Genomic DNA, 219401 nt, shown 5'->3' with positions numbered 1-219401 from the left:
GCGCGAGGAGAGACCGCCGAGTGAGAAGGTGGCGCAACCGGCGACGAGGCTCAACAGCATCGGCGCCGCGAACAGCAGCTTGAGTGACCCTGCCAACGATGACTCCAGAACGCAAACACAACTAAGGAGCCGGGCTGACGCTGCCCGTGCTCCCTAGAATGCACACTCCGAAGTTAAGAGTGCGTTGAGGATGTCAGTGCCGGCGGCGATTGCCCGATGCCATCACCAGGCTGACGAGGCAGGCGACGCCAACGAGCGCCGCCATGGTTGGCGCAGGATCACGGCGCACGGCCTTGCCCGCCTTCCATGCCTGTTTGCCCAGTACTCGCGCCGCGATGGCACCCTGGTGCAATGCCTCATCGGCGACATCATGCGCCAGGTGGCCGACTTCATGCCGGGCGTCGGCGCTGTAGCGGCGCAGGGCCTCGGAAAGGTGTCCGGCATCGCGCGCCAGGCTCGAGAACTGCCGGCCGAAGCGGTCTTGGGCGTCATTGGAGAAATGGGACAGGTCGAAACCGCGCGAATGGGCCATAGCCAAGTGCTCCTCAATGGGTCTGAGGGCTAACGCGGCTGCGGGTTTCGGGGTTCCTGAAACTGGTCGAGGGCAGGTCCACCGGCCGGTGGAAACGTCCTGCCCTCTACTTAAGCCCGATAAAATTGACCCTATTCCATTAACGAAAAGTTAACGGGCGCCGGCTGGAACGACCGCCCGGCGATAGAGGTGCCAGGTGGCGTGGCCGAGCACCGGCACGACGATGCTGAGGCCGACCAACAGCGGAATCGAGCCGATGACCAGCAGCGCGGCGACGATCAGGCCCCATGCGGCGATCTGCACCGGGTTGCGAAGAGTGACGCGGATGGAGGTCTGCACGGCAATGGCCGTGCCGAGGTCGCGGTCGAGCAGCAGCGGGATCGACACCACCATGGTGGAAAGCACCACGGCGGCGAAGATGAAGCCGATGAGATTGCCCCAAATCATCAGCGACTGGCCCTGCGGGGTGGTGAAGACCTCGTTGAAGAACGCCATCAGCGTCGGCGGCGAGCCCGGCCCGAAGAACGACTCGTAGATGAACTGGGCCGTCATCAGCCACACGGTGAAGACGATCAGCATCATCACGCCGAGGGCTGCGATGGAGGCGAAGGCCGGGGTGCGAAACACGTCGAACGCGGCGCGCCAATGCGTATCGAGGCCTTGTTCCTGCCGCCGGCTCATCTCGTAGATGGGCAGCGCGAGAAACGGGCCGACCAGTGCAAAGCCCGAGATCAGCGGGAACAGCAGCGGCCAGGAATTGTTGCCGGACGTCCAGACGGCGAGCACAGCGCCCATCAGCGGATAGATCAGCCCCAGAAAAGCCAGGTGGGACGGCTTCTGCCAGAAATCACGCCAGCCTTCTGCCAACGCTCCAGTAAGGTCGTTGAAGCCGAGCGTGCGGATCTCGGGAACTTCGAGCCGCTCGGCATTGGTGAGCACGTGAAAACCGGCCATCTCCATCCTCCTCAAAATGGGAGCCAGGAACGGCCGCCGCTTGGCGTGTAGTACGCCGGCGGAAACCGCCACTGCGCCTCAGAGTGCCAGTCTAGCCCGGATTTTCGATCCTGTCGAAATAAGCATTTCGTGCGTTGCGGTGGGCGGCACGACGATTTCAAGGGTGATCGCGGCCCAAAAAGCCGACCGGGTAGGTTTGACGACCGGTCGGCAGTACCCAAATGCGTTGCAGCAACTGGGAAAAAGGGGACTTCGATGACAGGCAAGGAAGGCGCGCGGCTGCACCGGCAGTTCGACAGGATCGGCAGGGCGGTCCCCGCTTCGACCGGGTTCCTCGCGTGGATCCGCAAGCCATCGTCGCGCATCGTGCGCATTCCGCTGGGCATCCTGCTGATTCTGGGCGGCGTGTTCAGCTTCCTGCCGCTGCTCGGTGTCTGGATGCTGCCGCTAGGCCTGTTCCTCCTGGCGCTCGATCTGCCGTTCCTGCAGGGGCCGCTCAACCGGCTGAGCTTCTGGGTGCAGCGCAAGTGGACCAACTGGCAACGCAGCCGGAAGAAGAAGTAGCTATTCCAGCGTGCCGTTGGCGATCGCTGCCTCGAGCAGGTCGACGGCATGGGCCAGCTTCTCGTCGACGATGTGGAGGTACCGCTTCCAGTCGTCGAGATGGCCCAGCTCCTCGTCACCATCGGAAATGCCGCGCAGCGCAATGAGCGGCACCCTGAACCGCTGGCAGGCGCGCAGCACGGCGTAAGTCTCCATATCGACCATGTCCGCCTTCACCCGCTGGTACGCCGCGCCGGACACGACGTTGGCGCCGGTCGAGAGCGTCGCCTTGGCGATACCCGGGACGAACGGCCCAAGCGGGATGACAGCCGGCTGGTCGAGCAGGGGTGTCACGCCCGGCTCGAACCCGAGCGGCGAAGCGTCCATGTCGCGGTACTCGACCGAGGTCGCCTGGTAGACGCCGGTCTGCTCGAGCTTGGCCGAACCCGCCGAGCCCAGCGAAACCACCAGCGCCGGGAGCTTCCCCTCACCATCCAGCTTTGCCAGTGCGTGGGTGACGACGATCCCGGCCTCCACCGGGCCCACGCCTGTCATCAGTGGCGTGATGCGCGAGCGCAGATGCGGGCCGTACTCGTTGTCCAGCGCCATGACGTAGAGAATGTCGGCGGAACCGGGGGTTCGGGTGGCGAAGGGCATGGCGATTCCGGTGGGTTGTTCTCGGTGTGAAGGGAGGCGTAAGCTCCACCGGGGGCCTCTGCAATGGAGGAGATCATGCTTCTTTCCGATCACCACGCCTACCCGACCATCGCAGCCTCGAACCTGCAAAGAGCCAAGACCTGGTACAAGGACAAACTCGGCCTGGAACCGGCCGAGGAGATGCCTATCGGCATCGTCTATCGCCTGGCCGACGGCACCGGCTTCCAGCTCTACGAGTCGCAGTTCGCTGGCACAGCCAAGAACACCGTGATGGGCTTTTCATCCACCGACCTTGCGGCCGACATGAAGATGCTGCGCGACCGCGGCGTGAAGTTCGAGGAATACGACATGCCGGGGCTGAAGACCGATCATGGCATGGCGACCATGGGGCCGTATCACGGTGCCTGGTTCAAGGATTCCGAAGGCAACATCCTCGCCATCGGCGACGAGCCGCACTAACGGGCCACTGCTGCCGCATTGACAGCACGCGCGGCGGGCAACAGTCTGCCGCGCCATGACTATTGCATCTTCCCTCCCGCCTGACGTGAAGCGCCGCCTCACCGCCGAGATCGACGCCCGGCGCGACGAGTTGATCGCCCTGACGCAGGACCTGATCCGCATCCCAACGGTCAATCCGCCGGGCAACAATTATCGCGAAATCTGCGACTACCTCGCGCAACGCTTGAGCACACGCGGCTATGCCGTTGAATTGATTCGCGCTGATGGAATGCCGGGCGACAGCGACAAGTACCCGCGGTGGAACGTCGTGGCGCGCCGTGAGGGCGCGCAGCCGGGTGAGACCGTGCACTTCAACTCGCACCACGATGTGGTCGAGGTCGGCCGCGACTGGACCTTCGACCCCTTTGGCGGCGAGCTGAAGGATGGGCGCATCTACGGCCGCGGCACCTGCGACATGAAGGGTGGGCTGGCCGCCTCGATCATCGCCGCGGAGGCGTTTGCCGATGTGGTTCCGAACTATCGCGGGGCTATCGAAATCTCCGGCACGGCCGATGAGGAGACGGGCGGCTTCGGCGGCGTCGCCTACCTCGCCGAGAAGGGTTATTTCTCGCCCGATCGGGTGCAGCACGTCATCATCCCCGAGCCGCTGAACAAGGATCGCATCTGCCTTGGGCACCGCGGCGTCTGGTGGGCGGAGATCGAGACTTTCGGGCGGATCGCCCATGGGTCCATGCCGTTCCTCGGCGATAGCGCCATCCGCCACATGGCCGAGGTGCTGCGCCAGTTCGAGGATGTGCTCTATCCGGCACTGAGCCTCAAGCACACGGCGATGCCGGTGGTGCCGCCCGGAGCGCGGCAATCGACGATGAATATCAACTCGATCCACGGCGGCCAGGCGGAGCCGGAAGGCGGCTTCACGGGTTTTCCGGCTCCAGTGGTGGCGCACTCGGCGCGGATTGTCATCGATCGGCGATATCTCATCGAGGAGAGCCCGGCGGCGGTGCGGCAGGAGGTGGTGGACCTGCTGGAGAAGCTGAAGGCCGAGCGACAGGGTTTCAGCTACGAGATCCGCGACCTCTGGACGATTTCGCCGACCATGACGGGGAAGGATGCACCGGTGGTGCGTTCGGTGGCGAAGGCCATCGGCGAGGTTATGGGGGTTTCGCCGGAATACGTGGTCTCGCCGGGAACCTATGACCAGAAACACATCGACCGCATCGGGCGGCTGAAGAACTGCATCGCCTACGGCCCCGGCATCCTCGACCTGGCGCATCAGCCGGACGAGTGGGTGGGCGTCGATGACATGCTGGATTCGGCCAAGGTGATGGCGTTGACGCTGCTCGACTTGCTCGGGCCGGATCGCGCGGCGTGAAGGATGCGTGGAAAGCCATTTCCCGCGAGCTATGCGCTACGCGCAATTCACACCAAGGGATCGGTTCACCTGAAGCCGGAAGCATCCTAGGATCGCCTCAAGGCCGCGGGGGTAAGCGGCTGCATTCAGAAGGGATAATCATGCGCAAATCACTGGTCGTGCTGGCTCTTGCCGGCGCCCTGGCAATGACCACCGCGATGACGCCGGCATTCGCGCAGGCGCGGACCGACGTGAAGGTCGGCCTTGTGCTCGAGCCGCCGAGCCTTGACCCGACTGCGGAAGCCGCGGCGGCCGTCGATGAAGTCGTCTATGCCAACGTCTTCGAGGGCCTCACCCGCATCACCTCCGATGGCAGCGTGATCCCGGCGCTGGCCAAGTCCTGGGATATTTCCGAGGATGGGCTGACCTATACGTTCCACCTCGTCGAGGGCGCCAAGTTCCACGACGGCACTGACTTCAACGCAGACGACGTGAAGTTCTCGCTCGATCGCATCAATGCCGAAGGCTCGCTGAACGCCCAGAAGGCGCTCTACGCGTCCATCGCCTCGGTGGAAGTGGTCGACCCGGCGACCGTCAAGGTGACGCTGAAGCAGCCCGACGGCAACCTGATCTACAACCTCGCCTGGGGCGATGCGGTAATCGTGGCGCCGGAAAGCGCCGACGCCAACAAGACCAATCCGATCGGCACCGGCCCGTTCGTGTTCAAGGACCGCGTCGAGGGCGACTCGATCACCCTTGAGAAGAACCAGAGCTACTGGGGCACGCCGGTGAAGCTGGAAGGCGCGACCTTCAAGTTCATCGGCGACCCAACGGCTGCATTCGCAGCGCTGCAGGCCGGCGACATCGACACCTTCCCGAACTTCCCGGCACCCGAGACCGTGGTGCAGTTCCAGAACGATCCGCGCTTCCGCGTCGTGGTGGGCTCGACCGAGGGCGAGACCGTCCTCGCCATGAACAACGCCAAGCCGCCGCTGGACAACGTCAAGGTGCGCGAGGCCATCGCCCACGCCATCGACCGCAAGGCCATCATCGATGGCGCCATGTTCGGCTACGGCCAGCCGATCGGCACGTTCTTCCCGCCATCCAACAAGGACTATGTCGACCTTACGGCGCAGTCGAACTACGACCCCGAGAAGTCGAAGGCGCTGCTCGCCGAGGCCGGCGTCACCGACCTGACGCTGTCGCTGAAGCTGCCGCCCGTCGAGGGCTATGCCCGCCGTGGTGGCGAGATCATCGCCCAGCAACTGGCGGCCGTCGGCATCAAGACCGAGACGACCAACCTCGAATGGGCGCAGTGGCTGAGCGAGGTGTTCACCGACAAGAACTACGACCTGACGATCGTCTCGCATACCGAACCCAACGACATCGGCATTTTTGCCCGCGACGGCTACTACTTCAACTACAAGAACGCCGACTTCAATAAGATCATCGCCGACCTGGCAGTGACCGCCGACCCGGCCAAGCGCTCGGAACTGACCAAGGCGGCCCAGCAGAACCTCGCGGACAACTACGCCGCCGGTTTCCTGTTCGAGCTCGCCAAGGTCGGCGTGGAGAACGCCAAGCTCAAGGGCATGTGGGAGAACGCGCCGACCCAGGCGACCGACCTCACCGGCGTGTCCTGGGAAGAGTGAGTGTTTTGGGAGGCGGGCAATCAATGCTCGCCTCCCAACTCCGATTGGCGTTTGATCACTTCAGCTCCCCAAACACTCGGCGTCATCCCCGCGAAAGCGGGGATCCATTTCTCCGCCCTCGTCGGTGGCGAGATGGATCCCCGCTTTAGCGGGGATGACGCGGGTGTGGGGGACAAGACCGGCAGCCAGCAAGTGACCGGGGGCATTCGCTGATGCCCTCGTTCATCCTCGGCCGCGTCGTTTCCCTCGTGCTGAGCCTCATCGCGGCCAGCATCGTGATCTTCCTCGTGCTCGAGGTGGTGCCGGGCGATCCCGCGCAGTTCATGCTCGGGCTGAACGCCACGCCTGAAGCGGCGGAGGCGCTGCGCACTTCGCTCGGTCTCGACGGGCCGCTGCTGGAGCGCTACTTCACCTGGATCTTCGGGCTGCTGCATGGCGATTTCGGCGTCAGTTACACCTACAAGGTGCCGGTATCCGGGCTGATCGCCGACCGCATCTGGATCTCGCTGCCGCTGGCGATCTACGCGCTGGCGCTGTCGACGCTGATTGCTTTTCCGGTCGGCATCCTCGCGGCGGTCAGGCGCAACTCGGCGGCCGATGTCGGCATCATGGGGGCAACGCAGGTGGGCCTCGCAGTGCCGAACTTCTGGTTCGCCATGCTGCTGGTGCTGCTGTTTTCGATCACCTTGCGCTGGTTCTCGGCTGGTGGGTTCCCGGGCTGGCAGGATCCGCTGATGGCCCTGAAGGCGCTGACGCTGCCGGCCATCGCGCTGGCGCTGCCGCAGGCCTCGATCCTGGCGCGGGTGATGCGCTCGTCGCTGCTCGATACGCTGGGCGAGGACTATATCCGTTCGGCCCGTGCCAAGGGGCTGAGCCGGGGGCAGACGCTGTGGCGGCATGCCCTGCGCAACGCGCTGATCCCCGTCCTGACTATCATCGGGCTGCAGTTTTCGTTTCTCTTGGCCGGCGCCATCATCATCGAGAACGTGTTCTTCCTGCCCGGCCTCGGGCGGCTGGTGTTCCAGGGCATCACCTCGCGCGACCTGATCGTGGTGAAGTCGGTGGTGATGCTCCTGGTGTTCGCGGTGATCCTCGTCACCTTCCTCGTCGACGTGACCTATGCGCTGGTCGACCCGCGGCTGAGGAGGGCGACGCGATGAGCGCCATTGCCGCCGCTGCCGCCCGCGACAGCCTGCTGAAGGCAGCGCTGCGCTCGCCGAACTTCCTCATCGGGGCGGCGATCACGCTGGTCTTCGTGCTGGCGGCGCTGATCTCGTTCGTCTGGACCCCCTACGACTATCTGCTCCAGAACATCCCCAACAAGCTGAAGCCGCCTTCGGCCGAGCACTGGTTCGGCACCGACCATTTCGGCCGCGACATCTTCTCGATGATTATGGTCGGGGCGCGCACCTCGATCGCCGTGGCGTTCATCGCGGTGACGGTGGCCATGGTGATCGGTGTGCCGATCGGGCTCTGGGCCGCTGCGAAGCGCGGGACGCTGCTCGACGACGTGCTGATGCGGGCCAATGACCTGGTGTTCGCCTTCCCGGCGTTGCTGATCGCCATCCTGATTACCGCAGTGTTCGGCCCCGGGGCGATCAACGCCATCATCGCAGTGGGCCTGTACAACATGCCGGTGTTCGCGCGGCTGGCGCGGGCTGGAGCGCTGAGCCTGTGGCAGCGCGAGTTCATCATGGCGGCGCGGGTTTCGGGCAAGGGCGCGGCTCGGATATCGTTCGAGCACATCCTGCCCAACATTCTCAATACGCTGGTGGTGCAGGCGACGATCCAGTTCGCGCTCGGCATCCTGGCTGAGGCCGCGCTCGCCTATGTCGGCCTGGGCGTGCAGCCACCGACGCCGAGTTGGGGCAAGATGCTGGCGGACAGCCAGACCATGATTTCGCTCGCGCCGCATGTGGCGCTGGTGCCGGGGCTGACCATCGTACTGATGGTGCTGGGCGTGAACCTGCTCGGTGACGGCCTGCGCGATATCTTTGATCCACGCCTGAGGCGGAACCGCTGATGGCGCTGCTCGAAGTCAAAGACCTCCAGCTGTCGATCGGCAAGTTCCCGATCTTGAGGGATATCGATCTCACGGTGGATGCCGGCGAGATCCTCGGGGTGATCGGCGAGAGCGGCTCGGGCAAGTCGATGACGGCGCTGAGCGTTATGCAACTGCTGCCCACGGGCGCGAAGACCGCCGGCTCGGTGAAGCTGGAGGGTCGGGAAGTGCTCGGGCTGCCCGATGCCGAGATGCGGAAGATCCGCGGCGGCACCGTGGGCATGGTGTTCCAGGAGCCGATGACGGCGCTGAACCCGGTCAAGACCATCGGCGACCAGGTGGCCGAAACCGCCATGGTGCACGGTGGGCTGGGGCGGCGCGAGGCGCTGGAAGTGGCGCGGCAGACGCTGGAGCGGGTGGAATTGCCGACGGCACGTTTCCCGCTCGATCGCTATCCGCATGAATTGAGCGGAGGGCAGCGCCAGCGCGTGGTGATCGCCATGGCCATCGCGATGCGGCCGAAGCTGCTGATCGCCGATGAGCCGACCACGGCGCTGGACGTGACGACGCAGGCGCAGATCCTGAAGCTGCTGCAGAAGCTGGTCGACGAGGACGGCATGGGGTTGATGTTCATCACCCATGACCTTGGTGTTATCGCCGGCCTCGCCGACAAGGTGTCGATAATGCGGCAGGGCGAGGTGGTGGAGGCGGGGTCGACCGTCCAGCTGTTCCGCAACCTCACGCATCCCTACTCGAAGGCGCTGTTCGAGGCCTCCTCGCACGTGCCGCCGCGCATACCGCCGGTCGTCGTTGGCGGTACGCCCGTGCTGGCGGTCGACGATGTGGTGCGCGAGTACCCGTTGCCGCGGCGTGGATTGTTCGAGAAGCGCAAGGTGCTGCGTGCCGTCGATGGCGTCAGCCTCCGCATCGAGAAGGGCGAGAATGTCGGGCTGGTGGGCGAGAGCGGCTGCGGCAAGTCCACGCTGGCCCGCGCCATCATGGCGCTGGAGCCGACGCAAGGCGGGCGCATCGCCATCGCGGGTGAGCCGATCGATCCGAAGCGGGGTGCAAGTTTCGCCACCCGCCGGCACCTGCAGGTGGTGTTCCAGGACCCCTATGGCAGCTTCAATCCACGCCATCGCGTCGACCGGCTGGTGAGCGAGCCGTTCCACCTGCTGGGTTCGGCCGCGCCGACTGGGGCGGAGCGTGACAAGCGGATCGCGCGGGCCCTGACTGAGGTCGGGCTGTCGGCTGCCGACGGCGAGAAGTATGTGCACGAGTTCTCCGGCGGGCAGCGGCAGCGCATCGCCATCGCACGCGCGCTGATCATCGAGCCGAGCCTGATCATCCTCGACGAAGCCGTGTCTGCGCTGGACGTCTCGGTACGAGCTCAAGTCCTTGATCTGCTGGCCGATCTCTCCGACCGGCTGCAGCTGAGCTACCTGTTCATTTCGCATGATCTTGCCGTGGTGCGCTCGATCACCGACCGGGTGCTGGTGATGCGCGCGGGCAAGATCGTCGAAGAAGGCGCGACGGAAGAGGTGTTCCGGGCGCCCAAGCATCCCTACACCCAGGAATTGCTGGCCGCGACGCCGAACCTCGAGGCGGCTCTTGCCTCGCGTGAGGCTGCGGGCGCATAGCCACGGCAGCAGCGCCCGGCCACGGGCAGATAGTCGAGTTTGATATGACCGAGCTGAACCTGTTCTTCGATCCGACCAAATGCTTCATCGGCGGCCGCTGGGTCGCGCCACAGGGCGGCGACTACCTGCCGATAGAGAACCCGTCGACGGGCGAGACCATCGGTCAGATCGCGCGCGGCAAGGCCGCTGATGTCGATGCGGCGGTCGGGGCTGCGAAGGCTGCGCTGGCGGGCGATTGGGGCCGGACGCCAGCGGCGGAGCGAGGGCGTATCCTCAGCAAGATCGGCCGGGCGGTGCTGGAGCGGGTCGACGATCTCACGCGCATCGAGGCCATGGATGTCGGCAAGCCACTGAAGCAGGCGCGGGCTGATGCCGTAGCGCTGGCACGCTACCTCGAGTTCTACGGTGGCGCCTGCGACAAGATCCACGGCGAGACGATTCCCTATCTCGACGGCTACACGGTCTACACGTTGCGCGAGCCGCATGGCGTCACGGCGCATATCATCCCGTGGAACTACCCGATGCAGATCATCGGCCGCTCGGTGACCGGCGCGCTGGCGATGGGCAATGCCGCGGTGCTGAAGCCGGCGGAGGAGGCATGCCTCACGGCGATTGCCTTCGCCAAGATCGCGGAGGAGGCGGGGCTGCCGGCCGGGGCGCTGAACGTGGTGCCGGGCCTGGGCGAGGAAGCTGGCGCGGCGCTTACGGCGCATCCTGGGGTGAACCACATTTCGTTCACCGGCTCGGTTGGGGTGGGGAAGCTGATCCAGCATGCGGCGGCCGAGAACGTGGTGCCGGTGACGCTGGAGCTGGGCGGGAAATCGCCGCAGTTGGTATTCGCTGATGCGGACCTCGATCGGGCGCTGCCGTTCCTGATCAATGCGGGTATCCAGAATGCTGGGCAGACCTGCTCGGCGAGTTCGCGGATATTGGTGCAGCGGTCGATACACGACGAGGTGCTGGGCCGGATGGCGGAGCGTTATCGCGCTCTGAAGGTTGGGCCGGCGGTGGCCGATCTCGATCTCGGGCCGCTGGTTTCGGAACGGCAGAAGGAGATCGTCGGCGGGTTCCTGGGCGATCTGGGCGGGGCCGAAATAGCCGGGCAGGGCAGCATCGTCGGCGATGCGCCGAGCGGGGGGCACTATCTGGCGCCCACGCTCCTATCGCGCGTGTCGTCGGACAACCGGCTGGCGCAGGACGAGATTTTCGGGCCGGTGCAGGTGGTGATCCCGTTCGAGGACGAAGCCGAGGCGGTAGCGATCGCCAATGGCACGGATTTCGGGCTGGTGGCAGGTATCTGGACTGCCGACGGCGGGCGGCAGATGCGGATGGCCAAGGCCATCAAGACCGGGCAGGTGTTCCTGAACAACTACGGCGCGGGCGGTGGCGTCGAGCTGCCGTTCGGCGGCGTCGGAAAATCCGGTCATGGCCGGGAAAAGGGTTTCGAGGCGCTGTACGGCTTCTCGGTGTTGAAGACGGTAGCCGCATGGCACGGGTGATTTTATGAGACTAGAGGGCAAGGTCGCCATCGTTACGGGCGGCGCATCGGGGTTCGGCGCCGGCATCGTGCGGAAGTTCGCCGCCGAGGGTGCGCGGGTGCTGATCGCCGACATCAATCTCGAGGGCGCGGAGGCACTGGCGCGAGAGCTCGGCCAGAAGGCGGGCCATGTCGACGTCAGCAAGGATGCGAGCGTCAATCAGCTTGCAGCTGCGGCGCTGATGGCCTTCGGCAAGGTCGATATCCTCGTCAACAATGCCGGCGTATCGCACCTGCCGGCAGCGCTGGACGAGATTTCCGAGGCCGATTTCGACCGGGTGTTCAATGTGAACATGAAGTCGGTCTACCTGACGGCGCGCCACCTCGTGCCGCACTTCAAGGCGCGGAAGACGGGGGCCATCCTTAATGTCGCGTCCACCGCCGCAGTGAGCCCGCGGCCCCGGCTCAGCTGGTACAATGCATCGAAGGGCTGGATGGTGACCGCGACCAAGTCGATGGCGGTGGAGTTGGCGCCGTTCGGCGTGCGGGTGAACGCTATCAACCCGGTGGCCGGCGAGACGCCGCTGCTGAAGACCTTTATGGGAGAGGACACGCCGGAAATCCGGGCCAAGTTCCTCGCCACCATTCCGTTGGGGCGGTTCTCGACGCCCGAGGACATGGGCAATGCCGCCTGCTTCCTCTGCTCGGACGAGGCCTCGATGATCACCGGCGTGGCGCTCGAGGTGGATGGCGGGCGCGTGATCTAGCGCAGGAACGCGTTGATCTCGCGGGCAACGGATGCCGGCGCCTCCCAGTGCAGCGAATGGGCGGCGTTGGCGATGGGCTCGTGGGTGAAGCGTGGCACCTTGCCGTGCAGTTCCTCGACGGCGCCGAACGGGGCCAGCAGGTCCAGATCGCCGGAGAGAGCCAGCACCTCGCAGGTGATGGTCGAGAGGTCGACGATCATGCCACGATCGAGCGCCACCACCTGCCGCGCGAAGTCGCCGGGCGACTGCCGGTGGGCGTAAACAGTGGAGGCCGCCGCTGCCGCTGCGACATTCGCCTCGTCGGCGAAGAACGGCGTCGAGAACAGCCATTGGTAGAGCAGACGGAACCAGTCGGCTGGCCGTTCGGTGAAGTAGAGCCGAGACAGATCGTGGAACAGCACGCGGGCCTTGGGGCTGATTGTGCCGGCGCCCAGCGTTACGAGGCGGCTCACCCGTGTTGGATGAAGCGCCGCGAGGGCGAGGCCGAGGAAGCCGCCGAGCGAGTGACCGACCACGTCGACCCGATCAAGACCGAGGTGATCGAGCAGCGCCGCGCAATCGGCAACCATCTCCGCGATTTCGATCGGTCCTTCGACGCGAGTCTGGCCGGAGCCGCGATTGTCGATGAGGATCAGCTGTCGGCCGGGCAACAGCGGCAGCAGCGGACCCCAACTGGCGCTGTCGCTGGCGGTGCCGGCGATCAGCAGCAGCGGCTTGCCCTCGCTGAGGATTTCGTAGTGCACGGAGGCGGGGCCGTTCTGGAATTGCGGCACGTGGCAATCTCGACTGTTTTTGCTAGCGACCGGCGTGGACAGGCTCGGCGCGAGGTCTATATTTGACCGGTTGGACAAATGGTTAGTACGAACATGGCACAGGATGCCCTCGGAAATGAAGTGAGCCGCGCGAGTACCGCGACGCTCCAGGGGATCGACGATTTCGTGACCGGCTTCCTCGGCTACGAGAAGAAGGCCGGCAACATCATCGCCGCCGCAGATGGTGAGCCAGATGCCGTGCTGGCCAACACTTATGCCGGGTTCACCTGGATGTTCCTCGAGGCCGAGGGCGCCAAGAGAGTGGCGTCGAAGTATCTTGCGCGGGCGCAGGCGTCGGCAGAAGGGGCAAACGAGCGGGAGCGGATGCTGATCGCGCAGCTCGAGCGCTGGATCGCCGACGACATCCCCGGCGTGCAGGCGATCGGCGACGAGATCGTGGCGCGCTATCCGCGCGACCTCGCCTCGGTGAAGCTGCATCAGTATTTCAGCTTCAACCGTGGCGACGCGGCGAACATGCTGCGCATCGCCCGGGTGGCCGAGGCGGCGAATGCCGAGAACCCGCACATACACGGCATGCTGGCCTTCGGCTACGAGCAGTTGCACGACCTCGAGACTGCCGAGCGCGAGGCGCGCCTGGCGCTGAAGCTGAAGACCAAGGAGCCGTGGGCGCAGCATGCCCTGGCGCATGTGATGCTGGGCACCGGGCGGGTCGAGGAGGGCGTGCAGTTCCTTGCCGAGGCGCAGCAGACCTGGGTCGATCTCAACTCGTTCATGTACACCCACAATTGGTGGCACAAGGCGCTGTTCCACATCAGCCAAGGCGACAACGCCGCGGTGTTCGACGCCTATGACAACCACGTCTGGGGCATCGAGCCGGATTACTCGCAGGATCAGGTTGGGGCGGTGTCGCTGCTGGCGCGGATGGAAGTCGCTGGCATGGATGTCGGTGGCCGCTGGGAGGATGTGGCTGATCACATGAAGGGCAGGGGGCGGGACACCATCCAGCCGTTCCTGACGCTGCAATACCTCTACGGGCTGGGACGGGCCGAGCGTGCCGAGGCCGATGAGTTGATGCGGGCGGTGGAGGAGAAGGCGGCCACCTCCGCTGCGTTCGATCGCGTGGTCTGGCAGGAAGTGGCGCTGCCAGCGGCGCGCGGCGTCCTCGCCCACGCCCGCGGCGACCATGCCGCAGCCGCCAAGTGGCTTTCGGTGGCGAATCCGCGGATGACTGAGATCGGCGGCAGCCACGCCCAGCGCGACCTTTTCGGACAACTGCTGCTCGATGCGCATCTGAAACTCGGCAATTGGGCGATTGCCCAGCAGATGCTGGAGATGCGCCGCACCTGGGACCCGGACGGAGTGCCGGTTAACCGGGCGCTGGCGCTGGTGAACGAGCGGCTGGGAGCGGCCGCCTGAGACGAAGGAGCCCGGATGAAACCCGGACCGCGCAACCTGATCACCGACGTCGCTGGCCTGCGCGTCGGCAATTCCGAAGACCACAAGATCAAGACCGGCACTACCGTGCTTGTGGCGGACAAGCCGTTCCGCGCTTCGGTCGATGTAATGGGCGGCTCGCCCGGGTCGCGTGAGACGGAGCTCCTGGCGCCGGACAAGCTGGTCGAGGAGATCGATGCGCTGGTGTTGTCGGGTGGCTCGGCCTTCGGGCTCGATGCGGCTTCGGGGGTAAGTGACGGGCTCAGGAAAATGGGCCGCGGCTTCAAGGTGGAGCGGGCGACGATCCCGATCGTCCCGGGCGCCATCATCTTCGACCTGCTCAACAATGGCGACAAGGACTGGGACGAGAACCCGTACCGGGCCCTGGGTCTGGCGGCGCTGCGCAACGCCGCAGAGGACTTCGCGCTTGGCACTGCCGGCGCGGGTGTTGGGGCCCTGACGGCTAACCTCAAAGGTGGGCTCGGCTCGGCCTCGCTGGTGATCCCGGGTGGCTTCACCGTCGGTGCATTGGTCGTGGCGAACCCCACCGGCAGCGTCACAATGGGCGACAGCAGGCATTTCTGGGCGGCGCCGTTCGAGGCGGATGGCGAGTTCGGTGGCCTTGGGCCGCTGACGGCGTCGATGCCGTTCGAGCAGACGGCGCGCTCCAAGCGTGACTGGGTGACGCCGATCTCCAACACCACCATCGCCATCGTCGCCACCGATGCTGATCTTACCAAGGCGCAGCTGAAGCGCCTCGCGGTGGCGGCACAGGACGGCATTGCCCGTGGGGCGAGCCCGGCGCACACGCAGGTGGATGGCGACCTGATCTTCTCGGTTTCGACCGGTGCGCGTCCGGTGACCACGCCGGTGCTGAACGTGTTGCAACTGGGCCATGCGGCAGCCGTTTGCCTCAGTCGCGCGATGGCCCGGGCGATCTACCTCGCCGCGCCAGCGCCTGGTGATCCAGTGCCGACGTGGCGCGAGAAGTGGGGTAGCTAGGCTGCGGGTTGCTGCGTTTTGACGTGGTAGCAGAAGTTGCACATGCCATCGCCGTTCATACAGGTCTTCGTTCGCTCGAGCTTCAGCCCCAGCTCGTCGGCCATGGCGAAATCGCCGTTGCAGATCAAGAGCTCGCCGAGGTCGCGGGCGCCGATCTGCTCCATGAACTCGGCATAGTCGCAGTGGTTGACCTGGTTGCGCAGCAGGGTGTCGGTCTGCTCCAGGGTTTCGAACTCGTAGCGCACGCCCTCGCCGAAGCCGGCGAACTCCGCGGACAGCGTCGGGATATCGAGCAGGGAGCCGCGCTGCGCGACGATGGCGCGGTTGGCCTTGTCGAGGGCCTCGCGGACCAGCGCGTGCGCCCGTTCCTTGCCGAGCGCGGCCTCCATGGCGCGGACCAGCGGAATCTGGGCCCGAACCTCCGTGGTGATGCGCTCGAATGGGGTCATGCGAAGCGGAAATCGTCCACGGTGACGCCGGTGAAGCCGCTGAGTGTGATGCTGATGTCGTCGACACTGATGACGGTGGAGCCATTGGCTTCGCGGATGGCGAGGTCGGAGAAATCGACGTCGGCGAGCTGGGTGAGGTCGATGCGATCGACGCCCTGCTCGAAATCGTAGATCTTGTCGTGGCCCGCGGAGGCCGCGAACACAAAACTATCCGCACCAGCGCCGCCCCACAGCTGATCGTCGTGGACACCGCCATCGAGCGTGTCGTTGCCGTCGCCGCCCCAGAGCTTGTCGTGCCCATTGCCGCCGTAGAGCACGTCATTGCCAGCTTCGCCCCAGATGCGGTCGTCGCCCGCTTCGCCGTAGAGTACGCTGTCGTCGCCGGCGCCACCCCAGAGTTTGTCGTCTCCCGACCCGCCGTAGATCTTGTCGTCGCCGTCGCCGCCCCAGGCCTTGTCGTCCCAGTAACCGCCGACGACGTAGTCGTTCCCGGCATCGCCCCAAAGCTTGCCCGGCGCGTTGCTGCCGTTGACGATGTCGTTTGCCGCCGTGCCGTGATGGCTGATGCTGCCCGGGTTCCATACGAACTCGGCCAGCATGTAGTCGGCGGGGCTGGAGCGGTCGGAATCGAGGCCGAGCCGGTAGTCGATCTCGACCACTCCATCGGCGATGATGGCGGCCCAGACATCCTGTGGAATGACCGCGACGTGCCGGCCCGGGACGTCGCTATCGGCATTGGGATCGTCGAACAGGTCATCGGCCGGGTTGAAGTTGTAGAGCGTGCCGAGGTCGTAGCCCTCAATGCTCACCTGCAGCGAAGCGTCCAGCGTGAACTCGCCGAGATCGGTGATCGGGAAATGGCCGTGCGGCTCGAAAAAGAAGATCGCGTCGCTTGCGGCAACTGTTGTCGGGACGGCTACCACCTGACGGTAGGTCTGCGTGTAGTCGAAGAGGATGCCGCTTGCTGTTGTCACGATAAGCTCCCACCTACCTGATCCCAAGGGCATCTGAGAGCAATCGAGCGGTGGCGTCCAGTGGGCCGATAAAGTTCGAGGCAAACTGGGCGGCCGCGGGACGGAGGGAAACTCTGGCGCCGCTACCGCGTTGAGCCACGATTTCCAAAACGGAGGAATACCTGATGTTTGCCAACCGCAACGCTACCGCCATGCTGCCAGCCAAGGACGTGCAGCGTGCCGTCGCCTGGTATGCCGACAAGCTCGGGCTGAAACCTGACAAGCAGGACGAGTATGGCGCCAACTTCGCGCTGCACGGCGTCAACGCCTACCTCTACAAGTCGGACTACGCCGGCACGGCAGAGCACACGCTGCTCTCGTTCGACACCACCGACCTCACCGGCGACATGCAGGCGATGCGCGGAAAGGGCGTGTCGTTCCTCGACTACGACCTGCCGGACCTCAAAACCGAGAATGGCATCGCAACCTTCGGCCCGGTGAAGAACGCCTGGGCCAAGGACTCCGAGGGCAACATTCTCGGCTTCGTTCAGGGCATGTAGGCTATTTCGAACAGCGGAACACGGTGCTCGATTTGTCGCCGGCGGCCACCCGGATACCTTCGCCGGTCGGCCCGAAAATCGGCGTCAGCTTCAGGTCCTGCTTGCCGCAGGTGGCGCTGAACGTGCCGTCCTTGTTGTCGGCGAGCGCGATATCGCAGCTCTTGCCACCCACGGCGTAGCTGGTGGCGGAAACGACTGTGAGCGCTGCGGTATCGGCGCAACCGGAGGCATCCGCGGCCCAGCTGCCGATCAGCGGACGAGCGCCAGGCGGCAGCTTGGCGGTGGCGGCGGCAGTTGCCGGCGTCTTGCCGGTGGCCGGAGCCTTGGCAGGCGTAACCGCTGCCGGCGCATCGGCGCCGGGGGCCTTGGGCGTATTACTGTCGCAGGCGGCGAGCAGTGGCAGGATGATGAGCAGGGAGAGCGGCAAAAGGCGCATCGGCGAATCCGGTGTCATTGCTATTGTCGTGGCATGGGTGCGCCGTCATTGCGGCGCGATTGTGCAGCGGAGTGATCAAGTTTGGCCATGCCGCAGATCTTTGTGGATGCCGACGCCTGTCCTGTAAAGGACGAGGTGCTGCGCGTAGCTGAGCGGCACGGCATGGTGACGACGTTCGTCGCCAATTTCGGGCTGCGGCCGTCGCGCGATCCGATGATCCGCAACGTGATGGTGCCGCAGGGTGCTGACGCGGCCGATGACTGGATCGTCGAGCATGCGGGAGCCGATGATCTCGTCGTGACATCGGACATTCCGCTGGCGAGCCGGGCGCTGAAGAAGGGCGCGATCGTCCTCGGACCGACCGGCAAGCCGTTCACCGAGCACTAGATCGGCATGGCGCTGGCGATGCGCGAACTGAACCAGCACCTGCGCGAGACTGGTGAGAGCAAGGGCTACAATGCCGGCTTCACCGCCAGGGACCGCTCGAACTTCCTCCATGAGTTCGACGCCGCCGTGCAGCGCGCCAAGCGGCAGGGGTGAGCGTCGCGTCATCAGCACAACTGAAGATAGACATTCGTCGGACCGCCTGAAGTTTAAGCTGTATGCTCTTGAAATAGGCAGCAAACTGCGCTTCAAACGTGCACCGTTTTCCTGCCTGAGTATCTCCCTTGAGCCGCCTTCTTGATTTCATCCACCGGCACGAGCCGCGCGGCCAGACGTTGTCGCATCTGAAATCGGGCACCGGCGCCGTGGTGGCGATGACGCTGGTTGGCGGGCTGGCCGCCTGGACCGGGCTGCCGATGCTGCTGGCGCCGTTTGGTGCGACGGCGGTGCTGCTGTTCGGGCAGGCCGAGAGCCCATTGGCCCAGCCCGCCAACATCTTCGGCGGCTACCTGGTGGCGGCTGCGATCAGTGTCGCCATGCTGACCTTGGCGCCGGCGGCGTGGTGGGTGGCAACGATCGCCGTCGGTCTGGTGATCGCGGCGATGCTGCTGTTGCGAGTGACGCATCCGCCGGCCGGCGCAGTGCCGCTGGTGGCCTTCTCGACGCACATGCCGATCGAGATGCTGTTCCTGGTGGTGACAGCGGGTGCGGCATGCCTGATCGGCGTGGCGCTAGTGCACCATCGCCTGCCGCCGCGGATCACCTATCCGCGCCCGCCCAGCCGGCCTACCTGAGACCTAGTTCTTGGCGGCCTCGATGGGCAGGCCGATGGTGATGATGTCGCGGATCTCGCCGGCGACAAAATCGAGCACCACATGGATGGCAGCCGCCGCCGCATCGGGGTCCCCGGCGACGATTGCATCGGCGAGGTCCCGGTGCGGCGGGAACGAGGCGAGGCCGAAGTCGTCACGCCCAAACGGCGATTCATTCGAGCGCTCGAGGGCATCGTCGAGCTTGTGCAGGATCTCGCCGAACATCGGGTTGCCCGACGCTTCGTAGATGGCGCCGTGGAACGCCGCGTCGGCCTTGTGCCAGTTGCGGCGGGCGGCAACTTCGACGAGCAGCACGTCGCATAGCCGTGAGATCTCGGCGCGCTGCGCGTCGGTCGCATTGATCGTCGCCTTGCGGACGACGTCGTTTTCCAGAGCACGGCGAACCTCGATCAGGCGGATCAGAGCCTCGCCTTCGAGCCGGATCATCGTCGGCACTAGGCCGCGGGAGGTCTGCACCTTCGCGGCGAGATAAGTGCCGTCACCACGTCGGCGGCGAATGATGCCGAGGCCCTCCCAGCGGTTCAGGGCCTCGCGAATAGTGGAGCGTCCAACCCCGAGTGTCGTGGCGAGCGAAATTTCCGGCGGCAGGCGGTCGCCGATCTTCAGCCCGGCGCGCTCGATCATGTCGGCAAGCGCATCCAGCACGGCAACGCCGCGGGTCCGCGTCTCCAGCGGTTCGAGGTAGCTCAGTGCTCCGTCCTGTGCCACGCCTGTTCCTCCCGGCCCAAATGGCCGCGCCGGCACCACCATCACAGTTCGGCGGATTTGTCAGCCATGCTGACGCGCCAGCTCCGGCTTCCCCTGCAAATCCAGCAGGTCTGTCAGTGCCTCGATCAGAATGTCCATCTGCGCTTTCGAGTTGTATCCCTGCACCGAAACCCGGACGATCGAGTGGTCCTGCCACTTGAAAACCGGGATTTCTATCGAGTAGCGCGCCATCAACTGCTTGGCGAGTTCCACCGTATCGGTGTCCGGGATCGGCATTGCCACCATCTGCGGCGCGCAGAATTCCGGCGTGCTGAGCGGCGCAAGGCCGGTCAGCGCCTGTAGCCGGCGGGCGGTGTCCTGCGCCAGCACCCGGCAATCGGCGGCGACGCTGGTCCAGTCGTGGTCCCTACGGAACTCGATAGCGGCCGGGACAGTCAGCCAGGCCGCCGGGTCGCGGGTGCCCTGCATTTCAAGCTCGTCGATGAACGGCGAGTTGCCGAAGGCACCCTTGGCGTCGGGTTGCTTTGAGTCCGCGGTCCAGCCGTGGCTGATCACCAGCGGGTTGATCATGCCCTGCAGTTCCGGCCGCACGTAGAGGAAGGCCGAGCCCTTCGGCGTCATCAGCCATTTGTGGCAGTTGCCCGAGTAGAAATCGACGCCCATCGCGTCGAGGTTCAGCGGGATGTGGCCGGGGGTGTGAGCGCCGTCGATCACGGTCCAGATGCCGCGCTTGCGCGCCTCGGCGATCGGCCGTTCGATCGGGAACACCAGTGCGGTTGGCGAAGTGATGTGGCTGAGGAACAGCACCTTGGTTCGATCGGTCATCGCCGCCAGCAGCGTGTCGGTGAACGCCGCCTCGGAGACGAAGGGCATCGGCACCTTGACCGTGACGATCTTCGCTCCGGTCCGTCGAGCCACATAGGCCCAGGTCTTTTCCAGCGCAGAGTATTCGTGGTCGGTCGTCAGGATCTCGTCGCCCTCCTTGAGGTCGAGCGACTGGGCGACGATATTGAGACCCTCGGTGGCATTGACGAGGCCGACGATGTTCTCCGAGGTCGTACCGAGAAAGGCCGACAGCGCGACGCGGGGGACACGCATCCGCTCCGTCAACTCGCGGCCGAGGAAGGCCACCGGCTGACGCTCGAGCTCGAGCTGCCACCCCTGATAGGTCTCGAACACCGGACGCGGGCAGGCGCCGAACGAGCCGTGATTGAGAAAGACGACATCGTCCCGAAGGAGGAAGTGCCGCGCGAGATTGGAGGACAAGTCAGCGCCCTTTCAGTGTGGGATCGAGTGCATCGCGCAAGCCGTCGCCGAATAGCGTCGTGGCGAGCACGGTGATGGCCAGGGCCGCCGTCGGGAAGACGGCCATGTGCCAGTAGAAGAACATGAAATTCATGCCGACGTTGATCATCTGCCCCCAGCTGGGAGTCGGCGGCGGCACGCCGATGCCAAGGAAGCTCAGGGAGGCCTCGAGCATCATGGCGAGCGGAATGGCCAGCACGAAGCCGACGATGATCGGGGAGATCGCGTTGGGGATCAGGTGTCGGCGGATGACGTACCAAGGCGACGCCCCGAGCGCCTGGGCTGCCCGGATGAACTCCTTCTCGCGCAGGGATTTCACCTGCGCCCGAACCAGCAGGCAGACGTTCACCCAGCCGAACAGAGCCGCAATGGTGATGATGGTGAGAAAGCCCCCGCCGGTGAGCGCCCCCAGCAGCATGGCGGCGAGCAGCGATGGAACCACCGAGAAGAGTTCGATGATACGCATGATCACCCAGTCGGTCCTGCCGCCGAAATAGCCGGCGAGCGCACCGAGCGGGATCCCGATGACGACGCTGAACGTGGCCGCCGCGAACCCGATGGTGAGCGAAACGCGGGCGCCGTAGACGATCCGGGTGAAGAAATCGCGGCCGAGGTCGTCGACCCCGAACCAGAACTCGGCGGACGGGAAGGCGAGGGACTGGGTGAGGAAGGCCTGAGCAGACGGATCCGTCTTGGTGAAGAGCGGCGCAATGATCGCGGCGAGGATCAAGATGACGAGTACGATGCCGCCGGCAACCGCCGCCTTGTTGGCGAGGAACCGGCGCAGGGCGAAATAGGCGGGGCTGCGCTGCTTGGCGGTTGCCGGTACGGCCAGTTCGGCGGCGACGTCGATATTGGTGCTCATCGCGGCTGGTTCCCGAAACGGATGCGTGGGTTGAGCCAGGCATAGGCAATGTCGCTGATGAGGTAGGCGAAGCAGAAGGCGACGGTCACCATGAGCACCAATGCCATTTCAAGGGGATAGTCGCGGTTCTCAATGGAAGACACGAAGTAGGAGCCGAGGCCGGGAACGCGGAACATCGCCTCGACGAAGATCGAGCCGGTGGCGGTGCCGATGAACATGGGAAGGAACACCGCCACCATCGGAATGGCCGAGTTGCGCAGAACATGCTGGAAGATCACGCGGTTCTCGCTGAGCCCCTTGGCGCGGAGCGCCGTGACGAACGGCCGGTTCAGGTTGTCGAGCATCGCGGAGCGTGTGTAGCGGGCATAGGTCGCCACCGGGATCGCGGCATAGGCGATGATGGGGAGGATCCAGCGTTCGGGTTTGCCCCAGCCGCTGGCGGGCAGCCAGTTGAACCAGACTGCGAAGACGAGGATCAGCAGCATCGAGATGACGAACACCGGAATGGTGAGGCCGAGCGTCGCTAGCGCCGAGGCGAAATAGTCGATCCAGGTGTTGCGATTGAGGGCTGCGGCCATGCCGAGGAGGATGCCAAGGGGTGCGCCGATGAGGACCCCGAGACCGCCGAGCAAAAGGCTAGGGGGCCAGGCGTCGGCGAGGAGGCTGATCACGGTTTCGCCGGGGGCTTGGTACGGGTAGCCGAAATCGAAGGTCAGCACCCCCTTCATGTAGTTGACGTACTGCACCCATAACGGCTGATCGAGGCCGAGCTTGGCCATCAACGTGTCGCGGACGGCCTTGGAAACCGGCATATCGTTGCCGTCAAAGGGGCCGCCGGGGACGGCGTGCATCATCAGGAACACGATGACCGACACCACGAAGAAGGTGAAGGCAATCGAGACGAGCCGTCGGAGGATGTAGAGGGCCATGCTCGCGCTCCCTAATTGGTGACGATCGCTTCGACCAGGTGGCCGGGAGCGATGCTCACGAGTTGCGGGGTGCTGCCGGGGGTGGCGGCTTCGGCGAGGGAGGCTGCAGCGAGCCGTGGCACGGCGGCCTCGATGTCGGCGGCCTTGAGGAACGTGCGCTGCCGGCGGTTGCGCGGATTGGTGGCCGGGATCGCATCGAGCAGGGCGCGCGTGTACGGATGCCGCGGGTCGGCGAAGAGCGCGCCGGTGGGCGCCTGTTCGACGACGCGGCCGCGATACATGACGACGACCGTGTCGGTGAGCGAACGCACGACGCTGAGGTCGTGACTGATGAACAGCATCGACAGGCCCATCTCGCGCTGCAGGTTCTTGAGCAGGCCGATGATCTGGGCCTTCACCGAGACATCGAGCGCGGAGGTGGGCTCATCCGCGACGAGCACAGACGGGCCGAGAACAAGAGCGCGGGCAATGGCGACGCGCTGGCGCTGCCCGCCCGACAACTCGTGCGGGTAGCGAAGCCCGAAGCTCTTATCGAGACCGACCTTCTCCAGCCACTCCAGCGCCAGGTCGTCACGTTGCCGCTGGTTCATCAGGCCATGGATGTGCAGCGGTTCGGTGATGATCTCGGTGAGGGTCATCATCGGATCGAGCGCTGAGTAGCTGTCCTGGAAGACCACCTGCATGCGGCGGCGGAAGGATTTGAGAGCAGCCGTGTCGAGCGTGCTGATATCCGAGCCATCCACGAAGATGCGGCCGTTGGTCGGTTCGATCAGCCGCATCGCCATCATGCCGGTGGTGCTCTTGCCCGAGCCGGACTCGCCGACGAGGCCAACGATCTTGTTGCGCGGCAGCGTCAGGCTGACTTCGCGCACCGCGTGGTGATCGGAGTAGGTCGCAAAGATCCGGCCCTGGCGGCGGAGTTTGTAGACCTTGCTGAGGTCGCGTAGTTCGAGCGCGGGCGCGACTGGCGGCTCGTCGCGGGCGGCTTGCTTGGTCGACCCCGCGGTCAGGCTGGCGAGCAGTTGCTGAGTGTAGCTATGGGTGGGTGCATCGAAGATCTGCTGCACCGGGCCTTCTTCCATCACCCGGCCGCCATACATGACGACGACCCGATCGACCGTCTCGGCGATGACGCCGAGGTCATGGGTGATCATGATCAGCGCCATGCCGAACTCGGCTTGCAACTGCTTGATGAGCTGGAGGATCTGCGCCTGGATGGTGACGTCGAGCGCCGTAGTCGGCTCATCGGCAATCAGCACCTTGGGCCGGCAGGACAGCGCCATCGCGATCATCGCGCGCTGCAGCATGCCGCCGGAAAGCTGGTGGGGGTAGTAGGCGAGAACCTCCTTGGCGTTGAGGATCTCAACGCGGCGCAGGAGCTGCTCAGCCTCGGCGAGCGCCTCGCGCTTGCTGGTTCTGCGGTGCGTGCGGATGGTCTCGACGATCTGGTGCCCGATGGTGAACACCGGATCGAACGCCGTCATCGGGTCCTGGAAGATCATCGCGGCGGACCGCCCACGGACGCTTGCCATTGTGCGCTTGTCGGCGTCGACGACGTTGACGTCGTCGAGGATCATGCTGTCGGCGGTGACCTTGGCCGTCGGAGGCAGCAAGCGCATCAGCGCCATGCAGGTCACGGACTTTCCCGAGCCGGATTCGCCGACGATGCCGAGGCTCTCGCCCTCGTTCACGTGCAGGCTGACGCCGCGGACGGCTTCGATTGTGCCGCCATGCTGGGCGAAACTGACCTTGAGGCCCTTGATATCGACGAGTGTCATGCGCTGCCCTGGCCCTTGGGAGGGTGTCCCCCGGCGTCGGCCGGGGGACACGAGGTTGGTTCGACTACTGCTTTACCGAGATGTGCGAGTAGAGGAAGTTGCCGATACGATCGAGCGGGGTGAAGCCCTTCGAGTTGGGCGAGACGCCCGCACCCGAGATGTCCTCACTGACCGCGGCCATGATGATCGGATGCACCAGCGGCACGATCAGGCCCTGGTCGATCATCACCTGCTCGGCCTGCTCGTAGAGCGCCACGCGGTCTTCCCACTTGGGAGCCTTGTCGGCTTCAGCGACGAGCTTGTCGTATTCAGGCACGTGGTAGCTGTGGCGGCCGCCATTGTAGAACAGGCCGTAGAAGTTCGACGGATCGAGATAGTCGTACTCGTAGGGCGCCAGGTAGATGTTGTTCTTGCGCGCCAGCATGCCTTCCATCCAGTCCTTGCCCGGCATCACCTTGATATTCATGGTGATCCCGAGGATGTCCTTGAACTGGGCCTGCAGGTACTGGGCCATCGGGGGCAGGATGGCGCCGTTATAGCCGCCTTCCTCGCGGAACCAGACCTCGATGGTCGGGAAGCCTTCGCCGTTCGGATAACCGGCCTTGGCAAGCAGGTCCTTGGCCTTCTGCGGGTCGAACACGGCCTCAGCCGCGATCTTCTCGCTGTACCCAGGATAGCCGGGCGCGAGGATCGAATGCGCCGGGATAGCGATGTCCTTGAGTACCGTCTGGGTCAGCTCGTCGCGATTGACGGCGTAGTAGAGGGCGCGGCGCACGTCGACATTGTCGAACGGCGCCTTCTCGAGGTCGAACGCAAGGTACGAGGTCGCGAACACGGTGTTGGTACGGATCGCGTCGGGGAAGCGCTGCTTCACCACCGGGATCTGACCGGCGTTGAGCCACGTGTAGCCTACATCGCCGGCGAGGAAGGCCGGCATGCCGACTTCGGGGGCGCCGAGCGAGGGGTCGATCGTGAGTTCATCGACCTCGGCCGGCCATGGGCCGGTGTAGGTCTCGTTCTTCACGAGCGTCACCGAGTTGTTCGACTTCTCCCAGGCTTGCAGCTTGAACGGGCCGGAGGAAACGACGTTCTCGACGGCGGTGGACCAGTCATCGCCGAACTTGTCGAACTGATGCTTGGGCACCGGATACCAGAGGCTGACCACACTCGGCATGTAGGGTTTGGATGCGGTCGAGGTGATCTCGAGGGTCTTGTCGTCGACGGCCTTGAGGCCGAGGGTCTCGGGACCGGCCTTGCCTTCGGTGACTTCCTTCCAGTTCTTGATGCCGCCGGCGAAGTCCCAGTACCAGGCGAAATCATAGCCGCTGGTGGCAGCGTGCTGCAGGGCGAAGACGTAGTCGCCGGCCGTCAGCGGCTGCCCATCGCTCCAGACGAGCCCGTCACGCAGCTTGAAGGTCCAGGTGAGGCCATCTTCCGACTGGGTCCAGCTTTCGGCCGCGAGCGGGGTGAGCTGGTACTCGTTGTCGAAGCTGGTGAGCGGCACCTGCAGGAGCTCGGAGCCCGATGCGCGTGCATAAACCGTCTTCATGTAGTCCATGTAGGTGCCGGTTGTAGAACCGCCTGGCACCGTGAGCTTTGTCTGGGCCAGCGCTGGTGCCGCGGTCAATCCCGCAGCGAGCGCCAGCGCGCCGACAAATTTCAGCAACGCGTTCATATAGCTCCCTCCTTGTTGCAGAGCCGATTTGACGTCCCCTGTGCCCCGGACGAAGCGGTGCATGATGGCTGCTCCGCTCGGGGGTGGCATGCGCGGCGGCCGGGTATAGACGCCTCACCCGGCAACCGGTCTTGGGCAGATCGATTTCCCCTCGAAATCTGCCGTATGACATATGTCTGACAACTCCGGATTGGCTTGGCAAGGCGAATGTCAGGGATTCGTGGACAACTCTCGCGCCCAGTGCGCGACTGCCGAAAACTTGAGCGATCTCCGGTCATCGCCGCCCTCCGAAGAGGCTCTGCGCCGCGTTGGCAATGGCGGCCGCGTCGATGCCGAAATGGCGGTAGAGATCGGTCACCGTGCCGGTCTGGCCGAAGTGCTCGACGCCCAGAGTGATGGCGCGATGCCCCCTGACGCTTCCGAGCCAGCCGAGCGTTGCCGGGTGGCCGTCGATGGCGGTGACGAGTGCCGCCGTGTCGGGCGCATCGGCCAGGAGCGTCTCGATGTGGCAGGTGGCCGAGAGGTCGCCGTGGAGGCGGGCACGCTGCGCCGCGTGCCAGCCGGCATTGAGCCGATCGGCGGAGGTAACGGCCAACACCGCCACGTTGCGCCGGTCGCCGCCGACGGTGCCGGCCGCGGCAATCGCCTCGCTGGCGAGGACGCCCTGGTAGGCGATGATCACTTCGCAACTCGGGGTCGGCGGCACCAGCCAGTAGCCGCCGCGAATGATGTCGCTGGCCAGCTGCGGCGTGACTTCGCGGGGCGGCTGCTCGATCGAGCGGGTGGAGAGCCGCAGGTAGACCGATCCGCCGGAGACGTCGCGCGGCCAGTCGGCGAGATCCGCCCGGTCGCTGCCGTCGCGCTGCATGTAATCGAAGCCCCAGTCGATGATGACAGATAGCTCATCGGCAAAGGCCGGTTCGAACGAGGCCAGCCCATCCTGGGCCATGCCGATTAGCGGCGTGCCGACGGATTGGTGCGCGCCACCTTCGCCGGCAAGCGACACCCCGGAGGGGGTCGCGACCAGCAGGAACCTGGCGTCCTGGTAGCAGGCATAGTTCAGCGCATCGAGGCCGCGGGCAATGAACGGGTCGTAGAGCGCGCCCACCGGCAGAAGCCGCTCGCCGAACAGCGAATGGCTGAGGCCGGCGGCACCGAGCAGCAGGAACAGGTTCATCTCGGCGATGCCCAGCTCGATATGCTGGCCATCGGGCGTGAATTGCCACTTTTGCGCGCTCGGGATCCGCTCCTTCTGGAAGATGTCGGCCATTTCGCGGTTGGCGAACAGGTGCCGGCGGTTGACCCAGGTGCCGAGGTTGGTTGAGACCGTAACGTCGGGCGAGACGAATTGCGGCCCCAGCGCCGCGACGGCGGGGGATGAAAGCCGTCGAGACTGTGTGGTGTTGAATGGAACGGCTTCGAGGAAGGCCTGCAGCTCGCGTTCGGACTGCTTGAGCCCCTCGAAGCGCTCCCACTCGTGCCCCTCGCGAACCCCCATCGAGGCCTTGAGGCTCTCGATCTGGGCACCGGTCATCTGCCCGGCGTGATTATCCTTATGACCGGCGAGCGGGGTGCCCCAGCCCTTGACCGTATAGGCGATGAACACCGTTGGCTTGTCGGTGGTCTGGGTCTCGAACTGCTCGAGCAGGCTCTCGATGCAGTGGCCACCGAGATTGGCCATCAAGTCGGCCAGCTCGGCATCGGTCCGGCGCTCGAGCAGGGCGGTGACCGCGCCCTGGTCGCCGATCTCGTCGGTCAGCCGTTCGCGCCAGGCCGCGCCGCCACGGAACATCAGCGCGGAGTAAAGCGCGTTGGGGCAGGCGTCGATCCATTCGCGCAGCCGCTCGCCGCCCGGCTCGGCAAAGGCGCGGCGCTGCTTGGCGCCGTATTTCAGCGTCACGACGTTCCACTCGAAGGCGCGGAAGATCGCCTCGATCCGGTCGTAAAGACCCTCGCGCACTACGCCGTCGAGGCTCTGGCGGTTGTAGTCGATGATCCACCAGGTGTTGCGAAGGCTGTGCTTCCAGCCCTCGAGCAAGCACTCGTAGACATTGCCCTCGTCGAGCTCGGCGTCGCCGACCAGGGCGATCATCCGGCCCTCGGCGCGCTTCTTCGCCCACGGCTTGGCGCGCACATAGTCCTGGATCATCGAGGCGAAGGCTGTGAAGGCGACGCCGAGGCCAACCGAACCGGTGGAGATATCGACGTCGTCGGTGTCCTTGGTGCGCGATGGATACGACTGCGCCCCGCCGTAGCCGCGAAAGGCCTTGAGCTTATCGAGGCTCTGCTTGCCGAACAGGTACTGGATCGCGTGGAACACCGGCGCCGCATGCGGCTTCACCGCCACGCGGTCCTCAGGCTTGAGGATGCCGAAGTAGAGAGCGGAGAGGATCGCCGTCATCGACGCGGAGGAGGCCTGGTGGCCGCCAACCTTCACCCCGTCCGGATTGGCCCGCAGATGGTTGGCGTGGTGGATCATCCAGTTGGACAACCACAGAGCCTTGCCAGCCAGCGCCTCAATCAGGGCGATCCGCTCCGTCGACGACATATCCCCTCCCAAATGTCTGACATTAACGGTGCACTAGGCTTTGGGGTGTTTCCCGCCTATTGTGACTGCTCTGTCACCGAGTTGCGCAGGTTTTTGCACGAAATGCCGACAAGAGTGGTGAATTCTGCCAAATCCGACCTGACGGCCATCGACCGCCGTATCCTCCGCGCATTGCAGGAAGACGGACGGATGACCATCCAGGCGATCGCCGACCGGGTGGGGCTCTCCGCTTCTCCCTGTCTGCGGCGGATTCGCCAGATGGAGGATGCGGGGATCATCGCGGCTTACAGCGCCGTGATCGACCAGAAGGCGGTTGGCCTGCCGGTATCGGTGTTCATTTCGATCAAGCTGGAGCGCCAGCGCGCCGAGGAACTGGACCGCTTCGGCGAGGCGATCGCCGGTTGGCCCGAGGTGATGGAGTGCTACCTGATGACCGGCCAGTTCGATTTCCTGCTCCGCGTCGTCTGCGCCGATCTCGCCGCCTACGAGGCATTCCTGCGCGAAAAGCTGACCCAGGTCGCGGGTGTCAGCTCGATTGAATCGAGCTTCTCGCTCGGGCAGGTGAAATACTCCCGCGTACTGCCCATCTGACGCAGTTACGGCGGCCGCGAACACCGCTAAAGCTGTCCGCCAAGAGAGACTTTCCGGGTTGAGTCATGCAGGCCGATAGCATCGTTCTGGGCGCGGGTATCGTGGGCGTCAGCGTCGCGCTGCACCTGCAGATGCGGGGCAGGGCGACCGTGCTGGTCGATCGGCGTGGAGCCGGCGAGGAAACCTCCTACGGCAATGCCGGCCTGATCCAGCGCGAGGGGGTGATGCCCCACGCCTTCCCGCAGGGACTGGGCGACCTGTTCCGCTACGGGCTGAACAACCGCACGGACATGCACTACCACCTGAGCGCACTGCCGCGGATAGCGCCGTTCCTCGGCCAGTACTGGTGGCATTCCCGTCCCGACCACTATCGTCGCGTCGTGGAGACCTACGCCCCGCTGATCGCCCATTCGATCAGCGAGCACGCGCCGCTGATCGAGCGGGCAGGGGCCGGTGACCTGATCCAGAAGAAGGGTTGGTATCAGCTCTTCCGTGACACCGCGAAGCGCGACGAGGCCTATCGCAAGGCGGAAGCCGTGCGGCGCTTCGGCATCGGCAGCGCTGTGCTCACAGGCGCCGAGATGCACCGGCTTGAGCCGGGGCTGGGCGTGCCGCTGACAGGTGCGCTACACTGGACGGACCCGTGGAGCATCCGCGATCCGGGCGGATTGGTGGTGAAATACCGCGAACTGTTCGAGTCGCTGGGTGGCGTCATGGTCACCGGCGACGCGATGCAACTGGAGCAGCATGGCGCGGGCTGGCGTCTGCCGGTTGCCGACGGCGTGCTCGAGGCAAGGGAGGCCGTGATCGCACTCGGGCCATGGGCCGGCGACCTCACGGAACGGCTCGGCTATAACCTGCCGCTCGGGTTCAAGCGCGGCTACCACATGCACTACGGCCAGCCCGACGCGCGGCCGCTGACCAATTGGGTGTTCGACGCCAGTTACGGCTACCTGCTGACGCCGATGGTCCGCGGCATAAGGTTGACCAGCGGCGCGGAGTTCGCCCTGCGCGACGCACCGTCCACCCCGGTGCAGATCGACCGCGACGAGCCATTTGCTCGCCAGTTGTTCCCCGGTTTGGGACAGCGCATCGACGCAGAACCCTGGCGCGGTGCGCGACCGGCGACGCCTGACATGATGCCGATCATCGGGCCGGCGCCGCGCCATCGCGGCCTTTGGTTCGCCTTCGGGCACGCTCACCATGGCATCACATTGGGGCCGGTGACCGGGCGACTGATCGCGGAGATGGTGACGGGCGAGGTGCCGTTCATCGATCCGAGCGCATTCTCGGCGAAGCGCTTCCTCTAGCTGGCGAGCGAGCGTTCCAGTGCATCGATGATCTGCCGCTGCCCTTTGTGCAGGCGATGACGTGCTGGCTCGAGCCCCATCCATTCGGCCCGGTCGACTTCAGGGAAACTCTGCCGCCGGCCCGAATGCGGAGGCCATTCCATCTCGAAGCTGTTGGAAACCAGCGTGCTCGGGTCGAAATCGGCCTCGAGGGCAAAGGCGATGACCAGCTTGCCGCTGGACTGACGGAACTCGCCGAGCGGCACGAGCGGACCATCGGGTACACTGCCGACCTCCTCGGCAAACTCACGGCGAGCCGCAGTGATGACGTCTTCGCCGGGATCGCAGACGCCCTTGGGGATGGACCAGGCGGCTTCGTCCTTGTTCGCCCAGAACGGACCGCCTGGATGAACCAGCAGGACCTCGCGGCCGCCGGTGCCGGGACGATGTAGCAGGATGCCCGCTGAGCGTTCCGGTGGCCGGGTCACGGCCGCACCGTCACCACCTCGAGCGTGCCGGCGGGAAGCGGCTTCAGCAGCTCCTCCTCGGGCTTGGTGAGGAACAGCCAGTGCGCCCAGTCCTCGGGCAGGATAACGCAGACCTGGCGATCGTGGATCGGGGCGATATCCGGACCGGGCTCTGTGGTGAGCATGGTGAAGCTCAGCGCGCCATCGCTGTCTTCCGACCACAGCCCGGCGATCCCCATGACCGGCGAACCCTTCAGGCTGAACCGGTGCTTGGTCTTGGGGGATTTGCTGCCGGTGAATTCGAAGAAGCCCGACAGGATAATGAGGCAGCGCTTCGACTTGTCGAAATGCCGCCCGTCGGATTTGAAGTTGAACACCGGCGCCGCCTTGGGTCGCGGTGGCGGCCAACCGAAGCGCATCGAGACGATCTCGACGCCGTTGCCGGCAGCACGGAGCACCGGCCCCGTATCACCGATGCGGATGTCATCGGCCTGCGGCAGCTCGGCGGCAATGCCCGCGGTCTCGAGCTCGAGGGCCCGAACCGCTTCGAGATACTGGGCGTGGCTGACGTGCTGTTCGTAGTCGTTGCACATGCGCCGAGCTTAGCTTGGAAATTGCTGACTGGTCGAACTTTTCGAGCAGGGCCGGGCGGTTAGGTCAGGCGCTCGTGTACTCGAAGTGCTCCAGATAGAGCGCGAAGGCGGTGACACCTCCGACCTCGGTCTCGATGGCCCAGGCGTTGTAGTGCTCGCCGTTGCGGATCATGACGCCGACCGGCACGACGTCGACCACCTTTGCGGTAGGGGCGATGGCCATGCAGAGCGGCTCGTCGCGGTCGTTCGTGGTGAGGAAATAGTTGGCGTAGATGTCATCGGGCGCATCGGCCGTGGCGATCGCCCACACTTCGTCAAGCGTGTCGCAGAAGATGGTGCCGCGGAACACTGGGTCGCGGAACGTATGGGTGGTGCCGGCGAGGGGCGGCGCGGCCATGGTGGCTGTTGGAGCCGCGATGCCGGCGAGCAGCACCAGCGCTGAGAGGAGGGGTACCCGACGGCGGTGCGTCCAAGCCATTCGCGTGGTCTCCTGCGAGCCACCGCGCTGCGGCGGACTCAGTTGTGTGACGCTGCGATGACAGTATGACTGCAGTTCGGTGACAATGAACAGGGTTTTCGGCGACTTCCGTTACTTCCGGAACTGTCACGGCTCGGTCATCGGGGCTCGCTAGGAGGCGGCAATCGAAAATGGGGGCCTCCGCCGTGACACTGAAGATCATCGTGATGAGCGACTTGCACCTGGTACCGGAGGGGGAGCTGTCGATGACACTCGACACAGCCGCGCGGCTGGAGATTGCTGTCGACGCCATCAACGCCCGCTATGCCGATGCCGATTTCTGCGTGCTAGCCGGCGATCTTGCCGATCTCGGCCAGGCAGAGGCCTACCGCCGGCTGCAGGCGATCCTCTCGAAGCTGACGGTCCCCGTCCACATCACCCTGGGCAACCATGACGACCGGCCGACCTTCCTCGCAGTGTTCGGGGATGAGTATGCCGGCGAGACCGGCCACGTGGACAAGGTTATCGACGTCAAGGGCTACCGGGTGATCCTCCTCGATTCGTCCGAGCCGGGGCGGGTGGATGGGGTGCTCGAGCCCGGCCAGATCAACTGGCTCCGTCGCAACCTGGCGGAGGCCGTCGAGCGGCCAGTGATCGTCATCCTCCACCACAACGCCAATGCGCTGCATATCAACTCCGACACCATCCGCATCCTCGAGGACGGTCCGTTCCTCGACGCGCTGCAGACCCATCCCGACATCCGGCAGGTGATCGCCGGGCACGTCCACGTCACCTCGACCGCCACGTATCGCGGCATCCCCTTCACCACGCTGTCCGGTGGCCACTATTCGGTGAGCTTCAACGTCGACCAGCCGCAGGTGCCGTTCCGTCGCCTGACGGGGCCGGGGCAGATGGCCGTGGTGCTGGGCACTGAGGACCGCACCACGGTGCTGTTCGAGGATTTCGTGGATGGCAATGCCGAGATCTTGCTAGGCTAGCAGCCCTCACGAGGGAGCATCGCGAGCGTGGTCGAGTGGCAGTTCAAGGCACCGGTGATCTACTGGCGGGGCCCGGCGCCGTTTTTTTACGCGCGAATCCCGCGTGATATCGCCACCGAGATCGGCAAGATCAAGAGGGCCGCGAGCTATGGCTGGGGCGTGATCCCGGTGCGGGCGACGATCGTCGGCGTTGAGTTCGAGACCTCGCTGTTCCCCAAGGATGACACCTACCTGCTGCCGCTGAAGGCGGCGGTGCGGCAGCGGATCGGTATCACCGTGGATGATGAGGTCGCGGTCGAGATGACCATCGGCGGCACTATCCGCGAACCCGACCTCTAGCCTCACGCCGCGAGCGGCAGCGTGAGGCCCCGGATCTCCTCGGCCACCAGCGCCTGCAGCGCCCACAGGTTCCGGTCGCGGATGCCGTGCGCTTCGAGCCGCTCGACCGTGTTGTAGAGGTATTGCGCACCCGACCCCCAGTGTCCCGCGGCCCGGGCGAGGGTGCGTGCCACCACCTCATGCGGCAGGCGACCGGCATAGATGGCTCCCTGCGGCGAGGCGACGAAGGCCAGCGCCACCAGCGGGCCCTCGGGCGTCACGAGCCGGACCCAGCGGGGCACGTTGGTCGGCCGTGCGCTATCCGTCTCCCGCGCCAGGAGGCGCATCAACTGGCCGTGCGGATCGGCATCAGGCAGCCGGTAGGCGAGGCCGGCGCAGCTGCCGCCGCGATCAAGCGCCATCATCAGCCCGGGCACCTCGCGGGTGCCGCGCCAGCGCGTCAGCCGCAGGCAGAAGCGGCGGTGCCAGCCGCGCGCCAGGGCGGGGCACGTCTCGAGATGCTCGAGCTCGGGCTTCCAGATCAGCGAGCCATAGGCGAAGAGCCAGAGCGGGCCCGGCGGACGGGTGGCCAGCAGCCGCGTAGCGGCGTTGGCGAGATCGGCTTCGGTAGGTTCGGGCAGGCCGGGCGCGGGGCCCGAATCGGGCTCGGTGCGCTCGACCAGCGCCACCAGCTCGGCGGTCAGTTCCATTTCGGGACGCAACGCAGACACAGGTCCATCTCCTTGCGGCGCCCCCCGCTAAGGTTGGCGCGATATGCCGGCGGATCGGCGGGGGATCAAGTGGACTCGTGGTACGGAAATCGGTTCGGGCGGGGCGACCCGGTTTCAACCTTCCGGGCCTTTGCAAACGGCGGCGGTTGCGAGCGGCAGGACGAACAGATGCATCCGACAGCCCCACGGGCTTCGGAGGTTTCAAAGAGCCGTTCCCCGTGGGGAACGAAGCGGGACCGGCGAGGCGTTTGCCCCGTAGCGGTAGTCCGCAGATGAAAGAGGCTCACGCCTCGCCGGCCGATCGGAGTTTTGGGCCTATGCCACGGTACGGTTCGGGTACATCCCGTGCCGCATCGCGGGAACGAAGGGCTTTGCACGTCGGCGACCCAATGGGCCCGGCCCGTCCGCCTGCACCCGCTGCCCTTGCCCGGCAGCTTTCGTCCCTTGGTGAGATCGGCAAGACCTCACCTCGCGTTCCGGTCTCCTCCGCACCAACCACTCGTCATGATCTCGCTTCGGTGCAGCGGATGAGGGGAGAATCGCATGGGTGGGGATGAGGGGGATAAGTTCTCGCTAGTGAGTAGCGGCGGCGCTTTAGTCGTAGGCCTTCTCGTACTTTTCGAGCGCTCGGATGGCCTTGGTGATACCGCCGGCGGCGCGGCCGCGCACGTAGGTCAACGCCGACTTCAGGGTGAAGGCATCGCCTGAATCGTGGGCGAGGACCAGTGCCTTGTAATAATCAACCTTGAGGCAGGTGACGCCCATGATCATGCCGTGCATGTAGAGCTGGGAAGCGTCGCGCCTGCCGATCGCGGAGGCTTCCTGGCGCTCGATGATCTCGGCGCAGACCGCCTTGATCTCGTCCTTGGTGGAGGTGGTGCTCACCTTGTAATAGAGCGAGCTCTTGGGCAGCAGTTGCGCTCCACCCTTGGCGGATACTTCGCTGATCCCGGCGCCGGTGGCGAGGGCGAGGGCGGTGAGGAGGATGGAGGGGAGTGCGTTGCGTCGCATGACGATGCTCCTGTTGGCTGATGAGGTGTCGGCCGGGGATCAGTTGACCCGCTTGCTCAGAGCCTCGATGGTGGTGCGGCGCTTAGAGAGGGAGAATGGCGGCTTCTGGCGCTTTGCGAGCCCGAACACGTCGCCCGCGGCGCGCTCCACCACGACGCTCTCGAATATCCTCAGCGGCTGGCATTCCCAGCTCGCGCCGGTGTGGCCGGTGACCGGGTTGTAGCTGTTGGGCGTGTAGCCGAAGCAGATATTGCCGCGCTCGGTCTTCCAGCGGCCGGGCAGCACGACCTTGTTGCCGGGATACCAGAGCCAGGTGCCGCCCTTTTTGTCGTAGTACTCGACCTGCGTGCCGTGGCCGGGGCTGTAGGTCATGACGGTCTGGTCGGCGAGCTTTGGCGCCGCGAGTGCAGCGCCGGCGCCGGCAAGGACGACGAGGGCGGCAAGGATCGATCGCACGCAGCCGGCCGCTAGTATCAGATGTTTCATATTATCTCCCAAAGGCGTGAAATGACTTAAGTGCGAAGTATCGCTAGGGGGTAAGACTTGGCCTTGCCAGTGCATCCTGCGGGTAGGGTAAATTCCGGCGGCGGAATATGGGCCGGAGCGGCGGCGGCCTAATCCTCGCTGCGCCCGCCGCCCTCGCGGTTGCGCTCGTAGCTGTGCTTGAGCGGGAAGGGCGGCAGCCAGGCTTCGCGGCGGATGGTCCAGAGCTCGTAGCTCGGCCGCACCTGGTCGGGTGCATCGAACGCCCCCGCATGCACCTCGATCTCGTCCTCGCTCACCGAGAACACCGACGACCCGCAGCGGGGGCAGAAGTGCCGCCCGGCATATTCGTGCGTGATGCCTTCGATGGTCACGGCCGCCGCTGGAAAGATCGCAACCACGCCGAACAGCGACCCGGAATGCTTGCGGCAATCGAGGCAGTGGCAAATCCCGGTGCGGTACGGGTCGCCGGAGGTGGTGATGCGGATGTCGCCGCAGAGGCAGGAGGCGGTGGAACTCATGGTCGGCTCGTCCCCTCGGTGGGTGTCGCGCGGCCGTCATGCCGGTTGGGCAGCGCAACGTCGCAGCGCTGCTTTTACCCCAAAGGCCATCCGATGAACTACCGGGGGACTACCTTTTGAGCCGTGAGCATGGCGACGGCCCCTTCCTTGACACCCAATCTCGCCCGTTGTAACTAACCAATCAGTTAGCTAACCGATCAGTTAGAAACGGACATGCAGCCCGACCAGCTCAGCCTCACCCTTTCGGCGATCGCCGACCCCACCCGCCGGGCCATCCTGATGCGGCTGATGGATGGCGAGGCGTCGGTGAAGGAGCTGGCGGCGCCGTTCGAGATGAGCATTCCGGCGATCTGCAAGCACCTGAAGGTGCTCGAGGGGGCGGGGCTGATCAGCCGCGGGCGGAACGCCCAGCTGCGGCCGTGCCGGCTCGAGGCGCAGCCGTTGCGCGAGGCGGTCGGCTGGATCGAGGAGTTTTCCAAGCACTGGGACACCAGCCTCAACCGGCTCGACGGGCTGCTCGAGCGGCTGCAGTCGACCGATCCGACGGCGAGGAAGAACTGAGCCATGGACCGCGACCCCCTGGAGCAGCGCGAGCTCGTCATCACCCGCCGCCTCAGGGCGCCGCGCGCGCTGGTCTGGCGGACGTTCGAGGATCCGTACCTGCTGGCGCAGTGGTGGGGGCCGGAGAACTTCACCTCCACCATCAGCAAGCTCGAGTTCCGGGCCGGGGGCGAGTGGCACGTCAGTATGCATCGGCCTGACGGTGGGGAGCATCCGGTGCGCTACCAGTTCGTCGAGATCGTTGCGCCCGAACGCATCGTCTACCGGCCGTTTCGCCCGCCCGGGGTGGTCGGCGCGCCGCCTGGCTATCTCGCGACACTGACTTTCGAGGCTCTCGGCGACGAGACGGTTTTCACCATGCGGGCCGAGTTCGAGAACGCGGAAAGCCTCGCGGTTGCGATGAGCGGCGGCTTCTACGAGGGCACCAAGCAGGCCCTCGACAAGCTCGAGCGGCAGCTCGCTGCACGCTGATTTCTGGAGGGAATGATCATGCTGAGACGAAGCTTCGTGACCCTCGCCTTTGCCGCTGCGGCCCTTGTCGCGGCGCCCGCCATTGCCCAAACCGCAGGAGACAATTCGATGAGCACCCCCTCGAGCAGCGGAAAAGTCCCGGTCGGCGGCGCCGAGATCTACTACGAGATCCACGGCGACGGCCCGCCGCTGGTGCTGCTGCATGGCGGCGTCGACCCGTCCCAGACGTTTGGCGCGCCGCTCGCCGCGATGGCCAGGACGCACCAGGTGATCGCCATCCACATGCGCGGCCACGGCTTCAGCACGGACACCGACGCGCCCTGGTCCGCCGAGCTGATGGCCGACGACGTCGCGGCGGTGCTCGGGCACCTCGGCATCGGCAAGGCGCGCATCATGGGGTACTCGCTCGGCGCCGGCGTGGCGCTGCAGGTGGCGTTCCGCCATCCGGAGCTGGTCGAAAAGCTGGTGTCGGTCTCGGTGGATTACCGCACCGACGACGACTATCCCGAGGTCCGCGAGGCCTTCCGGCAATTGCCGGCCAACGCGGCGGCATACGGGCAGCAGCTCGCCACCTCGCCCCTCGGAGAGCTCTATCCCGACGTTGACTGGGAGCGGGTGTTTCGCAAGTCCGGCGAAATGAACGAGCCCGAGTACGACTGGACCGCGAGCGTCAAGGCGATCACGGCACCGACGCTGCTGGTGTTCGCCGACGCGGATTCGATCCGGCCCGAGCACATGGTCGAGTTCTGGAAGCTGCTCGGCGGCGGCCAGCGCGACGCCGGCTTCGACGGCTCGCAGCGGCCCAAGGGGCAGCTCGCCATCATTCCGGGCAGGACGCACTACGACCTGATCGCGTCGCCGATGCTCCCGGAGGTGGCGACGGCGTTCCTCACGCAGTGAGCGCCGGGCGTGCCGATGCGTCCGACAGCCAGATGGCTTCGGAGGGCTCAAAGAACGCATCTCCCCAGTGTGGGGAGATGAAGCGAAGGACCGGCGAGGCGTTTGCCCCTCGCGGGTAGTCCGCAGTTATGTGTGAGGCTCACGCCTCGCCGGCCGATCGGGGTTTTGGGCTTTGCCGCAGCGGATCCGGGGGCTTCCCCGGCGCCACCCGCCCGAGCCTGGAACCTTATCCCCTCGGTCCAGATCCACGGTGTGTCGCCACACCGGACGTTTCCAAGCAGGCAGTTCCTCTCCCCGAGGGAAGATGGTCGTTGACCGGGGGATGGTCTCCCCGGTCGTGGCGGTGTCTTTCGGCGCGACCGCAGCCGGACAGGGCTACGGCACAACCGGCTGCGACTTGGGCCTGGGCCGGCACGACTGCCAACCCACCCAACCTCCACCACACCAACCACTCGTCATGATCTCGCTTCGGTGCAGCGGACGAGGGGAGGATATGACGGGGTGGAGGGGAGGGGGATAAGTTGGATGAGCAGACCGCATCGGGCGGCCCAGAAAGCCACGTACAGGCGCCGAGCAGAAGCGTCGCCCCCGAGGTTACCGCTTCAAGGTAGCCTTTGCCGGCTTCCCGTCGCCAAAGGCCGCCCGGATATTCGCCCTTGTGCGCTCGATCACCTTCTTAAGATCCTCTGACACCTCCGAATTCTTGCGGGGGTCGCGGTCCTCATCGCGTTTGATGAGACGATCAAGCGTGTGCAGCTTTTCCATCATTCGCTTCCTCTACGGTGATTGGCAGGTTTTGAACGCGCGCGAGATAGCGTGGGTTCAACTCTGGTGAGAAGTAGTGTTTGCGCTTCACCCACACAAATCCCTCTGACCGGGAGATGACAGCAACATCGATTGGGCCGCCCACGGTCTCCATCCCCCGAGAGACTCGGCGTTTGATCGACGTCAAGTTAACCAGCGCTTCTGCCATCGTGGCAAGCTCCGGCTTAGGCATAAACTCAACCATCCCTTCCACAGCAGCGCGGCTTTCACTGCGAATCTGCTCGAACGCAGTGCCCTTTAAACCTTGAAGAAATGCCTGCTCGGCGGCCTGAGCCTTCTCAAGCAGTTTGGCTTTGTCATCGTCGGTCATGTCGAGATACTCAAAGACCTCCTTGGTGATCTCGCTCACGGTCTCTTTGGCGAACTGCCCGATCTTTCGCTCGATGTCGGCATCGATCCCGTACAGGAACCGCTCGACCATCTCTTTTTGCGCAAACGGCAGTACCCGTGCGCGATCAGTGCGTCTATCTATGTCCACGTAGTTCGTACGCCGGTACTTGAGTCGCCCAAAGAGAAGGCCGTCGATCTCATAGGACACTAGAGTAGGGAACAGGTCCTTAGTCCCAAACCCGGCTACGACAATTCCTGTCTTCGAGTCTGACAGGGGCAGCTTGACGAGCGCCTGCTTGAGTATGCCGACCAGGCGTTCGTGTTGCTCGCCCTCCGGTGGCCCCACTGAGCTTACGATCTTGCGGATGAGTGTATCCCGAGCCTTCGTGATGCGAGGTTTTGCACCGATGAAGTCGGCTGCACTAGACGTTTCGTAAAAACGTTCAAACGTGCCGAGGACATCGTCGACTGCTTCGTTGAGCTTGTCCCCCAAGCCCTCGTTAGGTCCCTTGCGAACCAGAGCGGCTACTTTTGTCGTGATGCGCTCCACAATGCGATCAGCTACGGGTAATAGAACGGATTCTACCACCTGCTCCATCACCTCATCCGGTGCTGATTGCCCCCACCTGTTGAGGTAATTGAGGAAATCAACCGCAGCATCCTGCACGTGATCGAATGATTGGCAGTTCTGTCGGTAGTTATCGATCAGCATATGCAACGGCGCCTGCATGAACTGCATGCCGTTGTAGATCATGATGCCGATGGGATTGCGGCGCGAAAGTTCGAACAGCTTATCCGCAGTGAAGTAGATCTTTTCTTCCTTCGGCCCCGCAGAAATCGTGACAGCGCTGTCGGACGCAAGCGCCACTGCCGATTTATTGAGTACAGCGATCTCCGCCGTCATGCATGCCCCCTCAAGCACAGCCACACGGTACAACGCAGTTAGTTAGCGGGGATAAAATCCAAAAGACAAGGCCCACGCAGAAGACCTGCGTCGTCTACTCGAGACTTGTGCTCGTCAGTCTACCTGATTGCATGCCTCACTAGGGGCATTGTCTCTGCCGAAAAAGGAACATCAGCATAGATGCCTCCGTCGGGTAGGGGTGTCATCGACACCCCGCCGGCTCGGACGATGTCTTCAAACAGGTCGGCCACTGGATCAAACTCCGAACGGCTCTCCCAATGAGGGTATCGCTCCGCTAGTGCAGCCATAACTACCGTGAGCCGATCATAGTATGGTTCAAACCAATGGCCCACCAAGGCATCGTGGGCAGCTGGAGTGTCGTTCAGACCCTTGCCCTGGCCTGCAAGTGTTCCAGCAAAGTAGGACGCAAACTTTAGGAGGTTGCCGTATACTCCGCACACCTCCTGCAGCATCTGCCCGACATCGGCGTGGACACGATACTTACGAATGAAGTCGTTGGCACGAGCGCGTGCTTCGCCCACCGCCTTGACCAGCGTTTCTTCGTATCCGGGCAGCGGGTCAGCGCCCATACCGGCGACTATCGAACAGACCGCGTATTCATCCCAGCATGTTTGGATGATGTCTTGGCGCATGCCCTCGTGCATCCCCGCGCTTCTTTCCCGCAGAAGCACGTTTGGGAAGGCTCGATCGAACGCTGCGGTTATCTCTACGTGCGCGCATTCGTGAGCGAGCGTATGGAGTGAAAGGCCGAAGAACTCGTGGTCGGGCTCCTCGAGGGCCATGACGTAGCCGGCATCAAGTACGATGTGGCTTTTGAGCACTCCATTTCGGAGGACGGACGGAGTCATTGCGATGCCCGTCACAGTATCCCGTGACGGTGTGAGTTGGACAGTAGCTGGATAACCCCTGTCGAGTTCCAGCAGAGCCTGTGGGTAGTCGAAGGCAACTGTTATGCCGTCGAGCGTAGATAGATCCAGGCTTCTACTGAGTTCACGAACGTATAGGGCGACGAGGTTCCCAAATGATCGGGCCCGATCTTCCTCCGCGAAGGCGCGCATGGAAAACGCCATGGAGTCCGGGGCGGTGTAGGGCGCTGAAGAGACTTGGGTCTCCGACACCGCTGTACCTGCGCCCTGGTTTCCGCTCGCCCGCCGCTTATGCCTCCAGAATCAGCTGCACCCAGTCGTCGTCCCGCAGTCCTCACACACCATGCAGTGGCCCGACACCTTCATCCGCATCGAATTGCAGTTGCTGCACTGATCCCCCGTATAGCCCTGCATCAGGGCCTGGGCCCTCAGCTGGCCAGCGTCCTGCTGGGTCGGGGGGCTGGGGATGGGGTTGAGTTCGGCTTCGTTGAGGACGGTGGGGCTGGTCTCGATCTTCAGTGCCGTGGCGGCCTTGAGGGCCGTGACGGTTGAGGTCTGCATCGAGGCGACGGGGTTGTAGGCCGCCGCGGCGGTGAGGCCGCCCGAGACCAGCATCAGGTTCTGGTCCTTCACCTTGCCGCGGGTCATACCGCGGGAGACGAGGTTCTGCGCCGGGATCGGGGCAGGGCGCTGGCCTTCGCCGCTCTGCGACAGCGCGGTCGGCGTGTCGGTGTGGACATGGGCCAGATCCTCGCGGTCGAGATAGGAGACGGCGAGCTCGCGGAAGATGTAGTCGAGGATCGAGGTGGCGTTCTTGATCCGGTCGTTGCCCATCACCATGCCGGCCGGTTCGAACCGGGTGAAGGTGAAGGCCTCGACATATTCGTCGAGCGGCACGCCGTACTGCAGGCCGAGCGAGATCGAGATGGCGAAGTTGTTCATCATGGCGCGGAAGGCAGCGCCTTCCTTGTGCATGTCGATGAAGATTTCGCCCAGGCGACCGTCGTCGAACTCGCCGGTGCGCAGGTACACCTTGTGCCCGCCGATATTGGCCTTCTGGGTGTAGCCCTTGCGGCGGTTCGGCAGCTTTTCGCGTTCGCGGCTGACCCGCTCGACGATGCGCTCGACGATCTTCTCGGTGATCTGCGGCACGCGCGCCATCTGGTTGGCGGCGAGCATGGTCTCGGCCGCATCGTCCTCGTCCTCTTCCTCATCGGCGAGGATGGAGGCGTTGAGCGGCTGGCTGAGCTTCGAACCATCGCGATAGAGCGCGTTGGCCTTGAGCGCCAGGCGCCAGCTGAGCGTATAGGCTTCCTTGGCGTCGGCGACGGTCGCGTCGTTCGGCATGTTGATGGTCTTCGAGATCGCGCCCGAAATGAACGGCTGCGCCGCGGCCATCATCAGGATGTGGCTCTCGACCGAGAGGAAGCGCTTGCCGGTCTTGCCGCAGGGGTTGGCGCAATCGAACACCGGCAGGTGCTCATCCCTGAGGAACGGCGCGCCCTCGAGGGTCATCGAACCGCAGACATGGATGTTGGCGGCCTCGATGTCCTTCTTCGAAAAGCCGAGGAAGGCGAGGAGATCGAAGCTCATGTCCGAGAGCTGCGCGTCGGTTACGCCGAGACTCCTCAGGAAATCGGCGCCCAGCGTCCACTGGTTGAAGATGAACTTGATGTCGAAGGCCGACTTGGTGGCGGCATTGAGCGCGGCGATCTTCTCGTCGGTAAAGCCCTTGGCGCGCAGGGTAGACGGGTTGATGCCCGGCGCCTGGTTCAGGTTGCCATGGCCGACGGCGTAAGCCTCAATCTCGGCGATCTGGCTCTCGGAGTAGCCGAGGGTGCGGAGCGCCGGGGGCACGGCGTTGTTGATGATCTTGAAGTAGCCGCCGCCGGCGAGCTTCTTGAACTTCACCAGCGCGAAGTCGGGCTCGATGCCGGTGGTGTCGCAATCCATCACGAGGCCGATGGTGCCGGTCGGAGCAATCACCGAGACCTGCGCATTGCGGTAGCCGTGCTTTTCGCCGAGCGCCAGCGCATCGTCCCACACCGCCTTGGCGCGGGTCGAGAGCGTCGCGTCGCCGATCGAGGCGTGGTCGAGCGCCACCGGGTTGATGGAGAGGCCCTCATAGCCGTCGGTCTTGCCGTAGGCGGCGGTCCGGTGGTTGCGGATGACGCGCAGCATGTGCGGAGCGTTGCGCGGATAATCCTGGAAGGCGCCGAGCTCGCCGGCCATCTCGGCGGAGGTCGCGTAGGAGACGCCGGTCATCACCGCGGTGATGGCGCCGGCAATGGCGCGGCCCTGGGCCGAGTCGTATGGGATGCCCGAGGTCATCAGCAGGCCGCCGATGTTGGCGTAGCCGATGCCCAGCGTGCGGTAGACGTACGAGCGCTCGGCGATGGCCTTCGACGGAAACTGCGCCATCATCACCGAGACTTCGAGGACGATGGTCCAGAGGCGCGTGGTATGCTCGAACGCCGCGACATCGAAGCTGCTATCGGCGTTGCGGTAGGGCAGGAGGTTGATCGAGGCGAGGTTACAGGCGGTGTCGTCGAGGAACATGTACTCCGAGCAGGGGTTCGACGCGACGATCTCGCCGGCTTCCGGGCTCGTATGCCACTCGTTGATGGTGGTGTGGAAATGGATGCCCGGATCGGCCGAGGCCCACGCGGCGTAGCCGATCTGCTCCCACAGGTCGCGCGCCTTGACGGTCTTGGTGACCTTGCCGGCCTTGGTGCGGCTCAACAGGTTCCAGTCGCCATCGGTTTCGACGGCCTTGAGGAAATCGTCGGTGACGCGGACGGAATTGTTCGAGTTCTGGCCCGAGACGGTGAGATAGGCCTCGGAGTCCCAGTCGGTGTCATAGACCGGGAAATCGATGTCGGTGTAGCCCTGACGCGCAAACTGGATGACGCGCTGGATGTAGTTCTCGGGCACCAGCGCCTTTTTCGCAGCGCGAACCTCACGCTTGAGGGCAGGGTTCTTGTTCACGTCGAAGCAGTCGTCGCCGGAACCTTCGCAGTTCACGGCGGCCTTCATGATGGCCTTCAGCGACTTCGAGACAACCTTGGAGCCGGTGACGAGAGCGGCAACCTTCTGCTCCTCCTTCACCTTCCAGTTGATGTAGTCCTCGATATCGGGGTGGTCGATGTCGATCACCACCATCTTGGCGGCGCGGCGGGTGGTGCCGCCCGACTTGATGGCGCCGGCCGCGCGGTCGCCGATCTTGAGGAAGCTCATCAGGCCCGACGACTTGCCGCCGCCCGACAGCTTCTCGCCTTCCCCGCGGAGCTTGGAGAAATTCGAGCCGGTGCCCGAGCCATACTTGAACAGCCGCGCCTCGCGCACCCACAGGTCCATGATGCCGCCCTCGTTGACGAGGTCGTCGCTGACGGACTGGATGAAGCAGGCATGCGGCTGCGGATGCTCGTAGGCGGACTTGGACGAGGTCAGCTTGCCGGTGAAGGGGTCGACATAGAAGTGGCCCTGGCCGGGGCCGTCGATGCCATAGGCCCAGTGCAGGCCCGTGTTGAACCACTGCGGGGAATTGGGGGCAACCCGCTGCGTGGCCAGCATGAAGCAGAGCTCGTCGAAGAAGGCGCGCGCATCTTCCTCGGTGGCAAAATACTTGCCCTTCCAGCCCCAGTAGGTCCAGGTGCCGGCGAGACGATCAAAGACCTGGCGGCTGTCGATTTCCGAACCATAGCGCTCAGCCTCGGGGAGCTTGGCGAGCGCTTTCTCGTCGGGGACCGAGCGCCACAGCCAGGAGGGAACGTCGTTCTCTTCGACGCGCTTCAGGATCTTGGCGACGCCGGCCTTGCGGAAATACTTCTGCGCGATGATGTCCGCCGCGACCTGCGACCAGGTACTGGGGACCTGCATGTCCTCGAGCCTGAACACGACCGAGCCGTCGGGGTTCTTGATCTCGCTCGTGGTCGAGCGGAACTGGATCCCCGCATAGGCGCTTTCGTTGGCTTTCGTGTACCGGCGTTCGATGCGCATCTCTATATATTCCCCAATATTGCGGACAGGAAAGCCCGCGAGCCGCCACTGACGGTCTCTGCCTCTTTGTATGACGCTGTCTAACTGGCCGCCAAAAGCGGCCTAGGAGCCCCGTTTGGGACCTTCGGCGAACTGCTGTCGCCGCGTGGTCCCGGTCGTCCGTCGTGCCGTCTGAACAAGCCCGGCGCAACCTCAAAAGGATGGGCCTTTCTGTTCGAGTCGGTCAATGCCGAGGCATGATCACAACATACAACTGGTAGTGGCATTGCCCGTATCCGACGGCTAAATCCAGTATCTCATATGTGGATTGCGGGGAAAAGTTCCAAGCTCGATTCGACGGAATCGATGGTCAATTTTCCGTACCGCGACCTATGGGATCGCTGACGAAACCGGCCCTAAACCACGGCAAACCCGCCACTCTTTGGCCATCTTTGAGCATCGCGCGAAGGTGAGGAGGTGGCGCTAAGTAAGGGGCGGTTTTTGGTGCGAAACCTGTCAAGTGCATTATTTCCTTCACAAATGCCCGACCATACACAGCCCCTCCTGGTGGGTCGGCACACCATAGGTAGAGGGCGCGCCGACCTCGCCTTACCCCTAGGCGTGTGCCCCCCCGGCATGTTAGAGCCATCGGCAGAAACGGCGGACGATTTGGTCCGCCCACAACGGGTTAGACGGTATGGAACGCGGCGGCTGGAAGGACTTCCTGATCGAGATCTTCGCCTGGTGGCGGGGCAACACCTGGGGCACGCGCCTTTGGACGGCCTTGCACGGCGAGTATGTCGGCGCCGACGAAGCGGGCAACCGCTACTACCGCTCGAAGAAGGGCGCCAAGCCCGGCCCGAACGGCTATGAGCGCCGCATGGTGGTCTATGCCGGCGGCTATGCCGAACCGACCACCATTCCGCCCGGCTGGTATGGCTGGATGCACTATCGCACCAACACTCCGCCCACCGAGCAGGAATATGCCGCGCGCACCTGGCAGCAGCCGCACCAGCCAAACCTCACCGGGACGGCACTGGCTTACCGCCCGGATGGCAGCCTCCTCAGCAAGGGCGAGCGTCCGCGCGTCACGGGCGACTATGACGCCTGGTCGCCTGACGCCTGAGCTGACCACCATCGGCGCGCCCATACATCGGGTCCTCAAGGGACTGGCCACGGCATTTGCCTGCGCCATGCTGCTGACGCCAGCGCTGGCCGATACCATCGCCAACCCGGTGGCGCAGTTCTCCGGGCTCGACAAGATCACCGGCCGCATCACCACCTTCGACGTCTATATCGACGAGACGGTGCAGTTCGGGGCGCTGCAGATCACCCCGCGTGCCTGCTACACCCGCCCGCCGACCGAGACGCAGCGCACCTCGGTGTTCGTCGAAGTGGACCAGGTGAGCCTCAAGGGCTCCATCGAGCGCATCTTCACAGGGTGGATGTTCGCCGACAGCCCGGCGCTCAACGCCATCGACCACGCCGTGTACGACATCTGGCTGCTCGACTGTAAGCAGAGCTCGGACGTGCCGCCCCCGTCGGCGGATGCCGGCTCCGGCGGCTGACGCACCGCAACCACGATCAAATCCGGCGCTGTTTTTGTGGTTTAGCTCTTCCCGTCACGACGAGAGGAGACCAGACCATGCTCAGCGAACCCCAGATCGTTACCCGTCCGGACCAGCCGTTCGCGGCCATCCGCATCAGCCTCGATCGCAACGAAATTCCCTCCAAGGCACCGCCGTTGATCGGCGAGGTGGCCGGCTGGCTCGGCTCGAAAGGCGCTGCGCCGACAGGGGCACCGTTCTTTAGCTATATCGCCATGCCCGAGGACGGGCCGATGGTGATGGAGGTTGGCTTTCCAACCGGGTCGCTGCTTACCGGCGACGGCCGGGTCAGGACTGGCACCATCCCGGCCGGCCGCTTTGCGACGCTTGTTCATACCGGCCCCTATGACGGCCTCTACGACGCCAACGTCGCGCTCGGTGAGTGGCTGGGCAAACAGGGCATCTCGCACGCGATGCCGGAGCAGGCCGCTGGCGAATACGATGCGGCGCTGCTCGAGATTTACGGCACCGACCCGGCGACGGAGCCCGATCCGCAGAAGTGGGAGACGGAAGTGACGTTTCGGTTGGGGCGCTGATGCTTCCGAATCCGCGATGCTATGGCGGCATCGGTGGTGGCGGGTAGGCGAGGATATTGACTCCGAACTCCAGCTCATATTTAACAGATGTGTTATTTAACACATGTGCGAAATATGACGACCGACGCCCTCAGCCTCACCCTGTCTGCACTGGCCGATCCAACGCGGCGGGCGATCCTGCAGCGCCTGAGTGAAGGTGAGGCGTCGGTGAGCGAACTCACCGCACCCTTCGACATCTCGATGCCGGCCATCTCCCGGCACCTCAAGGTGCTGGAGCAGGCCGGCCTCGTCGCACGGACCAGGCATGCCCAGTGGCGGCCAGTGCAGCTCAACGCAGCGCCGCTCGCTGAACTGGCCAACTGGGTCGAACGTTACCGGCGGCACTGGGACGCCAATTTCGCGCGCATGGATGCGTATCTCGCCGAACTGCAGAAGGGGAACCCGAATGGCCCAAAGCAATAGCGTCACCGCCGAGCAGGCTGCGCTGGTGCTGGAGTTCGACCGGCTGTTCGACGCGCCGCGGGCCCTGGTCTGGCTGATGTTCAAGGAACCGGAGCACATGGTGCGCTGGCACGGGCCCGAGGGCTATGCGCTGCTGAGCTGCGAGATCGACTTCCGGGTCGGCGGCAAGTGGCGCCGCTGCATGAGCAACGGCCCCGGTCATGCCCACTGGATCCGCGGCGAGTACCTCGAGATCGACGAGCCGGGCAGGCTGAGCTTCACCTACATCAACGAGTATGACGGGTTCGAGACCGTCGTGACGATGGATTTCGTCGACGAGGCCGGCAAGACCCGCATGTACTTCCGGCAGACGCCGTTCATCAGCGTGGAGGAGCGCGATGGACATGGCTGGGGCTGGAAGAGCGGCTTCGACGTGTTCGACCGCTACGTCGCGCAGTTCATCGACGAAGACTGGAGCCCCAAGGGCCGGCCGCGCAGCGATGGCGTGGCCGAGGACATCGTCGCAGCGCGCCGCAGGAGCAATGAGGAGAAGAAGAATGCTGACACTGCCCAAGCTGGTTGATCGCCCGGCGCAACCCTATGTGGCGGTCCGCCAGCAGGTGTTGATTCCGTTCGACCAAGCCATCGGTCCCGCCATGGGCGAGCTGTTCGATACGATCGAAACCCAGAAACTCCAGCAGGTTGGCCCAGCTTTCTTCAAGTTCAACATCGTCAAGATGCCCGAACTCGAGATCGAGTTCGGCGCGCCGATCAAGGGATCGGCAACGCCGGGCGGCCGCTTCGTCACCGGCGTGCTGCCGGCTGGCCGCTATGTCGAAATGACCTATTTCGGGCACTACGACGACCTGATGGAGGTCACCGCCCTGCTGATCGGCTGGGCCAAGCACAAGGGCATCCAGTGGGACATGGTCGAGCGGCCGGATGGCGAGCATTTCGCGGCCCGGCTCGAGATCTACCACAACAGCCCCGAGGAGGAGCCCGACCCCGCGAAGTGGGAGACGACCCTCCTGTTCAAGGTCAAGGACTGATCATGTTGCTGAGGGACAGGACGGCGATCGTCTATGGCGGTTCCGGCGCCGTGGGTGGGGCGGTCGCCAAGGCCTTCGCCCGTGAGGGAGCGCGGGTGTTCCTTGCGGCGCGCAATGCCGACACGCTGGAAACGGTGGCCGCAGCAATCAGGGCCGGGGGCGGCAAGGCGGAGGTTGCACCCGTCGACGCGACCGATCGGGAGGCGGTTGAGGCGCATCTGGCTGATATCGCCGCCAAGGCCGGCCCGGTGAAGGTGATGTTCAACGGCAGCGGCTGGGTCGACACGCAGGGCCAACTGCTGACCGAGATGGAGTTCGATCGGTTCTTCGGCATCGTCGAGGTGGCATTGCGGAACTGGTTCTACACCGGTACCGCCGTGGCGCGGCATATGGCCGAGAATGGTGGCGGCGCGATTGTCGGGATCACCGCCAACGCAGCACGCGAGGCCTATAGCCATGTCGGCGGGTTCGGCATCGCCTGCGCTGCGGTCGAGCATTATCTGCGGCAGCTGGCGGTGGAGAACGGGCCAGCCGGCGTGCGGGTATGCTGGGTGCGCTCGCCCGGCTCGCCCGATGCACCCGGCGTGCGCGAAGCCTGGCAGTTGCGGGCCAACGAGCGCGGCGTCACCTTCGAGGAAATCGCCCGCGAGTTCGGCAAGGACACACCTCTGCGCAAGGTCACCGCGTTGGCGCAGGTGGCCGACGCTGCCGTGCTCATGGCCTCCGATCTAGCGGCCGGCATGACGGCAACGGTGGCCAACGCCACCGGCGGCGCACAAGTCGACTAGAAGAACTCGCCGGCTAGAAGAACTCGTCGAGCAGCGTGTACCAGGCGAGCTTCGCCTCGTCGGGTTCTGTGATGCCGTAGGCCTCGAGGAACGCCGGGATCGAGGCCGCGCCGTAATTCCATGAGAGACTGCGGCAGGCCAGCGCCAGGTCCTGGTAGCGATCGGCGACACCGAGCCGGCCGCAATCGATGAAGCCCGTGAAGCGGCCATCGTCGGCCATGAAGTTGGGAAAGCAGGCGTCGCCGTGGGTGACGACAAGGTCTTCGCTCAAGGGCGCATCGGCCAGCAGCCGCGCATGATCGGCGGGGCCATTGTCGGGATCGTCACCGTCGTAGAGGCCCGCCTCGTAGCGCGCCGAGGCCTCGGCGACCCGGATGCTGGACCGATGGTCGAACGGGCAAGTGGCGGGATCGAGCGCGTGCAACTGGCGCAGCGCGCCGGCGACCAGCGGCACGGCGATATCCGCCGGAATCTCCGACGTCGAGGAGAGATCTTGCCCGGGGACTGCGGTCATCAGCAGCCAGTGCCGGTCGGCGTGTTTGGTCACATCGATGACTGCGGGGCAGCGCAGCCCCGTGGCATCCAGCCAGCGCAGGCGCTCGATCTCGCCGGGAAGTTCGGCGAGCGGCGAGATCGGCTCGGACTTGATGAAGTGCTTGTCGCCGGCCCGGTACACTAATGCCCCGGACTCGCCGATGGTCTGCGGCGTGAGTTCGAGTCCCGTCGCCCAGCCGGGCGGCAGCTCTAGTGGTCGCATGCGAAATAGTCGCCCCTGTGCTTCAGCGCTTCGGCGAGGCGGGCCTCGTAATCCTCGCGCGGGATTTCGATGCCGCCGAAGGTGCGGAGGTGATCGGTGACGAATTGCGTGTCGAGCAGATGGTAGCCGCCGGCCACGAGGCGGTGCAGCAGATGCGCCATCGCGATCTTCGAGCAATCGGCCTTGCGGTGGAACATCGATTCGCCGAAGAACGCCGCCCCCAGCGACACGCCGTAGAGTCCTCCGACGAGCGCCGGCCCGTCCCACACCTCCACCGTATGGACGACACCGCGATCGAACAGCGCTCCGTAGAGCCGGCGGATCTCGGGGTTGATCCAGGTCGACTCGCGATCGACGCCCGCCGTGGCACAGCCCTCGATGACGCCGGCGAAGTCGGTATCGACCTTGACGTCATAAGGATGCGTGCGGAGCGTCTTCCTTAGGCTCTTGGAGATATGGAAGTCGTCGAGGGGGATGATGCCGCGCTTCTGCGGGCTCACCCAGAACAGGTCGGGCGAATCCGCATCCTCCGCCATCGGGAAAATGCCGGCCTGGTAGGCCCGCACGATCAGTTCGGGCGTGAGGTCGATGGCGAACGGATCGGTCTTCTTCGTCATAAGCCGAATATGGGCCGTGCCGGGTAACGAAACAACGCCAAAGCGGCTTGCGCCGTTGGCCGCGGGACGCAATTGTCCAAGCCGTTTGGGGGCGTTCGATGAACAAGTGGGTGCGGCGGATCATCGTTGGGATTGTCATTGCGGTTGCGCTGTTTCTCGTCATCGGCGGGGTTGGCACATCCGTGCTGATGAACCACTTGCTGACGCCGGGCGGCATCGACTGGAGCGGCGCGAGCAACCCCAACCCGCCGACCGATCCGTTCGAGCTCGGCTATCGCGGCGACCCGCTGGTAGCGCTCGGCCTGCCGTTCGAGACGGTACACTACACCACCGAGCTGGGCGAGGCCGAGGCCTGGTTCGTGCCCGCGGCGAACATGGATGGGCCATGGGCGGTGTACGTCCATGGCATCGGCGGCATTCGCGAGAATGGCTATCGCCAGCTGTCGATCCTGCACGAGGCAGGCATCCCGACGCTGCTGATCACCTACCGCAACGACAACAATGCGCCGGCTGAGCAGAACGCGATCTACAGCTTCGGGGTCAACGAGTGGCGCGATCTGGATGCGGCGGTGAGCTGGATGCTGAGGCGCGGCGCACCGGGCGTCATCCTCGTCGCGGAATCGATGGGCGGCGGCATTGCGGGGCAGTTCCTGATGCACTCCGAGCAGGCGGACAAAGTCGTGGCGTTGGCGCTCGATGCGCCGGCCCTCGATATCGTCGAAGTGGCAGCGGACAAGATCGGCGCCCGGATGATCCCCTTCGCGCGAACGCTGGCCCGGACCGGGCTGCTGATGTTCGACATCTATCGCAGGTCGCACCTGAGCGACGCCGTCAGCTTCGACGCGGTAGCAAACTTCCCGGGTCCGCTGTTCCTGGCCCACGGCAGCGCCGACGGGCTGGTGCCGGTCAGCATCAGCGACCGGCTCGTGGTCGCGCGCCAGGCGCCGACTACCTATCTGCGCACGGAAGCCAACCACTTGCTGTCGTTCAAGGAAGATCCCGAACGCTACCGGCAGGAGATGCTGGGGTTTCTCAAAAGTCTCGGCAGCTGAGGCTCAGCGGACCACCAGCCGCACCAGCGGCGGCAGGCTGATCGCGGCGAGCAGCACCGGCAGCATCAGGACGAGGGCGTCGAGGTAATCGATCATGTGCGGCATGGCACGATCTCCTTGGGTTGGAGATACATGCCATGCGGCCGCTGAACCGGCGCTGGGACGGGCGTTCATTTTCCGTTAACACGTGTTAACGGGCGCGAAGCCTCAGGCCTTGTTTTCCTTGAGGTATTTTTCCAGCCAGTGGATGTCGTAGTTGCCGGCGATGATGTCCGGTTCCTTGATCAGCCGCTGGAACAGGGGGAGGGTGGTCTTCACCCCGTCGACCACGAACTCGTCGACGGCGCGGCGCAGGCGCTGCAGGCACTCGGTGCGGGTGCGGCCGTAGACGATCAGCTTGCCGATCAGCGAGTCGTAGTAGGGCGGGATCGAGTAGCCCTGGTACACGGCGCTATCGACGCGCACGCCGACGCCGCCGGCCGGGTGGTAGAACTGGATCTTGCCCGGCGAGGGCGCAAAGGTCTGCGGGTCCTCGGCGTTGATGCGCACTTCGATGGCATGGCCGGTAAAGGCAACGTCCTTCTGCTTGATCGAGAGCGTCTCGCCCGAGGCGACGCGGATCTGCTCGTAGACGATGTCGATGCCGGTGATGCGCTCGGTCACCGGGTGCTCCACCTGCAAACGGGTGTTCATCTCGATGAAGTAGAACTTGTCGTCCTCGTAGAGGAACTCGATGGTGCCGGCGCCGGAGTACTTCAGCTTCCGCATCGCCGCGGCGCAGATTTCGCCGATCTCGCGCTGCTGGTCCATCGGGACGGTCGGTGCCGGAGCTTCCTCCAGCACCTTCTGGTGGCGGCGTTGCAACGAGCAGTCGCGGGTGCCCAGGTGCACCGCGTTGCCCTGGCCATCGCCCATCACCTGGACTTCTATGTGCCGCGGCTTCTGCAGGTACTTCTCGATATAGACGCTGTCATTGCCGAAAGCGGCCTTGGCCTCGGTGCGGGCGGTCGAGATGGCGATCGCCATTTCCTCGTCGTTCCGCGCCACCTTCATGCCGCGCCCGCCACCGCCGGCGGTCGCCTTGACGATGACCGGGTAGCCGATCGAGTTGGCGAGCTTGATCGCGTCCTCGGGCGTCTTGATCTCGCCTTCGGAGCCCGGGACCACCGGGATGCCGAGCTCCACCGCGGTCTTCTTGGCGGTGATCTTGTCGCCCATGATCTCGATATGGTGCGACGAGGGGCCGATGAAGGTGATCTTGTGCTCGGTGAGGATGCGGGCGAAACGCGCATTCTCCGAGAGGAACCCGTAGCCCGGATGCACGGCGTCGGCGCCGGTGATCTCGCAGGCCGCCATAATCGAAGGGATGTTGAGATAGCTGTCCTTGGCCGGCGGCGGCCCGATGCAGACGCTTTCGTCGGCGAGGCGCACATGCATGGCGTTGGAATCGGCGGTCGAGTGGATGGCGACCGTCTGGATACCGAGCTCCTTGCAGGCCCTGAGGATGCGGAGCGCGATCTCGCCGCGGTTGGCGATGAGGACCTTCTGGAACATCTGGCCGTTACTCGATCACGACCAGCGGCTGGCCGTATTCGACCGGCGAGCCATCCTCGACCAGGATGCGCGTCACCGTGCCCGAGCGATGCGCCGGGATCTGGTTCATCGTCTTCATCGCTTCGATGATGAGGACCGTCTGGCCCTCCGACACCTTGGATCCGACCGACGCGAAAGTCGGTTTGCCCGGCTCCGGCGACAGATAAGCCGTTCCGACCATCGGCGAGGTGAGGGTGCCGGGGTTGGAGCTCAGATCGTCATGCGTCGGCGCAATGCCGGCGGCAGCGCCGGCCGGCGCGACCGAGGCAGGGGCAGCGTGCGCCACCGGGGCCGGTGCGTATGCCGGAACGGCCACCTGCTGCACGGCCTGGCTAGCATATGAGCGCGTGACCCGAACGCGCAGGTCGTCGCGCTCGATCTCGATTTCCGCGAGGTTCTGCTCGTTGAGCAGCTTGGCAATGGCCTCGATCAGTTCCTGATCGGAATTGGGGGACGCCTTGGTCATATTCTGCCTCTTAGAGTTTTTCGGCCAGTGCGTGGAGCGCCAGCCTATATCCGGTAGCGCCCAGACCGCAAATCACCCCGGTCGCCACCGGCGAAACGTAGGAGTGATGGCGGAACGCCTCACGGGTGTAGATGTTCGACAGGTGAACTTCGATCACCGGCAACCCGACGGCCCGGAAGGCGTCGTGGATGGCGATCGACGTGTGCGAGTAGGCGCCGGGGTTGATGACGATGGCGTCGAAACTGCCCAGTGCCTGCTGGATCCAGGTAACCAGCTCGCCTTCGATATTGGATTGCTTGCAGGTGACCTCGAGACCCAGCGCCTTGCCTTCGGCAATCGCCATCTTCTCGATGTCGGCAAGCGTCTGCGTGCCATAGGTCTGGGGCTCGCGGGTCCCGAGCATATTGAGGTTCGGGCCGTTGAGGACGAGAACGCGGTGAGCCATGGTTCGTGCCTTTTGCACTGGCCCCCCAGCGGGCGCAAGCGTGGCGCGGAGTAATGCACGAAAAAGGGCGGATTTGCGGCAGGGAAGGCCGTCGGATCAGCCCGGCTGGTCGGTAGCGGGGCACACGGTGGCGCCGCAGGCGCGCATATTGGCGATCCGGGTCTTCAGCGCATCGAGGCCGATGGCACCGGGGATGACCTCTTCGCCGATGATGAAGGTCGGCGTGCCGGTGATCTTCAACCGGTCGGCGATCCGGTAGCTCTGCTCGATGACCGAGCCGACCTTGGGCGTATTCATTCCCATTTCGAGCGTCACAGGGTTCAGCCCGAGGTCGGCCGCCGCTTTCAGCGCCGCTGCCTTGTCGACCTGGCCGCGGCTGGTGAACAGCGCCTGGTGGAAGCTCCAGTAGTCGACATCGGTTTCGGCGACCTGCACCGCGATGCGCGCCGCGTCGACCGAGCCCTGCGACAGGATCGGGAATTCCTTGAGGATCACCTTGAGGTTCTTGTCGGTATCGAGCAGCGCCGCGAGGTCGGGCAGCGCCTGCCGGCAGTAGCCGCAATTGTAGTCGAACATCTCGACCAAGGTGACGTCGCCGTTCGGGTTGCCCAGGACGATCTGGCCTTCCGCCTCGAAGATGGCAGGCTTCAGCTCGGTGAGCGCCGTCCGCGTGGCAGCCGTCCGCTCGGCGGTGAGTTCGGCGTTGAGCGCCGCGGATACCTTTTGCAGGATGCGCGGGTTGCTCATCAGGTAGTCTTCGATCATCGGGTTCAGCGTCGACTGATCGACCTTCCCGGCGGCCTGCGGCACATCCTGTTTCGGCTGACGAGCGATCAGGTCGGCGACGATGGTCTCGACGGCCGAGGCGGTGAGCCCTGGCTCCGGCTTCGCCTTGGCCACCACGTCCTCGGCAATGGCACGTGCCGCCGCCTCGTCGACCCGGGGGGGCGACAGTAGCGTGACACCGAGGCCGCCAGCCAGGAGGCCGACGAGCAGGACGAGGGTGGTTGTGAGGCGCGACATAAGTTCTCCGGAGTGGCCCGTTTCGGCCACTGTCTAGCAGACTAGAGTGATTTTGCCATGAGAGGTGGACGGACCGCCCGCACCGGCTTCAATTCTAGTTGAGGCGGCGGGGCAATTCCCGTAGCCAAGGCGCCATGGAAGACCCCGGCAAACTCACCGGCCTCAGGCCGTTCTACGTGATGGAAATCACTGCTCGCTCCAAGCTCGTCGAGGCGAGCGGGCGGACCGTGATGCATATGGAATCGGGCGAGCCCGGCGCTCCGCCGGCACCTCGGGTGCGCCAGGCGGTGGCCGCCGCGCTCGACCTGCCGCAGCACTACACGCACTCGGCCGGGCAGATCGAACTGCGTCGCGAGCTGGTGCGCTACTACCGCGATCAGCACGGTGTCACCGTCGATCCGGAGAGCATCGTGGTGACGATGGGCTCGTCCTCGGGCTTCATTCTCGCCTTTCTCGGCGCATTCGAGCGCGGGGCGAAGATTGCGGTCACCCGGCCGGGCTATCCGGCCTATCTCAACACGCTCGATGGCCTGGGCATGGAGGCGGTGGAGATCCCCGTTTCCGCCGCGGCCGGTTGGCGGCTGACGGCAGCCGATGTAGAAGCCGCCTATGCCCGGGAGAAGTTTGACGGCCTGCTGTTCGCCTCGCCGGCTAACCCGACCGGAGCGGCGGTGACGCGCGAGGCACTCAAGGAGATCGTCGAGGTCTGCGCCAAACTGGGCGTGCGCTTCATCTCCGACGAGATCTATCATGGGCTCGACTACCGGGCACCGTCGGTCTCGGCGCTCGAGTTCACCACTGACGCCATCATCATCAACAGCTTCTCGAAATACTACTGCATGACGGGCTGGCGCATCGGCTGGATGGTTCTGCCCGGGGAACTGACCCGGCGCACCAACATCCTGCAGCAGAACCTGTTCATCGCCGCCCCGACGCTCAGCCAGATCGCCGGCCGCGTGGCGCTGGGGGAGCGGGACTATTCCGAGGAACAGAAGGCGCAATATGCGGTGAACCGGCACGTGCTGGCCGAAGGGCTTGCCCAGTTCGGTCTCGCCTCGGCCAACGAGGGCGACGGCGCGTTCTACGCCTATGTCGACTTCTCGCGCTTCACCAACGACTCGCTGAGCTTCTGCATGCAGATGCTCGACGAGGTCGCGGTAGCCGCCACGCCCGGCATCGACTTCGACCGCCTCAACGGCAATCGCTTCGTGCGGTTCTCATATGCCGGGACGCGGGCAACTATCGACGAGGGGCTGAACCGGATCGGGGATTTCCTGAGGGGGAAGTGATGCTCAGCGGCACGATCCCGACGCTGCGAACGTCCCGGCTGGTGCTGCGGGCGCCGGTGCTTGCCGATTTCGATGCCTATCGCGACTTGATGGCATCGTCGCGGTCGACGGGCATGGGCGGGCCGTTCGACGAGGCGCGAGCGTGGGGGCTGTTCTGCCATGACATCGCCTGCTGGTCGCTGTTCGGGCACGGCGCGCTGATGATCGACGTCACGGCAGCCGGCCACTGCGTCGGGCAGGTCGGGATCAATCACGGGCCGCTGTTCCCGAAGAAGGAACTGGGCTGGCTCCTTTACGAGGGTTTTGAGGGGCAGGGCTATGTGACGGAGGCCGCAACGTCGCTGCGCGACTGGGCTTTTGCCGAGCTTGGGCTGCCGACCCTCGTCAGCTACTTCGATCCGGCCAACAGCCGCTCCATCGCGGTGGCCGAGCGCCTCGGGGCGGTGCGGGACGATCTTGCGCCGCGCCAGGACCCCGAGGACGTCGTCTACAGGCATCTGCCGCCTGAAGTCCGCGGCTAGCGCGGCTGATCAGCGATCACGAACGGCCGCAGCCGGTGGCCATCGGGGTCCTCGACCACGAAGGTAAAGCCGAAATCCATCTCGGTCGGCTCCTGCACCACCTTTACGCCGAGCTTGGTCCATTCCGCGTAGGTGGCACGGACCGCGTCCTTGCTCTCTTCGCTGAAGGAGATCTCGACCCCGCCGGCGGCGTTGGGCTTGGGCTCCATCTCGTCTGCCAGCCACAGCCCGATCTTGAGGCCAGTCGGCAGCACGTAGAGCACGAAGGTTGAAGCCTTCTCGACCGGCTCGCGTCCGAGCAGCTGGGTGTAGAGCTCGGCGCTCTTCAGCGGGTCGCGGACGGCGAGGAGCAGGTAGTTGAGGGTGCGCATTTGTCGTCTCCGTTGTTGGTGGAGACGGGATAGCCGTGGGCACTGACAGTTTCCGGCAGTGGTCAGCGGACCGGGATGCCCTCGCGCTCGCGCCACTCCTTCAGCATGACGGCACGGCGGCGCGGATAGCGCTCAGGCAGTACCTCCATTTGCGCGATGCGATCGAGCCGGAAGTTGCGGTAGTCCACTCTTAGCTCGCACCAGCCGATCACCACACGCACTCGATCGAAGAAGCCGATGGCAAAGGGCCAGATGATGCGCTCAGTCGCGGTGCCGTCACCGTTGCGGTAGGCGATCGCGAGCTTCCGCTGATCGCGGATGGCGAGACGAATAGCGGAGAGATCGACCATCGCAGGAATAACCTCGCCACCGCCGATCAGAAGGTTGGAGCCGTCCACGCTGTCGCGCAGCTCCGCCGGCAGCACGGCCGTGATTTTGCTGAGCGCATTGGCCGCCGCATCGCCGAGCCGCGGGTCCTCGGCACGGCGAGCGACCCAGCGCGAGCCGAGCACCAGCGCCTCGATCTCGTCGGTCGAGAACATCAGCGGCGGCAGGGTGAAGCCGGGGCGGAGCACATAGCCCAGGCCCGGCTCGCCCTGGATGTCGGCGCCCTGCGCCTGCAGCGTCGCGATGTCGCGATAGAGCGTGCGGATCGAGATGCCGAGTTCATCGGCGAGGGCAGGGCCGCTCACCGGCGCACGGTGGCGGCGGAGCAACTGGATCAGGTCGAGGAGTCGTTCGGCGCGGGACATAGCGACACGGTAGCGGATTCCGCAGGGCTGCGAGAGGGGTTGACGGGCTAGAGTAAAAACTCTAATCCCAACGTTAGAGCAAATACTCTAGCAGAGTTTCCGACGTGACCGATACTAAGACCCGCATTCTTGACGCCGCGCTGGCCCTGTTCAACGAGCAGGGGACGGCGCCCGTCACCACCAACCACATTGCCGAGGCCCTCGCGATGAGCCCCGGCAATCTCTACTACCACTATCGCAACAAGGCCGAGATCGTGCGCGGGCTGTTCGGCCGGATCTCGGCCGCCTGGGCCGAGAACTACGCCGTCCCGCCGGGCATGACGCCCGACATCGCCATGATGGAGCGGATGGTCGCCGGCAACTTCACAATCCAGGCGCGCTACCGCTTCTTCTTTCGCGACCTGACGCTGCTGCTGAATGCAGATGCGGAACTCGCCGCCGCCTACCGAGCCAACCGGGACACCGGTTTCGCCAACACGATCGCCCTTCTCAGGCTGTTCGAGAGCGTCGGAGTACTGGCCTCGCTCGGCGACGACCGGACGCTCGACGATATCGCCCAGTTGCTCTGGCTCGTGGGCGATTTCTGGCTGGTGTTCCGCGACACCGGCGGCACCCCGTTTGCCCAATCCGATACCGCACAGGGCGTCCGGCTGTTCCGGCGCATCATTTCCCCGTACCTTCAGGGAGTCTCGACATGACCACCGAAGTCCGCACGACCGGCATCCTTCTGGTCGCCGTCCCGCTCGTCTTCACCGCCGGTTTCACCGGCCTGCAGATGACCTTCGAGTACCCCGACATCCTCCGGCACCCGGCCGGCGAGGTGCTGACCCGCTTCGCGGCGGCCGGCGCCGATCTCCACCTTTACTGGTACGCCATGATGGCGGCGGCCCTGGCGATGATCCCGGCAGCCATCGGGCTGGGCCTGCACCTGTGGGAGCGAGGCCGGTACCTCGCTGCGTTGTCGATCGGGGCAGGGGTACTCGCCGGCCTCGTCCAGGCCCTGGGCCTGCTCCGCTGGGTGCTCCTCGTGCCCGGTCTCGCCGCTAGCTATGTGGCGCCTGGTGCGACTGAGGTGCAACAGCAAATGGCTACCGCTTTGTTCGACGCCGCCAACCGCTATCTCGGCATGGGCGTCGGCGAGCATTTTGGCTACCTGTTCACCGCCGCCTGGACCGCGCTGGCGGCGGCACTGATTGTCCGGCGGCACCGCTACATCTCTGCGGCCGGCGTGCTGATCTCGCTCGGCGTGGTGGCAGGCATGGCCGAGCCCTTCAGCGTGCCGATGGCCGGCGCCATCAATGCGATGAGCTACACGCTGTGGGCAGTCTGGACGCTGGTCCTCGGCATCGTCGTGCTGCGCGGCGAGCGACGGGAGGCTTTGCCGGCCCCGAGAGCCGCCTGACGGCGCTCACTGAAATGAAAAGGGCGGGAAATGATCCCGCCCTTTTCGATTCAATCACTGGTTGGGCGCTTAGCCGCCAAGACCCAGGCGGCGCTGCCACCAGCCGGCCTTCTTCGGCTTGGCATCCTCCGCCGGCTTCTCTTCGGTGGCGGCCGCCGAGCTCACGACGATCTCACCTTCCGGAATTTCCTTCTTGGCGCGGCGACGCGGTGCGGGGGCAGCGGCTGCCTCGGGCTCGGGCTCGGGTTCCGGCGCGGGAGCGACGGCAACTTCGGCAACGGTCTCCGCGGGCGCGGCGTCGGCTGCTGCCTCGGTCGCCGGAGCAGCCTTCGGCTTGCGTGCCCGCGGCTTCTTCGCCTTCGGAGCTTCCTCGGTCACGACTTCCGGCTCGGGAGCCGGTGCGGCTTCGGCGACCACCGGAGCGGCTTCCTCGGCTACGGGCTCCGCCTTCTTGCGGCGACCGCGCTTCGGCTTCTCGGCCGGCGCTTCCTCGGCAACCACGGGGGCCGGGGCTTCCGCTACGACGTCTACGGCTGGCGCATCGACGGCGGCGACAGCCTGTTCGGCTGCCGGCTCGGCAACTGCGCCATCGCGCTGCTCGACGCCCTCGCCGTCACGACGATTGCGGCGGCCGCCGCGGCGGCCMCGACGACGGCGGCGGCGCGGCTCGCCATCCTCGCCGACGGCGCCTTCACCGGCCTGACGCGGCGTCTCATCGCCCTCGCCATCCTCGCCCTCGTCATCCGACGCGGCTTCGACCGGCTGGCGCTGCTGCTGCGGCTGGCCCTGAGCGGGGCGATCATCGCGTTCGCCACCGCGACGGCGGCGACGACGACGACGGCCGGTGCGCTCGCCACCGGCTTCGTCCGAGCGCGCCTGGCGCTCGCCGCCACCGGTTGCGGCTTCTTCCTCTTCTTCGTCATCCTCGACCAGCGCATCGGCCGCTTCGGCTTCCGCGTCGATGATCGTGGTGGTGTCGACGCGCACATGCGTGCCGGCGGTCTCGGTGCGATCCGTCAGGCGCGCCTCGCCCCGCTCGATGGCGAAGTGCGACGGGCCGACATGATCGTCGGCGACGATGGTGATCGAGAGCCCGTACTTGGCCTCGAGCATGTTGAGCGTGCCGCGCTTCGAATTGAGGATGTAGAGCGCCACATCGGTCGGAACCCGAAGGTTGATCGACTGGCCGGGCTTCTTCATCACGTGGTCTTCGACATTGCGCATGACCATCAGCGCGAGACTCTCGACCGAGCGGACGAGGCCGGTGCCCTGGCAGGTCGGGCACTTGTGGGTCGAGCTTTCGACGACGCCGAAGCGGATGCGCTGGCGGCTCATTTCGAGCAGCCCGAAATGGCTGATGCGGCCGACCTGGATGCGGGCTCGATCGTTCTTCAGCGCTTCCTTGAGCTTGCGCTCCACCGCCCGGTTGGAGCGGTTCTCGACCATGTCGATGAAGTCGATGACGATCAGGCCGGCGAGATCGCGCAACCTGAGCTGGCGCGCCACTTCTTCAGCGGCTTCGAGGTTCGTCTGGAGCGCCGTATCCTCGATATTGTGTTCCTTGGTGGCGCGGCCGGAGTTCACGTCGATCGAGACCAGTGCCTCGGTCGGGTTGATCACCAGATAGCCGCCCGACGGCAGGGTGACCTGCGGCGAGAACATCTGGTCGAGCTGGCCCTCGACGTTGAACTTACTGAACAGCGGCGCATCTTCCTTGTAGAGCTGCACGTTCTTGGCGTGGCTCGGCATGATCATGCGCATGAAGTCTTTGGCTTCGCGGTAGGCGTCGTCGCCCGTCACGAACAGCTCGTCGATGTCCTTGTTGTAGAGGTCGCGGATGGTCCGCTTGATGAGGGAGCCTTCCTCGTAGACGAGGCACGGCGCCTGCGACTTGAGAGTCAGCGAGCGGACGTTCTCCCACAGGCGCTGCAGGTACTCGAAGTCGCGCTTCACCTCGGCCTTGGTACGGCTGGCGCCGGCGGTCCTTAGGATGATCCCCTGGCCCTGCGGCACTTCAAGATCCCCGACGATGTCCTTGAGACGCTTACGGTCTGCGGCGTTGGTGATCTTGCGCGAGATGCCGCCGCCACGGGCAGTATTGGGCATCAGCACGGAGTAGCGGCCGGCGAGCGACAGGTAGGTGGTGAGAGCCGCGCCCTTGTTGCCGCGCTCTTCCTTCACGACCTGCACCAGCATCACCTGGCGGCGCTTGATCACTTCCTGGATCTTGTACTGGTGGCGGCGCTGCGACGGGCGGCGGCGCTCCTGCACATCGTCGAGCGCATCCGAGCCACCGACGCTTTCGACCGGCTCGTTGCTGGTCGGCGCCTGCTCGATATGGCTGTGCTCTTCGTCCTCGTCGGGCTCGGTCGACTGCGGGTCGGCATCGGCGGCCGCCTCGGTCGGCGCAAGGGCGTGAGCAGCGGCGTGTTCACGCTCGTGCTCTTCCTCGTCGTGCTCCTCGTCGCGCAGCAGCGCTTCGCGGTCGGCGACCGGGATCTGGTAGTAGTCGGGGTGAATTTCCGAGAAGGCGAGGAAGCCGTGGCGGTTGCCGCCATACTCGATGAATGCCGCCTGCAGCGACGGCTCAACGCGCGTCACCTTGGCGAGGTAGATGTTACCCCTGAGCTGCCGCCGGGTGGCGGATTCGAAGTCGAATTCCTCGAGCCGGTTGCCGTTAGTGACGACGATCCGTGTTTCTTCCGGGTGGATGGCATCCACCAGCATGCGCTTTGTAGCCATAGACTAATTCTCCGCGCCGTCGCGCGCCGACACCGATAGACCGGCGAGCCGGTCCTCCTGGCGTGGCGCCATGCGAGGCGATTGGTTCTAGAAGGGAAGCGCGTTGAGCGCCGGTAAAAGCGACGGCGCGCGCGCCGCCACGAGACTGGAGAGCGAAGGCAGCCGGGACTTCGACGACAAAAGCGCAACCGCTGTTCGGGATCGCGTCACTCTTTGTCTGCCCGATGGCCATCAGACCTCTTCCTTGAGAACAGGCCAGCGAGAGTATCCAACCGCCTGTCCTTCGATCCCGGGGGATCGAGATTCTATCACGAGGCGCCAAATGTGCCGCACTTCAGACCGGTTCACCTGGGGTGATTTCCGATCCGCCGCTGCCGACCAGCCGGGCCACGGGCGCCGATTGCGCCGCTCTGGCATGTGGTGGCGGCAGCAGGCCGCCTCAAGATGGCTTTAGGGTTGTTGCCGCAAATTGGCAACAGGAAACTCAAAACCCACGGGTACAGGGCCGTTCCAAGTCGATCACATTATTGCATTGTCGACGTGTGGCCCGTAACGCCGCAGAATCGCCTGAGTGCTCTGGCGTGTATGCGCGAAGTTTTAGGGAGCGACGCTGCCTTGTTGAAATCTGCCGGCTCTGGCGGTCATACCGGCGGATTTGCTGGGTTTGTGGCTATTGTTCTGGTCCTCGTGGCCAGTCTGTTCATCGCTCATCCGGCCTTCGCCCAGCTCGAATCGATTGAGGACTACCCGGACGTCATCGACGCGCGCGTCACCGCGACGCCGCAGCGGGCACGCCTCATCATCGACCTTTCCGGCCCGACCGAGTTCGCCATCGTCTCGCTCGATGTGCCCAACCGCATCGCCATCGACGTCAAGGCGTTCGAGCTGAAGATCCTCGCGCCGGCGGACGTCGCAGGGAAGGGCATCGTCACCTCCTATACCGTCGAGATGGCCGAAAAGGGCAGGGCCCGCACCATGCTGACGCTGGCTGCGCCGGCGCAGGTGCAGCAGGCCTATGTCCTCGATGCGGTCGCCGATCAGCCGGCCCGCCTTGTCGTCGACCTCATCCCGGCGACGCCGGAAGAGTTCAGCACCAAGGTGGCGGCCGACCTCGCCGCCTCGATCGCCAACCAGGGCACTGCGCCCGTCACCGCATCGACCGATCCCGGCACGCATGCCCCGGTCACCGCCACGCGGCCGCTCGTCGTGCTCGACCCCGGTCATGGCGGCATCGACAACGGCGCCAGTGCGCCTAGCGGCACGCACGAGAAGGACATCACGCTCGCCTTCGCCCTGCAGTTGCAGAAGGTGCTGATCGATTCCGGCCGCTTCGACGTGGCGTTGACCCGCGAGGACGACACCTACCTGTCGCTCAACGAGCGTGTCGATCTCGCCCGTCAGAACAAGGCTGATCTGTTTATCTCGCTGCACGCCGACAGCTTCCAGCAGCCCGACATTCGCGGCGCCAGCGTCTACACCCGCGACGAGAACGCCACCGACGTGCTCGACAAGGTGTTGGCTGACGGCGAGAACCGCTACGACATCGTCGCCGGCTTTGCCGTGCCGCAGTCCACGCCGGCGGTCATGGATATCCTCGTCGACCTGATGCGGCGCGAGATGCGCAAGTCGAGCTTCCTTGCCGCCGAAGCCATCGTCCACCAGCTGGAGCCGAGCGTGGCGCTGCGGCGTTTCCCGGTGCGGCAGGCCGACTTCTTCGTGCTGCAGGCCCCGGACGTGCCTTCCGTGCTGGTGGAACTCGGTTTCCTGTCCAACGCCTCCGATATCGCCAACCTGCAGCAGTCGGACTGGCGCGACCGCGTGGTCGACGCGCTGGCCCGCGGCATCGCCGATTACTTCGACAGCACGCAGAAGACCGTGGCGGCGACACAGTGACGTTTCCACCACGCTCGACCTCGCAAGGTATTGAAAGGGCAGGCTTGTCCACATTTCCGCCCTTGTCTGGTATGATTCCGCTTCTTTTCGCGCCCGCCTCACTCCCGCCGGCGCCTGCTCCAGGGTTTTCGATCTGATGCTCAGACTTTTCGGCTGGCTGTTCGGTTTCGGCGTGTTTTGCGCCCTGGGCGCGGTTGCGGTTGCCGCCGTCTATCTCAACCAGCTGAATTCGACGCTGCCCGACTATACGGTGCTGAAGGACTATCAGCCGCCGGTGACGACGCGCGTTCACGCCGCCGATGGCACGCTGCTGGCCGAATATGCGCGCGAACGCCGGCTGTTCCAGCCGATCGAAACCATCCCGCCGCTGATCATCAACGCCTTCATTTCAGCCGAAGACAAGGACTTCTATACCCACTCCGGCATCGCCGTTGACGGCGTCATCCGCGCGTTGCGCGACAACGTCATGGCCCGCATCGACGGCAATGACTCGATCCAGGGCGGCGGCTCGACCATCACTCAGCAGGTGGCGAAGAACTTCTTGCTCACCTCCGAGCAGACCTGGGACCGCAAGATCCAGGAAGCCATCCTGGCGCTGCGCATCGAGTCGACGTTCTCGAAGAACAAGATCCTCGAGCTCTACGTCAATGAGATCTTCCTCGGCCTCAACTCCTACGGGGTCGCCGCGGCCGCGCTCAACTATTTCGACAAGGCGCTCTACGAGCTGACGCTCAGCGAGGCCGCCTATCTCGCGGCTCTCCCCAAGGGCCCGAACAACTACCATCCGTTCCGCCGCCCCAAGCAGGCCATCGAGCGCCGCAACTGGGTGATCGACCGCATGGTCGAGAACGGCTACGTGACAGCGGAAGAGGCAGCCAAGGCCAAGGAAGAGCCGCTCAACGTCAAGCCGCGCAGCTCCGGCAGCCAGCTGTTCTCAGCCGAGTATTTCACCGAGGAAGTGCGCCGCCAGCTCGGCAAGCTCTACGGTGAAGCCGAGCTCTACGGCGGCGGCCTCAGCGTCCGCACCACGCTCGACCCGCACCTGCAGGAATATGCCCGCCGCGCGCTGATGGACGGCCTGATCAACTACGATCACGGCGAGGGCTTCCGTGGTCCCATCGCCAGTGTCGACATCTCGTCGGACTGGGGTGCCGCGGTCAACGCCATCAAGCCGCTGAGCGACGTTCCGGAGTGGACCCTCGCCGTGGTGCTGGAGATGGGCGACAATGAGGGCCGCATCGGCATTCGCCCGGCGACCGACGTCGAAGGCAAGGTCTCGGAGGACCGGGTCACCGGCACGCTGGCCGGCCCCGACATCAAGTGGGTCAGCAAGAAGCTCGGCAGCCTGTTGAAGCCCGGCGACGTGATCTATGTCTCCAAGGTCGCCGACAAGGAGGGTGCCTACAAGCTCGAGCAGGTGCCCGAGCTCGAGGGTGCGCTCGTTGCCATGGACCCGCGTACCGGCCGTGTCCTGGCCATGGTCGGCGGCTTCTCCTACGCTGAATCCGAGTTCAACCGCGCCACCCAGGCGATGCGCCAGCCCGGGTCGTCGTTCAAGCCGATCGTCTATTCTGCCGCCCTCGACAATGGCTACACGCCGGCCTCGGTGGTGCTCGATGCGCCGATCGAGATCGTCAATGGCGACGGTTCGGTCTGGCGACCCGAGAACTACGCGCAGGAATTCTACGGCCCGCAGACGCTGCGCCGCGGCATCGAGCGCAGCCGGAACGTCATGACCGTGCGCTTGGCCAAGGATCTCGGCATGCCGCTGATCTCTGACTACGCCAAGATGTTCGGCATCTACGACACGCTGAACCCGGTGCTGGCCATGGCGCTCGGGGCCGGCGAAACCACCGACATGCGCATGACGTCGGCCTATGCCACCATCGCCAATGGCGGCAGGAAGATCGTGCCGACGCTGATCGACCGCATCCAGGACCGCTACGGCAAGACCATCTACAAGCACGACGAGCGCGTCTGCGACGGCTGCGTGGCAGACGCCTGGAACAAGCAGGGCGAGCCGCTGATCATCGACAACCGCGAGCAGGTGCTCGATCCGATGACCGCTTACCAGATCACGTCGATGATGGAGGGCGTCGTACAGCGCGGCACCGGCACCGGCGCCAAGAGCCTCGGCCGCCCGGTCGCCGGCAAGACCGGCACCTCCAACGACTACAAGGACGCCTGGTTCATCGGCTTCACCCCCGAACTGGCGGTGGGTGTCTATGTCGGCTTCGACACGCCGCGCAACATGGGCAAGCAGTCGACCGGCGGTGAAATGGCCGTGCCGATCTTCACCCAGTTCATGGCCAAGGCCCTGAAGGGCAAGCCGCCGACGCCGTTCAACATGCCCGGCGGCATGGCGCAGGTCTGGATCGATCCCAGCACCGGCGTGAAGGCCAATGGTGGCGACCAGGCGATATACGAGGCATTCAAGCCCGGTACGGGGCCGAATCTCGTGACCTCGGTGATCGGCGTCGACTCCAACGCCTTCCAGGCTATCCAGGCCGGGCAGGACCCGTCCGCCACCGATATGACGCTGGGTCGCGGCGGGCTGTTCTAGCCGATGCTCGTCGTCTGGCCCGATCCGCGGCTCACCCGCAAGGCCGAGCCGCGGCCGGTGGACGATGGCCTCAAGTCGATCGGCACGCGGCTGCTCGAGGCCACCAGGGCCGCCAATGCCTACGGCCTTGCCGCGGTCCACATCGGCGCCGTCGCGCCGGTCGTGGTGATCAGCGCCGACCCCGATCCCGACAAACGCGACTACCTCGTCCTCTACAATCCCGAGGTCATCTCCACCGCCGGCGCCAATGTCGCGGGACCCGAGGGCTCGGTCTCGATGCCCGGCGTCGAGGTTGAGATCGTCCGCTCCTACACGGCCGAAATCGCCTGGGACGACGAGACCGGCACCCGCCAGCAGCGCCGCTTCGAGGGGCTGCCGGCCCGCATCGCCCAGCACGAGATCGACCAGCTCAACGGCATCTTCTTCCTCGACCGCCTGTCGCGCCTGAAGCGCGACATGGTGCTGAAGAAGTGGAAGAAGCGCAGCGAGAGCTAGCGCCGCTTGACCCGCGTGGCGTTCTCGGCTTGATGGCCCGCGGCAGCCGCCGGGGGGCAGCGGAGAACCGAATGCAGGGCTTGATCGACCATCTGCGCGTCATGCGTGCGTACCGTCGCCGCGTTGGCCGTTACCCCAACCTGCTACGGCCCGCCCGGTTCACCGAGAAAGTGCAGATCGCCAAGCTGCGCTGGCGCACGCCGCGCATGGTCGTGCTGGCCGACAAGGTCCTCGCCAAGCACGCCGTCGCGGAACTGCTGGGGCCCGAGTGGGTAACGCCGACGCTCTACGCCGGCTCGGCCTTGCCGCCGCGCGGCGAACGGAACTGGCCGATGCCCTATGTCATCAAGGCCAACAACTGGAGCGGCGGGAACTACTTCGTTACCGGCCCAGACCAGCCCGACTGGGACGATGTCGAACGCCACGTCCAGAGCTGGATGCGTCGACCGTTCGGACGCTCGATGGGCGAATGGGTCTACAGCGCGATTCCGCCCCAGATACTCGTCGAGCCGTACATCGGCCACGGCGAGCCACCGGCCGACTATCGGCTGCACGTGTTCGGCGGCCGGTCCGACTTCGTCTCGGTGAACTGGGAGCGCTTTGCCGGTCTTAAGCGCGCCACCTACAGCCGCGAGTGGCAGCGCCTGCCGTTCGCGGTGAGTGATGCGGAGCCGTACTATGGCGACGATATCCCGCCGATGCCCAAGAGCTATTCCGAGATGATCCGCGCCGCCGAGTTGCTGGCAGCCGGCTTCCCCTTCGCCCGGGTCGATTTCTACGAGATCGACGATCGCCCGCGCTTTGGAGAAGTGACATTCTATCCGAACTCCGGCTTCGTCCGCTGGCCGGACGAGCTGGATTTCAGATACGGCGCCATGTGGCCGGACGGACTGCCCGCCTGATCGCCGACCATCTCCTTGCGCGAGCGCGCCCTCGGTGCTATCGACCGCGCCGGGCCGGCATAGCTCAGTTGGTAGAGCAACTGATTTGTAATCAGTGGGTCGCGAGTTCGATTCTTGCTGCCGGCACCACAACCCTGATTCCGTTGAGATTTGGCCGGTTTCGGGGGAGCCGCTTGCGGCCGCAAGCCTAACGCCTCATTCCGTCGACATCACGGCCATCACCCAGGTGGTGCTTCAGCGCAACAATTGACCCGGCGGCCCCGCCGGCACTACGGTGACGTTCTAGTTGCGGCACTGATATTCGCGCAATCAAGCGAAAGTCGTGATCATGCAATACCTTGCACGCAGAGAGTTCATCTTAAGCAGCGCGGCCCTCACCGCGATGGCGGTACTGCGAACGCACCCGGCATATGCTTATCCCGCCCGCTCCGGCGAAACGGTTATTCCGTGGCTCGACCAGCCGACGGAGAATCCGGACCCCGTGGGGATCCAGACCCAGCTCGTTTGGGAGGACCTCGATTCCTGGATCATTCCCAACGAGAAGTTCTTCTCGATCTCACATTTCGACAGGCCGACGATTGATGCGAGTGCTTGGAAGCTCGAGGTTGACGGCCTCGTCGAAAAACCCATGACGCTGACGCTCGACGACCTGAAAGCCCGTCCGCGGCAGGAGGTCGTCTTTACGATCGAATGTTCTGGAAATCACGGGTTCCCGTTCTTCACCGGCGGCATCGGCAATGCCAAGTGGGCCGGGACGCCCCTTGCGCCAATTCTCGAAGAGGCGGGCATCAGTAAGGGCGGCATAGAGGTTGTCTTCTGGGGCACCGATGCCGGCGAGATCGAAGTTCGCGACCAGAAGATCAAGCAGAACTTCGCCCGCAGCATGTCGGTCGAAGACGCCATGAGTCCCGAAAATATCCTCTGCTACGAGATGAATGGAGCGCCATTGCCGGAGCCGAACGGCTTCCCGCTAAGGTTGATCGCGCCGGGCTGGTACGGCATTGCCAACGCCAAGTGGCTGAAGCGGATCGAAGTACGCGACCGCCGCTTCGAGAGCCTGCTGATGGGACGCGACTACGTCACCCTCCGGCAAGAAGATCATAACGGCGAGACGGTCTGGGCAGAGACCTCCGTCGGTCGCTCGCGCCTCAAATCGGCGCCGGCACGCGTCACGAAGCTCGGCACGGACTACCGCATCGTCGGTGTAGCCTGGGGTGCCCCGGTAGACCGGGTCGAGGTGAAGGTCGATGACGGGGAGTGGATGCCGGCAACCATCGACCACACCGAGGAGGCCGAGCGCGCGTGGAAGATATGGTCGCTCGACTGGCCGAGTCCTTCCACGGGAGAGCATACCGTGACCTCGCGCGCGATCGACACGTCCGGGGCGATCCAGCCCGCCATGGACGATCCCATCATCGTCAACAAGCGCACTTATTGGGAGAGCAACGGCCAGGTCACCCGGCACATCAACATCAGCTGAGCCGTCAGGGCGACCTTTTTGGGCCTGAGACGACAGCAAGCCAACGGGCGCGGCGGTGTGGCGACGCCCCCGCCGGCGCCTCCCCAACCGCTGGGCGTTGCCCTCGACACTCGCTTGGCACAGACGGCCTCGCGAGCGGCGACGACTTGTCTTAGATGTGGCATCCTCGCCGTGCGAATATCCGGCTGGTCGCTGATTCACCGGCGGAGAGGGCGGCTTTGGCAGGCAGACGAAAGACACCGGTAGCGGCTCGTATCCTGCCGCGACACGCGCCCTTCTACTGGGGCGTCGCCGTGGGTGCCCTGGCGTTCGTGGTGTGCCTCTTCCTGTCGCCGAGATATGCGGTGGCGGTCGGCGCCAATGCGATGTTCATCATCTATCTGGCTCTCGTCGCCGTGGAGTTTCCCAGCCTCACGGCGGAGTTCCTGCAGCAGCGCCCGGATGACGCCGATTCGCCAGTTGCCGCCATTTTCCTCGTCACCATCCTCGTCGTGGTGGTCGCGGTCGTCTTCCTGTTCCTTGCGCTGAACGACGGCGAAGGCACCGACATGCTCGAGATCGCGGTGAGCGTCGCATCGGTGGTGCTCGGCTGGTTCACCGTGCACACCATGGCCGCCCTTCACTACGCGCACGAGTACTATGTCGATGCGCCCGGCCCCAAGAGCGGGATCGTCGCCGGCCTCGACTTTCCGGGCGACGAAGCGCCGGATGGCGGTGCTTTTCTCTATTTCGCCTATGTGCTGGGGATGACCGCGCAGGTCGCCGATGTGGCGGTGACGTCAGCGGCCATGCGCCGGCTGGTGACCATGCACGGCGTCTTCGCCTTCTTTTTCAATACGGTCATCGTTGCGGCGACGGTCAACGTCGTCGTGGCGATCGCCAGCGGATGAGGAACGGTCGCGGCATGGCGCCGTTCCCGATAGATTATGGCCATGCGGCGGGCGATGATCCCGTACATCGGATGCCGGTTTCGGAGAGGACAAAGATATGAAGCGAATACACCTTCTAGCCCTGCCCATTGCCTTGTCGCTTGGGCTGCTGGTCGCCGCCTGCGACAACAACAGCCCGCCGCCTCCACCGCCGGCAGCCGAGACCCCGGCCGCCACCGCAGATGCGGACAAGGTCGCCGCCGAGCAGAAGGCAGCGGAAGAGAAAGCAGCCGCAGATAAGGCCGCTGCCGATAAGGCCGCCGCGGATAAGGCTGCGGCAGACAAGGTAGCAGCCGACAAAGCAGCGGCCGACAAGGCGGCAGCCGAGGCCAAGGCAGCCGAGGAAAAGAAGGCCGCTGAGGCCGCTGCTGCCGCCAAGGCTGCGGAAGAGAAAAAGGCAGCGGATGCCGCGGCGGCAGCCGCGAAGGCTGCCGAAGAAAAGAAGGCAGCCGACGCCGCCGCAGCAAAGGCTGCGGAAGAGAAAAAGGCGGCCGAGGCTGCAGCTGCCGCTAAAGCCGCTGAAGAGAAGAAAGCCGCTGACGCTGCAGCCGCTGCCAAGGCGGCGGAAGAGAAGAAGGCTGCCGAGGCTGCAGCTGCCGCCAAGGCCGCAGAAGAGAAGAAGGCCGCCGACGCTGCGGCTGCCGCGGCAAAGGCCGCAGAAGAAAAGAAGGCTGCTGATGCGGCCGCTGCCGCCAAGGCTGAGGCCGACAAGCAGGCGGCCGCCGCTTCGGCAACTGCCGAGACCGGCGCCGCGGCTCGGGGTGCGGCCGACGCCGCTGCTGCTGTGGCCGCCGCCGAAACGGCACCGGCAGCCGGGGCTGCTCCGTCGGCTGAGGCAAAGGGCGCTACCGACGCTGCAGCCGCAGTTGCTGCGGCAGAAGAGCCGGTGGTGACCACGCCTGCGATGGGCGTGCTGCCCGCCTCGGGCCTCAAGCCCGACACCCGGCTCGCTGCCAACGCCAAGCGTGACCAGATCGGCTATCTCGGCGTCTGGGCGCCGGACTTTGCCGCCTGCGGCACGGTCGATCAGGCCGGCGGCACGGGGCGGCCGCGGCAATGCCGCGGCCTTTCCTATTGCGCAGCGCGTCCGGCGGTCGCGGCAAACAGCGCAATGGCGGCAGCATTCGACACGTTCAGCGACTTGATCGGCCCCGGCATATCAAGCCGGACCATCTCGTCGCAAAGCTCACGCGTGCGCTGCCGCAACCCTTTGCCTTCGGCGCCAAGCACGATGGCGATCGGCGTATCATCGGTGCGCGGGCGAACCGGGGCAGGGGCCTCCGAATCGAAGCCGATCACCGTCAGGCCGCGTTCCTTGAGCTTCTCGATGGCATCGCCGAGGTTGCGCACCTCGATCATCGGCACCAGGTCCAGCGCTCCGGAGGCGGCCTTGGCCATCACGCCGGTCTCGCGCGGCGAGTGCCGCGCCGTGGTGATCACCGCGTCGGCGCCGAACGCGCAGGCGGTACGCAGGATCGCCCCGACATTGTGCGGGTCGGTCAACTGGTCGAGGATGACCACCAGCCGCGGGTTCGGCACGTCGTTGAGGCCGAAGCGGCTGACCGCCTCCACCTCCAGCGCCACCCCCTGGTGAACGGCGTCCGCACCCAGCAGCCGGTCCAGTTCCTTGGGCGTCGTCTCGGTGAATCGCATCTCCACCGGGCCGGTCTCCTTGAGGCGCATCAGCGCATTGGGAGTGACCAGCAGGTTGCGCCGTTCGCGCAGCGGATTGTCGAGCGCCGCCCGCACCGTATGCAGCCCATAAAGGTACACCGGGCCGGTATCTGGGTCGTAGCGCGGCTTGGGCGGGAATTTGTTGCGGCTCATGGGGATGCCCTAGCGGTTTTGATGCACAACGGCAAGGCGGCGAGGCTTGCGGCGCTATGGGCGGCAAAGGGGCGCATTGGGTGTTGACAGGCGTTCACCGCCCCGACATAAACCGCCCCGACGACGCGCCCGGGGACGGGCGCCGTTCGTTTCTCCGGCTCTGAATGGAGGGGTGGGAGAGTGGTTAAATCCGGCAGACTGTAAATCTGCTCGCTTAGCGTACACTGGTTCGAATCCAGTCCCCTCCACCAGCCGCCCCAGGGCGCCAGAGCCGAACTCCCAAGTCTCCTGCAGCCGGGGCGCTAGACCCGCCCGCTACTCGTCCGCGTTCTGATCCTGCATCAGCACCGCGCTCGCCGGCGCCACCAGGGTCCAGGAAATCCGGGACGGAGTCTTGGTTATCGTCGCGCGTCCATTCAGCGCGATCGGCGCGATGCGCTTCAGCACGACCGTGCCGAAACCCTTGCCCTGCTGGACGTCGTCGACCACCGGCCGGTCGAACTTCTCATCCCAGGTCAACTCCAGCTCCGAGGTCGGTTGCCCGCCGATGGACCAGGAAATCTCGATCGAGCCGCCCTGGCCGGAAAGGACGCCATACTTCGCCGAGTTGGTGCCCAGTTCGTGGAACGCCATTCCGAGGTTCTGCACGGCGTTCGGAGCGACCGTGATCAGCGGGCCGGAGACCGAGACCAACTCCTCGTGTCCGAATGGTGCCAATTGCTCGCGAACCAGCTCGGCGAGGGTCGATCCGGTCCATTCCGATCGAACGAGCAGATCATGCGAGGCCGCGAGGCTGGCGATGCGGGTCCGGATCTTCGCCTGGAATTCGTCGATCGACACCGAACTGAGACCGGTCTCCCGGATCAGCGACAGGATGACCGCGTACTGGTTCTTCACCCGGTGGTTGATCTCCCTCAGCAGCACCCGGATGCGCCGTTCGCTCTCCTTGGCCTCGGTGATGTCGCGGGCAATCTTGGATGCGCCGATCACCTCGCCACGGGCGTTGCGGATCGGCGAAACCGTCAGCGAGACGTAGATCGTGCTTCCGTCCTTGCGCTGGCGGATCGTCTCGTAGCTCTCCACCCGCTCGTTGGCGCGGATGCGCCGGATGATGTCGGCCTCCTCGCTCCTTAGATGTTCGGGGATCAGCATGGTGATGGGCTGGCCGACGGCCTCCGCCGCCGTGTACCCGAACAGTCGCTCGGCGGCGGGGTTCCAGTCCGTGATGATGCTGTTGAGGTCCTTGGCGATGACCGCGTCGAACGAAGACTCGATGATCGCAGCCAGACGCGCCTCAGCGACCTGGCCGCTGTGCGCTGGATTGAGTACGTGATGTGTCATGAGCCCCCCGGACGACTCGCTTGAACGTCGCTCGGCACCGAAGGTTCCGGTCCCCCTCGCCGTATTTTGCAGGCATCTCGCAGCGGCGCCGTAGGCTCCGCTAACCGCACCAGTTCGGCGCTTCGGCTGTTTTTTCCCTCGCGAGTCCGGCGGCCACGAGTTCGGCGCCGATCGACTGCCCGTTCCGGGTGACAAGCCGTAACTGCGCCCCATCGACCTGTCCGTCGCCGCTGAGCTCGAACGAGCCCCTGTTCAGGAGGTCACGGAGTTTGAGGGCTGCGAGCCAGGACAGGTTTGATGCGCCAGGGCACTCCGAGGCATAGCGCGCCGGCGCGGTGATATCGGCGAGCCTGACCATCTGTCCGCGCAGAAAGAAGCTGTCGCCCGACCACACGCAGGTGATGTGCGGCAGCGCCTCGCACAGCATGAAACCGGCGTCCTCGGCCAAGGTCGGGGAGGGGGCCGCCAGCAGCGGCAGGATCAGCAGGGCAATCGCAGCGCGCATACCCCACGCTGACTCCGAACGCGCCGGCACGCAATGCACTTTGCCGGGAACGGGCCGGACGACCTCTTGCCAGAATTGTACCCGAACCACTACAAGGCCGTCGGCGCCGCGGCGCGGGTGTAGCTCAATGGTAGAGCAGAAGCCTTCCAAGCTTATGACGAGGGTTCGATTCCCTTCACCCGCTCCAGCTTCCACTCTCCCACCTAACCCACCGGCTTTCTCGCTTCCTCGACGACCCAGTCGCGGAAGGCCTTGATCTTGGGCACGTTCCGGCGTGCCTCGGGGTAGGCGAGCCAGTAGCTGGTGCCTTCATCGATGACGCGCTCGAAGGGCTGGATCAGGCGTCCTTCGGCGAGCTCCCGCTGGAAGTAGTCTGGGGTGAGCAACGTGACGCCCTGGCCTGCCATCGCGGCAATGGCATCGAATGTCTGCATGTTCATCGAGGGCGTGTTCTGCTGCCTCAGCACATCGTGGGGCAGGCCGTAGGCATCGAGCCACCGGATCCACCAGGGATCATCGGCATCGAGCAGCGGCAGTTTGAGGATATCCGCCGGTTCCCGAATGCCGCCGACCGAGTCAGCCAGCGCCGGCGACAGCATCGGGGTGAAGCGCACGTCGATCAGCTTGACGGCGGTAAGGCCGGGCCACACCCCCCTGCCGGCGCGGACGACGACGTCCACTTCCTCCCGGGTGAAGTCCACCAGCCGGCCGGTGGTCTCGAGCCGCAGCGCAATCTCCGGATGGCGCAGCTGGAATATGCCCAGCCGCGGTGCCAGCCACTGCGCGGCGAAGGTATGCATGGTGTTGACGATCAGCGTGCCGTGCTCGCTTTGCCCGAGATCGACAAACGCCTCGCGCAGGATGTCGAAGGCCCGGTTCACCTCAGGCGCAAGCCGCTGGCCGGCCTCAGTCAGCGCCACCTCGCGCGGTCGGCGCAGGAATAGCGGCGAGCCCACGCGTTCCTCCAGAAGCTTGATCTGGTAGCTCACCGCAGCCTGCGTCATGCCCAGTTCCTGGGCCGCGCGGGTGAAGCTCAGGTGCCGCGCCGCAGCTTCGAATACCCGGATCGCAGCAAGTGGGGGTAGGTGATCGGACATAAGGCCTCCTTATGTATGATACTCGACCTTTGGTTGGAAATCAAAGCGCTGGGAGCGCATCTATCCCTCACAGACATCAAAGTTGACGGTGATCGAAATGCTCTACCAAGCTCCCAAGACCCGCGCCGCCCGCCTTCTCAACTGGATGAAGCACGTCATCCTCCCGCGCCGCGCCCATCCCGTAGCGGACGTCCGCGAGCTCAGCTCATACCTGCGCGCCGATATTGGTGCTGCCGACACGGACTATCCGTTTCACCATCCCTAATGACCGGCTCCGCTTTCGTGACGGCCAATGAAAAAGGCCCGGCAGTGCCGGGCCTTCGATTCGTGCGGCGATCGCCTGTTCAGCAGTCGAGCAGGTGACCCGAGCCCTTGGGAGCTGCAGTGCATTTCCACAGCAGCGGCAGCTTGACCGTATCCGCGGCGTCTTCGGTGGCCATGGCAACCGACTTCGGAGCGGCCTTCAGCATTTCGGCGCCCTTTTCCCAGCACTCCTTCTTCAGTGCGGGGAAGATCAGGCAGTTCATTTCGGGATCCGAGAGCACCGGCGCAGCGGTGGTGGGCAAGACCGGCACGGCGAAACCTGACGCGACGAGCGCGGCAACGAGTACGAGCTTCTTCATCGATTATCCCCTGGTTACCTCCTGGCGCGGCGCACCGCGCGGCACGCAGCCTAATCCGGCCGATCGATCGGGCGCAATCGGGTGCAAAGGTTGCCCCCTTGCCACTTGCGCCGCCCGGACCTTTTCAGTAGAGGGAGTGCCGCAGGTCTAGGGGTATAGCTCAGTTGGTAGAGCATCGGTCTCCAAAACCGAGGGTCGAGGGTTCAAGTCCTTCTGCCCCTGCCACCTGCCCAGGCGCTTAGCGCCACCCAATCCCACATTGTCCGATGAAGAGTTAGCCGCGCCTGTCCACAGCGCGAGCCATTTGGACGTCGCCGTCCGAACAGGGTTCGCGTGGCCTGGCTTTTTGGGCAATTGAGCTCTGGACCGGAAGACAGCGGGCGCGACACGCAATCGCGTCAGCAGCCCGCTGCTTCCTCCGAAGAACGGTGTGTATACGGCCCCGGACCAGCCCGCATTTAACAATGACATCCCGCCGGGCGAGGCCGTTCGAATTCCGTAGGTGAGTTCCCATGGAGGGCGTAGAGTGGCTTGAAGCACATACGCGCCACCAGCGAAAGCGACCCCCAATATGCCTGTCGATCATCCCGCCGCTGCGCCGGGAGTGGTTCGTCGCACTCGCGTTCGGACGCTGACGGTTGCGCTGAGCTTTCTTGTCACGCTGGGGGCGTTGTTCGCGCTGGCGCCACTGCTGCGGTTCAGCACGTTCCTCACTTGAGCATCGGGCTGACCAGCACGATCGGAGCCAGACCCTATGCTTGATATCCGCTTTGCCGGTCGTCCGCGCTTCGTCGTGGGCTTCGCGCCGGCCGTGTTGCCCGACAATTCCGATGGACCGGTGCTGAGCGAGGCGATGGCCGGCGGCAGGTCCCCGGCGTTCCCGGCGTCCGGAATCAACTTGACCCACCATGTCCGCCGGCCGCCATCGCGTCCAACTAGGTCGCGCGCGCATCTGACGGTCGTGAAATGAGTGATCCCGCGATCAGCGACATCGACAGCGCGCCTGTCCCGTTCGACTATGCGGAGCCGGCCGATCTCTATTTCCCGGTGCACCTGGGCCGCAAGGGCGGACTCGATTACCGGCGTTTTCCTACCGCGGCCTTGGCGTTGCGCTATGCGCTGGAGTCGCTGGTCGCCGCCAAGCTGGCCTCGGCGACGCTCGAGGTCAACGGCGAGCGCTATGACAGCGTGGCGATGCGCCGGCTCTATTCCGCCCCGGAGTTTCCGGCGTGATCTCCGCCGGTCGGCTGCGGCACGTCGATCCCATCGTCGAGATATTCATGCAGCTTGTTACGCAGCGTGCGGATGCTGATGCCGAGGATGGCGGCCGCGTGGGTGCGGTTGCCCAGGGTGGCATGGAGCGTACCGAGGATCAGCTCGCGCTCGACGTCGGCCGCTTGCAGGCCGACCAGTTGCCGCGCGGCAGTGGGATCCGGATGCAGGTCATAGCCGGTGTGCATTGCATCACCCTCCCGCTATCCCAGTTCGATCGGCAGCTGGAAGCCGAACTCCAGCACGCCGACAAAGACGATGAGCGCAGCTGTCGCGACCATGACGATCAACAGCAGATGCAAAAAGAGGTCGAGCCTGTGCCTTGCCGTGTTAGCCACGCGCCCCATATCCGATACCCCCAGAATCACGCCGCTAGTCCGTTCTCCATGCCTAGCGAAGGCAAGCTGACCAATGGCTGACAGCGTGCGGCGCCTGCTGAGAACCACGGTCCGACATCAGGACGTCATTGGGGCTTGCAATAGCTGTGCCAAGCCATTAGATACCGCTTCCCAAGCCGCCCGGGGTGACTCGCGCGGTTCTTCGTTTTTGGCCTGACGGCCCGACGGAAAGTAGAGCTGATGGCTGCGTTGAACCCCCTGAAATTCTTGCAAGAGGTTCGCCAGGAAGTCGGCAAGGTCACTTGGCCCACACGGAACGAGACGCTGATTTCGACCGTGATGGTACTGGTAATGGTCGTCGTCGCGAGCTTCTTCTTCCTTGCGGCCGACCAGATCATTTCCTGGCTCGTGCAGCTGATGCTGTCGATCCGCTGATCGGCAAACTGAACTTTTAGGAGCTTCGACGCGGCATGGCCAAGCGCTGGTATATCGTTCAGGCGTACTCGAACTTCGAGCGCAAAGTGGCGGAAGATATTCGCCAGAAGGTCGCGCAGAAGAAGCTTGAAGACCTGTTCGACGACGTGATCGTGCCGACCGAAAAGGTCGTCGAGATGCGTCGCGGCCGCAAGGTCGACGCCGAGCGGAAGTTCTTCCCGGGCTACGTCCTGGTGAAGATGGACATGACCAACGAGGCGTTCCATCTGATCAAGAACACGCCCAAGGTCACCGGCTTCCTCGGTTCGGGCGACAAGCCCATGCCGATCTCGGAGAAGGAAGCCATGGCCATCCTGCAGCAGGTGCAGGAAGGCGTCGAGCATCCCAAGCCGTCGGTCTCCTTCGAGGTTGGCGAGCAGGTGCGCGTTTCGGACGGCCCCTTCGCCAGCTTCAACGGCGTGGTCGAGGAAGTCGACGAGGAGCGTTCGCGCCTCAAGGTGGAAGTTTCGATCTTCGGGCGTCCGACGCCCGTCGAACTGGAATACGGACAGGTCGAGAAGGTCTGATCCGTTACGGCGGCCGCAAGGCTGCCAAAAACCGTGGGAGGGCAGGGCGGTCGCCAACCGCTCGTACGTCCGGACCACGGCGTCTCACAGATCCGGTGACGCGGATCAACCGCCCGATCCTGGGCACATATGGAGATTGAACCATGGCAAAGAAAATCACTGGGTACCTGAAGCTTCAGGTCCCGGCCGGCTCGGCGACCCCGTCGCCCCCGATCGGCCCCGCGCTGGGTCAGCGCGGCCTCAACATCATGGAATTCTGCAAGGCCTTCAACGCGAAGACCGCCGAGCAGGAAAAGGGTGCCCCGACCCCGGTCGTGATCACCATTTACGCCGACAAGAGCTTCACTTTCGAGACCAAGCTCCCGCCGGTCACCTACCTGATCAAGAAGGCCGTGAACCTGAAGTCCGGTTCCAAGCTTCCGGGCAAGGAATCCGCTGGCACGATCACCCAGAAGCAGATCCGCGACATCGCGGAAAAGAAGATGGCCGATCTCAACGCCTACGACGTCGACCAGGCCGCGACCATGATCGCCGGCTCCGCCCGGTCCATGGGCATCCAGGTAGAGGGCTGATCATGACCAAGCTCGGTAAGCGTACTGACGCCGCCCGCGTGGGCATCGATCGCAAGAAGCTCTACGCCCTCAACGACGCCGTGAAGATGGTCAAGGAACGCGCCAAGGCGAAGTTCGACGAGACCGTCGAGATCGCGTTCAACCTGGGCGTCGACCCGCGCCACGCCGACCAGATGGTCCGCGGCGTGGTCAACCTGCCCAACGGCACCGGCAAGACCGTTCGCGTCGCCGTGTTCGCCAAGGACGCCAAGGCCGATGAGGCCCGCAAGGCTGGCGCCGACATCGTTGGCGCCGAAGACCTCGTCGAGATCGTCCAGTCGGGCAAGATCGAGTTCGATCGCGTGATCGCGACCCCGGACATGATGCCGCTGGTTGGCCGTCTCGGTAAGATCCTCGGGCCGCGCAACCTGATGCCAAACCCGAAGGTCGGGACCGTGACCCCCGACGTCGCCGGTGCGGTCAAGGCCGCCAAGGGCGGTGCCGTCGAGTTCCGCGTCGAGAAGGCAGGCATCCTGCACGCCGGCGTTGGCAAGGCCTCGTTCTCGGACGAAGCCCTGCTGCAGAACATCAAGGCGTTCGCCGATGCCGTCCAGAAGGCAAAGCCGGCTGGCGCCAAGGGCACCTACGTCAAGCGCGTCGCCGTGTCCTCGACCATGGGCCCCGGCGTCCACGTCGATCCCTCGTCGGTCAACGCTTAAGACCGTCGCGTGAAGAATTCCTGGCGGCAGCAATGCCGCCGGGATGCCGATCTTCGGATCGGTAAAGTCCTGTCCGAGACTGCGGGTGCGTCCTCGAGGCGCCTAATCCCAACCCAGCGACGCGCTAGCGCGCGATCAAAGGAAAAGGGGCCCGCATAGATGGGGTGAAGACCGGAATTCGTTCCGGTTCGAACCAGGCCAGTTGCCGCCAAGGGGCATTTCGCCCTCCGACGGTCAGCCGGTTGACAGGCATCAACCGCTGCACTCCCGACGGAGGGCAGCAATTGGCAGAAGTTCACGACTATTCGTGAGCTAAATGTGGAGACTAGCAGTGGAAAGAGCGGAAAAGGCTGAGCTCATCACCTCGCTCCAGGCGTCGTTCGCGACGGCCGGGTCGATCGTGGTTGCTCAGAACGCCGGCTTGACCGTTGCCGACCTGGAGAATCTGCGCAGGCAGATGAAGCAGGCCGGGGGGACGATCAAGGTCGCCAAGAACCGCCTCGCCAAGCTTGCTCTGAAGGAAACCGACAACGCCGATATGTCGGCCCTGTTCACAGGTCCGACCGTCGTCGCCTTCGCCAAGGATCCCATGACCGCGCCGAAAGTCGCGGCCGCTTTCGCCGACAAGAACCAGAAGTTCGTGGTTCTCGGTGGCGCAATGGGGAAGACCGGGCTCGACGCCGCAAACGTCAAGGCGCTCGCCACCATGCCGTCGCTGGACCAGCTTCGCGCCACGCTCGCAGGGATGCTCAAGCAGCCCGGCACGCGTATCGCGTCGGTCCTCCAGGCCCCTGGCGGTGCGGTTGCACGGGTCATCTCGGCACACGCCGAGAAGAGCAATGCAGCATAGGCAAACTACCCACGTGGGGCCGTTCCGGCCCTCCACGGTTCGAACTGAAACATCAAAGAGAGTGAACTCAAATGGCTGATCTCGCCAAACTCGTAGACGACCTGTCTGCCCTCACCGTTCTGGAAGCTTCCGAGCTTTCGAAGCTTCTCGAAGAGAAGTGGGGCGTTTCGGCTGCCGCTCCGGTCGCCGTCGCTGCTGCTGCCGGCGCTGCTGCCCCGGCCGCTGCCGCTGAAGAGAAGACTGAATTCGACGTGATCCTCGCCTCGTTCGGCGAGAACAAGATCAACGTCATCAAGGAAGTCCGCGCCATCACCGGTCTGGGCCTCGGCGAAGCCAAGGCACTGGTCGAAGCGGCTCCGAAGGCCGTCAAGGAAGGCGCCAACAAGACCGAAGCCGAAGACATCAAGAAGAAGCTGGAAGCGGCCGGCGCCAAGGTCGAGCTTAAGTAAGCTCGCCGACCCGATCTCGAGGCAGCGCCGGCGGCGCTGCCTCATTACCGTCTCAGTGTTGACTATAGGGACGGGCGCCACCCGGCGATTGAATGGTCGGGCAGGGCGCGCATAGCGGGATCAACCCGCCCGAATTTTGAGTTGCGCAAACTGAGGGCCTCCCTCCCATCGAGGCCTGGACGAAACAAGCAAGGCTGATGTCCTGATGCCCGACGGCTGATAGTCGGGCCTTTGGACATCTGCCTCCGAGACATCGAGAAAAACAGGAGCTGGTATGGCTACCACGTTCAACGGCCGCCGCAAGGTACGCAAGTCTTTCGGCAGCATTCGCGAAGTCACGGAGATGCCCAATCTGATCGAGGTCCAGAAGGCCTCCTATGATCAGTTCCTCCTCGTGGACGAGCCCAAGGGCGGGCGTCCCGATGAGGGGCTTCAATCCGTTTTCCGGTCGGTTTTCCCGATCACTGACTTTTCCAACACCGCTTCTCTCGAATTCGTGAAGTACGAGTTCGAGCAGCCGAAGTATGACGTCGACGAGTGCCGTCAGCGCGACATGACGTTCGCAGCGCCGCTCAAGGTCACGCTTCGCCTGATCGTGTTCGAAGTGGACGAGGAAACCGGCGCCCGGTCCGTCAAGGACATCAAGGAGCAGGACGTCTACATGGGCGACATGCCGTTCATGACCATGAACGGTACTTTCATCGTCAATGGTACTGAGCGCGTCATCGTCTCGCAGATGCACCGTTCGCCTGGCGTGTTCTTCGACCACGACAAGGGCAAGACCCACTCGTCGGGCAAGCTGCTGTTCGCCGCCCGCATCATCCCGTACCGCGGCTCGTGGCTCGATATCGAGTTCGACGCCAAGGACATCGTGTTCGCCCGTATCGACCGTCGCCGCAAGATTCCGGTGACCTCGCTGCTCAAGGCGCTCGGCATGGATGCCGAGGAGATCCTGTCCACCTATTACGACACTATCTCGTTCGAGCAGACCAAGACCGGCTGGCAGAAGCCGTTCGACGCCGAGAAGATGAAGAACGCCAAGCCGACGTTCGACCTGATCGACGCCAAGACCGGCGACGTCGTCCACGAAGGCGGCAAGAAGCTCTCCCCGCGGCAGGCCAAGAAGCTTGCTGAAGGTGGCCTGACGCACCTCGCAGTGGTGGAAGAGGACCTCTACGGTCAGTTCATCGCCGAGGACCTGGTCAACCTCAAGACCGGTGAGATCTTCGCCGAAGCCGGCGATGAGATCGACGAGAAGCTGCTGACCAAGCTCAAGGACGCCGGGTTCGACGCCCTGCCGATCCTCGACATCGACCACGTCACCGTGGGCGCCTACCTCCGCAACACGCTCGCCGTCGACAAGAACGAGTCCCGCGAGGACGCGCTGTTCGACATCTACCGCGTGATGCGTCCGGGCGAGCCCCCGACCGTCGAAACCGCCGAAGCCATGTTCAAGTCGCTGTTCTTCGACAGCGAGCGCTATGACCTGTCTGCGGTCGGCCGCGTCAAGATGAACATGCGCCTCGACATCGAAGCCGAGGACACCGTCCGCATCCTGCGCAAGGAAGACATCGTCGAGGTGGTTCGCACCCTCGTCGACCTGCGCGATGGCCGCGGCGAGATCGACGACATCGACAACCTCGGCAACCGCCGGGTGCGTTCGGTCGGCGAACTCATGGAGAACCACTACCGGCTCGGTCTGCTCCGCATGGAGCGGGCGATCAAGGAGCGCATGTCGTCGGTCGAGATCGACACCGTCATGCCGCAGGACCTGATCAACGCCAAGCCGGCTGCTGCTGCCGTGCGCGAGTTCTTCGGCTCGAGCCAGCTCTCGCAGTTCATGGACCAGACCAACCCGCTGTCCGAGATCACGCACAAGCGTCGTCTCTCGGCGCTTGGACCTGGCGGCCTGACCCGCGAGCGTGCCGGCTTCGAAGTGCGCGACGTGCACCCGACCCACTATGGTCGTATCTGCCCGATCGAGACGCCGGAAGGCCCGAACATCGGTCTGATCAACAGCTTGGCGACGTTTGCTCGCGTGAACAAGTATGGCTTCATCGAGACGCCCTACCGCAAGATCGTCAACGGCAAGGTCACCGACGACGTCGTCTATCTGTCGGCAATGGAAGAGGCCAAGCACTACGTCGCCCAGGCCAACGCCCAGCTGACCGACAAGCGTGAGTTCGCCAACGACCTGATCGTGGCGCGCCACGCCGGCGACAACGGCCTGACGCCGAAAGAGACCATCGACCTGATGGACGTGTCCCCGAAGCAGATCGTTTCGGTGGCCGCGGCGCTGATCCCGTTCCTCGAGAACGACGACGCCAACCGCGCGCTCATGGGCTCGAACATGCAGCGTCAGGCTGTGCCGCTGCTGCGCGCCGAGGCCCCGTTCGTGGGCACCGGCATGGAGCCGGTCGTCGCCCGTGACTCGGGCGCCGCCATCGTCGCCAAGCGCAAGGGCATCGTCGACCAGGTGGATGCGACCCGTATCGTCATCCGCGCCACCGAGGAGACCGATGCCTCGAAGTCCGGCGTCGACATCTACAACCTGATGAAGTTCCAGCGTTCGAACCAGTCGACCTGCATCAACCAGCGTCCGCTGGTGGTGGTGGGCGACCACGTCGAAGCCGGCGACATCGTTGCGGATGGTCCGTCGACCGAACTGGGCGATCTGGCTCTCGGCCGCAACGTGCTCGTCGCGTTCATGCCGTGGAATGGCTACAACTTCGAAGACTCGATCCTGCTCAGCGAAAAGATCGCCATGCAGGACGTGTTCACCTCGATCCACATCGAGGAATACGAAGTGATGGCCCGCGACACCAAGCTTGGTCCCGAGGAAATCACCCGCGACATTCCGAACGTTTCGGAAGAAGCGCTGAAGAACCTCGACGAAGCCGGTATCGTGCACATCGGCGCGGAAGTCGCTGCTGGCGACATCCTCGTCGGCAAGATCACGCCGAAGGGCGAAAGCCCGATGACGCCGGAAGAAAAGCTCCTCCGCGCCATCTTCGGCGAGAAGGCTTCGGACGTTCGTGACACCTCGCTCCGGGTTCCCCCGGGCGATGCCGGCACCGTGGTTGAAGTTCGTGTCTTCAACCGCCACGGCATCGACAAGGACGAGCGTGCCATGGCCATCGAGCGCGAGGAAATCGAGCGCCTGGCCAAGGACCGTGACGACGAGCAGTCGATCCTCGACCGCAACGTCTATGCGCGCCTGAAGGAAATGCTGTTCGGCAAGACCGCGACCGCTGGCCCGAAGGGCTATGTCAACGGCACCAAGCTGAACGACGCGACCTTCGACGCCCAGCCGCGGTCCAAGTGGTGGCAGTTTGCCCTCGACGACGACAAGGTCATGGCCGAGATGGAGGCCCTCCACGCTCAGTACGAGGAGAGCCGCAAGCTGCTCGAGCAGCGCTTCATCGACAAGGTGGACAAGCTGCAGCGCGGTGACGAACTTCCGCCGGGCGTGATGAAGATGGTCAAGGTCTTCGTCGCGACCAAGCGCAAGATCCAGCCGGGCGACAAGATGGCCGGCCGTCATGGCAACAAGGGCGTGGTTTCGCGTATCACCCCGATCGAAGACATGCCGTACCTGGAAGACGGTACGCACGTCGACATCGTGCTGAACCCGCTCGGCGTGCCGTCGCGCATGAACGTTGGTCAGATCCTCGAGACGCATCTTGGCTGGGCCTGCCGTGGCCTCGGCAAGAAGATCGACGAGATCATGAAGACCTACCAGCAGAAGGGCGACATGACGCCGCTCAAGAAGGAGATCAGCGCCCTTTACGAAGGCGATGAGTACGTCTCCCAGCTTGACGACGACAGCATCCTCCGCCTCGGCGAGCATCTCTCCAAGGGCGTTCCGATTGCCACTCCGGTGTTCGACGGCGCCAAGGAAAGCGACATCGTCGAGCTGCTGGAGCGCGCCGGGCTCAACTCGACCGGTCAGTCCAACGTCTTTGACGGCCGGACCGGCGAGCAGTTCGACCGCAAGGTGACCGTGGGCTACATCTATATGCTGAAGCTCCACCACCTCGTGGACGACAAGATCCACGCGCGCTCGATCGGCCCTTACTCGCTCGTTACCCAGCAGCCGCTGGGCGGCAAGGCGCAGTTCGGCGGCCAGCGTTTCGGCGAGATGGAGGTGTGGGCACTCGAAGCCTATGGCGCCGCCTACACGCTGCAGGAAATGCTGACCATCAAGTCGGACGACGTTGCCGGTCGTACCAAGGTCTACGAGGCGATCGTCAGAGGCGACGACACCTTCGAGGCGGGCATCCCCGAGAGCTTCAACGTTCTCGTCAAGGAAATCCGCTCTCTCGGCCTCAATGTCGAACTGGATACGCTCGACGGTACCGAACTGCCCGCGGGCAGCCAGGCCGCCGACCAGATCGCACCTCCTCAGAACGCGGCGGAATAAGGCTGCCGAGTTCAACCCCCATTCACTTCGGATGCTTCCTGGCCCAGCCCGCCGGGAAGCTCCGATAAGAGGAGTCTACCGATGAACACTCATCACCACGTCATGGACCCGTTCAACCCTCAGGTTCCGGTCCAGATGTTCGACCAGATGAAGATCTCGATCGCCAGCCCTGAGAAGATTCTCAGCTGGTCGTACGGCGAGATCAAGAAGCCCGAGACCATCAACTACCGTACGTTCAAGCCCGAGCGCGACGGCCTGTTCTGCGCGCGCATCTTTGGGCCCGTGAAGGATTACGAGTGCCTGTGCGGCAAGTACAAGCGCATGAAGTTCAAGGGCGTCATCTGCGAGAAGTGCGGCGTCGAAGTTACCCTGAGCCGCGTCCGTCGCGAGCGCATGGGCCACATCGAGCTCGCCGCCCCGGTTGCGCACATCTGGTTCCTGAAGTCGCTGCCGTCGCGTATCGCGCTGCTGCTCGACATGACGCTGAAGGACATTGAGCGCATCCTGTACTTCGAGCAGTACGTCGTGCTGGACCCCGGCCTGACCCCGTTCGGCGAGAACGAGCTGGTCACCGAGGAGCAGTATCTCGACGCCCAGGACCAGTACGGTGCCGACAGCTTCACCGCCAAGATCGGCGCCGAGGCTATCCGTGACCTGCTGCTCTCGCTCGACCTCGAGAAGATCGCTGCCGACCTCCGCGTCGAGATCGCCGAGTCGACCACCGAGCTGAAGCCGAAGAAGCTGGCCAAGCGCCTGAAGATCGTTGAGCAGTTCATCGTCTCGGGCAACAAGCCCGAGTGGATGATCATGACCGTCATTCCGGTCATTCCGCCCGAGCTCCGTCCGCTCGTCCCGCTGGACGGCGGCCGCTTCGCCACGTCCGATCTGAACGACCTCTACCGTCGTGTGATCAACCGTAACAACCGCCTGAAGCGGCTTATTGAACTGCGGGCACCCGACATCATCATCCGCAACGAGAAGCGCATGCTTCAGGAAGCGGTCGATGCACTGTTCGACAACGGCCGCCGTGGCCGCACCATCACCGGTGCGAACAAGCGTCCGCTGAAGTCGCTGTCCGATATGCTCAAGGGCAAGCAGGGCCGGTTCCGTCAGAACCTGCTCGGCAAGCGCGTGGACTATTCCGGCCGTTCGGTGATCACCGTGGGTCCGGAGCTCAAGCTCCACCAGTGCGGCCTGCCCAAGAAGATGGCGCTCGAGCTGTTCAAGCCCTTCATCTACTCGCGCCTTGAGGCCAAGGGCCTCTCGTCGACGGTGAAGCAGGCCAAGAAGCTGGTCGAGAAGGAGAAGCCCGAGGTCTGGGATATCCTCGACGAAGTGATCCGCGAGCACCCGGTTCTGCTGAACCGCGCGCCCACGCTTCACCGTCTGGGCATCCAGGCGTTCGAGCCGCACCTGATCGAAGGTAAGGCCATCCAACTGCACCCGCTCGTCTGCGCGGCGTTCAACGCCGACTTCGACGGCGACCAGATGGCCGTTCACGTGCCGTTGTCGCTCGAGGCACAGCTTGAAGCCCGCGTGCTGATGATGTCGACCAACAACATCCTGCACCCGGCCAACGGTCAGCCGATCATCGTGCCGAGCCAGGACATCGTGCTTGGTCTCTACCACCTCTCCCTGATGAACGAGGGCGAGCCCGGCCAGGGCATGGCCTTCTCGGACATGGGCGAGCTGGAGCACGCTCTGGCATCGGGCGTCGTGACCATGCACTCCAAGATCAAGGGGCGCGTCGACGTCTATGATCTGGAAGGCAACCGCACGACCGAGATCGTCGAGACGACCCCGGGCCGCATGTTGCTTGGCAAGCTGCTTCCGAAGCATCCGGCGGTGCCGTATGCGACGGCCAACCAGCTGATGACCAAGAAGATGATCTCCAAGATGATCGACACCGTGTATCGCGGTTGCGGTCAGAAGGAGACGGTCATTTTCTGCGACCGCATCATGGACATGGGCTTCAAGCACGCCGCCCGCGCCGGCATTTCGTTCGGCAAGGACGACATGGTTATCCCCGCGTCCAAGTACACCATCGTCGAGCAGACCCGTAAGCAGGTCGAAGAGTTCGAGCAGCAGTACAACGACGGCCTGATCACTCAGGGCGAGAAGTACAACAAGGTCGTCGACGCCTGGGCCAAGTGCGGTGACAAGGTCGCCGAGGAAATGATGAAGGGCATCGCTGCCGTTCAGTTCGACAAGGAGACGGGTCGTCAGAAGCCGATCAACTCGGTCTACATGATGAGCCACTCCGGCGCCCGCGGTTCGCCGGCGCAGATGAAGCAGCTTGCCGGTATGCGCGGCCTGATGGCGCGTCCGGACGGCTCGATCATCGAGACCCCGATCACGGCCAACTTCAAGGAAGGCCTGAACGTTCTCGAGTACTTCAACTCGACCCACGGTGCTCGTAAGGGCCTCGCGGACACCGCGTTGAAGACCGCGAACTCGGGGTACCTGACCCGTCGTCTCGTCGACGTGGCGCAGGACTCGATCATCACCGAGCTCGATTGCGGCACCGAACGCGGCCTCACCATGGAGCCGATCGTCGATGCCGGCCAGGTCGTGGCCTCGCTGGGTCAGCGCATTCTCGGCCGTACCACGGCTGACGATGTGGTGAACCCGGAGAACGGCGACGTCATCGTTCCCAAGGGCACGCTGCTCACCGAAAAGGACGTGGAGCTCATCGAGAGCTACAAGGTCCAGTCGATGCGCATCCGCTCGCCGCTGACCTGCGATCTCCGCCAGGGCTGCTGCGCCGCGTGCTACGGTCGCGATCTCGCTCGCGGTACTCCGGTCAACATCGGCGAAGCGGTTGGCGTTATCGCCGCCCAGTCGATCGGCGAGCCGGGCACCCAGCTCACCATGCGTACGTTCCACATCGGTGGCACCGCGCAGGTGGTTGACTCGTCCTACCTCGAGGCTGGTGCCGAGGGTAAGATCGAGATCCGCAACCGCAACGTCGCCAAGGTGGCGGGCGGTCAGCTGATTGCCATGGGCCGTAACGTGACCATCGCCATCCTCGACCCCGAGGGCAAGGACCGGGCCACGCACCGCGTGACTTATGGTGCCAAGCTCCGCGTGGACGATGGTGCCGAGGTCAAGCGCGGCCAGCGTATCGCCGAATGGGATCCGTACACCCGTCCGGTGCTGGCTGAAGTCGACGGCGAAGTCGGCTTCGAGGATCTGGTCGATGGTGCATCGGTGACTGAAAACACCGACGAGACCACCGGCTTCACCAAGCGCGTTGTGGCTGACTGGCGCACCAGCCAGCGCAGCGACAGCTTGAAGCCGGCCATCACGATCAAGCGCGGCGACGCCGTCGTCAAACTCGATCGCGGCGGCGAAGCTCGGTACCTGCTCTCCGTCGACGCGGTCATCGCGGTCGAGCCGGGCGAGAAGGTGTCGCCGGGTGACGTCCTGGCCCGTATCCCGCTGGAAAGCGCCAAGACCAAGGACATCACCGGCGGTCTGCCGCGTGTGGCCGAGCTGTTCGAGGCCCGTCGCCCCAAGGATCACGCGATCATCGCGGAGATCACCGGCACGATCAAATTCGGTCGCGACTACAAGAACAAGCGCCGGATCATCATCGAGTCGTCTGAAGAGGGCGGCGAGCCCGTCGAGTACCTGATCCCGAAGGGCAAGCCGTTCCACCTGCAGGAAGGCGACACCATCGAGAAGGGTGAGTACATCCTCGACGGCAACCCGGCACCGCACGACATCCTGGCAATCAAGGGCGTGGAGGAGCTTGCTCGCTACCTCGTCAACGAGATCCAGGAGGTCTACCGGCTCCAGGGCGTGCTCATCAACGACAAGCACATCGAGGTGATCGTTCGCCAGATGCTGCAGAAGGTCGAGATCGTGAACCCGGGTGACTCGGGCATGCTCAAGGACGAGCAGCTCGACAAGCTGGACTTCGACGAGCTCAACGACCAGCTGGTCGCCGACGGCAAGAAGCCGGCCACGGCCAACCCGGTGCTGCTCGGCATCACCAAGGCGTCGCTGCAGACCCGCTCGTTCGTGTCGGCCGCGTCCTTCCAGGAAACCACCCGCGTCCTCACCGAGGCGGCGGTTTCCGGCAAGGCCGACCTGCTCGAAGGCCTGAAGGAAAACGTCATCGTCGGCCGCCTGATCCCGGCCGGCACCGGTGCCGGCATCACCAAGGCCAAGGCGATCGCGACCCGTCGCGACGACATGATCCTCGACGAGCGCCGCCGTCAGGCCGAGACCGCCGCCATCCCGGCGCCGACTCCGGCTCCGACCCCGGCAGAGCCGGCCGAGTAATCGGCAGTCGCATCGCAGAACTTCGAAAGGGCCCTCCGGGGCCCTTTCTCTTTTTGATCAGCTGACCGGTGCGAGCTTGTCGAGCCGGAACGAGGTCTTGGAGTCTGGCTGCCAGTAGGCGGTTAGGACGCAATAGGCCCCGGGGGCCATACGGACATCGAGGCGTTCATCGACCACTGCACCGGGGCGCGCTGCCTCGAAGATGACCAGGTCGGACCGCTCAACGTAGCAATGGCCGGGGAGGCGCGCCTTGTCTGTTTGGGGCAGCAAGAAGCTGGCAACAACCGCAGCCCCGGCGTGGACAAACTGTGATCTCTCCATGACATGCTGCGCCCGTCGTCGTTCGACCTTGATTCATCATTCGAAGCCGGGGCGAACGACTTGAGCATCATGGAGACACAATGCGCATTCCGCCGCTTGCCATCGCCGGGGCCGTTATCGTCGCCTTGGCCATCATCCTGTTCGGCTCCTGGTACCAGATCGACCAAGGCGAGGAGGGGGTGGTGCTTCGTAACGGGGCGGTGACCGGTACCGTGGGACCGGGCCTCCACTTCAAATTGCCGATCGTCGACGATGTGAAGGAGGTGTCGCTGCAGTCCCACACCAAGACCTTCGAGTCGATGGAGTCCTACAGCCGAGACCAGCAGCCTGCCCAGATCCGGCTGTCGGTGAGCTACCACGTCATTCCCGGCAGCGGTGCGAAGGTCTACGCCGAATATGGCGGGGTCGATAACATGATCGCCCGGCTGGTCGAGCCCCGTGTGCCGGCGCTGTTCAAGAACGTCTTCGGCCAGTACGACGCGCTCGGCGTCATCCAGCAGCGCGCCAAGCTCAACCTCGATGCACTGGTAGCCCTGCAGGCCGGCATCGGCGACCCGATCATCGTCGAAAGCGTGCAGGTCGAGGACATAAAGTTCTCCGCCGCCTACGAAAACTCCATCGAGCAGAAGCAACTCGCCACCGTCGAGGTGCAGAAGCGGCAGCAGGAGCTGGCCCAGCAGGAAGTACAGGCCAAGATCACCGTCACCCAGGCGCAGGCAGAAGCGGACTCGGTCGTTGCGACAGCCACTGCCAATGCCCAGGCGGTGCGTCTCGCCGCCGAAGCCGAGGCCTACTCGATCGAGCTCAAGGGCCGCGCCGAGGCAACGGCGATCGATCAGCGCGGGCAGGCTCTGAAGGATAACCCGGGCGTCGTGGCGCTGGTGCAGGCGGAGAAGTGGGACGGAGTGCTCCCCTCCGTAATGCCGCCGGGCGGCACCGTGCCTTTCCTCAATCTGACGCCCACGCCGACGCCCTGAGCGGCGGAGCGGCGGAAGGTGCATCGAGGGGGCCGTCGCGGCCCCTTCTTTTTGCCTACTCGCAGTGTCATGGAAGCGTCACGCGGCGCACTCTAGAAGGCACCGGGCAAGCTGGAGGATGAGATGAGCGCCGATCTGTGGGGCCGGGTGGATGACTACATCGTCGACAAGCTGGTCGATGAGAGTGCGGCGCTCGCTGACGCGCTGAAAGCTAATGCCGCTGGTGGGCTGCGCCCCATCGACGTGTCCGCTGCCCAGGGCAAGTTCCTGCATCTGCTGGTCCGCATGAGCGGGGCCAGACGCGTGCTCGAAGTCGGCACGCTCGGGGGCTACTCGACGATATGGATGGCCAAGGCGCTACCGGCAGGTGGCTCAATCATCACGCTGGAGTACGAGCCGCACCATGCCGAGGTGGCGCGCCGGAACGTCGAACGGGCAGGGTACTCCGATCGGATCGAGGTGCGCGTCGGCGCCGCAGCGGAGACGCTGCCGGTGCTGGCGGCCGAGAAGCCCGAACCGTTCGACTTCGTCTTTATCGACGCCGACAAGCCGAACAACACCACCTACCTCGACTGGGCCATCAAGCTCGGGCGGCCGGGTACTGTGATCGTGCTCGACAACGTGGTGCGGGATGGCCAGGTGGCGAATGCGGAGAGCAGGGATCCGAACGTCCTCGGCAGCCGTGGCGCCTTTGAGCTTATCGCCGCAAACCCGAGGCTCTCAGCCACAGCGCTGCAGACGGTCGGCGCCAAGGGCTATGACGGTTTTGCGATGATGATCCTCGACTAGGGATCACTGGGCCGGCTTGTAGCCGACATACGCGGTGTACTGCTCCAGCAGCACCGACCATACTCCGAACGCCGCGTCGAGGTTCTCGCGCGTGACGCCATACTCGAGGTTCACATCGTACTCGATCGCCGCGTCGAGGTCCGCGTCGAGATAGGCGTTGCCGAAGCGCTTGTCGCGGTTCCAGGCGTTCAGCGCATCCATTGTCGGCTTGATATCGGCGAACCCGGCATAGAAGTTGATGTCCTCGCAGGCCTTGTCGGCCGCGCAGTTCATGAAGAACACGTAGTAGGGCACGCCCTTGATGTTGCCGGCGATGCGCGGGTTGCCGTCGCCCTGGGACTCAAGCGTCGCCGAGCCATAGCCGCGGGCGATCGTGACGATTTCGTCGACCTTGCTGCCATCGACCACGGTCTGCGCAAGGGTGGGACCAGCAGAGAGAGCGCCAAGCAGCAGGCCAGCCCACAGACGTCCCAGCTTCATCGGATGCTCCCTCATCGTCCCGGTATTGGCCCGACTGATACACCTTTGTCAGAGGCGGGCCAATGCGGGGCAGGGGGATCCCTGAAAGTAGAGGAAAACCGCACGTCCGATCTGGTGCCAGCCATGCGTGCGCGGCAAGTTAGCTCTGCCCTCCGACCCCGTTCGCCTGGTGAACGGAAATTCCCCGGATTTCCGGCGGCGTGAGCATGATGTTCCGCTGAAAGAATCCTTGACGGGGGGACTCACTGCTCATATAGAGGCGCAACCTTAGCGGTCGGTCGTGAAGTTCACGCGGGTATCTGCCACCTTGTGCGGGCATCCAGGAACTTCAAACACATCGCCAAAGGCAAGAGACGACGACAAATCTTCGTGCGCATGAACGCCTGGTCAACAGCCGGGTGGTCCGCTGCAATAAGAGGCGCTGCTGCTCCGTTTTGGAGTGGATTTGGCGCCCCTTTGGTTTGCCATCGTCTTTCGCAACGAACTTCGGACCGATGGAAAGAGCGCAATGCCGACCATTAATCAGTTGATCCGCAAGCCTCGGGTATCCAAGCCCAAGCGGAACAAAGTACCGGCGATGGAAGCAAACCCGCAGAAGCGCGGCGTGTGCTCTCGCGTTTATACGACGACCCCGAAGAAGCCGAATTCGGCTCTCCGCAAGGTGGCGAAGGTCCGTCTGACCACTTCGCGTGAAGTCATTTCCTACATCCCCGGCGAGGGTCACAACCTGCAGGAACACTCCGTGGTGCTGATCCGCGGCGGTCGTGTTCGCGATCTGCCGGGTGTTCGCTATCACGTGCTGCGCGGCGTCCTCGACACCCAGTCGGTGAAGGATCGCAGGCAGCGCCGTTCGAAGTACGGCGCGAAGCGGCCGAAGTAAGGAGCATTTAGATGTCCCGTCGTCACTCCGCTGAAAAGCGCGTCGTCAATCCCGATCCGAAGTTCGGCGATCTCGTCGTCTCCAAGTTCATGAACTCGCTCATGAAGGACGGCAAGAAGTCGGCCGCCGAAGGAATCGTCTACGGCGCCTTCGATATCGTTCAGACCAAGCTGAAGCAGGATCCGATCGGCGTGTTCCACACCGCCCTCGACAACATCCGCCCGGCCGTCGAAGTCCGTTCGCGCCGCGTTGGTGGTGCGACCTATCAGGTCCCGGTCGAAGTCCGCACCGATCGTCAGCAGGCGCTGGCCATCCGCTGGCTCATCGAGTCTGCCCGCAAGCGTGGCGAGCACACCATGAAGGAACGCCTGTCGGGCGAGCTCATGGATGCCGTCAACGGTCGCGGCCAGGCCGTCAAGAAACGCGAAGACACGCACCGTATGGCTGACGCCAACCGTGCCTTCTCGCACTACCGCTGGTAACGGAAGGCTCGCTCAAGATGGCCCGCGAATACCCGATCAATCACTACCGTAACTTCGGCATCATGGCTCACATTGATGCTGGCAAGACGACCACGACCGAGCGTGTTCTCTACTACACCGGCAAGTCCCACAAGATCGGCGAAGTCCACGACGGCGCCGCGACCATGGACTGGATGGAGCAGGAGCAGGAGCGCGGCATCACCATCACGTCCGCCGCGACCACCACGTTCTGGAAGGGCCGTGACGGCACCCAGTACCGCTTCAATATCATCGACACGCCCGGCCACGTGGACTTCACCATCGAAGTCGAGCGCTCGCTCCGCGTGCTCGACGGTGCCATCGCGCTGCTCGACGGCAACCAGGGCGTCGAGCCGCAGACGGAAACCGTCTGGCGCCAGGCCGACAAGTACAACGTTCCGCGCCTGATCTTCGTCAACAAGATGGACAAGATCGGTGCCGATTTCTACTTCTGCCTCGATACGCTCGATAAGCGCCTCGGTATCAAGCCGGTCGTGATGCAGCTGCCGATCGGCGCCGAGAGCGATTTCCGCGGCGTCGTCGACCTGATCGAGATGAACGCGCTCGTCTGGCGCAACGAAGAGCTGGGCGCCCAGTGGGATGTCGTCGAGATCCCCGAGGACCTCAAGGCCAAGGCCGCTGAGTACCGCGAGAAGATGATCGAGACCGCCGTCGAGATGGACGATGCGGCCACCGAGGCTTACCTCAACGGCGAAATGCCTGATAACGACACGCTGCGCCGGCTGATCCGCAAGGGCACCTGCGAAGTGAAGCTGTATCCGGTGTTCTGTGGCTCGGCCTTCAAGAACAAGGGCGTGCAGCCGCTGCTGGATGGCGTTATCGACTTCCTGCCGGCTCCGACCGACATTCCTGCGATCCAGGGCATCGACGTCAAGACCGACAAGCCGATCGAGCGTCACGCGACCGACAACGAGCCGCTGTCGATGCTGGCCTTCAAGATCGCCAACGACCCGCACATGGGCTCGCTGACCTTCTGCCGCATCTACTCGGGTCACCTCGAGGCCGGTGCGATGCTCGAGAACACGGTCAAGGAAAAGAAGGAACGCGTCGGTCGAATGTTCCAGATGCACGCGAACTCTCGCGAGCAGATCAACGAAGCCTACGCTGGTGACATCGTCGCTATCGTTGGCCTCAAGGACACGACCACTGGCGACACGCTCTCGGATCCCAACAACAAGGTGATCCTCGAGCGCATGGAGTTCCCGGAGCCGGTCATCGACATCGCCGTGGAGCCCAAGTCCAAGGCCGACCAGGAGAAGATGGGCCTCGCCCTCGCTCGCCTGGCTGCCGAAGACCCGTCGTTCCGCGTCAAGACCGACGAAGAATCCGGCCAGACCATCATCTCGGGCATGGGCGAACTGCACCTCGACATTCTCGTCGATCGCATGCGCCGCGAGTTCAAGGTCGAGGCCAATATCGGTGCGCCGCAGGTGGCTTACCGTGAAGCGATCACCCGCAAGGTTGAGCACGACTACACGCACAAGAAGCAGTCTGGTGGTTCGGGCCAGTTCGCCCGCATCAAGTTCACGATCGAGCCGAATGAAGCCGGCAAGGGCTTCGAGTTCGTGTCCGCGATCGTGGGCGGCAACGTCCCCAAGGAATACGTCCCGGGCGTGCAGAAGGGTGTTTCGTCGGTCATGGGCTCCGGCCCGGTGATCGGCTTCCCGATCGTCGACGTGAAGTTCACGCTGACGGACGGTGCCTACCACGACGTCGACTCCTCGGTTCTCGCCTTCGAAATCGCTGGCCGCGCGGGTTTCCGCGAAGCCATCGAGAAGGCGGCTCCGAAGATCCTCGAGCCGGTCATGCGGGTTGAAGTTCTGACCCCGGAAGACTATGTGGGCGACGTCATCGGTGACCTGAATTCACGTCGCGGCCAGATCCGCGGCACTGAAGCCCGCGGTATTGCGCAGGTGATCGACGCCATGGTGCCTCTTGCCAACATGTTTGGCTACGTGAACTCGCTCCGCTCGATGAGCCAGGGGCGCGCTCAGTACACCATGACTTTCGACCACTACGAGCAGGTCCCGCAGGCGGTCGCCACCGAAGTCCAGGCAAAGTACGCTTAACGTTTACCCGCTAAGCAACCGCTTGAAATAGAAACTGAAAACTCACGTCGGCTGTTGGCTGACGCATACGGAGAGAAGCGATGGGCAAGGAAAAGTTTTCCCGCAATAAGCCTCACTGCAACATCGGCACCATCGGTCACGTCGACCATGGCAAGACCTCGCTGACCGCAGCGATCACGAAGGTTTTGGCTGAGACCGGTGGCGCGACCTTCAAGGCGTACGACCAGATCGACGCAGCACCGGAAGAGAAGGCGCGCGGGATCACGATCAACACCGCGCACGTCGAGTACGAGACGACCAACCGTCACTACGCTCACGTCGACTGCCCGGGCCACGCCGACTATGTGAAGAACATGATCACCGGCGCTGCCCAGATGGACGGCGCGATCCTGGTCGTGTCGGCTGCCGACGGCCCGATGCCGCAGACCCGCGAGCACATCCTGCTCGCCCGTCAGGTTGGCGTGCCGGCCCTCGTGGTGTTCCTCAACAAGTGCGACATGGTCGACGATCCGGAGCTCCTCGAGCTCGTGGAACTCGAGGTTCGCGAACTGCTGTCGTCCTACGAATTCCCGGGCGACGACGTTCCGATCATCAAGGGCTCGGCCACCGAAGCTCTGAACGATGGTGACAAGAAGCTCGGCCACGACGCCGTTCTCGAGCTGATGGCCGCTGTCGACGCCTACATCCCGCAGCCGGCTCGTCCGATCGACCAGCCGTTCCTGATGCCGATCGAAGACGTGTTCTCGATCTCTGGCCGTGGCACCGTGGTGACCGGCCGTGTCGAGCGCGGCATCGTGAAGGTGGGTGAGGAAGTCGAGATCGTCGGCATCAAGGCGACCCAGAAGACGACCGTGACCGGCGTTGAGATGTTCCGCAAGCTGCTCGATCAGGGCCAGGCTGGCGACAACATCGGCGCGCTGATCCGTGGTATCGACCGCACTCAGGTTGAGCGCGGCCAGGTCCTCTGCAAGCCCGGTTCCGTGACCCCGCACACCGACTTCGTTGCTGAGGCCTATATCCTCACCAAGGAAGAAGGCGGCCGTCACACTCCGTTCTTCGCCAACTACCGTCCGCAGTTCTACTTCCGCACCACCGACGTGACCGGTGTGGTTACCCTGCCGGAAGGCACCGAGATGGTGATGCCGGGCGACAACGTGAATATCTCCGTTCAGCTGATCGTGCCGATCGCCATGGAAGAGAAGCTCCGCTTCGCTATCCGTGAGGGTGGCCGTACCGTCGGTTCGGGCGTCGTCGCCAAGATCCTGAAATAAGACCTGGTAATCCAGGGCGCGGCGCGCCGCTACAAACAGCGCGCCGCGTTCCATTTTTCGCTGGGAAAGCAAGATGAACGGTCAAAACATTCGCATCCGGCTCAAAGCCTTTGACCACCGTGTGCTCGACACCTCCACTCGGGAGATCGTGAACACGGCCAAGCGCACGGGTGCGCAGGTGCGCGGGCCGATCCCGCTGCCCACACAGATTGAGAAGTTTACGGTCAACCGGTCGCCTCACATCGACAAGAAGAGCCGCGAGCAGTTCGAGATCCGGACGCACAAGCGTCTCCTCGACATCGTGGATCCGACCCCGCAGACCGTTGATGCTCTGATGAAGCTCGATCTCGCCGCCGGCGTCGACGTCGAAATCAAGCTCTGAGTAACTGAGTTTTCGCGCTGACCATCCAAAGGGTCCTCTTGGACACAATGACCCGGTCAAGCGCCAAAGAGAGAAGGTAACAACCGATGCGTTCTGGTTTGATCGCACAGAAGCTGGGCATGACCCGCCTGTTCTTGGATGATGGCACACACGTCCCCGTGACCGTGCTCGATCTCAAGAACTGCCAGGTCGTGGGTCAGCGCACGCAGGAGAAGGACGGCTATACCGCCCTCCAGCTCGGCGCTGGCACCGTTAAGGCGAAGAACGTCACCAAGGCGGAGCGCGGCCAGTTCGCCGTCGCCAAGGTCGAGCCCAAGCGTCAGGTAACTGAGTTTCGTGTCGATCCTGCGAACCTCATCGAAGTCGGTGCCACCATGCAGGCGGACCACTTCGTCGAAGGTCAGCTGGTCGACGTGACCGGTACCTCGATCGGTAAGGGTTTCGCCGGCGGCATGAAGCGCTGGAACTTCGGTGGTCTGCGTGCCACGCACGGCGTGTCCGTGTCGCACCGCTCGCACGGTTCTACCGGCCAGCGCCAGGACCCCGGCAAGGTGTTCAAGGGCAAGAAGATGGCCGGCCACATGGGCGACCGTCGTGTCACCACCCAGAACCTGAAGGTCGTGCGCACCGATGTGGAGCGCGGGCTGATCATGGTCGAGGGCGCTGTCCCGGGTGCCAAGGGCGCCTGGATCCAGATCAAGGACGCGGTCAAGAAGGCCGCTCCGAAGGGCGCAGCTGTGCCCGGTTCGTTCAAGGCGGCTGTCGCAGCCGTGGCCGAGGAGGCGAAATAATGGAACTCCAGGTCACAACTCTGGACGGCAAGGCCGACGGTTCGGTCACACTGAAGGACGAGATCTTCGGTCTTGAAGTCCGCCAGGACATCCTGCACCGCATGGTCCGTTACCAGCAGCTCAAGGCGATGGCCGGCACCCACAAGGTGAAGCACCGCTCCGAGATCGCTTACACTTCGAAGAAGTCGATCAAGCAGAAGGGCTCGGGCGGCGCTCGTCACGGCGCCAAGTCTGCTCCGCAGTTCCGCGGCGGCGGCCGGGCCTTTGGTCCCGAGCCCCGCAGCCATGCGATCGAGCTGCCCAAGAAGGTCCGCGCCCTGGCCCTGAAGCATGCGCTTTCGGCCAAGGCCAAGGCTGGCGAACTGGTCGTCGTTCCGACCGTCGCCACCAAGGAGCCCAAGACCGCCCAGCTGGTTGCCAAGTTCGGCAAGCTGGAATGGTCGAGCGCTCTGATCATCGACGGCGCCGAGGTGGACAAGAATTTCGCCAACGCGGCGCGCAACATTCCGCAGATCGACGTGCTGCCGGTGCAGGGGATCAATGTCGCTGACATTCTCCGTCGCCATAAGCTCGTTCTGACCAAAGCAGCGCTCGAAGCGCTCGAGGCCCGGTTCGCATGAGCAAGTTCAGCAACTACGACGTGATCCGTAACCCGGTCGTCACCGAAAAGTCGACCATGGCGTCCGAGCACAGCCAGGTCGTCTTCGACGTCGCGATCGATGCCACCAAGGCCGACATCAAAGCCGCCGTCGAGGCGCTCTTCTCGGTCAAGGTCAAGGCGGTCAACACCCTCGTCCGCAAGGGCAAGGTGAAGCGTTTCCGGCAGGAACTTGGCACCCGTAAGGACGTCAAGAAGGCCATTGTCACCCTGGCCGAAGGCCAGTCGATCGATATTTCGACCGGCATCTGAGGGGAGAGAGAAGAATGGGTCTAAAAACTTACAATCCGACCTCTCCGGGCCGCCGCCAGCTCATCACGACCGATCGGTCGGAGCTGTGGAAGGGCAAGCCGGTCAAGTCGCTGACCGAAGGTCTGAACCAGTCCGGCGGTCGTAACAACGCCGGCCGCATCACCGCGTACCATCGCGGCGGCGGTCACAAGCGTTCGTACCGTATGGTCGACTTCCGCCGCGTTCGTTTCGACGAAGTGGCGACTGTCGAGCGTCTCGAGTACGATCCGAACCGCACGGCCTGGATCGCGCTGATCAAGTACGCCGACGGCGAGCTTGCCTACATCATCGCGCCGCAGCGTCTGGCTGCCGGCGACAAGGTGATCTCCACGCTCGGCACCGCCGACGTGAAACCGGGCAATGCCATGCCGCTCGAGCGTATGCCGGTCGGCACCATCGTCCACAACGTCGAGATGAAGCCCCGCAAGGGCGGTCAGATCGCTCGTTCGGCCGGTGCCTACGCACAGTATGTCGGCCGCGATGCCGGTTGGGCGATCCTTCGCCTCAACTCGGGCGAGCAGCGCCGGGTCCACGGCTCGTGCCTCGCCACTGTCGGCGCGGTGTCGAACCAGGATCACTCGAACACCTCGATCGGCAAGGCCGGTCGTAACCGCTGGCTCGGCCGCAAGCCGGTCAACCGCGGTGTGACCATGAACCCGGTCGATCACCCGCATGGTGGTGGTGAAGGCCGTACCTCGGGTGGCCGTCACCCGGTGAGCCCGTGGGGCAAGCCGACCAAGGGCAAGAAGACCCGTTCCAACAAGTCGACGGACAAGTTCATCGTCCGCTCGCGTCACGTGAAGAAGGGCCGCTAAGCCATGTCGCGTTCAGTCTGGAAAGGCCCGTTCGTCGATGGCTATCTGCTCAAGAAGGCAGAGACCAGCCGTTCGAGCGGCCGCAACGAAGTCATCAAGATCTGGAGCCGTCGTTCCACGATCCTGCCGCAGTTCGTCGGTCTGACCTTCGGCGTTCACAATGGCCACAAGCATGTGCCGGTGAACGTCCAGGAAGAAATGATCGGCCACAAGTTTGGCGAGTTCGCGCCGACCCGTACCTACTACGGTCACGCGGCCGACAAGAAGGCCAAGAGGAAGTAACATGGGCAAGCCGAAAACTCAGCGGTCGCTCAAGGACAACGAGGCCAAGGCGGTTCTCCGCATGCTTCGCACCTCGGGCATCAAGCTCAACCTCGTGGCTGCGATGATCCGCGGCAAGAAGGTCGACAAGGCTCTCGCCGAGCTGACCTTCTCGCGCAAGCGTATCGCCGGCTCGGTCAAGAAGACGCTCGAGAGCGCCATCGCGAACGCCGAAAACAATCACGGCCTCGACCCGGACAGCCTGGTCGTTGCCGAGTGCTATGTCGGTGACTCGCTGGTGATGAAGCGCTTCATGGCCCGTGGCCGTGGTCACGCTGCCCGCATGGAGCGCCCGTTCTCGAACCTCACCATTGTGGTTCGCCAAGTTGAGGAGACCGCATAATGGGTCAGAAGATCAACCCGATCGGTCTGCGCCTCGGCATCAACCGCACCTGGGATTCGCGTTGGTACGCGAACAAAGGTGAGTACGGTAACCTGCTGCAGGAAGACCTGAAGATCCGTGCGACGCTGCTCGAAGACCTCAAGCAGGCCGCGGTCTCGAAGATCGTCATCGAGCGTCCGCACCGCAAGTGCCGCGTGTCGATCCACACTGCCCGTCCGGGCATCGTGATCGGCAAGAAGGGCGCTGACATCGACAAGATCCGCGCCAAGGTGAAGCAGTTCACCGACAGCGAAGTGCACATCAACATCGTTGAAGTGCGCAAGCCGGAGACCGATGCGAACCTCGTCGCGCAGGGCATTGCCCAGCAGCTCGAGCGTCGCGTGGCCTTCCGTCGTGCGATGAAGCGTGCAGTGCAGACGGCGATCCGTATGGGCGCCGGCGGCATCCGGGTGAACGTGGGCGGCCGTCTCGGCGGCGCCGACATCGCCCGCACCGAGTGGTACCGCGAAGGTCGCGTGCCGCTGCACACGCTACGCGCCGACATCGACTACGGTACTGCCGAGGCGAAGACCACCTACGGCATCATCGGCATCAAGGTGTGGGTCTTCAAGGGCGAAGTCCTTGAGCACGATCCGTCCGCTCACGAGCGTCGCGCCACTGAAGGCGGCGGTTCGAACGAGGGCGGTCAGCGTCGCGAGCGTTCCGATCGGGACGAGCGCGGTGATCGTGGCGGTCGCGATCGCGATCGCGCGCCGGCGAACTGAGAAGGCATAGACAAAAATGCTGCAACCAAAACGTACCAAGTTCCGCAAGGCGCATAAGGGCCGCATCCATGGCAATGCCAAGGGTGGCACGGACCTGGCCTTCGGTCAGTTCGGCCTGAAGTCCCAGGAGCCCGAGCGCGTTACGGCTCGCCAGATCGAAGCGGCCCGCCGCGCGATCACCCGCGAGATGAAGCGTGCCGGCCGCGTCTGGATCCGTGTCTTCCCGGACCTGCCGGTTTCCAAGAAGCCGACCGAAGTTCGTATGGGTAAGGGCAAGGGTTCGGTTGAATTCTGGGCCGCCCGCGTCAAGCCCGGTCGTATCCTTTTCGAAATCGACGGCGTCCCCGAGGACGTCGCCAAGGAAGCCCTGCGCCTCGGCGCGATGAAGCTTCCGATCATCACGCGGGTCGTCACCCGCATTGCGGATTGATCGCCATGGCACGTGCACCCAAGAAGAAGATCGAGGCCAAGGGCAGTGGCCACACCGCCAACCTCCGGGCCAATACCCCGGATGAGCTGAAGGATCAGCTGCTCAGCCTGAAGAAAGAGCAGTTCAACCTGCGGTTCCAGCGCGCTACCCAGCAGCTGGAAAAGCCGACCGAGGTCAAGAAAGTCCGCCGCGAAATCGCGCGGGTGAAGACGATCCTCGGCGAAAAAGCCGCGGCGAAGTAAGGAGCAACCGATGCCCAAGCGCGTATTGCAGGGGACCGTGGTCTCCGACACCAACGAGAAGACCGTGGTGGTGCGGGTTGACCGCGCCTTTACCCACCCGGTGATGAAGAAGACCGTGCGCCGGTCCAAGAAGTACCACGCTCACGACGAGGCCAATGCGGCCAAGGTCGGGGACGTCGTCTGGATCGAAGAATCGGCGCCGATTTCGAAGAACAAGCGTTGGGTCCTCAAGCCCTCCGCGTAACCGGAATTTAGGGCTCGCCGTGTAGGCAGACCCCGAAACTGAAAAAGGCATCAAGCCATGATCCAGATGCAGTCCAATCTCGACGTTGCCGATAATTCCGGCGCGCGTCGTGTCATGTGCATCAAGGTACTCGGCGGTTCGCACCGCAAGTACGCCTCGGTGGGCGATATCATTGTTGTCTCGGTCAAGGACGCGATCCCGCGTGGCCGCGTCAAGAAGGGCCAGGTGATGAAGGCCGTCGTTGTGCGCACCGCATTCCCGGTTCGCCGCGCCGATGGCACCGTCATCCGCTTCGACCGCAACGCTGCCGTCCTGATCAATAACCAGGCCGAGCCGATCGGTACCCGTATCTTCGGGCCGGTGCCGCGCGAGCTGCGTTCCAAGAACCACATGAAGATCATTTCGCTTGCGCCGGAGGTGTTGTGATGGCGGCCAAGATTAAGAAGGGCGACAAGGTCGTCATTCTGACCGGCAAGGACAAGGGCAAGACCGGGCAGGTCACCCAGGTGTTCCCGGAGGCCACCAAGGCCACCGTGCAGGGGCTCAACCTCGTGCGCCGTCACACCAAGCAGACCGCGAGCCAGGATGCGGGCATCTTCACCAAGGAAGCCCCGATCCACCTGAGCAACGTCGCGATCGTCGATGCGAACGGCAAGCCGTCGCGCGTCGGTTTCAAGATCAACGCCGACGGCACCAAGGTGCGCGTCGCCAAGTCGACCGGGGACACGATCGATGGCTGACACCGTCTATATCCCGCGTCTCCGTACCGAGTACGACGAGACCATCAAGGCGAACCTGATCAAAGAGTTCGGCTACAAGAACGTCATGCAGGCCCCCAAGCTCGACAAGATCGTGCTGAACATGGGTGTCGGCGAGGCGGTGAACGACACCAAGAAGGTGAAGTCGGCGGCTGCTGATCTCGAGAAGATCGCCGGGCAGAAGCCCGTCATCACCCACGCCCGCAAGTCGATCGCCGGCTTCAAGGTCCGCGAAGAGATGCCGCTCGGCGTGAAGGTGACGCTCCGCAAGGCCCGCATGTACGAGTTCCTGGACCGTCTGGTGAACATCGCTCTGCCGCGCGTTCGTGACTTCCGCGGGCTGAACCCGAATTCGTTCGATGGCCGTGGCAACTACGCCATGGGCATCAAGGAACACATCATCTTCCCCGAGATCAACTTCGATCAGATCGATCAGACCTGGGGCATGGATATCATCGTGTGCACGACCGCGCGCACCGACGACGAAGCCCGGGCGCTGCTCAAGGCTTTCAATTTCCCCTTCCGGCAGTAACGGAAGAGAGAAGGACGAGACATGGCAAAGACCAGCTCCATCGAAAAGAACAACAAGCGCAAGCGCCTTGCCAAGCAGCTGGGTCCCAAGCGGGCCAAGCTCAAGGCAGTCGTGATGAACCAGAGCGTTTCGCTCGAGGAACGCTTCGCCGCGCAGCTCAAGCTTGCCGCGCTGCCGCGTAACTCGGCCGAGAACCGCGTGCACAACCGCTGCGAGCTCACGGGTCGTCCGCGTGGCTACTATCGCAAGCTCAAGCTCAGCCGTATTGCCCTGCGTCAGCTCGGCAACCTCGGGCTGATCCCGGGCCTTGTGAAGTCGAGCTGGTAAGGAGACAGACGCTATGAGCCTTACTGATCCGATCGGCGATATGCTGACCCGCATCCGCAACGCGCAGATGCGCCGTCGCGATGTCGTCCAGACTCCCGCTTCCACCCTGCGTGGCCGCGTGCTCGACGTGCTGAAGTCGGAAGGCTTCATCCGCGGCTACTCGGAAAGCAAGATGGACAACGGCGTTGCCCAGTTCGACATCGAGCTGAAGTACTCCGACAATACCCCGGTGATCCGGACCATCGAGCGCGTCTCGCGCCCCGGTCGCCGTGTCTATGCGTCGGTCAAGAATATCCCCTCGGTCGCGAATGGCCTTGGCGTGTCGATCCTGTCGACCCCCAAGGGCGTGATGGCCGATCATGAAGCAAAAGCCCAGAACCTGGGTGGCGAGGTACTCTGCCGCGTCTTCTAAGGCTCACGCCTTGAAGCCGTCGGTGTGACGATTACTCCGAAGGAAGTAGAAAGAATGTCCCGTACAGGCAAAAAGCCGATTGCTCCGGTCAGTGGCGTCACCGTCACGATCAGCGATCGCAAGGTCACCGCAAAGGGGCCGAAGGGCGAGCAGGCGCTGACGCTCATGGATATCGTGAACGCCAAGCAGACCGATGACGGCATCGTCATCGAGCCCGCCAACGAGAGCAAGGAAGCTCGGGCTGCCTGGGGGACCACCCGCGCGCTGATCAACAATATGGTGATCGGCGTCAGCGCGGGCTTCGAGAAGAAGCTGCAAATCCAGGGCGTTGGTTATCGCGCCGCCATGCAGGGCAAGGATCTGAAGCTGTCGCTCGGTTTCAGCCACGAAGTGGTGTTCCAGACTCCGGCTGGCATCACCATCGCGGCGCCGACGCAGACCGAAGTCGTTATCACCGGCTCGGACAAGCAGCAGGTTGGCCAGGTGGCCGCCGACATTCGCGGTTGGCGTCCGCCGGAGCCCTACAAGGGCAAGGGCGTGCGTTATGTGGGCGAGTACATCGCCCGCAAAGAAGGCAAGAAGAAGTAAGGAGCGCACGAGATGCCCATCAGCCTCAAAGGTGCGGACCGCCGCAAGGCCCGAGTTCGCAAGGCGCTCAAGGCCAATTCGAATGGCCGCCCGCGTCTGTCCGTGCACCGCTCGGACAAAAATATCTACGCCCAGATCATCGATGATGCGTCCGGCCGCACGCTTGCTGCCGCTTCGACCATCGACAAGGACGTGAAGGCCAAGGTCAAGAACGGCTCGACCGCCGAGGCCGCAGCCACTGTCGGCAAGCTGATTGCCGAGCGTGGCCTCGCTGCCAAGGTGTCGACGGTCGTGTTCGATCGTGGTGCCTACCTCTACCATGGCCGCGTTAAGGCCCTGGGTGATGCGGCCCGCGAAGGCGGCCTGCAGTTCTGATCCGGCGACAAAGGAAAATTCGATGAGAGACGTTCAAGAGCGCGATAGCGAATTCGTCGACCGGCTGGTGCACATCAACCGTGTCGCCAAGGTTGTGAAGGGTGGCCGTCGTTTCGGTTTCGCTGCCCTCGTGGTGGTTGGTGATCAGAAGGGCCGCGTTGGCTTTGGTCACGGCAAGGCGCGTGAAGTGCCCGAGGCCATCCGCAAGGCGACCGAGCAGGCCAAGCGCCAGATGATCCGCGTTCCGCTGCGCGATGCCCGTACGCTGCACCACGATGTGGTCGGCCACCACGGCGCCGGCAAGGTCATCCTGCGTGCCGCCGTTCCCGGTACCGGCATCATCGCCGGCGGCCCGATGCGCGCCGTGTTCGAGACCCTCGGGGTCAACGACATCGTGGCGAAGTCGCAGGGCACCGCCAATCCCTACAACATGGTGCGGGCCACCTTCGATGCGCTGAAGCGCGTTGATAGCCCGCGTTCGGTCGCCGCCCGCCGCGGCCTGAAGGTCTCGGACCTGCAGGCTCGCCGTGGCGAGACCGTCGAAGCCTGATTAGGGCTTGGGAGTTAGAACTATGGCCGACAAGACCGTCACCATCGAGCAGATCGCCAGCCCGACGCGCCGTCCGCAGGACCAGCGCGCCACCCTCATCGGTTTGGGGCTCAACAAGATCCGCAAGCAGTCGACCCTCAAGGACACCCCCGAGGTCCGCGGCATGATCCGTAAGATCCCGCACCTCGTGCGCGTCGTCGACGCCAAATAAGGAACGAGAACAATGACTCGTTTGAATGAACTCCGGGACAACCCGGGCGCCAACAAGAAGCGCGTACGCGTCGGTCGTGGTATCGGCTCGGGCGTCGGCAAGACCGGTGGTCGCGGCGGCAAGGGCCAGACGGCTCGTTCCGGCGTTGCCATCAACGGCTTCGAAGGCGGCCAGATGCCCCTTCACATGCGTATGCCGAAGCGCGGCTTCAACGCTCTGAATCCCAAGAAGTGGAACCAGCTGCGTATCGACCGCATCCAGAACTACATCGACAGCGGCAAGCTGGACATCAAGGGCGTGGTCGATGCGGCCGCTCTCGTGAAGGCCGGCGTAATCCGCCGCGAGCTCGATGGCGTTCGTCTGATCGGCAGCTCCGGTTTCACGGCCAAGAAGGTGACCTTCAAGGTTGCTCACGCGACCAAGGGTGCCCTCGCTGCTATTGAAGCAGCCGGCGGCAAGGTCGATATGCCTCAGGCAGAAGTGAAGGCTGACGCCTAAGAGCGCCTGGCCCCATTCTAAAGGGAGCGACTATGGCGTCCGCAGCCGAACAGCTGGCCAAGAATCTTAACTTCGGGACCTTCGCCAAGGCGAAGGCCCTTCAGCAGCGCATCTGGTTCACACTGGGTGCGCTTCTGGTTTACCGGCTTGGCACCTACATCCCGGTTCCCGGTATCGATCCCGATGCCTATGCCGCGACCTTCAAGCAGGCGCAGCAGGGCATTTTCGGCATGTTCGACATGTTCGCCGGCGGTGCCGTGCAGCGCATGGCGATCTTCGCGCTGAACCTCATTCCCTACATCACCGCGTCCATCGTGGTTCAGGTGGTCACCACTGCCTCGCCGCGCCTCGAAGCCCTCCGCAAGGAAGGTGAGAGTGGGCGTCGCAAGCTCAACCAATACACCCGCTATCTTGCTGTGCTGTTCTGCGCGGTGCAGGCCTACGGCATCGCCAAGGGCCTCGAGGGCAGCCAGGGTGTGGTGCTCAATCCGGGCCTGTTCTTCGAGCTCTCGACCGTCATCACGCTGGTCGGCGGCACCATGTTCCTGATGTGGCTTGGTGAGCAGATCACCTCGCGCGGCATCGGCAACGGTATCTCGTTGATCATCTTCGCCGGTATCGTGGCGAACCTGCCGGCAACCGTCGTGCAGACGCTTGAGCTCGCCCGTACGGGCGCCATCTCCGGCTTCTGGGGCTTCGGCATTCCGCTCATCGCCATTCTGGTGATCGGCATCATCGTGTTCTTCGAACGCGCCCAGCGCCGGCTGCTGATCCAGTATCCGAAGCGCCAGGTCGGCAACAAGATGTTCCAGGGCGACACCTCGCACCTGCCGCTGAAGCTCAACACCTCGGGCGTTATCCCGGTGATCTTCGGCTCGTCCCTGCTGCTGCTGCCCGCCACGATTGCGTCCTTCGCGGCGCAGGGTGACGCCCCGCAGTGGCTGTCGGTGACGGCGGCGCTGCTCGGCCGCGGCCAGCCGCTCTATCTGGCGCTGTTCGCTGCGCTGATCATCTTCTTCGCCTTCTTCTACACCTCGATCGTCTTCAACCCGACCGACACCGCGGACAACCTGAAGCGCTCCGGCGGCTTCATTCCCGGCATCCGGCCGGGCGAGCGGACGGCGAACTACATCGACTACGTGCTCACCCGCATCACCCTGGTCGGCGCGCTGTATCTTACTGTCGTGGCGCTCATTCCAGAGCTGATCCACAGCCAGCTCAACGTCAGCCAGTTCATCGGCGGCACCTCGCTGCTGATCATCGTGACGGTGACGCTGGATACGGTGACCCAGGTGCAGAGCCACCTGATCGCCCAGCAGTACGAAGGCCTGGTGAAGCGGTCGCGCCTTGGGGGCAAGCGTAAATGAGGCTGATCCTTCTGGGACCTCCGGGCGCCGGCAAGGGCACGCAGGCAAAGGTGCTGATCGATAGCTACGGAATCCCGCAGCTTTCGACCGGCGACATCCTGCGCTCCGCCATCGCTGCGAAGACCCCCATGGGCCTCGCCGCCAAGGAGATCATGGACCGCGGCGACCTCGTCTCCGACGAGATCGTCAACGGTATCGTGTCCGAGCGGCTTGACCAGGAAGACTGCCGGGCCGGTTTCGTGCTCGACGGTTTCCCGCGGACCATTCCGCAGGCCGAGGCGCTCGACGAGATGCTGACCGAAAAGGGCATGCAGCTCGACGCGGTGGTGGAAATCACCGCAGACGCCGACGTGCTGGTCGGACGCATCGCCAAACGGGCAAAAGAATCTGGTGTTGCTCGCGGCGACGACAACGAGGACGTGCTTCGCAACCGCCTCAATGTCTATCGCGAGCAGACCGCGCCGCTTGTTGAGTTCTATCGCGGCAAGGGCCTCTTGAAGTCTGTCGACGGCATGCAGCCGGTCGATGAGGTTACGGCGGCCATCCGCCGGGCCGTGCATAACTAGTATACCTCGGGGCAGGGGCTCCGCAGTTGACTCTGTGGAACCTTGCCTCTATGAACCGCGCCAGTCTCATGGATTATCGGGCTGGATTCGGTTCCTCAACTGAGTGAGGGGGCGGATTCCGGTCCCTTGTCGTTATCAAACGGGCAGCGTGAGCTGCCGACTATAGGAGAGCGGACGTGGCCCGTATTGCTGGCGTCAATATTCCGACCAACAAGCGCGTGGTTATCGCGCTTCAGTACATCCATGGGATCGGCGCCAAGTTCGCCAAAGAGATCACCGAGAAGGTCGGCATCCCGGCCGAGCGTCGCGTCAACGACCTGACCGACGCCGAAGTGATCCAGATCCGCGAAGCGATCGACCGCGACTACGTCGTCGAGGGTGATCTGCGCCGCAACGTGGCGATGAACATCAAGCGCCTGATGGACCTCGGTAACTACCGTGGCCTCCGTCACCGCAAGGGCCTGCCGGTCCGTGGTCAGCGCACGCACACCAATGCCCGCACCCGCAAGGGTCCGGCCAAGCCGATCGCCGGCAAGAAGAAGTAATCCGGGTAGCGGAGCACCTCTCCGCCATCCTGATGTAGCTGCTGGAACTACGGCAGCGTCGATATCGAACTGAGGAAGCAAATTGGCAAAAGCTGAAGTCGCGCGCGTTCGTCGCAAAGAGCGCAAGAACATCACCAATGGCGTTGCGCATGTGAATGCGTCGTTCAACAACACCATGGTCACCATCACCGACGTGCAGGGCAACACCATTTCCTGGTCGTCCTCGGGCGTGATGGGTTTCAAAGGGTCGCGCAAGTCGACCCCGTATGCCGCCCAGGTTGCGGCGGAAGACGCGGCCAAGAAGGCCCAGGAACACGGCATGAAGACCCTCGAGGTCGAGGTCCGCGGTCCTGGTTCGGGCCGTGAATCGGCGCTTCGCGCGCTGCAGGCTGCTGGCTTCAACGTCACCAGCATTCGCGATGTCACCTCGATCCCGCACAACGGTTGCCGGCCGCGCAAGCGTCGCCGCGTCTAACCTCCGTTACGGTAGATCTCCCGGCGCGCCCCTCGCGCCGGGATAGGTACATTGCATAGCGGACAGGCGGTTAGGCGGACCGCCCATTTGAAAGGACACCACCGTGACCATCCAGCGGAACTGGCAGGAACTCATCAAGCCGACCAAACTGGACATCGTTTCGGGCAGCGATAGCGTGCGCACGGCCTCGGTCGTGGCGGAGCCGCTTGAGCGCGGCTACGGCCTGACGCTCGGCAACGCTCTGCGCCGCGTGCTGCTCTCTTCGCTCCAGGGCGCGGCCGTTACCGCGATCCAGATTGACGGCATCCTGCACGAATTCTCGTCGCTTCCGGGCGTGCGCGAAGACATTACCGACCTCGTGCTGAACGTCAAGGAAATCGCCCTGAAGATGGGCGGCGAAGGTCCGAAGCGTTTGACCCTCACCAAGCAGGGCCCGGGCGCAGTTGTTGCCGGCGACATCAAGGTCACCGGCGACATCGAAGTGCTGAACCCGGACCTCGTGATCTGCCACCTCGACGACGGTGCCGAGATCAACATCGAGTTCACGGTCAACACCGGCAAGGGCTACGTCCCCGCCGACAAGAACCGTCCGGACGACGCCCCGATCGGCTACATCCCGGTCGATGCGCTGTTCTCCCCGGTTCGCCGCGTGTCCTACAAGGTCGACGCGACCCGTGCCGGTGAGAGCCTCGACAAGGACAAGCTGACGCTGACGGTCGAGACCAACGGCGCCATCTCCCCGGAAGATTCGGTGGCCTATGCCGCCCGCATTCTCCAGGACCAGCTGTCGGTCTTCGTGAACTTCGAAGAGCCCACCAAGGAAAAGGCCCAGGACAGCGTCCCGGAACTCGCCTTCAACCCGGCGCTGCTCAAGAAGGTCGACGAGCTCGAGCTGTCGGTCCGTTCGGCCAACTGCCTGAAGAACGACAACATCGTCTACATCGGCGATCTGATCCAGAAGACCGAAGCCGAGATGCTGCGCACGCCGAACTTCGGCCGCAAGTCGCTCAACGAAATCAAGGAAGTGCTGGCTCAGATGGGCCTGCACCTCGGGATGGACGTGCCGAATTGGCCGCCTGAGAACATCGACGATCTGGCCAAGCGCTACGAAGATCACTATTAAGCTGGCCAAAAGCCACTAACCGCCCGTCGTGAGACGCCCGGGCCTTAGGGAGTAACAAAATGCGCCACGGTAATTCGAACCGTAAGCTCAACCGGACCTCTGCTCATCGCAAGGCCATGTTCGCCAACATGTCTGCCTCGCTGATCAAGCACGAGCAGATCGTGACCACCTTGCCCAAGGCTAAGGAACTGCGTCCGATCGTCGAGAAGCTGATCACGCTCGGCAAGCGCGGCGATCTGCATGCCCGTCGCCAGGCCATCGCCCAGATGAAGGACGAGACCCAGGTCCAGAAGCTGTTCGCCACTATCGGTCCGCGCTACAAGGATCGTAACGGCGGCTACATCCGCATCCTGAAGGCCGGCTTCCGCTACGGCGACAATGCCGCCCTTGCGGTCATCGAACTGGTCGATCGCGACGTCGACGCCAAGGGCCTCGACTCGGGTCCGGTGGAAGTGCGCGAGACCGACGACGAATCCGTAGCGGCGTAAGCCCGAGGCATTCGGCGAAGTTCAGGGCGGTCCGGTTCATCCGGGCCGCCTTTTCGTTTGACCGCAGAACATAATCTGCGCCGTAATGGCGGCACTCGATTGGGGAGAGTGAAATGACGGACCAGGGCCTCATCCTTGTCACCGGTGCGACTGGCTTTGTTGGCAAGTGGACAATCCTCGAGCTGCTGCGCGCGGGCCACCGGGTCCGGGGCACGATCCGATCGTTGGGCCGCGCTGACGAAGTTCGCGCCACGCTCGCCACTGAGCTGGGGCAGGGCGCCCTCGACCGCCTCGAACTGCTCGAAGCCGATCTCCTCGACGACAAGGGCTGGACAGAGGCGATGCAGGGCGTCGCCACCGTCATGCACATCGCAACGGCCATCCGAGCCGACGAGCCCAAGGACCAGAGCCTCGTCATCCGCCCGGCGCTCGAAGGTACGCAGCGCGTCTTCCGCTTCGCCAACGCCGCCGGCATCAAGCGCATCATCATGACCTCGTCGATCGCCACGGTCGGCTATGGCCACGGCCAGACCAGCGGCCGTCGCGTCTACGACGAGACCTACTTCACCAATCTCGAGGGCATGCGCTGGACCTGGGCCTATTGCGTCGGCAAGACCAAGGCGGAGCAGTTCGCCTGGGCCTTCGCCAAGGACAACGGCATCGCCCTGACCACCATCCATCCCGGCGCCATTATCGGCCCCGCACTCGATGTGGACGCCAGCATCTCGCTCGGCATGGTGTCCGGGTTGCTCGCCGGCGCGGTGCCGGCCATGCCCAGCAACGGCTTCTCGATCATCGATGTGCGCGATGTTGCCGCCCTGCACCTCGCAGCACTCGACAAGCCCGAGGCGGCCAACCAGCGCTATCTCGCCACCAGCGAGTATACCCCGTTCCCGAAGGTCGCCGAGATCCTCCGGGAGGCCTATCCGAGCTGGGAGATCACCATGAAGAAGGTGCCAGACTGGATCATCAAGATCATCGCCAGCTTCGGCGGTCCGGCCCGCCAGATCATCAACGATATCGGCAACGAGAAGGTGTTCGACGGCTCGAAAGGCGAGAAGCTGCTGGGCCGCAAGTTCATTTCGGCCAAGGATTCGATCCTCGCCACCGCCGAAAGCGTCATCCGGCTCGGCTTGGTGAAACCGAAGACCTCGTAACCCGCCTAGCGGTCCAGCCCCCACGCCGCATAGAGACGCTTCAGTTCAGCCATCGAGTTGAGCTCGATCATCGGCAGGCCAGCGGCGCGCAGGATCGCCAGATCGCGCTGCCGCTTCTTGGGCTGCTCGAACAGGATGAACCGGAAGAGCCGCCAGTTCAGTTTGTCGATATTGCCCTCGAGTTGCCCCGCGCGACTGCCGGTCTCGAATAGCGTACGCCTGAAATTGCGCAGCGCAGCTCGCCAGGGCTCGCTCCCCATCATGACGATCCCGCTGGCGCGCTGAAGCCGCTGCGGCACGGTGGCGAAGTAGTTGCCTTCAATCACCCAGCTATCCGTAGCGATCTGCGCGTCGTGCAGAGCCACAAACTCCTCCCTGGGGCGTGGCTCCCAGTTCGTGTAGGGCAGGTGATAAAGCAGATCGAGATGAATGGCCGGGCGTTCCAGCTTGCGGCCGATTGCCCTCGCCAGCGTGGATTTGCCGGCGTTCGACGGGCCGCAGATCATGATTCGATCGCCGAGCGCCGACAGTGGCAGCACGTCCATTTGAGCCCCCTCGTTCCCACTTATCCCCGCGCCGGGGGATGGGGCTTATACTGCATCTACTTTCCCGATGCGAGGCGCTACGCGGCGTCGCGGGGAGGGTTCGGGCTAGGGGCGGGGCGCCGTTTCTAGGGTTTGGTGGAAGCGTCCGCTTTGCGCACCATCGGGCCAAAAGACCGTTCGCAATGGGCGGGGCGAGAGTCCCAACCTTGTACAGTTCGGCGGACGACCGCCACAGGGACGAAGTCCCGCCCATGCCGCTCATCCAGAAGCGGCAAACTGACCGGAAACCCCGAGGCCATGGCCGTCGGGCGCCTTCGCACGTCTGTGTGCCAGCTCCGGCTTTCCCCTTGCAACGCAACGGACTAAGCTCCGCGCAGCACGGAGGAAGCCTTGTCGAAAGTCGTTATCATCGGTGGCAGCGGTCACGTCGGCACCCATCTGGTGCCCCGGCTGGTCAACGCCGGCCACCAGGTCGTCAACGTCACCCGCGGCCACCGCGCGCCCTACACCCCGAACGCCGCCTGGGGCAAGGTGGAGACTGTCCTCATCGACCGCGATGCCGCCGAGCACGAGGGGAGCTTCGGCGCCGCCATCGCGGCGCTCGATGCAGACATCGTCATCGACATGATCTGCTTCGTGCTGCCGCGGGCGCAGCATCTGGTCGAAGCCCTGCGCGGCAAGGTCCAGCACTTCCTCCATTGCGGCACCATCTGGGTCTACGGCCACAACACCGCAGTGCCCGCCACCGAGGACCAGCCACTCAACCCCTTCGGTGAGTACGGCACCCAGAAGGCCGCCATCGAAACCTACCTGCTCGACGAGGCCCGCCGCACCGGCTTCCCGGCGACGGTCTTCCGCCCAGGCCACATCGTCGGCCCCGGCTGGGACCCGCTGAACCCGGCCGGCCACTTCAACTCCGAAGTCTTCTCGAAGATTGCCCGCGGCGAGGAGCTCACGCTCCCGAACTTCGGCCTCGAAACCGTCCACCACGTCCACGCCGACGACCTGGCTCGGCAGATCATGGCCATCATCGCCAGCCGCTCCACCGCCGTCGGCGAAGCCTTCAACGCCGTCTCCCCGCAGGCGATCAACCTGCGCGGCTACGCCGAAGCCATGTACCGCTGGTTCCGCCACGAGCCAAAACTGCGCTACCTGCCGTTCGACCAGTGGAAGGTCGGGCAGGATCCCGACGAGGCCAACGCCACCTGGGAGCACATCGCCCGCAGCCCCAGTCACTCTATGGAGAAGGCCAGGCGCCTCCTCGGCTTCACCCCGCGCTACTCCTCGCTCGAAGCCGTGCAGGAGGCGGTCACGTGGCTCATCGCCAACGGCCGCGTGCAAGGTCCGCAAGACTAGTGAAATCGGCTCATGGCACACCGTCGTAGCACACGAGGTAAGCCCATGACCCAGAGCTACGAAGCCCGCATCAACCGCGTCACCGCCTACATCTACGATCACCTCGACGAGCCGCTCGATCTCGAGCGCCTCGCCGACGTGGCCGCCATGTCGCCCTGGCACTGGCATCGCATCTATTCCGCCATGCGCGGCGAAACCGCCGCTGCCGCCGTCCGTCGCCTCCGCCTGATGCGCGCCGCCAACGAACTGGCCAACACCGATGCGCCGGTCGAAGCCGTCGCCAAGCGTTCAGGCTACGATAACCTCCAATCCTTCACCCGCATCTTCGCCGACGCCTACGGCATGCCGCCGGCCCGCTACCGACGCGAAGGCAGCCACACCGTATTCAACCCAGCGCAGAACGGCGCTCCGACGCCACACTACGATGTCGAGATCCGTCATCTCCCGGCGATGACCATCGCCACCGAGCCGCATGTCGGTGACTACATCAACATCGGGATGGCCTTCGACCTGCTGTTTGGCCGCCTCGCCACGGCTGGCCTCATCGACCAGAACACCCGCATGTTCGGGATCTACGGTGACGATCCGAGCGCCGTGCCGGTAGACGAGCTCCGCTCGGCGGCAGCCGCCGCGCTGAGTTCGCCGCCAGCAGGCCTGCCAGTCACCACTACACGCGCCGGCGACTACGCCGTCCTCCGCCACAAGGGGCCGTACCCCGACATGCTCGCCGAGTACAACTGGATGTTCGGCACCTGGCTACCACAGTCGGGCCGTGACATCGCCGATGCGCCGGTGCTCGAGGAATATCTCAACAGCCCGCGCGACACCGCGCCGTCAGACCTCCTCACCATCCTCTACCTGCCTCTCGTCTGAGCCATGGCCAAGTCCTGGACTGAGAAGCTCAACGCACCGGCCGAGCCGGTGATCAAACCCGCCCCGATCAGCATCGCCGGCATGCACGCCGGCCAGGTCATGCTGGTGCCGACACCCCAAATGATCGCCGATTTCATGTCGGCAATCCCCTCTGGCCGCACCGTCGACATCAAGGCGATGCGCCGCGACCTCGCAGCCCGCTACAACGCCGAAGTCACCTGTCCGATCTACGCTGGCTACCACCTCCGCACCGTCGCCGAAGCTGCCCTCGAGGCCCATGCCGCCGGCATGCCGGCCGATGCCATCACTCCGTTCTGGCGCGTGCTGGACGAGCAAAGCTCCACCACCGGCCGCCTGCCGAACGGCGTCGCCTTCGTGGCGGCGAGACGGGCTGCCGAGCGCTGAGGGTTCTCGGCGGCGCTCGCTCCAGCTATCGTTGCGATGCTTGGAGGAGCGACAATGCACAAGGGATCATGTCTTTGCGGAGCCATCCGCTTCGAGGTGGAGGGCGAACTGACGCCACCCACTGCGTGTCATTGCACGAAATGCCGCAAGCACACCGGTCACTACGAAGCCGGTACTGACGTGCTCAAGGCCGCGTTGACCATCGTCGGCGAGGATAAGGTCACCTGGTACCACTCGTCCGAGAAGGTTCGCCGCGGCTTCTGCTCGGTCTGCGGCTCGTCGCTGTTCTTCGACCCCGTCCACCACCACCGGATCGGCATCTACATGGGCGCCTTCGACACGCCCACCAACACCCACCTCGCGATGCACATCTTCGTCGCCGACAAGGGCGACTACTACGACATCGCCGACGGCCTGCCGCAGAACCTGCAGTGACGGGCGAGGGCAGGGGAGCAAAAATTATCCCCGGCCCTCTTCACTGTGTCATTGCCCTTCTCTAACAAGGGCCGAGCAATCGATTGCACGGACAAGGGGTCACGCACATGTCTACCATCATCGACATCACCGGCCGGCAGGTCTTCGACAGCCGCGGCAATCCCACCGTCGAGGTGGACGTGGTGCTCGATGACGGCAGCTTCGGCCGCGCCATGGTGCCCTCGGGCGCCTCGACCGGCGCCCATGAGGCAGTGGAACTCCGCGACGGCGGCAAGCCGTTCCTCGGCAAGGGCGTCACCAAGGCGGTCGATTTCGTCAACACCGAGATCTTCGCCGAGATTCAGGGCCTCGACGCCCTCGACCAGATCGGCGTCGATCGCGCCCTGATCGAACTCGATGGCACGCCGAACAAGTCGCGTCTCGGCGCCAATGCCATCCTCGGCGTCTCGCTCGCCGTGGCCAAGGCCGCCGCCGAATCGAGCGAACTGCCGCTCTACCGCTATATCGGTGGCCCCAACGCCCACGTGCTGCCGGTTCCGATGATGAACATCATCAACGGCGGCGCGCACGCCGATAACCCGATCGACATGCAGGAATTCATGATCCTGCCGGTCGGCGCCGAGAGCATGGCGCATGCGGTGCAGATCGGCTCCGAGATCTTCCATACCCTGAAGAAGGGTCTCGCTGCCGACGGCCACAACACCAATGTGGGTGACGAAGGCGGCTTTGCGCCGAACCTCAAGTCCGCCGAGGCGGCGCTTGAGTACATCGTCAAGTCGATCGAGAAGGCCGGCTACGCCGCCGGCAAGGACGTCTATCTCGGCCTCGATTGCGCCTCGACCGAGTACTTCAAGGGCGGCAAGTACGCCATGGAAGGCGAGGGCAAGACCCTCTCCTCCGAGGAGAACGCCAAGTTCCTCGCCGGCCTCGTCGACAAGTTCCCGATCATCACCATCGAAGACGGCATGGCCGAGGACGACTGGGAGGGTTGGAAGGCGCTTACCGACTTGCTCGGCAAGAAAGTGCAGCTGGTCGGCGACGACCTGTTCGTCACCAATACCGAGCGCCTGCGCTCCGGTATCAAGATGGGTGTCGCCAACTCGATCCTCGTCAAGGTGAACCAGATCGGCTCGCTCTCCGAGACGCTCGACGCCGTCGATACCGCCCACCGTGCCGCCTACACCTCGGTGATGTCGCACCGCTCGGGCGAAACCGAGGACTCGACGATTTCGGACCTCGCCGTCGCCTGCAACTGCGGGCAGATCAAGACCGGGTCGCTGTCTCGCTCCGATCGTCTGGCGAAGTACAACCAGCTGATCCGCATCGAGGAGCAGCTCGGCACCTCGGCCAAGTACGCCGGCCGCAGCATTTTGAAGGCCTGATCGAGAAACCCTGACATGCGGCGGTAGCTGAATCGGCTACCGTCGCGTGATGACCCACCACCTCCGCTATTCCGGCCAATCGGCCGATGATCAGGCGCAAGCGCTCCGCGACATCATCCGCGCCACGCCGATGCTGCTTGACATCCTCGAACGCGCGCATCGCCTCGCGCTCCCCGACACCTGGCTGGTCTCTGGCGCCATCTACAACACCGTCTGGAACCACCTGACCGGCCGCCCACCGCTCACCGGCATCAACGACATCGACCTGTTCTACTTCGATGCCTCCGACCTGAGCTACGAGGCAGAGGACCGTGCCATCAAGGCTGCCGACCAGGCCTTTGCCGGCTCGCCGCTGCCGGTGCAGCTTCGCAACCAGGCCCGCGTCCACCTCTGGTACCCCGAGCGCTTCGGCGAACCCTATCCGGCGCTGAGCTCCTCCTGCGAAGCCATCGATCGCTTCGCCTCGCTAACCCATGCCGTCGGCGCACGCCTCGATAGTGCAGGGGCAATCGAGCTCTACACCCCCTTCGGCCTCGACGACCTCTTCAGCTTCCGCATCGTCCCCAACCGGCGAATGAACAACCGGGCGACGCATGAGAAGAAGGGCGCAAGGGCGATGACGGTCTGGCCGGAGATCGTGGTCGAGGCGTGGTAGGGCCCGTCGAGGACCCTATCCGGCATCTTCCCGTACCTGACTCCACCCCACCGGCGTCATTCCCGCGAAGGCGGGAACCAAGTGGGATACTGCGGCGTCACCGAATGCTGAGAGGCCGCACTGGGTTCCCGCCTTCGCGGGAATGACTCCGGTTGGATTGGGTACTTATCCTCGCGCCTACACCCCACGCTAAGCTGCAACCACCCGTTAAGCCGCGGTGAACTATAAGAGGTACCAAGCAAACCAAGCGTAGCCGCACCCATGCCCACCCGTTTGAAACGCCCGGCCTTCTGGCGCCATGTCGCCCTCACGCTCGGGCTCATCGCCTTCCAGGGCTACCTGGGCTACAGTGTCGTCACCGGCCAGTTCGGCATCGAGAGCCAGGACGTGCTCGAGGCCGAGATCGACGAGCTGGGTGCGAAGTCTGGAGCGCTGCAGGCGGAGATCGATTCGTTCCGCCACCGGATCGACCTGTTCCAGACCACCAAGATGGATCCCGATCTGGTGTCCGAGCGGGCGAGGGCACTGCTCTCCATGGCCCAGGCAGACGACGTTGTGGTGATGGTCGATCCCGCGACCGGTAAACCGACTTCCGGTTCAAATGCTTCGTCAACCACAGACGAGTTAACCGAAGATATCGATGACGGCATAGACTGATAGCGCCGTTTCTTCACGCGACACGCGGATTCGCGTCCGTCACAATATTGCGCTAAGCTCCGCCGGTTCGCGGCCCAACCGCCGCGCGACACGATGCGGCTTATCCCTATTTCGGAGCTCTCGCCCATGGCGCGTAAAGCGGCGGCCAAAACGGCCCAGTCCAATGTCCCCGAACTCACCAAGGAACAGGAACTCGCCGCTTACCGCGAAATGCTGCTGATCCGCCGCTTCGAGGAGAAGGCCGGCCAGATGTACGGCATGGGCCTGATCGGCGGCTTCTGCCACCTCTATATCGGCCAGGAAGCCGTGGTCACCGGCGTCACCATGGCATCGAAGAAGGGCCAGGATGCCCAGATCACCGGCTACCGCGATCATGGCCACATGCTGGTCATGGGCCTCGATCCCAAGGGCGTCATGGCTGAGCTGACCGGCCGCCAGGGCGGCCTGTCGAAGGGCAAGGGCGGCTCGATGCACATGTTCTCCAACGAGCACCGCTTCTACGGCGGCAACGGCATCGTCGGCGCGCAGGTATCTCTCGGTACCGGCCTAGCGTTCGCCAGCAAGTATCGCGGCGACAACACGGTTTCGATTTCATATTTCGGCGACGGCGCTGCCAACCAGGGTCAGGTCTACGAGAGCTTCAACATGGCCAAGCTCTGGAACCTGCCGGCCGTCTACATCGTCGAGAACAACCGCTACGGCATGGGCACCTCGGTCGAGCGCGCCTCCGGCCAGCCGGATTTCTCCAAGCGCGGCATCTCCTTCGGCATCGACGGCGAACAGGTCGACGGCATGGATATCCGCATGACCTACGACGCCGCCAAGCGCGCCATCGAACACGCCCGCTCCGGCAAGGGCCCGTACATCCTCGAGATGCTGACCTACCGCTACCGGGGTCACTCCATGTCCGACCCGGCGAAGTACCGCTCCAAGGATGAAGTCTCGACCATGCGCGCCGAGCACGATCCGATCGAGCAGGTCAAGCAGCGCATCCTCGAGAAGCGCTACGGCACCGAGGAGAGCCTCAAGGAACTCGAGACCGAGATCCGCGCCATCGTCACCGAGGCCGCAGACTTTGCCACCGCTGACGCGGAGCCGGCCGCGTCCGAGCTCTGGACCGACATCTACGCCGCCTGATCGGCGTTCCTCGCGTTTTCCCTTTCGATCTCCCGCTGGAGAGCTAGATGCCCACAATCCTCATGCCCGCCCTCTCGCCGACCATGGAAGAGGGGAAACTCTCGAAATGGCTGGTCAAGGAAGGAGACACGGTAAAGCCCGGCGACGTGTTGGCCGAGATTGAAACCGACAAGGCGACCATGGAGGTCGAAAGCGTCGATAGCGGCGTGGTGAACAAGATCATCGTCCCCGAGGGCACCGAGGGCGTGAAGGTCAATGCGCCGATCGCCGTGGTTCTGGGCGAGGGCGAAGAGCCGGGCGATGTCAGTGCCCAGCCGGCGCAGCGCGCTCCCGAGGCTGTCTCCGCCGCGGCGGTCGCGGAAGCAGTCGCATCACCGACGCCGACCGCACCTGCCGGCGTCGCGCCGGTATCCATCCTCGAAGTCGCGTCGGATCCGGACCTGCCGGCCGGCGTCGAGATGGTCGAAATGACCGTCCGCCAGGCGCTGAACGAGGCGATGGCCGAAGAGATGCGCCGCGACAAGGACATCTTCCTCATGGGCGAGGAAGTTGCCGCGTACCAGGGCGCCTACAAGATCAGCCAGAACCTGCTGCAGGAGTTCGGCCCGCAGCGCGTCATCGATACCCCGATCACCGAGCACGGTTTCGCCGGCCTTGCAGTCGGCGCCGCGTTCGCCGGCCTCCGCCCGATCGTCGAGTTCATGACCTGGAACTTCGCCATGCAGGCGATCGACCAGATCATCAACTCCGCCGCCAAGCAGCTCTATATGTCCGGCGGCCAGGTCACCGCGCCGATCGTCTTCCGCGGTCCCAACGGCGCTGCCGCCCGCGTCGGCGCCCAGCACAGCCAGGATTATTCGGCCTGGTATAGCCACGTTCCCGGCCTCTACGTCGTCGCGCCCTATAGCGCCGCCGACGCCAAGGGCCTGCTCAAGGCAGCGATCCGCTCCAACAATCCGATCGTCTTCCTCGAGAACGAAATCCTCTACGGGTCGACCGGCCTCGTTCCCAAGGTCGACGACTACGTGCTGCCGATCGGCAAGGCGCGTGTTGCCCGCCAGGGCAAGGACGTCACCATCGTCTCGTTCTCGATGGGCATGCGCTACGCCACCCAGGCCACCGAGAAGCTGGTCGCCGCCGGCGTTGATGTCGAACTGATCGACCTGCGCACCCTGCGTCCGATGGACACCAAGACCGTCGTCGAGTCGGTGAAGAAGACCGGCCGCCTCGTCACCGTCGAGGAAGGCTGGCCGCAGGGCGGCATCGGCGCCGAGCTGGCCGCCGTCGTCGTCGCCGAGGCGTTCGACTATCTCGACGCCCCGCCGACCCGCGTCACGGGCAAGGACGTCCCGATGCCTTACGCCGCCAACCTCGAGAAGCTGGCATTGCCGAACGTCGATGAAGTCATCGCGGCGGTGAACGCCGTGACGTACCGGAGCTAGGCGGATGCCCACGCAGTCCGAGCTCGACCAGAAGTTCCTCGATGCCGCGTACGAGGAGGCTCAGAAGGGCCTCGCCGAGGGCGGGATACCGATCGGCTCGGTGCTGGTGCGGAATGGCGAGATCATCGGCCGCGGTCACAACCGCCGCGTGCAAAAGGGCGATCCGATCCTGCATGGCGAGATGGATGCGATCCAGAACGCCGGCCGGCAGCGGACCTATCGCGACGTGACCTGCTACACCACGCTCAGCCCATGCATGATGTGCACCGGCACCATCATCCAGTTCGGGATCTCCCGCGTGGTCGTGGCGGAATCGAAGAATTTCAAAGGCTTTCAGGACGTCCTGTCATTGGCCGGCGTGAACGTGGTCGACTACCACGAGCCGCGCTGCGAGCACATGATGGCGGACTTCATCGAGAAGCATCCGCAACTCTGGAACGAAGATATCGGCGAGTGAGGCACCTATGAGCATCAACATCACCATGCCCGCGCTCTCTCCCACCATGGAAGAGGGCAAGCTCGCCAAATGGCACGTCAAGGAAGGCGACAGCGTCTCCTCCGGTGACGTCATCGCCGAGATCGAAACCGACAAGGCGACGATGGAAGTCGAGTCGATCGACGAGGGCAGGATCGGCAAGATCCTGGTGCCGGAAGGCACCGAGGGCGTGAAGGTCAACGCGGTGATCGCCGTGATCCTCACTGAAGGCGAAACCGCCGCCGACGTGACGGCTCCAACTCCCGCCGCTGCCCCGGCAGCCAAGGCACCCGAGCCGACCAAGGCTGAAGCTCCGGCGCCCGCCGCTACTCCCGCGCCGGCCGCTGCTGCGCCTGCTCCTGCCGCTCCGAAGCCCACGACCGCACCCGCAGCTAACGGCGCCCGCGTATTCGCTTCCCCGCTGGCCAAGCGCCTCGCCAAGGAAGCCGGCATCGAGCTCAACGCCATCTCCGGCTCCGGCCCACACGGCCGCGTCGTGAAGTCCGACGTCGAAGCCGCCCGCTCCGGCAAGGCCCCGCTCAAGGCCGCTCCGGCTCCCGCTGCTGCGGCCTCGGGTGGTGCAGCACTCGCCGGGGGCATGACCAAGGCGCAGGTGCTGGCCCTCTATCCTGAGGGCAGCTACGAGATCGTGCCGAACGACGGCATGCGCAAAGTCGTCGCCGCACGCCTCACCGAGGCCAAGCAGACCATTCCGCACTTCTACCTGTCGCTTGATTGCAGGATCGATGCGTTGCTCGAAGCCCGCGAACAGATCAATGCCGCCGCCCCGGTGAAGGACGGCAAGCCCGCCTACAAGCTCTCGGTCAACGACTTCGTCATGAAGGCCTGGGCTGCCGCGCTGATGAAGGTGCCGACCGCCAATGCCACTTGGGCAGGTGACTCGATCCTCTACCACAAGCACGCCGACGTGGCCGTCGCCGTGGCCGTTCCCGGCGGCCTGTTCACTCCGGTGGTCAAGGCCTGCGATACCAAGTCGCTGCGCCAGATCTCCGAAGAGGTGAAGGACCTTGCCGGCCGCGCTCGCTCCAAGAAGCTGTCGCCCGCCGAATACCAGGGCGGCACCTCCTCGGTCTCCAACCTCGGCATGTATGGCATCAAGAACTTCCAGGCCGTCATCAACCCGCCGCACGGCACCATCCTTGCGGTGGGCGTCGGCGAAGAGCGCGTCTACGCCGAAAAGGGCCAGGTGAAGGTCGCGAACTTCATGACCGTCACCCTCAGCTGCGACCACCGCGCTGTCGACGGCGCGCTCGGCGCCGAGGTGCTGGCGGCGTTCAAGGGCCTGATCGAAAACCCCGTGATGATGCTGGCTTGAGCCGCGCCATGCTCCGGTCCCTCAAACTGGCACTGCTGACGGTACTGCTGTCGCTGACCCTGGTCGGCGGTAGCGAGGCCTTGCAGATTACGAAGGTAGGCAAGGAGCTTGTGCGGGGCTTCCAATATGCTGCACCGGCACAGGCGAAGGGCCACCTGGCGGGCTACACAGTTCTGGCAAAGCTCGGCCGCGTGCAGAAACGTGTCCTCAACATTCTGCCTATCTCCACAGTTGCCATCCTCTATTTTGCGCCGGATGGCACGCTGCTCGGCTGGTCGGACAAGAGCGACATCGTGGAGCGCGGCACCTGGCAGGTGAAAACCGCGCCGAACGGCAACGACCTGTGCATATTCTTCGACAAAGGACGGGGCGCGGGCATGTGTACCGTGCTGATCTTCGGCGGCCCGCAATTTCTCGAGAGCACCAAAGGTAACCCATTCGGGCTGAAGGCAAATGCCGCCGTGCCATACGATCTGGGCCGGTTCGGCGTCTCGCTCGGCAATGTCGCCAAGAAGCTGGGACTGTAGGCGATGAAAACCATCCTCGCTTTCGGCGACAGCCTCACCTTCGGCGCCAATCCGATCCCGGGAGGCCAGCGCCACCCGTATGAGGATCGGTGGCCGACGGCTCTTGAGCGCGCCCTCGACGGCAGGGCCCGCGTCATCGCTGAAGGCCTCGGCGGGCGCACCACCGTGCACGACGACGGCTGGGCTGCTGCCGACCGCAACGGCGCGCGCCTGCTGCCGACGCTGCTCGAGTCGCACTCGCCGCTCGACCTCGTCGTCATCATGCTGGGCACCAACGACCTGAAGCCGTTCCACGGCCGCACGGCGCAGGAAGCGGCCAACGGCATGCGGCGGCTGGTGCAGATCATCCGCGGCCACTACCAGAAGCCCGGCGACGTCGCGCCCGGGATCATCCTCGTCGCGCCGCCGCATATCCGCGACACCGACCATCCCGAGATGCTGCTGCATTTCGGCGATGAGGCCATCGCGCAGTCCAGGCTCTTCGCCCAATGGTACAAGCTGCGCGCCGACGAATACGGCACCGGCTTCTTCGATGCCTCGACTGTCGCCGAAGCCGATCCGGCCGACGGCGTGCATCTCGATGCTGCCAACACGCGTGCCATCGGCGAGGGCCTAGTCCCGCTAGTGAAGCAGGTGCTGGGCCTGTGACCGCCCCGATCGCCATTCGCCCGGCGACCAAGACAGACGCGAGTGAAGTCGCGCTGCTGGTCAATATCGCGACGCATGGTGGCATCGGCATGGGTTGGGCGCACGACAGGCGTGCCAAAGGCACCTACGATCCGATCGAGGTCGGCCGGCTCGACATGCTCGACGAGAGCGACGGCCTCAACTGGCGCAACGCCAGCCTCGCCGAGAGCGATGGTGAGGTCGTCGGCCTGTTGCTCGGGTATCCCGAACCCGAAATCATGCCGCCGATGCCAGAGGACCTGCCGGATTTCCTAGTCCCCATCGTCGAACTCGAATGGCTTTCCGCCGGGCACTGGTTCATCTCGATGCTTGCCGTACACACACCGTGGCGAGGGCAGGGGATCGGCGCCAAGCTGCTCGATGTCGCAGAGAACAAGCGCGCCGAGGCTGGCAGCCGCGGTCTGACGCTGATCGCTGAAGACGCGAACGTGCGGGCAAGGCAACTCTACGAACGCGAAGGCTTCGCGGTCTCCGCGACCCGGCCGATGCGCAAGCTCCCGGGCGGCACGACGCCGGGGAAAGACTGGTTGTTGATGGTGAAGGACCAACAAGATGGCTGACTCATACGATCTCATCGTCATCGGCGCCGGTCCGGGCGGCTACGTAGCCGCCATCCGCGCCGCGCAGCTGGGCCTGAAGACTGCCATCGTCGAGCGCGAGCACATGGCCGGCATCTGCTCCAACTGGGGCTGTATCCCGACCAAGGCGCTGCTCCGCTCAGCTGAGATCTACGGCCATATGGGCCACGCCAAGGACTACGGACTCTCGGCTGGTGAGTTCGGCTTCGACATCGCTGCCATCGTCGATCGCTCGCGCAAGATCGCCGGGCAGATGAACAACGGCGTCCAGTTCCTCATGAAGAAGAACAAGGTCGACATCATCTGGGGCGAGGCGCAGCTGACGGCACCGGGCGAGATCGTGGTCAAGAAGATGACCAAGAAGCCGGTCGAGCCGCAGTGGCCGCAGCCCAAGACCGTGCTGCCCGAGGGCACCTACAAGGCCAAGAACATTATCATTGCCACCGGCGCCCGGCCGCGTGTGCTGCCCGGAATCGAGCCCGATGGCGAGAAGATCTGGACCTATTTCGAGGCGATGAAGCCGGCGAAGTTCCCGAAATCGCTGGTGATCATGGGCTCCGGCGCCATCGGCATGGAGTTCGCCTCGTTCTACCGCTCGCTCGGCGCTGAGGTGACCGTGGTCGAGCTGCTGCCGACCATCCTGCCGGTCGAGGATGCCGAGATCGCCGCGCATGTGAAGAAGCGCTTCGAGAAGCGCGGCATCAAGATCATCACCGACGCGAAAGTGTCGAAGGTCGACAAGACCAAGGACGGCATCACCGCCCACATCGAGCCCAAGACCGGTGACAAGCTCACTATCTCAGCCGACGCGCTGATCTCGGCGGTCGGCGTGCAGTGCAACACCGAGAATCTCGGGCTCGAGAAGGTCGGCGTGAAGATCGATCGCGGCGCCATCGTCATCGACAACTACGGCCGCACCAACGTGCCGGGCGTCTGGGCCATCGGCGACGTCGCCGGCCCACCGATGCTGGCCCACAAGGCCGAGCACGAAGCCGTCGTCACCGTCGAGACTATCGCAGGGCTCAAAGGCGTCCATGGCCTCGACAAGCTGAAGGTCCCGGGCTGCACCTATTGCGAGCCACAGGTGGCGAGCGTTGGCCTCACCGAGGCGAAGGCAAAGGAAGCCGGCCGCGAGATCAAGGTCGGCCGCTTCCCGTTCGTCGGCAACGGCAAGGCGATTGCGCTCGGCGAGCCTGAGGGCCTGGTGAAGACCATCTTCGATGCCAAAACCGGCGAGCTGCTCGGCGCCCACATGGTGGGCGCGGAAGTCACCGAGCTGATCCAGGGCTTCGTCGTTGCGATGGGCCTCGAGACCACCGAGGAAGACCTGATGCACACCATCTTCCCGCATCCGACGCTGTCTGAGACGATGAAGGAATCGGTTCTCGACGCCTACGGTCGCGCGCTCAACATCTGATGAACCACCCGGTTCCACCCGAGGACATCCCGTTCATGTCACCAGAAATCACCTCGCTCCTCATCTTCCTCGCCATCGGCCTTGTCGCCGGCTGGATCGCGAGCCTGATTCTCGGCGGCGGCGGCTTGCTGAGGAACCTGATCGTCGGCGTCATCGGCTCGGTCGTCGGCGCCTACCTGCTGACTCTCGCCAAGGTCGAGCTGCCGATCGGCAACGCCCTGGTCAGCCAGATCGTCACCGCAACCATTGGCGCCATCGTGGTGCTGTTGGTTGCAAGGCTGATCAACAAATAGGGGCGACGCGCCGGGGTTGAACCCGCCATGTCGAGACGCGATATCGACATTGGGTCAAACGGGGGTAAGACAATGGGTCTGCCGGAAAAGCAATTTGGGGGAGAAGTTCAAATGGGTCGTATGGATACTCGCTCGCTGGTCATCTTTCTCGTCATCGGTCTGGTCGCTGGCTTCCTTGCCAGCCTCATCGTCGGTGGCGGCGGACTGATCACGTACCTCGTGAGCGGTGTCATCGGTTCGTTCGTGGGCGGCTATCTGTTCACTGCCCTCAATATCAACCTCGGCATCAAGAGCCCGATCGTCACGCAGATCATTACCTCGACGGTTGGTGCTATCATCGTTGTCGTCATCGCCAGGCTCATCGCCGGCTAGGAACGCTCCTTGGTCACTCTGATCGACAGTCTCGACACCCGTCCGCGGCATCCCGAAAAGGCCAATCGGCCCGAAAACGAGATGCTGCGAAAGCCGGACTGGATCCGCGTCAAGGCGCCGGGTTCTCCCATCTACAAGGAGACCCAGCAGATCGTGCGCGAGAACGGCCTCGTCACCGTGTGCGAGGAGGCCGGCTGCCCCAACATCGGTGAGTGCTGGTCGAAAAAGCACGCGACCATGATGATCATGGGCGAGATCTGCACCCGTGCCTGCGCCTTCTGCAATGTGCGCACCGGCCTGCCGACCGCCCTCGATCCGAAGGAACCCGAGAACGTCGCCATCGCCGTCGAGAAGCTCGGCCTGGCTCACGTCGTCATCACCTCGGTCGATCGCGACGATCTTCCCGATGGCGGTGCCGAACACTTCGCCCAGGTGATCCGCGCCATCCGCGCCCGTACTCCGAAGACCACCATCGAGATCCTGACGCCGGACTTCCTTCGTAAGGAGGGCGCGCTCGAGATCGTCGTCGCGGCCAAGCCCGACGTGTTCAACCACAACCTCGAGACGGTGCCGTCGAAGTATCTCAAGGTCCGCCCCGGTGCCCGCTACTTCCACTCGATCCGCCTGCTGCAGCGGGTGAAGGAACTCGACCCCACCATGTTCACCAAGTCCGGCATCATGGTCGGGCTCGGCGAGGAGCGGAACGAAGTCCTGCAGCTAATGGACGACCTCCGCTCGGCCGACGTCGACTTCCTGACCATCGGCCAGTACCTGGCGCCGACCAAGAAGCACCACCCGGTGCAGCGCTTCGTCACCCCCGAGGAGTTCAAGTCCTTCGCCACCGTGGCGATGACCAAGGGCTTCCTGCTCGTCTCCTCAAGCCCGCTCACCCGCTCGTCGCACCACGCCGGTGAAGACTTCGGGCAACTGCGCGCCAACCGGATGGCCAAACTCGCCCATGCCTGATCTCTTCCTCGAGCGGCACTCGCCGCACCTGCCGCAGCGCATGTTCGATCTCGTCTCGGATCTCGAGGCCTACCCGCGCTTCATCCCCAATTGCAAGGCGATGGACGTCCGCGACGACGCGAGCGGTGCCATCCTCGCTCGAATGACCATCCAGTTCGGCCCGGTGACACAGGCCTACACCAGCCGGGTGGTGGCCGACCCCGTCGCGATGACCATCACCGCCAAAGCCGTGGATGGCCCGTTCTCCTATCTCGACAGCAAATGGACGTTCGAGCCGGAAGGCGAGGGGACCCGCATCCGCTTCGACATCGACTTCAAGATCGCCAACCCGCTGGTGGCCGCTGTCGCCGAGCCGGCCTTTGCCGCCAAGCAGAGCGAGATCATCGACGCGTTCGAGGACGAAGCCGACCGCCGCTTCGGCTAAGTCGCCCGCCTCCACATCGCCGTTTGCCAATAGTGCGGCACGATGCTATGCAGCATTGCGTTCCCGATTTGTTCTCGGGCGGTGGTGGAGGAAGAAGAGCATGATCCGAAGGATCGAGTGCGTATGCATGCCGACCAAAGATGTGGCGGCATCAGTAACGTTCTATGAGTCCCTTGGGCTAACGCAGAGCTGGAAGATCGAACGCCCGTTGCCCGATGGAGGTGTATGGACGCTGGTCGGGATGAAGTTCCCCGACGGAACCAGCTCGGAACTGGTCCTCAGCGACAATCCCGACATCAACTTCACCGAGATCGAGCTGGGCGTCGATGACGTTCGCGCAACGTTTGCCCAGATGCAGGGCAATGACGGCCTAACCTGGATCCGCCAACCCTTCGCCACCGAGTCAGGCCATGTCGCCGTCATGGAAGCTCCCGACGGGAACGTCTTCGTGCTGGTCGGCGCATAGCGTGTGGGCGGCCTAGGCCTTCGCTGCCTTCAGCACCAGCTTCAGCGCCTGCACCACCGCCGCATGCCGCACCTCGTCGCGGTTGCCCGGGAACACCTTCTTGAGGTGTGTAGTACCGTCCTCGCTCGCCACCGAGAAATGCACCAGCCCGACCGGTTTCTCCGCCGTGCCGCCATTCGGCCCGGCGATCCCCGTCACGGCCACGGCGAGATGCGTGCCCGCAGCACCCATCGCCCCATCAGCCATCGCCATCGCGACCTCCTTCGACACCGCGCCGAACTGCCTCAGCAGCCCGAACGGCACCCCGATCATCGCGATCTTCGCCTCATTGGCGTAGGTCACGAACCCGCCATAGACCACGTCCGACGATCCCGAGACCGACGTCAGCGCGCCGGCGATCAAGCCACCGGTGCAGCTCTCCGCCGTCGCCACGGTTATCCCCGCGGCCTTGAGAGCCGATATCGTCTCTTCGGCGAGGGTAGCGATGTCATCGGGCAGCTTCATTTCAGTCTTCCCTGGGGAGTTCGATGCTGGCGCTCGCCATGGCGACGATGCCCTCACGACGGCCGGTGAAGCCCAGTTGCTCGCTGGTCGTCGCCTTGATGGCGATGCGGCTCGCGGAAATCCCGCATACCCCGCCGATCGCTGCCTTCATGGCCTCCACATGCGGTCCAACTCGCGGCGCCTCGCAGACGATTGTGATATCGAGGTTGACGATCCGGCCGCGCCGCTCGGCAACCTGTGCCGCGGCATGGGCCAGAAACACCGACGACGCCGCGCCGCGCCATTGCGGGTCGGACGGCGGGAAGAACGACCCAATGTCACCGAGACCAAGCGCTCCGTAGATCGCGTCGGTCAGCGCATGCAGCGCCACGTCGGCGTCGGAGTGCCCCTTGAGCTTGTGGGTATGGGCAATCTCCACCCCGCCAAGCCACACCGCCTTGCCCGGTTCCAACGGGTGAACATCGAACCCTGTCCCAACGCGCGTCTCCATGGTTGTCTCCTTGCCCAGCAGCCGCTCCGCCCGGGCAAAATCCTCGGGATGCGTAATCTTGATGTTGTGGGTGCTGCCCGGCGTCAGCGCCACCGTCAGCCCGGCCCACTCGGCGATCGCCGCGTCGTCGGTGAACTCCCGCGGCATTCGGCCTGCACGCAAGTGCGCGGACAGAATCTGCGGAAACCGGAACCCCTGCGGCGTCTGCGCCGCGAACAGGGTCCTGCGATCCTCAGTCGAGGTGACAGTGCGCCCATCGATCGAGCGCTTAATCGTGTCAGTCACGGGCACCACGGGCAGGGCGGCTTCGCTGCTCCGCAACGCCTCGATAACCCCGCTGATCACGTCCGACGACACCAGCGGCCGCGCCGCGTCCTGGATCAGCACGAGGTCCGGGCGCTTTGTGCCCAGCGCCGTAAGCCCCGCGAGCACCGAAGCCTGGCGCGTCTCACCGCCGCTCACCGGCGGCAACAGGCGCGCGTCCTCGAGGCCGAGGGCGGCATAGCGCTCCACTTGCTCGGAGTGAATCACCGGCACGACCCACGAGATATCCTCGCGTCCCAAAAATGCCTCGATACTCCGGCTAAGCACCGGCTTGCCGGCCAGCGTGCGGTACTGCTTCGGGCTTGTGTCCTGCCCGGTGCTGGCCCGCTCGCCGCGGCCCGCAGCGACCACGATCACCGCGATGGTCCTTGTGGCTGTCATTGTCGTTTCGTATGAGGCCCTTGGTTGGCGCGAGCATGGTCTATCGGCGGCTTTTCCCCGCAGCAAGCCCGACGCCAAACATTGCGCGATCAGACGCGATATGTGGTTGCGCGCGGCAAGCTTTTGACTATTCTGCGGGCATTTCGTGGAAATGAGCAAATCTGGGGCAGGGTGTGTCTGATTTTGCCTGCACATTAAGCATTGCCGGCCATGCGTTGCCGAACCGCGCCTTCCTCGCGCCGATGGCCGGGATTACCGACGCGCCGATGCGTAAGCTGGCCGAGCGCTTCGGCGCAGGCTTGGTCGTGTCCGAGATGATCGCCAGCAATGCGCTGGCGACCAACAACGACGACATGGTTCGCCGCCTCAACAAATCCGGCTCGCTGCCGCACGTCGTCCAACTCGCCGGCTGCGAAGCCCAGTGGATGAAGAGGGGTGCCGAGATCGCTTACGCGGCCGGCGCCGATATCATCGACATCAACATGGGCTGCCCCTCCAAGCGCGTCACCAACGGCTACGCCGGCTCGGCGCTGATGCGCGTCCCCGACGAGGCCCTGAAGCTGATCGACGCCGTCGTTGCCGCCACGCCGCTCCCCGTCACTGTGAAGATGCGCCTCGGCTGGGATGATGATTGCCTCAACGCCGCCGACCTGGCGCGGCGCGCGGTCGACGCGGGTGCGCAGATGATTACGGTTCACGGCCGCACCCGGCAGCAGTTCTACAAGGGCGAAGCCCGCTGGCATCTCGTCCGTCCCGTCGTTGAGGCCGTCAGTGTGCCCGTCGTCGTCAACGGCGACATCACCAGCATTGATGCCGCCCGCGAGGCCCTGAGCCAGTCTGGCGCGGCGGCTGTGATGATCGGCCGTGGTGCCCAGGGCCAGCCCTGGGCCGTCGGCCAGATCGGTGCGCAACTTGAGGGCAGGGAGCCTGATGCTGCCCCGACCGGCACCGCCTTGTCGGACCTCGTCGCCGAACACTACGACGCCATGCTGACGGACTACGGCAGCCAGCTCGGCGTCCGGGTCGCCCGCAAGCATCTCGACTGGTATCTCGAGGCCGCAAACATCGTGCTGGAGAAGCCGGTCCGCAGCCAGTTGCTCAACTCGCTGGAGCCCGCCGAGGTCACCAGGATGATCGGCGAAGTCTATTCCGGTGACTGGAGGCTCGCTGCATGAGCAAGGTTCCACCGCCGGCCCTCAGCACTGCCGTGCTGCAGGCGTTGCCGCAGCCTGTCATCGTCTGCACCGAAGACCGCACCATCGTCTTCGTCAACTACGCCGCCGAAGCCTTCTTCGGCGCTTCGATGAGCGTCCTGTCGCGTCAGCGCCTCGACGACCTCATCGCCTTCGGTTCCCCGATCATCGGCCTGATGCAGGCCGTCGCCGACCGGCGCGGCCCGATGACCGAGTACCGCGTCCGCGTCGGCTCGTCCCGCTTCTCCGATGTCGGCGACGATCGTGTCGTCGACGTCTTCGCCTCGCCGCTCTCCGATTCCGACGGTCGCATCGCGCTGCTGTTCCAGGAGCGCACCATGGCCGACAAGATCGACCGGCAACTGGTCAGCCGCGGCGCCGCGCGCTCGGTCACCGGCCTCGCCTCGATGCTGGCGCATGAGATCAAGAACCCGCTCTCCGGCATCCGCGGAGCGGCGCAACTGCTCGAGCAGAGTGTCACCGCCGACGAGTTGCCGCTCGCCCGCCTGGTGCGCGACGAGGTGGACCGCATCGTCGACCTGATCGACCGCGTCGAGGTGTTCGGCGACGATCGCCCTATCGAGCGCGAACCGATCAACATCCACGTCATTCTCGACCGCGTGAAGCTGCTCGCCAAGAACGGTGTCGCCAAGGGCATCACCTTCCACGAGGAATACGATCCCTCGCTCCCGCCGGTCGGCGGCAACCGCGACCAGCTCATTCAGGTCTTCCTGAACCTGGTGAAGAACGCAGCGGAAGCCCTTGAACGGACACCGAAACCGGAAGTTCGGTTCTCGACCGCGTTCCGTCCGGGCATCCGTATCTCGGTGCAGGGCGTCTCCGAACGCATTTCGCTGCCGCTCGAGATCATCATCGAGGATAACGGCCCCGGCGTCCCGCCGGACATGGTGCCGATCCTGTTCGATCCCTTCGTCACCACCAAGGCCAACGGGTCCGGTCTCGGCCTCGCTCTCGTCGCCAAGATCATCGGCGACCATGGTGGCGTCGTCGATATGGACAGCCGCCCGGGCCGCACCCGGTTCCGCATCCTTCTGCCGGTCGCCGCCAAGGCGACCATGCCTGAGACGATCTCCCACGAGGTTCCGGCCGAATGAGCCACACTATCTTGCTCGCCGACGACGATGCCGCGATCCGCATGGTGCTCAACCAGGCACTGACCCGCGCCGGCTATGAAGTCCGCCCCACGGGCAACCTCTCCACCATGTGGAACTGGGTGAGCCGCGGGGAAGGGGACCTGCTGATCACCGATGTGGCGATGCCCGACGGCAACGCCTTCGACATCATGCCTAAGATCAAGAAGCTACGCCCCGACCTGCCCATGGTGGTGATGAGCGCGCAGAACACCTTCATGACGGCGATCCGCGCCAACGAAGTCGGCGCCTACGAGTATCTGCCCAAGCCCTTCGACATCACCGAAGTGCTTTCGGTCGTCGCCCGCGCCCTCGCCGACGCCAAGAAAGCGCCGAGCGGTGAGAAGAAGGCCGACGAACCCGGCGAGACCATGCCATTGGTCGGCCGCTCGCCCGCGATGCAGGACATCTACCGGGCCCTGGCGCGCCTGATGCAGACCGATCTCACGGTGATGATCACCGGCGAGAGCGGTACCGGCAAGGAGCTAGTGGCCCGCGCGCTGCACAATTTCGGCAAGCGCCGCAACGGCCCGTTCGTCGCCATCAACATGGCCGCCATCCCGCGCGACCTGATCGAGGCCGAACTGTTCGGCCATGAGAAAGGCGCCTTCACCGGCGCCACTGCTCGCTCCTCTGGCCGCTTCGAGCAGGCCGAGGGCGGCACACTGTTCCTCGACGAAATCGGCGACATGCCGATGGACGCTCAGACCCGCCTGCTGCGCGTGCTGCAGGAGGGTGAGTACACCATGGTCGGCGGCCGCACCCCGATCAAATCCAACGTCCGCATCGTCGCCGCGACACACCGCGACCTGAGCCAGATGATCCGCCAGGGTCTGTTCCGCGAGGATCTCTACTATCGCCTCAACGTCGTGCCCATCCGCCTGCCGCCCCTGCGCGAGCGCGTCGACGACATCAACGACCTTGTGCAGCACTTCCTGCGTGCCGCCCAGCGCGAGGGCGAGCCGGTCAAGACCATTTCCGCCGAAGCGATCCGGCTGATGCACAACTATTCCTGGCCCGGCAACATCCGCGAGCTGGAGAACCTGGTCCGTCGCCTGTCGGCGCTTTACGCCGACGAGAACATCTCGCTCGAGATCGTCCAGAGCGAGCTCAACCTCGCCGACCGCCAACCGGTCCAGACGAACTCCGGCCCGGTCGATGTGTCGACGGCTGTGGAAACTCATGTTGCGCAGGTGCTGCGCGAGTACGAACCCAATCTCCCACCGGCCGGCCTCTATCAGCGAGTGCTCGACCGGGTCGAAGCGCCGCTGATCGCGATGGCGCTAAACGCCTGTGGTGGCAACCAGATTCGGGCTGCCGATCTCCTTGGCCTCAACCGCAACACCCTGCGCAAGAAGATCCGGGCGCACAGCATCGAGATCGTCAAACAGTCGCGCCGCCAGGGCTGATCACGTTGTAGAGCGGCAGACTGACGGCTGTTGCAAAAATGCATCGATAAGGTTACGGAAGGCGGAGACTAGTCCCGGCGCCTCCCGCTGGTGTCACATTTCAGCAACAATTGTCCTGAAGGGTGAATCGGAGTGGGGGAGCCCACGATCCGCCCACAACCCGGCCTCTGGATGCACGACGCAACGCTCATCGGCGACGCACAACCCGAGTCGACTCCGGCGCCATCGCAGCCCCGGACGCGCCCGTTGCTGTTTGGCGACACCGGCCGCAAGGCGATCCGTACAGTCGGGCTGATCATCGTCCTGCTGTCGGTGTTCGTGTCGTCGGGATCGTTCCTGATCATGACCGGCGCCACCGACATCGAGCCGACCCCCGAGGTCTGGACGATCATTTGGTTCGTCAATGGCTTGCTGGTGCTGTCGGTCGTCGCGCTTGTCCTCACCGAAGCGACGCTGCTGATCCAGGCGCGGATGCGCGGGCAGGCGGGTGCAGGCCTCCAGGTCCGCATGGTTGCGATGTTCGCCGCGGTGGCCGCGATCCCGGCATTGCTGGTGGCCGTGGTGGCGATGATTTCGCTGAACCAGGGCCTCGACCAATGGTTCTCCGAACGCACCCGCACTATGGTGGATAGTTCGCGCATCGTCGCCAACTCCTACATGCGCGAGCACTCCCAGGTGCTCCGCGACGACATCATCTGGGTGGCCACCGAGCTCGAGCAGGCCCGCGGCACATTCGAGACCGACCGCGTCAAGTACCAGCGCATCCTGACCGCTCTTGCCGTGAACCGTTCGCTGCCGTTCGCCTCGCTGATCTCGGCCGATGGCGACACGCTGATGAAGGCCCAGATCAATGCCCCGGGCACCGCGCCGCGCGTTCCTGAAGGACTGACGCAAGGCGTCGTGGAGGGCACGCCGACCGAGATCGCTCCCGGCCGCACCAATCTCGTCGGTTCGGTCGTCAAGCTCCGCGGCTACGACAACACCTTCCTTTTCGTCGCCCGGCCGGTGGATCCCGAAGTACGCGAGTTCATGCGGCTCACCGACGAGAACATCACCGAGTACCGCAATTACGCGAGTAACCGGGTGGTCTTCCAGATCACCTTCACGCTGATGTACATCGCCCTGGCGCTGGTGTTGCTGCTCGCTGCCGTGTGGATCGGCATCGCGCTGGCGAACCGGTTCGTCGATCCGATCAGGAACCTGATGATTGCGTCGAGCCGTGTCTCGGACGGCGACCTCGATGTCCGGGTTCCGGTGCAACAGGGCAGGGGCGACCTTCGCGATCTCTCCAACCGTTTCAACACCATGACGCAGCAGCTGAAAACGCAGCGCGTCGCCCTGGTCGAAGCGAACGAGACAAACGAGAAACGCCGCCAGTTCACCGAGGCCGTGGTGGAGGGCGTGTCTGCCGGCATCGTCGGCCTCGACCCGTTCGGCGCCATCACACTGGTGAATCTCCGCGCGGCCGAAATGGTGGGCTCCGACGAAATCGAACTCGTCGGCAAGCGCATCGACGAGGTCATTCCAGCGCTGGCACCGGTCATCGAACGGGCCCGCTCGGCCCGTCGCGGTACCATCCGCGATCAGATCGAGATCGGCTCGGGTCCGGACTACCGAACCTACCAGGTGCAGCTGACCCGCGAGGGCACGATGACTGAGAGCAAGGGCTTCGTCGTCACGCTCGACGACATTACCGACCTGCTCTCCGCCCAGCGCACCGGCGCCTGGGCCGACGTAGCCCGCCGCATAGCGCACGAGATCAAGAACCCGCTGACCCCGATCCAGCTCAGTGCCGAGCGGCTGCGCCGACGCTATGCCAGCAAGCTCGCCGACGACTTCGACGTCTTCGACAAGTGCATCAACACCATCATCCGACAGGTCGGCGATATCGGTCGCATGGTCGACGAGTTCTCCTCGTTCGCCCGCATGCCGGAAGCCAAGCTCGACAAGGGCAATCTCACGGAGTCGATCCGCCAGGCGGTCTTCCTCGAGAGCGTCCGGCTGCCCGAAGTCACTATCAACATGGAACTGCCCGAGGCGCCGATCACGGCCTGGTTCGACAACCGGCTGATCAGCCAGGTGCTGACCAACCTGATCAAGAACGCGGTGGAAGCGATCGAAGGGGCGGGGCTGGAGGGTATCAAGAATCCGGTGATCACTGTCGAGGCTGGCGCCGAAGGCGAAATGGTGCGCATCTCGGTATCGGACAACGGCAAGGGATGGCCGAAGGAGAACCGGCATCGGTTGCTCGAGCCCTACGTAACGACACGCGAGAAGGGCACCGGCCTGGGCCTTGCGATCGTCGCGAAGATCATCGAACAGCACGGCGGCAAGGTCGACCTGGTCGACGCCGAGCCGGATGAAAACGGGCGCATCGGCGCCTGCTTTACGTTCACCCTGCCGCTACGGCAGCCGGGTGAAGCAGACGAGGGGGAGCCAGCAGCTTCCCCGACGACGGTAGCGGAGCAGCAGGCCGCCACCCAAACGAGTAGCGACGCAGCGGGTGGGGCAGACCCTGAAAGCGGACAGCAAGAGGAGCCGCAATTGCAAGCGGTTGATAATACCTGATGGCCCTCGACATTCTGATCATCGATGACGAGGACGACATCCGTGACCTCATCGCCGGCATCCTCGAGGACGAGGGCTACCAGACCCGGCAGGCGCATGACGCCGACTCCGGGCTGAACGAGATCGCACGGCGTCGGCCGAGCCTGGTCTTCCTGGATATCTGGATGCAGGGCAGCCGCCTCGACGGCCTGCAACTGCTCGATGAGTTCCAGAGCCAGCACCCCGACATGCCGGTGGTGATGATCTCCGGGCATGGCAACGTCGAAACGGCCGTCAGCGCCATCCGGCGCGGCGCCTACGACTATATCGAGAAGCCGTTCAAGGTGGACCGGTTGCTGCTGATCACGCAGCGCGCCATGGAAGCCGCACGGCTGAAGAACGAGGTCGCCGACCTGCGCGAGCGGTCGAGCAACACGGTCGAGCTGGTCGGCAACTCGCAGGCCATGCAGGCGGTCCGGGGCGTCATCGAGAAATCGGCTCCGACCAACTCGCGTATCTTCATCTCCGGGTCATCCGGAACCGGCAAAGGCCTGTCGGCGCGCCTGATCCATCAGCGAAGCACCCGCGCAGAGGCGCCGTTCGTCGAGATCAATTGCTCGCTCTACTCGCCGGAAGAGGTTGGCGTCGTGCTGTTCGGCCGCGAGACCCGCGAGAAGACCGGCACGCTGCGAACAGAGGTTGGCGCACTGGAGCGCGCCCATGGCGGGACGCTCTACCTCTCCGAGGTGGCGGCTTTGCCGCAGGCTGCTCAGCAGGCGCTGCTGCGCACGTTGGTCGAGAGCAAGTTCAATCGCGTCGGCGGCGCCGTCGCGGTGCCCATCGATGTGCGCATCATCTCGTCCAGTTCACAGAACGTCGCCGGACTGATCGAGCAGGGCCAGTTCCGCTCCGATTTGTTCCACCGCCTGTCGATCGTGCCCCTGCACCTGACGCCGCTGAAAGAGCGCCGCGAGGACATTCCGCCGCTGGTGGAAGTCTTCATCGAGCAGGTCTGTCGCCTGCACAACCTCAAGAGCCTCTCGATCGGCGACGATGCCGTGGCGGTGCTGCAAGCGCAGGATTGGCCGGGCAACGCCCGCCAGCTTCGCAACTCGATCGAACGGCTGCTGATCCTCGTCAAAGACCAGACACCGGCCGATGGGGTGATTACCGCCGCGCTGCTGCCGCCGGATATAGGCGAGGTGCTGCCCACGGTCGGCGACAGCGACTCATCGGCCCACCTGATGAGCCTGCCGCTGCGCGATGCCCGCGAGGTTTTCGAGCGGCAGTACCTGATGGCGCAGATCGAGCGTTTTGGCGGCAACATCTCGAAAACCGCCGAGTTCGTCGGTATGGAGCGAAGCGCTTTGCACCGCAAAATCAAATCGCTCGGGCTCTAGGCCCGTCCATCCGTACGGGTAGGCACTCGGTTTCTTCTGTGCCATACTTCACCTGCGATGGGAGAATGACGACAAAAAGGGGCAGGGGCGGTGGCGGCCGTTGCTCCATTAACAGGGCGTGGCCGCTGGCCAATGCCCCTAGTATCCCGCGAAAAGAGGCCAGGAAATGCCCAGCGAAAAGACCCAGAATCTCCAGGACGCGTTCCTCAACCATGTCCGCAAGCAGAAGGTACCGGTCACGATCTTCCTCGTGAACGGCGTCAAGCTGCAGGGCGTGATCACCTGGTTCGACAACTTCTGCCTGCTCTTGAGACGCGATGCGCAATCGCAACTCGTCTACAAGCATGCCATCTCGACCATCATGCCGGGTGCTCCGATCCAGCTGTTCGATCCCGAGCACACCGGCGAGGACTGATACATACCTTGACCGATGACTTCGACGACGAGGCCGCCCGCAAGGGCGGCCCTCAGGCATTCATAGATCAGCGCGCGGCGCCGACCCGCGTCGGCCTCGTCATACCCGACGTCCGAGGCCGCGCCACCAACCACAGCATCGAAGCGCGGAAGGCCGAGTTCGAGGGACTGGCAGGCGCCATCCGCGTCGAGATCGTGTTCTCCGAGGTGGCCAAGGTTCGGGAGATCAAGCCCGCCACCTTCATCGGCGGCGGACATGTGGACGAGATCGCCAAGCGCGTGAAGGAGGAGGAAATCGAACTCCTGCTCGTCGACACCGCCTTGCACCCCATCCAGCAGCGCAACCTCGAGAAGGAAACCGGCACCAAGGTGCTGGACCGCACCGGGCTGATCCTCGAGATCTTCGGCGAGCGCGCCGCGACCCGCGAAGGCGTGCTGCAGGTCGAACTGGCCCATCTCAACTACCAGAAGAGCCGGCTGGTCCGCAGCTGGACCCACCTCGAGCGCCAGCGCGGGTCGGGCGGCATGGGCTTCATGGGCGGCCCAGGCGAGACGCAGCTCGAAAGCGACCGGCGGCAGTTGCAGGACCGGATCAAGATGCTCGAAGAGCGCATCGAGAAGGTCCGCCAGACGCGCGGCCAGCAAAAGGGACGGCGCGATGCCGTGCCGTTCCAAGTGGTGGCGCTTGTTGGCTATACCAACGCAGGTAAATCCAGCATATTCAATGCGTTGACCGGCGCAGCGGTGTTCGCGAAGGACTTGCTGTTCGCGACCCTCGATACCACTGTGCGCAAGATAAGCCTGCCGCATGGCCGCGAGGTGATGCTGTCGGACACCGTGGGCTTCGTCTCTGATCTACCCACCGACCTGATCGCAGCCTTCCGCGCCACGCTGGAAGAAGTGCTCGAAGCGCACGTGATCCTGCACGTCCGCGACGTCGCCAATCCGGATCATCAGGCGCAGGCGCAGGACGTGCTGAAGGTCCTTGAAGAACTCGGCATGTCGGCCGACAGCACGCCGATCATCGAGGTCTGGAACAAGGTCGACCTGCTGGAGCGCGATGCCGACGGTAGCTACCCGGCGTTGGCCACTCTGTCGCCGCTCGGAAAGGTTGCTGCTTCGGTGCCGGTATCCGCGCAGACGGGCGAGGGGCTGGATAAGCTGCTCGACACCATCGAGAAGGTCTTGGCCGGGCAGGGCCGCACCTACCGCGTGCTGGTGCCGCACACGGCCGGCGCCGATGTCGGCTGGCTCTATGGGCATGCCGAGATCATCGGCAAGGATGAGCCGGACGAGAACGGGCAGGTCTACGAGGTCCGGGTCGAAGCCCGGCACAAGAACGCCTTCACCGAGCGCTTTGCCGGCCGCATCGAGGGCTCAGACGCCGCTTGAGCGGTCCTTGGCCCGAATCTCGTTCCAGTAGCCGTCCAATCGGTCGAGACCAGCCTCTGCCAGTGGCACCGCGTCTTCGCCGGCGCGGGCCTCGACGTAGCGGAAGCGGCGGTCGAACTTGAGGTTGGCGTCGCGCAGGGCGGCTTCAGCATCGACGCCGAGCTTGCGGGCGAGGTTGGCAGTGGCGAAAAGCAGGTCGCCGAGCTCTTCGTGCAGCTTGGCTTTGTCCTCGGCATCGGCCGCCTCGCGGACTTCGCCGAGCTCTTCCTGCACCTTGTCCAGCGTCTGCCGCCAGTCCGGCCAATCGAACTGTACCGACGCAGCGCGTTTGCTGAGCTTTTCGGCGCGCGCGAGTGCTGGCAGGACGTGCGGGACGTCGTCGAGGATGGACGAGGGCGCCTGCTTGCGCTCGGCCTTCCTAGCCCGCTCGTCGGCCTTCACTTCTTCCCACTTTGCCTTGGCGCCACCGGCATTACGCGCCGCTTCCTCGCCGAACACATGAGGATGTCGTCGTATCAGCTTCTCAGTGATAGCGAAAACCACGTCGCCGATATCGAACAGGCCTTGCTCGGATGCCATCTGAGCGTGGTAGACGGGCTGGAGCAGGAGGTCGCCCAGTTCCTCGCGGAGGTCGGTATAGTCCTTCCGCTCGATGGCATCGGCGACCTCGTAGGCTTCCTCGATGGTGTAGTGCCGGATAGTCGAGAAGTCCTGCTCGAGATCCCACGGGCAGCCTCCGTCGGGGTTGCGAAGCGCCGCCATGATCTCGATGAGGCGGGAGATGTCGCGCGAGGGCTGCATGGGATTTCCGATCAGACGATATCGAACTCGACGGTGTGGCTGCCGACGCGCGCCACCACATGGCCCGGGCCGCTGGCGGGCACGAGCCCACACAGTGAGCCGGTGGTGACGATGGTACCGGCCTTCAGCTGGAACTCAGAACGCTGGTTCTTGGCGTAGGCAATGAAGGAGTTAAGCACGGTGCCGAACGAGTGTTTGGCCGGACCGTTCCAGATTTGCTGTCCAGCGAACTCAAGGTGGACGTCGTAGTTGGCGATCTCGGCGCCGGCATCGCGATGGCTCGGATCCATGACGTAGCCGAAAGCCGAGGCGTTGTCGGCCAGTCCGCCGATAAACCCGGCGGCCGCGCGATCGACATAGCGCGTGCCACAAACTTCGACGCCGACAAAGTAATAGTCGATGGCCTCGATGATATCGATCTCGTCGCGGTTGGCGGCCTCGCTGGTGAGATCGCTGGCCAACACCAGACCGATCTCGACCTCGAGTCCGGTGATTGTCGCCGACGGCAACTGGAATTCGCCGCTCCGGCCGAAGCGCGAGCGATAGATCGGTGCGCAGGTGCCGACGCCATCGGGCGTGATAAGCGTCTTCAGCAGTCCGGCGCCTTCGCCGAGCCCGGTCATGGTCGCGACCTGTATCCGCTGGGCGGCGTCGCGGTCGAGGGTGGAATAGGGCACCGCGTCAACGTTCTGGCTGCTGGAACGCTGGGCCTCAATAAGCTGCTGGATCAGATCCGTTTCGGTCGGCATCTGGGCGCATCCTCCATTCGCATAAGATATATTATGGAACTATCGCATTGAACGAACTGAACGGCTGGCGGCTGTTTCGTGCAGCTCTATCCCAGCACGGCCGTTGCCGTGATCTCGATCCTCAGCCCCTTGGCCAGCAGCTCCTTGACCACCACTGTGGCACGGATCGGATATGGCTTGGTGTTGAAGAACTCGGCGTACACACGGTTCATGCCCGGCGCGTCGGCGCTGTCGATCAGGAATATCTGCACCTGGACGATGTTGGTCAGCTCGCCGCCGGCGGCGTTGATGGCTTGTTTGAGGTTCGACAGCGCCTGGCGCGTCTGCAGCTCGATGTCGCCGTCGATGATCACGCCGGTTTTCGGATCCTCGGCCAACACCACGAGCCACACGTGATTGCCGGCTCGTACGCAGTCGTTGATCGGCCCGCTAGACGGCGCGATGCCTGTGTCGATGACTTCAATCATGGCGGCGCAGCTCCGTCGTTGTGTTGCGCTATGATAGCGCCGGCGTGGGCTAGCGAGGACTGATGATCTCGCCGGTGGTGATGTCGACCTGTAGTCCGTCATAGGCCGGCCGGACGTGATCCGGCGTCATCGCGTCTGTCTGGGCGTAGTCGAGATCGATGTGCAGGTTCGTCAGCACCGCATGGCGCGGGCGCAAATCCTCAACCAGCTCAAGTGCTTCGGAGAGGCTCAGGTGGCTCGGATGCGGCGTCGGCCGGAGTGCGTCGAGCACCCAGGTATCGAGACCGCTGACCGCCTCGCGCGAGCCGTCTGGGATGCCGCTGAGGTCGCAGGAATAGGCGAAATTCCGGATGCGAAAGCCCAACGAGAAGATGTCGCCATGGTCCTGGCGGAACGGCAGAACCGTGATGGAGCCCCCTGGCCCATCCACGGTCAGCGGCGTGCCGGCTTCGATCAGGTGCTGGTTGAGGATCGGCGGATAGCCGGAACCCGGCGGTGCTGTGAAGCAGTATGCGAAGCTCGGAACGATGCGGTTGGCCGCCTCGGCGGTAAAGTAAACGTCGACGCGCTTGCGGTGGTTCAGCGCCAAAACGCGAAGATCATCAATGCCATGGGTATGGTCGGCGTGCTCGTGCGTGTAGAGCACGGCCTCGACCCGATCGACCTCGGCGCGCAGCAGCTGCTCGCGCAGGTCGCAACCGGTGTCGACGATGATCCGGGTCGGCTGGTCCGAGCCGTCCGAATAGCCCTCGATCAGCAGCGAGCAGCGGCTGCGGCGGTTCTTCGGGTTGTCCGGGTCGCAGACGCCCCAGTGCCCGCCGATGCGCGGCACGCCGCCGGACGAGCCGCAGCCCATGATCGTCGCTATGATACGGTGTGCTTCAGGCATTACGCCTTAGCCTTTGAGAATAAACGGAAAAAGCTATCGGTTGTCTCGGTCGCGAGTTGCTCGATGGCAATGCCTCGAACCTCTGCGACCTTGGCGGCAGTATGGGCTACGAAACTCGGCTCGTTGGTGCCGCCACGATGCGGCACGGGAGCCAGATAAGGTGCATCTGTTTCAACAAGATAACGGTCAGCGGGCACGAACCTCGCGACCTCGCGGATCTCCTCGGCATTCTTGAAGGTGATGATGCCGGAGAACGAGATGTAGCCGCCGAGATCGAGGGCCCTACGGGCGAGATCGGCGCCACCGGTGAAGCAGTGGAGCACGAAAGGGAAGGCCCCCTGCCCCATTTCCTCTGCCAGGATGCTACCCATATGAACGTCAGCTGAACGGGAATGGATCACCAGCGGCAACCCTGTGAGGCGCGACGCGGCAATGTGCCGGCGGAAACCGGTCTCCTGCGCCTCCTTGGGCGCATTGTCGTAGAAGTAGTCGAGCCCGGCCTCGCCGATGGCGACGCATTTCGGATGCTCGCTCAGACGGACCAGGTCCTCGGTGAAGATGTCGAGCTCTTCGTCAGCGTGATGCGGATGGGTGCCGACCGAGCACCAGACCTCGGGATTCTCCTCGGCGATGGCCTTGATCTCGTCGAAGCGCTTCACCCGGGTCGAGATGGTGACCATGCCGTCGATCCCCGCCGCTTTCGCGCGGGCCAGCACGCCGGCCCGATCGGCGGCGAGCTCGGGGAAATCGAGGTGGCAGTGCGAGTCGATCAGCATGGCTCAGGCGGCCGGTTTGGCGTGCTCGAACTTCTTGAACACCGGCTCGGGCGGCGGCAAGACGGTTCCGGCGGGAACGCCGGACGCGCTGAGCGCATGGCTCAGCAGGCGCTGGTCAGCCGGCACGGCCAATGCATCGAGGAACTTCGCAGCGGAGCCCGGCACGAACGCCTGGGCAGCGATGGCGGCGCGGCGGACGATGTCAGCGGTCGTCGCAAGGATCGTGCCCATGCGCGGCAGATCCGCTTTCAGCCCCCACGGCGCCTGGTCGGCGAAATAGAGGTTGGCAGCATTGAGCAGCGTCGTGAGTTCGCCGGCAGCCTCGTGGATCTGCTGGGTCTTCATGGCGAGGTCCATCTTGCCGATGGCTTCGATCGCCGTGGCGACGATGGCGCGCTCGGCCTCGGTGGGCTGCGCCTCAGGGAGCGCGCCGCCAAAGTTCTTCTGGATCATCGACAGCGAGCGCTGCGCCAGGTTGCCGAAATTGTTGGCGAGGTCGGAGTTGTTGCGGTTGATGAACTTCTCGCGGCCCCAGTCGCCGTCATGGCCGAAGCTGATCTCGCGCAGGCAGTACCAGCGGACCGGGTCGGTGCCGTAGAGGTCGAGCTGCTCGTGCGGGTCGACGATGTTGCCGACCGACTTCGACATCTTCTTGCCCTCGGAGGTCAGGAAGCCGTGGGCGAAAACGCGGTGTGGCACATCGATGCCGGCGCTCATCAGGAAGGCCGGCCAGTAAACGGTGTGGAAGCGGATGATGTCCTTGCCGATGACGTGCAGGTTCGCCGGCCAGAACTTCTTGAACTGCTCGGAGGCGCCATCGGGAAAGCCGACGCCGGTGATGTAGTTGGTGAGCGCGTCGACCCAGACGTACATAACGTGGCCGGAGGCGCCCGGCACGGGAATGCCCCAGTCGAAGGTGGTCCGGCTGATCGAGACGTCGCGCAGGCCCGCCTTCACAAACGAGACGATCTCGTTGCGGCGCTCTTCGGGCGCGATGAAGTCCGGGCGGTCGGTGTAGAGCTTCAGCAGCCGGTCCTGGTAGGCGGAGAGGCGGAAGAAGAAGCTGTCTTCCTCGACCCATTTCACCTCGGCGCCGGTCGGCGCGAACTTCTTGCCATCTTCGCCGTTGGTGAGCTCCTCCTCGTCGAAATAGGCCTCGTCGCGGACCGAGTACCACCCCTTGTAGGTCGACTGGTAGATGTCGCCGTTGTTGGCGGCGGCCATCTTGCGCCAGAGTTCCTGGCTCGACTCGTAGTGGCGCGGCTCGGTGGTACGGATGAAATCGTCGTTCGAGACGTCGAGGCGGGCTGCCAGCTCCTTGAAGCGGGCCGCGTTGCGGTCGGCCAGCTCGCGAGCGGTGATGCCCTGCGCGGCAGCCGTCTGCACCATCTTGATGCCGTGCTCGTCGGTGCCGGTGAGGAAAAAGGTGTCCTTGCCTTCCAGCCGGGCCCAGCGGGCAATCGCGTCGGTCGTGATCATCTCGTAGGCGTGGCCGATGTGCGGCTCGCCGTTGGGATACGCGATGGCGGTGGTGACGTAGAAGGAATCGGTCATGGGGCGGACGAGGTGACGCTCAACTGCTGGTGTTTCCGGATCGCGTCGAAAATGGCGACCAGGGTCTGCCGCATGTCGAGGTTGTATTCATCGGCATCGGCGAGTGAAAGCTGGGCCTTGTCCCATAGCTCGTTGGCAGAGGCAAGACGGACACGGTCGCCGGCAGCGGCAGCGGACTTGGCGGCTTCGGCCAGCCAGTCGTTGAGGATATCGCGCGCAAAGCGAAGTTCGGCAGAGTCGCGATCAGCGCCGAGCGCATCGGCGAGCGCGATGCGGGCTGCGGATGGTGCGGCGACAGGGTCAACCAACCAGGACTGGAGGAGCTGCAGCGCGCCCCCCTCGCCCAGCAGCATCGCCTCGAAGCCGCGGCGCGGGCGGCCGCCCGCCAGCGACACGGCGCGATCGATGGCGACGGCCTGACCGCCGACCTGCTCGAGCACGGTGCGGACGTCGCCATCGGCGATTGGGCGGAGTGCCACCTGGAAGCAGCGCGACTTGATCGTGGGCAGCAGCGAGCCTGGGCGATGTGAAACGAGCAGGAACGTCGTGTCGGCCGGCGGCTCCTCGAGGATCTTGAGCAGCGCGTTGGACGACGAGACGTTGCAGTCGTCGATCGGGTCGACGATGGCGATGCGGTGGCCGGCGCGGCCGCGGGTCATCCGCATTTCCTCGATGAAGCGGCGGACTTCCTCGACGCGGATGGCGGTGTAGTAGCCCTTGCCGGTGTCGCGGGCGGCCTTACGCATGACGAAGAGGTTCGGATAGGCGCCAGCGGCCACCTGGGCGGCGATGTGCTCGGGCGACTCGTCACCCGTGTGCTCGAAGATGCGGCGCGCGAGGTCGAAGGCCAGCGTTGCCTTGCCGATGCCGCGCGGACCGTGAATCAGGATGCCGCCGGGCAGCCGGCCGGCATCGAGGCGATCGAGCAATGTGGCGCGCGCGGAACCGTGGCCGGAAACGCCGGTCTGGAACTCGGGTAGCGGGACGCCCTCGAGCTGGTCGGGTTCGCGTTCGGGATAGTCCAATTCAGCCGGCCTTTGCCTCGAGCTCGGGGAAGCGCCGGATCAGCGTATCCCAGATCTCCTGCTCCAGCGCATCCTCGGATTGCCCGGCCGGCAGCACGATGCAACGCTCCGGATTGGCCTTGCCGATGGCGAGGAAGGCCTGCCGCAGCCGGCGATGCCACTCGAGGTCCTCCTTCTCGAAACGGTCGCCGGTTTCAGCCAGTGCCTTCTCGATCTCGCGGTTGTTCACGCGGGCGAAGGCGACGGCCGGGTCCATGTCGAGAATGAAGGTGATGTCGGGCTGGTGGCCGTCCAGCGCCAGCGTCTCTAGGCCGCGGATCAGCTTGTCGTCTACACCGCCGGTGAGGCCCTGATAGGCACGCGTCGAGTCGTGGAAGCGGTCGGAGATCACCCATTTGCCGCTGTTGAGGCTGGGGGCGATGAGGCTGCTGACGTGGTCGTAGCGGGCGGCGGCGAAGAGGACGGCCTCGGCGCCGGCGCCCCAGCTTTCGGAACGACCCTGCAGGATGAAGGCGCGGACGGCCTCGGCCTTAGGCGTGCCGCCGGGCTCGCGAGTGCGGACTGCTTCGATGTCCATGCGGTTGAGCCGGACCAGCAGGCGCTTCACCTGCGTCGACTTGCCGACACCTTCGCCCCCCTCAAAGGTGATGAAACGGGCCGCTGCCTTGGCTGGAATATCGAGCATTAGGCGCGGGTTCCTCGCTGCTTGGTCCGGTAAAGTCCATGAACTTCTGCCGGTCTCTAGTACTAGAGCCAGCCGAGCGCCAGTTCCTTGAGTGCGTCGGTCGCCTTGCGCACGATATCGCCGTCACCGACGTCCTCGCCTGCAAAGAGCGGGGTGACCTGTACCACGGCGCCGTTGCACATGACATTGAGCTGGGCGAGTTGATCGCCCTTCTGCACAGGCGGGCGGATCGGCGCCTTGTAGGTCACGGTGGCTTGCGGGCAGTTCTGCGCGCCCTTGGGCAGGAACAGGTCGATACTGCCCTTGCCCACCAGCGACACCTGCCCGGCGCTGCCGCCATAGACATCGGCATGGGAGATGGCGGCGCCTTCGGGATAGACCGGAATCAGCTCGAAGCCGCGGGTACCCCAGGTGACGAGCTTCCGCGCTTCTTCGGTGCGCTCGGTCATCGACTTCAAACCGTGCAGCACGGCGATCAGCCGGCGACCGGTGGCGGCCGTGGAGACGACCTCGCCGTAGCCAGCGGACTCGGTGTGGCCGGTCTTCAAGCCATCGACACCGATGCCGATCTCGAGCAGCGAGTTACGGTTCATCTGGCGGATCTTGTTCCAGGTGAACTCCTTCTCGGAGAAGATGGGGTAGTACTCGGGGAACTGGGCGATGATGAAGCGCGCGATGGTCGCGAGGTCACGGGCCGTCGAAAACTGCGCCGGATCGGGTAGCCCCGTGGCGTTGACGAAGTTCGAGCCGGTGAGGCCGATCTCCTTGCCGAGCTGGTTCATCATCTGGGCGAAGCTGAGCTCGCTGCCCGCAATGCCTTCGGCGAGCGCAATCGCCGCGTCATTGCCCGACTGGATGATGACGGAGCGGACCAGGTCCATCACCTGAATCTTGGAGTTGAGCTCCGCGAACATGGTGGAGCCCCCGGAGGACGCACCACCGTCCCGCCAGGCATGCTCGGAGATGAAGAACTCGTCCGTGGGATTGAGCTTCTTGCGCTGCAACTGGTCGAACACCACGGCCAGCGTCATCAGCTTTGCCATACTGGCAGGCTCGAGCTGGTCGTCAGCAGCCTTGTGGAAGAGGATCGTGCCCGACTCGTAGTCCATCAGCACCGCAAATGGCGCCTTGGTGTCGAAATCCTGCGCGTGCGCCGACAGGGCCCACAGGACAGTGAGTAACGACACCAGCAGTTTCAGGACGACGTTCCGCAAGCTCAACCCCGATGGCGGCCAGTGCGGGCCACCCTTCGACTAATAGAGCACCAAATCCTTGAGTCCAAGGTTCCTGGCGAGCGACATCACATCATCTCGCGCCACGCCGGGCTTAAGGTGCGTCAGTGTCAGGCGTGTGGCATCGGCACCAGGGATGCGGACCGCCTCCTCGTCGACAGCGCCGAGCATGGCGAACTGCAGTGCCACGTCGTCGGCTTGTGCGGCATCAGCGAAAACGCCGAGCTCGAGCTTGATGGCGCGCTTGTCCTCATCGACCGTGGCAACCCAGGCATCCAGCGAGCCCGAGCGGGTGGCCATGGCGTTGGCGGCAGCGTGCGCTTCGTTGATCGCCTGGTCGGCAGCGCCGGTGTCGGCATAGCCGAACATGTCCATGATGCCGCCGAGCAGGTTCGGGCGCTCTTCCGTGCTCGCCTGCTGATTGTAGTCGGCGAAATTGATCCGGCCGCCGGTCACGCTGACCTGGGTAGGTGTGTCAACCATGGCGAGGCGAGTGGTGCCCTGCTCCATGCGGGTCGGCCGGTCTACGCTGGCGAGCAGCATGCGGGTGTCATCGCCGTTGAGCGGCGCGGGGCCGATATACTGGACCTGGATATTGCCGACGCCGTTGCCGGCGTAGCCGAGGATTTCGGCGGTGCGATAGCTCAGGTCCATTACCCGGCCATGCAGGTACGGGCCGCGGTCGTTGACGCGGCAGACGATGGAGCGACCGTTCTCGACATTGGTGACGCGAACATAGCTCGGGAGCGGCAGCACCGGGCTGGCGCAGGAAATGGCATTGGCCGAGAAGATCTCGCCGTTGGCGGTGCGGCGGCCGTGGAAGTCATTGCCGTACCAGGAGGCGCCGCCGGACGCGACGTAGCCGATCGGGTTCTCGATCGGCTCGTACAGTTCGCCGCGCACCGTATAGGGTTTGCCGACCATGTAGCGGCCGCCGCCCTTTGGCGGGTTCTTGGCGTTGGTGACGCGCGGGCTGACAGCGACGCCGAATTCCTTGGAGCTGAAGGCGGACCGCTTGATATGCGGCACCCCTCCCCCGTCGCTGCTGCAGGCAGCTACGACCGGCAGGACGAGCACGGCAAGAACAAGCAGCCGGGCGGCCGCGCGAAGGTCGCGAGAGAACACTGCCAAAACCAGATCAACCCAAAACAGAGATTTCCGCACCATACCGAAAGCCGTGCGGGGATGGTCTCAGGGAACCGCAACGTGGTTGCAGCCGGGTTAATTTGCTTCAAATGCCAGCTATTTAGCCGCCCACTCCGCGAGTTCCGCGGTAACAATGGCGTGTTGCTCGACCAGCGCCATGTGCCCTGCCCTCGGCACGACGACGAGCTTTGCGTCGGCAATGCCGGTGGCCATCTCGCGGGCGGCATCGGGAACGGTGATGGCGTCCTTGTCGCCGACGACCACCAGGGTCGGAGCCTCGATGGCGCCGAGTTCGGGGCGAGAGTCCGGGCGGTTCATGATCGCGGTCTGCTGGCGGATGTACGTCTCGCCACCGACGGCCGTCGCCATGCGGACGTGCAGAGCCTTGAGCGCGGCGTCGCCTACATGGTCGGGATGGACGGCGTTCGGGAACGACTGAGCGACGGCGAGATTGAACTTCCCCTGCTCCGTCAAGGCGATGGCGGCGCGGCGCTTATCCTTGGCTTCCGGCGTGTCCGGCCGTGCCGAGGTATCGAGCAGCGCCAGCTTCGGCACCCGCCCCCTCGCCTGCCGGAGAATCTCGAATGCCAGGTAGCCGCCCATGGAGAAGCCGACGAGCGCGAACTCCGGCGGCGCATCGCGGAGGATCGACGCGGCGATCTCCTCCATCGACGTGCCCTCGGTGTGGTTCGCCACCGTAACCGGACCGAACCGCCACAGTGCCGGCATCTGATGGGCGTAAATCTCGGCGGTGCAGTTGAGGCCGGGTACGAGGAGGATTGGCATTGTCATGAAAGCGAAAGTCCTGATCGGATGTTCCAGTTCCGCAATTCGTGCGGAAACAGCCTTGCTTGCCGGGCGGTCGGCAATCATATAAAGATATCTTTATATCCCGCCGTGCGACCTTGCCGGCGGTGAACGCATTTTGGCGTGACAGACGTTGGAAAGTCGAGCGATGACTGAAGCTCAACACATTGAGATCGATAGAAATTCCTTGCCGAATGGCGAGGAGGTTCGGGCAGCGCTTACCCAAGCGGCCTCCGAACGCATCCTGATCCTCGATGGCGCCATGGGCACGATGATTCAGCAGCTGAAGCTCGATGAGGCCGCCTATCGCGGCGAGCGCTTCAAGGACTGGCATAAGGATGTGCGGGGCAACAACGACCTGCTTAACCTGACCCAGCCGGACGCGATCCGAGCCATCCACCTGCAATACTACCTCGCCGGCGCCGACATGGTGGAGAGCAACACGTTCTCGTCCACCGACGTGGTGATGGCCGATTACGGCATGCAGGAGCTCGCCTACGAGCTGAACTATGCCGGGGCCCAACTCGCCCGCGAGGCAGCGCAGCAGGCGTTCGACATCGACGGCAAGCGCCGCTTCGTGGCGGGCGCGCTTGGGCCGCTGAACAAGACCGCATCGATGTCGACCGACGTCAATTCGCCGGGTCACCGGGCGATCACCTTCGACCAGATCGTCAAGGGCTATGCAGAGGCGATCAACGGACTGATCGACGGTGGCGCTGACGTGCTGCTGTTCGAGACGATCACCGATACGCTGAACACCAAGGCTGGCATCTTCGCGGCGCAGCGCATTTTCACTGAGCGCGGCTATGAGTTGCCGGTGATGATCTCTGGGACGATCACCGACCTGTCGGGTCGCACGCTCTCCGGTCAGACGCCGACGGCGTTCTGGTACTCGGTGCGGCATGCCAAGCCCTTCACCATCGGGCTCAACTGCGCGCTCGGCGCCAATGCCATGCGCGCCCACATCAACGAGCTCAGCGACGTCGCGGACACGCTGATCTGCGCTTACCCGAACGCCGGGCTGCCCAACGAGTTCGGCGGCTATGACGAGTCGCCGGAGTTTATGGCGCGCCAGCTCGAGGGTTTTGCCCGCGACGGCTTCCTCAACATCGTTGGAGGCTGCTGCGGTTCGACCCCGGACCACATCCGGGCGATCAAGGAAGCAGTGTCGAAATATAAGCCGCGGAAAATCCCCGAGGTGCCGACCTTCCTGCGGCTGAGCGGTCTCGAGCCGTTCACGCTGACCGAGGACATCCCGTTCGTGAACATCGGCGAGCGGACCAATGTCACGGGCTCGGCCAAGTTCCGGAAGCTAATCACCGCCGGCGACTACACCGCCGCGCTCGAAGTGGCGCGCGACCAGGTGCAGAACGGCGCGCAGGTCATCGACATCAACGTCGACGAAGGCCTGCTCGACAGCCAGAAGGTGATGGTCGAGTTCATCAACCTGCTCGCAGCCGAGCCGGATATCGCCCGCGTTCCGCTGATGATCGACAGCTCGAAGTTCGAGGTGATCGAGGCGGGGTTGAAGTGCGTGCAGGGCAAGGCGCTGGTCAACTCGATCTCCATGAAGGAAGGCGTCGAGAAGTTCCTCGAAGCTGCCCGGCTGGTGCGCTCCTATGGCGCCGCAGTGGTGGTGATGGCATTCGACGAGCAGGGCCAGGCCGACACCTATGAGCGCAAGGTCGAGATCTGCACCAAGGCCTATAAGCTCTTGACCGAGGAAGTCGGCTTCCCGCCCGAGGATATCGTCTTCGACCCTAACATCTTCGCCATCGCCACCGGCATCGAGGAGCACGTGGGCTATGGCATCGCCTTCATCGAGGCGACGAAGACGATCCGGCAAACCCTTCCGCACGCTCATATTTCCGGCGGCGTGAGCAATCTCAGCTTCTCGTTCCGTGGCAACGAGCCGGTGCGCGAGGCGATGCACTCGGTGTTTCTCTACCACGCCATCCAGGCGGGCATGGACATGGGCATCGTCAATGCCGGTCAGCTGGCAGTGTACGACTCGCTGGAGCCGGGGCTGCGCGAGGCCTGTGAGGATGTGATCTTCAACCGTCGTGCGGATTCGACCGAGCGGCTCTTGGAGATTGCCGAGCGGTTCAAAGGCCAGGCCGGTGGCGAGCAGAAGGCCAAGGACCTGACTTGGCGGACCAAGCCCGTGGCTGACCGCATCTCGCATGCGCTGGTCAACGGCATCACCGAGTTCATCGATGCGGACACTGAGGAGGCCCGCCTCGAGTCGGCACGGCCGCTGCATGTCATCGAAGGCCCGCTGATGGCCGGGATGAGCGTGGTCGGCGACCTGTTCGGCTCTGGTAAGATGTTCCTGCCGCAGGTGGTGAAGTCCGCCCGCGTGATGAAGCAGGCCGTGGCGCATCTCCTCCCCTTCATGGAGGCGGAGAAGAACGCCGACGGCAATGCGACCGGTCGGAAGAGCGCCGGCAAAATCCTGATGGCGACGGTGAAGGGCGATGTGCACGACATCGGCAAGAACATCGTCGGCGTGGTTTTGAGCTGCAACAACTACGAGATCATCGACCTTGGCGTGATGGTGCCGACGGCGAAGATCCTCGAGACCGCCAAGGCCGAGAAAGTCGACGTCATCGGGCTTTCGGGCCTGATCACCCCGTCGCTAGACGAGATGGTGCACGTCGCCTCCGAGATGGAGCGCGAGGGCTTTACCGTGCCGCTGCTGATCGGCGGCGCGACGACCTCGCGCGTCCACACGGCGGTGAAGATCCACCCCCAGTATCATGGCGGTCCGACGGTGCACGTGCACGACGCGAGCCGCGCCGTTGGCGTGGTGTCGTCGCTGCTGTCGCAGGAACAGCGTCCGGCCTATGTCAGCGACGTGAAGGCCGAGTACGAGCGGCTGGCCGAAAAGCACCGGCAGAGCGAGGCCGAAAAGCAGCGGACGCCGCTCAGCAAGGCACGCGACAACCGCTTCAAGCCGGACTGGAGCAACTACACGCCACCCAAGCCGACCTTCCTCGGCACGCGTGTGTTCGAGAACTACGACCTAGCCGAGATCGCCAAATACATCGACTGGACGCCGTTCTTCCAGGCCTGGGAGCTCAAAGGCCGCTTCCCGGCGGTGCTCGAGGACAAGGACCAGGGCCCCGCTGCGCGCCAGCTCTGGGACGATGCCCAGAAGATGCTGAAGGAAGTGATCCAGAAGAACTGGTTCCGCCCCAAGGCGGTGATCGGTTTCTGGCACGCCAATCAGGTTGGCGACGATATCCGGCTCTATACCGACGCCGACCGCAAGGATCAGCTGGCGACGTTCTTCACCCTGCGCCAGCAGCTGTCGAAGACCGGCGGCAAGCCGCACATGGCGCTGGCCGACTTCGTGGCGCCCGAGGGCACCCCGGACTATCTGGGCGGCTTCGTCGTCACGGCTGGGCTCGAGGAGAACGTCATCGCCGAGCGCTTCGAGCGGCGGAACGACGACTACTCGTCGATCCTGATCAAGGCACTGGCAGACCGCTTCGCCGAGGCGTTCGCCGAACTGATGCACGAGCGGGTGCGGAAGGAATTCTGGGGCTACGGCGCCAGCGAGGCCTTCGCGCCGACCGACCTCGTCGGCGAGCCCTACCAGGGTATCCGCCCTGCCCCGGGCTATCCGGCGCAGCCGGACCACACCGAGAAGACGACGCTGTTCCACCTGCTCAACGCCAAGCAGCGGATCGGCGTGGAGCTTACCGAGAGCTACGCCATGTGGCCGGGCTCGTCCGTGTCCGGTATCTACCTCAGCCACCCCGAGAGCTTCTATTTCGGCGTGGCCAAGGTCGAGCGTGACCAGGTGGAGGACTATGCCCGGCGCAAGGGCATGGCGATCCGCGAGGTCGAGCGCTGGCTCGGGCCGATCCTCAACTACACGCCGAGCGCGGACAAGGAGGCGGTATGACCTCCCCCGCTCCGTTCGCGCGTCGCGACCGCTCCGTGCCGGTGACCGTGGTCACCGACAAGGCGGCGCTCGCGCGCTTCGGCGGGCGTGATACCGCCGTGGTGCATCTTGATCCGCCGCTGCATGCCCATGAGCCGGGAACCGAGTGCATCGCCTGCGAGAGCCGCGGCAATGTGCGGGTGCTGCTGTTCGAGCTGCAGGAAAAGGTGCGGCTCGGGATGGCCGAGCCGTTCGTGCGCGTCGTCGTCGATGCGACCGACGTCAGCGACCGGGACGCCGTCGCCGATGCGATCGTGCCGGGCAAGCTCCCGGCGTTCGGCCTGAGAGACCACACCGTGGCCCGCAACTTTCATCTGGCGGAGGTGATTTGATGGCCGCCCTCGACTTCTTTGTCCGGCAATCGGTTGATGACACCTCGCCGACCAGCCGGGTCGCATTGCTGGCGCTCGGCGACGCTGAGCGCAGCCGGCGGCTGGGCGACCTGCAGTCCGAGATCCGTGCCCGGCTGGCGGCGGCCAGCGACCCACGCGATTGGCGTAACCAGATCGGCATGATCGTCGCCGACCTGCGCCGGCATGGCCACGAACTACGGCGCGAGGCCGATGACGCCCAGTCTCACGCGTGGCGCGGCGAGGCGGGCCAACTGGCCGTCACCTTCTGCCGCGACGGAAACACCGTGCTGGACTGGCAGGCCTGACCGTTCAACACGGACCTTTCACGGGCACGTCCGTGTTGTTTTCGCAGTGAAATCCTGCCACGCTTGGGCATCGTGGACCGCCACCATTGGTGGCGCGACGCGCGTACGCTTGAGGGGGCGTGTCAATTGTCAGACCCACATGAACCGTTCTCGATCAATGTCGGGAGCAAGTTGCTTTTCGGCGCCGTCATGCTCATGGGCCTCGGTGTGGTGGCCATCATCCTGTTGCCCATAGCGACGGCGTTCAGTCCCGCACCGGAGCCCGATCCCGGTCCGGCGAGGATCATCGGCGCCATAGTGCCGGGAATCATGCTGGCGATCGTTGGCGTGGTCGTCGGCCTGATCGCCGGGTTGTTTCTCGGCTATGCCCAGGGAAAGTACCCGCGCTCCCGCTCCTAATGCGCGTGCTCGGTGACGCACTCGCCGTGATCGGCCAGCACTTCGATGATGCGGCAGTCGCAGATGCGCCCGTGGCCGCATTCCTCGACCATTCGCGCCAGCTCGCCGCGTAGCGCGGTGAGGCTGGCGATGCGGCGGTCGATTTCGCTGAGATGGTTGCGGGCGATGCTGTCGGCCTGATGGCAGGACGCTTGCGGGGCGCCGGCCATATCCAGCAGTTCGCGGATATCGTCGACCTCGAAGCCAAGCTCGCGCGAATGGCGGATGAAGTTCAGCCGTTCGACTTCCGGCTTGCCGTAGCGACGCTGGTTGCCCTCCGTACGCGGCGGCGCCGACAACAGCCCGATCTGCTCGTAGAAGCGGATTGTCGGCACTTTTACGCCGGTCAGTCGTGACAATTCGCCGATCGGCAGATTCATCGCATTCACCCCTTGATCCTCTAGTGGCTAGAGGTCCTAGATGTATGCGGACATGATGAAGAATCCAAGGAGCGCCCCATGTCCGAGGCCGCTGAGAAGCTGAAGTTCCGCATTGGCGGCATGGATTGCGCTGCCTGCGTGACCAAGATCGAGAACGCTGTCGGGCGGCTTCCGGGCGTCGGCGAGGTGGGGGTGTCGCTGCCGAACGGCACGCTGACGGTGACGCGCTCGGGCGAGATCGCCAATGGCGCTATTGAGCGGCAGGTGAAGGCGCTGGGGTACTCCATTGCGCCGGCCAAGGGATTTGTGCGGGTTTCGAACGATCACAGCCATGCCGATCACGATCGCGGCGATCACGGTCATGAGCATGAGCACGATCACTCTGGTCATGTCGAAGTCTTCGACGGGCCATGGTGGCAGACCCGCAAGGCGCTGCTGACCTTCATCTCGGCCGGCGCGCTACTCGCGGCCTACATCGTCGGGCAGCTGTTCCCGCAGTTCGGCCACTGGGCGTTCTTTGTCGCCATGGCGGTGGGACTGGTTCCGGTTGCGCGCCGCGCCTTTGTCGCCGCAATGACCGGCACGCCGTTCTCTATCGAGACACTGATGACGATTGCGGCGGTTGGCGCGGTGTTCATCGGCGCGACAGAGGAAGCGGCAACTGTCGTGCTGCTGTTCCTTATCGGCGAATTGCTCGAGGGCGTGGCAGCTGGCCGGGCGCGAGCCAGCATCCGCGGCCTTGCCGACCTGGTGCCGAAGCTGGCGCTGGTGGAGCGCGACGGCGCCACCAGCGAAGTGCCAGCAGTGCAGCTCGCGGTTGGTACGATCATCCTCGTCCGTCCGGGCGACCGGATTGCCGCAGATGGCGTCATCGTCGAGGGCAGTTCGGCCATCAACGAGGCGCCGGTGACCGGCGAGAGCGCGCCAAAGACCAAGGGGGTTGGCGCCGAGGTGTTCGCGGGCACGATCAATGCCGACGCGGTGCTGCGCGTGCGGGTGACGGCTGCTGCTGCCGACAACACCATCGCGCGCGTCGTGCGGCTGGTCGAGGAAGCGCAGGAGAGCAAAGCACCCACCGAGCGGTTCATTGACAAGTTCTCGCGCTACTACACCCCCGGCGTGCTGGTGGTCGGCGCGCTGGTCGCCATCCTGCCACCGTTGCTGGCTGCCCAGCCCTGGGACGAGTGGATCTACAAGGGCCTCGCGATCCTCCTGATCGGCTGCCCATGCGCGCTGGTGATCTCGACCCCCGCGGCCATCGCTGCCGGCCTCTCAGCTGGTGCCCGGCGCGGGCTGTTGCTGAAGGGGGGCGCGGTGCTGGAGCAGTTGCGGAAGATCGATACCGTGGCGCTCGACAAGACCGGTACCCTGACCGAGGGCAAACCGGAGGTGACCGACATTGTCGGCGTCGGCAGGACCGAATCCCAGGTGCTGTCGATGGCGGCGGCGCTGGAGACCGGTTCGAGTCATCCGCTGGCGGTGGCCGTGCTGGCGCGCGCCGGTGCCGACAAGGCATTCGTGCCCCCGGCGACCAATGCCAAGGCGGTACCCGGCAAGGGTGTCACCGGCAAGGTCGGCGGCGAGGAACTGTTTCTCGCTTCACCCAAGGCAGCGGAAGAGCGCGTGCCGTTCGACGCGGTGCTGCGTGAGCGGATCGGGGCGCTCAACGATGCCGGGAAGATCGTCTCGGTGCTACTGGTCGGCGATCAGGTAGCGGGCTTCCTCGCCATCCGCGACGAGCCGCGCGCGGATGCCGCCGAAGGACTAAGCCGGTTGCGGGAAGCCGGCGTCACCACGGTGATGCTGACCGGCGATAACGAGCGGACCGCCCGGGCCATCGGCGCCGACCTCGGCATCGAGGTCCGTGCCGGCCTCCTGCCCGAGGACAAGCAGCGGATCGTGCGCGAACTGCAGCAGCAGGGCCGCGTGGTGGCCAAGGTGGGCGACGGCATCAACGACGCCCCTGCCCTTGCGGCTGCCGATATCGGTATCGCCATGGGCGGCGGCACGGATGTGGCGCTCGAAACCGCCGACGCCGCGATCCTTCACGGCCGCGTCGCCGATATCGCGAACATGATCGGCCTGTCGAAGGCAACGATGGGAAATATCGCCCAGAACATCACCGTGGCGCTCGGGCTGAAGGTGGTATTCCTCGTGACGACGATCGTCGGCATTACCGGTCTGTGGTCGGCCATCCTCGCTGATACTGGCGCGACAGTGCTCGTAACGATCAACGCAATGCGTTTGCTTGGCTGGAAGGCTCGCTAGCCAAGCAAATCGGCTGTCAGCATTTTGTCAGCGGCCCTCCTCTATTGTCCGGCGCAGGAGGAGGCCAGCGATGACACGGTGGAACATTGCCCTCGGAATGCTGATTGCCTGCGAGAGCCTGATCATGGTGGCGCTGATCGCCGCCACGCTCTAGGCCCGAAACAACAACGGCTCCCCGAGGGGAGCCGTCTGTTTTGGACTGCAGGATCTGCTGGGACCCTGGTGCGGTCGAGAAGACTCGAACTTCCACGCCTTGCGGCACAGCGACCTCAACGCTGCGCGTCTACCAATTCCGCCACGACCGCACGCCGAGGTAGATGCAACGCCGAACCGACGAAGCGAGGCAGCGTGTAGCAATGGTCGGTCCGGGGCGCAAGCGATTAATTGCCGATATGGCAAGGCAGGTTGCCAATTGGCAAATCAGGCCGGGCGGCGGACTTTTTCCGTGAGCTCGACGCTGAGCCGGCCATCCTCGACCTTCACTTCGCCGCGGGCGATCAGGGTGTTGTTGGCGTAGATGCGCAGCGGGTCGTTCTCGCCGGTGTCGAGTTCGATCACCGCCCCGCGGCCCATGCGCAGCAGGTGATGCACCGGCATGCTGGCAGCGCCAAGCTCCACGGTGATATCGACTTCAATATTGTCTAGAGTGTTCATACATAAACCGCGAACGACCATCCCGGCTGAATCGCGCCGGGCCCCTTGTGAGAGAGCATCGGCCGCCCATGCTTACCGAAGCGTTAACGACTGACCCAACTTGCGACACCGGGACCAAACTGTTCCGGAGCGACGGCGTGCCGGTCGAATGGCGAATCTCGGAAGGGTATGTCCCCTATCTCGAGGCGCTGGAGGCGATGAAGGCGCGAGCCGCCGCGGTAGCGGAAGGCGCGGCCGGCGAGCAGGTCTGGCTGCTGGAACATCCGCCGCTCTATACCGCCGGCACGTCAGCGGCGCCCGAGGACCTGCTCTCGCCCAATCGCTTCCCGGTCTACGACGCGGGCCGCGGTGGGCAGTACACCTACCATGGCCCCGGCCAGCGGGTGGTCTACTTCATGCTCGACCTGCGACAGCGCGGCCGGGACGTGCGCTGCCTGGTGCAGGGCCTGGAAGGGCTGATCATCAATACGCTCGCGGCCTTCAACATCAAGGGCGAGCGGCGCGACGGACGAATCGGCGTGTGGGTGGCTCGGCCGGACAAGGGGCCGGGCCGCGAGGACAAGGTGGCGGCGATCGGCGTGCGAGTGAGCCGCTGGGTGACGTTCCACGGCATTGCGATCAATGTGTCGCCGACCCTTTCACACTTCGATGGCATCGTGCCGTGCGGCATCTCCGACCAGGGGGTGACCAGTTTCGAGGACCTCGGGCAGCTCGTCTCGATGGCCGAGGTTGACGGTGCACTGCGTGCGGCGTTCGAGCGTCGCTTCGGGCCGACAGCAGACCTGCGTCCGGAAACACTTGTAAGTGCCGCCTGATACACGCATTTTCTGATTGACCGATTCCATCAGGGGTGAGGCCATGACGCTGGACGATCTCAAGAAAATCTTCCTTAGCCCGACGCTGTTCCGGCTCGAGACCATCCTTTCGCCGCGACTTGTGCCGGTGCTGTATGCGACCGGCCTCGCTGCGCTGCTGCTGTGGTCCGTGGGGCACCTGTTCGCGAGCTTCGGCCGCAATTTTGGCGATGGGCTCTGGGGGCTGCTCGAGATCGCGGTCTATGGCGCGTTGTTCCTCATTGTTCTGCGCATCGTCTGCGAAGTTCTGCTGGTATTCTTCAAGGCGAACGAGACTGTGACACGAACGGTCAGCCTGAGCCGCGTGCCGACCTCGCTGATTGACGAGGTGCGCGACGCGATCCACGATATCGCCGAGGACGAGCCTTACGAGGACGACGAGAGCAGTGACGGTACACCACCCCCTGCCCCGACGACGCCGGCTGTGCGGCGGACCGCCAAGCGGACGCCGCCCCCGACCGCCAAGCCCGACATCTGAAACAAAAAAGGCCGCCTGAGGGCGGCCTTTTTCAGTTCTAGGCTGCGACCGGGCTGCCGCGCCGGGACTTGAGCACTTCGTCGAGGCTCCAGGCGCCGGGGCCGGCGAATACGAGATAGAGGAATACGAAGCAGAACAGCACGGCGCCATCACCACCATTGGCGGCCGGGATGATGCTGCCGCCCATCGGCACGTGCATCATCCAGAACGCATAGGCCATTTCGCCGGCGAGGATGAAGGCGACCGGGCGGGTGAACAGGCCAAGGATGATGGCGAGCCCGCCGAACACTTCGAGGATGGCCGCAAGGCCCATCAGCGAGAAGATCTCGACGCCGCCCATGTCCGATGCCGGGAAGCCGAACAGCTTCTGGGTGCCATGGGCCATGAAGCAGAGCGCGGTGACGACGCGAAGGACGGCCAGCGCCTGCGGCTGGTACCTGTTGAGTGCTTCGAGATTCATTGGTCTTTTTTCCTGCTGGACGCCTCGGAGGTGGGCGCATCAGGAAACAAGAGCCTCAGGCTCAGGATTCGGGTCAACTGAAGGTTTGGTAACCTGACAGGCTTGTGATCGGCCGTGATCAGGTCTGCCCTGCTTCCATCGCAGACTGCCGATCATTGCTTTTTCCGCCGGTTTGGCGCATAGGCACGCGCCAATGACACAAGCTCCAAAAATCGGCCTGGTCAGCCTCGGCTGCCCCAAGGCCCTCGTCGACTCCGAACGCATCATGACGACGCTGAGATCGCAGGGCTATGCGTTCTCGCGCGACTATGAGGGCGCGGACATCGTGCTGGTGAACACCTGCGGGTTCCTCGACAGCGCCAAGAAGGAAAGCCTGGAGGCGATCGGCGAAGCTGTAGGCGCCAATGGCCGCGTCATCGTCACCGGCTGCCTCGGCGTCGAGGAGCAGATGATCCGCGACACCCATCCGAGCGTGCTCGCCGTCACCGGCCCGCACCAGTACGAGGATGTGGTCAACGCGGTGAACACCCACCTGCCGCCGGTGCCGAACAAGTTCGTCGACCTGGTGCCGGAGGCTGGCCTCAAGCTGACGCCGCGGCACTACGCCTACATGAAGATTTCCGAGGGCTGCAACAACCGCTGCACCTTCTGCATCATCCCGCAGATCCGCGGCGACCTGGTGTCGCGCCCGATCGCTTCGGTGCTGTACGAGGCCGAGCGCTTAGTGGCGACCGGCGTCAAGGAGATCATGGTGATCTCGCAGGACACCTCGGCCTACGGCGTCGACATCAAGTACGCGAATTCGAAGTTCCGCGGCCGCGACGTCTCGGCGAAGTTCCAGACGCTGGCCGAGGAACTGGGCCAGATGGACGTGTGGACCCGCCTCCACTACGTCTACCCCTACCCGCATGTCGACAGCGTCATCCCGCTGATGGCCGAGGGCAAGATCCTCCCCTATCTCGATATCCCGTTCCAGCACGCCTCGCCGCAGGTGCTGAAGTCGATGCGCCGCCCGGCCAACCAGGTGAAGACGCTCGACCGGATCAAGGCCTGGCGCGCCATGGCGCCCGACCTCGCGATCCGTTCCAACTTCATCGTCGGCTTCCCGGGCGAGACCGAGGAGGACTTCGAATTCCTGCTCGACTGGTTGGAAGAGGCCGAGATCGACCGCATCGGCTGCTTCGAGTACGAGCCGGTGACCGGCGCTCCCGCTAACGACATCGAGGGCATCGTCCCCGATGACGTAAAGCGCGACCGCTACGATCGGCTGATGGAAGTGGCGCAGGACATCTCGGCTCATGTGCTGTCGAAGAAGGTCGGCCGCACCATCGACGTGCTGGTCGACGACGTCGAGCCCGATACAGGCCGCGCCATTGGCCGCAGCCAGTGGGACGCGCCGGAGATCGACGGCACCGTGATCATCCATGAAGCCGACGGCATCAAGGTCGGCGACAAGGTGTCGGTGCTGGTGACAGAGTCGGACGAGTACGACCTGTTCGCCGTGCCGTCCTCAGTTGCCGCCAAGGGCGACCGGAAGCCTGCCGCCGTCGCCAGCTGATGGCCAGCCACCGCGAGTATGAACTGGCGCCGGGCGACACCGCCTTGCGCCTTGGTCGTACGGCCCGGCTCATGGGCATTCTCAACGTCACCCCTGACAGTTTCTCGGACGGCGGGCGCTTCGATGCGCTGCCGGCGGCGCTGACGCAGGCGCGGCTGATGCTGGCCGAGGGCGCTGATATCATCGACATCGGTGGCGAGAGTACTCGGCCGGGGGCTGAGGAGGTGTCGGTAGCCGACGAGTTAGCGCGAGTGCTGCCGGCAATCGGCGCGCTGCGGGCTGACGGGATCACGACGCCGATCTCGATCGATACATACAAGGCCGAGGTGGCCGAGCGGGCGATTGCCGCCGGGGCGACCATCATCAATGACGTTCACGGGCTGCAGCGCGAGCCGGAGGTTGCGGCGGTAGCGGCACAGCAGCATGCGCCGCTCGTGGTGATGTATTGGGACAGAGGCCGGGACACGTCGCGCGACGTGATGGCCGAGATGGCCCGGTATTTCGATGTGACGCTGGCGATTGCCGACAAGGCAGGCGTCCAACGCAGCCAGATCGTGCTCGATCCGGGTTTCGGCTTCGCCAAGTCGCTCAGCGAGAACTATGAAATCCTGCGACGGCTGCCAGAGCTGGTGGCGCTGGGCTCTCCGGTGCTGGTCGGCACCTCGCGCAAGTCGATGATCGGCAAGCTGCTGGATGTGCCGGCCGACGAGCGGCTGGCGGGGACGGTGGCGACTTCGGTGCTCGGCTACGCGGCCGGTGCACATATCTTCCGCGTCCACGACATCAGGCCCAACCGCGACGCCTTGCGCGTCGCTGAAGCGGCCCTATATGGACCGCATAGTCAGGACTAGTGACGTGACCAGAGACTTCGACGGCGACCGCATCATCCTCAGGGACCTGGGGTTCTTCGGCTATCACGGTGTGATGCCGGAGGAAGCGGTGCTGGGCCAGCGCTTCTTCGTCGACCTCAAATGCGGCGTCGACCTCGGCCAGGCGGGACGTAGCGATGAGCTGGAGCATTCGATCTCCTATGCCGAGATCTACAACGTCGCGAAGGCAGCGTTCGAAGAGCGGCGGTTCAAGCTGATCGAGGCGGTCGGCCAGCATGTCGTCGATCGGCTCTTCGAGGCGTTTTCCGCGATCCGCTGGATCGAAGTTCGCGTACGCAAGCCGTCGGCACCGATCGCCATGGTAGCCGGCGAAGCCGCGATCGAGCTGCATCGCCACCGGGACATCAGCTGATGGCGCGCGCCTGGCTAGGGCTCGGGGCCAATATCGGCGATCCGCCGGCGCAGGTGCGCGAGGCGGTGCTGCGGCTCGACGCGCACCCGGGCATCGATGTGGTAGCGCAATCGACGATGCTGATCACCAAGCCCTGGGGTAAGACGGACCAGCCCGACTTCTCCAACATGGTGGTGGAGATCGAGACGCACCTGGGGCCGCACGAGCTGCTCGACGCCTGCCTTGGAGTCGAACTCGAAATGGGCCGGGTTCGCGACATCCGGTGGGGCCCGCGCCGTATCGATATCGACATCGTGGCCTACGAGCGGTTGGAACTGCACAGCGAGTGGCTGCACTTGCCGCATCGGTTCGCCCACGACCGAGACTTCGTCCTCGACCCGCTCCGCGAGATTGCGCCTGATGTCGCGGAGTGGATCATCAGCCGCTCGCGCGCTCAGTAATTCGGCCTTCGGACGCCCCTACCCTTTACGTCCGCTTCGGCTTCGTGCGATCTCACGTGGGACTAAGCAGATCGGGGCGATGTTGGTGGGTTGGATGCAGGACAAGTACGAACGCTACGCGGCGTTCGTCATCGCGGTGTATTGCGCCGTGTGGATTGCGTGCCTGCTGACCCTGCCGGGATTCTATCTCGATACCTACGACATGTTCGCCTTCGGCCAAGGCTGGCAGCTGGGTTACTGGAAGCATCCGCCCCTGCCGGCCTGGCTGGCCGAAATCGGCTTCGTCGCAACCGGTGGCTGGCCGCAGTCGCAGTCGGTCCTGGCGGTCGGGGCTGCCGGGCTGATGCTCGTCTATCTGTTCCGGCTGTCGCGCGACATCAAGGGCGCCCAACTCGCACTGCTGGCCGTGGCCATCTCGATGGTCAACTACTACTTCACCCGCCCGATCGAAACGCTGAACCACAACATTGTGCAGCTGCCGCTCTGGGTGATGACGGTGTTCTATTTCCGTCGGGCATTCCTCACCAACAGCCGTATCGCCTGGGTGCTGCTCGGGGTCGCAGCGGCTCTGCTGATATATGCCAAGTATAGCGGGGGCATCCTCCTTGTTCTGCTCGCCGCCTTTGCGGCGGTGGAGCCGAACTACCGCCGACGGCTGGCTTCGCCCGGCCCCTACGTCACCGCGGTGACGGGGCTGCTGATCCTGTCTCCACACCTCTACTGGCTGGTGGCAAACGACTTCCTGCCGTTCCGCTATCCGTTCGAGTCGATGCCGCGGTTCACCAACCTGGTGGACCGCGCCATCTCCCCCGTGATGTTCGTGCTGGCACAGGTCGCCTTTCACCTGCCCATGTTGCTAGTACTGGCCCTCGGCCTTGTCGGCTGGCGCAAGGGTCGCGAGAAGCTGACATTGGCGGGCGCGGATACCTCGCGTTCCGATTTCTGGCTGATCATGCTCTCAGGTGTCGCTCCCATCGTGCTGGTGGGCCTGTCGTCAGTTTGGTCCGGAAGCTCGATCCGGCCTGAGGTGGGCGGCTCGCTCGTCGCGCTATCGGGCCTCGTCCTGGTGCTGCTGCTTCCGACGCCTCTCAAGGTAAGGCGGCCGCTGCTGGCCGGGATCGTGTGGGCGGTGCTGATGATCGGGGCACCGATCGGCTGGGTGGTGTCGCTGCATCTGGGCGCCAACGCTGGTCGCGTTGCCCCCGAGCTGATCCCTGACCGCAGGCTTTCGGCTGCGATGGAGGCGAACTGGAAATCGCGCATGTCGACGCCCCTGCAGATCGTGGCCGGCCGTTCGATCGATGCCGGTCCGGTCTCGCTCTACGCCAAGCCACGGCCGCTGGTGCTGATCGATTTCGACTTGCAGCATAGCTCGTGGATCACGCCAGGACAGCTCGACCGCGACGGCGCCTTGGCGGTGTGGCGCGAATGGGGCGACAAGCTTGAGCCGCCAGAGGGACTGGTTGCCCTGGCCGGCGGTCGGCAGTTGGAAGTTGGTGGTGACGTCACCGTACCGGTGAACGACAAGACCAGCGTGCGCTACGGCTGGGCGATCATCCACCCCAAGTAGTGGCGCCTAGCGCACCATCTCCAGCACCCGCACGGCCGCATCGAAGTCCAGCCGGCGTTTCACACGCCGTTCTGTGGCTTCTTCGACCTCGCCCCACAGGCGGACGTTGTAGTCTTCGTCGACATGGGCAGCGGCCCAGATCTCTTCCGGCGTCATCAGCTTCTCGCGCAGCGCGATGCTGAGCAGGCCCGAGCCGGTGATGCCGGTGAGGGAGTTGAGGGCGACGATTTCGATCAGGTTGGTCCCAGCGAGCGACTGACCGAGACGCGCAAGGGTTGCTGCCGGCTGCGGCTGGTGGACGATGCCGATGGTTGGCTGGAAGCTGATGTCGAAATGGCGGGCGATGCGAACAAGCGCCGCGTCCCAGACCCGCTCCTGCTCGGCGACGAGTTCTCGTGGCGTATCGGCGCGGTAGAGCAGAAGGTCGTTGCCGGAATACTTGACGATCTCGTCGCGGAGCGCTCCGAGGCGCTCCTCGCCGGCTTCAATAGCCGAGTTGACCAGCCGCATGATCGGCATGACCTTGGGATCGATGAACTCGCCCTGCGCCGCCCATTCCTCGGCCATGGCCTCCGCCAGGACGCGTTGGGGCACCACCACCGGGGTCTGCCCGGGCGTGCGCGGCGAACGGCCGTCCAGCGTCACGGCGAAGCCACCGGCGGCCGTACCGACCCCGACATCCTTGTAGAAGCGCTTGGGCAGCTCGACCTTGTTGAGATGCTGAGCGCGACCGTAGCCATCATTGCGGTGCTGGTGGGCGTCGTCGAGGAACTCGCGCATCGGTCTACTCCAGCACGCGCTCGATGGCGGCATCGAGCTCGGCGTAATCGTGGATCAGCGTCCCTGCCCCTGCCTTCAGCAGATCGGCCGCCTCGTGATAGCCCCAGCTGACCCCGATGGCTCGGGTGCCGGCGGCCCGCGCCAACTCCATGTCATAGACCGTATCGCCCACCATCACTGTCTGGTGCGGCTCGGCGCCGGTATCGGCCATGGCGCTGAGCAGCATGCCGGGATGGGGCTTGGAGGGATTATGGTCGGGCGTCTGCAGGGTGACGAAGTGGCCCTCGATGCCGTGATTTCCCAGGATTCGGGCGACGCCGGTGAGACCCTTGCCAGTAGCGATCCCCAGCACCGTGCCCTTCTTCTCCTTCAGCCGGTCGAGTGCCTCGCGCGCGCCAGGATAGAGCGGCTCCCGATCGACATCGTGCTCCAGCGAGGCATTGTAGAAGCTGCGGTACTGGCCGACGATACCCTCGATCACGTCGATATCGTCGGTGCCCGCCAGCTGCCCGACGGCGATCGGGAGAGACAGGCCGATGATCTGACGCACCTGCGCAGCAGTCGGCGGCACCAGGTCGAGCGACGCGAATGCTGCGCCCATGTGCTCGGAAATGAGCGCCTGGGTGTCGATCAGCGTGCCGTCCATATCGAAGACAATGAGCCGCATGCGAGTGGTCCTCGTTCGGCCCGTTCAGAACCACAAAACGCGGGGCATGTCACGCCCCGCGCGAAGACGCTGATCACTGGGCCGCGAAGCAGTAGAGCAGGCCGGCGCCACCGGTGCCGATAAGGTTGTCCTGGCTGCAGCCGCGCGACGGGTGGGCCGCGTTCCACGATGTGGCAGTCGCGAGCGTGTCGGGTCCCAGGCGGTCGGCGTGGCCGAGCATCGCCGTGCCTTCGCCGTTGAGGGTCCAGTCGCCACAGGTTTGGCCGACGGCCAGTGTGCCGTCGGCATTTGAGCCTGTGAGGATGTCGTGCTGGTTCGGCTCGTCGCCACGGCCCTTGGTTATGGCCCCCGTCTCCGACAGCGCGGTCTGCTTGTTGATGTTGTTCGCGTCCGAATGAAGGTTGGCGACATCGGTGGCGATCACGTCGCCCTTGAAGTTCTGCCACGGCCCGGCGCCGATCCGGTCCTTGGCGTTGACGCCTTCGGCGCTGAGATAAGCCTTCCAGGTCTTGCCAGTGGAGCCGGCAGCCTCGGCCAGCTTCGCGCAGTGCGCGTCAGCGCCATCGAGGCCGCCGAGATTGGCACCGTCTCCGATACCCACGCTGGTGACGAAGAAGGTCATGGTGGTTGCGTCCTGCGCAATGGCCGGTGCAGCAATGGCGAGGGTCGCCGCGGTGACAGCGGCGAGAACGATCGTTTTCATTGGCATCTCCCTGTGCGCCGCAATGGGCCGCGACAGGTGAACACACGAGGCCGACGTTTCGTCCGGCGCTCGCGCCGATTTGATCAGTCCTGCTCGGGGTCCTGGTCCTGCGCGTCGTAGCGGTCGGCATCGAAGCCCAGCACGTCGAACGTCGCCTGCATGTGCGGCGGCAGCGGCGCGGAGACGTCGAGGAACTGGCCGCTCTTCAGCGGCAGCCGGATGCGGCGGGCGTGCAGGTGCAGGCCCTTGCTGATCTGCTCCGGCGCTTCCCAGTTCTCGATGTTGAAGTAGCGCGGATCGCCCATGATCGGGTTGTGCAACTGCGCCATGTGCACGCGCAGCTGGTGCGTGCGGCCAGTCACCGGCTTCAGCGTCACCCAGGCGAAGCGGCGGGCGGCGGTGTCGGTGGTCGAGTAGTAGCTCATCGAATGCTGCGCGCCGGGCGTGCCCTGTGGCACCACCACCATCTGCTCGCCATCGGTAGTCGCCTGCTTCGCAAGGAAGCAGGAGATCGAGCCCTGCTTGGGGTGCGGGTTGCCCCACACCACGGCCCAGTAGATCTTCCGCGCCTGGCGCGACGAGAACACTTCGCCGAAATGGGCGGCTGCCGCCTTGGTCTTGGCGACGACGAGACACCCCGAAGTATCGCGGTCGAGCCGGTGCACCAAGCGGGGCGCCTCGCCCTTCTTGTTCGGGAGGCTCTTCAGCAGCCCATCCATGTGGCGCTTCGTGCCGCTGCCGCCCTGCGAGGCGAGGCCGTGCGGCTTGTTGAAGACGTAGAGGTCGTCGTCCTCATAGAGGATGATGTCGCGCAGGAACTCGGCATCCTTCGAGTTAATCTCGCCTTCGGCCCGCTCCGGCGCGGCTTCGATCGGCGGCACGCGGACGACCTGCCCGGCGGCAAGGCGGGCATTGGCCTTCACCCGGCCGCTGTCGACGCGGATCTGGCCCGAGCGCAACAGCTTCTGGAGGTGACCGAAGGTGACCTGAGGAAAGTGCGTCGCGAACCAGCGGTCGAGCCGCATGCCGTCTTCGTCGCGAGCGACGGTCTGCTGTCGTACGCCGCTCATGCAATCACCCGCATGGCCAGCATGCCCATCCAGAGGCCGGCAAGCGACAGCAGCACCGAGCCGACGATGTAGATCGCCGCCAGCATGACATCGCCGCGCTCGATCATCGTGATGGCGTCGAGCGAGAAGCTCGAGAAGGTGGTGAAGCCGCCGAAGATGCCCACGGCGACGAACAGCCGAATCTCGTTCTGGTACTGCGGCGTGAACTTGGCGAGGACGCCGATCAGCACGCCCATAGCGATCGACCCGGCGATGTTGACGAGCAACGTCGCCACCGGGAAGCCGTTGGCGAGCGCGCCGATCCAGTTCTGCGCACCAAAGCGCGCCAAGGCGCCAAGCGCGCCGCCAATTCCAACGAGAAGATAAGCTTGCATGGGCTGACTTCTACGGGCAGCGCCCGCGGAAGACCAGCCCTATGCGAGGCGGTTTGTGTCAGGTCGCCGAAGCTGCCTGTTCGTCGTCATCGCCGTCGATCTCGAGCGCCGGTGCGACCGCCGACGAGACCAGGCCGCTGAGCGTGCCGCCCTTGAGGCCGAGTTCGGCCAGGAGCGCATCGATCAGCGGCGCCTGGCTGCGGTAGCGCAACGCGGCATCGACCGCCTGATCAGCGATCCCACCGCCGGCATGGCCGTTCATCCCACCATTGCCGCCGCCGCCACCCGACAGGCCATCGACGTGCAGGATCTTGATCCCCTCGATGTTCTCCATCGGCTTGACGGACTCGGCTATGATTGACGGTAGGGCCTGAATGAGGGCCATGCGGATGTTCATGGCGATCTGCTCGGGCGACAGGTGGTTGGCGGCCTCGTTGAGCTTCTGCTTGCCTTCGGCCTCGACCGCGTAGGTGACCTCGGTGGCGGCGGCCCTGAGCTTGGCGGCTTCCGCCTCGCCTTGGGCCAGCGTGCGTGCCGCTTCGGCGCGGTTCTTGGCGGCCTGCTTTTCGGCGTCGGAGGAGACCACGATGTTGATCGAGGCCTTCTGGGCCTCCTGCTCGGCTTCGATCAACTGGATGCGCTTGGTGCGCTCGGCCACCTCGGTCATTCGCGCCGTCTCCACCTCTTCGGCGGCCTTGGCGGCCAGAGCACGGGCGACGTCGGCCTTGGCCTCAGCCTTCGACTGCTCCTCGGACTTGGCGGCCACCGCGGTGGCGCTGGTCTGCTCGGAGATGGCGATGGCCTGGTCGGCCTTGATCGCCGCTTCCTTCATCTGCTGGCGCGAGAGGGTACGCGCGGCCTCAGCCTCGGTGGCGCGCTGGGCGCGAAGGCTTTCGATCTCGGCGTTCTGCTGGTCGATGCGGATGGCGATTTCGCGCTCGTTGTTGAGGCGGGCGTACTCGGAGTCACGGGTGATCGTGAATTGCTCCTGCTGCGCCTCGAGGTTCTTGCGCGCGATGGCCACCTGGGTGTTCTGCTCGATCTCGTTGCGGGTCTTGCGCCGGTCCTCGATCGCCTCGGTCATCTTGGTGAGACCTTCGGCGTCGAACACGTTGTTGGGATTGAAGAATTCGCGATTGGTCTGGTCGAGGCCGGTAAGCGACACCGACTCGAGCTCAAGGCCGTTCTTGAGAATGTCCTCAGAGACCGCGGCCTGCACCTTCTGGACGAAGTTGACCCGCTGCTCGTGCAGCTCCTCCATCGCCATCTCGGCGGCGACGGCGCGGAGCGCATCGACGAACTTGCCTTCGACCAGCTCCTTGAGCGCCTGCGGCTCCATGGTGCGGCGGCCGAGTGTCTGGGCAGCGTCGGCAATGGCCTCGGCAGTCGGCTGCACGCGCACGTAGAACTCCGCCTGCACGTCGACGCGCATGCGATCCTTGGTGATCAGGGCCTGCTCGGCAGTGCGCACCACTTCGAGGCGGAGGGTGTTCATGTTGACTGGGATGGTTTCATGCAGCACCGGCAGCACCAGGGCGCCGCCGTTCATGATCACCTTCTGCCCGCCGAAGCCGGTGCGGACGAAAGACACTTCCTTGCTGGCGCGGCGATAGAGCCGGGCAATGATCATGCCGATCACGAAGATCGCGACGATGATGATGGCGGCCACGATCAGGGTCGAAATGAGCTGGTCGTACATGCGGGGCTATTCCTGTGGCGGGGTGAGGCGGGTGATGGCGCGATAGACGTTCTTGTCGCGACCGACGATGAAGACGCGGTCGCCCGCGGCATAGGTCGAGCCCGGCTCGCCGGGCTCGAGCAGGATGTAATGGGTGCGACCGCGAAGGTCGGCAGTTTTGGCCTCGGCAGGTTGGCCCTGCTTAGCCTCGCCGCGAATGATGGTTGCGTAGCTGCCGACGAGCTCGGAGCGGCTGGCCGCCTCGGACTGATCCCGGGGGAAGATGTCGCCGAGCCAGCGGCCGAGGTGGCGCGTGGCGAAGCTGGCGCCGGCAAGGGCCGGTACGGCGGCTAGCCAGGGGCTCAGCGGGTTGCCGGCGGCTCCGGTTACCACCCACTGGACGAGATAGCCCGAGAGCGCGAACCCGGTGAGGAAGATGACGAGCAGCGCGAGGAACGGCAGCCTCCCGACCGAGAACCAGCTGAGAACATGGGAGAGCGGGCCGACTTCGGCGCCGCTGAGCTCGGGCGCATCGAGGTCGGGAACATCGATGCCCGGCAGCGCCGCTTCGATGGAGGCGGAGGGTGAAAAGCCGATGAGGAGGGATAGCAACTCGATCACGCCGATCGCCAGCATGACGATCAATGCAACCGTGAACGGTGCGAACCCTGGCGCGAACAGTTCTATCTGGCCCCTCCCCTGATCCCTTCAGGTCATATGGGACTGTTGTGACAGTTTTCCATGGGGCGCAAGGACTTCGGGGCGCGGATTCTCGATATGGCTAATCTTGGTTGTTCAGATGCCGCCAAGCAAAGGCGGGAGCGCTAGTTGTCTCCCTCCTCCTCGCGGCGCTGTTCGCGGCGGCTCGACCAGAAATCGAGGCGCTTGATCACCTCGCGTTCGAAGCCGCGTTCGTTCGGCTGGTAGAACTCCGGCCGCCTGTCACCGGCGAGTTCGTCCGGGAAGAACTCTTGGCCGGAATAAGCATCCGGATAGTCGTGGTCGTAGCGGTAGCCCTTGTTGTAGCCGAGCTCCTTCATGAGCTTGGTCGGGGCGTTGAGGATGTGCTTGGGCGGCGGCAGCGAACCGGTCTGCTGGGCCAGCGCCTTGGCGTTGGCAAAGCCGACCATGGCGGCGTTGGACTTGGGTGCGGTCGCGACATAGGCGATGGCCTGCGCCATGAACAGCTCGCCCTCGGGGAAGCCGGTGCGCTCGAAGGCGTTCCAGGCGGTGATCACCTGCACCATCGCCTGCGGGTCGGCCATGCCGACATCCTCGGACGCGGCGCAGGCGAGGCGGCGGAAGATGGTGTCGGGGTGCTCGCCGCCGACCAGCATGCGCTGTGCCCAATACATGGCGGCCTGCACATCGGAGCCGCGCAGGCTCTTATGGAAGCAGCTGAGCAGGTTGTAGTGCTCCTCCTGCCCCTTGTCGTAGACCGGGGCGCGCTTCTGGACCGTTTCGGCGAGCGCGGCGACGTCGAGCATCGCGTCCTCGGGGAGTGCGAACAGCTCTTCGGCAAGGCCGATCAGGTAGCGGCCATCGCCATCGGCCATCTCCAGCAAAGCGTCGCGGGCTTCGGCGGTGATCGGGAGTTTGCGGCCGACATGCGCCTCGGCGCGTTCGGCGAGGATGGCGAGGTCGGGCTTTTCGAACCGGCGGAGGGTGTAGACTTTGGCGCGCGAGAGGAGCGCTGCGACCATCGAGAAACTGGGGTTCTCGGTGGTGGCGCCGATGAGGATGACGGTGCCATCCTCGACGTGGGGCAGGAGCGCGTCCTGCGTGGTGCGGTTGAAGCGGTGGAGTTCGTCTACGAACATTACCGTCTGTCGGCCTGCCCCGAGGCGCAGCGCCTTGGCGTCGGCGATGACCTTGCGGAGGTCGGCTACGCCCGAGAGCACTGCCGACAGCTGCACGAAGTCGAGCCCGACCTCTTTGGCGACCAACCGCGCAATCGTCGTCTTGCCGACCCCGGGTGGGCCCCAGAGGATGAACGACGAGACGCGGCTGGCGCTGACCATGCGGCCGATCGGGCCGTTGGGTCCGAGCAGATGATCCTGCCCGATGACGTCGGCGAGCCGCTGCGGCCTCAGGGCCTCGGCGAGCGGACGCGGCGCGGCATCATCGAACAGCGAAAGCATCAACCACTCACCTCAGCCCGGACGATCCGGCCACCCCGCTGTAGCACAACGCGCCAACTCTGCGGACGATCGTTGGCCAGCTTGGCGAAGCTCTCGGCGCTGTCGGTCGGGTCGCCGTTGAGGCTGAGGATCAGGTCCCCGGCCCTGAGGCCCATGTCGTCAGCCGGGGAGCCGGACTCGACACCGCGGACCAAAACCGCGTGGGTATCGTAGGGCAGCCCCAGTTCCTGCGCCACGGCGGGCGTAACGGTTTCGACCGACGTGCCGGAGAAGCGCGTGTTACCGGAGACCGACACCGGCTTGCTGGCGCCCGGAGGGGCTTCCAGCGTGATGATCTTGTCCTCGGTCTTGCCGCTGCGGAAGTACTGCAGGTCCGCGGTGGCGCCGACCGGCTTGGTGGCGAGGCGGAAATCGAAGGCGCTGGGCTGCTCGATGTTGAAACCATCGACGGAGAGGATGACGTCGCCATCGGCGAAGCCGGCCTTCTCGGCGGGACCGCCCGGCGCGAGTTCGCTGATCAGCGCGCCGCGGGCCTGGCCAAGGCCGAGGCTGTCGGCGAGATCGGCGGTCACCGGCTGCATGCGGGCGCCAAACCATGGGCGGACCAGCGCGCCGCCGGAGATGCCGGTCTCGGCCACGAGCTTCGCCATATTGGCGGGGATGGCGAAGCCGATGCCGACCGAGCCGCCGGAGCGGGAGACGATCGCGGTGTTGACGCCCACGAGATGGCCCTGCAGATCGACCAGCGCACCGCCGGAATTGCCGGGGTTGATGGCGGCATCGGTCTGGATGAAGAACTCGTAGTTCGAGCTTTCGACGCCGGTCCGCGCCAGCGCCGAAACGATGCCCGAGGTGACGGTCTGGCCGACGCCGAACGGGTTGCCGATGGCCAGCACCAGGTCGCCGACTTCGAGCTGATCGGAATCGGCGAAGGTCAGCGCCGGGAAGGTAGTGCCCTTGGCATCCTTCACCTTCAGCACGGCGAGATCGGTTTTGGGGTCGTCGAGCGCCAGGTCAACGGCGTACTCGTGCCCATCGTTGGTGGAGATGCGGATGTCGGTGGCGCCTTCGATCACGTGGTGGTTGGTGAGAATGACGCCGGCGCCATCGACGATGACGCCCGAGCCCAGCGATTGCGATTTCTGCGGGCGGCTGTCCATGAACGGGCTGTCGCCGCCGAAGAACTGCGAAAAGAATGGGTCGTTGAGGAACGGTGACGTCGCCTGCTGACTTATGGTCGTGGCGTAGACATTGACCACGGAGGGCGTCACCGACTTGACCACCGGCGCGAAGCTCAGTTGCATCTCGGTCCGGGTGGCTGGCACAGCCCTCGTCTCCGGCGCTGCCGTCTCAGCGGCCTGGGCAGCGATCGCGACCGGCGCTGATGGCGTCGTTCGACTCGAAATCTCCGCATACCCGAACACCAGTGCGGCACCGGCGGCGACCCCGCCGAGCGCCATGATCCAACCCTGTTTCGACATCGTCACATCCTCAGGCGATACCGCGCGGACAACGCGCTGCGATGACCCGACAAACGCCGCGAATCTGGCGCCTTTTAGGTGCTGGGCTTACGGATTGGTAATCCCTGAAATATGACGTTGCCCAGTGGGTCAATCGACCCTATATGCAGCGCTCACTTTTCGCCCCTCGAGGACTTTCTCGTACAAGACCCCTGAAAGGTTAGCCGCCCAATGACTGAGCCGACCACGGTCTACGCCAACACGTCGCAGCTTATCGCCAGCGAAGAGCCGGATTTTCCGAGCTTCCTGTTCTGCTCCAAGGAGCTGCACCGGGCGACCAAGGTGTTCAAGAAGGGCTTCGACGGCCTCTTGACCTACGCGGTCAAGTGCAACCCGTCGCCGCACATCATCAAGCAACTGCACGAAGAGGGCCTGAAGGCCTTCGACGTCGCCTCCAACATGGAGATGGAGCTGGTGCGCGACTACGCCCCCGGCGCGGTGATGCACTACAACAACCCGATCAAGAACAAGCGCGAGATCGAGCGCGCCTACGAGGAGTTCGGCGTCCGCTCTTTCACCATCGACCACCCGCAGCAGCTCGACCAGCTGGCCGCGGTGGTGTCGCCCTCGCGCGACATCGAGGTGACCACCCGCTTCAAGGCCGGCAAGGCGCTGAAGTCGTACGATTTCGGCATCAAGTTCGGCGTCATGCAGGACGGCGCTGCCGAGATCGTCAGCCTCGTGGACCAGATGGGCTATACCCCGTCGCTGTGCTTCCACGTCGGCAGCCAGTGCGAGGACGCCTACGCCTACGAGCGGCACATCGCGGCCGCGGCGAAGATCTGCGAAGAGTCGGGCATCGAGCTGAAGCGCCTCAACATCGGCGGCGGCTACCCGGCCCCCTACCCGACCTCCGAAGCGCCGCCGATGGACTATTATTTCGAGACCATCTCGCAGGCGGTGAAGGACAACTTCGGCAAGTCGAAGCCCGAGCTGATCATCGAGCCCGGCCGCGCGCTGGTGACCTCGTCCACCTCCCTGCTGCTGCGCGTAAAGCATCAGCGCGGCGGCCAGTCGGTGTACCTGAATGACGGCGCCTACGGCTCGCTGATGGAAGTGAAGTTCATGCACTTCACCCCGCCGGTGCGCGTCTGGCGCGGTCCGCGTCTGCACGACAACGACCAGGAATTTTCCGAGTTCACCGTCTGGGGCCCGACCTGCGACAGCTACGACGTGCTGCCCCAGGTGTTCACGCTCCCGTCGGACATCGACGAGGACGACTGGGTGGAGTTCGGCCTGATGGGTGCCTACACCCAGGCCTCGCTGACCCCGTTCAACGGCTTCTGGCGTCGCGACCAGTACTGGGTGGACGAAGTCTACACCGGCAAGGACATGCAGCCGGAGTAAGGCTCCGGTATCGACAAAGTGGCGAGGCCCGGTGAGCGCCAGCTCCCGGGCCTTTTGTCTGTTCCAGAGATCCTCTGTTCACCGCCCCGCGACTGGCATATCCTGGCGCCAGCAACCCAAAACGAGGTGGCGAAGATGCCTGGTGGGGTGGTCTTGGGACTGGTGGTGCTTCTGGGCTTTGTAGCTTGGGGCGCAGTGCTGTTCTGGCGGGGTCGTATCGTCGACCGCGTGGCCGAGCACGAGCTGCGTCACGAGACGCGGCACGAGCGGCGGCGGCTGCATCACAAAGGCTAGAGCAGCTTCTCGATAGGACCGGCGAGGTTGGCCGGCTCCACAGCCGATGCGAAGCGTTGCACCTGCTTGCCGCTGCGATCGACGAGGAACTTGGTGAAGTTCCAGGCCACCTTCTGCAGCCCGAGCAGCCCTGGCGCCTTGCGCTTCAGCCACTTGTAGAGCGGGAGCGCATCGTGCCCGTTTACGTCGGATTTGGCGAAGAGCGGGAAGGTGACGTTGTAGTTGAGATCACAGAACGCCGCGATCTCGCTCTCGGTGCCCGGCTCCTGGTCACCAAACTGGTTGCACGGAAAGCCGAGGATGACGAGGCCGCGATCCCTGTAGGTTTCGTAGAGCTTCTCGAGACCGGCATATTGCGGAGTGAAGCCGCACTTGCTGGCGACGTTGACCACCATGACGACCTTGTCGCGATAGGCAGACAATGGCTGCTCGGCCCCGCCGAGCAGCGGAGCGGAAAAATCGTAAAGCACGGTCACGGTAATACTCCGGGGAAGAGCGGCAACGCCCCTGCCCTAATCCTCGCGTATGGTCGCGTCCAGTCGCTTTTCCGTTAGTTTTCTTACGGCTTCCTCATGTACCGGCGGACCAGCTAAGCTTGAGGTGGAGGCTCACATGCGCCGCGGCGATGGCGCGCTCCACAGCGACGATTGCCGCGGAATCACTCATCTTTCAGCAGGTGACCGTCCAGCCCCTTGCCTTTGCGCGCGGCCTCTGCCGTATCGCGCTGCTTGTCGGCCTTGGTGCGCCCGAACTTGGCGCGGTTCTCGGACGCAGTCTGCTCTTTCGCCAGCCGAGCCTTGGCCTTGCGCGCTTTGGAGAGGGAAATGATCTCGGCCATTGCATGCTCCCGTCGGCTCAGCTTGGGCGCGGCAGCGCCAGATAGACACTGTCGCACCATTCGTCGCCGAGGAGGAAGGTGTTCTTGGCTTCGCCGGTCCTGGCAAAGCCGAGCTTCTCCAGCACCCGGAGTGATGCGACATTCCGCGGGTCCACATCGGCCAACAACTGGTCGGTCAGCTTGCTCGAGAATACGTGGTCGATGAAGGCGGCCGACGCTTCGGTGGCTATCCCCTGGCCCCAGTACTCTGGGTGGATCATGAAGCCGAAATCCGGCAGGCGTCCGGCGCCTACGTCGCCAATGATGCGGCCGTCGAACTCGATGGCAAAATCCTCGCCTCCCGCTGCCGTCCGCTCGATCTTCTGATTGAGCCAGCTGCGGGTGACTTCACGGTCGGCGTGTGGAAGCGTCGACCAGTAGCGCATGCCCCGAGCATCCGACATGATCCAGAAGAAGGCATCCAGATCGTCGGGCCGTGGGCGGCGCAGCACCAGCCGCGCCGTGCGGATTTCCATCAGACCAGCCGGCTCTGTTCCTTCGCCGCTTCGATGAAGCTGGCAAAGAGCGGGTGCGGCTCGAAGGGCTTTGACTTCAGTTCCGGGTGGAACTGCACGCCGATGAACCACGGGTGATCGGTCCGCTCGACGATCTCCGGCAGCTTGCCGTCGGGCGAGACGCCGGAGAACAGCAGGCCATTGGCCTCGAGCACCTTGCGGTAGTTCATGTTCACTTCATAGCGGTGGCGGTGCCGCTCGGTGATCCGGGTCGAGCCGTAGATATCGGCCACGCGAGATCCCTTGGCGAGCTGGGCCGGATAGGAGCCGAGCCGCATGGTGCCACCGAGATCAGTTTCCGCGGTCCGCGTAACCTGCTCGTTACCCTTGACCCATTCGGTCATGATGCCGACGATCGGTTCCTTGGTCGGGCCGAACTCGGTGGAATTGGCGTTCTTGATGCCGGCGGTGTTCCGCGCAGCTTCGATGCACGCCATCTGCATGCCGAAGCAGATGCCGAAATACGGAACGTCCTTGAGGCGCGCGAAACGGGCCGCCTGGATCTTGCCGGCTGAACCGCGCTCGCCGAACCCACCCGGCACCAGGATGCCGTGGATGTGCTCGAGATAGGGCGCCGGGTCCTCGTGCTCGAAGATCTCGGAGTCGATCCAGTTGAGATTGACCTTCACGCGATTGGCGATCCCGCCATGCACTAACGCTTCGCTGAGCGATTTGTAGGCGTCCTTGAGACCGGTGTACTTGCCCACGATGGCGATGTTGACCTCGCCCTCCGGATTGTGGAGGCGGGACGACACATCTTCCCAGGCCTGCAGATCGGGCGCCGGCGCGTCCTCGATGCCAAAGGCAGCGAGCACTTCGCGATCGAGGCCTTCCTTGTGGTAGGCTAGCGGCACGTCGTAGATCGAGGCGACGTCGAGGCCCTGGATCACGGCGCTTTCGCGCACATTGCAGAACAGCGCGAGTTTCTTGCGCTCCGACTGCGGAATCGGCCGGTCGCAGCGGATCAGCAGGATGTCCGGCGCGATGCCGATCGAGCGCAGCGTCGCGACGGAGTGCTGGGTCGGCTTGGTTTTCAGTTCACCGGCGGACGGGATGAACGGCATCAGCGTCAGGTGGACGTAGATGGCGTGGCCGCGCGGCAGGTCGTTGCCGAACTGGCGGATCGCCTCGAAGAACGGCAGGCCCTCGATGTCGCCGACGGTGCCGCCGACTTCGACGAGCACGAAGTCGAAGTCCTCGTTGCCCTCACGGATGAAGTCCTTGATGGCGTCGGTGACGTGAGGGATGACCTGCACGGTGGCACCGAGATAGTCGCCGCGGCGTTCCTTGGCGATGATGTCGGAGTAGATCCGGCCGGTGGTGATGTTGTCGCGCTTGTTGGCGTGGCGGCCGGTGAAGCGCTCGTAGTGGCCGAGATCGAGGTCGGTTTCCGCGCCGTCGTCGGTGACGAACACCTCGCCGTGCTGGGTGGGCGACATCGTGCCCGGATCGACGTTGAGGTAAGGGTCGAGTTTCCTCAGGCGGACTTTATAGCCACGAGCCTGCAAAACCGCGCCGAGAGCCGCGGAAGCGAGGCCTTTACCCAATGAGGAAACCACGCCGCCGGTGATGAAAACGTACCGTGCCATGGGCTTTTACCTTAAGCGGTCGAAATTCTGATTCTCAAGGGCGATCCCGATCAATGTCGGCATGGCCCCACACAAAAAGAAGAAGGGGATGTTGCCATCCCCTTCTTTGGTTCGCTGTCGCGGCGGCCTCAGTTGGCGGGCGCCGCTGGTTGTTCTGTCGTTGCCGGCGTCTCGGTTGCCGGAGCCGTTTCCGTCGGCACAGGCAGATCGGATCCGGTGGCCGGGGCGGTCGTCGTGCCCTCGGTCGTCGTCGACGGAGTGGTCGTCGTCGCGGGCGCAGTGGTAGTGCCACCGGCCGGGACCGGCAGGTCGCCCTGCGTCTGCTGCTGCATCTGCTGGATGGCGTCGAGCACGGTCGTCGGCGTCTCACCGCCTTGGCTGGCGCGATCGAGGATCGAACTGGTGCCACGGTCCACCGAGGAGAGCACGGTGAGCGCGATCGCCGAAGCGAAGAACAGCGCGGCAAGGATCGCCGTGGTGCGGGTCAGCAGATTCGCCGAGCCGCGAACGGAGATCAGGCCGTTGGAATTCGAACCCATGCCGAGCCCGCCGCCCTCGGACCGCTGCAGCAGGATGACTGCAATCAGCGCGAGCACGATCAGGAGATAGGCGACGATCAGGACGTTGGCCATTGGACCTTCAGGCTTTCGATATCGGGTTGGCGCGCCTTCTACACGCGCGCCAAGACAAATGCCAGCGCCATCCGCCGCCTTTCTATCGGCGCCGGATGCCGGTTCTAGACAGCGGAGATAATGGCGTGGAAGTCGTTTGCCAAGAGGCTGGCGCCGCCGACCAACCCGCCATTGACGTTCGAGATGCGCAGGATCTCGCTGGCGTTCGACGGTTTCATTGAGCCGCCATAGAGGATGCGGGTCGCGGCCCCGTGCTCGCCGAAGCGGGTTACCAGGCGGGTGCGGATGGCGTCGTGCATCTCCGCGATGTCAGCTGAGCTGGGCGTGCGGCCGGTACCGATGGCCCAGACCGGCTCATAGGCGACGACGATCTGATGCCCCGCCCAATCGTCGGGAATGGACCCGGCGAGCTGGGCCGCGACGACGCTCTCCGCCTCGCCGGCATCGCGCTGGGCCTCGGTTTCGCCTACGCAGATGATCGGCACCAGCCCCGCTGCATGGGCAGCCAGTGCCTTGAGCCGCACCAGCTCATCGGTTTCGCCATGGTTGGTCCGGCGCTCGGAGTGCCCGACGATGACATATTGCGCCCCCGCATCGGAGAGCATCTGGGCACTGACATCGCCAGTATGGGCGCCGCTGGCAGCCGGGTGACAATCCTGACCGCCGGTGACGATGCCTGCCGGAGAGGCCAGTTCGTTGAGCCGTTCGAGGAGCGTTGACGGCGGGCAGATCACCACGGTGCAGCGCGGGCCGCCGCCCTGTGTCAGGAGGCTCGCGAGCTTCTGCACCTCGCCCAGTGAGGCGGTGGTGCCATTCATCTTCCAGTTGCCCGCGATCAGCGGCGTGATCTCTGCCGTCACCTTGACGCTCCTTCTACTTGCCTATTGTGGGAGTTTCCCATAACCCCCGTTCCATGTGCCTTGCGGCACAAACTCGACCCTGTCTAGTATCCGCCGCCCGCCGGGGAGGCGGCTGTTGTTGGATTTGTCTCGATGCTCGATAGCTTTCGCCACCTGACCAAGACCTGGTTCGGCAAGATTCTTGGTGCTTTTCTGATCGTCGGCCTGGCGGGGTTCGGTATTTCGAACGTCATCACCGGCTTTGGATCGAACACCGTCGCCACCGTCGCGGGACAGGACATTTCGGTCCGCGACTACCAGCGCGCCTATGACACGCAGCTCAACGCGGTCTCCCAGCAGATTGGCAGGGTGCCGACGGCCGAGGAGGCCGTGACGTTCGGCGTGCCGGGCATGGTGCTGGATCGGCTGGCCGGTGAAGCCGCCATCAACAAGTTCGGCGAGGATATGGGGCTCGGAGTATCCGACGACCGTCTTGGCAAGATGCTGCGCGAAGACCCGAGCTTTTCGAGCACGCTGGGCGCCTTCGACCGCAACAATTTCCTGCGCGTCCTGCAGCAGAACGGCCTTACCGAAGCTGAGTATTTCGACCTCCAGACCAAGGCATCGCGGCGCCAGCAACTGGCAAGCGGCCTGTTCGCGGGTTCACCCTCGCCGGCCGCGGCGACTGAGCTCTTGACGCGATTTTCGTCCGACACGCGAACCGTCGACTATTTTGTGCTGAACGCCCAGGCCCTTCCCCCAGTTGCCGAGCCGACTGAAGAAGAGCTGGCGACCTACCTCAAGGACCACCAGGCCGACTTCCGTACCAAGGCGACCCGCACCGTGGAACTGCTGGCGCTGTCGCCCGATGCAATCGCCGCCACCAAGAAGATCACGGACGAAGAGGTCGCCGCCGAATACGAGCGCACCAAGGACAGCCGGGTGAAGATCGAGCGCCGCACCATCAAGCAGGTCGCGCTGACGACGCCCGAACTCGAGAAAGCCTTTACCGACGGCAAGGCTGCCGGCACGCCATTCGCCGACATCCTCACCGCGACCGGCGCCACCGCGCAGGATCTGGGCACCCTCAGCAAGAATGAGGTTACGGACACCAGCCTCGCTGACGCGGCGTTTGGGCTCGCGCTCAACGATTTCGTGATCATCGAGGGCATCGGTTCGAAGCGCGCCATCACCGTTTCGGCCATCGAGCCGGGCGGCGCGATCAGCCTCGAGGACTCGAAGGCCGAGATCGCCAAACAACTGGCACTGACCCAGGCTCGCAATGAGTACGCGGACATCCTGGACCAGATCGAGGAGCTGAGGGCCGCCTTCAAACCGCTCCCCGAGATTGCTGCTCGCTTCGGGCTGAACACCTTCAGCGTCCCGCTGACCGAAGGCGGCGCTGAACTGGCCACCAGCCCCGATATCCCGCCCGAGGATGCGACCCGCATCGCCGACGCCGTGTTCAAGGCCGAACTGGGCGACCTCGCTCCGACCATCCAGCTGAGCTCCAACCGCAATGTCTGGTTCGACCTGAAGAAGGTAGACGATGCGCGCGACCAGACGCTGGCCGAAGTGCACGATGCCGTGGCTACCGCCTGGACCAACGCCAAGACCGACGAGGCGCTCGTCGCTGAAGTTGCCAAGCTGACGGACCAGCTGAAGGCGGGCACGCCGTTTGCCGACGTGGCCACGGGCATCGGCCAGTTCCCGATCCTCAGCCAGCCGCTGAAGCGTTCGGGCGACGGAACCTCGGTGCTGAACCAGACCGTTGCCAACGAGATCTTCAACGGCGGGCCGACGCATTTCGGCTCGGCCATCAACGGCGACGGCGACCACGTGGTGTTCCAGGTGGTCGAAGTGAATGCCGGCGTCGCCGAGGCCCCGGCCGACATCAAGAAGTATGTCGAGGAGTCGGGACGCGACGCCCTGTACGCCGACTTCCTGACCGGGTTGAAGTCCGAGGCCGGCATGCGGATCAACGATCAGGTGCTCAGGCAGCTTACCGACACCGGCGCCCTGAAATGACCACTGACGACCAGTTTGGGGCCTTCGCTTCCGGCTACGACGCTGGTCGCGCTCAGATCGTCTTCCGCCGCGTCGTGGCGGATCTGGAGACGCCGATCGGCGCCTACCTGAAGCTCGCCGAGGGGCGGAAGAATACGTTCCTCCTCGAAAGCGTGCAGGACGGCGCGACGGTCGGCCGCTACTCGATGATCGGGTTCGACCCGGACATCATCCTGAAGGTCGAGAAAGGCCAGGCGAGCATCAACCGCAACGCCGGGTTGACGCCGGACGCTTTCGTGCCGGTCAGCGAGCCGCCGCTCGATGTGCTGCGCTCTCTGGTGGCCGAGAGTCAGGCGGAAGTGCCGCCGGGCCTGCCGTCCACTGCAGCCGGCATCTACGGCTATCTCGGCTATGACATGGTGCGCCTTATGGAGGTGCTGCCGGATCGTCACGAGGACCCGCTGGGGTTCCCGGAAGCGATCCTGATGCGACCGACCGTGCTGGCCGTATTCGACACGCTGAAGGACGAGCTCTATCTCACCGCGCCGGTCTACATCCGCCCCGGGGTGACGGCCAAGCAGGCCTGGGAGGGCGCGCAGAGCCGGATCGACGATGCCGTCGGCCGAATGGGGCGCACCCTGCCCTACACCTCGACGCCGCCGGATATCGACTCGATCGCCGTGAAGTCCAACACCTCGGTCGCCGAGTACGCGCGGATGGTCGAGGACGCTAAGGAGTACATCCGGGCCGGCGACATCTTCCAGGTGGTGCTGAGCCAGCGCTTCGAGGCGGAGTTCACGCTGCCGCCGACGGCGCTCTATCGCGCGCTGCGCCGCACCAACCCTTCGCCCTACATGTACATGCTGGATTTCGGCGATTTCGCCGTCGCGGGCTCGAGCCCGGAAATCCTGGTGAAGGTCGAAAACGGCAAGGTCAACATCCGGCCGATCGCCGGCACCCGCAAGCGCGGCGCCACCCCGACGCGCGACAAGGAACTGGCTGACGAACTTCTGAGCGATCCAAAGGAACTGGCCGAACACCTGATGCTGCTGGACCTCGGCCGCAACGATGTCGGCCGGGTCGCCAAGATCGGTAGCGTCGAGGTTACGGACAAGTTCTTCCTCGAGTACTACTCGCACGTCATGCACATCGTCTCGAACGTCGTTGGTGACCTCGACCCGAAGCACGATTTCGTCGACGCGTTGGCTGCAGGCTTCCCGGCGGGCACCGTGTCGGGTGCGCCGAAGGTGCGGGCGATGGAGATCATCGACGAGCTGGAGAAATCGCGCCGCGGCATCTATGGCGGCTGCGTCGGCTACTTCGGTGCAGATGGAACGATGGACACTTGCATCGTGCTGCGCACGGCGATCGTCTCGAACGGCAAGATCTACGTGCAGGCCGGTGCGGGCATCGTCGCCGACAGCAAGGCCGAGCTCGAGCAGCTCGAGTGCGAGAACAAGGCCCGTGCCCTGTTCAGCGCGGCCGAAGAGGCGCTCCGCTACGCCGGCGAAGCGCGGGTGGGCCAATGAGCAATCTACGATGGCGGGGGCAGCTCTGATTCTGACATTTCCGCTTTCGCGGGAATGACCCGGTGTTTTACATAACGTCCGAGCCTGGAACCTGAGACATGCGCCTCCTCGTCATCGATAACTACGACAGCTTCACCTACAACCTCGTCCACTTCCTGGGCGAGTTGGGCGGCGAGTCCGAGGTGTGGCGGAACGACAAGATCACCCTCGATCAAATCGACGCGCTGGCGCCTGAGGCCATCGTGCTGTCACCGGGCCCGGCAACGCCTGACACGGCCGGCATCTGCCTCAGCCTGATCGACCGGTTTGCCCCGACGACACCGATCCTCGGCGTGTGCCTCGGGCACCAGGCGCTTGGCCAGGCGATGGGTGGCGAGGTGATCCGCGCGCCACACCTGATGCATGGCAAGACGTCGAAGATCAATCACAGCGGCAAGGGCCTGTTCCGCGGCCTCAATTCCGGCTTTGAGGCGACGCGCTACCACTCGCTGATCGTCAGGCCGGAAAGCCTGCCCGACGTGCTCGAGGTTACGGCGTCCACCGATGATGGACTGATCATGGGCATGCAGCACCGGCGCTATCCGAGCCACGGCGTGCAGTTCCACCCCGAGAGCATCGCGTCGGAGAACGGGCACGCGATCCTGCAGAATTTCCTCAACATCGCCCGCGACTTCAACCTCAGGAAGGCCGCGTGATGGACATCAAGGGGGCTCTGAACAAGATCGCGTCGCGCCAGGATCTGACAGGCGAAGAGATGCGCTCGGTGATGACCACGATCATGGATGGCGAGGCGACTCCCAGCCAGATCGGCGCGTTCCTGATGGGGATGCGGGTCAAGGGCGAGACGGTAGGCGAGATCGCCGCGGCCGTGTCGATCCTGCGCGACAAGATGGTGCCGGTGGCGGTCGATGCGCCGGACAGCATCATCGACATCGTCGGCACCGGCGGCGACGGCGCAGAAACGCTGAACATCTCGACCGCGACCTCGATCGTCGTGGCGGGCGCGGGCGTTCCGGTGGCCAAGCACGGCAACCGCGCGCTGAGCTCGAGGTCGGGAGCCTCGGATGTGCTGCAGGCGCTCGGGATCAAGACCGATATCGGGCCGGACAAGATCAGCCAGTGCATCCGCGAAGCCAGCATCGGCTTCATGTTCGCGCCGGCGCACCACCCGGCGATGAAGCATGTCGGCCCCACTCGCATGGAGATGGGCACTCGCACCATGTTCAACCTGCTGGGGCCGCAGTCCAACCCGGCCGGTGCTCGGCGCTACATGCTCGGCGTCTACGACAAGAAGTGGGTCGAGCCGGTCGCCGCTGCTCTGCTCGCAAATCGCGCCATCTCAGCCTGGGTCGTGCATGGCGCCGATGGCATCGATGAACTCTCGACCACCGGCCCCAGCTTCGTCGCCTCGATCAAGGGCGGCGACCTTCGCAGTTTCGAGATCACGCCGGAGGACGCAGGCCTGCCGCGCGCCACCATGGCGGACCTGAAGGGCGCCGATCCGGCCTACAACGCGTCGCGCCTGCGCGGGCTGCTGGATGGCGTCAAAGACCCCTACCGCGACATCGTGCTGCTCAACGCCGCTGCCGCCTTCATCGTCGCGGGTCGCGCCGACACGCTGAAGCTGGGTGCCGACCTCGCCGCCCGCGAGATCGACTCCGGCCGCGCCAAGGCCACCCTCGACAAACTCATCTCCGTTTCGAACAGCTGATCCATGTCCGACATCCTCTCGCAGATCGAAGTCTACAAACGTGAGGAGATCGCCGCGGCGAAGACCCTCCGGCCATGGAACGAAGTGGTGGCCGAAGCGCATGACGCGCCGCCGGTCCGCCGTTTCCTCTCGGCGCTGAAGAAGAAGCGCGCCGACAACCAGTTTGCGCTGATCGCCGAGGTGAAGAAGGCCAGCCCATCCAAGGGTCTGATCCGTCCGGACTTCAACCCGGCGGAGATCGCCCGGGCCTACGAATTGGGCGGCGCTTCTTGCCTCTCAGTTCTCACGGATCGTCCGAGCTTCCAGGGTGCTCCGGGCTACCTGATCGAAGCTCGCAACGCCACGAAGCTCCCGGTGCTGCGCAAGGATTTTCTGTTCGAGACCTACCAGGTGGCCGAGAGCCGCGCCTGGGGTGCCGACTGCATCCTCATCATCCTCGCCGCGGTGAGCGACGACACGGCCCGCTACCTGCTCGACGCCGCCGAGGAGTGGCGGATGGACGCGCTGGTGGAAGTGCACGACCAGATCGAGCTCGACCGCGCGCTGGGGCTCAATGCCGAGTTCATCGGGATCAACAACCGGAACCTCCGCACCTTCGAAACCACGCTCAACACCTCGGTGACCCTCGCCGGCGGCGTGCCGCAGGGCGTGCACCTTGTCTCCGAGAGCGGGGTCAACACGCATGCCGATCTGGTGCGGCTCGAGCAGGCGGGCATCGGGACCTTCCTCGTCGGCGAGAGTCTGATGCGGCAGGACGACGTCACTGCCGCGACCATCAAGCTGCTGCGCGGCTGATATGGCGCTCACCCACCTCAACCAGCGGGGGGAAGCGCGTATCGTCGATATCGGCGACAAGGCGGTAACGCGTCGACGGGCCGTTGCGACCGCGCGCCTCGAGGCCAAGCCAGAGACGGTGGCTCTCATCCTCGGTGGTGAGTTGAAGAAGGGCGACGCCCTGGCGGTGGCCCGCGTTGCCGGCATTATGGCGGCCAAGAAGACCTCCGAGCTGATCCCGCTCTGCCACCCGATCCCGCTGACCAAGGTGAGCGTCGAGATCGAGGGCGATGGCCCTGCCCTGCTGATCACCGCAACCGCCGAGACGACGGCGCAGACTGGCGTCGAGATGGAAGCGATGACGGCCGCATCGGTCGCGGCACTGACGCTCTACGACATGGCCAAGTCGCATGACCGCGGTATGCGGATCGCTTCGGTACAGCTGGAGGAAAAGTCGGGCGGTAAGTCGGGTGATTTCCACCGATGATGCCGGTCGACGAGGCCATCGAGCGGATCTTCAAGAAGCTGCCGGTGCTCGGCAGCGAGAGCGTGCCGCTTGCCCGGGCGCATCGCCGGGTGCTGACTCAGCCACTGGTTGCGCGGCACAGCCAGCCGCCTTTCGACGCCAGCGCCATGGATGGCTACGCTGTACGCGCCGCCGAAGTCGTTCCCGGCAGGCCACTGAAGCTCGCAGGCACATCGCAGGCCGGGGCGCGCTTCGTCGGCATGATGGAGCACGGCCAGTGCGTTCGCATCTTCACCGGCGCACCGCTGCCGATCGGCGCCGATGCGGTGATCATGCAGGAAGAAGCGACGGCTAAAGGCAACCAGATCAGCTTCGCGAAGACGCCGCCCGTCGGCCAGAGCGTCCGCAAGCAGGGTTTTGACTTCAAGCGCGGCGCTGAGCTGCTGCCGGCAGGTGTTGCTCTCACCCCGGCCATGCTGAACCTTGCGGCCTCGGCCAACCATCCCAGCCTGACCGTGAACCGGCGCCCGAAGATTGCGGTGCTGGCGACCGGCGACGAATTGGTAGCCCCAGGTGGCGTGCTCGGGCCGGACCAGATCATCGCCTCGAACTCGTATGGACTGATCCCGCTGCTGGCGCCTTGGGCTGACCAGGTGATTGATCTCGGCATCGTCGCCGACGACAGGCCCAAGCTCGAGGCAGCGCTGCTCGGCGCGTTCGACCAGGGTGTCGACATGCTGGTGACCACTGGCGGCGCCAGCGTCGGCGAGCGCGACTATGTGCAGGAAGTGCTGCGTGACCTGGGCGTCGAGCTGGATTTCTGGAAGCTCAGGATGCGTCCTGGCAAGCCGCTGATGTTCGGCACGCGCGGCAAGACGCTGGTGTTCGGACTACCCGGCAATCCAGTGTCGGCGCTGGTGACGGCGACGGTGATCCTGAAGCCGGCGCTGCGCGCCATGACGGGCCACATCGATCCGTTCTGGCCGCGCATCGGCGTACCCACCCTGCTCGGCCTGCCGGCGAACGGCCCGCGCCGCCACTACATGCGCGCTAGTCTCAGCCGTAACGACATCGGGTACATGCAGGTCGAGCCCATCTTCGAGACCGACTCCAGCCACTCGATGTCCTTGGCGCTCGCCGATGCGCTGATCGTGGTGCCCGAGGAATCGCCCGGCGTCCCGCCCGGCGAGATTGTCGATGTCATCCCGCTTAGCTGGGGCTAGCTTATCGGCCGATTGACCGGAACTGTTCCGGCTTGATGCCGAGGGCCTCAAGGTCGCGAGCCCTCGGGCTGCGGCTTTCGTGGGTGGCCGCGGCGGCGGCATTGGCTGCACCAAACAGCGTGAAGAAGTCGCGAAGCAGACTGGATTTGCGGGTCATCGGAAGCGCCTTTCGTTGCCCCTGATGTGGGAAGCGTCGCCTGCCTTCGGCAGAGGGGCCGAGGGCAGGCAAGCCATGCGCATGACGCAGGCATCAGTCCCCGTCGGACGCCACCTCCGCCAACACCTGGCCCTTGCCGCGCACCCTGAGGATCAGCGGCACGATCAGCGCCAGGGCGGCCAGCGTCAGCAGCGTCGCCGAGATCGGCGAGGTGAGCAGCACCATCACGTCGCCCTGCGAGATAGCGAGCGCCCGTCGCAACTGCTGCTCGGCCATCGGACCGAGGATCAGTCCGACGACGACCGGCGCGATCGGGAAGTGGAAAAGGCGAAGGCCGTACCCGAGGAGGCCGAAGGCCAGCAGCATGCCGAGTTCGAACACCGACGGGTTGGCACCGATGGTACCGAGCGTCGCGAACAGCAGGATGCCGGCATAGAGCCACGGTTTCGGGATGGTCAGCAGCTTCACCCACAGCCCGATCAGCGGCAGGTTGAGGACGATCAGCATCAGATTGGCGATCAACAGGCTGGCGATCAGGCCCCAGACCAACTGCGGGTTCGAAGTGAACAGTAGCGGGCCGGGCTGCAGGCCATACTGCTGGAAGCCGGCGAGCATGATCGCCGCGGTCGCCGAGGTCGGCAGGCCCAGGGTCAGCAGCGGCACGAGCGTTCCGGCGGCGGACGCGTTGTTGGCGGCCTCGGGGCCGGCGACGCCTTCGATGGCGCCGTTACCGAACTCCTCGGGGTGCTTGGAGAGCTTCTTTTCGGCGGCGTAGGAAAAGAACGTGCCGATCTCGGCGCCGCCGGCCGGCATGGCGCCAATGGGGAAGCCGATGATCGTGCCGCGCAGCCATGGCTTCCACGAGCGCGACCAGTCCTTGGCGCTCATCCACAGCGAGCCACGCACCGGCTCCACCGTCTCGGGCGCCCGCTTGCCCTGCGCGGCGACGAACAGCGTCTCGCCGATGGCGAACATGGCGACGGCCAGTGTCGTGACTTCGACGCCGTCGAGCAGGTCGGGGATGCCGAAGCTCAGTCGCGCTTGGCCGGTCTGCAGGTCGATGCCGATGATGCCGAGCGTCAGGCCGATGAACAGCGAGGTCAGCCCGCGCAGGGCGGAATCGCCGAAGGCCGCCGACACCGTGACGAAGGCCAGCACCATCAGTGCGAAATACTCACGCGGCCCGAAGGCGAGCGCGAACTTCACCACCCACGGAGCGAGGAACGCCAGCGCAATGGTGGCGATGAGCCCGGCGACGAACGAGCCAATCGCGGCGGTAGCGAGGGCGGGGCCGCCCCTGCCCGCCTTGGCCATCTTGTTGCCCTCGAGCGCCGTGACGATCGAGGCGCTCTCGCCGGGTGTGTTCAGCAGGATCGACGTGGTCGAGCCGCCATACATGCCGCCATAGTAGATGCCGGCGAACATGATCAGCGAGCCGGCCGGATCGAGCTTGTACGTCACCGGCAGCAGCAGCGCGACCGTGGTTGCGGGGCCGATGCCGGGCAGTACGCCGACCGCGGTACCGAGCGTTACACCGACCAGCGCGTACAGCAGGTTGATCGGCTGCACGGCCACTGCGAGGCCCTGCCAGAGCAGCATGAACGTATCCATCAGGCAAAGCTCCGGAAGAAGCCGAGAATGCTGGTAACGACCAGCGTGACGAACTGCACCAGCGTCTGCAGGACACCAGTCAGCGCCGCCTCGAGCGGGCCAGCCGGCAGGGTCAGCGACAACCCGCGGGCAAAGATCAGCCAGACGACGCCGGCGATCAGGATGCCGGCGGGAATGGAGAACCACAGCCGCCGCGCGCCGAAGCCGCGCGCCGTCATCCCGAACAGGATGCCGGTGGCGATCGAGAAGCCGGTGAACTTGATCAGCACCATCTGTGCCACTAGCCCGCCGACGATCCACAGTACCGGCGCGATATCCTGCTCGTCGCGCTCCGGGAAGCTATGCCGATACGCCGCAATGACGGTGGAGACGGCAAGGACGGCGAGACAGAAGGCGATCACATAGGGAATGGTCTGAGGGCCGATGCGGGCGTAGGCGCCGCCGCTGCCCAGCCGCGAGGCATCCCACGCGACCAGCAGCGCGAGAGCCAGCAGACCCGCAGCGATGACCAGCGCCGCCCAGTCCGGGCGGCGCTGCTTGTTTGCCTGAGCCATGGGCTCGATCATTGCACGAGACCGACGTCCTTGAGAATTGCCTCGGTGGAGGCGATCTCGGTGGCCAGCTGGGTCTTGAACGCGTCGGCAGGGAGGTAGGTGTTGTTCCAGCCCTTGGTATCGAGGATCTTCTTCCACGATTCCGAGTTCACCATCTTCTCGATGTCGGCGCCAATGGCAGTCGTCTGCTCGGCACTGAGGCCGGGACCAGCCCACACGCCGCGCCAGTTCTGCACGACGAGATCGACGCCGCCTTCCTTGAAGGTCGGGCCGTTGATGATCGCCACCTTCTCAGGCGCCGATACACCGATGACGCGCAGCGCGCCGGCCTCGACCTGCGACTGGAACTCGCCATAGCCGGAGATGCCGACCGTCACCTGGTTGCCGAGCACTGCGGCGAGCGCTTCACCACCGCCCGAGAAGGCGACGTAGTTCACCAACTTCGGATCAACGCCGACGGTCTTGGCGAACAAGCCCGCCGTGATGTGGTCGGTGCCACCGGCCGAACCACCGGCCCACGACACCGCGCCCGGATCGGCTTTCAGCTTGGCGACAAGATCGGCCAGCGTCTGGATATCGGACGCTGCCGGCACCACGATCACTTCGTACTCGCCGGTCAGCCGCGCGATGGGGGTCACCGCATCGAGCGTCACCGGCGCCTTGTTGGTAAGGATGGCGCCGACCATCACGTAGCCGCCGACGATCAGCTTTGACGGATTGCCATTGGCTTCCTGCACGAACTGAGCCAGCCCGATGGTGCCGCCGGCGCCGGGCACATTGGTAACCTGGACGTTGCCGGAGATGCCTTCGGCAGTCATCGCCTCCTGCATCGAGCGGGCGGTCTGGTCCCAGCCGCCGCCAGGCGCGGCAGGCGCCATGATCGAGTAGTCGGCGGCAAACGCCGCTGTGGGCAGCGCCAGGGCGCCGGCCAGCAGGGCAGTCGCTACGAGATGCTTCATTTGTTGTCCTCCATTGCGGTCGAAGCGTTGCCGACCGGCGTTATCTCAACCTGGGGGGAATGCCCCGCGATGAAACACCGCGGGCTGCCGCGCGGTTGCGGCAGCGCTGATCAAAACTGCGGGGTCCTCCCAGACTCCTCAGCCGGGCGCTCTTACGCCTCGGCTAGCGTGGACCAGACCACACGAAGCTGTCGCGAACCTGTCGCGGCCTATTGGATGCTGAGCGCGTCGTTCCAGCGCCGGATCAGCCGGGCGCGTTTCACCTGGTCGAGATAGACCATCAGCCCGGGGCTCACCGGCACGGGCCGCAACTGGTTGCCGAGCGCCTGCTGCATGGCATTGGCGGTGTTGTCGCCGGTGACGTTGGGGTTGAGCGCGGCGATCTGCAGCTGCTGCGCCATGATCGTCTGCCCCTCGGCCGACATGAAGAACGCCAGGTAGCGGCGGCCGAGATCGGGGTTGGCCGCGGCCTTCGGCACCAGCCCGATGCGGGAGGTGACGATGGTGTAGTCGGCGGGGAGGATGATGCCGAGATCGGGGTTTCGCGCCGCGGCCTCGGCGGCGTAGGAGCCAAGAATGTTGTAGCCGAAGACGAACCGGCCATCGGCCACGCGATCAACGATCGCCGAGGTGGTCGAGTAGAGTTTTACGCCGGCCGCGCCCATGGCCCCGACAAGCGTCCAGAGGTCGGAATACTGCTCCTGGTCGCGCGAAAAGAACATGAAGCCGACGCCGGATCGCTCGATGTCGTAAGTGCCGATCCGGCCGTGGATCGTGTCCGCATTGGCCTTGAGGTACTGGATCAGCTCCGCCCGCGTCGAGGGTGGCTTCGATCCGGCAAAGCTCGGCTTGTGGTAGATGAACACAGCCGGCTCATAGGTCAGCGCGTAGGCCGTGTTGCGCCAGTTGGCCCAGCGCGGCCAACTGGCTGACAGCGGCAGGCTGCTCTCCTGCGCATAACCGTCGTTCGCGAGCTTGACCTGCAGGTCCATCGACGAGGAGAACGCGAAATCTGCGGTGGGCGCACCGGCATCGGTCTCGGCCACCACGCGATCGTAGATGTCGACGGTCTGCAGGTCCTCATAGGCCACTGCGATGTCGCGGTTGGCGGCCTGGAACGCCGCGATCATCGGCCGCGCCAGCGGCTCGTCGAGCGACGAGTAGACCGTGACAGTCCGGTTGCCGACCGCATCGTCGAGCGCCGGATAGACCTTCGCCTCCTGGGCGAAGGTGGGCGTTGCGACGAGGACGAGAATGGCGAGAAGTCGGAGCATTTCCGGACCATGCCCGCTCCCCTGCCCGCTCCACAAGGGCTATGGGCAACGCCGCGCCGTCAAACTACCGTGCGGTCGGGGAGCCAATGATGCGCATCATGGTGGTCGAAGACAACCGGACCCTGGCCGACGGCCTTGCCGTCGTCCTGCGGGTCGCCGGCTACGCGGTGGATGTCGTTCATGACGGCATCTCCGCCGATGCCGTGCTGTCGACGGAAACATTCGATCTCGTCGTGCTCGACCTCAGCCTGCCCGAAATGGACGGGCTCGACGTCCTGCGCCGCATGCGGGCCCGTCGCAACGCCTCCTCCGTACTGATCCTCACCGCTCGCGGCGCCCTCGACGAGCGGGTGCGCGGCCTCGACCTCGGTGCCGACGATTACATGACCAAGCCGTTCGAAGTGTCCGAGCTGGAAGCGCGCATCCGCGTGCTGCTGCGCCGGCAAGCCGGGCTGCACAACTCGAGCATCGCCTTCGGCAGCATCGAGCTCGACACCGTGTCGCGCACCCTCTCGGCGTTTGGGCAGACCCTCGACATGCCGGCGCGCGAACTCAGCGTGCTTGAGACCCTGCTGCGCAAGGCCGGCAAGGTGGTCGCCAAGCAATCGATCATTGAATCGCTGGCCGCCTTCGACGATGACCTCAGCGAGAACGCCGTGGAACAGTACATCTCGCGCCTGCGCCGCCGCCTCGCTCCCTATGCGCTCACCGTGCGGGTCGCCCGCGGCCTCGGCTATTACCTCGATCGGATCGCCGACTGATGGTGCGCCCCTACTCGCTGCGCCGGCGTCTGCTGCTGTGGCTGATGGTTGCGCTAATTGCCGTCGCCACGCTCGCGGTGGTCGATACCTGGCGCGAGGCTAGGGACACCGCAACCTCACTCTCAGACCGCGTCCTCGCCGGCTCCGTCCTCGCCATCGCCGAGCGGGTGATCGTCACCGAGGATGGCGAGCTCGAGGTCGACGTACCCTATGTCGCGTTGGAGATGCTGACTTCGGCGGCGCAGGACCGGGTTTTCTACCGCGTCGACGGTCCGGAGGGCTTCATCACGGGCTACCAGACCCTGCCGACCTCTGATGCAGCGACGGCCGACATCGCCTATTCGGACGCCAGCTTCCGTGGTGAGCCGATCCGCGTGGCGGTGCTGCGACGCGCGGCATCCTCCGGCGTCAGCGCCATCCCGTTCACGGTCACCGTCGCCGAGACCACCATCGCCCGCACGCAGTTGACCCAGACCCTGCTCCTCCGCTCTGCCATTCGCCTTGCGCTGCTCATCCTCTCCGCCGCGGTGATCCTCTGGCTGGCCGTCGGTTTCTCGCTCGCCCCGCTCTACCGCCTCCGCGATGCCATCTCGCGGCGGGCCCTCGATGACCTCAGCCCCATCGAACAGGAGGTTCCCCGCGAGGTGCAGGGCCTAGTCGACACGATCAACTCGTTCATGACGCGGCTGTCGTCAGCTCTCGATGCCCTGCGCCATTTCACCGGCAATGCCAGCCATCAGCTCCGCACGCCGCTCACCATCATCCGCACTCAGTTGGCGCTGGCGCTCCGCGCCGATAGCCCTGCCGCGGCACGGGAGGCGGCCCGCACCGCCGACGCCGCGGTGGTGCACGCCGAGCGCGTCCTCGCGCAACTGCTGCTCCTCGCCAGGATCGACGAGGCTGCGTCCGATCGGCTGCAGTTCCAGGTTGTCGATCTGTTCGAGCTCGCCCGGGAGCGCACAGGCGACTATGTCGTCCGCGCCCATGCCGCCGACATCGATCTTGGCCTCGAGGGCGAAGGACCGGCGCTGGTCCGCGGCGACCCGATGCTGCTCGGTGAACTGCTGAGCAACCTCATCGAGAACGCCATCGCCTATGCTGGACCCGACGCCGAAGCGACGGTTCGCGTCGCCACAGGGGACCGCGTGGTGCTGCTGCAGGTAGCCGACACCGGCAAGGGCGTCGCCGCCGAGCAGTTGGCGGCAGTGCGCAAGCGCTTCAGCCGCGGTAACAGCGACAAGCCCGGAGCTGGCCTCGGGCTGCCCATAGTCGAAGAGATCGCGGGTCTGCTCGGTGGCGAACTGACGGTCGCATCGCAGCCTGGCAAAGGCTTCAGCGTGCAGCTTACCCTACCCGCCGAGCCGCAATAATCCGGCGGTGGCGCGCGTCGACCGATGCGCCGGCACGCGCCAGTGTATCCCGTAGTCAGTGCACGGGGATCATCAGGTGGGCATAGGGAGTGTTGGGCCACATCACATAGGGCTGGGTGTGGTCGGGATGCTCTTCCTTGGGATAGCCGGCCAGCATCTCGTCTGCGACGTTGAAGATCATGACGTGCGGCCCGTCGACCATCCACTCGTGGCCGGCGGGCGGCGCCGTCGCGAACGGATCCATGTTGTCGGGCGCCGACTCGCCCTGCAGCATGTAGCCGAAACCGACCACGCCCTCGGGTGGGTCCTTCTTCTCGCTATATGCCGTCAACCACGCCATGCCTCCGGCGTCGACGCATATTGGATCATTGGTGGGCGAAGCCAGGTTGTCCGGCATGCAGGTAAAGCCGTTCGTTCCCTCCTTGAGCGTCTTCATCTGCATCTGAGCATCGAAGTTCACGACCGTGGCATTCTGGCCCACCGCCACCGGCGCTGCCGACAGCGCGTTGGCGACCAATTCCGCATCGGTCATTTCGGCCGCCACGGTGGGGCTGAGCAATATCCCCAAAATCATTGCGGATATGGCATAACGGCTTGATTTCATAGACATGTTTTCCTCCTCAGAAACAGTCCAGTTCACTGGCCCGTGGAAACGAGCACAGCTCCAGCTGAGAAGGTTGGGTGTGCGGGTTCGACACGCCAATCTCTCGACGGTATGCCCTGGTGGACAGCAGGTCAACGAAACGCAAGGCCCCGACGTCGAGAGGATTTCGCGGCCACTTTCGGCGCGCCAGGGGCGCCATCGTAACGCAATATTCATCGTCCGATTGCAGAACATAACTGGAACACGTATAACACGTTCAGTCTTTGTTCCGATTCTGCTCACGGGGCCGCCATGCTGACGCGCAAGCAACACGAACTTCTGATGTTCATCCACGAGCGGATGAAAGAATCCGGCATCCCACCGTCGTTCGACGAGATGAAGGATGCGCTCGATCTTCGCAGCAAGTCGGGCATCCACCGGCTGATCACTGCGCTCGAGGAGCGCGGCTTCATCCGGCGCCTGCCCAACCGGGCCCGGGCGCTCGAGGTGATCAAACTGCCGGACTCGATGAATCCATCGCTCGGCGGCCGCAAGGCGCGCTTCGAGCCGAGCGTCATCGAGGGCAATCTTGGCCGGGTCGCGACCCCGCCGGCACGCCCAGCGGCTCAGGTGGCCAACGCCGACGCCTACCGCGCGGTCACCGTCCCGGTGATGGGCCGGATCGCCGCCGGCACTCCGATCGAGGCCATCCAGACCCATAGCCATTCCATCATGGTGCCGCCCGAGATGCTCGGTGCGGGTGAACACTATGCTCTGGAAGTGCGCGGCGATTCGATGATCGATGCCGGGATTTTCGATGGCGACACCGTGCTCATCAAGAAGCAGGACGCCGCTTCGACCGGTGAGATCGTCGTCGCCCTCGTAGATGACGAGGAGGCGACGCTGAAGCGGCTGCGCCGTCGCGGCAACTCGGTAGCGCTCGAGGCCGCCAACCCGGCCTACGAAACCCGCATCTTCCCGCCCGACCGGGTGAAGGTGCAGGGCCGCCTGGTTGGCCTGCTCCGCAAATACTGAACTCCTGACCTGCCGCCAATCGGGTCTCCGGGCCGGCTGCCTCAGCCGGCCCTTTTTCTTATGAATCCGGACGCTGCGGTCAACAATTGCACTAGGGCCGGGCTGGCAAAGACGTTACGTTCCGCGCCGCTGGCAGCAAGTGGCGCATCGGATCTGAAGCGCCGCCTGCGAGCGGCTTTCGCGATCATACCAGGAGAGTGGACCACCTTCCCGATTGCGATGTAGCGGCATGGCTTGATGCGCGGCAAACTGGCGGCGCAAGGGAGAGGGTTTTGGCAGGACAGGTCGAATGGGTCGCCGTCGATTGGGGCACCTCCAATCTGCGGGCATGGGGAATAGATTCCGCCGGTGAGATCGCCTTCTCCCGCTCGTCGCCGGACGGCATGGGTCGTCTCAGCCGCGAGCAATATCCGGATGTGCTGACCTCGCTGCTCAACGGCGTCGCCGATGACGTCGAGGACGTACTGATCTGCGGCATGGCCGGCGCGCGGCAGGGCTGGATCGAGGCCCCCTATCTCGACGCCCCCGCCGAACTCGGTCGCATAGCTGCCGGCGCCGTTGCGCCCGATATGCCAGGCCCACACAACCCGCGCATCCTGCCCGGCGTCTGCCTCCGCGATCTGGGTGCGGAGGACGTGATGCGCGGCGAGGAAACCCAATTGCTTGGGCTCTCGGCACTGATCCCCAACTTCTCCGGCCTCGCGGTTATGCCAGGCACCCACAGCAAGTGGGCGCTGCTCTCCGGCACCAAGCTGGAACGCTTCTCCAGCGCCATGACCGGCGAGATATTCGAGCTGCTGCGCACCCACTCGGTGCTGCGCCATTCGCTCGGTGGCGAGCTCGAGGGCGAGGATCGCGATGTCGGCTTCGCTGCCGGTCTCGACCAAGGGCTCGAGCGGCCCCAGCGCTTGACCGCGACGCTGTTCAAGGTCCGCGCCGGCTCCCTGCTGTCGGGCCGCAGCCCGGCATGGTGTGCCGGTTTCCTCTCGGGCCTGTTGATCGGCGCCGAGATCGGGGGCCAGCGCGACTGGATCGGCGAGGCGGAGATTCCGCTGGTCGGCAGTGTCGGCCTTTGCGGGTTGTACCAGATGGGCTTTGAACGGCTCGGCGCCCGGACCCGCATCGTCGATGCGACCGACGCCACCCTCGCCGGACTCAAGGCAGCAAGACAGGCATAGAAGTTCATGGACCACCGCCACATCATCGCGATCCTTCGCGGCATCACGCCTCCCGAAACCCTCGAAGTTTGCGACGCCCTCGTGCTCGCCGGCATCACCATGATCGAGGTCCCACTCAATTCGCCCGAAGCGCTGCGCTCGATCGAAGACGTCGCCAAGGCCTTCGACAGTCGCGCCCTGGTCGGTGCGGGCACGGTGCTGAACCGCGCCGATGTCGACGCGGTCGCCGATGCGGGCGGCCGGTTCGTTGTGTCGCCGGACACCAACCCGGCGGTCATCGGCGCCACCATCGAGCGCGGCATGACCTCGTATCCGGGCGTGTTCTCGCCCACCGACGCGTTCACCGCCATCCGCTCCGGCGCCACGGGCCTGAAGTTCTTCCCCGCCGAAGTGCTTGGCCCCAAGGGCATCAAGGCGATGAAGGCGGTGCTGCCGCCGGCTATCCCGCTCTACGCCGTCGGAGGCGCCAACCCCGACAATTTCGCCGAGTACTTTGCGGCCGGCTGCGCCGGCTTCGGGCTCGGCACCTACATTTTCAAGCCCGGCATGTCGGCCGCCGATGTGGCATCGCGCGCCACCACCGCCGTCGCCGCCTATGATCAGGGAAGACCACGATGAACTCGAAGGCCGAACTGTTCGTCGATAGCCGCTGCGAGCTGGGCGAAGGCCCGTTCTGGAACCCGCTGCTCGAACGCCTGTTCTGGTTCGATATCCTCAACCAGACCATGCTGAGCGCCGGCACCGACGGCCACATCGTCGACCGCATTACCTTCAAGGACACGGTCAGCGCCGGCGCCGTGATCGACAAGGACACACTCGGCATCGTGCAGTCGGGCGCCCTGCTCCGCTATGATTTTGCCTCCGACACGAGCACGGTGATCGCCGAGATCGAGGAGGACATTCCGACCAACCGGACCAATGACAGCCGCGTCGACCGCACCGGCGGCTTCTGGATCGGCACGATGGGCCGGAAGGCCGAGGCGGGGGTCGGTGGCGTCTATCAGTACCGCGCCGGACAGACCACCAAGGTCATCGAGAACATCCGCATCCCCAACTCGATCTGCTTCTCCCCCGACGGGCGCACGGCCTACTTCACCGACGCCGGCAAGATGATTGTCCGCTGCGCCCTCGATCCGGCAACCGGCCAGCCGACCGGACCCTGGGAGGACTTCTTCACCATGGAAGGGCCGGGCGGCGCCGACGGCTCGGTGGTCGATTCCGAAGGCTACCTTTGGAACGCCCGCTGGGGCGGCGGCAAGGTCATCCGCATCTCCCCTGACGGCAAGCTGGACAAGGTGGTCGAGGTTCCCGGCGTCAGCCAGGTGAGCTGCCCCGCCTTTGGCGGCAGCGACCTCAAGACCCTCTACATCACCACCGCGCGCGAGCATATGACGCCCGAGCAACTCGAAGTCGAGCCGCATGCCGGCAGCGTCTTCGCCGTGGCGCTCGACGTACCCGGCATCGCCGAACCTTTCCTCAAACTCTGAGTCTAACGTGTCTTTTCCCGCTATCGGCGTCTGCTATTACCCCGAACACTGGTCCGTCGAGCAATGGGATGACGACGCCCGCCGCATGGCGGAGGTCGGCATCGAATATGTCCGCATCGGCGAGTTTGCCTGGTCCCGCCTTGAGCCGCGACCGAACGAGCTGGATTTCGGCTGGCTGGTTGCGGCAATGGACGTGCTCGACAAGCACGGGCTCAAGGTCATCGTTGGCACGCCCACGGCGACCCCGCCCCGCTGGCTGATCGACAAGATGCCCGACATGCTGGCGGTCGATCGCGACGGCCGACCGCGCGGCTTCGGTTCGCGTCGGCACTACGACTTCTCGCACCTGGGCTATCGGCGCGAATGCGCCCGCATCACCCGGTTGCTGATCGACCATGTCGGCCAGCACAAGGCACTCGCCGGCTGGCAGACCGATAACGAGTACGGCTGCCACGACACGGTGCACTCCTACTCGCACGCCGCGGCCATCGGCTTCCGGCTCTGGCTGAAGGACAAGTACAAGACCATCGAGGCGCTGAACCTCGCCTGGGGCAATGTCTTCTGGTCGATGGAGTACAACAACTTCGAACAGATCGACCCGCCGAACCTCACCGTGACCGAGGCCGCGCCGGCTGCCTGCCTCGACTTTCGCCGCTATTCGTCGGCGCAGGTCGCCGCGTTCAACAAGACGCAGTACGACCTGATGAAGGCGGCGCGTCCAGACCTGCCGGTGATCCACAATTTCATGTCGCGCTCGACCGAGTTCGACCACTACGAACTGGCCGAGACGCTCGACGTCGCGAGCTGGGACTCCTATCCGCTGGGACATCTGGAGGGCGTTCCGGAGCCCGAGGAAAGCAAGATTCCGTACTTCCGGCAGGGCGACCCCGACAATTCTGGACTGCACCATGATCTCTACCGCGCCGTGGGCCATGGCCGCTGGTGGATCATGGAGCAGCAGCCCGGACCGGTGAACTGGGCCGACTACAACCCCGATCCCCTGCCCGGCATGGCGAGGCTCTGGGCCTGGGAGGCTTTCGCGCACGGGGCGGAGGTGGTGAGCTACTTCCGCTGGCGGCAGGCCCCGTTCGCGCAGGAGCAGATGCATGCCGGGCTCTTGCGGCCCGATAGCGTGCCGACGCCCGGCTACCATGAAGCGAAGCAGGTGGCACGGGAGCTGAAGGAGCTGGGTTTCGATGGCGAGGCGCGGAAAGGCCGCGTCGCAATCGTCTTCGACTACCAGAGCGAGTGGGCCTGGCGCATCCAGCCGCAAGCCAAGGGTTTCACGCACCACCAGCACGTGCGCAACGTCTACGTGCCGCTGCGGAAGCGCGGCATCGACGTCGACATCCTGCCGCCCTCGACCACCGACTTCTCAGGCTACGACCTGGTGGTCATCCCGGCGCTGTTCGCTTGGAACGATGCCCTGCGGACGGCAATCGAGAACTTCGATGGCCACCTGCTGATCGGTCCGCGCACGGGCTCGAAGACCCAGAACTTCTCGATCCCTGCCGGCCTCGGTCCCGACCTGCCGCAGAACCTGCTCGACGCCAAGGTAGCCCGCGTCGACAGCACCGATCCGCGGCGCACCGTCTCGGTGAAGGGTGGCGGGGCCGTCGGCCATTGGCGCGAACGGCTCGATACCCGAGCGCAGATCGTCATCGAGGACGAGGAGGATTTCCCGGTGCTCGTGGCGCAGGGAAAGCTCAACTACCTCGCCGCGAGCGGCGATAGGGCACTGATGCAGCGCATCATCGACCACCTGCTTGCCGAAGCTGAGGTGCCGACGCTGAACCTGCCTGCCGGCGTGCGCTGCCGGACGCGTGGTGAATGGCGCGTTTACTTTAATTACGGCGACACCGCGGCAAACCTGACCGCCGCTCCGGACGAGAAGGGCTACGTGCTGGGCAATGCCCAGATCGAAGCTGCAGGCGTCACCGTAGCACTGCTCGCCACGGCCGGCTGAGCGGCGGGATCGCGGGGCGGATCTCAAAACCGCCCCGCGCCGCATCCCAGCGCAGCCAATGCACGCCGCCCCGCACCAGCGCGTCCGCATCGACGATGGCGCTTGCCGAGCAACTGGCCGGCACAGTTCGGTGGGTGATCACCAAGTCTGCTAGCCCGCAATCCTCATGGAAGCCGGCCGGATCCCGGACGATGGCGATCGTGAAGCCGCGCGTGCTGGCTCCGAAGCATCCGACGCTGTCACAACCGAGCGGCGAGATCGCCTCGATCGGTTCGCCATAGGTCTCCCGCCACACGTCGACAGCGAAGCTGTCGCCTTTTCCCGCAACCAGTCCCAACCCGGTCTCGCTACGCATCACCACCGCCTGCGTGGTGTCCGCGATCAGCACATCGGGTGGCTGATCGAGTGCAAACATCAACACTGCGGGTAGCAGCAGGATCGGCGCGATCAGCCGGTGCCACGTGGGGATAAAGGTGAACCAAGCCAGCGCCGCGAGACCGAGCAATAGGGCCATAGGCGTCAGCAGTGGACTGTAGTCGAGGGCGCTGCTCCAACTCGCCACGATCCCGCCGAGATCGAGCATCCGGTCGATCGACCAACCCATCACGGCCACGAAGGGCGCCTCCCAGCCGAACGGCATGGCCAGCGTCGCGAGCACCGCGGCGGGCATCATGACGAAGCCGACCAAGGGAAGTGAGAACAGGTTGCCAAGGACGCCGAGCGGCGAGGTCTGCTGGAAGTGGTAGACCGAAAAGAGGAGTGTCGCCGCGCCGGCGATCAGGCTGGTGAGCACGATGCCCCAGAGGTAGCCGCCGGTGCGCGCCAGCAGCGATTGCTCCCTGCCCTCCGGCGGTCGCATCAGCTCCCAGGCACCGATAAGCGCCACCACGGCGGCGAATGACAGCTGGAAGCTGGGACGAAAGACGCTGGCGGGATCGGTGGCGATGACGATCAACGCGGCGATCGCTACGTTCCGCATCGTCAATGCCCGTCGGCCGAACACGATAGCGCCGAGCACCAGCACCAGCATGATGGTCGAACGGAGTGCGGCGACGTTGCCGCCCGAAATGGCAAAGTAGGCCAACGACGCGAGCACGGCCCCCGCCGCCGCGACCCGCTTCACCGAGACCAGCCGGTGGATGCTGCCGACCAGCGCCAGGCCGCCTCGCAGGGTCACCAGCACCAGCCCGGCCACGATGGTGAGGTGCAGCCCCGATACCGAAAGCACGTGCGCCAGGCCTGCGGCTGCCATCGTCTCGCGTGCTTCATCCGAGACTGCGCTTTGGTCGCCGGTGATCAGCGCCCGGGCAATGCCGGCAGCCGGCTGCCGCAGGTCGGCATCGATGCGTGCGGCGATGCCGCGACGGACGGCGTCTATGATGCGCTCGGGCGCCGAGCTGTCTCCCGACCTGACCCGCTCGACCGTGCCGGTCGTGTTCCCATAGGCGCCGACACCGTCGAAGAAGGCATGGAATTGCGTGTCGAAGCCATTTGGCACCACGGGTCCCGGAACCGCGTAGAAGCGCACTGGCGCCCGGATGATGTCGCCGGGCCCGAGTGCCGGACCAGCAGCCACGACGATCCGGGCTCGACGCATAGGGACTGTGCGTGACGTGCCGGTTGGCGTGATAGCCGAGACGATCGCGCGCACCCCGCTCTCAGCCTCGGAGACAATCTCGTCGACGCGCATCTCGTACGTGCCATAGACGGGTCGCGCCAGCATCGTGGTGCCGAACAGGGTGGCGTGGACCGCGAGCAGCGAGAACCCGGCCCAGAAGGCACCGGCCATGGTCAGAGTGCGGAAGATGGCAAGCTGGCGGCGGCTTAACAGCAGGCCCACAGCAAAAACCGCACCTAACAGTCCCAATACGATCGGGTCCGGCGCTGTCGGCGTCGCCAACGACACGATGAGTCCGGCGATGACAGCATAAGGCCAGAGCAGAAACAGGCGCCGGTGCTCGAGCGCCGTGGCGATACTGGTCGCGAACTCGTGCCACCGGGATACGCGCGGTCGAAGCGCCGGCGGCAACGCACGCATCGCATCCGGTCCGGCGGGTACCGGAACCAGTCGCTCAGACACCACCTCCCCGACAGTCACGGTCACCCGCCGAGCCCCCGCTCTGCACGATCACGGCGGAGATGCTAACCGGGCGTGGGCGCCATGCCAACTGCCGCCCTTGCGCTCCGGCTCCGGGGTGCTTACACACCGCCAAACGCCAATTCTCCGGGATGTTTCACCGACCCATGGCTACTCCAGTCGTCACCCGCTTCGCCCCCTCGCCCACCGGCTACCTCCACATCGGCGGCGCCCGCACGGCCCTGTTCAACTGGGCCTTCTCGCGTCACACCGGCGGCAAGATGCTGCTGCGCATCGAGGACACCGATCGCGAACGCTCGACCGAAGGCGCCGTCAAGGCGATCTTCGACGGCCTGAAGTGGCTGGGGCTGGATTGGGACGGCGAGCCGTTCATGCAGTTTTCCCGCGCTGCCCGGCATGCCGAGGTCGCCAACGAGCTGCTATCGCGCGGCCAGGCCTATTACTGCTACTGCTCCCCCGAGGAATTGGCCGAGATGCGCGAGACCGCGCGCGCCAACGGCCTGCCGCCGCGCTACAACGGCTACTGGCGCGACCGCGACCCGTCCGAGGCGCCCGCCGGCGTTGCCCCGGTGATCCGCATCAAGGCGCCGCAGTCGGGCGAGATCCGGGTGCAGGATCACGTGCAGGGCGAGGTCGTATTCAAGGCCGAGAACCTCGACGACTTCATCATCCTGCGTTCCGATGGCACGCCGACCTACATGCTGGCGGTGGTGGTGGACGACCACGACATGGGCGTCACCCACATCATCCGCGGTGACGACCACCTCACCAATGCCGCGCGCCAGATCGTCATCTACAACGGGATGGGCTGGTCCGTACCGGAGATGTCGCACATCCCGCTGATCCACGGCCCTGACGGCGCCAAGCTGTCGAAGCGCCACGGTGCCCTCGGCGTTGAGGCCTACCGCCAGATGGGTTACCTGCCGGAGGCGCTGCGCAACTATCTCGCTCGCCTCGGTTGGAGCCATGGCGATGAAGAGCTGTTCAGCACCCAGCAGATGGTCGAGTGGTTCACGCTCGATGCCCTCAACAAGGGGGCGGCTCGCTTCGATTTCGTCAAGCTCGAGAACATCAACGGCCACTACATCCGCGAGGCGGCGCCGCAGCGGCTCTATGACGTGATGCTGGAGACCGCGACGGAGCTCAACCGCGTGTTCGACATGGATGGCCTCGCCGCCAACAAGGCCACGGTGTTGGCCGCCCTGCCCGAGCTGCAGCCGCGCGCCAAGACCGTGCTCGAATTGATCGACCTGGCGCAGTTCATCTATGCCGTACGCCCGCTCGCCATCGACCAGGCAGCCGCCGACCAGCTGACCGCTGACGCGCGCGCCAACGTTGGCGCCTTCGCAGACATCCTCAAGGGCCTCAACGACTGGTCGGTGGAAGCAATCGACACAGCGGCTCGCGCCTTCGCCGAGGCCCGTGGGCTGAAGCTCGGCAAGGTGGCGCAGCCACTGCGGGCAGCACTGACCGGCCGGACCATTTCGCCGGGCATTTTCGAGGTCATGGTGCTGATCGGACGCGACGAAACACTGGCACGACTGGGCGATCAGGCCAGCTGATGCATATTGAGAAAACTGATTAGGTCAGCGTTGTTCACCCACCTGTTGCAGAGGTGGGGTATATGGGTTACGCCAACCGAACCTGCCTCTTAACGACGATCCGGCCTTGCCCGCTCCCACCTTCCGCGGGCCCCTAGAAGGCCAAAATGGAGTGCGAAGATGAGCGATACCGTCGCCAAACTCACCATCGGGGACCAGACTTTCGAGTTCCCGGTGCTATCGGGCTCGGTTGGGCCGGATGTCATCGATATCCGCTCACTCTACGCCAAGACCGGCATGTTCACCTATGATCCGGGCTTCACTTCGACCGCCGCGACCGACAGCGCCATCACCTATATCGATGGCGACAAGGGCGAGCTGATGTATCGGGGTTACCCGATCGAACAGCTGGCCGAGAAGTCGAACTACCTCGAGGTCTGCTACCTGCTGCTCTATGGCGAGCTGCCCAACAAGGCGCAGATGCTGGACTTCGAGCAGCGCGTCACCCGCCACACCATGGTGCATGAGCAGATGCACTATTTCTACCGCGGCTTCCGTCGCGACGCGCACCCGATGGCCATCGTCTGCGGCGTGGTCGGCGCCATGGCGGCGTTCTATCACGACTCCATCGACATCAACGATCCGCAGCAGCGCGAGATCGCCTCGATCCGCATGATCGCCAAGATCCCCACGATCGTCGCCATGGCCTACAAGTACTCGGTGGGCCAGCCCTTCGTGTACCCGCGCAACGACCTCGACTATGCGTCGAATTTCCTGCGCATGTGCTTCTCGGTCCCGGCCGAGGATTTCGTGGTGAACCCGGTCGTCGCGCGTGCGATGGACCTGATCTTTACGCTCCACGCCGACCACGAGCAGAACGCCTCGACCTCGACGGTCCGGCTCGCCGGCTCGTCCGACGCCAACCCGTTTGCTTGTATCGCGGCGGGCGTTGCGTGCCTCTGGGGCCCTGCCCATGGCGGCGCCAACGAGGCGGCGCTGAACATGCTCAAGGAGATCGGCACCGTCGACCGCATCCCCGAGTTCATCGCCAAGGCCAAGGACAAGAACTCCGGCTTCCGCCTGATGGGCTTCGGTCACCGCGTCTATAAGAACTACGATCCGCGCGCCAAGGTGATGCAGCAGGCCGCCAACGAGGTGCTGGCCCAGCTCGGTGCCGACAACCTGTCGCCGACGCTGCAGGTTGCCAAGGAGCTGGAAAAGATCGCGCTCTCCGACCAGTATTTCGTTGATCGGAAGCTCTATCCCAACGTGGATTTCTACTCGGGTATCATCCTCGACGCGATCGGCTTCCCGACCTCGATGTTCACCGCCATCTTCGCGCTCAGCCGCACCGTGGGCTGGATCGCGCAGTGGAAGGAAATGATCGCCGACCCGCAGAAGAAGATCGGCCGCCCGCGCCAGCTCTACAACGGCTCGCCGGTCCGCGACTACGAGCCGATCAGCGGCCGCTGATCGGTATGAGCCAGAACCCGCTCGGCGGGATCGACAAGGGGCGCCTCAGGCGCCCCTTTCTGCATCAGGGTCCGGATATGGTGAAATGCCTCGACCTGCCCGGCCACGATCTCAGGGTTATCGAGCAGCGCCGCCAGCGGCTCAAGTGAGCGCACATCGTCCGGCGCGAACTGCAGTTCCGGTATCTCTTCGCGACCGAGCAGGATGTTCGGCAACGCGATCTGTACGCGTCTCCCGAGCGCACGATAGCGTTTCGCCTGCTGTGCATCGGCGACGTAGGTGACCACCATGGGCACGCCTGACATGGCCAGCTCGAATGTCACCGTGCCGCTTACTGCGAAGGCGGCATAGGCGGACGCGAAGGCCTCCTGCCTGGCATCGCCGGTGACGATCTCCACTGGCACCGGCCAGGTCGCCACTTCGGCGCGCAACTGATCGGCAAGCGAGGGCAGCGTCGGAATGACAAAGCCGGTCAGGCGCGGGTGTGCCTGCAGCATCTCCGCCGCCTGGCGCATCAGCGGCAGGTGTCGTCGCAGTTCGCCAACCCTGCTGCCCGGGAGCAGTAGCAGCGGACCGCGCTCCGGCTGCGCCGGCCGCATCGGGAAACGGGCCATGGCAGGGTGACCGACATAGCTGGTCGGCGACCCGCCGAGCTCCGCCATCACCTTGGGCTCGAACGGCAACACCGCGAGCACTTCGTTGTATAGCGGTTTCAGTTCGACAGCGCGCTCGGGGCGCCACGCCCACACGGTTGGCGCGACGTAGAGCAGGATCGGCATATCCAGACCGGCCCGACGCACACGACTGGCGACAGCCTTGGAGAACACCTGGGAATCGATGAGAACCACCACGTCAGGTCGCTGCCTGATGATGGCCTTGGCGGTCTGCCTAACGCGCCACAGCAGCAACGGCAGCCGCTTCAGCACGTCGCTCCAGCCCATGACGGAGAGATTTTCCATCGGGAAGAGGCTGCCGAGACCTTCGGCCCGCAACTCCGGCCCGCCGACACCGCCGAGTTCGACGCTGGTGCGTCGCCGCAGCCGCTGCACCAGGTCGGCCCCGATGCGATCAGCCGAAGGCTCGCCGGCCAGGATGAACAGCCGCACTGCCTCAGGCATATGGTGCAAGACCGAGGATAGTCACGCGCTGAGCCTCGGCCGCGGCGATCAGCGTTAGCCGGTCGATCAGCAGGGTGCGGAGCGGCTCGACCGCGATGACGGTGACGCCCGCCGCGACGGCTTCACTCACTGTGTCGGGACCGATGGCGGGCAAATCTACATAGGCCGGCTGCTGCGGCTTGCTGGTCTTGCCGAGGACAATCGGCCCCTGCCCGTCGCCGATCAACCCGGCCCGGCGATACGCCGCCACGCGGCTCAGCAACTCCGCAGTGCCCCCGACATCCTCTGCCGCGACGACGCGCGCACCGGCTACTACGGCCGCCTGCCCCATATCGAGCCTGCCCACCGCCCGCGCCGCCGCTATTGCCAGCCGCGCCGCAGCAACGGCGGCCTCATCGGGCGCCGGACCAGCGATCAAGCCGGCCTCGGCGAGGAGTTCGGGCGCAATCTCGTGCACCCCAAGCAGATCAGCACCGGTGAACTTCTTCACCGCCCCTGCAAGGCCAGACAGCGCCGCATCGCCAAGCGCGGCGGATGCCTCACCACCGGTGGCGAACTTCGCCAGCCCCTCGCGTTGCCGGTCACTGAGATGCAACCCACCAGCCATCACGACATGCGTGGCACGAAAGGTCTTCAGCGACCAAACGATGCCGAGCGGGTTGCTGATATCCGCCCGCGCCATTTTCGCGCCGGGGATAGCCTCTCGCTCCTCGAAAGTGAGCACCTGCACTCGATCGCCAGCCCGTTGCGCGGCTTCGACGACCTGCGCGACCAGCCCGCCGGAGCCTGCCAGCACGGCGAGCCGCCTCGGCATCAGTCGTCACTCAAGACGTTGGTCGGCAGCGTCAGCGAACGCTCCGCGCTGGTGATGAACTTGACGACGTCCTGTACGAGTACATCGTCCGGAAACAGCGCCGCTGCGTCATCGACACGCTCGCGCAACGTGCCCTCGCTGGCGAAGATCATCCGGTAAGCGGTGCGTAGCTTGTGGATCGCTTCGCGATCGAAGCCGCGGCGCTTCAGCCCTACGAGGTTGATGCCCGAGAGGCTACCGGGGTTGCCGAGCACGGTGCCGTAGGGAATGACGTCGCGTTCGAGCTTCGTCATGCCGCCGATAAAGGCGTGGGCGCCGACGTGGACGAACTGCGCCGAGCCGGAATGCCCGCTCATGATGACGTAGTCGTCGATGGTGCAATGCCCGGCGATACCAACGTTGTTCGAGAGAATAATGTGGTTGCCGAGGACGCAGTCATGACCGACATGGCAGCCGATCATCAGCAGGCAGTGGTCGCCGATCACCGTCTTCATGCCGCCGCCGGCGGTCCCCGGGTTGATCGTCACATGCTCGCGGATGACGCAATCGGCGCCGATCGATAGCGTCGACGGCTCGCCTGCATATTTCAGGTCCTGCGGTCGGTGACCGACCGAGGCAAAGGGATAGATCTGCGTGCGCGATCCGACGGTTGTGCGCCCCACCACGACGACGTGCGAGACCAGCTCGACATCGTCTCCGAGCACCACGTCGCTGCCGACGACGCAGAATGGCCCTACCTTCACGTTCGCGCCGAGCTGTGCGCCCGCCTCGACGATCGCTGTTGGATGGATCGCCATTACCGGTCTGACAGGCTCACCATGGCGCCGACCTCGGCCTCGGCAATGACCACGCCATCGACGATTGCTTTGGCTTCGAACCATCCCATCGTCATGCGGCGGCGCAGCTTCTTGATGTGGTATTCGATCCGGTCGCCCGGCTTCGCCGGCTTGCGGAACTTACATTTGTCCACGGTGAGCAGATAGACGATGTGCTTCTGGCCGCCGTCGGCACCCGCCGCGATTGCCATCGCGCCTGCTGTCTGGGCCATCCCCTCGATGATCAGCACGCCCGGGAACACCGGTTCGCCCGGGAAATGGCCCTGGAAGATCGGCTCGTTGAAGGTGACGTTCTTGATGCCGATGCCCGAATTGTCGCCATCGACGTCGATGATCCGGTCGATCATCAGGAACGGATAGCGGTGCGGCAGGTGCTGCAGAATGTCTTGGATGTCCATCGACGTCAGCTCATGGGCCGACTCCGGTGGTGCCTCAGTCTTCACGTCCACTCTTGTCCCCTTTCGCTAGCCGCCTGAGCGTTGCGATTTCCCGCCACCACCTGCGTGCATCTTGGGCTGGATTGCCGCCAATCCTCGAGCCCGCGGGAAAGTCCCGGTTCACGCCTGAGCCCGCCAGCACGATGGTGCCGCGCCCCAAGGTGAGATGCCCCGCCGACGAAGCTCGCCCGCCCAGCATCACCGAGTCTTCCAGTATCGTCGATCCGGCGAGACCGCAATGCGCGGCGATCAGGCAGTGCCGGCCGATATGGCAATTGTGGCCGATCTGCACGAGATTATCGATCTTGCTGCCCTCGCCAACCACGGTATCGCCCAGCGCGCCGCGGTCGACGGTGGTGTTGGCGCCGATCTCCACAGCGTCCTGCAGGATCACGCGGCCCAGTTGCGGGATCTTGCGGTTCGAGCGGCCGAGATCGAGCCAGCCGAAACCTTCGGTCCCGATCCGCGCGCCGGCATGCAGCACTACGTTGTTGCCGATGTGCGCGAATTCGATGCTGACGTTGGCGCCAATGATGCAGTTTCGGCCGATCGTGACGCCGGCTCCGACCACGGTGTTCGCACCGATGATGGTTCCGCGCCCGATCTCCACGCCTGAGCCGAGCACGACATTGGCACCGAGGCGCACGCCCTCCTCGACCAGCGGTGCGGGACCAGCTCCGTCCAGCATCCCGCCGGCCTCTCCGCGTACCCCCAGTGGGTAAAGCCTGGTGAGCAGGTCGACGAATAGCTCGTGCGGCCGCGGGTCGACGATCGCGATAGCGGTCTCTGGAACGAAGGCCGCGAGGCTTGGGTGAACGATCACCGCACCGGCATCGGTGCTCGCCAGCGCATCGCGGTAGCTCGCCTGCGCAGCCAATGCCAGTTCGCCCCCGTCGGCGAGATGAAGCTCCTCGGCGCCGGATACGATCAAGCCGTTGGCTCGCGTATCCTCGACAGTCGGCGGATTGGCAAGCGTTCGCAACAGCGCGTTCAGCGCGATCGGACCGGATGATGTGTGGAAGCGCGTGTCGACCATGGCTGTCATTACACAACAAAGAGGCCGCGGGGCAACCGCGCCGCGGCCTCTATACCGAGAGGGAAGCCGGCGCAGGGCGCCGGCCGACCGATTTACAGCAGCTGCTGCAGCGTCAGCGAGAAGACCTGGGTCTTATCGTCGGTCGCCTTGTTCAGCACGTAGGCGAAGTCGCCACGCAGCGGACCAAACGGGCTGTCCCAGATGATCGAGGCACCAACCGACGACTTGAAGTTGTCGTCGATACTACCGGCGGCAATCGTGGTCGGGGCGTCAAACGACCCGTTCCCGTCGATCAGAGCCGCGTCGGCCCAAACTGCGCCACGCACGCCATAGGTCTCCGGCAGCACCGGAATTGGGAACTCGATCTCAGCAGATGCACCAACATAAGCGGTGTACCCCAGGCGTTCGCCCGAGACCGTGGTCCTCGGACCCATGCCACCACTCTGGAACCCACGAACGAGGGAACCCGCGCTGCGGAACGCTTCGAGGGGGAACACGCCGCTGTTGTCCAGCGAGGTGATGTACCCTGCCTGGGCCTTGACACTGCCAATGACATTCCAGTCGGACATCAGAGGCATGAAGTAGCGCGCCTTGGCCTCACTCTTGAGCAAGTTGTAGTCCCAGCCGATGTACTGCTGCGTGAACGTCGCATACAGGCCTTCAGTCGGATGCTTGGTATCGTCCAGAGTATTGTAGACCAGCGAATAACCAACCCAGGCCTTCTCGTATTGTTCGCCGTCCGCGACGATTTCCGACGGCGTACCTTCAACGTCTGCGATCGTCTTCTGCTCGAGGCCGAGAAACACCGATCCATTGAGGTCCGAGGTAATCGGCGCCCCCAGGCGAACCTGGCCACCAATTGCCGTCGTGCCGTAGATGTTGCTGTCGGTCTCACCGACGACCTTGTAGTAGGCGTCGAAGCCCGACGAGACACGCAGGCCCATGAAGCGGGGCTCGGTGAACGAGAAGTCGAAGCTCTGGCCGGATTCCGAGGCGCTCACCGCGGCACGGACATACTGACCGCTACCGAGGAAGTTGCGCTCGGTGACCGACACTTCGCCCAGCAGGCCAGCGCTCGAGTCGAAGCCCGCGGTCAGACCATAGTCACCGGTCGACTGCTCCTCGACGGTGATGTTGATCACCACCTTGTCAGGCGCGCTGCCCGGCTGCAGGTCGAGATTGACGACCTTGAAGAAGCCGAGGCCTTCGATGCGGGACTTGCCGCGCTGAACCATCGAGCGGTTGAACGGGTCGCCTTCGCCGAAATCCAGCTCACGACGGATAACCGCGTCGCGGGTCTTGGTGTTGCCGCTGATGTTGATGCGCTCGACATAGACGCGTGCGCCTTCGTCCACCAGGTAGGTGACGTTGAAGGTGCTGTTGGCCACGTCACGATCGACACGCGGGCGGACGTCTGCAAAGGCGTAGCCCTGAGCCGTCGCCTCGAACGCCATCTCTTCCTGCGACTTCTGCAGGTCGGCGAGCGAATAGGTACCGCCCTTGCCGGTGCGGATCGTGCCCGTCAGCGCATCGGGGTTGAGCCCCGGGATCGACGTCTCGACGCCGATCTCGCCGAAGCGATAGCGCTCGCCTTCGGAAATGGTGAAGTTCACGAAATACGCGTTGCGGGCCGCGTCGAACTCGCCGACTGCCGACGTTACCTGCGCATCCGGGTAACCGTGGTTCATGTAGTAGAGTTCGATCAGGCCGCGGTCGATCGTCAGCAGATCCTCGCTGTACGAGTCGTCGCGGAACAGCCAGCTCAACAGGCTCGTCTCATGGGTCCGGATGATGGACTTCAGAGTGCCGGAGCTGATCGCATTGTTGCCAGTGAAATTGATCGCGGCAATGCCGGTACGCTGACCCTCGTTGACCACGAAGGTGATGCGCGAGCGACCGTTCTCGGTCTGCTCGACCCGCGGCGTTACCGTCACGCCCATGTAGCCTTTGCCGACATAGGCCTGCCGGATCGACTCGGCATCCGCAGCAAGACCGGCCTCGGTAAAGCTCCCCTGCTCCGCGACGTTGACCATCGCCAGCAGCTGAGCGTCTGAGAAGCCACTGTTACCCTCGAACAGCACCGCCGAGATGAGGCGTTGCTGCTGGGCCTGGGCCGCATCGACCCCGATGAATGTACCGCCGATGCCGGCAAGCGGCGCCGCCACCACGAGGGCGAGCGCCAGATAGATACCGCGCATCAGCTTTGTCGGGTTCGTCATGATTCTTATTGCCTCGTGCGACCTACGCCGGGAATCGCCATGCACAGCGTCCCCAGCTAACTCCATCAAAAGCTTTTACTGGAATTTTAACCACGGACAAGCCGCGACAGCCTTCGAGGTTAGCGAAAGATTGGCCCTCGTGCATTCCTGCAACACCTAGAAAACTAAGCTTATCCAAGGGTTAACAGGCACCCGGGCGTATTCGGGCAAATGCGTCCGAGGGGCGGCAGGAATGTGACCGGATCGGTTTGGCGTACCGGCCAAGGAAGGATTCGCTCAGAACAGGTCGTTGATCAGCGTGAAGGCCATCAGGCTGAAGACGATGACGAGGCCGAACCGATAGCCGATCTCCTGAACCTTCTGGCTCAGCGGGCGGCCGCGGATCGCTTCCACGAGATAGTAGGCCAGGTGTCCGCCATCGAGCATGGGAATCGGCAAGAGATTGAAAATGCCGATGTTCAACGACAGCAGCGCCATCAGGTTGATCAGCGCGACGATGCCCAGGCTCGCCACCTCACCGGAAACCTTGGCCACCTTCACCGGCCCGCCCAACTGCTCGACGTCGCCGCGCCCGACGAAGAAATCGCCGAGAAAGGCCACCGTGCGATCGACGATGAAGCGAACCTCCTCGAAGGTCATGCCGACCGCTTCGACTGGGTTGGGCCGGTAGAGCACCACGTCGGACTGCTCGACGTTCTTCGTCACGCCGAGCCGGCCGATCCGATGCGCGTTGCCGAACCGATCTGTGGTCGACACCGCTTCTGGCACTGCGGTGACCGTCTCGGTATGCCCTGCCCGTTCGAAGGTGATGCTCACCTGACGCTCAGGGGCCGTAGCGATCAGGCGCTGAAAGTCCTCGAAGCCGCGGACGGCATAGCCGTCGACTGACAGGATCAGGTCGCCATCCGCAAGCCCCGCCTTCCCCGCGACCGATTCAACCGGAACCGTATCGAGCACGGCTGGAATGGTGTAGCGCCCATAGCCGAGCAGCAGGGCGTAAAGCACCAGCAGGGTGAAGATGATGTTGGCCACCGGACCCGCGACCACCACCGAAATGCGCTGCCAGACGTTCTTGTTGACGAACAGCTGGCCGGCCAGTTCCGGGCCGGCACGCTCGATGAAAGCCTCATCCGGCATGCTCGAGGCGTTCATGTCGCCGACGAAGCGGACATAGCCGCCCAATGGAATTGCCGAGAGTTTCCAGCGCGTGCCGTGCCTGTCGTTGAAACCGATGAGCTCGGGACCGAAACCGATCGAGAAGGCCTGGATGGCAATACCGTTCCAGCGCGCCACCAGGTAGTGCCCCATCTCGTGCACGAACACGATGATGGTCAGCACCGCCAAAAACGGCACGACGTACGAGAGCAGCCAGAAAGCAAAGTCCATGTCGTCGGTTCCGAGCGCCCCAGCAGTTGTGAGAACCTAGGGGCCGAATGCGTTAAGAATGCGATACGGCGCAGCGTCGCAGCCCTACCAGAACAGGAAGCCTGCAGCGACGGCGCCGAACCCCACGTGAAGCACGCCCACGGCAAACATGAAAAGCGAGCCGAAGGTCAGGCTGTCGAGCCGATCCATCAGCCCACCGTGACCTGGGATGATGTCGCCGGAATCCTTGATCCGGAATCGGCGCTTGATGGCGCTCTCGGCGAGATCCCCCACCTGGCCCAGAACGCTGAGCGCGGCGGACAGCACCAGGCCGATCCACCAGGGCGACTGCGGCACGACCAGCAGCCACACCACCAACCCGACCAGCGTACCGAGAGCGAAGCCGCCGATTGCTCCCGACCAGGTCTTGGAGGGCGAGATATCGGGTGCCAGCTTCTCGCCGCCGACCTGCCGACCCGTGAAGTAGGCGCCGGTATCCGTGGCCCAGATCACCGAGCCGAGCAGCACCCCGGCCCACAGGCCCGAGTCGAAGACGCCCGGCTGGTTCCACGTCGCGTCGCCCCGGATGATCATCAGCACGATGATGACGATGCCGTAAAACACCACGCCAGCGACGCGCCACAGCCGCGTCCCCTGAGCGCCGAAGCCTGCGACGATGGCCGCCACGGCGACGGCCGCAAGTGACGCCAGCGGTCCGGCTGCCGGGTAGATCAGCGCCGCCAGGACGAGCAGACCGATTAAGGCGCCACCGATCGAGGTAAGCGGCCGCAACGTGACCATCCGTTCCCACTCGCGGTAACAGCCCGCGAATACGGCCCCGACGAGCGCGGCGAAAATGTAGGATCCGAAATAGAGGCCAACCGCGGTGATCAGCAGCAGCACGGCCGCCGAAGCGATGCGGGGGCCGAGGTCCGTCCAGGATCGGCGGGCGAGCGGATTGAACTGGGGACGCTGGTCCTCCGGTGCGCTCACTGGCTCCTCGACTCGATCCCGCCGAAGCGCCGGCTGCGCGATGAGTATTCGTCGAGCGCCTTCAGGAACACCTGCTCGCCAAAGTCTGGCCAGTTCTCCTCGACGAATACCAGCTCCGAGTAAGCGCCTTGCCAGAGCAGGAAGTTCGACACCCGCCGCTCGCCGCTGGTACGGATGATCAGGTCAGGATCCGGGATACCCGAGGTATAGAGCGCCTGCTCTATCGTCTCCTCGGTGATGTCCTCGACGCGGAGTTCCCCCGAGGCAACGGCTCGCGCTATCGCCCTCGTCGCCTCGGTCAACTCGGACTTGCCGCCGTAGTTGAAGGCGACGATCAGCTCGAGACCGGTGTTGCGCGCGGTCTTGGACTGGACCTCGTCGATCAGCCGTTTCAGCGCGTCGTCGAGGCCCGCTCGGGTCCCGATGATCCGCACCCTGACGTTGTTCTGGAGGAGGGTCGCGAGATCGGATGCGACGAACCGGTGCAGCAGGCCGAAGATGAAGTTGACCTCGTCGCGCGGTCGGCTCCAGTTCTCCGATGAAAAACTGAATACCGTCAGATGCTTGACGCCATACCGAATGGAGAGGTCGACGAGCCGTCGCAGGGCCTTGACGCCCTCGACATGCCCCTCGGTCCGCACCTTGCCGCGTGCCTTGGCCCACCGGCCGTTGCCATCCATGATGACCGCCAGGTGGGCGGGAATCTTGAGGCCAGGCTTCTCGTTGAGCGTCGTGGCGACGGCAGTATCGGCGGACATTGACGCCCTCCAGGGGCAGCGCGTTACAGGCCTATACTAGACCTGCATGATTTCCTGTTCCTTGACGGCGAGCACATTGTCGACATCGGCAACGGCGGCATCGGTCGCCTGCTGTACCTGTTCGCCGAGCTTGCGTCCGTCGTCCTGGCTGATATCGCCGTCTTTTTCGAGTTTTTTGAGGAGATCCATGCCGTCGCGCCGAATATGCCGTACAGCAACGCGCGCGCCCTCGGCATAGTTGTGCGCGACCTTGGTCAGCTCGCGGCGGCGTTCCTCGTTGAGCTCCGGCAGCGGGACGCGGATGACCACGCCTTCGGCCGCCGGGTTGAGCCCGAGGCCCGAGTTGCGGATGGCCTTCTCGACGGCGCCGGCGAGGGTACGGTCCCACACCTGGACGCTGAGCATGCGGGATTCCGGCACCGTGACGGTCGCGACCTGGTTGAGCGGCATCTTGCCGCCATAGGCCTCGACCTGAACCGGCTCGAGCAGGCTGGCGCTGGCGCGTCCGGTACGAAGCCCGGCGAGTTCGTCTCGCAGCGAAGCGATCGTCTTCTGCATCCGGTCCTTGAGTGCGGGCAGAGAAAAAGCCTCAGCCATAGTAAACTCCTCGATATATCCGCGTCTTAGCCGACGCGCGTACTCCTCGCCCGGCCGGCCAGGACGCCTTTTAGGCCTTCCTTGTCGTCGAGCGCATAAACAATTATCGGCAAGCCGTTGTCGCGGGCAAGCGCGAAGGCCGCCGTATCCATGACGCGCAGGTCCCGGGCGATCACTTCTTCATGGCTGATCGTCTCGTAGCGCAGCGCCTTGGGATTCTTCTTGGGATCTTCCGAGTAGACCCCATCCACCTTGGTGCCCTTGAGCAGCACGTCGCAGCGCAGTTCGATCGCCTTGAGCGCAGCAGCCGTATCAGTGGTGAAGAACGGGCTGCCGGTGCCGCCGGCGCACACCACGACGTAACCGTCTGCAAGCGCGAGGTTCGCGTCACGGGCCGTGAACGTGTCGGCCACGGTTTCCATCGGCACGTTGGAATAGACTTTGACCTTCAGGCCCTTCTGCTCGATGGCGTCACCGAGGGCGAGCGAGTTGATCACGGTGCCCAGCATGCCCATCAGGTCGCTGGTGACCCGGTCGCCGCCCTTGGCGGCCACGGCCATGCCGCGGAAGATGTTGCCCGCGCCAATGACGATGGCCACCTGGACGCCGCTCTTGGCGACTTCCGCGATCTGGTCAGCCATGGCGTGGAGGAATTTCGGCTCGATGCCGAAGGATTGGTCGCCGGCAAGCACTTCGCCGGAGACTTTCAGCAGAATCCGTTTGTAGGCGGATTTGGCCATTCGTCAGTCTCCCGAGGTGCGCAGCGGTGCCCGAATCTCAGGGCATCGCAGGCGGTTATGGCATATTCGGACGGGCCGGTGACCAGCCCGTCCGAAACTTATCCCGCGTCTTACTTCACGCCGGCAGTGGCGGCAACTTCAGCGGCGAAGTCGGTCTCTTCCTTGGCGATGCCTTCGCCGAGGGCATAAGCAACGAAACCCGTTACCTTGATCGGAGCGCCGGCGTCCTTCTCGGCGTTCTTGACTACGTCGGCGATCTTGGTCTCGCCGTCGATCACGAACACCTGCGAGAGCAGGGTCACTTCCTCGTAGAACTTGCGCACGCGGCCCTCGACCATCTTTTCGACGATCTCGGCCGGCTTGCCGGATTCCTTGGCCTGCTCGGTGAAGATGGCGCGCTCGCGGGCCACCACGTCCTGATCGATGTCGTCGGGCGACACGCTCAGCGGCTTGGTGTTGGCGATGTGCATGGCGAGCTGCTTGCCCAGGGCATTCAGCGCACCCTTGTCACCGCTCGACTCGAGCCCGACGATAACGCCGAGCTTGCCGAGGCCCGGCGCCACGGTGTTGTGCACGTACGAGCCGATCACGCCATCCTTCACCACGAGGGTGCCGGTGCGGCGCAGGTTCATGTTCTCGCCGATCTTGGCGATCGCGTCGGTGAGCTCGGCCGAAGCGGAGCGACCCGAACCCGGGTACGGCATCTCGCTGAGCTTGCCCACGTCGCCGTTCGCGTCGAGCGCGAGCTTGGCGATGTTGCCGACGATCGACTGGAACTGGTCGTTGCGGGCAACGAAGTCGGTCTCGGAGTTCACTTCGACGATCGCGGCGCGGGTGCCGTCTATCGACACGCCGACCAGGCCCTCAGCCGCAACGCGACCAGCCTTCTTGGCGGCCTTGGCGAGGCCACGGGTGCGCAGCCAATCGACCGCGGCTTCCATGTCGCCGGCGGTCTCCTCGAGCGCCTTCTTGCAGTCCATCATCCCCACGCCGGTCAGTTCGCGGAGCTCTTTAACCTGCTGAGCGGTAACAGCCATTTCGATATCACCTTTCCGCGGCCCCGCACCGGAGCCGCGCCTTTGTTCGGAATTCTCAGTCCGGCTTGCCGGACTTAGTTGGCGGCAGACGACGTGTCGGCGTCTTCGGCGCTCAGCGCCGGCTCTTCCGGAGCCTCGGCAGAGGCGCCGAGGTCGGCGCCACGGCCGGCGGCCGAGCGGCCGATGCCGTCAATGGCCGCGCGCGACACCAGCGAGCAGTAAAGCTCGAGGGCGCGAGCCGCGTCGTCATTGCCCGGGATGGCGAAATCGACGGTGTCGGGATCCGAGTTCGAGTCGACGATCGCGATCACCGGGATGCCAAGGCGTTTGGCTTCCTTGATGGCATTCGCTTCCTTGTTGGTGTCGATCACGAACAGCAGGTTCGGCAGGTTGCCCATGTCCTTGATACCGCCGAGGTCGCGCTCGAGGCGCTCCTGCTCACGGCTGAGCAGCAGCAGTTCCTTCTTGGTGAGACCCTGGCCGCCTTCGGCCTGCTGCGCCTCGAGTTCACGCAGGCGCGCGATCGAGTTCGAGATGGTCTGCCAGTTGGTCAGCGTGCCGCCGAGCCAGCGCGAGTTGACGTAGTACTGGGCCGACTGGCGGGCAGCCTCGGCCACGACCGGAGCGGCCTGGCGCTTGGTGCCGACGAACAGCACGCGACCACCGTCAGCGACGGTGTCCGAGATCAGCTGCAGCGCGCGCTGCAGGGCCGGAACGGTCTGCGACAGGTCGAGAATGTGGATGTCGTTGCGAACGCCGAAAATGTGGCGCTCCATCTTGGGGTTCCAGCGGTGCTTCTGGTGACCGAAGTGAACACCTGCTTCGAGCAGCTGACGCATGGAAAAGTCGGGCAATGCCATGAAATGGCTCCTTTACCGGTTTTGCCTCCGCGAGCGTTTGCGACGGGATTTCCCGCCACCGGTTGGAACCATCGGCCTTAGTGCCGCGGCGCCTCGCTCGCGTGTGAATTACGCCCGATTTTCCGGACGCGCCGCGCATATAGGGGGTTTTGCTGTCATAGGCAAGGGCGGTGAGGCATGAGGGGGGCTGCTCACGACCGGGCAAGTTGAAGCGTCCGACAGCCCACGGGCTTCGGAGTTTCAAAGAGCCGTTCCCGGGAGGGAACGAAGCGGGGCCGGCGAGGCGTTTGCCCCGTAGCGGTAGTCCGCAAATGAAAGAGGCTCACGCCTCGCCGGCCGGCCGGGGTTTTGGGCCTATGCCACCAGTGCCGGGGCGCATCCCCTGCCGCATCGCGAGAACGAGGGACCTCGGTCGGCGGCCGGAATGCCAGCACCGCGTTTCCTTGCTCCCGCCCGGCTCATGCGTGCCAGGCTTCGTCCCTTGGGCCACTCCGCATCGAGCGACCCTCGCGTGATAGCGGCTTGACCGGCGAACCGGTCCTTGCCGTGAT

At 64.6% G+C, this 219401-nt stretch carries 234 protein-coding genes, 5 tRNA genes and 3 pseudogenes (1 of these 242 running past the window's edge); 144 read left to right on the top strand and 98 right to left on the bottom strand.

What is annotated here, in order from left to right; all coding sequences use genetic code 11:
• The 3 genes and pseudogenes from AC1DV8_RS16085 to AC1DV8_RS16075 form a co-directional block, all read right to left on the bottom strand.
• Positions 1-60: pseudogene (locus AC1DV8_RS16085) on the bottom strand (cell wall hydrolase); its annotated part reaches 351 nt to the left of the window's first position; the annotation flags it as partial.
• Between the two features lie 133 nt (positions 61-193).
• A complete protein-coding gene (locus tag AC1DV8_RS16080; protein WP_477149196.1) occupies positions 194-532 on the bottom strand; it encodes a hypothetical protein in 339 nt (112 codons plus the stop codon).
• 150 nt (positions 533-682) lie between these two features.
• Positions 683-1486 carry a DUF2189 domain-containing protein gene (locus tag AC1DV8_RS16075; protein WP_477149197.1) on the bottom strand — a complete coding sequence of 268 codons (804 nt, stop codon included), beginning with the start codon at positions 1484-1486 and terminating at the stop codon, positions 683-685.
• Positions 1487-1741: 255 nt separating this feature from the next.
• Here AC1DV8_RS16075 and AC1DV8_RS16070 point away from each other — a divergent pair, with 255 nt between their 5' ends.
• Complete coding sequence (locus AC1DV8_RS16070; RefSeq protein ID WP_477149198.1) at positions 1742-2050, top strand: hypothetical protein; 309 nt, start codon at positions 1742-1744, stop codon at positions 2048-2050.
• On the opposite strand, the gene AC1DV8_RS16065 is transcribed toward AC1DV8_RS16070, so the two are convergent.
• Entirely contained in the window at positions 2051-2686 is a 636-nt protein-coding gene (locus AC1DV8_RS16065) for a 5'-methylthioadenosine/S-adenosylhomocysteine nucleosidase (protein ID WP_477158146.1), read from the bottom strand.
• Positions 2687-2761: 75 nt separating this feature from the next.
• Here AC1DV8_RS16065 and AC1DV8_RS16060 point away from each other — a divergent pair, with 75 nt between their 5' ends.
• From AC1DV8_RS16060 to AC1DV8_RS16025, 8 genes are all read left to right on the top strand, one after another.
• Positions 2762-3145 carry a VOC family protein gene (locus AC1DV8_RS16060; RefSeq protein ID WP_477158145.1) on the top strand — a complete coding sequence of 128 codons (384 nt, stop codon included), beginning with the start codon at positions 2762-2764 and terminating at the stop codon, positions 3143-3145.
• Between the two features lie 55 nt (positions 3146-3200).
• Positions 3201-4517: an acetylornithine deacetylase/succinyl-diaminopimelate desuccinylase family protein gene (locus AC1DV8_RS16055; RefSeq protein WP_477158144.1), complete on the top strand. Its 1317-nt coding sequence runs from the start codon at positions 3201-3203 to the stop codon at positions 4515-4517.
• Between the two features lie 140 nt (positions 4518-4657).
• The gene (locus tag AC1DV8_RS16050) at positions 4658-6148 is read left to right on the top strand and encodes an ABC transporter substrate-binding protein (RefSeq protein ID WP_477158143.1); all 1491 of its coding nucleotides are present in this window, start codon (positions 4658-4660) and stop codon (positions 6146-6148) included.
• 212 nt (positions 6149-6360) lie between these two features.
• Positions 6361-7308, top strand: coding sequence for an ABC transporter permease (locus AC1DV8_RS16045; RefSeq protein ID WP_477158142.1), 948 nt, complete (start codon positions 6361-6363; stop codon positions 7306-7308).
• On the top strand, positions 7305-8171 hold the full coding sequence (locus tag AC1DV8_RS16040) for an ABC transporter permease (protein WP_477149204.1): 867 nt from the start codon (positions 7305-7307) through the stop codon (positions 8169-8171). Before AC1DV8_RS16045 ends, AC1DV8_RS16040 begins: the two co-directional genes overlap by 4 nt.
• Positions 8171-9790, top strand: a complete 1620-nt coding sequence (locus AC1DV8_RS16035) for an ABC transporter ATP-binding protein (protein ID WP_477158141.1) — start codon at positions 8171-8173, stop codon at positions 9788-9790. The genes AC1DV8_RS16040 and AC1DV8_RS16035 overlap by 1 nt, the downstream gene beginning before the upstream one ends.
• Before the next feature lie 44 nt (positions 9791-9834).
• Positions 9835-11289, top strand: a complete 1455-nt coding sequence (locus tag AC1DV8_RS16030) for an aldehyde dehydrogenase family protein (protein ID WP_477158140.1) — start codon at positions 9835-9837, stop codon at positions 11287-11289.
• A gap of 4 nt (positions 11290-11293) precedes the next feature.
• Positions 11294-12034 carry an SDR family oxidoreductase gene (locus AC1DV8_RS16025; protein ID WP_477149207.1) on the top strand — a complete coding sequence of 247 codons (741 nt, stop codon included), beginning with the start codon at positions 11294-11296 and terminating at the stop codon, positions 12032-12034.
• On the opposite strand, the gene AC1DV8_RS16020 is transcribed toward AC1DV8_RS16025, so the two are convergent.
• The gene (locus AC1DV8_RS16020) at positions 12031-12807 is read right to left on the bottom strand and encodes an alpha/beta fold hydrolase (RefSeq protein WP_477158139.1); all 777 of its coding nucleotides are present in this window, start codon (positions 12805-12807) and stop codon (positions 12031-12033) included. The two genes, AC1DV8_RS16025 and AC1DV8_RS16020, sit on opposite strands and share 4 nt — an antisense overlap.
• A gap of 120 nt (positions 12808-12927) precedes the next feature.
• Here AC1DV8_RS16020 and AC1DV8_RS16015 point away from each other — a divergent pair, with 120 nt between their 5' ends.
• Together AC1DV8_RS16015 and AC1DV8_RS16010 are read left to right on the top strand one after the other, a co-directional pair.
• Positions 12928-14223, top strand: coding sequence for a tetratricopeptide repeat protein (locus AC1DV8_RS16015; protein ID WP_477158138.1), 1296 nt, complete (start codon positions 12928-12930; stop codon positions 14221-14223).
• Positions 14224-14238: 15 nt separating this feature from the next.
• Entirely contained in the window at positions 14239-15243 is a 1005-nt protein-coding gene (locus tag AC1DV8_RS16010; protein WP_477158137.1) for a P1 family peptidase, read from the top strand.
• On the opposite strand, the gene AC1DV8_RS16005 is transcribed toward AC1DV8_RS16010, so the two are convergent.
• Entirely contained in the window at positions 15240-15692 is a 453-nt protein-coding gene (locus AC1DV8_RS16005) for an L-2-amino-thiazoline-4-carboxylic acid hydrolase (protein ID WP_477149211.1), read from the bottom strand. The genes AC1DV8_RS16010 and AC1DV8_RS16005 overlap by 4 nt on opposite strands.
• A complete protein-coding gene (locus AC1DV8_RS16000) occupies positions 15689-16666 on the bottom strand; it encodes a calcium-binding protein (protein WP_477158136.1) in 978 nt (325 codons plus the stop codon). The genes AC1DV8_RS16005 and AC1DV8_RS16000 overlap by 4 nt, the downstream gene beginning before the upstream one ends.
• A gap of 164 nt (positions 16667-16830) precedes the next feature.
• Here AC1DV8_RS16000 and AC1DV8_RS15995 point away from each other — a divergent pair, with 164 nt between their 5' ends.
• Positions 16831-17205, top strand: coding sequence for a VOC family protein (locus AC1DV8_RS15995; protein ID WP_477149213.1), 375 nt, complete (start codon positions 16831-16833; stop codon positions 17203-17205).
• Position 17206: 1 nt separating this feature from the next.
• On the opposite strand, the gene AC1DV8_RS15990 is transcribed toward AC1DV8_RS15995, so the two are convergent.
• Positions 17207-17641: a hypothetical protein gene (locus AC1DV8_RS15990; RefSeq protein ID WP_477158135.1), complete on the bottom strand. Its 435-nt coding sequence runs from the start codon at positions 17639-17641 to the stop codon at positions 17207-17209.
• An 81-nt stretch (positions 17642-17722) separates the two neighbouring features.
• Here AC1DV8_RS15990 and AC1DV8_RS15985 point away from each other — a divergent pair.
• Together AC1DV8_RS15985 and AC1DV8_RS15980 are read left to right on the top strand one after the other, a co-directional pair.
• A pseudogene (locus AC1DV8_RS15985) lies at positions 17723-18181 on the top strand (YaiI/YqxD family protein).
• A 128-nt stretch (positions 18182-18309) separates the two neighbouring features.
• Entirely contained in the window at positions 18310-18819 is a 510-nt protein-coding gene (locus AC1DV8_RS15980) for an HPP family protein (protein WP_477149216.1), read from the top strand.
• Between the two features lie 3 nt (positions 18820-18822).
• Here AC1DV8_RS15980 and AC1DV8_RS15975 read toward each other — a convergent pair whose 3' ends face one another.
• From AC1DV8_RS15975 to AC1DV8_RS15945, 7 genes are all read right to left on the bottom strand, one after another.
• Positions 18823-19566, bottom strand: coding sequence for a FadR/GntR family transcriptional regulator (locus AC1DV8_RS15975; protein ID WP_477149217.1), 744 nt, complete (start codon positions 19564-19566; stop codon positions 18823-18825).
• A gap of 60 nt (positions 19567-19626) precedes the next feature.
• A complete protein-coding gene (locus tag AC1DV8_RS15970) occupies positions 19627-20832 on the bottom strand; it encodes an aminotransferase class V-fold PLP-dependent enzyme (RefSeq protein WP_477158134.1) in 1206 nt (401 codons plus the stop codon).
• A gap of 1 nt (position 20833) precedes the next feature.
• Positions 20834-21736 (bottom strand): ABC transporter permease, encoded by a 903-nt coding sequence (locus tag AC1DV8_RS15965; protein ID WP_477158133.1) that lies wholly within the window; start codon positions 21734-21736, stop codon positions 20834-20836.
• Complete coding sequence (locus tag AC1DV8_RS15960) at positions 21733-22665, bottom strand: ABC transporter permease (protein ID WP_477149220.1); 933 nt, start codon at positions 22663-22665, stop codon at positions 21733-21735. The genes AC1DV8_RS15965 and AC1DV8_RS15960 overlap by 4 nt, the downstream gene beginning before the upstream one ends.
• Positions 22666-22676: 11 nt before the next feature.
• On the bottom strand, positions 22677-24443 hold the full coding sequence (locus tag AC1DV8_RS15955; protein WP_477149221.1) for an ABC transporter ATP-binding protein: 1767 nt from the start codon (positions 24441-24443) through the stop codon (positions 22677-22679).
• Positions 24444-24507: 64 nt separating this feature from the next.
• On the bottom strand, positions 24508-26118 hold the full coding sequence (locus AC1DV8_RS15950; protein WP_477158132.1) for a peptide ABC transporter substrate-binding protein: 1611 nt from the start codon (positions 26116-26118) through the stop codon (positions 24508-24510).
• A 274-nt stretch (positions 26119-26392) separates the two neighbouring features.
• Positions 26393-28666, bottom strand: a complete 2274-nt coding sequence (locus AC1DV8_RS15945; RefSeq protein ID WP_477158131.1) for a transketolase — start codon at positions 28664-28666, stop codon at positions 26393-26395.
• A 117-nt stretch (positions 28667-28783) separates the two neighbouring features.
• On the opposite strand from AC1DV8_RS15945, the gene AC1DV8_RS15940 reads away from it, so the two are divergent.
• Complete coding sequence (locus AC1DV8_RS15940) at positions 28784-29257, top strand: Lrp/AsnC family transcriptional regulator (protein WP_477149224.1); 474 nt, start codon at positions 28784-28786, stop codon at positions 29255-29257.
• Between the two features lie 65 nt (positions 29258-29322).
• Positions 29323-30567 carry an NAD(P)/FAD-dependent oxidoreductase gene (locus tag AC1DV8_RS15935; protein WP_477158130.1) on the top strand — a complete coding sequence of 415 codons (1245 nt, stop codon included), beginning with the start codon at positions 29323-29325 and terminating at the stop codon, positions 30565-30567.
• Here AC1DV8_RS15935 and AC1DV8_RS15930 read toward each other — a convergent pair.
• The 3 genes from AC1DV8_RS15930 to AC1DV8_RS15920 all read right to left on the bottom strand — a co-directional run bounded on the left by AC1DV8_RS15930 (position 30564) and on the right by AC1DV8_RS15920 (position 32084).
• On the bottom strand, positions 30564-31034 hold the full coding sequence (locus AC1DV8_RS15930) for an NUDIX hydrolase (RefSeq protein WP_477158129.1): 471 nt from the start codon (positions 31032-31034) through the stop codon (positions 30564-30566). The genes AC1DV8_RS15935 and AC1DV8_RS15930 overlap by 4 nt on opposite strands.
• Positions 31031-31606 carry an SOS response-associated peptidase gene (locus tag AC1DV8_RS15925; RefSeq protein WP_477158128.1) on the bottom strand — a complete coding sequence of 192 codons (576 nt, stop codon included), beginning with the start codon at positions 31604-31606 and terminating at the stop codon, positions 31031-31033. The genes AC1DV8_RS15930 and AC1DV8_RS15925 overlap by 4 nt, the downstream gene beginning before the upstream one ends.
• Positions 31607-31670: 64 nt before the next feature.
• A complete protein-coding gene (locus AC1DV8_RS15920) occupies positions 31671-32084 on the bottom strand; it encodes a hypothetical protein (RefSeq protein ID WP_477158127.1) in 414 nt (137 codons plus the stop codon).
• Between the two features lie 170 nt (positions 32085-32254).
• Between AC1DV8_RS15920 and AC1DV8_RS15915 the strand changes: the two genes are divergently transcribed.
• A complete protein-coding gene (locus AC1DV8_RS15915; protein ID WP_477158126.1) occupies positions 32255-33061 on the top strand; it encodes a metallophosphoesterase in 807 nt (268 codons plus the stop codon).
• A 27-nt stretch (positions 33062-33088) separates the two neighbouring features.
• Positions 33089-33400 carry a DUF1905 domain-containing protein gene (locus tag AC1DV8_RS15910; protein WP_477158125.1) on the top strand — a complete coding sequence of 104 codons (312 nt, stop codon included), beginning with the start codon at positions 33089-33091 and terminating at the stop codon, positions 33398-33400.
• Positions 33401-33402: 2 nt separating this feature from the next.
• Here AC1DV8_RS15910 and AC1DV8_RS15905 read toward each other — a convergent pair whose 3' ends face one another.
• The 4 genes from AC1DV8_RS15905 to AC1DV8_RS15890 all read right to left on the bottom strand — a co-directional run bounded on the left by AC1DV8_RS15905 (position 33403) and on the right by AC1DV8_RS15890 (position 36125).
• Positions 33403-34110, bottom strand: a complete 708-nt coding sequence (locus AC1DV8_RS15905; protein ID WP_477158124.1) for a gamma-glutamylcyclotransferase — start codon at positions 34108-34110, stop codon at positions 33403-33405.
• Positions 34111-34704: 594 nt separating this feature from the next.
• Positions 34705-35121 carry a hypothetical protein gene (locus AC1DV8_RS15900; RefSeq protein ID WP_477158123.1) on the bottom strand — a complete coding sequence of 139 codons (417 nt, stop codon included), beginning with the start codon at positions 35119-35121 and terminating at the stop codon, positions 34705-34707.
• A 39-nt stretch (positions 35122-35160) separates the two neighbouring features.
• Positions 35161-35607, bottom strand: a complete 447-nt coding sequence (locus AC1DV8_RS15895; protein ID WP_477158122.1) for a hypothetical protein — start codon at positions 35605-35607, stop codon at positions 35161-35163.
• Between the two features lie 128 nt (positions 35608-35735).
• Positions 35736-36125: a GFA family protein gene (locus tag AC1DV8_RS15890; RefSeq protein WP_477158121.1), complete on the bottom strand. Its 390-nt coding sequence runs from the start codon at positions 36123-36125 to the stop codon at positions 35736-35738.
• Between the two features lie 213 nt (positions 36126-36338).
• On the opposite strand from AC1DV8_RS15890, the gene AC1DV8_RS15885 reads away from it, so the two are divergent.
• From AC1DV8_RS15885 to AC1DV8_RS15875, 3 genes are read left to right on the top strand one after another with little or no spacing between them, the layout of a single operon-like run.
• Entirely contained in the window at positions 36339-36686 is a 348-nt protein-coding gene (locus AC1DV8_RS15885; protein ID WP_477158120.1) for an ArsR/SmtB family transcription factor, read from the top strand.
• A 3-nt stretch (positions 36687-36689) separates the two neighbouring features.
• On the top strand, positions 36690-37157 hold the full coding sequence (locus AC1DV8_RS15880) for an SRPBCC domain-containing protein (protein ID WP_477158119.1): 468 nt from the start codon (positions 36690-36692) through the stop codon (positions 37155-37157).
• Positions 37158-37175: 18 nt separating this feature from the next.
• Positions 37176-38057, top strand: a complete 882-nt coding sequence (locus AC1DV8_RS15875) for an alpha/beta fold hydrolase (RefSeq protein WP_477158118.1) — start codon at positions 37176-37178, stop codon at positions 38055-38057.
• Between the two features lie 594 nt (positions 38058-38651).
• On the opposite strand, the gene AC1DV8_RS15870 is transcribed toward AC1DV8_RS15875, so the two are convergent.
• The 4 genes from AC1DV8_RS15870 to AC1DV8_RS15855 all read right to left on the bottom strand — a co-directional run bounded on the left by AC1DV8_RS15870 (position 38652) and on the right by AC1DV8_RS15855 (position 45002).
• The gene (locus AC1DV8_RS15870; protein WP_477158117.1) at positions 38652-38822 is read right to left on the bottom strand and encodes a hypothetical protein; all 171 of its coding nucleotides are present in this window, start codon (positions 38820-38822) and stop codon (positions 38652-38654) included.
• A complete protein-coding gene (locus AC1DV8_RS15865; protein WP_477158116.1) occupies positions 38800-40116 on the bottom strand; it encodes a hypothetical protein in 1317 nt (438 codons plus the stop codon). The genes AC1DV8_RS15870 and AC1DV8_RS15865 overlap by 23 nt, the downstream gene beginning before the upstream one ends.
• 119 nt (positions 40117-40235) lie before the next feature.
• On the bottom strand, positions 40236-41195 hold the full coding sequence (locus AC1DV8_RS15860; protein ID WP_477158115.1) for a hypothetical protein: 960 nt from the start codon (positions 41193-41195) through the stop codon (positions 40236-40238).
• A 111-nt stretch (positions 41196-41306) separates the two neighbouring features.
• Positions 41307-45002 carry a vitamin B12-dependent ribonucleotide reductase gene (locus tag AC1DV8_RS15855; protein ID WP_477158114.1) on the bottom strand — a complete coding sequence of 1232 codons (3696 nt, stop codon included), beginning with the start codon at positions 45000-45002 and terminating at the stop codon, positions 41307-41309.
• Positions 45003-45678: 676 nt separating this feature from the next.
• On the opposite strand from AC1DV8_RS15855, the gene AC1DV8_RS15850 reads away from it, so the two are divergent.
• The 7 genes from AC1DV8_RS15850 (at position 45679) to AC1DV8_RS15820 (ending at position 49402) form a co-directional block, all read left to right on the top strand.
• Entirely contained in the window at positions 45679-46107 is a 429-nt protein-coding gene (locus AC1DV8_RS15850; RefSeq protein WP_477149240.1) for an NADH:ubiquinone oxidoreductase subunit NDUFA12, read from the top strand.
• Between the two features lie 67 nt (positions 46108-46174).
• Positions 46175-46549 carry a DUF2155 domain-containing protein gene (locus tag AC1DV8_RS15845; protein ID WP_477158241.1) on the top strand — a complete coding sequence of 125 codons (375 nt, stop codon included), beginning with the start codon at positions 46175-46177 and terminating at the stop codon, positions 46547-46549.
• A gap of 77 nt (positions 46550-46626) precedes the next feature.
• A complete protein-coding gene (locus AC1DV8_RS15840) occupies positions 46627-47124 on the top strand; it encodes a GyrI-like domain-containing protein (RefSeq protein WP_477158113.1) in 498 nt (165 codons plus the stop codon).
• 114 nt (positions 47125-47238) lie between these two features.
• Positions 47239-47586, top strand: coding sequence for an ArsR/SmtB family transcription factor (locus tag AC1DV8_RS15835; protein ID WP_477158112.1), 348 nt, complete (start codon positions 47239-47241; stop codon positions 47584-47586).
• Positions 47570-48148: an SRPBCC family protein gene (locus AC1DV8_RS15830; RefSeq protein WP_477158111.1), complete on the top strand. Its 579-nt coding sequence runs from the start codon at positions 47570-47572 to the stop codon at positions 48146-48148. Before AC1DV8_RS15835 ends, AC1DV8_RS15830 begins: the two co-directional genes overlap by 17 nt.
• Entirely contained in the window at positions 48123-48614 is a 492-nt protein-coding gene (locus AC1DV8_RS15825) for a GyrI-like domain-containing protein (RefSeq protein WP_477158110.1), read from the top strand. The genes AC1DV8_RS15830 and AC1DV8_RS15825 overlap by 26 nt, the downstream gene beginning before the upstream one ends.
• A 2-nt stretch (positions 48615-48616) precedes the next feature.
• Entirely contained in the window at positions 48617-49402 is a 786-nt protein-coding gene (locus AC1DV8_RS15820; RefSeq protein WP_477158109.1) for an SDR family NAD(P)-dependent oxidoreductase, read from the top strand.
• Positions 49403-49415: 13 nt separating this feature from the next.
• Here AC1DV8_RS15820 and AC1DV8_RS15815 read toward each other — a convergent pair whose 3' ends face one another.
• Together AC1DV8_RS15815 and aat are read right to left on the bottom strand one after the other, a co-directional pair.
• On the bottom strand, positions 49416-50159 hold the full coding sequence (locus AC1DV8_RS15815) for an APH(3') family aminoglycoside O-phosphotransferase (protein ID WP_477158108.1): 744 nt from the start codon (positions 50157-50159) through the stop codon (positions 49416-49418).
• Positions 50147-50776: a leucyl/phenylalanyl-tRNA--protein transferase gene (aat, locus tag AC1DV8_RS15810; RefSeq protein ID WP_477158107.1), complete on the bottom strand. Its 630-nt coding sequence runs from the start codon at positions 50774-50776 to the stop codon at positions 50147-50149. Before aat ends, AC1DV8_RS15815 begins: the two co-directional genes overlap by 13 nt.
• A 98-nt stretch (positions 50777-50874) precedes the next feature.
• Between aat and AC1DV8_RS15805 the strand changes: the two genes are divergently transcribed.
• Entirely contained in the window at positions 50875-51828 is a 954-nt protein-coding gene (locus tag AC1DV8_RS15805; protein ID WP_477158106.1) for an alpha/beta hydrolase, read from the top strand.
• A gap of 207 nt (positions 51829-52035) precedes the next feature.
• Here AC1DV8_RS15805 and accC read toward each other — a convergent pair whose 3' ends face one another.
• The 4 genes from accC to AC1DV8_RS15785 form a co-directional block, all read right to left on the bottom strand.
• Positions 52036-53382 carry an acetyl-CoA carboxylase biotin carboxylase subunit gene (gene accC / locus AC1DV8_RS15800; RefSeq protein WP_477158105.1) on the bottom strand — a complete coding sequence of 449 codons (1347 nt, stop codon included), beginning with the start codon at positions 53380-53382 and terminating at the stop codon, positions 52036-52038.
• Between the two features lie 7 nt (positions 53383-53389).
• On the bottom strand, positions 53390-53887 hold the full coding sequence (accB, locus tag AC1DV8_RS15795) for an acetyl-CoA carboxylase biotin carboxyl carrier protein (RefSeq protein WP_477149250.1): 498 nt from the start codon (positions 53885-53887) through the stop codon (positions 53390-53392).
• Positions 53888-53897: 10 nt separating this feature from the next.
• Positions 53898-54332 carry a type II 3-dehydroquinate dehydratase gene (gene aroQ / locus AC1DV8_RS15790; RefSeq protein ID WP_477158104.1) on the bottom strand — a complete coding sequence of 145 codons (435 nt, stop codon included), beginning with the start codon at positions 54330-54332 and terminating at the stop codon, positions 53898-53900.
• Between the two features lie 96 nt (positions 54333-54428).
• Positions 54429-55355, bottom strand: coding sequence for a DsbA family protein (locus AC1DV8_RS15785; RefSeq protein WP_477158103.1), 927 nt, complete (start codon positions 55353-55355; stop codon positions 54429-54431).
• Positions 55356-55489: 134 nt separating this feature from the next.
• Here AC1DV8_RS15785 and AC1DV8_RS15780 point away from each other — a divergent pair, with 134 nt between their 5' ends.
• Positions 55490-56644, top strand: a complete 1155-nt coding sequence (locus AC1DV8_RS15780; protein ID WP_477149253.1) for a pyridoxal phosphate-dependent aminotransferase — start codon at positions 55490-55492, stop codon at positions 56642-56644.
• Positions 56644-57165, top strand: coding sequence for a GNAT family N-acetyltransferase (locus tag AC1DV8_RS15775; protein ID WP_477158102.1), 522 nt, complete (start codon positions 56644-56646; stop codon positions 57163-57165). The genes AC1DV8_RS15780 and AC1DV8_RS15775 overlap by 1 nt, the downstream gene beginning before the upstream one ends.
• Here AC1DV8_RS15775 and AC1DV8_RS15770 read toward each other — a convergent pair.
• A complete protein-coding gene (locus tag AC1DV8_RS15770) occupies positions 57162-57536 on the bottom strand; it encodes a VOC family protein (RefSeq protein ID WP_477158101.1) in 375 nt (124 codons plus the stop codon). The genes AC1DV8_RS15775 and AC1DV8_RS15770 overlap by 4 nt on opposite strands.
• Before the next feature lie 62 nt (positions 57537-57598).
• Positions 57599-58288 carry a helix-turn-helix transcriptional regulator gene (locus AC1DV8_RS15765; protein ID WP_477158100.1) on the bottom strand — a complete coding sequence of 230 codons (690 nt, stop codon included), beginning with the start codon at positions 58286-58288 and terminating at the stop codon, positions 57599-57601.
• Between the two features lie 104 nt (positions 58289-58392).
• Here AC1DV8_RS15765 and AC1DV8_RS15760 point away from each other — a divergent pair, with 104 nt between their 5' ends.
• Positions 58393-58986 (top strand): TetR/AcrR family transcriptional regulator, encoded by a 594-nt coding sequence (locus tag AC1DV8_RS15760; protein WP_477158099.1) that lies wholly within the window; start codon positions 58393-58395, stop codon positions 58984-58986.
• Positions 58983-59690 (top strand): DUF4386 family protein, encoded by a 708-nt coding sequence (locus AC1DV8_RS15755; protein WP_477158098.1) that lies wholly within the window; start codon positions 58983-58985, stop codon positions 59688-59690. Before AC1DV8_RS15760 ends, AC1DV8_RS15755 begins: the two co-directional genes overlap by 4 nt.
• A 69-nt stretch (positions 59691-59759) precedes the next feature.
• Here AC1DV8_RS15755 and AC1DV8_RS15750 read toward each other — a convergent pair whose 3' ends face one another.
• A complete protein-coding gene (locus AC1DV8_RS15750) occupies positions 59760-62432 on the bottom strand; it encodes an Rne/Rng family ribonuclease (protein WP_477158097.1) in 2673 nt (890 codons plus the stop codon).
• Between the two features lie 666 nt (positions 62433-63098).
• On the opposite strand from AC1DV8_RS15750, the gene AC1DV8_RS15745 reads away from it, so the two are divergent.
• From AC1DV8_RS15745 to AC1DV8_RS15715, 7 genes are all read left to right on the top strand, one after another.
• Entirely contained in the window at positions 63099-64325 is a 1227-nt protein-coding gene (locus tag AC1DV8_RS15745; protein ID WP_477158096.1) for an N-acetylmuramoyl-L-alanine amidase, read from the top strand.
• Between the two features lie 136 nt (positions 64326-64461).
• On the top strand, positions 64462-66888 hold the full coding sequence (locus AC1DV8_RS15740) for a penicillin-binding protein 1A (RefSeq protein ID WP_477158095.1): 2427 nt from the start codon (positions 64462-64464) through the stop codon (positions 66886-66888).
• Positions 66889-66891: 3 nt separating this feature from the next.
• The gene (locus AC1DV8_RS15735; protein ID WP_477158094.1) at positions 66892-67383 is read left to right on the top strand and encodes a peptide deformylase; all 492 of its coding nucleotides are present in this window, start codon (positions 66892-66894) and stop codon (positions 67381-67383) included.
• A gap of 71 nt (positions 67384-67454) precedes the next feature.
• A complete protein-coding gene (locus AC1DV8_RS15730; RefSeq protein WP_477158093.1) occupies positions 67455-68285 on the top strand; it encodes an ATP-grasp fold amidoligase family protein in 831 nt (276 codons plus the stop codon).
• Positions 68286-68338: 53 nt separating this feature from the next.
• Positions 68339-68414: transfer RNA gene (locus AC1DV8_RS15725), tRNA-Thr, on the top strand.
• Positions 68415-68613: 199 nt separating this feature from the next.
• On the top strand, positions 68614-69765 hold the full coding sequence (locus AC1DV8_RS15720) for a sulfite oxidase (protein ID WP_477158240.1): 1152 nt from the start codon (positions 68614-68616) through the stop codon (positions 69763-69765).
• A 218-nt stretch (positions 69766-69983) separates the two neighbouring features.
• The gene (locus tag AC1DV8_RS15715; protein ID WP_477158092.1) at positions 69984-70655 is read left to right on the top strand and encodes a DUF1345 domain-containing protein; all 672 of its coding nucleotides are present in this window, start codon (positions 69984-69986) and stop codon (positions 70653-70655) included.
• Positions 70656-70770: 115 nt separating this feature from the next.
• Here the strand turns inward: AC1DV8_RS15715 and AC1DV8_RS15710 are convergent, their stop codons facing one another.
• Together AC1DV8_RS15710 and rlmB are read right to left on the bottom strand one after the other, a co-directional pair.
• The gene (locus AC1DV8_RS15710; RefSeq protein WP_477158091.1) at positions 70771-71751 is read right to left on the bottom strand and encodes a hypothetical protein; all 981 of its coding nucleotides are present in this window, start codon (positions 71749-71751) and stop codon (positions 70771-70773) included.
• A 14-nt stretch (positions 71752-71765) separates the two neighbouring features.
• Positions 71766-72521 carry a 23S rRNA (guanosine(2251)-2'-O)-methyltransferase RlmB gene (rlmB, locus tag AC1DV8_RS15705; RefSeq protein WP_477149266.1) on the bottom strand — a complete coding sequence of 252 codons (756 nt, stop codon included), beginning with the start codon at positions 72519-72521 and terminating at the stop codon, positions 71766-71768.
• Positions 72522-72687: 166 nt separating this feature from the next.
• Here rlmB and AC1DV8_RS15700 point away from each other — a divergent pair.
• Positions 72688-72772 (top strand) — tRNA-Tyr (locus AC1DV8_RS15700).
• Positions 72773-72836: 64 nt separating this feature from the next.
• On the opposite strand, the gene AC1DV8_RS15695 is transcribed toward AC1DV8_RS15700, so the two are convergent.
• Positions 72837-73862, bottom strand: a complete 1026-nt coding sequence (locus AC1DV8_RS15695) for a sensor histidine kinase (protein WP_477149267.1) — start codon at positions 73860-73862, stop codon at positions 72837-72839.
• A 100-nt stretch (positions 73863-73962) separates the two neighbouring features.
• The gene (locus AC1DV8_RS15690; RefSeq protein ID WP_477158090.1) at positions 73963-74367 is read right to left on the bottom strand and encodes a thermonuclease family protein; all 405 of its coding nucleotides are present in this window, start codon (positions 74365-74367) and stop codon (positions 73963-73965) included.
• 113 nt (positions 74368-74480) lie between these two features.
• On the opposite strand from AC1DV8_RS15690, the gene AC1DV8_RS15685 reads away from it, so the two are divergent.
• Positions 74481-74554 (top strand) — tRNA-Gly (locus AC1DV8_RS15685).
• Positions 74555-74570: 16 nt separating this feature from the next.
• Here AC1DV8_RS15685 and gcvA read toward each other — a convergent pair.
• The gene (gcvA, locus tag AC1DV8_RS15680) at positions 74571-75464 is read right to left on the bottom strand and encodes a transcriptional regulator GcvA (protein ID WP_477149269.1); all 894 of its coding nucleotides are present in this window, start codon (positions 75462-75464) and stop codon (positions 74571-74573) included.
• Between the two features lie 97 nt (positions 75465-75561).
• Between gcvA and AC1DV8_RS15675 the strand changes: the two genes are divergently transcribed.
• Complete coding sequence (locus tag AC1DV8_RS15675; protein WP_477158089.1) at positions 75562-75729, top strand: hypothetical protein; 168 nt, start codon at positions 75562-75564, stop codon at positions 75727-75729.
• A 79-nt stretch (positions 75730-75808) separates the two neighbouring features.
• Here the strand turns inward: AC1DV8_RS15675 and AC1DV8_RS15670 are convergent, their stop codons facing one another.
• Complete coding sequence (locus AC1DV8_RS15670) at positions 75809-76087, bottom strand: hypothetical protein (protein ID WP_477149271.1); 279 nt, start codon at positions 76085-76087, stop codon at positions 75809-75811.
• 149 nt (positions 76088-76236) lie between these two features.
• Here AC1DV8_RS15670 and AC1DV8_RS15665 point away from each other — a divergent pair.
• The 3 genes from AC1DV8_RS15665 (at position 76237) to AC1DV8_RS15655 (ending at position 77320) form a co-directional block, all read left to right on the top strand.
• Positions 76237-76312, top strand: a tRNA-Trp gene (locus AC1DV8_RS15665).
• A gap of 529 nt (positions 76313-76841) precedes the next feature.
• On the top strand, positions 76842-77057 hold the full coding sequence (locus AC1DV8_RS15660; protein ID WP_477149273.1) for a hypothetical protein: 216 nt from the start codon (positions 76842-76844) through the stop codon (positions 77055-77057).
• Complete coding sequence (locus AC1DV8_RS15655; protein WP_477149274.1) at positions 77054-77320, top strand: hypothetical protein; 267 nt, start codon at positions 77054-77056, stop codon at positions 77318-77320. The genes AC1DV8_RS15660 and AC1DV8_RS15655 overlap by 4 nt, the downstream gene beginning before the upstream one ends.
• Here AC1DV8_RS15655 and AC1DV8_RS15650 read toward each other — a convergent pair.
• Positions 77293-77505, bottom strand: a pseudogene (locus tag AC1DV8_RS15650) (helix-turn-helix domain-containing protein); the annotation flags it as partial. The gene AC1DV8_RS15655 and the pseudogene AC1DV8_RS15650 overlap by 28 nt on opposite strands.
• A 57-nt stretch (positions 77506-77562) precedes the next feature.
• The gene (locus AC1DV8_RS15645) at positions 77563-77697 is read right to left on the bottom strand and encodes a hypothetical protein (protein ID WP_477149275.1); all 135 of its coding nucleotides are present in this window, start codon (positions 77695-77697) and stop codon (positions 77563-77565) included.
• A gap of 237 nt (positions 77698-77934) precedes the next feature.
• On the opposite strand from AC1DV8_RS15645, the gene secE reads away from it, so the two are divergent.
• The 8 genes from secE to rpoC all read left to right on the top strand — a co-directional run bounded on the left by secE (position 77935) and on the right by rpoC (position 89980).
• Positions 77935-78132, top strand: a complete 198-nt coding sequence (gene secE / locus AC1DV8_RS15640; protein WP_477149413.1) for a preprotein translocase subunit SecE — start codon at positions 77935-77937, stop codon at positions 78130-78132.
• A 35-nt stretch (positions 78133-78167) separates the two neighbouring features.
• Positions 78168-78698 carry a transcription termination/antitermination protein NusG gene (nusG, locus tag AC1DV8_RS15635; RefSeq protein WP_055877965.1) on the top strand — a complete coding sequence of 177 codons (531 nt, stop codon included), beginning with the start codon at positions 78168-78170 and terminating at the stop codon, positions 78696-78698.
• Between the two features lie 143 nt (positions 78699-78841).
• Complete coding sequence (gene rplK, locus AC1DV8_RS15630; protein WP_477149276.1) at positions 78842-79270, top strand: 50S ribosomal protein L11; 429 nt, start codon at positions 78842-78844, stop codon at positions 79268-79270.
• A gap of 2 nt (positions 79271-79272) precedes the next feature.
• Positions 79273-79968, top strand: a complete 696-nt coding sequence (gene rplA / locus AC1DV8_RS15625) for a 50S ribosomal protein L1 (protein ID WP_477149277.1) — start codon at positions 79273-79275, stop codon at positions 79966-79968.
• Positions 79969-80299: 331 nt separating this feature from the next.
• Positions 80300-80818, top strand: coding sequence for a 50S ribosomal protein L10 (rplJ, locus tag AC1DV8_RS15620; protein WP_477149278.1), 519 nt, complete (start codon positions 80300-80302; stop codon positions 80816-80818).
• 71 nt (positions 80819-80889) lie between these two features.
• A complete protein-coding gene (rplL, locus tag AC1DV8_RS15615) occupies positions 80890-81267 on the top strand; it encodes a 50S ribosomal protein L7/L12 (protein WP_477149279.1) in 378 nt (125 codons plus the stop codon).
• Positions 81268-81541: 274 nt separating this feature from the next.
• Positions 81542-85690, top strand: coding sequence for a DNA-directed RNA polymerase subunit beta (gene rpoB / locus AC1DV8_RS15610; RefSeq protein ID WP_477149280.1), 4149 nt, complete (start codon positions 81542-81544; stop codon positions 85688-85690).
• Between the two features lie 81 nt (positions 85691-85771).
• The gene (rpoC, locus tag AC1DV8_RS15605; protein WP_477158088.1) at positions 85772-89980 is read left to right on the top strand and encodes a DNA-directed RNA polymerase subunit beta'; all 4209 of its coding nucleotides are present in this window, start codon (positions 85772-85774) and stop codon (positions 89978-89980) included.
• 57 nt (positions 89981-90037) lie between these two features.
• Here rpoC and AC1DV8_RS15600 read toward each other — a convergent pair whose 3' ends face one another.
• Complete coding sequence (locus AC1DV8_RS15600; RefSeq protein ID WP_477158087.1) at positions 90038-90250, bottom strand: hypothetical protein; 213 nt, start codon at positions 90248-90250, stop codon at positions 90038-90040.
• Positions 90251-90381: 131 nt separating this feature from the next.
• Here AC1DV8_RS15600 and AC1DV8_RS15595 point away from each other — a divergent pair, with 131 nt between their 5' ends.
• Together AC1DV8_RS15595 and AC1DV8_RS15590 are read left to right on the top strand one after the other, a co-directional pair.
• Entirely contained in the window at positions 90382-91278 is an 897-nt protein-coding gene (locus tag AC1DV8_RS15595) for a prohibitin family protein (RefSeq protein WP_477158086.1), read from the top strand.
• A 123-nt stretch (positions 91279-91401) separates the two neighbouring features.
• Complete coding sequence (locus tag AC1DV8_RS15590) at positions 91402-92067, top strand: O-methyltransferase (RefSeq protein ID WP_477158085.1); 666 nt, start codon at positions 91402-91404, stop codon at positions 92065-92067.
• Positions 92068-92070: 3 nt separating this feature from the next.
• On the opposite strand, the gene AC1DV8_RS15585 is transcribed toward AC1DV8_RS15590, so the two are convergent.
• Positions 92071-92547: a YbjN domain-containing protein gene (locus tag AC1DV8_RS15585; protein ID WP_477149285.1), complete on the bottom strand. Its 477-nt coding sequence runs from the start codon at positions 92545-92547 to the stop codon at positions 92071-92073.
• A 508-nt stretch (positions 92548-93055) separates the two neighbouring features.
• Here AC1DV8_RS15585 and rpsL point away from each other — a divergent pair.
• The 32 genes from rpsL to AC1DV8_RS15425 all read left to right on the top strand — a co-directional run bounded on the left by rpsL (position 93056) and on the right by AC1DV8_RS15425 (position 112541).
• Positions 93056-93427 (top strand): 30S ribosomal protein S12, encoded by a 372-nt coding sequence (gene rpsL / locus AC1DV8_RS15580; RefSeq protein ID WP_273957941.1) that lies wholly within the window; start codon positions 93056-93058, stop codon positions 93425-93427.
• Positions 93428-93438: 11 nt separating this feature from the next.
• Positions 93439-93909, top strand: coding sequence for a 30S ribosomal protein S7 (gene rpsG, locus AC1DV8_RS15575; protein WP_069911349.1), 471 nt, complete (start codon positions 93439-93441; stop codon positions 93907-93909).
• A gap of 17 nt (positions 93910-93926) precedes the next feature.
• Positions 93927-96017, top strand: a complete 2091-nt coding sequence (gene fusA, locus AC1DV8_RS15570) for an elongation factor G (RefSeq protein WP_477149286.1) — start codon at positions 93927-93929, stop codon at positions 96015-96017.
• A gap of 80 nt (positions 96018-96097) precedes the next feature.
• Positions 96098-97288, top strand: coding sequence for an elongation factor Tu (gene tuf / locus AC1DV8_RS15565; protein WP_477149287.1), 1191 nt, complete (start codon positions 96098-96100; stop codon positions 97286-97288).
• A gap of 73 nt (positions 97289-97361) precedes the next feature.
• A complete protein-coding gene (gene rpsJ / locus AC1DV8_RS15560) occupies positions 97362-97670 on the top strand; it encodes a 30S ribosomal protein S10 (protein WP_055049780.1) in 309 nt (102 codons plus the stop codon).
• Between the two features lie 86 nt (positions 97671-97756).
• Complete coding sequence (rplC, locus tag AC1DV8_RS15555; protein WP_055877928.1) at positions 97757-98461, top strand: 50S ribosomal protein L3; 705 nt, start codon at positions 97757-97759, stop codon at positions 98459-98461.
• Positions 98461-99081, top strand: a complete 621-nt coding sequence (gene rplD, locus AC1DV8_RS15550; RefSeq protein ID WP_477149288.1) for a 50S ribosomal protein L4 — start codon at positions 98461-98463, stop codon at positions 99079-99081. The genes rplC and rplD overlap by 1 nt, the downstream gene beginning before the upstream one ends.
• Positions 99078-99371 (top strand): 50S ribosomal protein L23, encoded by a 294-nt coding sequence (locus AC1DV8_RS15545; protein WP_477149289.1) that lies wholly within the window; start codon positions 99078-99080, stop codon positions 99369-99371. Before rplD ends, AC1DV8_RS15545 begins: the two co-directional genes overlap by 4 nt.
• A 14-nt stretch (positions 99372-99385) precedes the next feature.
• Positions 99386-100225: a 50S ribosomal protein L2 gene (rplB, locus tag AC1DV8_RS15540; protein ID WP_477149290.1), complete on the top strand. Its 840-nt coding sequence runs from the start codon at positions 99386-99388 to the stop codon at positions 100223-100225.
• A gap of 3 nt (positions 100226-100228) precedes the next feature.
• Entirely contained in the window at positions 100229-100507 is a 279-nt protein-coding gene (rpsS, locus tag AC1DV8_RS15535; RefSeq protein ID WP_477149291.1) for a 30S ribosomal protein S19, read from the top strand.
• Position 100508: 1 nt separating this feature from the next.
• Positions 100509-100889, top strand: coding sequence for a 50S ribosomal protein L22 (gene rplV, locus AC1DV8_RS15530; protein WP_055877918.1), 381 nt, complete (start codon positions 100509-100511; stop codon positions 100887-100889).
• Positions 100889-101653 (top strand): 30S ribosomal protein S3, encoded by a 765-nt coding sequence (gene rpsC, locus AC1DV8_RS15525; RefSeq protein WP_477149292.1) that lies wholly within the window; start codon positions 100889-100891, stop codon positions 101651-101653. Before rplV ends, rpsC begins: the two co-directional genes overlap by 1 nt.
• Before the next feature lie 16 nt (positions 101654-101669).
• Complete coding sequence (gene rplP / locus AC1DV8_RS15520; RefSeq protein ID WP_291307874.1) at positions 101670-102083, top strand: 50S ribosomal protein L16; 414 nt, start codon at positions 101670-101672, stop codon at positions 102081-102083.
• A 5-nt stretch (positions 102084-102088) separates the two neighbouring features.
• Entirely contained in the window at positions 102089-102325 is a 237-nt protein-coding gene (rpmC, locus tag AC1DV8_RS15515) for a 50S ribosomal protein L29 (RefSeq protein WP_477149293.1), read from the top strand.
• A 10-nt stretch (positions 102326-102335) separates the two neighbouring features.
• The gene (gene rpsQ, locus AC1DV8_RS15510; protein ID WP_423067702.1) at positions 102336-102569 is read left to right on the top strand and encodes a 30S ribosomal protein S17; all 234 of its coding nucleotides are present in this window, start codon (positions 102336-102338) and stop codon (positions 102567-102569) included.
• 57 nt (positions 102570-102626) lie between these two features.
• Positions 102627-102995, top strand: coding sequence for a 50S ribosomal protein L14 (gene rplN, locus AC1DV8_RS15505; protein WP_055877905.1), 369 nt, complete (start codon positions 102627-102629; stop codon positions 102993-102995).
• On the top strand, positions 102995-103309 hold the full coding sequence (rplX, locus tag AC1DV8_RS15500; RefSeq protein ID WP_477158084.1) for a 50S ribosomal protein L24: 315 nt from the start codon (positions 102995-102997) through the stop codon (positions 103307-103309). Before rplN ends, rplX begins: the two co-directional genes overlap by 1 nt.
• The gene (rplE, locus tag AC1DV8_RS15495) at positions 103302-103859 is read left to right on the top strand and encodes a 50S ribosomal protein L5 (protein WP_477149295.1); all 558 of its coding nucleotides are present in this window, start codon (positions 103302-103304) and stop codon (positions 103857-103859) included. The genes rplX and rplE overlap by 8 nt, the downstream gene beginning before the upstream one ends.
• A gap of 21 nt (positions 103860-103880) precedes the next feature.
• Positions 103881-104186 (top strand): 30S ribosomal protein S14, encoded by a 306-nt coding sequence (gene rpsN / locus AC1DV8_RS15490; RefSeq protein ID WP_055877897.1) that lies wholly within the window; start codon positions 103881-103883, stop codon positions 104184-104186.
• A 13-nt stretch (positions 104187-104199) separates the two neighbouring features.
• Positions 104200-104598: a 30S ribosomal protein S8 gene (gene rpsH / locus AC1DV8_RS15485; protein ID WP_477149296.1), complete on the top strand. Its 399-nt coding sequence runs from the start codon at positions 104200-104202 to the stop codon at positions 104596-104598.
• A gap of 54 nt (positions 104599-104652) precedes the next feature.
• A complete protein-coding gene (rplF, locus tag AC1DV8_RS15480; protein ID WP_477149297.1) occupies positions 104653-105186 on the top strand; it encodes a 50S ribosomal protein L6 in 534 nt (177 codons plus the stop codon).
• A gap of 12 nt (positions 105187-105198) precedes the next feature.
• Positions 105199-105561: a 50S ribosomal protein L18 gene (gene rplR / locus AC1DV8_RS15475; RefSeq protein WP_477149298.1), complete on the top strand. Its 363-nt coding sequence runs from the start codon at positions 105199-105201 to the stop codon at positions 105559-105561.
• A 22-nt stretch (positions 105562-105583) separates the two neighbouring features.
• The gene (gene rpsE / locus AC1DV8_RS15470) at positions 105584-106111 is read left to right on the top strand and encodes a 30S ribosomal protein S5 (protein WP_055049088.1); all 528 of its coding nucleotides are present in this window, start codon (positions 105584-105586) and stop codon (positions 106109-106111) included.
• 22 nt (positions 106112-106133) lie between these two features.
• The gene (gene rpmD, locus AC1DV8_RS15465) at positions 106134-106322 is read left to right on the top strand and encodes a 50S ribosomal protein L30 (RefSeq protein ID WP_055877885.1); all 189 of its coding nucleotides are present in this window, start codon (positions 106134-106136) and stop codon (positions 106320-106322) included.
• Between the two features lie 12 nt (positions 106323-106334).
• The gene (rplO, locus tag AC1DV8_RS15460) at positions 106335-106820 is read left to right on the top strand and encodes a 50S ribosomal protein L15 (protein WP_055877882.1); all 486 of its coding nucleotides are present in this window, start codon (positions 106335-106337) and stop codon (positions 106818-106820) included.
• Between the two features lie 32 nt (positions 106821-106852).
• Positions 106853-108187 (top strand): preprotein translocase subunit SecY, encoded by a 1335-nt coding sequence (secY, locus tag AC1DV8_RS15455; RefSeq protein ID WP_477149299.1) that lies wholly within the window; start codon positions 106853-106855, stop codon positions 108185-108187.
• Positions 108184-108753: an adenylate kinase gene (locus tag AC1DV8_RS15450; protein ID WP_477149300.1), complete on the top strand. Its 570-nt coding sequence runs from the start codon at positions 108184-108186 to the stop codon at positions 108751-108753. The genes secY and AC1DV8_RS15450 overlap by 4 nt, the downstream gene beginning before the upstream one ends.
• A 176-nt stretch (positions 108754-108929) precedes the next feature.
• Positions 108930-109298 carry a 30S ribosomal protein S13 gene (rpsM, locus tag AC1DV8_RS15445; protein ID WP_477149301.1) on the top strand — a complete coding sequence of 123 codons (369 nt, stop codon included), beginning with the start codon at positions 108930-108932 and terminating at the stop codon, positions 109296-109298.
• Positions 109299-109380: 82 nt separating this feature from the next.
• Positions 109381-109773: a 30S ribosomal protein S11 gene (gene rpsK, locus AC1DV8_RS15440; protein ID WP_055049094.1), complete on the top strand. Its 393-nt coding sequence runs from the start codon at positions 109381-109383 to the stop codon at positions 109771-109773.
• A 103-nt stretch (positions 109774-109876) separates the two neighbouring features.
• Positions 109877-110896 carry a DNA-directed RNA polymerase subunit alpha gene (locus AC1DV8_RS15435; protein ID WP_477149302.1) on the top strand — a complete coding sequence of 340 codons (1020 nt, stop codon included), beginning with the start codon at positions 109877-109879 and terminating at the stop codon, positions 110894-110896.
• A 59-nt stretch (positions 110897-110955) separates the two neighbouring features.
• Positions 110956-111384, top strand: a complete 429-nt coding sequence (rplQ, locus tag AC1DV8_RS15430) for a 50S ribosomal protein L17 (protein ID WP_477149303.1) — start codon at positions 110956-110958, stop codon at positions 111382-111384.
• Positions 111385-111497: 113 nt separating this feature from the next.
• Positions 111498-112541 (top strand): NAD-dependent epimerase/dehydratase family protein, encoded by a 1044-nt coding sequence (locus AC1DV8_RS15425; RefSeq protein ID WP_477158083.1) that lies wholly within the window; start codon positions 111498-111500, stop codon positions 112539-112541.
• Positions 112542-112546: 5 nt separating this feature from the next.
• On the opposite strand, the gene AC1DV8_RS15420 is transcribed toward AC1DV8_RS15425, so the two are convergent.
• Positions 112547-113086, bottom strand: coding sequence for a P-loop NTPase family protein (locus AC1DV8_RS15420; RefSeq protein ID WP_477149305.1), 540 nt, complete (start codon positions 113084-113086; stop codon positions 112547-112549).
• Between the two features lie 390 nt (positions 113087-113476).
• Here AC1DV8_RS15420 and AC1DV8_RS15415 point away from each other — a divergent pair, with 390 nt between their 5' ends.
• The 20 genes from AC1DV8_RS15415 (at position 113477) to AC1DV8_RS15320 (ending at position 128969) form a co-directional block, all read left to right on the top strand.
• A complete protein-coding gene (locus AC1DV8_RS15415; protein ID WP_477158082.1) occupies positions 113477-114442 on the top strand; it encodes an NAD-dependent epimerase/dehydratase family protein in 966 nt (321 codons plus the stop codon).
• 45 nt (positions 114443-114487) lie between these two features.
• Entirely contained in the window at positions 114488-115315 is an 828-nt protein-coding gene (locus AC1DV8_RS15410) for an AraC family transcriptional regulator (RefSeq protein WP_477158081.1), read from the top strand.
• 3 nt (positions 115316-115318) lie between these two features.
• The gene (locus AC1DV8_RS15405; RefSeq protein WP_477158080.1) at positions 115319-115720 is read left to right on the top strand and encodes a hypothetical protein; all 402 of its coding nucleotides are present in this window, start codon (positions 115319-115321) and stop codon (positions 115718-115720) included.
• A 54-nt stretch (positions 115721-115774) separates the two neighbouring features.
• Positions 115775-116155 carry a GFA family protein gene (locus AC1DV8_RS15400; protein WP_477158079.1) on the top strand — a complete coding sequence of 127 codons (381 nt, stop codon included), beginning with the start codon at positions 115775-115777 and terminating at the stop codon, positions 116153-116155.
• A 107-nt stretch (positions 116156-116262) separates the two neighbouring features.
• Positions 116263-117537 (top strand): phosphopyruvate hydratase, encoded by a 1275-nt coding sequence (gene eno / locus AC1DV8_RS15395; protein ID WP_477158078.1) that lies wholly within the window; start codon positions 116263-116265, stop codon positions 117535-117537.
• 49 nt (positions 117538-117586) lie between these two features.
• Positions 117587-118192 carry a nucleotidyltransferase family protein gene (locus tag AC1DV8_RS15390; RefSeq protein ID WP_477158077.1) on the top strand — a complete coding sequence of 202 codons (606 nt, stop codon included), beginning with the start codon at positions 117587-117589 and terminating at the stop codon, positions 118190-118192.
• 261 nt (positions 118193-118453) lie between these two features.
• Positions 118454-118849 carry an FtsB family cell division protein gene (locus tag AC1DV8_RS15385; RefSeq protein ID WP_477158076.1) on the top strand — a complete coding sequence of 132 codons (396 nt, stop codon included), beginning with the start codon at positions 118454-118456 and terminating at the stop codon, positions 118847-118849.
• A gap of 126 nt (positions 118850-118975) precedes the next feature.
• Complete coding sequence (gene pdhA / locus AC1DV8_RS15380; RefSeq protein WP_477149312.1) at positions 118976-119986, top strand: pyruvate dehydrogenase (acetyl-transferring) E1 component subunit alpha; 1011 nt, start codon at positions 118976-118978, stop codon at positions 119984-119986.
• Between the two features lie 47 nt (positions 119987-120033).
• Positions 120034-121428, top strand: coding sequence for a pyruvate dehydrogenase complex E1 component subunit beta (locus tag AC1DV8_RS15375; RefSeq protein WP_477158075.1), 1395 nt, complete (start codon positions 120034-120036; stop codon positions 121426-121428).
• Positions 121429-121432: 4 nt separating this feature from the next.
• Positions 121433-121885, top strand: coding sequence for a nucleoside deaminase (locus AC1DV8_RS15370; protein ID WP_477149314.1), 453 nt, complete (start codon positions 121433-121435; stop codon positions 121883-121885).
• A 7-nt stretch (positions 121886-121892) separates the two neighbouring features.
• Entirely contained in the window at positions 121893-123239 is a 1347-nt protein-coding gene (locus AC1DV8_RS15365) for a pyruvate dehydrogenase complex dihydrolipoamide acetyltransferase (protein ID WP_477158074.1), read from the top strand.
• On the top strand, positions 123236-123766 hold the full coding sequence (locus AC1DV8_RS15360; RefSeq protein ID WP_477158073.1) for a hypothetical protein: 531 nt from the start codon (positions 123236-123238) through the stop codon (positions 123764-123766). The genes AC1DV8_RS15365 and AC1DV8_RS15360 overlap by 4 nt, the downstream gene beginning before the upstream one ends.
• Before the next feature lie 3 nt (positions 123767-123769).
• On the top strand, positions 123770-124414 hold the full coding sequence (locus AC1DV8_RS15355) for an SGNH/GDSL hydrolase family protein (protein ID WP_477149316.1): 645 nt from the start codon (positions 123770-123772) through the stop codon (positions 124412-124414).
• Positions 124411-125013, top strand: a complete 603-nt coding sequence (locus AC1DV8_RS15350) for a GNAT family N-acetyltransferase (protein WP_477158072.1) — start codon at positions 124411-124413, stop codon at positions 125011-125013. Before AC1DV8_RS15355 ends, AC1DV8_RS15350 begins: the two co-directional genes overlap by 4 nt.
• The gene (gene lpdA / locus AC1DV8_RS15345; RefSeq protein ID WP_477158071.1) at positions 125006-126448 is read left to right on the top strand and encodes a dihydrolipoyl dehydrogenase; all 1443 of its coding nucleotides are present in this window, start codon (positions 125006-125008) and stop codon (positions 126446-126448) included. Before AC1DV8_RS15350 ends, lpdA begins: the two co-directional genes overlap by 8 nt.
• A gap of 35 nt (positions 126449-126483) precedes the next feature.
• Entirely contained in the window at positions 126484-126741 is a 258-nt protein-coding gene (locus AC1DV8_RS15340; protein WP_477158070.1) for a GlsB/YeaQ/YmgE family stress response membrane protein, read from the top strand.
• Between the two features lie 120 nt (positions 126742-126861).
• Complete coding sequence (locus tag AC1DV8_RS15335) at positions 126862-127113, top strand: GlsB/YeaQ/YmgE family stress response membrane protein (RefSeq protein ID WP_477149415.1); 252 nt, start codon at positions 126862-126864, stop codon at positions 127111-127113.
• Between the two features lie 9 nt (positions 127114-127122).
• Positions 127123-128079: a lipoyl synthase gene (lipA, locus tag AC1DV8_RS15330; RefSeq protein WP_477158069.1), complete on the top strand. Its 957-nt coding sequence runs from the start codon at positions 127123-127125 to the stop codon at positions 128077-128079.
• Positions 128072-128503: a type II toxin-antitoxin system RatA family toxin gene (locus tag AC1DV8_RS15325; RefSeq protein ID WP_477158068.1), complete on the top strand. Its 432-nt coding sequence runs from the start codon at positions 128072-128074 to the stop codon at positions 128501-128503. Before lipA ends, AC1DV8_RS15325 begins: the two co-directional genes overlap by 8 nt.
• 127 nt (positions 128504-128630) lie before the next feature.
• Positions 128631-128969, top strand: a complete 339-nt coding sequence (locus AC1DV8_RS15320; RefSeq protein ID WP_477149322.1) for a VOC family protein — start codon at positions 128631-128633, stop codon at positions 128967-128969.
• 12 nt (positions 128970-128981) lie between these two features.
• Here the strand turns inward: AC1DV8_RS15320 and AC1DV8_RS15315 are convergent, their stop codons facing one another.
• Both AC1DV8_RS15315 and AC1DV8_RS15310 read right to left on the bottom strand, forming a co-directional pair.
• Complete coding sequence (locus AC1DV8_RS15315; RefSeq protein WP_477158067.1) at positions 128982-129473, bottom strand: CinA family protein; 492 nt, start codon at positions 129471-129473, stop codon at positions 128982-128984.
• A 1-nt stretch (position 129474) separates the two neighbouring features.
• Positions 129475-130668: a bifunctional 2-C-methyl-D-erythritol 4-phosphate cytidylyltransferase/2-C-methyl-D-erythritol 2,4-cyclodiphosphate synthase gene (locus AC1DV8_RS15310; protein WP_477158066.1), complete on the bottom strand. Its 1194-nt coding sequence runs from the start codon at positions 130666-130668 to the stop codon at positions 129475-129477.
• Positions 130669-130841: 173 nt separating this feature from the next.
• Here AC1DV8_RS15310 and dusB point away from each other — a divergent pair, with 173 nt between their 5' ends.
• The 7 genes from dusB (at position 130842) to hflX (ending at position 140174) form a co-directional block, all read left to right on the top strand.
• Positions 130842-131843 carry a tRNA dihydrouridine synthase DusB gene (dusB, locus tag AC1DV8_RS15305; protein WP_477158065.1) on the top strand — a complete coding sequence of 334 codons (1002 nt, stop codon included), beginning with the start codon at positions 130842-130844 and terminating at the stop codon, positions 131841-131843.
• The gene (locus tag AC1DV8_RS15300) at positions 131840-132976 is read left to right on the top strand and encodes a two-component system sensor histidine kinase NtrB (RefSeq protein WP_477158064.1); all 1137 of its coding nucleotides are present in this window, start codon (positions 131840-131842) and stop codon (positions 132974-132976) included. Before dusB ends, AC1DV8_RS15300 begins: the two co-directional genes overlap by 4 nt.
• Positions 132973-134421: a nitrogen regulation protein NR(I) gene (ntrC, locus tag AC1DV8_RS15295; RefSeq protein ID WP_477149327.1), complete on the top strand. Its 1449-nt coding sequence runs from the start codon at positions 132973-132975 to the stop codon at positions 134419-134421. The genes AC1DV8_RS15300 and ntrC overlap by 4 nt, the downstream gene beginning before the upstream one ends.
• 246 nt (positions 134422-134667) lie before the next feature.
• Positions 134668-136989: a sensor histidine kinase NtrY-like gene (locus AC1DV8_RS15290; RefSeq protein ID WP_477158063.1), complete on the top strand. Its 2322-nt coding sequence runs from the start codon at positions 134668-134670 to the stop codon at positions 136987-136989.
• A complete protein-coding gene (ntrX, locus tag AC1DV8_RS15285) occupies positions 136989-138368 on the top strand; it encodes a nitrogen assimilation response regulator NtrX (RefSeq protein ID WP_477149329.1) in 1380 nt (459 codons plus the stop codon). The genes AC1DV8_RS15290 and ntrX overlap by 1 nt, the downstream gene beginning before the upstream one ends.
• 166 nt (positions 138369-138534) lie before the next feature.
• The gene (hfq, locus tag AC1DV8_RS15280) at positions 138535-138783 is read left to right on the top strand and encodes an RNA chaperone Hfq (RefSeq protein ID WP_055049125.1); all 249 of its coding nucleotides are present in this window, start codon (positions 138535-138537) and stop codon (positions 138781-138783) included.
• A gap of 8 nt (positions 138784-138791) precedes the next feature.
• On the top strand, positions 138792-140174 hold the full coding sequence (gene hflX / locus AC1DV8_RS15275; RefSeq protein WP_477158062.1) for a GTPase HflX: 1383 nt from the start codon (positions 138792-138794) through the stop codon (positions 140172-140174).
• Here the strand turns inward: hflX and mazG are convergent.
• From mazG to AC1DV8_RS15220, 11 genes are all read right to left on the bottom strand, one after another.
• A complete protein-coding gene (gene mazG / locus AC1DV8_RS15270; RefSeq protein WP_477158061.1) occupies positions 140160-140975 on the bottom strand; it encodes a nucleoside triphosphate pyrophosphohydrolase in 816 nt (271 codons plus the stop codon). The genes hflX and mazG overlap by 15 nt on opposite strands.
• 11 nt (positions 140976-140986) lie before the next feature.
• On the bottom strand, positions 140987-141724 hold the full coding sequence (locus AC1DV8_RS15265; protein ID WP_477158060.1) for a hypothetical protein: 738 nt from the start codon (positions 141722-141724) through the stop codon (positions 140987-140989).
• Between the two features lie 86 nt (positions 141725-141810).
• Complete coding sequence (locus AC1DV8_RS15260) at positions 141811-142191, bottom strand: RidA family protein (RefSeq protein ID WP_477158059.1); 381 nt, start codon at positions 142189-142191, stop codon at positions 141811-141813.
• 49 nt (positions 142192-142240) lie between these two features.
• Positions 142241-143080, bottom strand: coding sequence for an MBL fold metallo-hydrolase (locus AC1DV8_RS15255; RefSeq protein WP_477158058.1), 840 nt, complete (start codon positions 143078-143080; stop codon positions 142241-142243).
• Positions 143080-143856, bottom strand: coding sequence for a TatD family hydrolase (locus tag AC1DV8_RS15250; protein WP_477158057.1), 777 nt, complete (start codon positions 143854-143856; stop codon positions 143080-143082). Before AC1DV8_RS15250 ends, AC1DV8_RS15255 begins: the two co-directional genes overlap by 1 nt.
• Positions 143857-143859: 3 nt before the next feature.
• Positions 143860-145410: a methionine--tRNA ligase gene (gene metG / locus AC1DV8_RS15245; protein ID WP_477158056.1), complete on the bottom strand. Its 1551-nt coding sequence runs from the start codon at positions 145408-145410 to the stop codon at positions 143860-143862.
• Positions 145407-146435: an AAA family ATPase gene (locus AC1DV8_RS15240; protein ID WP_477158055.1), complete on the bottom strand. Its 1029-nt coding sequence runs from the start codon at positions 146433-146435 to the stop codon at positions 145407-145409. Before AC1DV8_RS15240 ends, metG begins: the two co-directional genes overlap by 4 nt.
• A 1-nt stretch (position 146436) precedes the next feature.
• A complete protein-coding gene (tmk, locus tag AC1DV8_RS15235; protein WP_477149337.1) occupies positions 146437-147120 on the bottom strand; it encodes a dTMP kinase in 684 nt (227 codons plus the stop codon).
• A gap of 62 nt (positions 147121-147182) precedes the next feature.
• Positions 147183-148334, bottom strand: a complete 1152-nt coding sequence (locus AC1DV8_RS15230; RefSeq protein WP_477149338.1) for a D-alanyl-D-alanine carboxypeptidase family protein — start codon at positions 148332-148334, stop codon at positions 147183-147185.
• A gap of 39 nt (positions 148335-148373) precedes the next feature.
• Positions 148374-149381, bottom strand: a complete 1008-nt coding sequence (locus tag AC1DV8_RS15225; RefSeq protein WP_477158054.1) for a septal ring lytic transglycosylase RlpA family protein — start codon at positions 149379-149381, stop codon at positions 148374-148376.
• Positions 149382-149594: 213 nt separating this feature from the next.
• On the bottom strand, positions 149595-150290 hold the full coding sequence (locus AC1DV8_RS15220; protein ID WP_477158053.1) for an alpha/beta fold hydrolase: 696 nt from the start codon (positions 150288-150290) through the stop codon (positions 149595-149597).
• Between the two features lie 163 nt (positions 150291-150453).
• On the opposite strand from AC1DV8_RS15220, the gene metH reads away from it, so the two are divergent.
• The 4 genes from metH to AC1DV8_RS15200 all read left to right on the top strand — a co-directional run bounded on the left by metH (position 150454) and on the right by AC1DV8_RS15200 (position 155314).
• Positions 150454-154218, top strand: coding sequence for a methionine synthase (gene metH, locus AC1DV8_RS15215; RefSeq protein ID WP_477158052.1), 3765 nt, complete (start codon positions 150454-150456; stop codon positions 154216-154218).
• A complete protein-coding gene (locus AC1DV8_RS15210; RefSeq protein WP_477158051.1) occupies positions 154215-154589 on the top strand; it encodes a hypothetical protein in 375 nt (124 codons plus the stop codon). Before metH ends, AC1DV8_RS15210 begins: the two co-directional genes overlap by 4 nt.
• Positions 154589-154915, top strand: a complete 327-nt coding sequence (locus tag AC1DV8_RS15205) for a hypothetical protein (protein WP_477158050.1) — start codon at positions 154589-154591, stop codon at positions 154913-154915. The genes AC1DV8_RS15210 and AC1DV8_RS15205 overlap by 1 nt, the downstream gene beginning before the upstream one ends.
• A 126-nt stretch (positions 154916-155041) precedes the next feature.
• The gene (locus AC1DV8_RS15200; protein WP_477158049.1) at positions 155042-155314 is read left to right on the top strand and encodes a hypothetical protein; all 273 of its coding nucleotides are present in this window, start codon (positions 155042-155044) and stop codon (positions 155312-155314) included.
• Here AC1DV8_RS15200 and AC1DV8_RS15195 read toward each other — a convergent pair.
• Positions 155311-155733: a MerR family transcriptional regulator gene (locus AC1DV8_RS15195; protein ID WP_477158048.1), complete on the bottom strand. Its 423-nt coding sequence runs from the start codon at positions 155731-155733 to the stop codon at positions 155311-155313. The two genes, AC1DV8_RS15200 and AC1DV8_RS15195, sit on opposite strands and share 4 nt — an antisense overlap.
• A gap of 78 nt (positions 155734-155811) precedes the next feature.
• Between AC1DV8_RS15195 and AC1DV8_RS15190 the strand changes: the two genes are divergently transcribed.
• Positions 155812-158001 (top strand): heavy metal translocating P-type ATPase, encoded by a 2190-nt coding sequence (locus AC1DV8_RS15190; protein ID WP_477158047.1) that lies wholly within the window; start codon positions 155812-155814, stop codon positions 157999-158001.
• A gap of 220 nt (positions 158002-158221) precedes the next feature.
• On the opposite strand, the gene AC1DV8_RS15185 is transcribed toward AC1DV8_RS15190, so the two are convergent.
• Both AC1DV8_RS15185 and AC1DV8_RS15180 read right to left on the bottom strand, forming a co-directional pair.
• Positions 158222-158306: transfer RNA gene (locus AC1DV8_RS15185), tRNA-Leu, on the bottom strand.
• Between the two features lie 115 nt (positions 158307-158421).
• The gene (locus tag AC1DV8_RS15180) at positions 158422-158655 is read right to left on the bottom strand and encodes a FliM/FliN family flagellar motor switch protein (protein WP_477149347.1); all 234 of its coding nucleotides are present in this window, start codon (positions 158653-158655) and stop codon (positions 158422-158424) included.
• Positions 158656-158723: 68 nt separating this feature from the next.
• Here AC1DV8_RS15180 and lipB point away from each other — a divergent pair, with 68 nt between their 5' ends.
• Both lipB and AC1DV8_RS15170 read left to right on the top strand, forming a co-directional pair.
• The gene (lipB, locus tag AC1DV8_RS15175; protein WP_477158046.1) at positions 158724-159470 is read left to right on the top strand and encodes a lipoyl(octanoyl) transferase LipB; all 747 of its coding nucleotides are present in this window, start codon (positions 158724-158726) and stop codon (positions 159468-159470) included.
• Positions 159471-159513: 43 nt separating this feature from the next.
• The gene (locus AC1DV8_RS15170; RefSeq protein ID WP_477149349.1) at positions 159514-159987 is read left to right on the top strand and encodes a DUF4282 domain-containing protein; all 474 of its coding nucleotides are present in this window, start codon (positions 159514-159516) and stop codon (positions 159985-159987) included.
• A gap of 37 nt (positions 159988-160024) precedes the next feature.
• On the opposite strand, the gene AC1DV8_RS15165 is transcribed toward AC1DV8_RS15170, so the two are convergent.
• Positions 160025-160447 carry a DoxX family protein gene (locus AC1DV8_RS15165; RefSeq protein WP_477149350.1) on the bottom strand — a complete coding sequence of 141 codons (423 nt, stop codon included), beginning with the start codon at positions 160445-160447 and terminating at the stop codon, positions 160025-160027.
• A gap of 193 nt (positions 160448-160640) precedes the next feature.
• Here AC1DV8_RS15165 and rimO point away from each other — a divergent pair, with 193 nt between their 5' ends.
• The 5 genes from rimO to AC1DV8_RS15140 all read left to right on the top strand — a co-directional run bounded on the left by rimO (position 160641) and on the right by AC1DV8_RS15140 (position 165257).
• On the top strand, positions 160641-162005 hold the full coding sequence (rimO, locus tag AC1DV8_RS15160) for a 30S ribosomal protein S12 methylthiotransferase RimO (RefSeq protein ID WP_477158045.1): 1365 nt from the start codon (positions 160641-160643) through the stop codon (positions 162003-162005).
• Entirely contained in the window at positions 162005-162856 is an 852-nt protein-coding gene (gene folP / locus AC1DV8_RS15155) for a dihydropteroate synthase (RefSeq protein WP_477158044.1), read from the top strand. Before rimO ends, folP begins: the two co-directional genes overlap by 1 nt.
• A gap of 4 nt (positions 162857-162860) precedes the next feature.
• Positions 162861-163247 (top strand): dihydroneopterin aldolase, encoded by a 387-nt coding sequence (gene folB / locus AC1DV8_RS15150; RefSeq protein ID WP_477149353.1) that lies wholly within the window; start codon positions 162861-162863, stop codon positions 163245-163247.
• Positions 163247-163687 carry a 2-amino-4-hydroxy-6-hydroxymethyldihydropteridine diphosphokinase gene (folK, locus tag AC1DV8_RS15145; RefSeq protein ID WP_477149354.1) on the top strand — a complete coding sequence of 147 codons (441 nt, stop codon included), beginning with the start codon at positions 163247-163249 and terminating at the stop codon, positions 163685-163687. Before folB ends, folK begins: the two co-directional genes overlap by 1 nt.
• Before the next feature lie 94 nt (positions 163688-163781).
• On the top strand, positions 163782-165257 hold the full coding sequence (locus AC1DV8_RS15140) for a glycosyltransferase family 39 protein (RefSeq protein WP_477158043.1): 1476 nt from the start codon (positions 163782-163784) through the stop codon (positions 165255-165257).
• A 6-nt stretch (positions 165258-165263) separates the two neighbouring features.
• Here the strand turns inward: AC1DV8_RS15140 and AC1DV8_RS15135 are convergent, their stop codons facing one another.
• From AC1DV8_RS15135 to AC1DV8_RS15095, 9 genes are all read right to left on the bottom strand, one after another.
• Positions 165264-166037 carry an ATP12 family chaperone protein gene (locus AC1DV8_RS15135; protein WP_477158042.1) on the bottom strand — a complete coding sequence of 258 codons (774 nt, stop codon included), beginning with the start codon at positions 166035-166037 and terminating at the stop codon, positions 165264-165266.
• A gap of 4 nt (positions 166038-166041) precedes the next feature.
• The gene (locus tag AC1DV8_RS15130) at positions 166042-166704 is read right to left on the bottom strand and encodes an HAD-IA family hydrolase (protein ID WP_477158041.1); all 663 of its coding nucleotides are present in this window, start codon (positions 166702-166704) and stop codon (positions 166042-166044) included.
• Between the two features lie 73 nt (positions 166705-166777).
• On the bottom strand, positions 166778-167407 hold the full coding sequence (locus AC1DV8_RS15125; protein ID WP_477158040.1) for a hypothetical protein: 630 nt from the start codon (positions 167405-167407) through the stop codon (positions 166778-166780).
• Positions 167408-167490: 83 nt separating this feature from the next.
• The gene (locus AC1DV8_RS15120; protein WP_477158039.1) at positions 167491-168477 is read right to left on the bottom strand and encodes an RluA family pseudouridine synthase; all 987 of its coding nucleotides are present in this window, start codon (positions 168475-168477) and stop codon (positions 167491-167493) included.
• Entirely contained in the window at positions 168474-168851 is a 378-nt protein-coding gene (gene crcB / locus AC1DV8_RS15115; RefSeq protein WP_477158038.1) for a fluoride efflux transporter CrcB, read from the bottom strand. The genes AC1DV8_RS15120 and crcB overlap by 4 nt, the downstream gene beginning before the upstream one ends.
• A gap of 58 nt (positions 168852-168909) precedes the next feature.
• On the bottom strand, positions 168910-170550 hold the full coding sequence (locus AC1DV8_RS15110; protein WP_477158037.1) for a flotillin family protein: 1641 nt from the start codon (positions 170548-170550) through the stop codon (positions 168910-168912).
• A gap of 6 nt (positions 170551-170556) precedes the next feature.
• Positions 170557-171210 (bottom strand): YqiJ family protein, encoded by a 654-nt coding sequence (locus AC1DV8_RS15105; RefSeq protein ID WP_477158239.1) that lies wholly within the window; start codon positions 171208-171210, stop codon positions 170557-170559.
• Positions 171211-171353: 143 nt separating this feature from the next.
• A complete protein-coding gene (locus tag AC1DV8_RS15100) occupies positions 171354-172670 on the bottom strand; it encodes a replication-associated recombination protein A (protein WP_477158036.1) in 1317 nt (438 codons plus the stop codon).
• Positions 172670-174151: a DegQ family serine endoprotease gene (locus tag AC1DV8_RS15095; RefSeq protein ID WP_477149363.1), complete on the bottom strand. Its 1482-nt coding sequence runs from the start codon at positions 174149-174151 to the stop codon at positions 172670-172672. Before AC1DV8_RS15095 ends, AC1DV8_RS15100 begins: the two co-directional genes overlap by 1 nt.
• Positions 174152-174361: 210 nt before the next feature.
• Between AC1DV8_RS15095 and AC1DV8_RS15090 the strand changes: the two genes are divergently transcribed.
• Entirely contained in the window at positions 174362-175537 is a 1176-nt protein-coding gene (locus tag AC1DV8_RS15090) for a type III PLP-dependent enzyme domain-containing protein (RefSeq protein WP_477149364.1), read from the top strand.
• Between the two features lie 290 nt (positions 175538-175827).
• Here AC1DV8_RS15090 and AC1DV8_RS15085 read toward each other — a convergent pair whose 3' ends face one another.
• The 6 genes from AC1DV8_RS15085 to tpiA all read right to left on the bottom strand — a co-directional run bounded on the left by AC1DV8_RS15085 (position 175828) and on the right by tpiA (position 180304).
• The gene (locus tag AC1DV8_RS15085; RefSeq protein WP_477158035.1) at positions 175828-176307 is read right to left on the bottom strand and encodes a glutathione peroxidase; all 480 of its coding nucleotides are present in this window, start codon (positions 176305-176307) and stop codon (positions 175828-175830) included.
• Between the two features lie 182 nt (positions 176308-176489).
• Positions 176490-176669 (bottom strand): DUF4169 family protein, encoded by a 180-nt coding sequence (locus AC1DV8_RS15080; RefSeq protein WP_477149367.1) that lies wholly within the window; start codon positions 176667-176669, stop codon positions 176490-176492.
• Between the two features lie 17 nt (positions 176670-176686).
• Entirely contained in the window at positions 176687-177184 is a 498-nt protein-coding gene (locus tag AC1DV8_RS15075; RefSeq protein ID WP_477158034.1) for a GNAT family N-acetyltransferase, read from the bottom strand.
• The gene (locus tag AC1DV8_RS15070; protein ID WP_477158033.1) at positions 177184-178812 is read right to left on the bottom strand and encodes a CTP synthase; all 1629 of its coding nucleotides are present in this window, start codon (positions 178810-178812) and stop codon (positions 177184-177186) included. Before AC1DV8_RS15070 ends, AC1DV8_RS15075 begins: the two co-directional genes overlap by 1 nt.
• Before the next feature lie 128 nt (positions 178813-178940).
• Positions 178941-179444 (bottom strand): preprotein translocase subunit SecG, encoded by a 504-nt coding sequence (gene secG / locus AC1DV8_RS15065; RefSeq protein ID WP_477158032.1) that lies wholly within the window; start codon positions 179442-179444, stop codon positions 178941-178943.
• A gap of 104 nt (positions 179445-179548) precedes the next feature.
• Positions 179549-180304, bottom strand: coding sequence for a triose-phosphate isomerase (gene tpiA, locus AC1DV8_RS15060; protein WP_477158031.1), 756 nt, complete (start codon positions 180302-180304; stop codon positions 179549-179551).
• A gap of 132 nt (positions 180305-180436) precedes the next feature.
• Here tpiA and AC1DV8_RS15055 point away from each other — a divergent pair, with 132 nt between their 5' ends.
• From AC1DV8_RS15055 to AC1DV8_RS15025, 7 genes are all read left to right on the top strand, one after another.
• Positions 180437-182311: a peptidylprolyl isomerase gene (locus AC1DV8_RS15055; RefSeq protein WP_477149372.1), complete on the top strand. Its 1875-nt coding sequence runs from the start codon at positions 180437-180439 to the stop codon at positions 182309-182311.
• Positions 182308-183819 (top strand): anthranilate synthase component I, encoded by a 1512-nt coding sequence (gene trpE, locus AC1DV8_RS15050; protein ID WP_477149373.1) that lies wholly within the window; start codon positions 182308-182310, stop codon positions 183817-183819. The genes AC1DV8_RS15055 and trpE overlap by 4 nt, the downstream gene beginning before the upstream one ends.
• A 98-nt stretch (positions 183820-183917) precedes the next feature.
• The gene (locus AC1DV8_RS15045) at positions 183918-184514 is read left to right on the top strand and encodes an anthranilate synthase component II (RefSeq protein WP_477149374.1); all 597 of its coding nucleotides are present in this window, start codon (positions 183918-183920) and stop codon (positions 184512-184514) included.
• Complete coding sequence (trpD, locus tag AC1DV8_RS15040) at positions 184511-185530, top strand: anthranilate phosphoribosyltransferase (RefSeq protein ID WP_477149375.1); 1020 nt, start codon at positions 184511-184513, stop codon at positions 185528-185530. The genes AC1DV8_RS15045 and trpD overlap by 4 nt, the downstream gene beginning before the upstream one ends.
• A gap of 3 nt (positions 185531-185533) precedes the next feature.
• On the top strand, positions 185534-186325 hold the full coding sequence (gene trpC, locus AC1DV8_RS15035; protein ID WP_477158030.1) for an indole-3-glycerol phosphate synthase TrpC: 792 nt from the start codon (positions 185534-185536) through the stop codon (positions 186323-186325).
• A gap of 1 nt (position 186326) precedes the next feature.
• The gene (gene moaC, locus AC1DV8_RS15030) at positions 186327-186791 is read left to right on the top strand and encodes a cyclic pyranopterin monophosphate synthase MoaC (RefSeq protein WP_477158029.1); all 465 of its coding nucleotides are present in this window, start codon (positions 186327-186329) and stop codon (positions 186789-186791) included.
• Entirely contained in the window at positions 186788-187993 is a 1206-nt protein-coding gene (locus tag AC1DV8_RS15025) for a molybdopterin molybdotransferase MoeA (RefSeq protein ID WP_477158028.1), read from the top strand. Before moaC ends, AC1DV8_RS15025 begins: the two co-directional genes overlap by 4 nt.
• A gap of 1 nt (position 187994) precedes the next feature.
• Here AC1DV8_RS15025 and AC1DV8_RS15020 read toward each other — a convergent pair whose 3' ends face one another.
• From AC1DV8_RS15020 to AC1DV8_RS15000, 5 genes are all read right to left on the bottom strand, one after another.
• The gene (locus tag AC1DV8_RS15020) at positions 187995-188150 is read right to left on the bottom strand and encodes a hypothetical protein (RefSeq protein ID WP_477149379.1); all 156 of its coding nucleotides are present in this window, start codon (positions 188148-188150) and stop codon (positions 187995-187997) included.
• Between the two features lie 93 nt (positions 188151-188243).
• Positions 188244-189761, bottom strand: a complete 1518-nt coding sequence (locus AC1DV8_RS15015; protein ID WP_477149380.1) for a tripartite tricarboxylate transporter permease — start codon at positions 189759-189761, stop codon at positions 188244-188246.
• A complete protein-coding gene (locus AC1DV8_RS15010) occupies positions 189761-190315 on the bottom strand; it encodes a tripartite tricarboxylate transporter TctB family protein (protein WP_477158027.1) in 555 nt (184 codons plus the stop codon). The genes AC1DV8_RS15015 and AC1DV8_RS15010 overlap by 1 nt, the downstream gene beginning before the upstream one ends.
• Before the next feature lie 8 nt (positions 190316-190323).
• Positions 190324-191274 (bottom strand): Bug family tripartite tricarboxylate transporter substrate binding protein, encoded by a 951-nt coding sequence (locus tag AC1DV8_RS15005; RefSeq protein WP_477158026.1) that lies wholly within the window; start codon positions 191272-191274, stop codon positions 190324-190326.
• A 209-nt stretch (positions 191275-191483) separates the two neighbouring features.
• Entirely contained in the window at positions 191484-192548 is a 1065-nt protein-coding gene (locus AC1DV8_RS15000; protein ID WP_477158025.1) for an ABC transporter substrate-binding protein, read from the bottom strand.
• 89 nt (positions 192549-192637) lie between these two features.
• Here AC1DV8_RS15000 and AC1DV8_RS14995 point away from each other — a divergent pair, with 89 nt between their 5' ends.
• Both AC1DV8_RS14995 and AC1DV8_RS14990 read left to right on the top strand, forming a co-directional pair.
• The gene (locus AC1DV8_RS14995) at positions 192638-193309 is read left to right on the top strand and encodes a response regulator (RefSeq protein ID WP_477158024.1); all 672 of its coding nucleotides are present in this window, start codon (positions 192638-192640) and stop codon (positions 193307-193309) included.
• Entirely contained in the window at positions 193309-194679 is a 1371-nt protein-coding gene (locus tag AC1DV8_RS14990; RefSeq protein WP_477158023.1) for a sensor histidine kinase, read from the top strand. Before AC1DV8_RS14995 ends, AC1DV8_RS14990 begins: the two co-directional genes overlap by 1 nt.
• 55 nt (positions 194680-194734) lie before the next feature.
• On the opposite strand, the gene AC1DV8_RS14985 is transcribed toward AC1DV8_RS14990, so the two are convergent.
• On the bottom strand, positions 194735-195289 hold the full coding sequence (locus tag AC1DV8_RS14985) for a hypothetical protein (protein ID WP_477149386.1): 555 nt from the start codon (positions 195287-195289) through the stop codon (positions 194735-194737).
• 285 nt (positions 195290-195574) lie between these two features.
• On the opposite strand from AC1DV8_RS14985, the gene lexA reads away from it, so the two are divergent.
• The 5 genes from lexA to AC1DV8_RS14960 all read left to right on the top strand — a co-directional run bounded on the left by lexA (position 195575) and on the right by AC1DV8_RS14960 (position 200928).
• Entirely contained in the window at positions 195575-196297 is a 723-nt protein-coding gene (lexA, locus tag AC1DV8_RS14980) for a transcriptional repressor LexA (protein ID WP_477158022.1), read from the top strand.
• Between the two features lie 272 nt (positions 196298-196569).
• Complete coding sequence (locus AC1DV8_RS14975; RefSeq protein ID WP_477158021.1) at positions 196570-197475, top strand: 2-dehydro-3-deoxygalactonokinase; 906 nt, start codon at positions 196570-196572, stop codon at positions 197473-197475.
• Between the two features lie 6 nt (positions 197476-197481).
• Positions 197482-198093: a 2-dehydro-3-deoxy-6-phosphogalactonate aldolase gene (locus tag AC1DV8_RS14970; protein WP_477158020.1), complete on the top strand. Its 612-nt coding sequence runs from the start codon at positions 197482-197484 to the stop codon at positions 198091-198093.
• Positions 198090-198962 (top strand): SMP-30/gluconolactonase/LRE family protein, encoded by an 873-nt coding sequence (locus AC1DV8_RS14965; RefSeq protein WP_477158019.1) that lies wholly within the window; start codon positions 198090-198092, stop codon positions 198960-198962. Before AC1DV8_RS14970 ends, AC1DV8_RS14965 begins: the two co-directional genes overlap by 4 nt.
• A 7-nt stretch (positions 198963-198969) precedes the next feature.
• On the top strand, positions 198970-200928 hold the full coding sequence (locus AC1DV8_RS14960) for a beta-galactosidase (protein ID WP_477158018.1): 1959 nt from the start codon (positions 198970-198972) through the stop codon (positions 200926-200928).
• On the opposite strand, the gene AC1DV8_RS14955 is transcribed toward AC1DV8_RS14960, so the two are convergent.
• Positions 200897-202966: a ComEC/Rec2 family competence protein gene (locus tag AC1DV8_RS14955; RefSeq protein ID WP_477158017.1), complete on the bottom strand. Its 2070-nt coding sequence runs from the start codon at positions 202964-202966 to the stop codon at positions 200897-200899. The genes AC1DV8_RS14960 and AC1DV8_RS14955 overlap by 32 nt on opposite strands.
• Positions 202967-203172: 206 nt before the next feature.
• Between AC1DV8_RS14955 and gltX the strand changes: the two genes are divergently transcribed.
• Together gltX and AC1DV8_RS14945 are read left to right on the top strand one after the other, a co-directional pair.
• On the top strand, positions 203173-204588 hold the full coding sequence (gene gltX / locus AC1DV8_RS14950) for a glutamate--tRNA ligase (protein WP_477149393.1): 1416 nt from the start codon (positions 203173-203175) through the stop codon (positions 204586-204588).
• A gap of 159 nt (positions 204589-204747) precedes the next feature.
• Positions 204748-206040, top strand: a complete 1293-nt coding sequence (locus AC1DV8_RS14945) for a citrate synthase (protein ID WP_477158016.1) — start codon at positions 204748-204750, stop codon at positions 206038-206040.
• On the opposite strand, the gene AC1DV8_RS14940 is transcribed toward AC1DV8_RS14945, so the two are convergent.
• The 13 genes from AC1DV8_RS14940 to rpsB form a co-directional block, all read right to left on the bottom strand.
• A complete protein-coding gene (locus AC1DV8_RS14940) occupies positions 206016-207158 on the bottom strand; it encodes a lipid-A-disaccharide synthase (RefSeq protein ID WP_477158015.1) in 1143 nt (380 codons plus the stop codon). The two genes, AC1DV8_RS14945 and AC1DV8_RS14940, sit on opposite strands and share 25 nt — an antisense overlap.
• Positions 207151-207972: a UDP-2,3-diacylglucosamine diphosphatase LpxI domain-containing protein gene (gene lpxI, locus AC1DV8_RS14935; protein ID WP_477158014.1), complete on the bottom strand. Its 822-nt coding sequence runs from the start codon at positions 207970-207972 to the stop codon at positions 207151-207153. Before lpxI ends, AC1DV8_RS14940 begins: the two co-directional genes overlap by 8 nt.
• Positions 207972-208769 carry an acyl-ACP--UDP-N-acetylglucosamine O-acyltransferase gene (gene lpxA / locus AC1DV8_RS14930; RefSeq protein WP_477158013.1) on the bottom strand — a complete coding sequence of 266 codons (798 nt, stop codon included), beginning with the start codon at positions 208767-208769 and terminating at the stop codon, positions 207972-207974. Before lpxA ends, lpxI begins: the two co-directional genes overlap by 1 nt.
• Positions 208769-209206, bottom strand: coding sequence for a 3-hydroxyacyl-ACP dehydratase FabZ (gene fabZ / locus AC1DV8_RS14925; protein ID WP_477149417.1), 438 nt, complete (start codon positions 209204-209206; stop codon positions 208769-208771). The genes lpxA and fabZ overlap by 1 nt, the downstream gene beginning before the upstream one ends.
• Positions 209207-209240: 34 nt before the next feature.
• Positions 209241-210281 (bottom strand): UDP-3-O-(3-hydroxymyristoyl)glucosamine N-acyltransferase, encoded by a 1041-nt coding sequence (gene lpxD / locus AC1DV8_RS14920; protein WP_477158012.1) that lies wholly within the window; start codon positions 210279-210281, stop codon positions 209241-209243.
• A 92-nt stretch (positions 210282-210373) separates the two neighbouring features.
• The gene (gene bamA, locus AC1DV8_RS14915; protein WP_477158011.1) at positions 210374-212500 is read right to left on the bottom strand and encodes an outer membrane protein assembly factor BamA; all 2127 of its coding nucleotides are present in this window, start codon (positions 212498-212500) and stop codon (positions 210374-210376) included.
• A gap of 276 nt (positions 212501-212776) precedes the next feature.
• Positions 212777-213886 carry an RIP metalloprotease RseP gene (gene rseP, locus AC1DV8_RS14910; RefSeq protein ID WP_477158010.1) on the bottom strand — a complete coding sequence of 370 codons (1110 nt, stop codon included), beginning with the start codon at positions 213884-213886 and terminating at the stop codon, positions 212777-212779.
• 84 nt (positions 213887-213970) lie between these two features.
• Positions 213971-214858 (bottom strand): phosphatidate cytidylyltransferase, encoded by an 888-nt coding sequence (locus AC1DV8_RS14905; RefSeq protein WP_477158009.1) that lies wholly within the window; start codon positions 214856-214858, stop codon positions 213971-213973.
• The gene (locus AC1DV8_RS14900) at positions 214855-215616 is read right to left on the bottom strand and encodes an isoprenyl transferase (RefSeq protein WP_477149402.1); all 762 of its coding nucleotides are present in this window, start codon (positions 215614-215616) and stop codon (positions 214855-214857) included. The genes AC1DV8_RS14905 and AC1DV8_RS14900 overlap by 4 nt, the downstream gene beginning before the upstream one ends.
• Positions 215617-215652: 36 nt before the next feature.
• On the bottom strand, positions 215653-216213 hold the full coding sequence (gene frr / locus AC1DV8_RS14895; RefSeq protein WP_477149403.1) for a ribosome recycling factor: 561 nt from the start codon (positions 216211-216213) through the stop codon (positions 215653-215655).
• 26 nt (positions 216214-216239) lie between these two features.
• Entirely contained in the window at positions 216240-216953 is a 714-nt protein-coding gene (gene pyrH / locus AC1DV8_RS14890; protein ID WP_477158008.1) for a UMP kinase, read from the bottom strand.
• A 110-nt stretch (positions 216954-217063) separates the two neighbouring features.
• A complete protein-coding gene (gene tsf / locus AC1DV8_RS14885; RefSeq protein ID WP_477158007.1) occupies positions 217064-217990 on the bottom strand; it encodes a translation elongation factor Ts in 927 nt (308 codons plus the stop codon).
• A gap of 74 nt (positions 217991-218064) precedes the next feature.
• Entirely contained in the window at positions 218065-218850 is a 786-nt protein-coding gene (gene rpsB, locus AC1DV8_RS14880) for a 30S ribosomal protein S2 (RefSeq protein ID WP_477158006.1), read from the bottom strand.
• Between the last annotated feature and the right edge of the window lie 551 nt (positions 218851-219401).

The organism is Devosia sp. P3_B2 (assembly GCF_056402875.1).
The sequence above is the reverse complement of the archived record's forward strand: the minus strand, read 5'-3'. Positions and strand labels throughout refer to the sequence as shown.

What these genes read in the sequence shown, in the direction of transcription:
- AC1DV8_RS16080 (WP_477149196.1), bottom strand. Translation starts at nt 532, where the DNA reads ATGGCCCATTCGCGCGGTTTCGACCTGTCCCATTTCTCCAATGACGCC.
- AC1DV8_RS16075 (WP_477149197.1), bottom strand. Translation starts at nt 1,486, where the DNA reads ATGGCCGGTTTTCACGTGCTCACCAATGCCGAGCGGCTCGAAGTTCCC.
- AC1DV8_RS16070 (WP_477149198.1), top strand. Translation starts at nt 1,742, where the DNA reads ATGACAGGCAAGGAAGGCGCGCGGCTGCACCGGCAGTTCGACAGGATC.
- AC1DV8_RS16065 (WP_477158146.1), bottom strand. Translation starts at nt 2,686, where the DNA reads ATGCCCTTCGCCACCCGAACCCCCGGTTCCGCCGACATTCTCTACGTC.
- AC1DV8_RS16060 (WP_477158145.1), top strand. Translation starts at nt 2,762, where the DNA reads ATGCTTCTTTCCGATCACCACGCCTACCCGACCATCGCAGCCTCGAAC.
- AC1DV8_RS16055 (WP_477158144.1), top strand. Translation starts at nt 3,201, where the DNA reads ATGACTATTGCATCTTCCCTCCCGCCTGACGTGAAGCGCCGCCTCACC.
- AC1DV8_RS16050 (WP_477158143.1), top strand. Translation starts at nt 4,658, where the DNA reads ATGCGCAAATCACTGGTCGTGCTGGCTCTTGCCGGCGCCCTGGCAATG.
- AC1DV8_RS16045 (WP_477158142.1), top strand. Translation starts at nt 6,361, where the DNA reads ATGCCCTCGTTCATCCTCGGCCGCGTCGTTTCCCTCGTGCTGAGCCTC.
- AC1DV8_RS16040 (WP_477149204.1), top strand. Translation starts at nt 7,305, where the DNA reads ATGAGCGCCATTGCCGCCGCTGCCGCCCGCGACAGCCTGCTGAAGGCA.
- AC1DV8_RS16035 (WP_477158141.1), top strand. Translation starts at nt 8,171, where the DNA reads ATGGCGCTGCTCGAAGTCAAAGACCTCCAGCTGTCGATCGGCAAGTTC.
- AC1DV8_RS16030 (WP_477158140.1), top strand. Translation starts at nt 9,835, where the DNA reads ATGACCGAGCTGAACCTGTTCTTCGATCCGACCAAATGCTTCATCGGC.
- AC1DV8_RS16025 (WP_477149207.1), top strand. Translation starts at nt 11,294, where the DNA reads ATGAGACTAGAGGGCAAGGTCGCCATCGTTACGGGCGGCGCATCGGGG.
- AC1DV8_RS16010 (WP_477158137.1), top strand. Translation starts at nt 14,239, where the DNA reads ATGAAACCCGGACCGCGCAACCTGATCACCGACGTCGCTGGCCTGCGC.
- AC1DV8_RS16005 (WP_477149211.1), bottom strand. Translation starts at nt 15,692, where the DNA reads ATGACCCCATTCGAGCGCATCACCACGGAGGTTCGGGCCCAGATTCCG.
- AC1DV8_RS15995 (WP_477149213.1), top strand. Translation starts at nt 16,831, where the DNA reads ATGTTTGCCAACCGCAACGCTACCGCCATGCTGCCAGCCAAGGACGTG.
- AC1DV8_RS15990 (WP_477158135.1), bottom strand. Translation starts at nt 17,641, where the DNA reads ATGCGCCTTTTGCCGCTCTCCCTGCTCATCATCCTGCCACTGCTCGCC.
- AC1DV8_RS15965 (WP_477158133.1), bottom strand. Translation starts at nt 21,736, where the DNA reads ATGAGCACCAATATCGACGTCGCCGCCGAACTGGCCGTACCGGCAACC.
- AC1DV8_RS15960 (WP_477149220.1), bottom strand. Translation starts at nt 22,665, where the DNA reads ATGGCCCTCTACATCCTCCGACGGCTCGTCTCGATTGCCTTCACCTTC.
- AC1DV8_RS15955 (WP_477149221.1), bottom strand. Translation starts at nt 24,443, where the DNA reads ATGACACTCGTCGATATCAAGGGCCTCAAGGTCAGTTTCGCCCAGCAT.
- AC1DV8_RS15950 (WP_477158132.1), bottom strand. Translation starts at nt 26,118, where the DNA reads ATGAACGCGTTGCTGAAATTTGTCGGCGCGCTGGCGCTCGCTGCGGGA.
- AC1DV8_RS15945 (WP_477158131.1), bottom strand. Translation starts at nt 28,666, where the DNA reads ATGTCGTCGACGGAGCGGATCGCCCTGATTGAGGCGCTGGCTGGCAAG.
- AC1DV8_RS15935 (WP_477158130.1), top strand. Translation starts at nt 29,323, where the DNA reads ATGCAGGCCGATAGCATCGTTCTGGGCGCGGGTATCGTGGGCGTCAGC.
- AC1DV8_RS15925 (WP_477158128.1), bottom strand. Translation starts at nt 31,606, where the DNA reads ATGTGCAACGACTACGAACAGCACGTCAGCCACGCCCAGTATCTCGAA.
- AC1DV8_RS15920 (WP_477158127.1), bottom strand. Translation starts at nt 32,084, where the DNA reads ATGGCTTGGACGCACCGCCGTCGGGTACCCCTCCTCTCAGCGCTGGTG.
- AC1DV8_RS15915 (WP_477158126.1), top strand. Translation starts at nt 32,255, where the DNA reads ATGGGGGCCTCCGCCGTGACACTGAAGATCATCGTGATGAGCGACTTG.
- AC1DV8_RS15900 (WP_477158123.1), bottom strand. Translation starts at nt 35,121, where the DNA reads ATGCGACGCAACGCACTCCCCTCCATCCTCCTCACCGCCCTCGCCCTC.
- AC1DV8_RS15895 (WP_477158122.1), bottom strand. Translation starts at nt 35,607, where the DNA reads ATGAAACATCTGATACTAGCGGCCGGCTGCGTGCGATCGATCCTTGCC.
- AC1DV8_RS15890 (WP_477158121.1), bottom strand. Translation starts at nt 36,125, where the DNA reads ATGAGTTCCACCGCCTCCTGCCTCTGCGGCGACATCCGCATCACCACC.
- AC1DV8_RS15885 (WP_477158120.1), top strand. Translation starts at nt 36,339, where the DNA reads ATGCAGCCCGACCAGCTCAGCCTCACCCTTTCGGCGATCGCCGACCCC.
- AC1DV8_RS15880 (WP_477158119.1), top strand. Translation starts at nt 36,690, where the DNA reads ATGGACCGCGACCCCCTGGAGCAGCGCGAGCTCGTCATCACCCGCCGC.
- AC1DV8_RS15875 (WP_477158118.1), top strand. Translation starts at nt 37,176, where the DNA reads ATGCTGAGACGAAGCTTCGTGACCCTCGCCTTTGCCGCTGCGGCCCTT.
- AC1DV8_RS15870 (WP_477158117.1), bottom strand. Translation starts at nt 38,822, where the DNA reads ATGGAAAAGCTGCACACGCTTGATCGTCTCATCAAACGCGATGAGGAC.
- AC1DV8_RS15865 (WP_477158116.1), bottom strand. Translation starts at nt 40,116, where the DNA reads ATGACGGCGGAGATCGCTGTACTCAATAAATCGGCAGTGGCGCTTGCG.
- AC1DV8_RS15860 (WP_477158115.1), bottom strand. Translation starts at nt 41,195, where the DNA reads ATGCGCGCCTTCGCGGAGGAAGATCGGGCCCGATCATTTGGGAACCTC.
- AC1DV8_RS15855 (WP_477158114.1), bottom strand. Translation starts at nt 45,002, where the DNA reads ATGCGCATCGAACGCCGGTACACGAAAGCCAACGAAAGCGCCTATGCG.
- AC1DV8_RS15850 (WP_477149240.1), top strand. Translation starts at nt 45,679, where the DNA reads ATGGAACGCGGCGGCTGGAAGGACTTCCTGATCGAGATCTTCGCCTGG.
- AC1DV8_RS15845 (WP_477158241.1), top strand. Translation starts at nt 46,175, where the DNA reads ATGCTGCTGACGCCAGCGCTGGCCGATACCATCGCCAACCCGGTGGCG.
- AC1DV8_RS15840 (WP_477158113.1), top strand. Translation starts at nt 46,627, where the DNA reads ATGCTCAGCGAACCCCAGATCGTTACCCGTCCGGACCAGCCGTTCGCG.
- AC1DV8_RS15835 (WP_477158112.1), top strand. Translation starts at nt 47,239, where the DNA reads ATGACGACCGACGCCCTCAGCCTCACCCTGTCTGCACTGGCCGATCCA.
- AC1DV8_RS15830 (WP_477158111.1), top strand. Translation starts at nt 47,570, where the DNA reads ATGGCCCAAAGCAATAGCGTCACCGCCGAGCAGGCTGCGCTGGTGCTG.
- AC1DV8_RS15825 (WP_477158110.1), top strand. Translation starts at nt 48,123, where the DNA reads ATGCTGACACTGCCCAAGCTGGTTGATCGCCCGGCGCAACCCTATGTG.
- AC1DV8_RS15820 (WP_477158109.1), top strand. Translation starts at nt 48,617, where the DNA reads ATGTTGCTGAGGGACAGGACGGCGATCGTCTATGGCGGTTCCGGCGCC.
- AC1DV8_RS15815 (WP_477158108.1), bottom strand. Translation starts at nt 50,159, where the DNA reads ATGCGACCACTAGAGCTGCCGCCCGGCTGGGCGACGGGACTCGAACTC.
- aat (WP_477158107.1), bottom strand. Translation starts at nt 50,776, where the DNA reads ATGACGAAGAAGACCGATCCGTTCGCCATCGACCTCACGCCCGAACTG.
- AC1DV8_RS15805 (WP_477158106.1), top strand. Translation starts at nt 50,875, where the DNA reads ATGAACAAGTGGGTGCGGCGGATCATCGTTGGGATTGTCATTGCGGTT.
- accC (WP_477158105.1), bottom strand. Translation starts at nt 53,382, where the DNA reads ATGTTCCAGAAGGTCCTCATCGCCAACCGCGGCGAGATCGCGCTCCGC.
- accB (WP_477149250.1), bottom strand. Translation starts at nt 53,887, where the DNA reads ATGACCAAGGCGTCCCCCAATTCCGATCAGGAACTGATCGAGGCCATT.
- aroQ (WP_477158104.1), bottom strand. Translation starts at nt 54,332, where the DNA reads ATGGCTCACCGCGTTCTCGTCCTCAACGGCCCGAACCTCAATATGCTC.
- AC1DV8_RS15785 (WP_477158103.1), bottom strand. Translation starts at nt 55,355, where the DNA reads ATGTCGCGCCTCACAACCACCCTCGTCCTGCTCGTCGGCCTCCTGGCT.
- AC1DV8_RS15780 (WP_477149253.1), top strand. Translation starts at nt 55,490, where the DNA reads ATGGAAGACCCCGGCAAACTCACCGGCCTCAGGCCGTTCTACGTGATG.
- AC1DV8_RS15775 (WP_477158102.1), top strand. Translation starts at nt 56,644, where the DNA reads ATGCTCAGCGGCACGATCCCGACGCTGCGAACGTCCCGGCTGGTGCTG.
- AC1DV8_RS15770 (WP_477158101.1), bottom strand. Translation starts at nt 57,536, where the DNA reads ATGCGCACCCTCAACTACCTGCTCCTCGCCGTCCGCGACCCGCTGAAG.
- AC1DV8_RS15765 (WP_477158100.1), bottom strand. Translation starts at nt 58,288, where the DNA reads ATGTCCCGCGCCGAACGACTCCTCGACCTGATCCAGTTGCTCCGCCGC.
- AC1DV8_RS15755 (WP_477158098.1), top strand. Translation starts at nt 58,983, where the DNA reads ATGACCACCGAAGTCCGCACGACCGGCATCCTTCTGGTCGCCGTCCCG.
- AC1DV8_RS15740 (WP_477158095.1), top strand. Translation starts at nt 64,462, where the DNA reads ATGCTCAGACTTTTCGGCTGGCTGTTCGGTTTCGGCGTGTTTTGCGCC.
- AC1DV8_RS15735 (WP_477158094.1), top strand. Translation starts at nt 66,892, where the DNA reads ATGCTCGTCGTCTGGCCCGATCCGCGGCTCACCCGCAAGGCCGAGCCG.
- AC1DV8_RS15730 (WP_477158093.1), top strand. Translation starts at nt 67,455, where the DNA reads ATGCAGGGCTTGATCGACCATCTGCGCGTCATGCGTGCGTACCGTCGC.
- AC1DV8_RS15720 (WP_477158240.1), top strand. Translation starts at nt 68,614, where the DNA reads ATGCAATACCTTGCACGCAGAGAGTTCATCTTAAGCAGCGCGGCCCTC.
- rlmB (WP_477149266.1), bottom strand. Translation starts at nt 72,521, where the DNA reads ATGAGCCGCAACAAATTCCCGCCCAAGCCGCGCTACGACCCAGATACC.
- AC1DV8_RS15695 (WP_477149267.1), bottom strand. Translation starts at nt 73,862, where the DNA reads ATGACACATCACGTACTCAATCCAGCGCACAGCGGCCAGGTCGCTGAG.
- AC1DV8_RS15690 (WP_477158090.1), bottom strand. Translation starts at nt 74,367, where the DNA reads ATGCGCGCTGCGATTGCCCTGCTGATCCTGCCGCTGCTGGCGGCCCCC.
- gcvA (WP_477149269.1), bottom strand. Translation starts at nt 75,464, where the DNA reads ATGTCCGATCACCTACCCCCACTTGCTGCGATCCGGGTATTCGAAGCT.
- AC1DV8_RS15675 (WP_477158089.1), top strand. Translation starts at nt 75,562, where the DNA reads ATGCTCTACCAAGCTCCCAAGACCCGCGCCGCCCGCCTTCTCAACTGG.
- AC1DV8_RS15670 (WP_477149271.1), bottom strand. Translation starts at nt 76,087, where the DNA reads ATGAAGAAGCTCGTACTCGTTGCCGCGCTCGTCGCGTCAGGTTTCGCC.
- AC1DV8_RS15660 (WP_477149273.1), top strand. Translation starts at nt 76,842, where the DNA reads ATGCTTGATATCCGCTTTGCCGGTCGTCCGCGCTTCGTCGTGGGCTTC.
- AC1DV8_RS15655 (WP_477149274.1), top strand. Translation starts at nt 77,054, where the DNA reads ATGAGTGATCCCGCGATCAGCGACATCGACAGCGCGCCTGTCCCGTTC.
- nusG (WP_055877965.1), top strand. Translation starts at nt 78,168, where the DNA reads ATGGCCAAGCGCTGGTATATCGTTCAGGCGTACTCGAACTTCGAGCGC.
- rplK (WP_477149276.1), top strand. Translation starts at nt 78,842, where the DNA reads ATGGCAAAGAAAATCACTGGGTACCTGAAGCTTCAGGTCCCGGCCGGC.
- rplA (WP_477149277.1), top strand. Translation starts at nt 79,273, where the DNA reads ATGACCAAGCTCGGTAAGCGTACTGACGCCGCCCGCGTGGGCATCGAT.
- rplL (WP_477149279.1), top strand. Translation starts at nt 80,890, where the DNA reads ATGGCTGATCTCGCCAAACTCGTAGACGACCTGTCTGCCCTCACCGTT.
- rpoB (WP_477149280.1), top strand. Translation starts at nt 81,542, where the DNA reads ATGGCTACCACGTTCAACGGCCGCCGCAAGGTACGCAAGTCTTTCGGC.
- rpoC (WP_477158088.1), top strand. Translation starts at nt 85,772, where the DNA reads ATGAACACTCATCACCACGTCATGGACCCGTTCAACCCTCAGGTTCCG.
- AC1DV8_RS15595 (WP_477158086.1), top strand. Translation starts at nt 90,382, where the DNA reads ATGCGCATTCCGCCGCTTGCCATCGCCGGGGCCGTTATCGTCGCCTTG.
- AC1DV8_RS15590 (WP_477158085.1), top strand. Translation starts at nt 91,402, where the DNA reads ATGAGCGCCGATCTGTGGGGCCGGGTGGATGACTACATCGTCGACAAG.
- AC1DV8_RS15585 (WP_477149285.1), bottom strand. Translation starts at nt 92,547, where the DNA reads ATGAAGCTGGGACGTCTGTGGGCTGGCCTGCTGCTTGGCGCTCTCTCT.
- rpsL (WP_273957941.1), top strand. Translation starts at nt 93,056, where the DNA reads ATGCCGACCATTAATCAGTTGATCCGCAAGCCTCGGGTATCCAAGCCC.
- rpsG (WP_069911349.1), top strand. Translation starts at nt 93,439, where the DNA reads ATGTCCCGTCGTCACTCCGCTGAAAAGCGCGTCGTCAATCCCGATCCG.
- fusA (WP_477149286.1), top strand. Translation starts at nt 93,927, where the DNA reads ATGGCCCGCGAATACCCGATCAATCACTACCGTAACTTCGGCATCATG.
- tuf (WP_477149287.1), top strand. Translation starts at nt 96,098, where the DNA reads ATGGGCAAGGAAAAGTTTTCCCGCAATAAGCCTCACTGCAACATCGGC.
- rpsJ (WP_055049780.1), top strand. Translation starts at nt 97,362, where the DNA reads ATGAACGGTCAAAACATTCGCATCCGGCTCAAAGCCTTTGACCACCGT.
- rplC (WP_055877928.1), top strand. Translation starts at nt 97,757, where the DNA reads ATGCGTTCTGGTTTGATCGCACAGAAGCTGGGCATGACCCGCCTGTTC.
- rplD (WP_477149288.1), top strand. Translation starts at nt 98,461, where the DNA reads ATGGAACTCCAGGTCACAACTCTGGACGGCAAGGCCGACGGTTCGGTC.
- AC1DV8_RS15545 (WP_477149289.1), top strand. Translation starts at nt 99,078, where the DNA reads ATGAGCAAGTTCAGCAACTACGACGTGATCCGTAACCCGGTCGTCACC.
- rplB (WP_477149290.1), top strand. Translation starts at nt 99,386, where the DNA reads ATGGGTCTAAAAACTTACAATCCGACCTCTCCGGGCCGCCGCCAGCTC.
- rpsS (WP_477149291.1), top strand. Translation starts at nt 100,229, where the DNA reads ATGTCGCGTTCAGTCTGGAAAGGCCCGTTCGTCGATGGCTATCTGCTC.
- rplV (WP_055877918.1), top strand. Translation starts at nt 100,509, where the DNA reads ATGGGCAAGCCGAAAACTCAGCGGTCGCTCAAGGACAACGAGGCCAAG.
- rpsC (WP_477149292.1), top strand. Translation starts at nt 100,889, where the DNA reads ATGGGTCAGAAGATCAACCCGATCGGTCTGCGCCTCGGCATCAACCGC.
- rplP (WP_291307874.1), top strand. Translation starts at nt 101,670, where the DNA reads ATGCTGCAACCAAAACGTACCAAGTTCCGCAAGGCGCATAAGGGCCGC.
- rpmC (WP_477149293.1), top strand. Translation starts at nt 102,089, where the DNA reads ATGGCACGTGCACCCAAGAAGAAGATCGAGGCCAAGGGCAGTGGCCAC.
- rpsQ (WP_423067702.1), top strand. Translation starts at nt 102,336, where the DNA reads ATGCCCAAGCGCGTATTGCAGGGGACCGTGGTCTCCGACACCAACGAG.
- rplN (WP_055877905.1), top strand. Translation starts at nt 102,627, where the DNA reads ATGATCCAGATGCAGTCCAATCTCGACGTTGCCGATAATTCCGGCGCG.
- rplX (WP_477158084.1), top strand. Translation starts at nt 102,995, where the DNA reads ATGGCGGCCAAGATTAAGAAGGGCGACAAGGTCGTCATTCTGACCGGC.
- rplE (WP_477149295.1), top strand. Translation starts at nt 103,302, where the DNA reads ATGGCTGACACCGTCTATATCCCGCGTCTCCGTACCGAGTACGACGAG.
- rpsN (WP_055877897.1), top strand. Translation starts at nt 103,881, where the DNA reads ATGGCAAAGACCAGCTCCATCGAAAAGAACAACAAGCGCAAGCGCCTT.
- rpsH (WP_477149296.1), top strand. Translation starts at nt 104,200, where the DNA reads ATGAGCCTTACTGATCCGATCGGCGATATGCTGACCCGCATCCGCAAC.
- rplF (WP_477149297.1), top strand. Translation starts at nt 104,653, where the DNA reads ATGTCCCGTACAGGCAAAAAGCCGATTGCTCCGGTCAGTGGCGTCACC.
- rplR (WP_477149298.1), top strand. Translation starts at nt 105,199, where the DNA reads ATGCCCATCAGCCTCAAAGGTGCGGACCGCCGCAAGGCCCGAGTTCGC.
- rpsE (WP_055049088.1), top strand. Translation starts at nt 105,584, where the DNA reads ATGAGAGACGTTCAAGAGCGCGATAGCGAATTCGTCGACCGGCTGGTG.
- rpmD (WP_055877885.1), top strand. Translation starts at nt 106,134, where the DNA reads ATGGCCGACAAGACCGTCACCATCGAGCAGATCGCCAGCCCGACGCGC.
- rplO (WP_055877882.1), top strand. Translation starts at nt 106,335, where the DNA reads ATGACTCGTTTGAATGAACTCCGGGACAACCCGGGCGCCAACAAGAAG.
- secY (WP_477149299.1), top strand. Translation starts at nt 106,853, where the DNA reads ATGGCGTCCGCAGCCGAACAGCTGGCCAAGAATCTTAACTTCGGGACC.
- AC1DV8_RS15450 (WP_477149300.1), top strand. Translation starts at nt 108,184, where the DNA reads ATGAGGCTGATCCTTCTGGGACCTCCGGGCGCCGGCAAGGGCACGCAG.
- rplQ (WP_477149303.1), top strand. Translation starts at nt 110,956, where the DNA reads ATGCGCCACGGTAATTCGAACCGTAAGCTCAACCGGACCTCTGCTCAT.
- AC1DV8_RS15425 (WP_477158083.1), top strand. Translation starts at nt 111,498, where the DNA reads ATGACGGACCAGGGCCTCATCCTTGTCACCGGTGCGACTGGCTTTGTT.
- AC1DV8_RS15420 (WP_477149305.1), bottom strand. Translation starts at nt 113,086, where the DNA reads ATGGACGTGCTGCCACTGTCGGCGCTCGGCGATCGAATCATGATCTGC.
- AC1DV8_RS15410 (WP_477158081.1), top strand. Translation starts at nt 114,488, where the DNA reads ATGACCCAGAGCTACGAAGCCCGCATCAACCGCGTCACCGCCTACATC.
- AC1DV8_RS15405 (WP_477158080.1), top strand. Translation starts at nt 115,319, where the DNA reads ATGGCCAAGTCCTGGACTGAGAAGCTCAACGCACCGGCCGAGCCGGTG.
- AC1DV8_RS15400 (WP_477158079.1), top strand. Translation starts at nt 115,775, where the DNA reads ATGCACAAGGGATCATGTCTTTGCGGAGCCATCCGCTTCGAGGTGGAG.
- eno (WP_477158078.1), top strand. Translation starts at nt 116,263, where the DNA reads ATGTCTACCATCATCGACATCACCGGCCGGCAGGTCTTCGACAGCCGC.
- AC1DV8_RS15390 (WP_477158077.1), top strand. Translation starts at nt 117,587, where the DNA reads ATGACCCACCACCTCCGCTATTCCGGCCAATCGGCCGATGATCAGGCG.
- AC1DV8_RS15385 (WP_477158076.1), top strand. Translation starts at nt 118,454, where the DNA reads ATGCCCACCCGTTTGAAACGCCCGGCCTTCTGGCGCCATGTCGCCCTC.
- pdhA (WP_477149312.1), top strand. Translation starts at nt 118,976, where the DNA reads ATGGCGCGTAAAGCGGCGGCCAAAACGGCCCAGTCCAATGTCCCCGAA.
- AC1DV8_RS15375 (WP_477158075.1), top strand. Translation starts at nt 120,034, where the DNA reads ATGCCCACAATCCTCATGCCCGCCCTCTCGCCGACCATGGAAGAGGGG.
- AC1DV8_RS15370 (WP_477149314.1), top strand. Translation starts at nt 121,433, where the DNA reads ATGCCCACGCAGTCCGAGCTCGACCAGAAGTTCCTCGATGCCGCGTAC.
- AC1DV8_RS15365 (WP_477158074.1), top strand. Translation starts at nt 121,893, where the DNA reads ATGAGCATCAACATCACCATGCCCGCGCTCTCTCCCACCATGGAAGAG.
- AC1DV8_RS15355 (WP_477149316.1), top strand. Translation starts at nt 123,770, where the DNA reads ATGAAAACCATCCTCGCTTTCGGCGACAGCCTCACCTTCGGCGCCAAT.
- lpdA (WP_477158071.1), top strand. Translation starts at nt 125,006, where the DNA reads ATGGCTGACTCATACGATCTCATCGTCATCGGCGCCGGTCCGGGCGGC.
- AC1DV8_RS15340 (WP_477158070.1), top strand. Translation starts at nt 126,484, where the DNA reads ATGTCACCAGAAATCACCTCGCTCCTCATCTTCCTCGCCATCGGCCTT.
- AC1DV8_RS15335 (WP_477149415.1), top strand. Translation starts at nt 126,862, where the DNA reads ATGGATACTCGCTCGCTGGTCATCTTTCTCGTCATCGGTCTGGTCGCT.
- AC1DV8_RS15325 (WP_477158068.1), top strand. Translation starts at nt 128,072, where the DNA reads ATGCCTGATCTCTTCCTCGAGCGGCACTCGCCGCACCTGCCGCAGCGC.
- AC1DV8_RS15320 (WP_477149322.1), top strand. Translation starts at nt 128,631, where the DNA reads ATGCCGACCAAAGATGTGGCGGCATCAGTAACGTTCTATGAGTCCCTT.
- AC1DV8_RS15315 (WP_477158067.1), bottom strand. Translation starts at nt 129,473, where the DNA reads ATGAAGCTGCCCGATGACATCGCTACCCTCGCCGAAGAGACGATATCG.
- AC1DV8_RS15310 (WP_477158066.1), bottom strand. Translation starts at nt 130,668, where the DNA reads ATGACAGCCACAAGGACCATCGCGGTGATCGTGGTCGCTGCGGGCCGC.
- AC1DV8_RS15300 (WP_477158064.1), top strand. Translation starts at nt 131,840, where the DNA reads ATGAGCAAGGTTCCACCGCCGGCCCTCAGCACTGCCGTGCTGCAGGCG.
- ntrC (WP_477149327.1), top strand. Translation starts at nt 132,973, where the DNA reads ATGAGCCACACTATCTTGCTCGCCGACGACGATGCCGCGATCCGCATG.
- ntrX (WP_477149329.1), top strand. Translation starts at nt 136,989, where the DNA reads ATGGCCCTCGACATTCTGATCATCGATGACGAGGACGACATCCGTGAC.
- hfq (WP_055049125.1), top strand. Translation starts at nt 138,535, where the DNA reads ATGCCCAGCGAAAAGACCCAGAATCTCCAGGACGCGTTCCTCAACCAT.
- mazG (WP_477158061.1), bottom strand. Translation starts at nt 140,975, where the DNA reads ATGCAGCCCTCGCGCGACATCTCCCGCCTCATCGAGATCATGGCGGCG.
- AC1DV8_RS15265 (WP_477158060.1), bottom strand. Translation starts at nt 141,724, where the DNA reads ATGCCGACCGAAACGGATCTGATCCAGCAGCTTATTGAGGCCCAGCGT.
- AC1DV8_RS15260 (WP_477158059.1), bottom strand. Translation starts at nt 142,191, where the DNA reads ATGATTGAAGTCATCGACACAGGCATCGCGCCGTCTAGCGGGCCGATC.
- AC1DV8_RS15255 (WP_477158058.1), bottom strand. Translation starts at nt 143,080, where the DNA reads ATGCCTGAAGCACACCGTATCATAGCGACGATCATGGGCTGCGGCTCG.
- AC1DV8_RS15250 (WP_477158057.1), bottom strand. Translation starts at nt 143,856, where the DNA reads ATGCTGATCGACTCGCACTGCCACCTCGATTTCCCCGAGCTCGCCGCC.
- metG (WP_477158056.1), bottom strand. Translation starts at nt 145,410, where the DNA reads ATGACCGATTCCTTCTACGTCACCACCGCCATCGCGTATCCCAACGGC.
- tmk (WP_477149337.1), bottom strand. Translation starts at nt 147,120, where the DNA reads ATGCTCGATATTCCAGCCAAGGCAGCGGCCCGTTTCATCACCTTTGAG.
- AC1DV8_RS15220 (WP_477158053.1), bottom strand. Translation starts at nt 150,290, where the DNA reads ATGACAATGCCAATCCTCCTCGTACCCGGCCTCAACTGCACCGCCGAG.
- metH (WP_477158052.1), top strand. Translation starts at nt 150,454, where the DNA reads ATGACTGAAGCTCAACACATTGAGATCGATAGAAATTCCTTGCCGAAT.
- AC1DV8_RS15210 (WP_477158051.1), top strand. Translation starts at nt 154,215, where the DNA reads ATGACCTCCCCCGCTCCGTTCGCGCGTCGCGACCGCTCCGTGCCGGTG.
- AC1DV8_RS15205 (WP_477158050.1), top strand. Translation starts at nt 154,589, where the DNA reads ATGGCCGCCCTCGACTTCTTTGTCCGGCAATCGGTTGATGACACCTCG.
- AC1DV8_RS15195 (WP_477158048.1), bottom strand. Translation starts at nt 155,733, where the DNA reads ATGAATCTGCCGATCGGCGAATTGTCACGACTGACCGGCGTAAAAGTG.
- AC1DV8_RS15190 (WP_477158047.1), top strand. Translation starts at nt 155,812, where the DNA reads ATGTCCGAGGCCGCTGAGAAGCTGAAGTTCCGCATTGGCGGCATGGAT.
- AC1DV8_RS15180 (WP_477149347.1), bottom strand. Translation starts at nt 158,655, where the DNA reads ATGAACACTCTAGACAATATTGAAGTCGATATCACCGTGGAGCTTGGC.
- lipB (WP_477158046.1), top strand. Translation starts at nt 158,724, where the DNA reads ATGCTTACCGAAGCGTTAACGACTGACCCAACTTGCGACACCGGGACC.
- AC1DV8_RS15170 (WP_477149349.1), top strand. Translation starts at nt 159,514, where the DNA reads ATGACGCTGGACGATCTCAAGAAAATCTTCCTTAGCCCGACGCTGTTC.
- AC1DV8_RS15165 (WP_477149350.1), bottom strand. Translation starts at nt 160,447, where the DNA reads ATGAATCTCGAAGCACTCAACAGGTACCAGCCGCAGGCGCTGGCCGTC.
- rimO (WP_477158045.1), top strand. Translation starts at nt 160,641, where the DNA reads ATGACACAAGCTCCAAAAATCGGCCTGGTCAGCCTCGGCTGCCCCAAG.
- folP (WP_477158044.1), top strand. Translation starts at nt 162,005, where the DNA reads ATGGCCAGCCACCGCGAGTATGAACTGGCGCCGGGCGACACCGCCTTG.
- folK (WP_477149354.1), top strand. Translation starts at nt 163,247, where the DNA reads ATGGCGCGCGCCTGGCTAGGGCTCGGGGCCAATATCGGCGATCCGCCG.
- AC1DV8_RS15140 (WP_477158043.1), top strand. Translation starts at nt 163,782, where the DNA reads ATGCAGGACAAGTACGAACGCTACGCGGCGTTCGTCATCGCGGTGTAT.
- AC1DV8_RS15135 (WP_477158042.1), bottom strand. Translation starts at nt 166,037, where the DNA reads ATGCGCGAGTTCCTCGACGACGCCCACCAGCACCGCAATGATGGCTAC.
- AC1DV8_RS15130 (WP_477158041.1), bottom strand. Translation starts at nt 166,704, where the DNA reads ATGCGGCTCATTGTCTTCGATATGGACGGCACGCTGATCGACACCCAG.
- AC1DV8_RS15125 (WP_477158040.1), bottom strand. Translation starts at nt 167,407, where the DNA reads ATGAAAACGATCGTTCTCGCCGCTGTCACCGCGGCGACCCTCGCCATT.
- AC1DV8_RS15120 (WP_477158039.1), bottom strand. Translation starts at nt 168,477, where the DNA reads ATGAGCGGCGTACGACAGCAGACCGTCGCTCGCGACGAAGACGGCATG.
- crcB (WP_477158038.1), bottom strand. Translation starts at nt 168,851, where the DNA reads ATGCAAGCTTATCTTCTCGTTGGAATTGGCGGCGCGCTTGGCGCCTTG.
- AC1DV8_RS15110 (WP_477158037.1), bottom strand. Translation starts at nt 170,550, where the DNA reads ATGTACGACCAGCTCATTTCGACCCTGATCGTGGCCGCCATCATCATC.
- AC1DV8_RS15100 (WP_477158036.1), bottom strand. Translation starts at nt 172,670, where the DNA reads ATGCTTTCGCTGTTCGATGATGCCGCGCCGCGTCCGCTCGCCGAGGCC.
- AC1DV8_RS15095 (WP_477149363.1), bottom strand. Translation starts at nt 174,151, where the DNA reads ATGTCGAAACAGGGTTGGATCATGGCGCTCGGCGGGGTCGCCGCCGGT.
- AC1DV8_RS15090 (WP_477149364.1), top strand. Translation starts at nt 174,362, where the DNA reads ATGACTGAGCCGACCACGGTCTACGCCAACACGTCGCAGCTTATCGCC.
- AC1DV8_RS15080 (WP_477149367.1), bottom strand. Translation starts at nt 176,669, where the DNA reads ATGGCCGAGATCATTTCCCTCTCCAAAGCGCGCAAGGCCAAGGCTCGG.
- AC1DV8_RS15075 (WP_477158034.1), bottom strand. Translation starts at nt 177,184, where the DNA reads ATGGAAATCCGCACGGCGCGGCTGGTGCTGCGCCGCCCACGGCCCGAC.
- AC1DV8_RS15070 (WP_477158033.1), bottom strand. Translation starts at nt 178,812, where the DNA reads ATGGCACGGTACGTTTTCATCACCGGCGGCGTGGTTTCCTCATTGGGT.
- secG (WP_477158032.1), bottom strand. Translation starts at nt 179,444, where the DNA reads ATGGCCAACGTCCTGATCGTCGCCTATCTCCTGATCGTGCTCGCGCTG.
- AC1DV8_RS15055 (WP_477149372.1), top strand. Translation starts at nt 180,437, where the DNA reads ATGCTCGATAGCTTTCGCCACCTGACCAAGACCTGGTTCGGCAAGATT.
- trpE (WP_477149373.1), top strand. Translation starts at nt 182,308, where the DNA reads ATGACCACTGACGACCAGTTTGGGGCCTTCGCTTCCGGCTACGACGCT.
- AC1DV8_RS15045 (WP_477149374.1), top strand. Translation starts at nt 183,918, where the DNA reads ATGCGCCTCCTCGTCATCGATAACTACGACAGCTTCACCTACAACCTC.
- trpC (WP_477158030.1), top strand. Translation starts at nt 185,534, where the DNA reads ATGTCCGACATCCTCTCGCAGATCGAAGTCTACAAACGTGAGGAGATC.
- moaC (WP_477158029.1), top strand. Translation starts at nt 186,327, where the DNA reads ATGGCGCTCACCCACCTCAACCAGCGGGGGGAAGCGCGTATCGTCGAT.
- AC1DV8_RS15025 (WP_477158028.1), top strand. Translation starts at nt 186,788, where the DNA reads ATGATGCCGGTCGACGAGGCCATCGAGCGGATCTTCAAGAAGCTGCCG.
- AC1DV8_RS15020 (WP_477149379.1), bottom strand. Translation starts at nt 188,150, where the DNA reads ATGACCCGCAAATCCAGTCTGCTTCGCGACTTCTTCACGCTGTTTGGT.
- AC1DV8_RS15015 (WP_477149380.1), bottom strand. Translation starts at nt 189,761, where the DNA reads ATGGATACGTTCATGCTGCTCTGGCAGGGCCTCGCAGTGGCCGTGCAG.
- AC1DV8_RS15010 (WP_477158027.1), bottom strand. Translation starts at nt 190,315, where the DNA reads ATGGCTCAGGCAAACAAGCAGCGCCGCCCGGACTGGGCGGCGCTGGTC.
- AC1DV8_RS15005 (WP_477158026.1), bottom strand. Translation starts at nt 191,274, where the DNA reads ATGAAGCATCTCGTAGCGACTGCCCTGCTGGCCGGCGCCCTGGCGCTG.
- AC1DV8_RS15000 (WP_477158025.1), bottom strand. Translation starts at nt 192,548, where the DNA reads ATGCTCCGACTTCTCGCCATTCTCGTCCTCGTCGCAACGCCCACCTTC.
- AC1DV8_RS14995 (WP_477158024.1), top strand. Translation starts at nt 192,638, where the DNA reads ATGCGCATCATGGTGGTCGAAGACAACCGGACCCTGGCCGACGGCCTT.
- AC1DV8_RS14990 (WP_477158023.1), top strand. Translation starts at nt 193,309, where the DNA reads ATGGTGCGCCCCTACTCGCTGCGCCGGCGTCTGCTGCTGTGGCTGATG.
- AC1DV8_RS14985 (WP_477149386.1), bottom strand. Translation starts at nt 195,289, where the DNA reads ATGTCTATGAAATCAAGCCGTTATGCCATATCCGCAATGATTTTGGGG.
- lexA (WP_477158022.1), top strand. Translation starts at nt 195,575, where the DNA reads ATGCTGACGCGCAAGCAACACGAACTTCTGATGTTCATCCACGAGCGG.
- AC1DV8_RS14970 (WP_477158020.1), top strand. Translation starts at nt 197,482, where the DNA reads ATGGACCACCGCCACATCATCGCGATCCTTCGCGGCATCACGCCTCCC.
- AC1DV8_RS14965 (WP_477158019.1), top strand. Translation starts at nt 198,090, where the DNA reads ATGAACTCGAAGGCCGAACTGTTCGTCGATAGCCGCTGCGAGCTGGGC.
- AC1DV8_RS14955 (WP_477158017.1), bottom strand. Translation starts at nt 202,966, where the DNA reads ATGCGTGCGTTGCCGCCGGCGCTTCGACCGCGCGTATCCCGGTGGCAC.
- gltX (WP_477149393.1), top strand. Translation starts at nt 203,173, where the DNA reads ATGGCTACTCCAGTCGTCACCCGCTTCGCCCCCTCGCCCACCGGCTAC.
- AC1DV8_RS14945 (WP_477158016.1), top strand. Translation starts at nt 204,748, where the DNA reads ATGAGCGATACCGTCGCCAAACTCACCATCGGGGACCAGACTTTCGAG.
- AC1DV8_RS14940 (WP_477158015.1), bottom strand. Translation starts at nt 207,158, where the DNA reads ATGCCTGAGGCAGTGCGGCTGTTCATCCTGGCCGGCGAGCCTTCGGCT.
- lpxI (WP_477158014.1), bottom strand. Translation starts at nt 207,972, where the DNA reads ATGCCGAGGCGGCTCGCCGTGCTGGCAGGCTCCGGCGGGCTGGTCGCG.
- lpxA (WP_477158013.1), bottom strand. Translation starts at nt 208,769, where the DNA reads ATGGCGATCCATCCAACAGCGATCGTCGAGGCGGGCGCACAGCTCGGC.
- fabZ (WP_477149417.1), bottom strand. Translation starts at nt 209,206, where the DNA reads ATGGACATCCAAGACATTCTGCAGCACCTGCCGCACCGCTATCCGTTC.
- lpxD (WP_477158012.1), bottom strand. Translation starts at nt 210,281, where the DNA reads ATGGTCGACACGCGCTTCCACACATCATCCGGTCCGATCGCGCTGAAC.
- bamA (WP_477158011.1), bottom strand. Translation starts at nt 212,500, where the DNA reads ATGACGAACCCGACAAAGCTGATGCGCGGTATCTATCTGGCGCTCGCC.
- rseP (WP_477158010.1), bottom strand. Translation starts at nt 213,886, where the DNA reads ATGGACTTTGCTTTCTGGCTGCTCTCGTACGTCGTGCCGTTTTTGGCG.
- AC1DV8_RS14900 (WP_477149402.1), bottom strand. Translation starts at nt 215,616, where the DNA reads ATGTCCGCCGATACTGCCGTCGCCACGACGCTCAACGAGAAGCCTGGC.
- frr (WP_477149403.1), bottom strand. Translation starts at nt 216,213, where the DNA reads ATGGCTGAGGCTTTTTCTCTGCCCGCACTCAAGGACCGGATGCAGAAG.
- pyrH (WP_477158008.1), bottom strand. Translation starts at nt 216,953, where the DNA reads ATGGCCAAATCCGCCTACAAACGGATTCTGCTGAAAGTCTCCGGCGAA.
- tsf (WP_477158007.1), bottom strand. Translation starts at nt 217,990, where the DNA reads ATGGCTGTTACCGCTCAGCAGGTTAAAGAGCTCCGCGAACTGACCGGC.
- rpsB (WP_477158006.1), bottom strand. Translation starts at nt 218,850, where the DNA reads ATGGCATTGCCCGACTTTTCCATGCGTCAGCTGCTCGAAGCAGGTGTT.